The sequence below is a fragment of the Variovorax beijingensis genome (assembly GCF_003951285.1).
Lineage (GTDB): Bacteria > Pseudomonadota > Gammaproteobacteria > Burkholderiales > Burkholderiaceae_C > Variovorax > Variovorax beijingensis.
The window spans coordinates 171,715-395,639 of sequence record NZ_RXFQ01000002.1; the positions used below are offsets into that span (position 1 = coordinate 171,715).

Annotated in this window: 201 protein-coding genes and 1 tRNA gene (1 of these 202 running past the window's edge); 92 read left to right on the forward strand and 110 right to left on the reverse strand. The window is 67.9% G+C overall.

The features are described from left to right. The 4 genes from EJO66_RS03880 to EJO66_RS03895 all read left to right on the forward strand — a co-directional run. On the forward strand, positions 1-1,042 hold the 3' portion of the coding sequence (locus EJO66_RS03880) for an MFS transporter (protein ID WP_124956221.1). It extends 65 nt beyond the left edge of the window; only the last 1,042 of its 1,107 coding nucleotides appear in the window; the start codon falls outside the window, past its left edge; its stop codon occupies positions 1,040-1,042. Positions 1,043-1,113: 71 nt separating this feature from the next. Continuing rightward, entirely contained in the window at positions 1,114-2,241 is a 1,128-nt protein-coding gene (locus tag EJO66_RS03885; RefSeq protein WP_125964666.1) for an MFS transporter, read from the forward strand. 48 nt (positions 2,242-2,289) lie between these two features. Next, positions 2,290-3,408, forward strand: coding sequence for an ABC transporter A family member (locus EJO66_RS03890; RefSeq protein WP_124956225.1), 1,119 nt, complete (start codon positions 2,290-2,292; stop codon positions 3,406-3,408). Positions 3,409-3,490: 82 nt separating this feature from the next. Next, positions 3,491-4,615 (forward strand): DUF6708 domain-containing protein, encoded by a 1,125-nt coding sequence (locus tag EJO66_RS03895; protein WP_125964667.1) that lies wholly within the window; start codon positions 3,491-3,493, stop codon positions 4,613-4,615. Positions 4,616-4,690: 75 nt separating this feature from the next. Here EJO66_RS03895 and EJO66_RS03900 read toward each other — a convergent pair whose 3' ends face one another. From EJO66_RS03900 to EJO66_RS03915, 4 genes are all read right to left on the reverse strand, one after another. Further along, complete coding sequence (locus tag EJO66_RS03900; protein ID WP_125964668.1) at positions 4,691-5,665, reverse strand: ABC transporter substrate-binding protein; 975 nt, start codon at positions 5,663-5,665, stop codon at positions 4,691-4,693. 22 nt (positions 5,666-5,687) lie between these two features. Continuing rightward, positions 5,688-6,512, reverse strand: a complete 825-nt coding sequence (locus tag EJO66_RS03905) for a class II aldolase/adducin family protein (protein ID WP_125964669.1) — start codon at positions 6,510-6,512, stop codon at positions 5,688-5,690. A 149-nt stretch (positions 6,513-6,661) separates the two neighbouring features. Then, entirely contained in the window at positions 6,662-7,771 is a 1,110-nt protein-coding gene (locus tag EJO66_RS03910; protein WP_125964670.1) for an LLM class flavin-dependent oxidoreductase, read from the reverse strand. 36 nt (positions 7,772-7,807) lie between these two features. Further along, a complete protein-coding gene (locus tag EJO66_RS03915; protein WP_125964671.1) occupies positions 7,808-8,797 on the reverse strand; it encodes an ABC transporter substrate-binding protein in 990 nt (329 codons plus the stop codon). 109 nt (positions 8,798-8,906) lie between these two features. On the opposite strand from EJO66_RS03915, the gene EJO66_RS03920 reads away from it, so the two are divergent. Genes EJO66_RS03920 through EJO66_RS03935 form a run of 4 tightly spaced genes read left to right on the forward strand, consistent with a single transcriptional unit; the run spans position 8,907 to position 13,361 of the window. Then, the gene (locus EJO66_RS03920; protein ID WP_125964672.1) at positions 8,907-10,139 is read left to right on the forward strand and encodes an acyl-CoA dehydrogenase family protein; all 1,233 of its coding nucleotides are present in this window, start codon (positions 8,907-8,909) and stop codon (positions 10,137-10,139) included. Beyond that, positions 10,136-11,116 carry an ABC transporter substrate-binding protein gene (locus EJO66_RS03925; protein WP_125964673.1) on the forward strand — a complete coding sequence of 327 codons (981 nt, stop codon included), beginning with the start codon at positions 10,136-10,138 and terminating at the stop codon, positions 11,114-11,116. Before EJO66_RS03920 ends, EJO66_RS03925 begins: the two co-directional genes overlap by 4 nt. Continuing rightward, entirely contained in the window at positions 11,113-11,733 is a 621-nt protein-coding gene (locus tag EJO66_RS03930; RefSeq protein ID WP_125964674.1) for a cysteine dioxygenase family protein, read from the forward strand. The genes EJO66_RS03925 and EJO66_RS03930 overlap by 4 nt, the downstream gene beginning before the upstream one ends. Continuing rightward, positions 11,730-13,361 carry a rhodanese-related sulfurtransferase gene (locus EJO66_RS03935; protein ID WP_125964675.1) on the forward strand — a complete coding sequence of 544 codons (1,632 nt, stop codon included), beginning with the start codon at positions 11,730-11,732 and terminating at the stop codon, positions 13,359-13,361. The genes EJO66_RS03930 and EJO66_RS03935 overlap by 4 nt, the downstream gene beginning before the upstream one ends. A gap of 99 nt (positions 13,362-13,460) precedes the next feature. Here EJO66_RS03935 and EJO66_RS03940 read toward each other — a convergent pair whose 3' ends face one another. The 8 genes from EJO66_RS03940 to EJO66_RS03975 all read right to left on the reverse strand — a co-directional run bounded on the left by EJO66_RS03940 (position 13,461) and on the right by EJO66_RS03975 (position 23,753). After that, positions 13,461-14,921, reverse strand: a complete 1,461-nt coding sequence (locus EJO66_RS03940; protein WP_124956247.1) for a DEAD/DEAH box helicase — start codon at positions 14,919-14,921, stop codon at positions 13,461-13,463. A 131-nt stretch (positions 14,922-15,052) separates the two neighbouring features. Beyond that, on the reverse strand, positions 15,053-15,946 hold the full coding sequence (gene ypfJ / locus EJO66_RS03945) for a KPN_02809 family neutral zinc metallopeptidase (protein ID WP_124956249.1): 894 nt from the start codon (positions 15,944-15,946) through the stop codon (positions 15,053-15,055). Between the two features lie 97 nt (positions 15,947-16,043). Further along, positions 16,044-16,610, reverse strand: a complete 567-nt coding sequence (gene dcd / locus EJO66_RS03950; RefSeq protein WP_013542862.1) for a dCTP deaminase — start codon at positions 16,608-16,610, stop codon at positions 16,044-16,046. Between the two features lie 82 nt (positions 16,611-16,692). Continuing rightward, positions 16,693-17,979, reverse strand: a complete 1,287-nt coding sequence (gene guaD, locus EJO66_RS03955) for a guanine deaminase (RefSeq protein WP_124956251.1) — start codon at positions 17,977-17,979, stop codon at positions 16,693-16,695. A 96-nt stretch (positions 17,980-18,075) separates the two neighbouring features. Next, on the reverse strand, positions 18,076-19,176 hold the full coding sequence (locus EJO66_RS03960; RefSeq protein WP_125964676.1) for a BMP family ABC transporter substrate-binding protein: 1,101 nt from the start codon (positions 19,174-19,176) through the stop codon (positions 18,076-18,078). A gap of 108 nt (positions 19,177-19,284) precedes the next feature. Continuing rightward, positions 19,285-21,813 carry a penicillin acylase family protein gene (locus EJO66_RS03965; protein ID WP_125964677.1) on the reverse strand — a complete coding sequence of 843 codons (2,529 nt, stop codon included), beginning with the start codon at positions 21,811-21,813 and terminating at the stop codon, positions 19,285-19,287. A 96-nt stretch (positions 21,814-21,909) separates the two neighbouring features. Continuing rightward, positions 21,910-22,716: a helix-turn-helix domain-containing protein gene (locus EJO66_RS03970; protein ID WP_124956257.1), complete on the reverse strand. Its 807-nt coding sequence runs from the start codon at positions 22,714-22,716 to the stop codon at positions 21,910-21,912. Positions 22,717-22,805: 89 nt separating this feature from the next. Beyond that, positions 22,806-23,753 carry a LysR substrate-binding domain-containing protein gene (locus EJO66_RS03975; RefSeq protein ID WP_125964729.1) on the reverse strand — a complete coding sequence of 316 codons (948 nt, stop codon included), beginning with the start codon at positions 23,751-23,753 and terminating at the stop codon, positions 22,806-22,808. A gap of 97 nt (positions 23,754-23,850) precedes the next feature. Between EJO66_RS03975 and EJO66_RS03980 the strand changes: the two genes are divergently transcribed. Further along, positions 23,851-25,161, forward strand: coding sequence for an MFS transporter (locus tag EJO66_RS03980; protein WP_125964678.1), 1,311 nt, complete (start codon positions 23,851-23,853; stop codon positions 25,159-25,161). Here the strand turns inward: EJO66_RS03980 and EJO66_RS03985 are convergent. Beyond that, a complete protein-coding gene (locus EJO66_RS03985) occupies positions 25,122-26,183 on the reverse strand; it encodes an adenosine deaminase (protein ID WP_185738247.1) in 1,062 nt (353 codons plus the stop codon). The two genes, EJO66_RS03980 and EJO66_RS03985, sit on opposite strands and share 40 nt — an antisense overlap. A gap of 156 nt (positions 26,184-26,339) precedes the next feature. Between EJO66_RS03985 and EJO66_RS03990 the strand changes: the two genes are divergently transcribed. Further along, entirely contained in the window at positions 26,340-26,627 is a 288-nt protein-coding gene (locus tag EJO66_RS03990; RefSeq protein ID WP_223262154.1) for a c-type cytochrome, read from the forward strand. A gap of 21 nt (positions 26,628-26,648) precedes the next feature. Here EJO66_RS03990 and EJO66_RS03995 read toward each other — a convergent pair whose 3' ends face one another. Continuing rightward, positions 26,649-27,551: a LysR family transcriptional regulator gene (locus EJO66_RS03995; RefSeq protein ID WP_124956265.1), complete on the reverse strand. Its 903-nt coding sequence runs from the start codon at positions 27,549-27,551 to the stop codon at positions 26,649-26,651. Between the two features lie 139 nt (positions 27,552-27,690). Here EJO66_RS03995 and EJO66_RS04000 point away from each other — a divergent pair, with 139 nt between their 5' ends. Then, entirely contained in the window at positions 27,691-28,704 is a 1,014-nt protein-coding gene (locus tag EJO66_RS04000) for a zinc-dependent alcohol dehydrogenase family protein (protein ID WP_125964679.1), read from the forward strand. 24 nt (positions 28,705-28,728) lie between these two features. On the opposite strand, the gene EJO66_RS04005 is transcribed toward EJO66_RS04000, so the two are convergent. After that, positions 28,729-29,913, reverse strand: a complete 1,185-nt coding sequence (locus tag EJO66_RS04005; protein WP_125964680.1) for a glycoside hydrolase 100 family protein — start codon at positions 29,911-29,913, stop codon at positions 28,729-28,731. After that, positions 29,900-30,898 carry a GlxA family transcriptional regulator gene (locus EJO66_RS04010; RefSeq protein ID WP_124956271.1) on the reverse strand — a complete coding sequence of 333 codons (999 nt, stop codon included), beginning with the start codon at positions 30,896-30,898 and terminating at the stop codon, positions 29,900-29,902. Before EJO66_RS04010 ends, EJO66_RS04005 begins: the two co-directional genes overlap by 14 nt. A 44-nt stretch (positions 30,899-30,942) precedes the next feature. Here EJO66_RS04010 and EJO66_RS04015 point away from each other — a divergent pair, with 44 nt between their 5' ends. After that, the gene (locus EJO66_RS04015; protein ID WP_125964681.1) at positions 30,943-32,082 is read left to right on the forward strand and encodes a DJ-1/PfpI family protein; all 1,140 of its coding nucleotides are present in this window, start codon (positions 30,943-30,945) and stop codon (positions 32,080-32,082) included. 28 nt (positions 32,083-32,110) lie between these two features. On the opposite strand, the gene EJO66_RS04020 is transcribed toward EJO66_RS04015, so the two are convergent. Genes EJO66_RS04020 through EJO66_RS04040 form a run of 5 tightly spaced genes read right to left on the reverse strand, consistent with a single transcriptional unit; the run spans position 32,111 to position 37,093 of the window. Next, positions 32,111-33,073 carry a Bug family tripartite tricarboxylate transporter substrate binding protein gene (locus EJO66_RS04020; RefSeq protein ID WP_124956275.1) on the reverse strand — a complete coding sequence of 321 codons (963 nt, stop codon included), beginning with the start codon at positions 33,071-33,073 and terminating at the stop codon, positions 32,111-32,113. Between the two features lie 24 nt (positions 33,074-33,097). Further along, positions 33,098-33,970 (reverse strand): amidohydrolase family protein, encoded by an 873-nt coding sequence (locus EJO66_RS04025; RefSeq protein ID WP_125964682.1) that lies wholly within the window; start codon positions 33,968-33,970, stop codon positions 33,098-33,100. 9 nt (positions 33,971-33,979) lie between these two features. After that, the gene (locus EJO66_RS04030) at positions 33,980-35,173 is read right to left on the reverse strand and encodes a CaiB/BaiF CoA transferase family protein (protein WP_125964684.1); all 1,194 of its coding nucleotides are present in this window, start codon (positions 35,171-35,173) and stop codon (positions 33,980-33,982) included. A gap of 18 nt (positions 35,174-35,191) precedes the next feature. Next, a complete protein-coding gene (locus EJO66_RS04035) occupies positions 35,192-36,184 on the reverse strand; it encodes a tripartite tricarboxylate transporter substrate binding protein (RefSeq protein WP_125964685.1) in 993 nt (330 codons plus the stop codon). Between the two features lie 39 nt (positions 36,185-36,223). Continuing rightward, positions 36,224-37,093 (reverse strand): HpcH/HpaI aldolase/citrate lyase family protein, encoded by an 870-nt coding sequence (locus EJO66_RS04040; protein WP_124956283.1) that lies wholly within the window; start codon positions 37,091-37,093, stop codon positions 36,224-36,226. 77 nt (positions 37,094-37,170) lie between these two features. Here EJO66_RS04040 and EJO66_RS04045 point away from each other — a divergent pair, with 77 nt between their 5' ends. Continuing rightward, the gene (locus EJO66_RS04045) at positions 37,171-38,067 is read left to right on the forward strand and encodes a LysR family transcriptional regulator (protein ID WP_164547768.1); all 897 of its coding nucleotides are present in this window, start codon (positions 37,171-37,173) and stop codon (positions 38,065-38,067) included. 48 nt (positions 38,068-38,115) lie between these two features. Here EJO66_RS04045 and EJO66_RS04050 read toward each other — a convergent pair whose 3' ends face one another. The 12 genes from EJO66_RS04050 to EJO66_RS04105 all read right to left on the reverse strand — a co-directional run bounded on the left by EJO66_RS04050 (position 38,116) and on the right by EJO66_RS04105 (position 60,375). Further along, the gene (locus tag EJO66_RS04050) at positions 38,116-39,288 is read right to left on the reverse strand and encodes a BMP family ABC transporter substrate-binding protein (protein ID WP_124956286.1); all 1,173 of its coding nucleotides are present in this window, start codon (positions 39,286-39,288) and stop codon (positions 38,116-38,118) included. A gap of 49 nt (positions 39,289-39,337) precedes the next feature. Continuing rightward, positions 39,338-40,261: an ABC transporter permease gene (locus EJO66_RS04055; protein ID WP_125964687.1), complete on the reverse strand. Its 924-nt coding sequence runs from the start codon at positions 40,259-40,261 to the stop codon at positions 39,338-39,340. 123 nt (positions 40,262-40,384) lie between these two features. Next, positions 40,385-41,533, reverse strand: a complete 1,149-nt coding sequence (locus EJO66_RS04060) for an ABC transporter permease (protein ID WP_125964688.1) — start codon at positions 41,531-41,533, stop codon at positions 40,385-40,387. After that, the gene (locus tag EJO66_RS04065) at positions 41,526-43,058 is read right to left on the reverse strand and encodes an ABC transporter ATP-binding protein (protein WP_125964690.1); all 1,533 of its coding nucleotides are present in this window, start codon (positions 43,056-43,058) and stop codon (positions 41,526-41,528) included. The genes EJO66_RS04060 and EJO66_RS04065 overlap by 8 nt, the downstream gene beginning before the upstream one ends. Before the next feature lie 100 nt (positions 43,059-43,158). Next, positions 43,159-44,442: an NCS2 family permease gene (locus EJO66_RS04070; protein ID WP_185738252.1), complete on the reverse strand. Its 1,284-nt coding sequence runs from the start codon at positions 44,440-44,442 to the stop codon at positions 43,159-43,161. A gap of 177 nt (positions 44,443-44,619) precedes the next feature. Further along, complete coding sequence (locus tag EJO66_RS04075) at positions 44,620-45,603, reverse strand: LysR family transcriptional regulator (protein WP_125964691.1); 984 nt, start codon at positions 45,601-45,603, stop codon at positions 44,620-44,622. A gap of 126 nt (positions 45,604-45,729) precedes the next feature. Next, on the reverse strand, positions 45,730-48,180 hold the full coding sequence (xdhB, locus tag EJO66_RS04080; RefSeq protein ID WP_125964693.1) for a xanthine dehydrogenase molybdopterin binding subunit: 2,451 nt from the start codon (positions 48,178-48,180) through the stop codon (positions 45,730-45,732). Between the two features lie 2 nt (positions 48,181-48,182). Then, a complete protein-coding gene (gene xdhA / locus EJO66_RS04085) occupies positions 48,183-49,805 on the reverse strand; it encodes a xanthine dehydrogenase small subunit (protein WP_125964694.1) in 1,623 nt (540 codons plus the stop codon). 193 nt (positions 49,806-49,998) lie between these two features. Beyond that, positions 49,999-50,208, reverse strand: coding sequence for an MbtH family protein (locus tag EJO66_RS04090; protein WP_124956301.1), 210 nt, complete (start codon positions 50,206-50,208; stop codon positions 49,999-50,001). 18 nt (positions 50,209-50,226) lie between these two features. Continuing rightward, positions 50,227-51,546: a glycosyltransferase gene (locus EJO66_RS04095; RefSeq protein ID WP_124956303.1), complete on the reverse strand. Its 1,320-nt coding sequence runs from the start codon at positions 51,544-51,546 to the stop codon at positions 50,227-50,229. A gap of 18 nt (positions 51,547-51,564) precedes the next feature. Further along, positions 51,565-59,061 (reverse strand): non-ribosomal peptide synthetase, encoded by a 7,497-nt coding sequence (locus tag EJO66_RS04100; protein WP_125964696.1) that lies wholly within the window; start codon positions 59,059-59,061, stop codon positions 51,565-51,567. Between the two features lie 399 nt (positions 59,062-59,460). Continuing rightward, the gene (locus EJO66_RS04105) at positions 59,461-60,375 is read right to left on the reverse strand and encodes a LysR family transcriptional regulator (protein WP_125964697.1); all 915 of its coding nucleotides are present in this window, start codon (positions 60,373-60,375) and stop codon (positions 59,461-59,463) included. Positions 60,376-60,498: 123 nt separating this feature from the next. Between EJO66_RS04105 and EJO66_RS04110 the strand changes: the two genes are divergently transcribed. From EJO66_RS04110 to mgtA, 9 genes are all read left to right on the forward strand, one after another. Further along, a complete protein-coding gene (locus tag EJO66_RS04110; protein ID WP_206168831.1) occupies positions 60,499-61,698 on the forward strand; it encodes a PQQ-dependent sugar dehydrogenase in 1,200 nt (399 codons plus the stop codon). Further along, complete coding sequence (locus tag EJO66_RS04115; protein ID WP_124956309.1) at positions 61,695-62,348, forward strand: c-type cytochrome; 654 nt, start codon at positions 61,695-61,697, stop codon at positions 62,346-62,348. Before EJO66_RS04110 ends, EJO66_RS04115 begins: the two co-directional genes overlap by 4 nt. 106 nt (positions 62,349-62,454) lie before the next feature. Then, entirely contained in the window at positions 62,455-64,614 is a 2,160-nt protein-coding gene (locus EJO66_RS04120) for a thiamine pyrophosphate-dependent enzyme (protein ID WP_125964698.1), read from the forward strand. Positions 64,615-64,622: 8 nt separating this feature from the next. Continuing rightward, positions 64,623-66,239 carry an indolepyruvate oxidoreductase subunit beta family protein gene (locus EJO66_RS04125; protein ID WP_125964700.1) on the forward strand — a complete coding sequence of 539 codons (1,617 nt, stop codon included), beginning with the start codon at positions 64,623-64,625 and terminating at the stop codon, positions 66,237-66,239. Between the two features lie 34 nt (positions 66,240-66,273). Beyond that, on the forward strand, positions 66,274-67,263 hold the full coding sequence (locus tag EJO66_RS04130) for a Bug family tripartite tricarboxylate transporter substrate binding protein (RefSeq protein ID WP_124956315.1): 990 nt from the start codon (positions 66,274-66,276) through the stop codon (positions 67,261-67,263). Between the two features lie 43 nt (positions 67,264-67,306). Beyond that, a complete protein-coding gene (locus tag EJO66_RS04135) occupies positions 67,307-67,729 on the forward strand; it encodes an acyl-CoA thioesterase (RefSeq protein ID WP_124956317.1) in 423 nt (140 codons plus the stop codon). A gap of 37 nt (positions 67,730-67,766) precedes the next feature. Next, complete coding sequence (locus EJO66_RS04140; RefSeq protein WP_124956319.1) at positions 67,767-67,970, forward strand: hypothetical protein; 204 nt, start codon at positions 67,767-67,769, stop codon at positions 67,968-67,970. Positions 67,971-68,338: 368 nt separating this feature from the next. Beyond that, positions 68,339-68,566, forward strand: coding sequence for a hypothetical protein (locus EJO66_RS04145; RefSeq protein WP_124956321.1), 228 nt, complete (start codon positions 68,339-68,341; stop codon positions 68,564-68,566). 222 nt (positions 68,567-68,788) lie between these two features. Continuing rightward, a complete protein-coding gene (gene mgtA, locus EJO66_RS04150; RefSeq protein WP_125964701.1) occupies positions 68,789-71,458 on the forward strand; it encodes a magnesium-translocating P-type ATPase in 2,670 nt (889 codons plus the stop codon). A gap of 186 nt (positions 71,459-71,644) precedes the next feature. Here the strand turns inward: mgtA and EJO66_RS04155 are convergent, their stop codons facing one another. The 4 genes from EJO66_RS04155 to xdhC form a co-directional block, all read right to left on the reverse strand. Beyond that, positions 71,645-73,087, reverse strand: a complete 1,443-nt coding sequence (locus EJO66_RS04155; protein ID WP_124956325.1) for an NAD-dependent succinate-semialdehyde dehydrogenase — start codon at positions 73,085-73,087, stop codon at positions 71,645-71,647. Positions 73,088-73,264: 177 nt separating this feature from the next. After that, the gene (locus EJO66_RS04160) at positions 73,265-74,605 is read right to left on the reverse strand and encodes a glycerate kinase type-2 family protein (RefSeq protein ID WP_124956327.1); all 1,341 of its coding nucleotides are present in this window, start codon (positions 74,603-74,605) and stop codon (positions 73,265-73,267) included. Between the two features lie 71 nt (positions 74,606-74,676). Beyond that, a complete protein-coding gene (locus tag EJO66_RS04165) occupies positions 74,677-75,882 on the reverse strand; it encodes a urate hydroxylase PuuD (protein WP_124956329.1) in 1,206 nt (401 codons plus the stop codon). A gap of 219 nt (positions 75,883-76,101) precedes the next feature. Then, positions 76,102-76,908, reverse strand: a complete 807-nt coding sequence (xdhC, locus tag EJO66_RS04170) for a xanthine dehydrogenase accessory protein XdhC (RefSeq protein WP_125964702.1) — start codon at positions 76,906-76,908, stop codon at positions 76,102-76,104. Positions 76,909-76,961: 53 nt separating this feature from the next. Between xdhC and EJO66_RS04175 the strand changes: the two genes are divergently transcribed. Further along, positions 76,962-77,462: a hypothetical protein gene (locus tag EJO66_RS04175; RefSeq protein WP_206168832.1), complete on the forward strand. Its 501-nt coding sequence runs from the start codon at positions 76,962-76,964 to the stop codon at positions 77,460-77,462. A 4-nt stretch (positions 77,463-77,466) separates the two neighbouring features. Here the strand turns inward: EJO66_RS04175 and uraH are convergent, their stop codons facing one another. Then, on the reverse strand, positions 77,467-77,817 hold the full coding sequence (gene uraH / locus EJO66_RS04180; protein WP_124956334.1) for a hydroxyisourate hydrolase: 351 nt from the start codon (positions 77,815-77,817) through the stop codon (positions 77,467-77,469). A 90-nt stretch (positions 77,818-77,907) separates the two neighbouring features. Between uraH and EJO66_RS04185 the strand changes: the two genes are divergently transcribed. The 5 genes from EJO66_RS04185 (at position 77,908) to EJO66_RS04205 (ending at position 83,586) form a co-directional block, all read left to right on the forward strand. After that, a complete protein-coding gene (locus EJO66_RS04185) occupies positions 77,908-78,573 on the forward strand; it encodes a GntR family transcriptional regulator (protein ID WP_230537845.1) in 666 nt (221 codons plus the stop codon). Positions 78,574-78,581: 8 nt separating this feature from the next. Beyond that, positions 78,582-79,553, forward strand: a complete 972-nt coding sequence (gene puuE / locus EJO66_RS04190) for an allantoinase PuuE (protein ID WP_125964704.1) — start codon at positions 78,582-78,584, stop codon at positions 79,551-79,553. Then, entirely contained in the window at positions 79,550-81,328 is a 1,779-nt protein-coding gene (gene uraD / locus EJO66_RS04195; protein WP_125964705.1) for a 2-oxo-4-hydroxy-4-carboxy-5-ureidoimidazoline decarboxylase, read from the forward strand. The genes puuE and uraD overlap by 4 nt, the downstream gene beginning before the upstream one ends. A gap of 11 nt (positions 81,329-81,339) precedes the next feature. After that, positions 81,340-82,575 (forward strand): M20 family metallopeptidase, encoded by a 1,236-nt coding sequence (locus tag EJO66_RS04200; protein ID WP_124956342.1) that lies wholly within the window; start codon positions 81,340-81,342, stop codon positions 82,573-82,575. Between the two features lie 99 nt (positions 82,576-82,674). Continuing rightward, on the forward strand, positions 82,675-83,586 hold the full coding sequence (locus tag EJO66_RS04205; RefSeq protein ID WP_125964706.1) for an alpha/beta fold hydrolase: 912 nt from the start codon (positions 82,675-82,677) through the stop codon (positions 83,584-83,586). Here the strand turns inward: EJO66_RS04205 and EJO66_RS04210 are convergent. After that, the gene (locus EJO66_RS04210; RefSeq protein ID WP_125964707.1) at positions 83,549-84,865 is read right to left on the reverse strand and encodes an aminotransferase class V-fold PLP-dependent enzyme; all 1,317 of its coding nucleotides are present in this window, start codon (positions 84,863-84,865) and stop codon (positions 83,549-83,551) included. The two genes, EJO66_RS04205 and EJO66_RS04210, sit on opposite strands and share 38 nt — an antisense overlap. Before the next feature lie 2 nt (positions 84,866-84,867). Then, complete coding sequence (locus tag EJO66_RS04215; protein WP_125964708.1) at positions 84,868-85,761, reverse strand: amino acid ABC transporter substrate-binding protein; 894 nt, start codon at positions 85,759-85,761, stop codon at positions 84,868-84,870. A 142-nt stretch (positions 85,762-85,903) separates the two neighbouring features. Here EJO66_RS04215 and EJO66_RS04220 point away from each other — a divergent pair, with 142 nt between their 5' ends. The 5 genes from EJO66_RS04220 to EJO66_RS04240 all read left to right on the forward strand — a co-directional run bounded on the left by EJO66_RS04220 (position 85,904) and on the right by EJO66_RS04240 (position 90,631). After that, positions 85,904-86,824: a LysR family transcriptional regulator gene (locus tag EJO66_RS04220; RefSeq protein ID WP_124956787.1), complete on the forward strand. Its 921-nt coding sequence runs from the start codon at positions 85,904-85,906 to the stop codon at positions 86,822-86,824. Further along, a complete protein-coding gene (locus EJO66_RS04225; protein ID WP_124956350.1) occupies positions 86,821-87,300 on the forward strand; it encodes an SET domain-containing protein in 480 nt (159 codons plus the stop codon). The genes EJO66_RS04220 and EJO66_RS04225 overlap by 4 nt, the downstream gene beginning before the upstream one ends. 227 nt (positions 87,301-87,527) lie before the next feature. Next, complete coding sequence (locus tag EJO66_RS04230) at positions 87,528-89,021, forward strand: NCS1 family nucleobase:cation symporter-1 (protein WP_124956352.1); 1,494 nt, start codon at positions 87,528-87,530, stop codon at positions 89,019-89,021. Between the two features lie 25 nt (positions 89,022-89,046). Then, positions 89,047-89,784, forward strand: a complete 738-nt coding sequence (locus tag EJO66_RS04235) for an aspartate/glutamate racemase family protein (RefSeq protein ID WP_124956354.1) — start codon at positions 89,047-89,049, stop codon at positions 89,782-89,784. Positions 89,785-89,833: 49 nt separating this feature from the next. Next, positions 89,834-90,631 carry a GntR family transcriptional regulator gene (locus EJO66_RS04240; protein WP_125964709.1) on the forward strand — a complete coding sequence of 266 codons (798 nt, stop codon included), beginning with the start codon at positions 89,834-89,836 and terminating at the stop codon, positions 90,629-90,631. Positions 90,632-90,639: 8 nt separating this feature from the next. On the opposite strand, the gene EJO66_RS04245 is transcribed toward EJO66_RS04240, so the two are convergent. Continuing rightward, positions 90,640-91,344 carry a TetR/AcrR family transcriptional regulator gene (locus EJO66_RS04245; RefSeq protein ID WP_124956358.1) on the reverse strand — a complete coding sequence of 235 codons (705 nt, stop codon included), beginning with the start codon at positions 91,342-91,344 and terminating at the stop codon, positions 90,640-90,642. Positions 91,345-91,495: 151 nt separating this feature from the next. Here EJO66_RS04245 and EJO66_RS04250 point away from each other — a divergent pair, with 151 nt between their 5' ends. The 3 genes from EJO66_RS04250 (at position 91,496) to EJO66_RS04260 (ending at position 95,441) form a co-directional block, all read left to right on the forward strand. Beyond that, positions 91,496-92,554: an SDR family oxidoreductase gene (locus EJO66_RS04250; protein ID WP_124956360.1), complete on the forward strand. Its 1,059-nt coding sequence runs from the start codon at positions 91,496-91,498 to the stop codon at positions 92,552-92,554. 17 nt (positions 92,555-92,571) lie between these two features. After that, a complete protein-coding gene (locus EJO66_RS04255; protein ID WP_124956362.1) occupies positions 92,572-93,828 on the forward strand; it encodes an alpha/beta hydrolase family protein in 1,257 nt (418 codons plus the stop codon). Positions 93,829-93,953: 125 nt separating this feature from the next. Continuing rightward, positions 93,954-95,441 carry a nucleobase:cation symporter-2 family protein gene (locus tag EJO66_RS04260; protein WP_124956364.1) on the forward strand — a complete coding sequence of 496 codons (1,488 nt, stop codon included), beginning with the start codon at positions 93,954-93,956 and terminating at the stop codon, positions 95,439-95,441. Between the two features lie 7 nt (positions 95,442-95,448). On the opposite strand, the gene EJO66_RS04265 is transcribed toward EJO66_RS04260, so the two are convergent. Then, positions 95,449-96,306 (reverse strand): aldo/keto reductase, encoded by an 858-nt coding sequence (locus EJO66_RS04265; RefSeq protein ID WP_124956366.1) that lies wholly within the window; start codon positions 96,304-96,306, stop codon positions 95,449-95,451. Positions 96,307-96,391: 85 nt separating this feature from the next. Here EJO66_RS04265 and EJO66_RS04270 point away from each other — a divergent pair, with 85 nt between their 5' ends. From EJO66_RS04270 to EJO66_RS04280, 3 genes are all read left to right on the forward strand, one after another. Further along, positions 96,392-98,572, forward strand: coding sequence for a sensor histidine kinase (locus tag EJO66_RS04270; protein ID WP_124956368.1), 2,181 nt, complete (start codon positions 96,392-96,394; stop codon positions 98,570-98,572). Next, entirely contained in the window at positions 98,569-99,183 is a 615-nt protein-coding gene (locus EJO66_RS04275; RefSeq protein WP_124956370.1) for a response regulator transcription factor, read from the forward strand. Before EJO66_RS04270 ends, EJO66_RS04275 begins: the two co-directional genes overlap by 4 nt. Positions 99,184-99,330: 147 nt before the next feature. Further along, entirely contained in the window at positions 99,331-100,683 is a 1,353-nt protein-coding gene (locus tag EJO66_RS04280; protein WP_124956372.1) for an MFS family transporter, read from the forward strand. Between the two features lie 21 nt (positions 100,684-100,704). Here the strand turns inward: EJO66_RS04280 and EJO66_RS04285 are convergent, their stop codons facing one another. Continuing rightward, the gene (locus tag EJO66_RS04285) at positions 100,705-101,661 is read right to left on the reverse strand and encodes a porin family protein (protein WP_124956374.1); all 957 of its coding nucleotides are present in this window, start codon (positions 101,659-101,661) and stop codon (positions 100,705-100,707) included. Beyond that, complete coding sequence (locus EJO66_RS04290) at positions 101,658-102,995, reverse strand: glycosyltransferase family 2 protein (RefSeq protein ID WP_124956376.1); 1,338 nt, start codon at positions 102,993-102,995, stop codon at positions 101,658-101,660. The genes EJO66_RS04285 and EJO66_RS04290 overlap by 4 nt, the downstream gene beginning before the upstream one ends. A 230-nt stretch (positions 102,996-103,225) precedes the next feature. On the opposite strand from EJO66_RS04290, the gene EJO66_RS04295 reads away from it, so the two are divergent. From EJO66_RS04295 to EJO66_RS04315, 5 genes are all read left to right on the forward strand, one after another. Beyond that, positions 103,226-104,560, forward strand: coding sequence for a C4-dicarboxylate transporter DctA (locus tag EJO66_RS04295; protein WP_124956378.1), 1,335 nt, complete (start codon positions 103,226-103,228; stop codon positions 104,558-104,560). 9 nt (positions 104,561-104,569) lie between these two features. Next, positions 104,570-105,274 (forward strand): GntR family transcriptional regulator, encoded by a 705-nt coding sequence (locus tag EJO66_RS04300; RefSeq protein WP_124956380.1) that lies wholly within the window; start codon positions 104,570-104,572, stop codon positions 105,272-105,274. Positions 105,275-105,361: 87 nt separating this feature from the next. After that, on the forward strand, positions 105,362-106,444 hold the full coding sequence (locus tag EJO66_RS04305) for an AI-2E family transporter (RefSeq protein WP_125964710.1): 1,083 nt from the start codon (positions 105,362-105,364) through the stop codon (positions 106,442-106,444). Between the two features lie 163 nt (positions 106,445-106,607). Next, the gene (locus EJO66_RS04310; protein WP_124956384.1) at positions 106,608-107,042 is read left to right on the forward strand and encodes a DUF2141 domain-containing protein; all 435 of its coding nucleotides are present in this window, start codon (positions 106,608-106,610) and stop codon (positions 107,040-107,042) included. A 7-nt stretch (positions 107,043-107,049) separates the two neighbouring features. Beyond that, positions 107,050-108,549 (forward strand): carotenoid oxygenase family protein, encoded by a 1,500-nt coding sequence (locus tag EJO66_RS04315; RefSeq protein WP_124956386.1) that lies wholly within the window; start codon positions 107,050-107,052, stop codon positions 108,547-108,549. Positions 108,550-108,567: 18 nt separating this feature from the next. Here EJO66_RS04315 and EJO66_RS04320 read toward each other — a convergent pair whose 3' ends face one another. Next, on the reverse strand, positions 108,568-109,470 hold the full coding sequence (locus EJO66_RS04320) for a LysR family transcriptional regulator (protein ID WP_062365844.1): 903 nt from the start codon (positions 109,468-109,470) through the stop codon (positions 108,568-108,570). Between the two features lie 112 nt (positions 109,471-109,582). Between EJO66_RS04320 and gcl the strand changes: the two genes are divergently transcribed. From gcl to EJO66_RS04335, 3 genes are read left to right on the forward strand one after another with little or no spacing between them, the layout of a single operon-like run. Next, positions 109,583-111,376 carry a glyoxylate carboligase gene (gcl, locus tag EJO66_RS04325; RefSeq protein ID WP_124956388.1) on the forward strand — a complete coding sequence of 598 codons (1,794 nt, stop codon included), beginning with the start codon at positions 109,583-109,585 and terminating at the stop codon, positions 111,374-111,376. A gap of 16 nt (positions 111,377-111,392) precedes the next feature. Then, entirely contained in the window at positions 111,393-112,172 is a 780-nt protein-coding gene (gene hyi / locus EJO66_RS04330; protein WP_124956390.1) for a hydroxypyruvate isomerase, read from the forward strand. A gap of 29 nt (positions 112,173-112,201) precedes the next feature. Further along, the gene (locus tag EJO66_RS04335) at positions 112,202-113,110 is read left to right on the forward strand and encodes a 2-hydroxy-3-oxopropionate reductase (protein WP_021008622.1); all 909 of its coding nucleotides are present in this window, start codon (positions 112,202-112,204) and stop codon (positions 113,108-113,110) included. Between the two features lie 3 nt (positions 113,111-113,113). On the opposite strand, the gene EJO66_RS04340 is transcribed toward EJO66_RS04335, so the two are convergent. Beyond that, the gene (locus EJO66_RS04340) at positions 113,114-114,448 is read right to left on the reverse strand and encodes an NAD(P)/FAD-dependent oxidoreductase (RefSeq protein WP_124956392.1); all 1,335 of its coding nucleotides are present in this window, start codon (positions 114,446-114,448) and stop codon (positions 113,114-113,116) included. Positions 114,449-114,666: 218 nt separating this feature from the next. Here EJO66_RS04340 and EJO66_RS04345 point away from each other — a divergent pair, with 218 nt between their 5' ends. The 8 genes from EJO66_RS04345 to EJO66_RS04380 all read left to right on the forward strand — a co-directional run bounded on the left by EJO66_RS04345 (position 114,667) and on the right by EJO66_RS04380 (position 123,413). Beyond that, entirely contained in the window at positions 114,667-116,970 is a 2,304-nt protein-coding gene (locus tag EJO66_RS04345; RefSeq protein WP_124956394.1) for an NADP-dependent malic enzyme, read from the forward strand. A gap of 226 nt (positions 116,971-117,196) precedes the next feature. After that, positions 117,197-117,811 carry a TRAP transporter small permease gene (locus EJO66_RS04350; protein ID WP_164547769.1) on the forward strand — a complete coding sequence of 205 codons (615 nt, stop codon included), beginning with the start codon at positions 117,197-117,199 and terminating at the stop codon, positions 117,809-117,811. Position 117,812: 1 nt separating this feature from the next. Then, positions 117,813-119,078: a TRAP transporter large permease gene (locus EJO66_RS04355; RefSeq protein WP_124956398.1), complete on the forward strand. Its 1,266-nt coding sequence runs from the start codon at positions 117,813-117,815 to the stop codon at positions 119,076-119,078. Positions 119,079-119,124: 46 nt separating this feature from the next. Next, positions 119,125-120,123 (forward strand): TRAP transporter substrate-binding protein, encoded by a 999-nt coding sequence (locus EJO66_RS04360; protein WP_124956400.1) that lies wholly within the window; start codon positions 119,125-119,127, stop codon positions 120,121-120,123. A 124-nt stretch (positions 120,124-120,247) separates the two neighbouring features. Beyond that, on the forward strand, positions 120,248-121,282 hold the full coding sequence (locus EJO66_RS04365; protein WP_124956402.1) for an ABC transporter substrate-binding protein: 1,035 nt from the start codon (positions 120,248-120,250) through the stop codon (positions 121,280-121,282). After that, positions 121,282-122,142, forward strand: coding sequence for an ABC transporter ATP-binding protein (locus EJO66_RS04370; protein ID WP_124956404.1), 861 nt, complete (start codon positions 121,282-121,284; stop codon positions 122,140-122,142). Before EJO66_RS04365 ends, EJO66_RS04370 begins: the two co-directional genes overlap by 1 nt. A gap of 10 nt (positions 122,143-122,152) precedes the next feature. After that, positions 122,153-122,923 (forward strand): ABC transporter permease, encoded by a 771-nt coding sequence (locus EJO66_RS04375; RefSeq protein ID WP_124956406.1) that lies wholly within the window; start codon positions 122,153-122,155, stop codon positions 122,921-122,923. 13 nt (positions 122,924-122,936) lie between these two features. Then, positions 122,937-123,413 carry a nucleoside deaminase gene (locus EJO66_RS04380; protein ID WP_124956408.1) on the forward strand — a complete coding sequence of 159 codons (477 nt, stop codon included), beginning with the start codon at positions 122,937-122,939 and terminating at the stop codon, positions 123,411-123,413. 6 nt (positions 123,414-123,419) lie between these two features. Here the strand turns inward: EJO66_RS04380 and EJO66_RS04385 are convergent, their stop codons facing one another. The 3 genes from EJO66_RS04385 to EJO66_RS04395 all read right to left on the reverse strand — a co-directional run bounded on the left by EJO66_RS04385 (position 123,420) and on the right by EJO66_RS04395 (position 125,528). Continuing rightward, the gene (locus EJO66_RS04385) at positions 123,420-123,644 is read right to left on the reverse strand and encodes an oxidoreductase-like domain-containing protein (RefSeq protein ID WP_124956410.1); all 225 of its coding nucleotides are present in this window, start codon (positions 123,642-123,644) and stop codon (positions 123,420-123,422) included. A gap of 43 nt (positions 123,645-123,687) precedes the next feature. After that, positions 123,688-124,584, reverse strand: coding sequence for a lipid A hydroxylase LpxO (gene lpxO / locus EJO66_RS04390; RefSeq protein WP_124956411.1), 897 nt, complete (start codon positions 124,582-124,584; stop codon positions 123,688-123,690). 71 nt (positions 124,585-124,655) lie between these two features. After that, entirely contained in the window at positions 124,656-125,528 is an 873-nt protein-coding gene (locus EJO66_RS04395) for an NAD(P)-dependent oxidoreductase (protein ID WP_124956413.1), read from the reverse strand. 127 nt (positions 125,529-125,655) lie between these two features. Between EJO66_RS04395 and EJO66_RS04400 the strand changes: the two genes are divergently transcribed. Further along, positions 125,656-125,988 carry a winged helix-turn-helix transcriptional regulator gene (locus EJO66_RS04400; RefSeq protein ID WP_124956415.1) on the forward strand — a complete coding sequence of 111 codons (333 nt, stop codon included), beginning with the start codon at positions 125,656-125,658 and terminating at the stop codon, positions 125,986-125,988. A gap of 18 nt (positions 125,989-126,006) precedes the next feature. On the opposite strand, the gene EJO66_RS04405 is transcribed toward EJO66_RS04400, so the two are convergent. Then, entirely contained in the window at positions 126,007-126,405 is a 399-nt protein-coding gene (locus tag EJO66_RS04405) for an OsmC family protein (protein WP_124956417.1), read from the reverse strand. Between the two features lie 55 nt (positions 126,406-126,460). Continuing rightward, on the reverse strand, positions 126,461-126,928 hold the full coding sequence (locus EJO66_RS04410; protein WP_015866742.1) for a winged helix-turn-helix transcriptional regulator: 468 nt from the start codon (positions 126,926-126,928) through the stop codon (positions 126,461-126,463). A gap of 66 nt (positions 126,929-126,994) precedes the next feature. On the opposite strand from EJO66_RS04410, the gene EJO66_RS04415 reads away from it, so the two are divergent. Beyond that, complete coding sequence (locus EJO66_RS04415) at positions 126,995-128,359, forward strand: D-amino acid dehydrogenase (RefSeq protein WP_338067560.1); 1,365 nt, start codon at positions 126,995-126,997, stop codon at positions 128,357-128,359. 12 nt (positions 128,360-128,371) lie between these two features. Here the strand turns inward: EJO66_RS04415 and EJO66_RS04420 are convergent, their stop codons facing one another. Continuing rightward, positions 128,372-129,454: an aromatic ring-hydroxylating dioxygenase subunit alpha gene (locus EJO66_RS04420; RefSeq protein ID WP_125964711.1), complete on the reverse strand. Its 1,083-nt coding sequence runs from the start codon at positions 129,452-129,454 to the stop codon at positions 128,372-128,374. A 296-nt stretch (positions 129,455-129,750) separates the two neighbouring features. Between EJO66_RS04420 and EJO66_RS04425 the strand changes: the two genes are divergently transcribed. The 3 genes from EJO66_RS04425 to EJO66_RS04435 are packed head-to-tail and all read left to right on the forward strand — an operon-like array spanning position 129,751 to position 132,176. Then, entirely contained in the window at positions 129,751-130,779 is a 1,029-nt protein-coding gene (locus EJO66_RS04425; RefSeq protein WP_124956423.1) for an ABC transporter substrate-binding protein, read from the forward strand. Continuing rightward, positions 130,776-131,306 carry a nucleoside deaminase gene (locus EJO66_RS04430; protein WP_124956425.1) on the forward strand — a complete coding sequence of 177 codons (531 nt, stop codon included), beginning with the start codon at positions 130,776-130,778 and terminating at the stop codon, positions 131,304-131,306. Before EJO66_RS04425 ends, EJO66_RS04430 begins: the two co-directional genes overlap by 4 nt. Positions 131,307-131,345: 39 nt before the next feature. Next, positions 131,346-132,176 carry an urease accessory protein UreD gene (locus EJO66_RS04435; protein ID WP_124956427.1) on the forward strand — a complete coding sequence of 277 codons (831 nt, stop codon included), beginning with the start codon at positions 131,346-131,348 and terminating at the stop codon, positions 132,174-132,176. 4 nt (positions 132,177-132,180) lie between these two features. Here EJO66_RS04435 and EJO66_RS04440 read toward each other — a convergent pair whose 3' ends face one another. After that, positions 132,181-133,053, reverse strand: a complete 873-nt coding sequence (locus EJO66_RS04440) for a LysR substrate-binding domain-containing protein (RefSeq protein WP_124956429.1) — start codon at positions 133,051-133,053, stop codon at positions 132,181-132,183. 108 nt (positions 133,054-133,161) lie between these two features. On the opposite strand from EJO66_RS04440, the gene EJO66_RS04445 reads away from it, so the two are divergent. From EJO66_RS04445 to metC, 4 genes are all read left to right on the forward strand, one after another. Next, a complete protein-coding gene (locus EJO66_RS04445) occupies positions 133,162-133,752 on the forward strand; it encodes a mercaptosuccinate dioxygenase (RefSeq protein ID WP_124956431.1) in 591 nt (196 codons plus the stop codon). A gap of 87 nt (positions 133,753-133,839) precedes the next feature. Continuing rightward, positions 133,840-135,426, forward strand: coding sequence for a rhodanese-like domain-containing protein (locus EJO66_RS04450; RefSeq protein ID WP_124956433.1), 1,587 nt, complete (start codon positions 133,840-133,842; stop codon positions 135,424-135,426). Between the two features lie 63 nt (positions 135,427-135,489). Then, a complete protein-coding gene (locus tag EJO66_RS04455) occupies positions 135,490-136,500 on the forward strand; it encodes a Bug family tripartite tricarboxylate transporter substrate binding protein (protein WP_125964712.1) in 1,011 nt (336 codons plus the stop codon). A gap of 35 nt (positions 136,501-136,535) precedes the next feature. Next, positions 136,536-137,738, forward strand: a complete 1,203-nt coding sequence (gene metC / locus EJO66_RS04460) for a cystathionine beta-lyase (RefSeq protein ID WP_124956437.1) — start codon at positions 136,536-136,538, stop codon at positions 137,736-137,738. 16 nt (positions 137,739-137,754) lie between these two features. On the opposite strand, the gene EJO66_RS04465 is transcribed toward metC, so the two are convergent. The 9 genes from EJO66_RS04465 to EJO66_RS04505 all read right to left on the reverse strand — a co-directional run bounded on the left by EJO66_RS04465 (position 137,755) and on the right by EJO66_RS04505 (position 145,877). Next, the gene (locus EJO66_RS04465; RefSeq protein ID WP_124956439.1) at positions 137,755-138,591 is read right to left on the reverse strand and encodes an alpha/beta hydrolase; all 837 of its coding nucleotides are present in this window, start codon (positions 138,589-138,591) and stop codon (positions 137,755-137,757) included. 14 nt (positions 138,592-138,605) lie between these two features. Then, a complete protein-coding gene (locus tag EJO66_RS04470; protein ID WP_124956441.1) occupies positions 138,606-138,938 on the reverse strand; it encodes a DUF1161 domain-containing protein in 333 nt (110 codons plus the stop codon). 124 nt (positions 138,939-139,062) lie between these two features. After that, the gene (locus tag EJO66_RS04475) at positions 139,063-139,482 is read right to left on the reverse strand and encodes an SEL1-like repeat protein (RefSeq protein WP_124956442.1); all 420 of its coding nucleotides are present in this window, start codon (positions 139,480-139,482) and stop codon (positions 139,063-139,065) included. Between the two features lie 119 nt (positions 139,483-139,601). Beyond that, a complete protein-coding gene (locus EJO66_RS04480) occupies positions 139,602-141,755 on the reverse strand; it encodes a TonB-dependent receptor (protein ID WP_124956444.1) in 2,154 nt (717 codons plus the stop codon). 230 nt (positions 141,756-141,985) lie between these two features. Continuing rightward, positions 141,986-142,192, reverse strand: coding sequence for a YbdD/YjiX family protein (locus tag EJO66_RS04485; protein WP_015866757.1), 207 nt, complete (start codon positions 142,190-142,192; stop codon positions 141,986-141,988). Positions 142,193-142,205: 13 nt separating this feature from the next. Next, positions 142,206-144,272: a carbon starvation CstA family protein gene (locus EJO66_RS04490; protein WP_124956446.1), complete on the reverse strand. Its 2,067-nt coding sequence runs from the start codon at positions 144,270-144,272 to the stop codon at positions 142,206-142,208. 108 nt (positions 144,273-144,380) lie between these two features. Further along, positions 144,381-144,785: a hypothetical protein gene (locus EJO66_RS04495; RefSeq protein ID WP_124956448.1), complete on the reverse strand. Its 405-nt coding sequence runs from the start codon at positions 144,783-144,785 to the stop codon at positions 144,381-144,383. A gap of 135 nt (positions 144,786-144,920) precedes the next feature. Further along, the gene (locus EJO66_RS04500; protein ID WP_124956450.1) at positions 144,921-145,442 is read right to left on the reverse strand and encodes a C40 family peptidase; all 522 of its coding nucleotides are present in this window, start codon (positions 145,440-145,442) and stop codon (positions 144,921-144,923) included. Between the two features lie 9 nt (positions 145,443-145,451). Continuing rightward, complete coding sequence (locus EJO66_RS04505; RefSeq protein ID WP_124956452.1) at positions 145,452-145,877, reverse strand: DUF1801 domain-containing protein; 426 nt, start codon at positions 145,875-145,877, stop codon at positions 145,452-145,454. A 104-nt stretch (positions 145,878-145,981) separates the two neighbouring features. On the opposite strand from EJO66_RS04505, the gene EJO66_RS04510 reads away from it, so the two are divergent. From EJO66_RS04510 to EJO66_RS04520, 3 genes are read left to right on the forward strand one after another with little or no spacing between them, the layout of a single operon-like run. Then, positions 145,982-146,542 (forward strand): hypothetical protein, encoded by a 561-nt coding sequence (locus EJO66_RS04510; RefSeq protein ID WP_124956454.1) that lies wholly within the window; start codon positions 145,982-145,984, stop codon positions 146,540-146,542. Further along, complete coding sequence (locus EJO66_RS04515; RefSeq protein WP_124956456.1) at positions 146,539-147,732, forward strand: PrsW family intramembrane metalloprotease; 1,194 nt, start codon at positions 146,539-146,541, stop codon at positions 147,730-147,732. Before EJO66_RS04510 ends, EJO66_RS04515 begins: the two co-directional genes overlap by 4 nt. 44 nt (positions 147,733-147,776) lie before the next feature. Then, positions 147,777-148,553 carry an extensin-like domain-containing protein gene (locus tag EJO66_RS04520; protein WP_124956458.1) on the forward strand — a complete coding sequence of 259 codons (777 nt, stop codon included), beginning with the start codon at positions 147,777-147,779 and terminating at the stop codon, positions 148,551-148,553. A gap of 24 nt (positions 148,554-148,577) precedes the next feature. On the opposite strand, the gene EJO66_RS04525 is transcribed toward EJO66_RS04520, so the two are convergent. Then, positions 148,578-148,973: a hypothetical protein gene (locus EJO66_RS04525; protein ID WP_125964713.1), complete on the reverse strand. Its 396-nt coding sequence runs from the start codon at positions 148,971-148,973 to the stop codon at positions 148,578-148,580. A 465-nt stretch (positions 148,974-149,438) separates the two neighbouring features. On the opposite strand from EJO66_RS04525, the gene EJO66_RS04530 reads away from it, so the two are divergent. Next, positions 149,439-151,010 carry a serine hydrolase domain-containing protein gene (locus tag EJO66_RS04530; protein ID WP_124956462.1) on the forward strand — a complete coding sequence of 524 codons (1,572 nt, stop codon included), beginning with the start codon at positions 149,439-149,441 and terminating at the stop codon, positions 151,008-151,010. A gap of 2 nt (positions 151,011-151,012) precedes the next feature. On the opposite strand, the gene EJO66_RS04535 is transcribed toward EJO66_RS04530, so the two are convergent. From EJO66_RS04535 to EJO66_RS04545, 3 genes are all read right to left on the reverse strand, one after another. Further along, positions 151,013-151,636 carry a DUF938 domain-containing protein gene (locus EJO66_RS04535; RefSeq protein WP_124956464.1) on the reverse strand — a complete coding sequence of 208 codons (624 nt, stop codon included), beginning with the start codon at positions 151,634-151,636 and terminating at the stop codon, positions 151,013-151,015. Positions 151,637-151,703: 67 nt separating this feature from the next. Further along, positions 151,704-152,348, reverse strand: a complete 645-nt coding sequence (locus tag EJO66_RS04540) for a response regulator transcription factor (protein ID WP_124956466.1) — start codon at positions 152,346-152,348, stop codon at positions 151,704-151,706. Continuing rightward, positions 152,345-153,715, reverse strand: coding sequence for a cache domain-containing protein (locus tag EJO66_RS04545; protein ID WP_124956468.1), 1,371 nt, complete (start codon positions 153,713-153,715; stop codon positions 152,345-152,347). The genes EJO66_RS04540 and EJO66_RS04545 overlap by 4 nt, the downstream gene beginning before the upstream one ends. 119 nt (positions 153,716-153,834) lie before the next feature. Here EJO66_RS04545 and EJO66_RS04550 point away from each other — a divergent pair, with 119 nt between their 5' ends. Beyond that, positions 153,835-154,068 carry a hypothetical protein gene (locus tag EJO66_RS04550; protein ID WP_223262157.1) on the forward strand — a complete coding sequence of 78 codons (234 nt, stop codon included), beginning with the start codon at positions 153,835-153,837 and terminating at the stop codon, positions 154,066-154,068. A 30-nt stretch (positions 154,069-154,098) separates the two neighbouring features. Here the strand turns inward: EJO66_RS04550 and EJO66_RS04555 are convergent, their stop codons facing one another. The 11 genes from EJO66_RS04555 to ppk2 form a co-directional block, all read right to left on the reverse strand. Continuing rightward, entirely contained in the window at positions 154,099-155,037 is a 939-nt protein-coding gene (locus tag EJO66_RS04555) for a VTT domain-containing protein (RefSeq protein WP_124956469.1), read from the reverse strand. A gap of 39 nt (positions 155,038-155,076) precedes the next feature. After that, positions 155,077-156,087, reverse strand: a complete 1,011-nt coding sequence (locus tag EJO66_RS04560; RefSeq protein WP_124956471.1) for an aldo/keto reductase — start codon at positions 156,085-156,087, stop codon at positions 155,077-155,079. A gap of 117 nt (positions 156,088-156,204) precedes the next feature. Continuing rightward, the gene (locus EJO66_RS04565; protein WP_124956473.1) at positions 156,205-157,479 is read right to left on the reverse strand and encodes an MFS transporter; all 1,275 of its coding nucleotides are present in this window, start codon (positions 157,477-157,479) and stop codon (positions 156,205-156,207) included. A gap of 132 nt (positions 157,480-157,611) precedes the next feature. Continuing rightward, positions 157,612-158,304, reverse strand: a complete 693-nt coding sequence (urtE, locus tag EJO66_RS04570; protein WP_021008684.1) for an urea ABC transporter ATP-binding subunit UrtE — start codon at positions 158,302-158,304, stop codon at positions 157,612-157,614. Positions 158,305-158,475: 171 nt separating this feature from the next. Next, complete coding sequence (gene urtD, locus EJO66_RS04575; RefSeq protein ID WP_124956475.1) at positions 158,476-159,354, reverse strand: urea ABC transporter ATP-binding protein UrtD; 879 nt, start codon at positions 159,352-159,354, stop codon at positions 158,476-158,478. Between the two features lie 115 nt (positions 159,355-159,469). After that, positions 159,470-160,693: an urea ABC transporter permease subunit UrtC gene (gene urtC, locus EJO66_RS04580; protein WP_124956477.1), complete on the reverse strand. Its 1,224-nt coding sequence runs from the start codon at positions 160,691-160,693 to the stop codon at positions 159,470-159,472. A 121-nt stretch (positions 160,694-160,814) separates the two neighbouring features. Continuing rightward, positions 160,815-162,362, reverse strand: a complete 1,548-nt coding sequence (urtB, locus tag EJO66_RS04585; protein WP_124956479.1) for an urea ABC transporter permease subunit UrtB — start codon at positions 162,360-162,362, stop codon at positions 160,815-160,817. 92 nt (positions 162,363-162,454) lie between these two features. Further along, complete coding sequence (urtA, locus tag EJO66_RS04590) at positions 162,455-163,723, reverse strand: urea ABC transporter substrate-binding protein (RefSeq protein WP_015866788.1); 1,269 nt, start codon at positions 163,721-163,723, stop codon at positions 162,455-162,457. Between the two features lie 156 nt (positions 163,724-163,879). Continuing rightward, complete coding sequence (locus tag EJO66_RS04595; RefSeq protein WP_125964714.1) at positions 163,880-165,340, reverse strand: MFS transporter; 1,461 nt, start codon at positions 165,338-165,340, stop codon at positions 163,880-163,882. Positions 165,341-165,485: 145 nt separating this feature from the next. Next, complete coding sequence (locus EJO66_RS04600; protein ID WP_124956483.1) at positions 165,486-166,553, reverse strand: extracellular catalytic domain type 1 short-chain-length polyhydroxyalkanoate depolymerase; 1,068 nt, start codon at positions 166,551-166,553, stop codon at positions 165,486-165,488. A 52-nt stretch (positions 166,554-166,605) separates the two neighbouring features. Then, a complete protein-coding gene (gene ppk2 / locus EJO66_RS04605; RefSeq protein WP_399281249.1) occupies positions 166,606-167,523 on the reverse strand; it encodes a polyphosphate kinase 2 in 918 nt (305 codons plus the stop codon). 151 nt (positions 167,524-167,674) lie between these two features. Between ppk2 and EJO66_RS04610 the strand changes: the two genes are divergently transcribed. The 7 genes from EJO66_RS04610 to EJO66_RS04640 all read left to right on the forward strand — a co-directional run bounded on the left by EJO66_RS04610 (position 167,675) and on the right by EJO66_RS04640 (position 174,105). Continuing rightward, a complete protein-coding gene (locus EJO66_RS04610; protein ID WP_124956487.1) occupies positions 167,675-168,787 on the forward strand; it encodes a transporter in 1,113 nt (370 codons plus the stop codon). Between the two features lie 97 nt (positions 168,788-168,884). Then, positions 168,885-169,742: a 3',5'-nucleoside bisphosphate phosphatase gene (locus EJO66_RS04615; RefSeq protein ID WP_124956489.1), complete on the forward strand. Its 858-nt coding sequence runs from the start codon at positions 168,885-168,887 to the stop codon at positions 169,740-169,742. Next, on the forward strand, positions 169,739-170,716 hold the full coding sequence (locus tag EJO66_RS04620) for a DMT family transporter (protein WP_124956491.1): 978 nt from the start codon (positions 169,739-169,741) through the stop codon (positions 170,714-170,716). The genes EJO66_RS04615 and EJO66_RS04620 overlap by 4 nt, the downstream gene beginning before the upstream one ends. Before the next feature lie 15 nt (positions 170,717-170,731). After that, on the forward strand, positions 170,732-171,367 hold the full coding sequence (locus EJO66_RS04625) for an L-threonylcarbamoyladenylate synthase (protein WP_124956493.1): 636 nt from the start codon (positions 170,732-170,734) through the stop codon (positions 171,365-171,367). A gap of 43 nt (positions 171,368-171,410) precedes the next feature. Next, complete coding sequence (locus tag EJO66_RS04630) at positions 171,411-172,082, forward strand: site-2 protease family protein (RefSeq protein ID WP_124956495.1); 672 nt, start codon at positions 171,411-171,413, stop codon at positions 172,080-172,082. Positions 172,083-172,098: 16 nt separating this feature from the next. Continuing rightward, entirely contained in the window at positions 172,099-173,430 is a 1,332-nt protein-coding gene (locus tag EJO66_RS04635) for a tryptophan--tRNA ligase (protein WP_124956497.1), read from the forward strand. A 72-nt stretch (positions 173,431-173,502) separates the two neighbouring features. Continuing rightward, the gene (locus EJO66_RS04640) at positions 173,503-174,105 is read left to right on the forward strand and encodes a response regulator transcription factor (RefSeq protein WP_021008700.1); all 603 of its coding nucleotides are present in this window, start codon (positions 173,503-173,505) and stop codon (positions 174,103-174,105) included. A 140-nt stretch (positions 174,106-174,245) separates the two neighbouring features. On the opposite strand, the gene shkS is transcribed toward EJO66_RS04640, so the two are convergent. The 3 genes from shkS to serS form a co-directional block, all read right to left on the reverse strand. Further along, positions 174,246-175,661 (reverse strand): surface-behavior sensor histidine kinase ShkS, encoded by a 1,416-nt coding sequence (gene shkS, locus EJO66_RS04645; protein ID WP_124956499.1) that lies wholly within the window; start codon positions 175,659-175,661, stop codon positions 174,246-174,248. Positions 175,662-175,892: 231 nt separating this feature from the next. Next, positions 175,893-175,982 (reverse strand) — tRNA-Ser (locus tag EJO66_RS04650). 59 nt (positions 175,983-176,041) lie between these two features. After that, complete coding sequence (gene serS / locus EJO66_RS04655) at positions 176,042-177,373, reverse strand: serine--tRNA ligase (protein WP_124956501.1); 1,332 nt, start codon at positions 177,371-177,373, stop codon at positions 176,042-176,044. Positions 177,374-177,434: 61 nt separating this feature from the next. On the opposite strand from serS, the gene EJO66_RS04660 reads away from it, so the two are divergent. Beyond that, positions 177,435-177,836, forward strand: a complete 402-nt coding sequence (locus tag EJO66_RS04660; RefSeq protein ID WP_124956503.1) for a VOC family protein — start codon at positions 177,435-177,437, stop codon at positions 177,834-177,836. A 28-nt stretch (positions 177,837-177,864) separates the two neighbouring features. On the opposite strand, the gene EJO66_RS04665 is transcribed toward EJO66_RS04660, so the two are convergent. From EJO66_RS04665 to EJO66_RS04675, 3 genes are read right to left on the reverse strand one after another with little or no spacing between them, the layout of a single operon-like run. Continuing rightward, positions 177,865-178,827, reverse strand: coding sequence for a threonine/serine dehydratase (locus EJO66_RS04665; protein WP_124956505.1), 963 nt, complete (start codon positions 178,825-178,827; stop codon positions 177,865-177,867). Next, positions 178,824-179,792, reverse strand: coding sequence for a 4-hydroxy-3-methylbut-2-enyl diphosphate reductase (gene ispH, locus EJO66_RS04670; protein ID WP_021008705.1), 969 nt, complete (start codon positions 179,790-179,792; stop codon positions 178,824-178,826). Before ispH ends, EJO66_RS04665 begins: the two co-directional genes overlap by 4 nt. Positions 179,793-179,826: 34 nt before the next feature. Continuing rightward, entirely contained in the window at positions 179,827-180,270 is a 444-nt protein-coding gene (locus EJO66_RS04675) for an FKBP-type peptidyl-prolyl cis-trans isomerase (RefSeq protein ID WP_015866808.1), read from the reverse strand. Positions 180,271-180,379: 109 nt separating this feature from the next. On the opposite strand from EJO66_RS04675, the gene radC reads away from it, so the two are divergent. Further along, positions 180,380-181,057: a RadC family protein gene (radC, locus tag EJO66_RS04680; protein WP_124956507.1), complete on the forward strand. Its 678-nt coding sequence runs from the start codon at positions 180,380-180,382 to the stop codon at positions 181,055-181,057. Next, complete coding sequence (locus tag EJO66_RS04685) at positions 181,057-181,713, forward strand: Smr/MutS family protein (protein WP_124956509.1); 657 nt, start codon at positions 181,057-181,059, stop codon at positions 181,711-181,713. Before radC ends, EJO66_RS04685 begins: the two co-directional genes overlap by 1 nt. A 13-nt stretch (positions 181,714-181,726) precedes the next feature. On the opposite strand, the gene EJO66_RS04690 is transcribed toward EJO66_RS04685, so the two are convergent. Genes EJO66_RS04690 through fabV form a run of 3 tightly spaced genes read right to left on the reverse strand, consistent with a single transcriptional unit; the run spans position 181,727 to position 184,629 of the window. Beyond that, positions 181,727-182,950, reverse strand: a complete 1,224-nt coding sequence (locus tag EJO66_RS04690; protein WP_124956511.1) for an NAD(P)/FAD-dependent oxidoreductase — start codon at positions 182,948-182,950, stop codon at positions 181,727-181,729. 33 nt (positions 182,951-182,983) lie between these two features. Next, entirely contained in the window at positions 182,984-183,406 is a 423-nt protein-coding gene (locus tag EJO66_RS04695) for a group II truncated hemoglobin (RefSeq protein ID WP_124956513.1), read from the reverse strand. Positions 183,407-183,432: 26 nt separating this feature from the next. Continuing rightward, on the reverse strand, positions 183,433-184,629 hold the full coding sequence (gene fabV / locus EJO66_RS04700) for an enoyl-ACP reductase FabV (protein WP_124956515.1): 1,197 nt from the start codon (positions 184,627-184,629) through the stop codon (positions 183,433-183,435). A 186-nt stretch (positions 184,630-184,815) separates the two neighbouring features. On the opposite strand from fabV, the gene EJO66_RS04705 reads away from it, so the two are divergent. The 5 genes from EJO66_RS04705 (at position 184,816) to EJO66_RS04725 (ending at position 188,926) form a co-directional block, all read left to right on the forward strand. Then, positions 184,816-185,643: an ABC transporter substrate-binding protein gene (locus EJO66_RS04705; RefSeq protein ID WP_124956517.1), complete on the forward strand. Its 828-nt coding sequence runs from the start codon at positions 184,816-184,818 to the stop codon at positions 185,641-185,643. Positions 185,644-185,733: 90 nt separating this feature from the next. Next, entirely contained in the window at positions 185,734-186,429 is a 696-nt protein-coding gene (locus EJO66_RS04710; RefSeq protein ID WP_124956519.1) for an amino acid ABC transporter permease, read from the forward strand. 13 nt (positions 186,430-186,442) lie between these two features. Beyond that, positions 186,443-187,165, forward strand: coding sequence for an amino acid ABC transporter permease (locus EJO66_RS04715; RefSeq protein ID WP_125964715.1), 723 nt, complete (start codon positions 186,443-186,445; stop codon positions 187,163-187,165). Beyond that, positions 187,162-187,905, forward strand: coding sequence for an amino acid ABC transporter ATP-binding protein (locus EJO66_RS04720; RefSeq protein WP_124956523.1), 744 nt, complete (start codon positions 187,162-187,164; stop codon positions 187,903-187,905). The genes EJO66_RS04715 and EJO66_RS04720 overlap by 4 nt, the downstream gene beginning before the upstream one ends. Before the next feature lie 40 nt (positions 187,906-187,945). Next, positions 187,946-188,926 (forward strand): isopenicillin N synthase family dioxygenase, encoded by a 981-nt coding sequence (locus tag EJO66_RS04725; protein WP_240648509.1) that lies wholly within the window; start codon positions 187,946-187,948, stop codon positions 188,924-188,926. Between the two features lie 7 nt (positions 188,927-188,933). Here EJO66_RS04725 and EJO66_RS04730 read toward each other — a convergent pair whose 3' ends face one another. Together EJO66_RS04730 and EJO66_RS04735 are read right to left on the reverse strand one after the other, a co-directional pair. Then, entirely contained in the window at positions 188,934-189,623 is a 690-nt protein-coding gene (locus EJO66_RS04730) for an HAD family hydrolase (protein ID WP_124956527.1), read from the reverse strand. 83 nt (positions 189,624-189,706) lie between these two features. Further along, positions 189,707-191,047: an MFS transporter gene (locus EJO66_RS04735; RefSeq protein WP_124956529.1), complete on the reverse strand. Its 1,341-nt coding sequence runs from the start codon at positions 191,045-191,047 to the stop codon at positions 189,707-189,709. 175 nt (positions 191,048-191,222) lie between these two features. Between EJO66_RS04735 and cyoA the strand changes: the two genes are divergently transcribed. Genes cyoA through trhA form a run of 8 tightly spaced genes read left to right on the forward strand, consistent with a single transcriptional unit; the run spans position 191,223 to position 198,796 of the window. Then, positions 191,223-192,251 (forward strand): ubiquinol oxidase subunit II, encoded by a 1,029-nt coding sequence (gene cyoA, locus EJO66_RS04740; RefSeq protein WP_124956531.1) that lies wholly within the window; start codon positions 191,223-191,225, stop codon positions 192,249-192,251. Positions 192,252-192,253: 2 nt separating this feature from the next. Then, positions 192,254-194,260, forward strand: a complete 2,007-nt coding sequence (gene cyoB / locus EJO66_RS04745) for a cytochrome o ubiquinol oxidase subunit I (RefSeq protein ID WP_125964716.1) — start codon at positions 192,254-192,256, stop codon at positions 194,258-194,260. After that, on the forward strand, positions 194,253-194,918 hold the full coding sequence (gene cyoC / locus EJO66_RS04750) for a cytochrome o ubiquinol oxidase subunit III (protein WP_124956535.1): 666 nt from the start codon (positions 194,253-194,255) through the stop codon (positions 194,916-194,918). The genes cyoB and cyoC overlap by 8 nt, the downstream gene beginning before the upstream one ends. Beyond that, entirely contained in the window at positions 194,915-195,328 is a 414-nt protein-coding gene (gene cyoD, locus EJO66_RS04755) for a cytochrome o ubiquinol oxidase subunit IV (protein WP_124956537.1), read from the forward strand. Before cyoC ends, cyoD begins: the two co-directional genes overlap by 4 nt. Continuing rightward, positions 195,325-196,182, forward strand: coding sequence for an SURF1 family protein (locus tag EJO66_RS04760; protein ID WP_124956539.1), 858 nt, complete (start codon positions 195,325-195,327; stop codon positions 196,180-196,182). The genes cyoD and EJO66_RS04760 overlap by 4 nt, the downstream gene beginning before the upstream one ends. Further along, entirely contained in the window at positions 196,166-197,575 is a 1,410-nt protein-coding gene (locus tag EJO66_RS04765) for an ATP-binding protein (protein ID WP_124956541.1), read from the forward strand. The genes EJO66_RS04760 and EJO66_RS04765 overlap by 17 nt, the downstream gene beginning before the upstream one ends. After that, a complete protein-coding gene (locus EJO66_RS04770) occupies positions 197,572-198,120 on the forward strand; it encodes a response regulator transcription factor (RefSeq protein ID WP_124956543.1) in 549 nt (182 codons plus the stop codon). Before EJO66_RS04765 ends, EJO66_RS04770 begins: the two co-directional genes overlap by 4 nt. Positions 198,121-198,133: 13 nt before the next feature. After that, positions 198,134-198,796 (forward strand): PAQR family membrane homeostasis protein TrhA, encoded by a 663-nt coding sequence (trhA, locus tag EJO66_RS04775; RefSeq protein WP_124956545.1) that lies wholly within the window; start codon positions 198,134-198,136, stop codon positions 198,794-198,796. A 330-nt stretch (positions 198,797-199,126) separates the two neighbouring features. On the opposite strand, the gene EJO66_RS04785 is transcribed toward trhA, so the two are convergent. The 22 genes from EJO66_RS04785 to apbC all read right to left on the reverse strand — a co-directional run bounded on the left by EJO66_RS04785 (position 199,127) and on the right by apbC (position 223,905). After that, a complete protein-coding gene (locus EJO66_RS04785; protein ID WP_124956547.1) occupies positions 199,127-199,351 on the reverse strand; it encodes a SlyX family protein in 225 nt (74 codons plus the stop codon). A gap of 46 nt (positions 199,352-199,397) precedes the next feature. Continuing rightward, positions 199,398-200,882 (reverse strand): AAA family ATPase, encoded by a 1,485-nt coding sequence (locus EJO66_RS04790; RefSeq protein ID WP_125964717.1) that lies wholly within the window; start codon positions 200,880-200,882, stop codon positions 199,398-199,400. Positions 200,883-200,972: 90 nt separating this feature from the next. Beyond that, positions 200,973-203,489, reverse strand: a complete 2,517-nt coding sequence (locus EJO66_RS04795; protein ID WP_124956551.1) for an ABC transporter permease — start codon at positions 203,487-203,489, stop codon at positions 200,973-200,975. 70 nt (positions 203,490-203,559) lie between these two features. Then, positions 203,560-204,432 (reverse strand): formate dehydrogenase accessory sulfurtransferase FdhD, encoded by an 873-nt coding sequence (locus EJO66_RS04800; protein ID WP_124956553.1) that lies wholly within the window; start codon positions 204,430-204,432, stop codon positions 203,560-203,562. Then, the gene (locus EJO66_RS04805; RefSeq protein WP_124956555.1) at positions 204,429-204,842 is read right to left on the reverse strand and encodes a hypothetical protein; all 414 of its coding nucleotides are present in this window, start codon (positions 204,840-204,842) and stop codon (positions 204,429-204,431) included. The genes EJO66_RS04800 and EJO66_RS04805 overlap by 4 nt, the downstream gene beginning before the upstream one ends. Continuing rightward, positions 204,839-206,062: a formate dehydrogenase subunit gamma gene (locus tag EJO66_RS04810; protein WP_124956557.1), complete on the reverse strand. Its 1,224-nt coding sequence runs from the start codon at positions 206,060-206,062 to the stop codon at positions 204,839-204,841. Before EJO66_RS04810 ends, EJO66_RS04805 begins: the two co-directional genes overlap by 4 nt. Positions 206,063-206,073: 11 nt before the next feature. After that, the gene (locus tag EJO66_RS04815) at positions 206,074-206,328 is read right to left on the reverse strand and encodes a hypothetical protein (protein ID WP_124956559.1); all 255 of its coding nucleotides are present in this window, start codon (positions 206,326-206,328) and stop codon (positions 206,074-206,076) included. Then, complete coding sequence (gene fdh3B / locus EJO66_RS04820; protein WP_015866837.1) at positions 206,325-206,948, reverse strand: formate dehydrogenase FDH3 subunit beta; 624 nt, start codon at positions 206,946-206,948, stop codon at positions 206,325-206,327. The genes EJO66_RS04815 and fdh3B overlap by 4 nt, the downstream gene beginning before the upstream one ends. 9 nt (positions 206,949-206,957) lie before the next feature. Next, positions 206,958-209,948, reverse strand: coding sequence for a formate dehydrogenase subunit alpha (locus tag EJO66_RS04825; RefSeq protein ID WP_124956561.1), 2,991 nt, complete (start codon positions 209,946-209,948; stop codon positions 206,958-206,960). Positions 209,949-209,963: 15 nt separating this feature from the next. Further along, positions 209,964-210,194: a formate dehydrogenase gene (locus EJO66_RS04830; RefSeq protein WP_124956563.1), complete on the reverse strand. Its 231-nt coding sequence runs from the start codon at positions 210,192-210,194 to the stop codon at positions 209,964-209,966. Between the two features lie 110 nt (positions 210,195-210,304). Then, entirely contained in the window at positions 210,305-210,922 is a 618-nt protein-coding gene (locus tag EJO66_RS04835; protein WP_124956565.1) for a TorD/DmsD family molecular chaperone, read from the reverse strand. Then, complete coding sequence (locus EJO66_RS04840; protein WP_223262159.1) at positions 210,919-213,057, reverse strand: 4Fe-4S dicluster domain-containing protein; 2,139 nt, start codon at positions 213,055-213,057, stop codon at positions 210,919-210,921. Before EJO66_RS04840 ends, EJO66_RS04835 begins: the two co-directional genes overlap by 4 nt. Then, positions 212,981-213,634, reverse strand: coding sequence for a DUF3306 domain-containing protein (locus EJO66_RS04845; RefSeq protein ID WP_124956567.1), 654 nt, complete (start codon positions 213,632-213,634; stop codon positions 212,981-212,983). Before EJO66_RS04845 ends, EJO66_RS04840 begins: the two co-directional genes overlap by 77 nt. Next, positions 213,627-214,196, reverse strand: a complete 570-nt coding sequence (locus EJO66_RS04850; RefSeq protein WP_124956792.1) for a DUF3305 domain-containing protein — start codon at positions 214,194-214,196, stop codon at positions 213,627-213,629. Before EJO66_RS04850 ends, EJO66_RS04845 begins: the two co-directional genes overlap by 8 nt. Positions 214,197-214,215: 19 nt before the next feature. Then, on the reverse strand, positions 214,216-215,001 hold the full coding sequence (locus EJO66_RS04855; RefSeq protein ID WP_124956569.1) for an ABC transporter ATP-binding protein: 786 nt from the start codon (positions 214,999-215,001) through the stop codon (positions 214,216-214,218). Further along, on the reverse strand, positions 214,998-215,747 hold the full coding sequence (modA, locus tag EJO66_RS04860; protein ID WP_124956571.1) for a molybdate ABC transporter substrate-binding protein: 750 nt from the start codon (positions 215,745-215,747) through the stop codon (positions 214,998-215,000). Before modA ends, EJO66_RS04855 begins: the two co-directional genes overlap by 4 nt. A gap of 28 nt (positions 215,748-215,775) precedes the next feature. Then, positions 215,776-216,459: a molybdate ABC transporter permease subunit gene (gene modB / locus EJO66_RS04865; RefSeq protein WP_124956573.1), complete on the reverse strand. Its 684-nt coding sequence runs from the start codon at positions 216,457-216,459 to the stop codon at positions 215,776-215,778. A 110-nt stretch (positions 216,460-216,569) separates the two neighbouring features. Then, positions 216,570-216,917, reverse strand: a complete 348-nt coding sequence (locus EJO66_RS04870) for a winged helix-turn-helix domain-containing protein (protein ID WP_124956575.1) — start codon at positions 216,915-216,917, stop codon at positions 216,570-216,572. Between the two features lie 81 nt (positions 216,918-216,998). Next, complete coding sequence (gene fdhF / locus EJO66_RS04875) at positions 216,999-219,872, reverse strand: formate dehydrogenase subunit alpha (RefSeq protein ID WP_124956577.1); 2,874 nt, start codon at positions 219,870-219,872, stop codon at positions 216,999-217,001. Next, positions 219,869-221,614 carry an NAD(P)H-dependent oxidoreductase subunit E gene (locus EJO66_RS04880; RefSeq protein WP_164547771.1) on the reverse strand — a complete coding sequence of 582 codons (1,746 nt, stop codon included), beginning with the start codon at positions 221,612-221,614 and terminating at the stop codon, positions 219,869-219,871. Before EJO66_RS04880 ends, fdhF begins: the two co-directional genes overlap by 4 nt. A 239-nt stretch (positions 221,615-221,853) precedes the next feature. Continuing rightward, entirely contained in the window at positions 221,854-222,798 is a 945-nt protein-coding gene (locus EJO66_RS04885; RefSeq protein WP_124956581.1) for a LysR substrate-binding domain-containing protein, read from the reverse strand. Positions 222,799-222,813: 15 nt separating this feature from the next. After that, positions 222,814-223,905, reverse strand: a complete 1,092-nt coding sequence (gene apbC / locus EJO66_RS04890; RefSeq protein WP_124956583.1) for an iron-sulfur cluster carrier protein ApbC — start codon at positions 223,903-223,905, stop codon at positions 222,814-222,816. Positions 223,906-223,925: the final 20 nt, after the last annotated feature.

The following is a 223,925-nucleotide window of genomic DNA, read 5'->3' on the forward strand; positions in this document are numbered from 1 at the left end:
TTACTACGCGGACATCAACCAGCACACGCGGTTGTACGGAATCCATGAAGGGGAGACGCCTCGCCGAGATGGTGAGCCCAAACCTACGAGAACGGAAAAGCTTGAGCAGCAGAAACTCGCACAGCCTCGGCTCTATGGCATGCGCACGTTATTCGACTTCAACGAGCACTTCATTGAGCTAAGCAATGCGGAAGAGGAAAAGCGTTCGCTCAGTTCATTGCTTTTTTTCCTTTTTGCCTTCGTCCTTGCCCTACCTTTTTACGTAGCTGTCAGTGCAATCCTCGGAACAGACCCTGCTTGGTTCGCTGGCGCGATGTTTGGAATGTTCCTCTTGGTGTTCTGCCTGTTGTACTTCTTGGCATGGCCCTACCTGTTCGCACCAGCCTTCTTCACCAGCCTGCGCGCACGCTACCGCTTCAACCGGACGACACGCAAGGTCTACGCACTGCGCCCAAAGAAATACGGCGGCAATGTGGTGCTCGACTGGGATCGCGTGCAGGCGCACGTCCGGTGGGCCCCCCCAAAATCCTGGACGGCCGAGCAGCTGGCTACGAGCGAGGTGGCGCGCGAAGAGCGCCTGCGCTCGGCGGGCCTGGACAGCAACCTGCTGTTGTACTGGCCCCCGCTGGATACCAACGATCCCGAGCGCAAAGGAGAGGACGTACTCTGGGTTGGTCCCAGCGGCAGCGGCGAGGCTTTGTGGCAATACATCCGAACCTTCATGGAGGAAGGCATGGATGCCGTACCCAGACCTTCCGAGCACGAGTGGCTGCGCAAAGGCTTCAGCGGCCCTGGCGAGCATCTGGAAGAAACCGTCATGCACGGTTCGCACTTGCGCGACGACATCATCGGCAAAGGCACCTCGGGCGCGACCTTCACCAACTACGCGACGAACTTCCTGTGGGCGCCGCTGCACAGTCTGGCCGAGCGGCTTTGCTACTGGCCCACGTTCCCCGAAGAATGGAACAGCGACTGCGGGCAGAAGCGTCGCGAGAGCGGCATCGGCCCCGAAGAGCCCATGCGATGGACCTGCAAACCTTGATGCCTAGAGCCACGCCAATCCACGGAAGGTTGCTTGGTGAACGCAATGGCGAACTCAAAGCGAGTTGAACCGTGTTCCTCTCAGAAAACAGTTATCGCAACGAACGTCGCAGCGAGGATGCTTCAAAGGCATTGGCGTACTACGCGGACATCAACCAGCACACGCGGCTGTATGGCATTCATGAGGGCGTGAAACCACACGGCGAAAACGAGCCAAAACCGACCCGCAAGGAGAAACTGCAGCAGCAGGAATACGCACGACCCTCGCTCCGCGGAATGGGCACGTTGTTTGACTTTAACGAGCACTTCATCGAGTTGAGCAACGCGGGGGAAGAGAAGCGCTCGCTTGGGTTCATGCTGCTTGTGTTGTTTGGACTCGTTACCTTGTTGCCAGTCTATTTTGTTGGCCTCATGCTTACTGCTCGCAGGCCATATCCGCAGGATTGGTACATCGCGATGGGCATCTTGTTACTGATGGGGGCTCTGGTTCTTCTCCTGATCTATTTCATGATTTGGCCCTACATGCTCGCCTCGACCTTTCTGACCAGCCTGCGCGCCCGTTACCGCTTCAATCGAACCACCCGCAAGGTCTACGCACTGCGTCCAAAGAAGTACGGCGGCAATGTGGTGCTCGACTGGGATCGCGTGCAGGCGCACGTCCGGTGGGCCCCGCCAAAATCCTGGACGGCCGAGCAGCTGGCTACGAGCGAGGTGGCGCGCGAAGAGCGCCAGCGCTCGGCGGGCCTGGACAGCAACCTGCTGTTGTACTGGCCCCCGCTGGATACCAACGATCCCGAGCGCAAAGGAGAAGACGTACTTTGGGTTGGGCCCACCGGCAGCGGTGAATCGTTGTGGCAGTACGTCCGGACCTTCATGGAAGATGGAATGGACGCTGTGCCGAAGCCCTCCGAGCACGAGTGGCTGCGCAAAGGCTTCAGCGGCCCGAGCGAGCACCTGGAGGAAACCGTTATGCACGGCTCGCACATGCGTGACGACATCGTCGGCAAGGGAACCTCGGGGGCGACCTATGGGAACTACGCAGCGAATTTCCTCTGGGCGCCGCTGCACAGCCTGGCCGAGCGGCTGTGCTGCTGGCCCACGTTCCCAGAAGAATGGAACAGCGACTGTGGCCAGAAGCGTCGCGAAAGCGGCATCGGCCCCGAAGAGCCATTGCGCTGGCCGTGCAGGGCGTCGAGGTAGCACGGCATAGCGTGCAGGGCCGAACTGCAGCCTGATTGAGGACCCTTCATGTTCGTTCGCGAAAACAGCTACCGGTTGGCCTGGCGCCGCTCCCCCGAAAAAGGCCGCGTCCACATCAACCTGGAAGGGCAAAAACACTGGCCTACCCAGCGATCCGGCGCGCGCGGCGTCGAGATACCAAGTCGGGCTGCCTACGCCCAGAACGATGCGTACCTGGAACTGTGCAACCCGGGGTGGGATTTGCAGTGGCGTACCGGAATGGGGAATCTCTATGTCGTCCTTCCGGCTCTCGTGCTGATATGGATGTGGTACGGATTGGCCGTTCATCCATTGCTGTTCAAGCAGATCATTTTTTTCTTCGTGATCAGCGATCGTGTTTCGTCGACGGATCTGTGGCTAGGCTGGCTCCTGCTATTTCCCCTTGCGTTAGCCAGTGCCTTCATGATCTTCGCGTGGTTCCACTACATGGGCATGCGCACCTGCTTCTTCACCCATGCCAGGGGGCGCATCCGCTTCAACCGGCTCACCCGCAAGGTGTATGTGCTGCGACCCGGCTATTGCGGCGGCAACGTAGTGCTGGACTGGGAACGCTTGGTGGCGCTGCTCGAACCCGAAGGCACCACCGCAGGCGCCAAGCAGACCATCAAGGCGCTGGCGCCTTACCACCCGCCGTTCGATCCGACCGATCCGAGCGCCAAAGGCGAAGACTGCATCTTCGTCGGCCCGGGACTGTCGGGTCCGCAGGAGGCGGCGTTTCTGTGGGAGTACATCCGCCAATACATGGAAGTCGGCCCCACCATCGATCACGTGCCCGCCGATGCTTCTTCCACCTACAAGGGCATCGCCCGCTACCTGCATCCGGACTACACGACCTATTGCGGCAAGCCCGACGCGCGCCAGTACGGGTTGGAGCAGAAGCCGGGCTTCATGGAGACGAGCTTTCACATGATCAGCCAAGTCACCTGCTCATGGCCGGCATTCCCAAAGGAATGGCAAAGCGATTCAGGGATGGGCGAACCGGAAGACAGGCCTGTGCAGACGGGCGCTGTGATGACGGCTCTCGTCTACCGGTCACAGGGCAAGCTGAGCAAGGCCGACGAGATCGAGTTCCTGCAGCATTGGGGAATGGCCGAGGCCGCGCAAGAAGCGATGTCACGCAAGGAGTGAATGCGGGTGCAAAGAGCCGTGCACGAGCGATTAGACGCAGAGTTTCGGCAGGCTGAGCTGCAGCCTGCATAAAGGAACGGATGTGTTCATACGAGAAGAGGGTTATGCGCGACTGCATCGCTTGGGAATAAGCAAAAGTCGAGCACACATCAATCTGGAAGGCCAGAAGCACTGGCCGCCTGACCGTTCCGGGGCGCGCGGCATCGAAATTCCCAGTCGAACTGCCTACGCCCAGAACGATGCGTACCTGGAACTGTGCAATCCCGGGTGGGATTTGCAGTGGCGTGCCGGAATCGGCAATCTCTACATCATCTTGCCAGCTATTCTGGTTATCTGGTGTTGGTACGGATTCGCAGTTCACCCTGTGTTGTTTGGAAAGATTATTTTTTTCTTTCCTGTAGTCGACTATCGGCCAAGGGACTGGCCTTTCCTGTTGATGGGCTGGCTACTGCTTTTTCCGTTGGCGATAGGTAGCGCATTCTTGATCTATATGTGGCTCTATCGAATGGGAATGCGCACATGCTTTTTTTCCTATGCAAGAGGCCGTATCCGGTTCAATCGACTGACTCGTAAGGTGTACGTGTTGCGCCCTGATTACTGCGGCGGCAATGTTGTATTGGACTGGGAGCGACTCGTCGCCCTTTTCGATCCGCAAAGCACCAGTCGATGGGACAAACAAAGCATCGCCATGCTCGCGCTTTACCACGCGCCCTTCGATTCTTCGGATCAAACAGCCAAAGGCGAAGACTGCATCTTCGTGGGCCCAGGCTTGTCGGGTCCGCAGGAGGCAGCGTCTCTGTGGGAGTACATCCGCCAGTACATGGAGGTCGGACCTACGGTCGATCATCTTCCCGCCGATGCCTCTTCCACCTACAAGGGCATTGCCCGCTACCTGCATCCTGACTACACCACCTATTGCGGAAAGCCGAGCCGACGCCAGTACCAGGTGGAGCAGAAGCCGGGCTTCATGGAAACAAGCTTCCACATGATGAGTCAAGTTACCTGCTCATGGCCCGCATTCCCGAAGGAATGGCAAAGCGATTCAGGTGTTGGAGAGCCCGAGGAAAAACCAGTGCAGGCCGGTGCCGTGATGACAGCGCTCGTTTACCGGGCACAGGGCAAGCTGAGCAAGGCTGACGAGATCGAGTTCCTGCAGCACTGGGGAACGACCGAGGCCCAGCAAGAAGCGATGACCCGCAAGCAGTGAATGCGACTGCAAATTGCCGCGCACGCACTGCTCCGGACGCATCTGCGCGAATGATGAACCGGGCTGCGCCTTCGCTCAGCCCGCCACACCAAACCCCGTGTCGAACGTCCCCTTCACATCCAGCGGCTGCCTGATGAGCCCCACCTGCCGATAGAAATCCGCCGTGCCCTGCTGGTCGGCGATGACCTGCGCATCGATGGGTATCCACCTCTGCTGGCGGCGCTCGAACTGCAGCTTGGCCGCTTCGGGCGGAATGCCGATGATGCGGGCCAGCGCGGCCGAGTAGGCATCGACGTTGCGGTACGACCAGAGCTGGGCCTTCACCACGCGTTGCAGAAAGTCCTGCAGCACCGGGCGCTTGGCGGCAATGGCGGCGTCGGTGGCCGCGAGGTAGCTGAGCCCCGGCAGCAGCCCGCGACCGCTCACGAGCACGCGCGCATGGCGGCTGACCTCGGCCAGCGCGGTGTAGGGCTCCCAGGTGGCCCAGGCATCGACCGAGCCCTGCGTGAGCGCGAGCTTGGCGTCGGCCGGCGCGAGGAAGCGGATGTTCACCTCCTCGGGCTTGAGGCCGGCCGCGGTGATGGCCTTGAGCGTCACGTAGTGGCCGATGGAGCCTCGGTTGGTCGCGATGCTCTTGCCCTTGAGATCGGCCGCGGTCTTGAGCGGCGAATCGGGCCGCACGAGCACTGCAGTGCCGTACGAATCCGAACGGTTCGCGCCGATGGCCTTGACGCGCGTGCCGGCCGCAAGCGCGAAGATGAGCGGCGCATCGCCGATGGGGCCGGAGTCGACCGCCGCGGCATTCAGCGCTTCGGCGAGCGGCGCGGCCGCGGGGAACTCGGACCACTGGATGTCGTAGCCCAGGCCTTCGAGTCCGCCGGCCGCTTCGAGCAGCGCGCGCAGTCCGCCCTTCTGGTCGCCGGCCTTGAGAACGGGGCGGGCCTGTGCTCTTGCTTTCACAGAAATGGCCCCAAAGGCAATCACGGCGGCAGCGCCGCCTGCGCGCAGGACACCCCGGCGCGATACGGGGCGTGAGAAGGATGCGGTCATCGAGAACTCCAGTTGTTTTTCTTCAGAGCAGCAGTTCGGGTTCCGCTTCGACCAGGCCTTGATAAAGGCTGTCGAAGGAATGGATGGCCCCCTCCGGGCCGCCGATCTGGCTGTGCGTGTGGCGCGCTGTGTCTTCGTCGATGGGCTGCGGCTTGCCGGCGGCCTCGGCGAGCAGTTGCGTGTGGCAGGCGTTGTCGAGCGCGATGTACCACCACGCGGCGGCCTCGACCGTGGGCCCCGCGGTCAGGATGCCGTGGTTCTTGAGGATCGCGCCCTTCTTGTCGCCCAGCGCCCGCGCGATGCGCTCGCCCTCGCTGGCGTCGACCACCATGCCGGTGAAGTCGTCGAACAGTGCCACATCGTCGTGGAACACGCAGCTGTCCTGCGTGATCGTCTCGAGCTTGCGGCCCAGCGTGGACCAGGCCTTGCCGTAGGTCGAGTGCGTGTGGGCGGCGGCAACGACTTTCGGGTTGTGCTCGTGGATCGCGGCGTGGATCGCGAAGGCGGCCTTGTTGAGCGGCCGGTCGCCGATCACCGTCTCGCCCTTCGAATTGACGAGCAGCAGGTCGGAAACCTTGATGCGCGAGAAGTGGATGCCCAGCGGGTTGACCCAGAAGTGATCGCCGAGCTCCGGGTCGCGCGCGGTGATGTGGCCCGCGAGGCCTTGGGCGAAGCCGAAGCGGGCGAACAGGCGGAACGCGCCTGCAAGGCGCTCCTGCCGATGGCGGCGCTCGGCCTGCACGCTGGTGCGCGGCGGGATCGGGTCGAACCAGTACTTCTGCTGCGGGTTGGGGTTGAGCTTCAGCGGCTGAGTCGCGTGGCGGTCGATGGAAAGCACGGCATTCATCGGGGATCTCTTTGGGGTATTGGGTGCTGCTCCTTCCCCTTCCGGGGGAAGGCTGGGATGGGGGCATGACGGCTTCAGAAGCCATGGCAGTGGTCGAGGCCGCTTGCCCCCACCCCGGCCCTCCCCCGGAGGGGAGGGAGAAAGTCAGGTCACGCTGCTTTACGGATGGATGCCGCGCGCTGCGCCACCAGTTCGCGCGTGCGCGGAATCAGCTCGCGGCCATAGTCGGTCGCGTCTTCCAGCGGATCGAAGCCGCGGATCAGGAAGGTGGTCACGCCCAGGTCGTAGTAGTCGAGCAGCGCATCGGCCACCTGCTCGGGCGTGCCGACCAGCGCGGTGCTGTTGGAGCGGCCTCCGATCTCCTGCGCCACCGCCGTCCACAGGCGCTTGTCGAGCCGCGTGCCCTTCTCGGCCGCTGCCAGCAGGCGCTTCGCGCCTTCGCTCTGCTGCGGGCCGCCGCGGTTGTAGCCCTGCACCACGCGCAGGCGCTTCGTCTCGGCCAGGATGTTCTCGGCGCGCGCCCATGCGGCCTCTTCCGTCTGCGCCAGGATCGGGCGGAACGACACCGAGAAGCGCACGCTGCGCCCGTGCTTCGCGGCCTCGGCGCGCACGCGCGCCGTGAGCTCTCGCGCCTGGTCGAGCGATTCGCCCCACAGCGCATACACGTCGGCGTATTTGCCGGCCACCGGAATGGCCGCCTCCGAGGCACCGCCGAAGTACACCGGCACATGCGGCCTGCCATTGCGCGCCTGCACCGGCTTCACTTCGGAAAACGCGTTCTGGAAGCGGTAGTGCGCGCCTTCGTGGTCGAAGGGCTTCTCGCTGGTCCACACCTTGTGCAGCACCTCCAGGTATTCGTCGGTGCGGGCATAGCGCTGGTCGTGGCCGAGCCAGTCGCCGTCGCGCCGCTGCTCCTCGTCGGAGCCGCCCGAGATGTAGTGCACGGCGAGCCGGCCGCCGCTGAACTGGTCGAGCGAGGCGAACTGCCGCGCGGCCAGCGTGGGAGCGACGAAGCCGGGGCGATGCGCAAGCATGAAGTGGATGCGCTCGGTGACCGAGGCGGCGTAGGCCACGGTCAGCGTGGCGTCGGGGCTGGTGGAATGGTGCGGCACCAGCACGCGGTCGAAGCCGGCGTTCTCGTGCGCCTGGGCGAAGGCGCGCACGTAGTCGCGGTCGATGGCCGGGCCCTTGGCCGCGTGGATCTCCGAGACCTTCTGGCCCTGGATCATGCCGATGAATTCAATGTCGTTCTGGCTCATGGTGTCCTCGTGTTTTCAGGGTGATGTGTGTGTTGTTCAGACGACGGGCGGGCGCAGCAGGCTCTCGAAGCGGCGGTCCCACAGGGGCTTCACGTCGGCGGGTCCGTCGAGCACGCCGATCTTCAGGAAGGTGTCGGCCACCTCCTGGTGGCTGCGCACCACCGCATCGGTGACCGGGCCCAGGCTGTAGTCGCCGCTGCGGCCGTTGAAGAGCTCGACCAGGTCGCCGACCGGCACGCGCGTCTCGGCCGACTGCGCCCGCGCATAGGCCAGGAAGTTGCCGTTGATCCATGCGAAGGCGCGCTGCAGGCGCTGCAGCAGGTCGCCCAGCGCTGCACTGCGCAGTTCGTCGTCGAGCGCACGCGGATTGGCGTAGATCGGGAAGTTGCCCGAGAGGTAGCCCACGCCGGTCTTGATGGTGCGCGCGCCGTACTGCGTGCGCGCCAGCTGGCCGTTGTAGCCGTAGATGGCCCAGGCATCGAGATCGCCGCGCGCGAAGGCCGAAAGGCCGTCCGACGGCGTGAGGCTCACCGCCTGGATGTCGCTGAACGACAGGCCCGCCTCGGCCAGCTGCCGGGCCAGGTAGTAGTGCGAAGTGGTGGCGCGCACGTAGCCCACGCGCTTGCCCTTGAAGTCGGCGATGCGGCGGATCGGCGAATCCTTGCGCGCCAGCGTGGCCTGGTTGTTCAGGTCTTCGTGCGTCACCGCCACCAGCCGCACGCTGGATTTCTGGCGCGCCGCGAACACCGGCGGGATCTCGCTGCCCGAGCCCAGGTCGAGCGCATCGCCGTTGATGGCCTCGATGTGCAGCACGCCGTTGTTGAATTCGCGCCAGTCGATTTTGTAGGGCGTGTTGGCCTGGCCGGAGGCCTGCAGCAGCGGCCGCCAGAGGCCCTTGTAGGTGCCCACGCGCAGCGTGACGCCGGAGAGGTCGCGCGCCGGTGCCGCGCCGGCCGCGGCCAGGGCGCTCCAGCCCGCGGCGGCCTGGAGCAGGCGTCGCCTGTCGATCGGAAAGTCGGATGTCATGCACCGGACCGTACCGAGGCAGGCGGCAAAAGCGAACGCAGAAAAACGAGTTTGCATATGCGGGATGCGTCGTTTCCGGCGCGGCGCGGTCCCGGTACTGTGCGCAGCCATGAGTGCACTCCCCTTGCGCCGCCCGCCGGCCCCGAACGAAGACCCCAGGCCTGCCACCGTCGATGCCGCGCTGCTCGCGCATCTGTCGGCGCAGTTCGCCGCCACCGCGGCCGACCACGACCGCAGCGGCGCCTTTCCGCATCCGAACTTCGCGGCCTTGCAGTCGCACGGCCTCGTCGGCCTGGTGGCGCCTGCGGCGCACGGCGGCGGCGGCGCCACGCTGGCCACGGCGCGGCGCGTGATCGCGGCCGTGGCGCGCGGCGAGCCGGCCACCGCGCTGATCCTGACGATGACCTACCTGCAGCACCACGCCCTCGCGCGCAGCGACAGCCGCTGGCCGCCGCATCTGCGCGAGCGCGTGCTGCGCAGTGCGGTGGAACGCGGTGCGCTCATCAATGCGCTGCGCGTCGAGCCCGCGCTCGGTTCGCCCGCGCGCGGCGGGCTGCCCGCGACGGTCGCGCGCCGCGAAGGCAGCGGCTGGAGGATCGACGGCCACAAGCTCTACACGACGGGCATCGAGGGCCTGTCGTGGCTCGCCGTATGGGCCCGCACCGACGAGACCGCGCCGCGCACCGGCGTGTTCCTGGTGCCGCGCAATGCGCCCGGCGTGCGAGTGATCGCGAGCTGGGACCACCTGGGCCTGCGCGCCTCGGGCAGCCACGAAGTGGTGTTCGAGAACGTGGCGATCGAGCTGGATCACGCGGTCGACCTTCGTGCACCGGCCGACTGGGCACCCGACGCCGGCAGCCAGACCGACATCGACGCCCACGCCGCGCAGCAGGCCTGGATGACGGTGCTGCTCGGCAGCCTCTACGACGCGGTGGCGCAGGCTGCGCGCGGCTGGCTGGTCGGCTTCCTGAACCATCGTGCGCCCGGCAGCCTGGGCGCGCCGCTCGCGAGCCTTGCGCGCGTGCAGGAGCACGTGGGAGAGATCGAGGCGCTGCTGCGCACCAACCGCGTGCTGCTCGACGATGCCACCCGTGCCGTCGACGAAGGCCGCGCGCAGCCAGCCGCCGACAGCGGCCTGCTCAAGTACACCGTGACGGGCAACGCCATCCGCGCGGTCGAACTCGCGCTGCAGCTGAGCGGCAACCACGGCCTCGCGCGGCAGAACCCGCTGGAGCGGCACTACCGCGACGTGCTGTGCAGCCGCATCCACACGCCGCAGAACGACGCGATCCTGATTGCGGCGGGCAAGCGCGCATTGCTTTCCGAGGGAGCCGCCGCATGACCGATCTGCTGTTCTCGAAAGTCTCGCGCCGCCATTGGCTCAGGCAAGGCGCGGCGCTTTCGCTCGCAGCCGCCGCGCCGCTGCGCGCATGGGCCCAACCGCAGGCCACGCTGGTGCTCGGCGACCAGGCCGGCGGCCTGCGCGCGCTGTTCGAAGCCTCCAAGGCCCTCGAAGGCGTGCCCTTCGCCTACCGCTGGGCCAACTTCCAGGGCGCGGCGCCGCTGTTCGAGGCGCAGCGCAGCGCGGCCGTCGACACCGCGGTGGCCGGCGACCTGCCGGTGCTGGCCGCGGCGGTCGGCCGGACGCCGCTGAAGATCGTCGCCACGCGCGTCGGCAAAGCCGATGCGCTGGGCATCGTGGTGCAGCCCGATTCGCCGTTGCGCAAGGTGGCCGACCTGCGCGGCAAGACCGTGATCGTCTCGTCCGCGCGCGGCAGCATCTCGCAATACCAGCTCTACGGCGCGCTCGAAGAGGCCGGCGTGCGGCGCGACGAGGTCACGGTGAAGTTCGTGCTGCCGACCGATGCGGCCGCGGCATTCGCGTCGAGGCAGATCGACGCCTGGGCCGTCTTCGATCCCTACTACACGATCGCGCTGCAGCAGGGCGGGCGCATCCTGCGCGACGGGCGCGGCATCAACACGGCGCTGGGCTTCATCACCGCCAGCGAACCTTCGCTGGCCGACCCCGCCAAGCGCGCCGCCATCGTGCAGTTTCTGGACCGGCTCGCGCGCGCGGGCGAATGGGCGCTGGCCAACCCCGAGGCCTATGCGCAGGCCTACAGCCAGCTCACGCGCCTGCCGATCGAATCGGCCCGCATCATCACGGCGCGCGCCTCGGTCACGGGCCGGCCGGTGTCCGAGGCCGACATTGCCGCGCTGCAGACGGTGGCCGACCGCTCGGCACGCGACGGCATCCTGCCTGTGCGCGTGGATGTGCGCGCCATCACCGATGCGCAGCTGTGGAAGCGTCTCGCGTGAGCCGCGCGCTTGACGCCATCGCGCCGCTGCGCGAATTCGTCGTCGCGTTCGGCCGCCTGCTCGACAGCGGCCCCGGCGAGCCGCGCATTCTTTCCGAAGGCGGCGCGCTGCTTCACACGCTGGTTGCGCGCGACGACTGGCTGCCCGATGCCTTTGCCCAACCCGACCCGGCGCGCTACCAGCAGTTCCTGCTGCATGCCGACAGCACCGAGCGCTTCTCGGTCGTGAGCTTTGTCTGGGGACCGGGGCAGGCGACGCCGGTGCACGACCACACGGTGTGGGGCCTGATCGGCATGCTGCGCGGCGCCGAATACAGCCAGCCCTATGCCGTCGGCAGCGATGGCCTGGCACGGCCGCAAGGCGAAGCGGTGCGGCTGGACGCCGGCGGCGTGGAGGCCGTATCGCCCACCGTGGGCGACCTGCATCGCGTGCGCAACGCGCACGCAGACCGCGTGTCGATCAGCATCCACGTGTACGGCGCCAACATCGGCGCCGTGCAGCGGCATACTTACCCGGCGGAGGGCGGACGCAAGCCCTTCGTCTCGGGCTACTCCAACACGCTGCTTCCCAACCTGGGGGACCGCTCCGCCGAACTCAGATCGACGACATCCGCATGACGACCACCGCCGCCCTCTTCCCCCTTCTGCCCGTTGCCGCCGTGCGCGCGCGCCTGCTCGCACGCGAGGAAACCGCACTGCTCGACGTGCGCGAAGAAGATCCCTTCGCGCAGGAACATCCGCTGTGGGCCGCCAACCTGCCGCTCTCGCGCATCGAGATCGAAGCCTGGCGGCGCATTCCGCGGCGGGACACCTTCATCGTGCTGTACGGCGCGCACGGCGGCATCGACCTGGCGCCGCTCGCCGCGCGCACGCTGGCCGCGCTGGGCTACACGAACCTGCACCTGCTCGAAGGCGGCCTCGAAGGCTGGCGCGCGGCCGGCGGCGAGCTGTTCCGCGACGTGAACGTGCCGAGCAAGGCCTTCGGCGAGCTGGTCGAGCACGAGCGGCACACGCCCTCGCTCTCCGCGCCCGAGGTGAAGGCGTTGGTCGAGGGCCAGGCCAATGTGGTGGTGCTCGACGCGCGCCGCTTCGACGAATACCGCACCATGAGCATTCCCTCGGCCACCAGCGTGCCCGGAGCGGAACTGGTGCTGCGCGTGCGCGAGCTGGCACCCGATCCGTCGACGCAGGTGATCGTCAATTGCGCGGGCCGCACGCGCAGCATCATCGGCACGCAGTCACTGGTGAATGCGGGCATTCCGAACCCGGTGGCGGCGCTGCGCAACGGCACCATCGGCTGGAAGCTCGCGGGGCAGGTGCTCGACCATGGCGCGGACCGCAAGGCGCCGGCCGCGGTGTCGGAGGCGCATCGCGCACAGGCTCAGGCCGACGCGCGGCGCGTGGCGGACAAGGCCGGCGTGCGCCGCATCGCGCTCGATGCGCTGCACACGCTGGAAGCCCCTGGGCGCACCGTGTACCGCTTCGACGTGCGCACGCCCGAGGAATACGAGGCCGGCCACCTGCCCGGCTTTGCGAGCGCGCCCGGCGGCCAGCTGGTGCAGGAAACCGATCACCAGGTGCCGGTGCGCGGCGCACGCATCGTGCTGGCCGACGACGACGGTGTGCGGGCGTCGATGAGCGCGTCCTGGCTCGCGCAGATGGGGTGGGAGGTCTACGTGCCCGACACGGTGCCGCCCGCTTCGGCCTTCACCGAGACTGCGGTGCCGCCGACCGCCCATCCGCCCGCCGCGGCCGCCGTGGCAGAGATCTCGCCCACGGAGCTGGCGGCCCTGCTGAAGCAGCAGATCGGTACGGCGGTGATCGACGTGACCACCAGCGCCAACTATGTGAAGCGCCACATCCCGGGTGCCTGGTACGCCATCCGCGCGCAGCTCGCGGGTGCGGTCGATGCGGTCATTCCCGCATCGCGACGCTATGTGCTGACCTGCGGCAGCAGCCTGCTCGCACGCTACGCCGCGGCCGACCTGCGCCTGCTGCTCGATGCGCGCGGCCAGCGCGATGTGGAAGTGCTGGTGCTGGCCGGCGGCAACTCGGCATGGTTCGCTGAAGGCCTCGAAGCCGAATCGGGCGAGACGCGGCTCGCGACACCGCGCACCGACCGCTACCGCAGGCCCTACGAAGGCACCGATGCGCCGGCGGAGGCCATGCAGGCCTACCTGGACTGGGAGTTCGGACTGGTGGCGCAACTGGCGCGCGACGGCACGCATCACTTCCGCGTGATCTGAACGCCGAACGCCCGGGGCCACGCCCAAAAAGCAAAAGGCCGGGGATCACCCGGCCTTGCCTGAAACCTGGGCCTCGCCAAGGCGGGACCCGTGCGCCGGTCAGCTCGGCTCAGCGCTCTTGAAGAGTGCCGCGACCTTGCGCTTGGTCTTGATGTTGCTCGAGATGCCGCGTGAAGGCGCCGCCTTGGCAGCGGCTTCCCATGCCGGCGTGGCGTCGGCCTGGCCCGGTTCGTAGGGCTTGTCGAAGAACGGATCGCGCGGTGCGGAAGGTGCGCGGTGCGGGCGTCCGCCGCCGCGCCGGGCTTCGGTCTCGCGGCGCTCGCGCGGCTGGTCGAGCACGTCGCGCGCGTCGCCGGCTTCGCCTTCTTCGCGCCAGTGGCGGCGTCCGTCGTTGATGCGGCCGCGCGGGCGGTCTTCCTCGAACTCGACGGGTTCGAGTTCGATCTTCTTCTTGATCAGCTTCTCGATGTCGGCCACCAGGCGCGCATCGTTGCCGCCGCTCGCAAAGCTCACGGCCAGGCCCGAGGCGCCGGCGCGGCCGGTGCGGCCGATGCGGTGCACGTAGTCTTCGGCGTTGAACGGAATGTCGAAGTTGAAGACCGCGGGCACGTCCTTGATGTCGAGGCCGCGGGCCGCGACGTCGGTGCACACCAGGAGGTCGACCTCACCGGCCTTGAACGAGGCGAGCGCCTTCAGCCGTTCGTCCTGGCTCTTGTCGCCGTGCAGCGCGGTGGTGCGAAGGCCGTCGCGCTCGAGCGAACGCGCCAGGCGCGCACAGCCGAGCTTGCTGTTGACGAACACGAAGGCCTGCGTGATGCCGCGCTGCTTCACGATCTGCTTGAGCGCGCGGCGCTTGTCGTCGTCGGTCACGCTGTAGAAGTGCTGTTCGACCGTGGAGGCCGTTTCGTTCGGCCGTGCCACCTCGATGGTGACCGGGTTCTGCAGGTAGCTGCTCGCAAGCCGCTTGATCTCGGGCGAGAAGGTGGCCGAGAACAGCAGCGTGGTGCGCTGCTTGGGCAGGTAGCTCAGGATGCGCTGCAGGTCGGGCAGGAAGCCGATGTCCAGCATGCGGTCGGCCTCGTCGAGCACCACGTATTCCACCTGGTTGAGCACCGCGTTCTTGGCCTCGATGTGATCGAGCAGCCGGCCCGGCGTGGCCACCAGCACTTCGACGCCCTTCTTGAGCTCGAGCGTCTGAGGCTTCATGTCGATGCCGCCGAACACCACCGTGCTGCGCAGGTTGGTGTACTTGGCGTACAGCTTGACCTGTTGGGCCACCTGGTCGGCCAGTTCGCGCGTGGGCAGCAGCACCAGCGCACGCACCGGATGCCGCGCGGGCGAGGTGGAGGCGTTCTCGTGCTTGAGCATGCGCTGCAGCAGCGGCAACGAAAACGCCGCGGTCTTGCCGGTGCCGGTCTGCGCGGCCCCCATCACGTCCTGCCCCGAAAGCACGACCGGAATGGCCTGTTCCTGGATGGGAGTCATGGTCTCGTAGCCCATTTCGGCTACGGCGCGCGCCAGCGGTTCCGCCAGCGATAGATTGGAGAAGGAGCTTGTCATTAAGCCTTCTATTGTCGCACTGCCGCAAAAAATGGCAGTGACAGCGGCGCGACAAACTCCGCGCTGGCTGCATTGCTACTTATTTCATAGCAAACTATTCAATAACCACGGGCATTTTTCACCATCAATGCTCAAAGATTGCGTGCATTGAAGGTGTCGCAGGACTTGACATCGCCGCTTTGATAGCCCGCGCCGAACCAGCGCTGGCGCTGCGCGCTCGATCCGTGGGTGAAGCTGTCGGGCACCACGGCGCGGCCTGCGGAGCGCTGCAGCGCGTCGTCGCCGATCTTCTGCGCGGCATTCATCGCGGCCTCGATGTCGCCCGGGTCGAGCCACTTCTTCGACTCCTGCGAATGGTGCGCCCAGATGCCGGCAAAGCAGTCGGCCTGCAGCTCGACGCGAACGCTCAACGCGTTGTTCTGCGACTGGCTCAGGCGCCCGCGCATGCCGTCGACCTTGGCGGTCACGCCGAGTTCGTCCTGCACGTGGTGGCCGACCTCGTGCGCGATGACGTAGGCCTGCGCGAATTCGCCGGGCGCGCCGAGCTGGTTCTTGAGCGTGTCGTAGAAGGCGAGGTCGATGTAGACCTTCTTGTCGCCGGGGCAGTAGAACGGCCCCATGGCCGCCTGGCCGGTACCGCATGCCGTGGGCGTGGCACCGCGGAACAGCACCAGGCGCGGCGGCTGGTAGCTGCCGCCGTTCTGCCGGAAGATGTTCGTCCAGACGACCTCGGTGTTGCGCAGCACGGTCGATACGAAGGCCGCCTCGCGGTCGCCCGAGGGCGGCTTGGGTGCGGGGCCTTGCTGTTGCTGCTGCACCTGGACCTGTTCGCCACCGCCGCCGCTCAGGAGGCTGAGCACGGTCAGCGGATTGATGCCGAAGATCCAGCCCGCGATCAGCGCGACGGCAATGGTGCCGATGCCGATGCTGCGCCCGCCGATGAAACCGCCGCCGCCACGGCCACCACCACCTTCACCGCGGCGGTCTTCGACGTTCTCGGATTGTTCGTTGCCTTCCCATCTCATCGCAGTCTCCTTGCCGGCCTTGCGGGTTTGCCGGATCGCCTCTGGATGGTACTTGGCCCGGCCGCCGGCCGCGTAACCGGCGGTCAGAATGCGCGGATCAGGTCTTGGGGAGCGTGACGCCGCGCTGTCCCTGGTACTTGCCGCCGCGGTCCTTGTAGCTGGTTTCGCAGACTTCGTCGCTCTCGAAGAACAGCACCTGCGCGCAGCCCTCGCCCGCATAGATCTTGGCGGGCAGCGGCGTGGTGTTGCTGAACTCGAGCGTCACGTAGCCTTCCCATTCGGGCTCGAAGGGCGTCACGTTGACGATGATGCCGCAGCGCGCATAGGTGCTCTTGCCCAGGCAGATGGTGAGCACGTTGCGCGGGATGCGGAAGTATTCGACCGTGCGCGCCAGCGCGAAGCTGTTGGGCGGGATGATGCAGTAGTCGCCGTGCATGTCGACGAAGCTCTTCTCGTCGAAGTTCTTCGGGTCGACCACGGTGCTGTGGATGTTGGTGAAAACCTTGAATTCAGGGGCGCACCGGATGTCGTAGCCGTAGCTCGAGGTGCCATAGCTGATGATCTTGTGGCCGGAGGCCTCGCGCACCTGTCCGGGCTCGAAGGGCTCGATCATGCCGGTCTGCTCGGCCATGCGCCGGATCCATTTGTCGCTCTTGATGCTCATATGCGGTCGCTGATGCTGCTGCTGCGGGGAGGAATGGCGCGAATTGTGGCATGGGCCACCGCCCTCCCCGCCGTCCCGGGTGCTACAGCGCCTGCGAGATCACCGTGCGCTCGACCAGCCGGTCGTCGCCCAGCACGATCATCGCGAACAGCAGCTCCTCGAGGCTGTTCGCGCGCGCGGCCTTGCGCGCCAGCAGGGGCGTGGCCTGCGGGTTGAGCACCAGGAAGTCGGCCTCGCAGCCGGGCTGCAGGTTGCCGACCACGCCACCCAGCCCCAGCGCGCGCGCCGCGCCGCCGGTGTGGCGCCACCAGAGCTCGGAAGGCGCGATGCTCAGGCCGGCCTTGGTCTGGCCCTCGCGTCCCACGTAGTAGGCCGCCATCATGGTGTGGAAGGGGCTGAAGCTGGTGCCGCCGCCCACGTCGCTGGCCAGGCCGTAGGGGTAGCCCACGCGGTCGGCCGCGCCGAAGTCGAAGAAGCCGCTGCCCAGGAACAGGTTGCTGGTCGGGCTCACGGCCGCGGCCGTCTTCGTGTCGCGCAGCAGCGCGCGGTCGGTGTCGTCCAGGTAGATGCAGTGCGCATACACGGCGCGCTCGCGCATCAGCCCGAAGCCGGCGTACACGTCGAGGTAGGAGCGCGCCTCGGGATAGAGCTCGCGCACCCACGCCACCTCGTCGCGGTTCTCGGCCACGTGCGACTGGATCCATGTATCGGCGTACTTCGCGGCCAGTTCGCCCGCGCCGCGCATCTGGGCGTCGGTGCTCGCGGGCGCGAAGCGCGGGGTGATGGCGTAGCCCAGGCGGCCGGTGTTGTGCCACTTGCGGATCAGCGCCTCGGAGTCGATGAGGCTCTGCTCGGTTTCATCGCGCACGCCGTCGGGCGAATGCCGGTCCTGCAGCACCTTGCCGCTGATCATGCGCAGGCCGCGGCGCTCGGCGCCCTCGAAGAAGGCATCGACCGAGGCCACGTGCGAAGTCGCGAAGGCCAGCGCGGTGGTGACGCCGTTGCGCAGCAGCTCGCCGAAGAACACGTCGGCCACTTCGTTCGAATGCGCGGGGTCGGCAAACCTGGCTTCGGCCGGGAAGGTGTAGTTCTCGAGCCAGGGCAAGAGCCCCGGCGAGGGCGAGCCGATGATGTCGGTCTGCGGAAAGTGGATGTGCATGTCCACGAACCCCGGCGCGAGGATGCGGCCCGGCAGGTGAGTCAGATCGGCATCGGGGTGGCGCGGCGACACGGCGGCATGGCTGCCGGCGTCGAGCACGCGCTGGCGGCCGGCGCTGTCGGGTGCGACGACCAGCAGGCCGTCTTCATCGAAAACGGGCAGGCCGGCGTCGTCGAATCGCAGGAGGGAGGCGCGGTAGGCTTTTTTCATCGTGGTTGCCGAGGGTAATCCAGGCCCGGGCCGCCGCAATTTCCATGTGCGTATGAGTGCTATATGCCCAGGCCACTCGGCAAGCGCCCGGCCGGGTCAACGCCCCACGCGTCCCTGCACGCCTTCCACGAGCCAGTTCATCTTCAGGATCTGCTCGTCGTTCAGCTGCGCACCCTTGGCAATCACGGTGCGGCCTTCGTTGTCGCGCACGTCGGCCGCCACCGCGCGGAACGGCTGCAGCCGGCCTTCCGCGATGTCCTTCTGCCGCGCCAGCACTTCCTGCTGCACGGCCTTGGGCACCTTGCCGCCGAAGTCGCCGACGCGGATCATTCCTTCCTTCACGCCGCCCCACACATTGCCGCTCTTCCAGCGGCCGTCGAGCACCGCCTGCGCACGCTCGGTGTAGTAGCCGCCCCACTGGTGCGTGACGGCGACGATCTGCGCGTCGGGCGCGATCTTGCGCATGTCGGAGTGGTAGGCCACGGCCATCTTGCCGCGCTCCTGCGCCGCGGCCATGACGGCCGTGGAGCCGGTGTGGAAGGCGATGACGTCGGCGTTCTGGTTGAACAGCGCCATGGCCGCGTCGCGCTCCTTCGGCGGATCGAACCATTCGTTGAGCCACACCACGGCCACCTTGGCATCCGGGTTCACCGAGCGCATGCCGAGCGCGAAGGCGTTGATGCCCTGCAGCACCTCCGGAATCGGAAAGCCCGCCACGTAGCCGGCCAGGTTCGTCTTCGTCATGCGGCCGGCCGCGATGCCCGCGAGGTAGCGGCCTTCGTAGTAGCGGGCGTTGGCGGTGGCGACATTGGGCGCGGTCTTGTAGCCGGTGATGGATTCGAACTTCACGCCGGGGAAGTCCTTCGCGACCTTCATCGTCGGCTCCATGTAGCCGAAGCTGGGCGTGAAGATCAGCCGGTTTCCCTGTTGCGCGAGGTCGCGGATCACGCGCTCGGCGTCGGCGCCCTCGGGCACGTTCTCGACGAAGGTGGTCTTGACCTTGCCGCCGAGCGCCGCATCGACGGCCTTGCGGCCCTCTTCGTGCTGGCGCACCCAGCCGGCATCGGTGACCGGCGTGACGTAGACGAAGCCGATCTTCAGCGGCTCCTTGGAAGCCTGCGGCTGCGAAAAGGCGGGAGACAGAAAACAGGCGGCTGCCCACGCCAGAACGGCGCGGCCCGCGAGGTTTTTGTACATGGTGTTCCTCTACATGGCCCCGGAAATGACAAACCCCGCAACAGGCCGGGGCGCCTGATGCGGGGTCGGGATTTTAGTGCGGTGCTGCCTGCGCGCCGCGCGCGGGGCCTATTCGCTCACCACCGCACTGCGGTAGGCCGCGTCGGCCTTGATCTCGGCTTCGGAGAACGGCACCCTCCGCCACTGCCCCGCGCTGTAGGCGCGCGTGTAGTCGGCGTTGTGCGCCGAGGCCGGGTCGTCCGACTGCGAGAACGCGAGGAAGGTGTGCGCCTCCACGCCGCCCTCGGGGAACCGCACGACCTGCATGTAGCTGTTGCCGTTCGGATTGCCGTCCATCGTGTAGCCGCCCTTGTCGAGCCGGTTCTCCGAGCAGGCGATGGTGAAGTAGCCCGGCCCGCCGCAGCCGCCGTAGAGCGGGATCTTCTGGCCGCCGCGCGTGGCGAACAGGTAGTCGCCGCGCTTCGCATCGAGCGCGAAGCCGCTGGCTTCCACGCGTGCGATGGCCGCGCCGAAGGCCTGCTGCAACGCGGCTTGCGCACCGGGCTTCAGGTCGCGCGGCGTGTGGATCGGGTCGCTCGCGCTGAAGGGCACGTTGTAGAGCGTGGCCGATGGCTGCAGCGATGCGCGGTTCCAGAACTCGTCCCAGATGTGCGCGCCGCGCGCCCCGCTCGTGCCGGTGTTGTCCCAGGCCTGGAGCGCCGCGCAGGCGGGGCCGGTGTCCACGTCGCGCCCGATGGCGCCGCCGCCTTGCGGATCGGTCGCCACGTTGATCGTCGGCGCCGCGCACACCATGGCCAAAGCCTGGTCCTTGAACAGCTCGGCCGTCAGCACGCGGCTGTTGATCACCATCTGCTTGACGGTGTCGGCCGTGGCACCCTTGCCGCCGTACGCATCGGCGCCATCGATCCGCCCCTGTGCCAGCAGGTTGCCCAGGCGCGTGCGGAAGCTCACGGCCTGCGTGCCTGCGGGACCCAGGATGTCCGGGTAGCCGGTCATCGGCGCCTTCGGGTTCGCGAGCCAATAGCTGTCGTTCGAATTTTCGACGTAGTCCTCGCGCAGCAGGCTCGGCATCCGGGAGGCGCCGAGCGCGCCCTTCTGGGCCGAATCGGCATCGGTCTGCCAGTCGCACGCGCTCCTGGAGCCGTCGAAGACCGGCACGCGCGGCAGCGAGGCGCCGATCGCCGCGCCCAGCGGCGTCGTGCAGCTCGCCACCTGGGTGGGCGACACATTGGGGATCGCACCGATGTCGGCATACCAGGCCTTGGGCGCCCCGCGGCCCACGGCCACGGTGTTGACCCACGGAATGGCCGACTCCTCGCGCTGGATGGCGATGAACTCGTCGAGCGACTTCGCCTGGTTCCAGCGCAGCCAGTTGCGGAAGGTGCGGTAGTTCTCGCCGTTGATGTCGCGCATCGCGAAGGCCGTGGTCTGGCTCCAGGCCAGCGCGGCGTTCAGCGGCGCCAGGTTGACCATCGGCCCGTACTCCGACTTGTAGAGCGTGCGCGTCACCGGCGCCACGCTGCCGTCGGCCTGCTTCACGTCGACCGTGATGTCCAGCGCCTGCATCTTCACGGCGCTGCCGTCGCGCATGTAGCGGGTCGGGTCGCCCGCCGCGAGCTTGAGTTCGAAGAAGCCGAAGCGGCGCGCGGTCGACACCGTGTGGCTCCAGGCGATGTTGTCGTTGAAGCCGATCAGGATCACCGGAATGCCCAGGAACGAGGTGCCGCTGATGTTGAGCTGGCCCGGGATCGTGAGCTGCGCCTGGTAGAAGCGGTCGGGCCCGCGCCAGTACCAGTGCGGGTTGCCGAAGAGCAGCGGGCTCGCGTCGCCGGTGGCCGCGGTGCCGAAGCCGATCATGTTGCTGCCGACACCTTCGTGCCCGCCCACCTGCAGCTCGGGCACGCGCATGCCGGCTGCCGCGAGTTGCAGCGTAGCCTTGTGGAGCCTGCCGCGTGCGGCGGTCTTGGTGGACGCCGCCGGTGCCGGAGCGATCGCGTTGGCGATGTTCGGCAGGAAGTTGCTGTAGCCGCCCGCGAGATTGGCCGCGTACATGCGGCGGTAGATGTCTTCGGCCGCGATGGGCTTCACCCAGGCTTCGTTGCGGCAGGCCTCGTGCGCCGCGCCGCTGGCCTTCAGGTCGCGCACATAGCGGTTGTAGCCCGCGGCAAAGCCCTCGACCAGCTGCCGGAGGTTGTCGGGCTGCGCGGCAATCATCTTCTCGAGCACGTCGGCCGAGATCACGTGCCTGTGGAAGAAGTCGGAGTCGATGTTCTTCGGCCGCCCGATGGTGCTGCCGGCCACGAGCTGCGCGTCGCCGCCGAGGTACTGCGACCGCTCGCCGCGGTAGGTGAGGAACGAGTCGGCCATGGTGCAGAGGTTGTCCTCGGCCTGCGCATGACCGTAGCCGTAGCCCGCGCCGGACCAGGTGTCGGCCTTGATGTGCGGCACGCCCATCGCGGTACGGCGGATCTCGGCCTTGTAGGTGCCTTCGGCCGGCGGGTTGCCGGGCGGATTGCCGGCCACGGGCGGGAACGAGAACCCGTTGCCTCCGCCGCCGCCGCAGGCGGTGAGCGCGGCCGCGGTGGCCAACGCGAGCAGGGACAGCGGCACGGCGCCGCGCGAGGATGTCTGTCTCATGGATGTCTCCGGTTGATGCTCTCTTGATGGAGCACCTTGCAGCCTACGCATGGAGACAGGCCGCGGCTTGAACGCAGCCGCTGTCATGCGGGCGGCTCAGTGGGCGGTCGCGTGGCCCCAGGCGTGCGACGCCTGCGCATCCGCCGTCACATGCACCCGGCTCGCGAGAAACGACGGCGGCAGCCCGAAGTAGCGCTGGAAGGTGCGGCTCATGTGCGCCGCATCGGTGAAGCCGCTGACCAGCGCCACGTCGGTGAGCGGCCGGTGGCCGGTGAACTGCTGCACCGTGCGCCGCACCTTGGTCCACAACGCATAGCGCTTGACCGACACGCCCACCTGCTCGGCGAAGAGATGCGTCAGCCGGTCGGGCGAGAGGCAGGCCACGGCCGAGAGCTTCTTCAGCGGGATCTGGCCGGCATGTTCGCGGATGGCCTGCAGCACGCGCTCGATGCGCCGGTCGATCGGCGGCACGAGTTCCGGGCATCCGGTGATCGCCTCGACCATCTTCGCGCTGAGCGACTGCAGCCTGCCGTCGCCGAGCAGCCCGCTCTGCGCGGGTTCGAAGTCGTCGCGCAGCTTGCCGAAGCAGCGCGCATCGATCGGCTCGATGCCGTGGCCGCCCATGCACCGCGCGAGCATGCGGTAGGCGCTCGATGCCGGATCGAGGTTGAGCGACAGCAGCCCGCAGCCGTCGACGTCGAGCCGGCGCGACACGTGCGGGGCCACCAGCGCGGCGGTGCAATGCACGCGCGTGCCATCGAGTGCCTCGAGCATGAACGGATGGCCGCTGACCGACGCCAGCAGCGTCGCCGACGAGCGCGCCGTGAGCCCCGACTGGATCGCCGGTGTGATGTAGAGAAACCTGTCGTCCCAGAGGTGCAGGAAGTTTTGCTGCGTGGTCATGCCGTGTCTCTTTTTTTTGTCTTGTCTCCGGCGACGGATTCTCACGCATCGGCACGGCGCAAGGGCTACGGGATTGTGCCCGGTGCGGCTCAATGAAGCTGCGCGGACTCCGCCTGCACATGCTCGCGCACGGCCTCCAGCAGCAGCGTGGCGAGGCGCGCCACCGGTGCCTCGGCCGCGGCCTGTGCGCGATAGAGCATGAGCGACATCTGCGGCAGCGCCGGCAGGCCGATGGCCGTGCGGTCGATGGCACGCACATGCGCGGGCAGGCCGAAGGGCGTACGCACCGACAGGCCCAGGCCCGCCGACGTGGCGGCCCACAGCGCGGCCAGGCTGGCGCTGGTGAACGCATGGCGCCATGGCGTGCCGGCGCGGTCGAGCGCGGCAACGACGATCTCGCGCAGCGGGCATGGCGCATCGAGCAGCACCAGCGGCAGCGGCTCCTTCGACTTGCGCGCGCTGGCGCCGCGGCGCTCGCGCTCCTCCCACCAGGCCGCGTCGAGCGCATCGGGCGACCTCGGGCCGATCCAATGCAGCGGCAGGCGCGCCACGCGCTCGCCGTGCGGCGTTATCTGCCCGCCGGTGTCCCACGCCAGCGCCAGGTCGAGTTGCCGCAGTTCGAGCCGTTCGCGCAATTCGGCGCTGCGCGCCACGCAGGCCTCGATGCGCACTTTGGGATGCGCGCGCGCAAAGCGGCCGAGCACTGCGGGCAGCAGCGTTTCGCCGAAGTCTTCCTGCAGGCCGAGCCGCACCCAGCCCTGCAGGTCCGCACCGCGCATGGCGGCGCTCGCTTCCTCGTTCAATTCGAGCATGCGGTGGGCGTAGGCCAGCAGCGTTTCGCCCGCGTCGGTGAGCTCCAGCCCGCGGCCGGCCTTGCGGAACAGCGCGGTGCCGGCTTGGGCCTCCAGCTTTTTCAGTTGCGCGCTCACGGCCGATGTGGAGCGGCCCAGCCGGTCGGCCGCGCGCGCATAGCTGCCCAGTGCGATGCCGGTGGAAAAACTGCGCAGCACGTCGAGATCGAACATCACCTGGGACATGGATTCACCTTTCATCAATCGTCCTGTTTTTTGGGACGAATCACTCATTATTTTCTGATTTTCAGAATCTTTGCAACGGCGGACACTGCGCCGCAACATGATCCATTCGACCTCCTCCCCTTCCTATTCCCCGCGCCACCGCTGGAAGGTGCTGGCCGCGGGCGTGGCCGCCAATGCGGCGTTCTCCGTGGCCTTCAGCGGCATCCCGATGACCGCGGTGCTGATGCGCACCGGCTACCAGCTCGACAACGCCACGCTCGGCCTGGTGCTCGGCCTCATGGGCCTGGGCATCGCAGTCAGCGAGCTGCCCTGGGGCCTGCTGACCGACCGCTGGGGCGACCGGCCGGTGCTGCTCACGGGCCTTGGCAGCACGGCCATCGCACTCGTGGCGATGGCGCTCTGGGCCGCGCCCGGCGCGCAGCACATCCCCGGCCTCGGTTGGCTCGGTGCCGGGCTGCTGCTGGTGGGCCTGCTGGGCGGCAGCGTCAACGGCGCGAGCGGCCGCGCGGTGATGACGTGGTTCGATGCCGGCGAGCGCGGGCTCGCGATGAGCATCCGCCAGACCGCGGTGCCGCTGGGCGGCGGCGTCGGCGCGCTGGTGCTGCCGTTTGTCGCATTGCATTTCGGCTTTGCCGCGCTCTACGGCCTGCTGGCGCTGCTGTGCGCGCTGAGCGCGGCGATGAGCTGGGCCTGGGTGCACGAGCCGCCTGTTGCGCCGGACACGCCGCGCACCACGGCCGACGTCGCCGAGGCGGCGATCGCATCGAAGAGCGGCCCGCTGCGCGATGCCCGCGTCTGGCGCATCGTGCTGGGCATCGGCATCCTGTGCGCGCCGCAGTTCGCGGTGCTGTCCTTCGGCACGGTGTTCCTGCACGATTTCGGCCATGCGGGCCTCGCAGCCATCACGGCCACCATGGTCTTCGTGCAGGTCGGCGCAATGGTGATGCGCGTGTGGAGCGGCCGCTGGACCGACCGCCGCCGCAACCGCCCCGCCTACCTGCGCGCCTGCAGTGCGCTCAGCGTGCTGCTGTTCGCAGGGCTCGCGATGCTGGTGATGGCGGCGGGCACGCATGCCGCCGATTCGGCGGCGCTGCGCATGGCACTGGTGGCGCTGCTGGCGGCCAGCGGGGTCTGCGTGTCGGCCTGGCACGGCGTCGCCTACACGGAATTGGCCACGCTGGCCGGCGCCGCACGCGCGGGCACCGCGCTCGGCATGGCGAACACCAGCGTGTTCCTGGTGTGCTTCATCACGCCCTTCTCCATCCCGCACCTGCTCGCGCTGCAGGGCTGGCCGCTGGTGTGGCTTGCGGCCAGCGCCTTCGCGCTGGTGGCGATGCCGCTGCTGGTGCCGCGGGCCGCCGCGGCCGATCAGAAGCTCGCGAAGACGGCGTTGAGCCGATCGACGTAGGCGCGCTTGGCGGCGGCGTCGATGAAGCTGCCTTCGAAGCTGTTGGCCGCGAGCTGCCAGGCCTGCTGCACGCCGAGTCCGGTGGCAGCGAAGGTCTGGGTGAAGTTCTGGTTCATGTAGCCGCCGAAGTAGGCCGGATCGTCCGAGTTGACGGTGGCCACCAGCCCCGCGTCGAGCAGCGCGCCGAGGTTGTGCTGTGCCAGGTCGGGGAACACGCAGAGCTTGAGGTTGGACAGCGGGCACACGGTGAGCGCAATGCGGTCCTGCGCGAGCCGCTTCATCAGGGCCGGATCCTTCGCGCTCTGCACGCCGTGGTCGACGCGCTCGACCTTGAGCACGTCGAGCGCGCTCCACACGTAGGCCGGCGGTCCCTCCTCGCCCGCATGCGCGACAAGGTGGAAGCCCAGCTCGCGGCAGCGCGCGAACACGCGCGCGAACTTCTCGGGCGGATGGCCGACCTCGCTCGAATCGAGGCCCACGCCAATGAACAGGTCACGAAACGGCAGCGCCTGTTCCAGCGTTTCGAAGGCCTCTTCCTCGCTCAGGTGGCGCAGGAAGCACAGGATGAGCGCCGCGCTCACGCCAAGCTTCGCCTCTGCATCGGCGCACGCGCGGTGCAGGCCGTGGACGACCGTCTCCATCGGCACGCCGCGCGCGGTGTGCGTCTGCGGGTCGAAGAACATTTCGGTGCGCACGACGTTGTCGGCCGCGGCGCGCTCCAGGTAGGCCCAGGCCATGTCGTAGAAGTCCTGCTCCTTCAGCAGCACGCTGGCACCGGCGTAGTAGATGTCGAGGAAGCTCTGCAGGTTGGTGAAGGCGTAGGCACGGCGCAGCTCTTCGACGCTGGCGTAGGGAATGGCCACGCCGTTGCGCTGCGCGAGCGCAAAGATCAGCTCGGGTTCGAGCGAGCCCTCGATATGCATGTGCAGCTCGGCCTTGGGCATGGCGCGCAGCAGTTCGGGCAGGCGCTCGGCGGCGATCTGGCCGAAGCTCTGGTCGAAGACGGGGCGGTAGTCGGTCATGGTGGGAAAATCGGCGTTGTGATTTCCGCACAGCATAAGCGCAGCCGCCGGCCGGAAGATGCGCCAGAACGTATAGGGCCCATGCCTCTCATTTCAAAACGGCCATCGCGCAACACACGGAAACTTCCACCGCTCCCGCTGCTGGTTTCGTTGCTGATGTCCGCTCCAGCGTGCGCCGGCACTGTCGACGGGGCACAGGCACTGGCCCGCGAACGCGGCTGCCTCGCCTGCCACGGCATGCTCCGAAAGCAGGTCGGCCCCGGCTTCGCGCAAATCGCCGAGCGCTACCGGAACGACGCAGCGGCACCCTCCCGGCTGGCCGGCAAGATCCAGGGCGGCAGCGTGGGCACCTGGGGACGCGTCATCATGCCCCGCCAATCGCGCGTGACCGATGAAGAGGCGAAGGCCCTGGCCGGGTGGGTTCTTTCGCAGCCGCAGCCATGAAGCGCGGCCGCAGCCGGCGCGTCAGTCGTTGAAGGCCCGCAGCATCGCCTTGCGCAGCCAAGTCTCGGCCGCATCCTTGTCGGTCACGGCGCGCCAGGCCAGCTTGATCTGGTAGCTCGGACTCTCGAACGGCAGCGCCTCGCAGCGAAGCCCGCCCTGCGCCGACAGCGCCTGGGCGACGTGTTCCGGCACCGTGGCGAGCAGCTCGGTGCCCGCGAGCACGGCCGGCAGGCTGCCGAACTGCGGCACCGAGAAGGCCACCTCGCGCTGCCGGCCGAGCTCGTTCAATGTTTCATCGACGGTGCCGCACAGGTCGCCCGCGTAGGTCACGAGCACATGCCGCCGCCGGCAATAGTCGTCGAGCGTCAGTCTTGCGGCTGCGGTGTCGGCGCGCAGCAGTGCAAAGCGTGCCGTGCGGACCTTGCGTATCCTGGCGCCCGCCGGCAGGTCCTTCAGGAAGGTCATGACCGCGCTGACCCGCCCCTCGTCGAGATGGCGCGCGGCGTTGCGGTAGCAGACCGTCAGGGTCACCAGCCGGGCCCGGGGTGCTTCCACGCTGAGCGCGCGAAGCAGCCGCGGCAGCATCGCGATCTGCAGGTCGTCGGTCAGCCCGATGCGAAACACCGGCGCGGCGCGCGCAGGCTCGAAGTCCGCCTGCGCCCGGAACGTGGCCTCGATCTGCTCTAGCGCCGGCCCCAGTCCCTGCATCAGCGCAAGCGCCCGTTCGGTCGGCTCCATCACCCGCCCCTGGCGCACCAGGAGCGGATCGCCCGTGAGCTCGCGCAGCCGTGCCAGCGCGTGGCTCACTGCGGGCTGTCCCAGGTGCAGGCGCTGCGCAGCCCGGCTGACGTGCCGCTCCCGCATGAGGGCCGCCAGCACGGTGAGCAGGTTGAGGTCAATCCGGCTGAGTTCGATCGGTTTCATCCAGGCGCCTTGAAGTCATCGATTCCATGCATAGCGAATATCGTATGAATCGATTTCCTTGATGGCCCTGCGGCTTCTAGATTGATGCCTTCGGCCGCTTCATTCCGGGGCTGCCCGCTTTTTCCAAGGAGATTCTTGTATGGGCAGGATGGTTCGCTTTCACCGCTTCGGCGGCGCCGATGTTCTGGAGGTCGAGGAGGTTGCGACGCCTGGGCCTGGCGCCGGCGAAGTGCGCATCGCGGTGCAGGCGATCGGCCTGAACCGGGCCGACGCACTGTGGCGCCAGAACCTGTACATCGAGGACGCGACGCTGCCAGCCGGCCTGGGTAACGAGGCCGCCGGCCTCATCGAAGCGGTGGGCGCGGGTGTCCATGGCCTGAGCGTGGGCGACCGCGTCGCGGTGCTGCCCGGCGCCAACCAGGGCCTGTATCCCACCTATGGCGAGCGCATTCTTTTTCCGGCCTCGCATGTGGTGCGCCATCCCGGCAACCTCTCGGCCGAGCAGGCCGCCGCAGCCTACATGGCCTGCCTGACGGGCTATTTCCCGCTGTTCGAGATGGCCCGCCTGCAGCGCGGCCAGACGGTACTGGTGACGGGCGCGTCATCCAGCACGGGCATTGCGGCGCTGCAGATGGCGCGCATGGCGGGCCTCCTTGCCATCGCCACCACGCGCACGGCAGCCAAGCGCCAGGCGCTGCTGGATGCGGGCGCGGCCCATGTGGTGGTGACGCAAGGCGAAGACGTGGTGGAGCGCGTCCTGGCGCTGACGGGTGGCCGCGGGGCCGACCTGGTGTACGACGGCGTGGGCGGTCCGCAGCTGGAGCGGCTCGGCGGCGCCGTCGCACAGCGCGGCTGGTACGTGCTGTACGGGCTCTCCGGCGGCGCGGAATTCAGCTACCCCGTGCTTGCGCAGTTCCGCAAGAGCTGGCGCTTCCACGTCTACACGGTCCTGGAATTCACCGGCTCGGCCACCATGGGCTTGCCGCGCGATGAAGCTGCGCTGGACCGCGCACTGGCCTTCGTCAATGAAGGCCTGGCCAGCGGCGCCCTGCAGATGCACATCGACCGCCGCTTTGCGCTCGACGAGGTGGTGCAAGCCCATGAGTACCTCGAACGCGCCGGTCACATCGGCAAGATCGTGCTCACGGTCTGATCGATCGGGCCGGAACGCAAGCCGTCACCAGGCCGCTTCGCTGCTCTCCAGCGCACGCCGGGCGAGCAGAAAGGCTGCCGCGTTCCAGCTCTGGCCCGCCATGCCCATCGGCGCCAGCGTGCGGCCGTGGAACCACTCGGTAAATCGCCAGCCGCCGAGCTGGTTCACATGCGCGAGGCGCGCAAGCTCGGGCCAGGCCATGTCATGCAGCCCGAGGCGGGCCAGCGCCATCACCCAGAAGCCGCCCACGAAAGGCCAGATGCCGCCGTTGTGGTACTGGTGCACCACGTTCTGCTGGTGGCGCGCCATGTACGGCCGCCAGAGGGCATGCTCGCGCGTCAGCGGATGCAGCACCACGCGCACCGGGTACGGCTCGCAGGCGCGCGCCGCGGCAATGGTGCGGACGATACGGTTCGCCATCTCCGAATCGGCCAGCCCGCCCTGGATGGCCAGCACGTTGCCGAACACGTCGCCCTCGTCACCGACGAAGGACAGGTTGACGAAGCTCAGGTACAGGCCCGGATCGGCCCGCCCGCGGCGCGCGTAGTGCCGCAGCAGCCGGGCGCGGTGGTATTCGGGCAGGTCCTGCTGGAACGGATTGAACAGGTGGTTGAAGTGGTGCTGCGTCGCCTCGGCATGGTCCAGCGCGAAGCGGCGCTTCACCTCGTACCAGAGCGCGTTGGTGTACAGCACATAGCCCGAGCGCGGCATGATGTCGGCCCAGTCGCTGGCCTCGTTCTGCTGCAGCAGCCGGAAGTGCTGGTGCTCCTGCGCCAGCAGCCAGCCGATCGCGCGCTGCACCTCGCCGCGCCAGTGCGTGGCGCCGACCTGGCCGTGGCGGCGCACATGGTCCACCGCGATCAGCCACCACAGCGTGGCGTCGATGCAGCCCAGGTACCAGAAGTCGGCATCCTGGCCGTCGGGGTCGACATACTTGGGAATCTGGCCGTTGGCCGCCTGCTGCGCGGCCAGCGCATCGAGGCTGGCGACGGCGCCCTGCTCCAGCGCGGGCACGCCGCTGCCGCACATGGCCATCACGCAGATGGCCGCGTCGCGCCCGAAGATACGCGTGTAGCGCCGCGCAACGGCGGCCTCGGTGCGGGTGGCGGCCAGGATGCCGTGCGGCGTCAGGTTGCGTTCGAGCAGTTGCAGCGAGGCTTGGGAACAGTCGTCGATCAGTGCAAGGGAAGTGGCGTCAGGTGTCGTCATGGGTTCGATAGGCTTGCGGCGTCAGGCCGTGCTGCCGCGCGAAGGCGCGCTGCAGCGCGTCCACCGAGCGGAAGCCGCTGCGGCTCGCGATGCGGTCCTGCGGCCACCGCGTCTGGCGCAGCAGCTGCGCGGCGGCGGCCACGCGGACCTGTTCGACAAAGCGCGCCGGCGTGCAGCCGGTCTCGGCCGCAAAGGCGCGCGCGAAGTTTCTCGGGCTCATCTGCACGCGCTCGGCCAGGGCCTCGACCGACAGGTCGTCCTGCGGATGCGTGCCGATCCACGCCACCAGTTCGCGCAGGCGGTGGCTGGCCGAGGCCTGCGCCTGGAGCGCCTGCGTCAGCTGCGGCTGCGCTCCGCCGCGCAGCATCGGCAGCGCCAGCGTGCGGGCGATTTCCATCGACACTGCATGGCCGAGGTCGTCCTCGACCAGCGCGAGCGCGAGCTCGATGCCGGTGGTGACGCCGGCCGAGGTCCACACCGGACCATCGCGCACATAGATGCGATCGCGCTGCACCCGCACCTGCGGCCGCAGCGCCTGCAGCTGGTCGCACACGCGCCAGTGCGTGGTGGCCTCGCGGCCGTCGAGCAGGCCGGCCGCGGCCAGCGCGAAGGCGCCGCTGCACACGCTCGCCATGCGGCGCGTATGCGGTGCCACCTGTTCGAGCCAGGCGCCGATGCGCTGTTCGAGGATGGCAGCGCGCACCGCCGGCTCGTCGCCGCCGGCGACGATCAGCGTGTCGATCGACGCGGGCAGCTGCTGCAGGCTGCAAGTGCCCGAAAAGCTCAGGCCGCCGTTCGTCGACACGGTGCCGCCGGCCGGCGATGCGATGTGCAGGCGGTAGCGGCCGGGATGCATCTGCCCGGCCTTGCTGAACACGCTGGCGGGACCGGCGACGTCGATCACCTCGACGCCGTCGAACACCACCAGCACCACGTCGCTGGCAGAAACCGCGGTTTCTTCGTCCTTGCGGGTCAGGGTGGGCATTCGTAGTCTCGGGGCATCGTCATCAAGTCGACAGGGGAACGGCCATGTGGAGATCGATAGGAGCGCTGATCGGTGCAAGTATTGCAGCCTTTGCGCTGGCGGGCTGCACGGGGGGCGCGCCGCCGCTGCCGCCCGCGCAGGCCGACGCGGCGCGCAGCGAGCGCGAGAAGCAGGCCTTCGTCGAGGCGCTGAAGCCGCCTCGCGCCGGCCGGCCCGTGGTGGCGGTGCTCGCGCTGAACGAAGGCACCGAGATGACCGACCTGCTGCTGCCGCATGCGGTGCTCCGGCGTGCCGATGTGGCCGAAGTGCGGATCGTGGCGCCGCGCGCCGGACGGGTGCGCCTGTATCCCGCGCTCGAGGTCGATGGGGCGCAGGACTTCGCCGCATTCGACCGGCTTCATCCCGCGGGCGCCGACTACGTGATCGTGCCGGCGATGATCGCCGACGACAACCCGCAGGTGGCGGCCTGGCTCAAGCAGCAGGCGGCGCGCGGTGCGCGGGTGGTGGGCGTCTGCTCGGGCGCACGCGTGGTCGGCCGCGCCGGCCTGCTCGACGGCCGGCGCTTCGCGGGCCACTGGTACGACCGCGGCACGCTGCTCGCGCGCCACCCCGGCGCCAGCTACGTGCCGCACCAGCGCTACGTGGTGGACCGCGGCGTCGCCACCACCACCGGCATCACCGCCTCGGTGCCGGCGATGCTGGCGCTGGTGGAGGCGATCGGCGGGCCGGAGAAAGCCAGGGCTCTTGCAACGGAACTCGGCGTGGCCTCGTGGACGCCGGTGCACGACAGTTCGCCGTTCTATCTGGACACCGGCCGCAGAGTGGATTTCCTGCTCAACAAGGCCGCGTTCTGGCGCGGCGAGCGCTGGCGCGTGGACGTGCAGGACGGCGCCGACGACATCGCCCTCGCGCTGGCCGTCGATGCGTGGACGCGCACCGGGCACATCGGCGTCGATGCCGCATCGGCCTCGGGCCCGGTCCGGCTGCGCAGCGGGCTGGTGCTGCTGGCGCAGCCGCCCCGCGAAGGGACGGAGCGCCTGCGGCTCTCTTCGTCGCTGAGGCCGGTGCCGCAGCTGGACCGCACGCTGTGCGAGATCGGCGAACGCCATGGCGCGGCGCGGCGCGACTGGGTCATGCTGGAGATGGAATACCCCGGGCCGGTTGCAGCCGCCTGCGCAGGCTGAGCGGCCGGCTGCATGAAGAAGGCCGGATTCAATCGACCCGGATGTTGCGCGCCTTCACCAGCGCGCCCACGCGCCCCGTCTCGTTCTGCACGAACTTCGCAAAGGCCTCCGGCGTGGTGCCGGCGGGTTCCAGGCCAAGCTGCAGCAGCTTCTGCTTGACTTGCGGCTCGTTGACGGCAGCCTGCACCACCTTGCCGAGCCGCTGCACGATGTCGGGCGGCGTGCCCTTGGGAAGGAACACGCCGTTCCACTCGACCACGTTGTAGCCCGGCAGGCCCGACTCGGCGAGCGTCGGCGTGTCGGGCAGGCCGGGCACGCGCTTGGCGGAACTCACGGCCAGCGCGCGCAGCTTGCCCGACTGCACGTAGCCGAGCGTCGACGCCACGTTGCCGAAGTAGGCCGACACCTGCTCGCCCATCACGTCAGTCAGTGCGGGCGCGCCGCCCTTGTAGGGCACGTGCATCAGGCTGACCTTGGCCTGCTCGTTCAGCGCCTCGCCGGCCAGGTGCGAGCCGGTGCCGCCGCCCGCCGAGGCAAAGCTCAGCTTGCCGGGGTTCTTGCGCGCGAAGTCCAGGAACTGCGCCACCGTGCTGTACGGCGCCGTGGCGGGCACGACGAGGATCTGCGGCGCGGTGGCCACCAGCGACACCGGGATGAAGTCTTTCGCGGCATCGAAAGGCAGCTTGCGCAGCGACGGGTTCACCGAGAACGCCGAGGCGTCGTAGAGCACGGTGTAGCCGTCGGCGGGCGCCTTGGCCACGTTGTCCTCGCCAATCACGCCGCCCGCGCCCGGCCGGTTGTCGATGATGATCTGCTGGCCGAGCGCGATGCTCATCTGCTGCGCGACGACGCGCGCGGTGTTGTCGGCGCCGCCGCCCGCGGCGTACGGCACCACCATGCGGATCGGCTTCTCGGGCCATGCGGCCCAGCCCAGCAGCGGAATGCAGGCGGCCAGTGCGGCCATCGATTTCAGGATGCGTTTCTTCGTCATTCGGTCGTCTCGGTCTTTGTCGTTTCAGGAAAAGTCGTAGAGCAGCGCGGGGTTGTCGACGAGCACGCGGCGGCGCTGCGCCTCGTCCGGAACCCATCCGCCCAGCAGGTCGAACAGCATCGCGTCGTCGGGCTTGCCGGCCGCGGACTCGGTCGGGTGCGGCCAGTCGCTGCCCCACACCACGCGCTCCGGCGCCTGGCGGACCCAGGCCTGAGCGATGGGGGTCGTGTCTTCATAGCCGCCAGCGGCGCCCGTCTTCGAATCGAGGTAGGCACCCGAGAGCTTGATCCAGGTGCGGCCGCTGTCGCGCAGCCGGCTGACGACATCGAATGCGGGATGCGATAGCGCGCCGGGCAGCGGCAGCCGCGCGAGATGGTCGAACACGATCGTGCACGGCAGCCGCGCCAGCAAGGCCGCATGCCCGGCGATCTGGTCGGCGTTCCAGTGCAGCTGCACATGCCAGCCCAGCGCATGCACGCGCTGCGCGAGCGGCTCGACCATTTCGAAGCCGGTCGCCGCATTGGCGGCCGTATAGAGCGTGAAGCGGATGCCGCGGATGCCGCCCGCATGCAGGCGCTCGAGTTCGGCATCGCTCACGTCGGGCCGGACCACGGCCACACCCCGGGCGCGTGCCGTGCCCAATGTGCGAATGGCATCGAGCGTCACGCTGTTGTCGGTGCCATGGACGCGCGGCTGCACGACGACCGTGCGCTCGGTGCCGATGCGTTGCTGCAGCAGGCGGTAGTCGGCGGCCGTGGCGTTGTCGACCATCGCATCGGGCGAGCCGTGGAGCGCGAAGCGGCGGTCGTAGACATGCATGTGCGCATCGCAGGCGCCCGCGGGCGCGGCGCAGGCGGGCTTGCGCGTGCCGCTGCTGTGGGGATAGGCGACGTCCATGCGCCTTGCTCAGCCGGCCGCGTCCGCAGGCTTGCGCGCCGCCAGCACCGCCCCCGTGTGCTGCCCCAGCGTGGGCGCCGCAAAGGGCTCGGGGCCCGGCGTGCGGCCGAACTGCACCGGCCGGGTGAAGCCGCGGTAGGCGCCGAGCGTGGGATGCGCGAAGGTCGCGACCATGTCCTCAGCCAGCACCTGCTCGTTGTCGAACATGTCCTCGACCGTGCGGGCCGCCGCGCAGGGCACTTCCTCGCCGAACAGTTCCTCCCATTCGAGCGCGCTGCGCGCGGCCAGCGCTTCGCGCAGGCGCGGCACGATCTCGGAAAAATGCTGCGCGCGCTTGCGCACCGAGTCGTAGCGCTCGTCGGCCGCGAGTTCGGGCAGGCCCACCTTGTCGCACAGCGCGCGCCAGAAGTGCGGCGTGTTGGCCGAGATGTAGAGATGGCCCTCGCGCGTCGGGTGGATGCCCGTGATGCCGCCCGAGCGCATGTCGCGCCCCACGTCCTTGGGCTCGCCCTCGGCCCACACCATGCGGGCCGACTGCATCGTGAGCGCGGAGCGCAGCAGCGACACGCCGACGAACTGGCCCTGGCCGCTTTTCTCGCGCTCGTACAGCGCCGAGGCCACGCCGGCGGCCACCAGCGCGGCCGCATAGTAGTCGACCACCGAGCCGTAGATGATCTCGGGCGGCTCGCCGCGCTTGCCCTGCAGCGCGCACATGCCGGTCATGGTCTGCAGCACCTGGTCGTAGCCCGCCTTCTCGCGCAGCGGCCCGGTCTCGCCATAGCCCGTGAGGCTGCAATAGATCAGGCGCGGGTTGACGGCCTTCAGCTGCTCGTAGGCGATGCCCAGCCGCGGCGGCACGCTGGGCCGGAAGTTGTGCACCAGCACGTCGGCCGTGCGCACCAGCGTCATCAGCGCGGCAAGGCCCTCGGCCGTCTTCAGGTCGAGCACCACGCCGAGCTTGCTGCGGTTCACGCCGATGAAGGCGCGGCTCTCGGCCTCGAGCGTCGACGGGTACTTGCGCAGGTTGTCGCCCGTGGGCGGCTCGATCTTGATGACTTCGGCACCCTGGTCGGCCAGCAGCGAGCAGCCGTACGGGCCCGCGATGTAGGCGCTGAGGTCGAGCACGCGCAGGCCGCTCAGCGGGCCGGCGGGGCCGCTGCGGGCCGGCAGGCGTGCGTCGTGGTGAGAGGCGTCGAAGCTCATGGATCGGTTCTTTCTTCCTCAGTCGGCAGTGATGTTCTGTTGCTTCGCAAGCTTCTTCCAGCGCTCCACGTCCTCGGCAATGACGGTGGCGAACTGCGCCGGCGCGAGCGGCGTGGCAATGGCCCCTTCGCGCAGGAAGTTGGCCGCGATCTCGGGCTTGGCCAGGATCTTGTTGACCGTGGCGTTGAGCTTGGCGACCACGTCGGGCGGCGTGCCGGCCGGTGCCAGCAGGCCCCACCAGAGTTCGAACTCGTAGCCCGGCACGGCGGTGGACATCGGGATGAGTTCGGGCGCGATCGGGCTCGGCTTCAGGCTCGTGATGCCCACGGCGCGCAGCTTGCCCGCGCGCACCATCGGCAGCAGCGAGGGGCCGCTGGAGATCAGGAGCTGCGTCTGGTTGCCGACCAGGTCGGTCACGGCCGGGCCCATGCCCTTGTACGGAATGTGCGTGATCTGCATGTCGCCGACCTTGGCCTTGAGCAGCTCGGTGCCGAACTGGTTGACGCTGCCCGAGCCCGACGACGCGTAGTTGTACTGCCCCGGCCTGGCCTTGATGGCGGCGATCAGCTCAGCCGGGGTCTTGGCAGGAAACTCGTTGTTCACCGCGACGATGAAGGGACCCTTGGCGAACATGGCCACGGGTGCCAGCCCGTTGATCGGATCGAACGGCAGCCTGGACTGCACGGCCGCGTTGGTCGTCATGCTCGAGGACACGGCCACCAGCGTGTAGCCGTCGGGCGCGGCCTTGGCGACCTGGCCGGTGCCGGTGTTGCCGCTCGCGCCCGGGCGGTTGTCGATGATCACCGGCTGCTTGAGTTCCTCGCCCAGTTCCTTGGCCACCTGGCGCGCGAAGGTGTCGTTCGAGCCGCCCGCCGGGTAGGGCACCACGATGGTGATGGCCTTGCTCGGGTAGGTCGCGGTCTGCGCGAATGCGCCACCGCTCAACAGCAGGCCGCCGGCGAAGGCGGCCACGGCGAGCGCGCGCGGGCGAAGGGGCGAGGGAATGTGCATCTGTCTTGTCTCCTGGTCTTGTTTGAAAAAGCGAAAGGCTCAGCCCGGCAGCAGGCCGAGGCTGCGCGCGCTCGCAACGATGGCGCGCGCGCGGATCACGAAGGGAATGTCGATCATCTTTCCGTCCACCACGTAGGCGCCCACGCCGCCGGCGTCGGCGCCGCGGGCGGCCTCGACCACCTTGCATGCGTGCGCGATCTCCTCGTCGGTGGGACGGAACACCTCGTTGGCGATCGCGATCTGGCTCGGGTGGATGCAGGTCTTGCCGAGGAAGCCGAGGTTGCGCGCCAGCATGGCTTCGGCGCGGAATCCCTCGGCGTCGCGGATGTCCGCGAATGCGCCGTCGTAGGCATGGACACCCGCCTCGCCCGCGGCGATGCGCACCGCGAACATCGCCTGCTGGATCGCGGCCGGCTCGCGCCGCGCAATGCCCAGCGGTTCGAACAGGTCGCCCAGGCCCAGCTGCAGGCCCGCCACGCGCGGATGCGCCAGCGCGAGCTCGGCCGCGGTGCGCAAGGCCGCGGGTGCCTCGATGTTCAGCAGCAGGCCGATCGGCGCGCCCACGCCATTGGCCTGCTCGGCGCGCTCGATCGCCTCGACCGCGCTGCGCACGTGGGCCGGGCTTTCGGGCTTGGGGATGTTGATCAGGTGCACGCCAGGCTGGGCCACGGCCGCGATGTCGTGCGCGAAATGCGGCGTGTCCATCGCGTTGACGCGAACGATCACGGTCTTGCCCGACGCGGCCATGCCGCCGCCTTGCAGCAGCTGCCGCACGGCGTCGCGCGCCTCGCCCTTGCGCGGTTCGGACACCGCGTCTTCCAGGTCGAGACAGACGCTGTCCGCCGCGCTGCCCAGGGCCTTGGCGAACAGCTCGGGGCGCGTGCCGGGAACGAAGAGTTTGCTTCTCATGCGCCGCAGTGTGTGCGGTTCATGAGGTCGGAAAAACACATGCCTCCTATGATCAGATGATAGAAAATCTATCTTCTATGGAAACAGCCTATCTGCAAAGCTTTCTTCTGGTGGTGGAGTCAGGCTCCATGTCGGAGGCCGCGCGCCGCCTCGACCTGACGCCCGCGGCCGTGGCGCAGCAGATCCGCACGCTGGAGCGCGAACTCGGCGCGCCGCTGCTGGCGCGTGCCGGCCGCACGGTGCAGCCCACCGAGGCCGGACACCAGCTGGTGCAGCGGGCCCGCAACCTGCTGCGCGAGGTGAGCGACATCAAGGCACTGCTCGGCAGCGACGCGGCCGGCGGCGAGCTCCTGGTCGGCACCATCAACACGGCCATCCACAGCCTGCTGCCGGACATCCTCGCGCACTTCGTGAAGGCGCATCCCGGCGTCAAGGTGTTCCTGCAGTCGGGCACCACGGCCACGCTCTACAAGGCGGTGCAGCAGGGCGAGCTCGACGCGGCCGTGTGCCTCTACCCGCCCTATGTGCTTGCCAAGACCTTCGACTGGTCGCTGCTGCGCGAAGAGCCGCTGGTGCTGCTGGCGCCCAGCCGCCTCGCGCGGCGCGATCCGCACGAGCTGCTGCGCACCTCGCCGCTGATCCGCTACGACCGCAACCTGGGCGGCGGCAAGCAGGCCGACCGCTACCTGCGCGCCGCGGGCATCGTGCCGCAGGAACGCTTCGAACTCAGTTCGCTGCTGGCGATTGCCATGATGGTCGACCGCGGCCTGGGCGTCTCGCTGGTGCCCGACATCGCCTCGCCGCTGCTCGACGGCCAGCGCGTGGTGAAGATCGCGCTGCCGCTGCCGTCGGAACCGCGGCGCTTCGGCGTCCTGTGGCAGCGCGCATCGCCGCGCCTGCGCCTGATCCAGGGCTTTGTCGACAGCGCGCGGAGGGTGACCGAAGGGAAGCCGCGCGGCACGAACCACAAATGAAAAGGGCCGCCCGCAGGCGACCCTTCATGCAAAGCGCGCAGCGCCGCTTTACTTCTTGTCCCCGCCCGGCACCTTGCCTTCCACGCCCTTGACGTAGAAGTTCACGCCCGAAAGAAACTTGTCGTCGGCCACCGCATCCTTGGCGACCACTTCCTTGCCGTCCTGGCCCAGGATCGGGCCCTTCCAGATCGCGAAGCTGCCGTCCTTCAGGCCCTTCTTCACTTCCTCGACCTTGGCCTTGGTTTCGGCCGGCACATCCTCGGCGATCGAGACGATGTCGATGGCGCCTTCCTTCACGCCCCACCAGCTCTGGCCCGTGGCCCACTTGCCGTCGAGCGCGTCCTGCGTGGCCTTGATGTAGTACGGCGCCCAGTTGATGGTGGCCGAGGCCAGGTGGGCCTTGGGACCGTAGGCGGTCATGTCGGAGTCCCAGCCGAAGGCGCGCTTGCCCTTTTCCTGCGCGGTCTTGAGCACGGCCGGCGAGTCGGTGTTCTGGAACAGCACGTCGGCGCCGCCATTGATGAGGGCGGTGGCGGCTTCGGTTTCCTTCGGCGGGCTGAACCATTCGTTCACCCAGACCACCTTGGTGGTGATCTTCGGGTTGACCGACTGCGCGCCCAGCGTGAAGCTGTTGATGTTGCGCAGCACCTCGGGAATCGGCACCGAGCCAACCACGCCGAGCGTGTTGCTCTTGGTCATGGCGCCGGCAATGATGCCGGCCATGTAGGCGCCTTCGTAGGTGCGGCTGTCGTAGGTGCGCATGTTCTCGGCGGTCTTGTAGCCGGTGGCATGCTCGAACTTCACGTCCTTGCTGTCGGTGGCCACCTTGAGCATCGGCTCCATGTAGCCGAAGGTGGTACCGAAGATCAGCTTGTTGCCCTGCCCGACCATGTCGCGGAACACGCGCTCGGCGTCGGCGCCCTCGGGCACGCTCTCGACGAAGGTGGTCTTGATCTTGTCGCCGAATTCCTTCTCGAGCGCCTTGCGGCCGTTGTCGTGCGCAAAGGTCCAGCCGCCGTCGCCCACCGGGCCGATGTATGCGAATGCGATGTTGAGCGGCGCAGCCGGTGCCGGCGCGGCGGCAGCGGGTGCCGGCGCCGGTGCCGGGGTTGCAGCCGGTGCAGCCGCTTCCTCTTTCTTGCCGCAGCCGATCAGGGCCGCCGAAGCGACCGCCGTGAGGGCGGCCAGCTTGAGCAGGGAGCGCTTGTTCAGATCATTCATTGTCGGAAATCCTCAAAAAGGACAGGTTGGCGGAAATCGAGAAGCGAGATTATGAGCCGGGGTAGAACGGTTTTCCGATGGATGCCGGCATGTTGATGCGAATGAATGCCGGGTTGCGCGAGATCAGCGCCAGTACCACGATGGGCGCGATGTACTGCAGCATGCTGAGGAACTGCGGCGGCACGTCGACGCCGCTGCTCTGCAGGTGGAAGCCCAGCATCGAGACGCCGCCGAACAGGTAGGCGCCCAGCAGCACGCGGATCGGCCGCCAGGTGGCGAAGGTGGTGAGCGCCAGCGCGATCCAGCCGCGGCCCGCGACCATGCCTTCGACCCACAGCGGCGTGTAGACGGTGGAGAGGTACGCCCCTGCAAGCCCGCACAGCGCGCCGCCCGCGATCACCGCCATGAAGCGGATGCGCCGCACCGGATAGCCCAGCGCATGCGCCGACTCGGGCGACTCGCCCACCGACCGCAGCACGAGCCCGGCGCGGGTGCGGTAGAGAAACCAGATGAGGCCGAAGGTCAGGACGACCGCGAAATACACCATGGGGTGGTGGCGGAAAAGCGCGGGTCCGACGAGCGGGATGTCGCTAAGCACCGGCACCGCGTACGACACGCTCTCGGGCAGCTTGGCCTGCACGAAGTTGATGCCCACGAAGGCGGAAAAGCCGACGCCGAACAGGCTGAGCGCGAGCCCGGTGGCGTACTGGTTGGTGTTGAGCCAGATCACCAGCACGCCGAAGAAGGCGGCAAGCAAGGCGCCGGCCGCCATGCCGGCCAGGAAGCCGAGCCAGGGGTTGTGGGTGGTGACGACGGTCGCAAAGCCGGCGATGGCGGCGCAGAGCATCACGCCCTCGGCGCCGAGGTTGACAATGCCGGCCTTCTCGTTGATCAGGAGGCCCAGTGCCGCGATCGCGAGCACGGTGCCGGCGCTCAGCGTGGAACCCAGCAGGAGTGCGTAGCTGTCAAACATGTTGCTCGCCCCCAAGCTGCGCGGCACTACGTGTCCGCTTCGCCAACCCCCTACCGGGGGCAACACCAGCGGCCCGGCAAAGCCGGTTCCGCGGTGTTCCTGGAAGTGAATTCATCGTGTGCTTCATGTGGACTCCGTGGAACGCACGATCGGCGCGGTCAAAGGCGTGCTGGCTTGCAGCGAACTCGTCGTCATCGTGGAGGCCACCGCCTTCGCAGCGGCCTTGCGGCGGATGCGGTAGGCGATCAAGGTGTCGCAGGCCAGCAGCGTGAAGAGCAGGAGGCCCTGGAATACGCCGGTCAGCGACTTGGGCAGGCCCAGGCGAGACTGCGCAAGCTCGCCGCCGATGTAGAACATGCTCATGAGGATCGCCGAGAACACCATGCCCACCGGATGCAGCCGGCCGACGAAGGCCACGATGATGGCCGCGAAGCCGTAGCCCGCCGGCACGTAGGGTGTGAGCTGGCCGAGCGGGCCGGCGACTTCGAGCGCACCGGCCAGGCCCGCCGCGCCGCCCGAGGCCAGCAGCGCGATCCAGATCGCGCGCCGCGCCGAAAAGCCCGCATAGCGCGCGGCAGCCGGCGCGAGCCCGCCGACCTGCTGCGCAAAGCCTGCCCGCGTGCGGAACAGGAACACCCAGAGCGCGCCCACGCCCAGCAGCGCGATGATCAGCCCGATGCTCACGCGCGAGCCCTTGAAGAGCCGCGGGATCTGCGTCACCGCCTCGAAGGTCTTCGATTGCGGAAAGTTGTAGCCCTGCGGATCCTTCCACGGGCCGAACACCATGTAGCCCAGCAGCAGCGTGGCCACGTACACGAGCATCAGGCTCACGAGGATTTCGTTGGCGTTGAACCGGTCGCGCAGGAAGGCCACGATGCCCGCCCACACCATGCCGCCGACGGTGCCCGCGACCAGGATGGCCACGACGATCCACGAGCCCGTGGTCTTGTCGGCCATCAGCGCGACGCCGCCCGCGGCGATGGCGCCGAACACGAACTGGCCCTCGGCGCCGATGTTCCAGACGTTGGAGCGGAAGCACACCGCCAGCCCGAGCGCGATGATGAGCAGCGGCGTCGCCTTGATCGTGAGCTCGCCGATCGCGTAGCCGCTCTTGATCGGCTCGTAGAAGAACACCAGCAGGCCCTTGACCGGGTCCTTGCCGAGCGCGGCGAACAGCGCCACGCCGATCAGCACGGTGATCAGCAGCGCGAGGATCGGCGAGGCAAAGGTCCAGAAGCGCGACAGCTCCGGGCGCGGTTCGAGCTTAAGCATGGATCGCCTCCTTGATGTTGTTGTTCTTCTTCTCCCAGAGGCCGCTCATCCATTCGCCGATCTGCGGCAGCGTGGCGGCCGCGCGGTCGATGGAAGGCGACAGCCGGCCCTTGGCGATCACGTGCAGCCGGTCGCTGATGTCGAACAGCTCGTCGAGCTCCTCGCTGACCACCAGCACCGCGCAGCCGGCATCGCGCAGCGCAAGGATCTCGCCGCGGATCAGCGCGGCCGCGCCCACGTCCACGCCCCAGGTCGGCTGCGAGACGATGAAGAGCTTGGGGTTGGCGTCGATCTCGCGGCCGACGATGTATTTCTGCAGGTTGCCGCCCGAGAGCGAGCGCGCCGCGGCATTCGGGCCGCCGGCCTTGACGTTGAAGCGCTCGATGATGACCCGCGCGTGCTTTTCGAGCGCCCCGGTGCGGATCCAGCCGCCCTTGCCCACCGCATTGCCGCGCGTGAGCAGCAGGTTGTGCGCAAGCCCGAGCGTGGGCACCGCGCCGCGGCCCAGCCGCTCCTCGGGCACGAAGTGCAGGCCCATCGCGCGCCGCGCGCGCGGCCGCAGCCGGCCGGCCGGCTTGCCGAACACCTGCACCATGGCGGGCTCGGCGCGCACGTCCTCGCCCGAGAGCGCGTAGAGCAGCTCCTTCTGCCCGTTGCCGGACACGCCCGCAATGCCGACCACTTCGCCCGCCCGGACCTCGAACGAGATGCCGTCGAGATCGACACCGAACTGGTCTTCCCGCGCCAGCGTGAGCGCGTTCACGCGCAGCGCCACCGCGCCCGCATGCACCGGCCGGTGCTGCAGGGGCGGCGGCTCGCTGCCGATCATCAGCCGCGAGAGCGACTCGTTGCTTTCGTTCTGCGGATTGCACACGCCCGTCACCTTGCCGCCACGCAGCACCGTGCAAGCCGTGCACAGCTCGCGGATCTCGTGCAGCTTGTGGCTGATGTAGAGGATGCTGCAGCCCTCCGACGCCAGCTTGTTGAGCACGCCGAAGAGCTTGACCACCGCCTGCGGCGTGAGCACCGAGGTCGGTTCGTCGAGGATCAGCAGCTTGGGGTTGGTGAGCAGCGCGCGGATGATTTCCACGCGCTGCATCTCGCCCACCGACAACGTGTGCACCGGCCGCGAGGGATCGATGTCCAGGCCGTATTCGCTGGCCTTGGCCGTGATGCTGCGCGCCACCTCGGCCAGTTGCAGCGACTTGTCCAGGCCCAGCCACACGTTCTCGGCCACGGTGAGCGTGTCGAACAGGCTGAAGTGCTGGAACACCATGCTGATGCCCAGCGCCCTCGCCTGCTGCGGGTTGCGCAGGCTGACGGGCTGGCCGTCGAAGGTGACGGTGCCTTCGTCGGGCTTGACCGAGCCGTAGATGATCTTCATCAGGGTCGATTTGCCGGCGCCGTTCTCGCCGAGCACGGCATGGATCTCGCCGGGCGCCACGGCCAGAGAGATGTCGCTGTTCGCCACCACCGCGGGGTAGCGCTTGGTGATGTTCGCGAGCTGGAGTCTGGGGGTTGTCATGCCGGGTTTCGTGGGTTTTGTCTCGTTCAACAGCAACAAGCGGGGACAGCTATAAGTTTAATAGCGTCCCTGCATCCATCGGCGCCCGACGGCGCTTCGCTCAGTGTCCGCCGATATAGGCGAACTTGAACAGGAAAATCGCCGCGATCACCCACACCATCGCATGCACTTCCCGTGCCCGGCCGGTGAACAGCTTGAGCACCGCGTAGGTGATGAAGCCGAAGGCCAGGCCATTGGCGATCGAGTAGGTGAAGGGCATGGCCAGCGCGGTCACGGCCGCGGGGATCACCTCGGTGGTGTCTTCCCAGTCGAGCTCGACGAGGTCGCGCAGCATCAGGCAGCCCACGAACAGCAGCGCCGGTGCCGTGGCATAGGCCGGCACCGAGCCCGCGAGCGGCGAGATCATCAGGCAGGCGAGGAACAGCCCCGCCACCACCACGGCCGTGAGGCCGGTGCGCCCGCCCGCCTGCACGCCGGCCGCGCTTTCCACGTAGGCCGTGGTGCTCGAGGTGCCGAGCAGCGAGCCCGCGAAGATCGCGCCGCTGTCGGCCAGCAGTGCCTTGTTCATGCGCTCCATCTTGCCGGGCACCAGCAGGCCCGCGCGCTTGGCCACGCCCATCAGCGTGCCGGTGGCGTCGAACATCTCGACCAGGAAGAACACCAGCACCACGTTCAGGATGCCGCCCTTGAGCGCGCCCATGATGTCGAGCTGCATGAAGGTGGGCGCAATGGATGGCGGCGCGTCGAACACGCCATGGAACTTGTTGCCGCCGAAGAAGAACGACAGCACCGTCACCAGCAGGATGCCGATCAGGATCGCGCCGCGCACCTTGAGCCGGTCGAGCGCCACGATCACCAGGAAGCCCAGCGTGGCCAGCACCACCGGTGCCGAATGCAGGTCGCCCAGCGTGACGAAGGTGGCTGGCGAGGCCGCGACCACGCCCGCGCTCTTGAGCGCGATGAGCGCGAGGAACATGCCAATGCCCACGGTGATCGCCGTTCGCAGCGACTGCGGTATGCCCCGGATGAACAGCTCCCGCAACCCGGTGACCGTGACGACCAGGAACAGGCAGCCCGAGATGAACACCGCGCCCAGCGCCACCTGCCACGTGTAGCCCATTCCCAGCACCACCACGTAGGCGAAGTAGGCGTTCAGGCCCATGCCCGGCGCCATGGCGATCGGGTAGTTGGCATACAGGCCCATGATCAGCGTGCCCAGCGCCGCGATCAGGCAGGTGGCCACGAAGACCGCGCCCTTGGGCATGCCCGCGTCGCCGAGGATCGACGGGTTCACGAAGATGATGTAGGCCATCGTCAGGAAGGTGGTAAGCCCTGCGATGACCTCGGTGCGCACCGTGGTGTTGTGCTCGGTCAGCTTGAACATGCGTTCAAGCCAGTTCGCGCCCTGCGGCGCGCTGCGCGCGGCTGTCCCCGAGGCGTGGGGATCGGTGACCTTGGGCACCTCTTCAAACCTGTTCATGTCGCTTGTCTCCAGCTGTTGTATGTGGCGGTTCGTTCAATCGCTGCCCCGGCCGCGACGCCGGCGCGGCCGAAGGATTCGTCAAGGCGGGTCGGGGGCCTCGGCCGCGACGGCGCGCGAGGCCGGCGCAGTGAAGGCGGGCCGCAGCGACGCCGCCACGTCCTTGATGCATTCGCGCAGCCAGCGCGCGGAACTCGACGAATGGGTGCGCTCGTGCCAGAGCTGGTAATACATGAGGCGCGGCAGCGCCACCGGGCAGTCGAGGATCTTCACCGGCAGCCGCGCGGCAAAGCGCTCGCAGTACTGGCGGCCGGTGGTGAGCACCAAAAGGCTCGAGGCCACCATGTCCGGGATCAGGCTGAAGTGCGCGCAGCGCGCCGTGATGTTGCGTTGCCGGCCCAGCTCGTCGAGCATCTGGTCGATGATGCCGCGCCCGCCCGGGTGCATGGGCGTGGGCGCGATGTGCTCGGCCGCGAGCCAGGTCTCCAGGTCCCAGCCGCGGCGCACCGCCGGATGGTCCTGGTTGACCAGCGACACCACCTCGTCGCCAAAGAGCCGCGCCATGTGCAGGTCTTCCGGCGGCTTGAGCCAGTTGCCGATCACCAGGTCGACCTGGCCGAGCGCGAGGTGGCCGTGGTAGTCGGAATCGGGCGTGAGCGCATGGATCTCGATCTGGCACAGCGGCGCCTCCCGCTTCACGTGCGCCACGAGCATCGGCAGGAACAGCGGGTCCATGTAGTCGCTTGCTGCGATGCGGAAGGTGGTGGCCGCCGACTGCGGCTCGAAACCGCGCGCATCGGAGAACAGCATCTCGGCCGCGCGCAGGATGCTTGCGGCCGGCTCGATCATCCGCAGGCCCGCGTCGGTCGGCACCATGCCCGAGCCCGAGCGCACCAGCAGCGGATCGCCCGAGAGTTCGCGCAGCCGCTTCAGCGCGGCCGAGACGGCCGGCTGGTACATGCCCAGGCGAATGGCGGCGCGCGAGACGCTGCGGTCGGTCAGCACGGTGTGAAGCACCCGGATGAGATGAAGATCGATCTTGTCGAACAGCGCTTGATCACGCATGGCGTTCCCCCCGGGCAGCGGGCTGCATCCACGGCCCGGCAAAGCCGGTTCCGCGGCGTTTCGCGAAGAGGACGAGGGCGTAGGACATTGGGAGGACTTTGGACATGCGCCAAAGTCTACGAGTGGCTAGGCGGACTGGACGGCGGTGATGGCACGAAGGATCGACTCGCTCGTGGCCGGTGCCTTCAGCGGCGGATCGACCCTGTGGCCGCCGGCCGCCGACACCGCGTCGCGGATCGCGAAGAACACCGAGAACGGCAGCAAGAGCGGCGGCTCGCCCACCGCCTTGCTGCGGTGGATCGAGTCCTCGAAGTTCTGGCCTTCGAACAGGCGCACGTTGAAGACGGGCGGGCAGTCGTTGGCGGTCGGGATCTTGTAGGTGCTGGGCGCGTGCGTGGTGAGCTTGCCGCTTTGCGGATGCCACACCAGCTCCTCGGTGGTGAGCCAGCCCATGCCCTGGATGAAGGCGCCTTCGACCTGGCCGATGTCCACGGCCGGGTTCAGCGACTTGCCCGCGTCGTGCAGGATGTCGGCGCGCAGGAGCTTCCATTCGCCGGTGAGCGTGTCGACGATCACCTCGCTCACCGCCGCGCCATAGGCGTAGTAGTAGAACGGGCGGCCCTGCATCTTGTCCTTGTCCCAGCTGAGGCCCGGCGTGGCATAGAAGCCGTCGGACCAGAGCTGCTTGCGGTCGAGGTACGCCTCGCCCACCACGGTGCTGAAGGCCAGCGAGCGGCCGTTGACCTCGACCTTGTCGTTGGCAAAGCGCACTTCGCTCGCCTTCCCGCCGTGGCGCTCGGCCGCGCTCTCGGCCAGGCGCTCGCGGATCTGGCGCGCGGCGTCCTGCGCGGCCTTGCCGTTGAGGTCGGCGCCGGTCGATGCGGCCGTGGCCGAGGTGTTGGCCACCTTGGTGGTGTCGGTCGCGGTGACGCGCACGCGCTCGAAGCTCACGCCCAGCTCGTGCGCCACCACCTGCGCCACCTTGGTGTTGAGGCCCTGCCCCATCTCGGTTCCGCCGTGGTTCACGAGGATCGAGCCGTCGGTGTACACATGCACCAGCGCGCCGGCCTGGTTGAAATGCTTGACGTTGAACGAGATGCCGAACTTGAGCGGCGCGAGCGCCAGGCCGCGCTTGAGCACCACGCTCTTTGCATTGAATGCTGCGATCTCTTCGCGCCGCGCGCGGTAGCCGCTGCTGGCTTCGAGGTCGGCCACCAGTTCGTGAACGATGTTGTCGGTCACGGTCTGGCGGTAGGGCGTGACGTTGTTCTGCGTCGTGCCGTAGAAGTTGACGCGGCGCACATCGAGCGGATCGCGGCCCAGCGCGCGCGCCACCGAGTCCATGATGTTCTCGACGGCAATGGCGCCCTGCGGCCCGCCGAAGCCTCGGAACGCCGTGTTGCTCTGCGTGTTGGTCTTGCCCGAGTAGCCGTGCATGGCCACGTTGGGCAGCCAGTAGGCGTTGTCGAAGTGGCACAGCGCGCGCGTCATCACCGGGCCCGACAAGTCGGCCGAATGGCCGGCGCGCGAGACCATGGTGATTTCCGCGCCGAGGATGCGGCCCTCGTCGTCGTAGCCCACGTCGTACTCGTACCAGAAGCAGTGGCGGCGGCCGGTGATCATGAAGTCGTCGTCGCGGTCGAGCCTGAGCTTGACCGGGCGCCGCAGCTGCCGCGCCGCGATGGCCGCCACGCAGGCGAACAGCGCCGATTGCGACTCCTTGCCGCCGAAGCCACCGCCCATGCGCCGGCATTCCACATGCACTTCGTTCGACTGCAGGTGCAGCGCATGCGCCACCAGGTGCTGCATCTCGCTCGGGTGCTGCGTCGAGCAATGGATGTGCAGCGCGCCGCCTTCCTTCGGAATGGCGTAGCTGATCTGGCCTTCGAGATAGAACTGCTCCTGCCCGCCCACGTCGAGCGTGGACTTGTGGCGGTGCGGCGCCTTGGCGATGGCGGCGCGCACGGCCGATTCGTCGCCTTCGTTGGCCGCGCCGCCGCTGCGCACGATGTGCATCGGCGGCACCACGTACTGGCCGCGCGCATGCGCGTCCTGCGGCGTGAGCACGGGCGGCTGCGCCTCGATGGTCATCGCCTCCTTGGCTCTGGAAGCGGCGCGGCGCGCGGCTTCGCGCGTCTCGGCGATCACCGCGAACACCGGCTGGCCGAGGTAGCGGATCTCGCCGCCGTCCTTCACCGGCAGCAGGATCGGATCGTCATGGACGATCGAGCCGCAGTCGTTGGTGCCGGGAATATCGTCGGCGGTCAGCACCGACACCACGCCGGGCATCGCGCGGATCGCATCGAGCGACAGCGCCGTGACCCGGCCGTTGGCGGCGGGCGACAGGCCCAGCGCGCAATGCAGCGTGCCGGCGATTTCGGGAATGTCGTCGATGTAGGTCGCTTCGCCGGCCACGTGCAGGTGCGCCGACTCGTGCGGCCGGCTGATGCCGACACGTGCGCCGAGGTCGTGCGCGATCGCTTCGGCCACGGGGTCGATGCGCGCGGCGGTGTTCTTCAGGTAGTCGGCAAAGGCCTCGGCGGGCTGCAGCAGGCGGGCGTCGATGGGTTTGTTCATGGTCAGGCTCCTTCGGCCGCGGCTTTGGCCACGGCATGAGGCATCACGCTCCAGACACTGGTCTCTTCGAGCGACAGCGCGTCTTCGGCGCGCGTTTCGAGCCAGAGGCGTTGGATCAGGTTCTGCGCCACCTGCAGCCGGTAGTCGGCCGAGGCGCGCATGTCCGACAGCGGCTTGAAGTCCTGTGCGAGCGCGAGCTTCGCGGCGGCGACGCTGGCCTGGGTCCACGGCTTGCCGACGAGTGCCGCCTCGGCATTTGCGGCGCGCTTCACGATGGCGGCCATGCCGCCGAAGGCCAGGCGCACGGCCTTCACTGTGTCGCTGCCCTCCTCGAGTTCGATCGCGAAGCCTGCGCACAGGGCCGAGATGTCGCAGTCGAAGCGCTTGCTGATCTTGTAGGCGCGCACCTGGCGGCGCATCGCTGCCAGCGGAACCGCCAGCCCCTGCACGAACTCGCCGGGCTGCAGCTCGTTCTTCATGTAGTCGATGTAGAAATCGGGCAGCGGCATGCGGCGCACCACGTCGCCGCGGCGCAGCTCGATCTCGGCGTCGAGCGACATCAGCACCGGCGGCGAATCGCCGATGGGCGAGCCGTTGGCCACGTTGCCGCCCATGGTGCCGGCATGGCGGATCGGCGGCGAGGCGAAGCGCAGCCACACGTCCGCGAGGCTCGGCACGCGCTGCACCAGGGCTTCGAAGGCGGCTTCGAGCGAGGCGCCGGCACCGATGTAGAGCTCGCCGCCTCGGTCGTTCTGCCGGGTCTCGATGGTCTTCATCTCGGCCACGTCGCCCACGTAGATGATGTCGCCGAGGTCGCGGAATTGCTTGTTGACCCAGAGGCCGACGTCGGTGGAACCGGCCAGCAGCTGGGCGCGCGGCTTCTGCTCGCGCAATGCGGCGAGCTGCGCGATGCTCCTGGGGGCATGGAAGTGGTCGATGCGGGCGCCGAGCGGCGCGGCGTAGTCCAGGCCATCGTTCTGCAGGGCAGTGAGCGCCGCCACCACGGGTTTCGTGTCGAGCCGCACGGCCGGCAGGTCGAACATGCGCTGCCCGGCATCGAGGATCGGCCGGTAGCCGGTGCAGCGGCACAGGTTGCCCGAGAGTTCGTCGGCCAGCTGCTGGCGCGTGGGCTGCGTGCCCTCGGCCTGGTGGTGCTCGTAGGCGGACCACAGCGACATCACGAAGCCCGGCGTGCAGAAGCCGCACTGCGAGCCATGGCAGTCGACCATCGCCTGCTGCACGGGATGCAGCGTGTGGACGGCGTGCTTCCTGCCGCTGTCCTGCGGCTGGACCGCCGTGCACTGCGCCTTCAGGTCTTCGACGGTGAACAGCGCCTTGCCGTGCAGCGTGGGCAGGAACTGGATGCAGGCGTTGACCGTCTGCAGTTGCAGCCCGCCGACCGTGCCCGGCGCGTTAGCGTCGCCGGCCAGCTCGCCGATCACGACGGTGCAGGCGCCGCAGTCGCCCTCGTTGCAGCCCTCCTTGGTGCCGGTGCAGTGCGCGTCCTCGCGCAGCCAGTCGAGCACCGAACGGGTCGGATGGACGCCGCTGACGTCGACGATCCTGCCGCGGTGGAAGAAGCGGACGGGTTGCGTGTTGTTGTTGCTGCTGCTGTCTGTGCTCATGCTTTTTGGCCTCGTGGGCGGCTCGGTTTCCCGGCCAAGCCTGGACGTTAGCCGCTTGTGCCAGTGCCCACATACCGCAGGAGCCATATTGCGTATGTGGACGCGGGTATGCGGCCTAAGGGGAAACCCTGGAGAGCGAGAGCAATTCCCGGGCCACGGGCGTGAGCGCGCCCATGGCGAGAGCCCGGTGCCGTCAGCCGCCGCCGGCCGCCGCCAGCGAGCGCGGCCGCATGTCGACCCAGTTCGCTTCGATGAAGGCATCGCAGGCGGCCCGGTCGGTCGCTGCCAGCGCCACCTGCCAGCCGGCGGGCACGGCGATGAAGGCGGGCCACAGCGAATGCTGGCCCTCGTGGTTCACCAGCACCAGGAAGCTGGCGTTCTTGTCGTCGAACGGATTGCTCATGTCGATTTCCTTGGGGGTTCAGGCCATTTCCGCGGATGCGGGGGTGGTGCGGCGCAGCGCCGCCAGCGCCTCGGCGATGCCGGCGAGCGCCTGATGGCGCGCGAAGTCCTCGCGCAATGCGGCCGCGCGCTGCCGGTAGGTGGACTCGCCCAGCACCTTGCGCACGGCATCGCCAATCTGGCGCGCACCCGGCTGGCCGCTGCCCAGGTTGATGCCCGCGCCCGACCAGGCCACGCGCGCGGCGATCTCGGGCTTCTCTTCGCTGGTGCCGGCCACCACCAGCGGCACGCCGAGGCTCAGCGCATGGTTGACCGAGCCGTAGCCGCCGTTGGTGACCATGGCATGCACCTTGGGCAGCAGCCGGTCGTAGGGCAGGAACGGCAGCACGCGGGCATTGGCGGGCAGGTTCGCAGCCAGCGCCGTCGGCACCGGGCCGCCGGTGGTGGCAATGACGAGCAGCTTGCCATCACCCGCCAGCGCCTGCAGCGCCGGGCCGATCAGCTGCGCCGGGTTCTGGTTGGCCAGCGTGCCCTGCGTCACCAGCACGACCGGGCGGCCGTCGTCCAGTTCGGGCCACCAGTCGGGCGGCGTGAAGCCGCGGCTCGCGGGCGCAAGCAGCGGGCCGACGAAGCGCACCGATGCAGGCAGGTCGCTGCGCGGATATTCGAAGGAAGGCGCGGTGAGCTGCAGGTACAGGTCCGGCAGCCTGACCATCGCATCGACGAAGAACTCCGGCAGCGCGGGCGAGCCCGTGCGCGCCAGCAGGCCGTCGAAGTGGCGCTGCACCTCGCCGAACATCGCCTGCTTGAGGTTGGCGTTCATCGCCAGGTTGCGCGCGCGCCCTTCCGGCGTGCTCGACGGTGGCAGCGCGGTGCCGAAGAAGGCGGTGTCGCAGCTGGACAGCGGCAGCGCCGAGATGCCGATGGCGACGACGGCCGGACGCTCTTCGCGCGGACCCAGCAGCAGCGGAAAGGTGCCGCAGAACATCGTGTCGACCAGGATGGCATCGGCCTCGAACTCCTCGAGGATCGAGCGCAGCCCCGCGTGCTGCGCGGCCATGGCATCGGCAAAGAAATGCTTGAGGCCGAAGCACAGCTGCGCATGCGCGGACGACAGGCGCTGGCGCTCGGGAAAGCGCTTGTCGAGGTCGCGGTAGTCGTAGTCGATCGCGGATGCGAACGGCGTGAAGCTTGCGCCGGTGGCTTCGGCCTGCGCCCTGAACTGGCTCGCGGTGTGCACCCGCACCTCGTGCCCGAGGCCCACGAGGTGCTGTGCGATCGCGAGCATCGGCAACACGTGCCCCGGCAAGGCGGTGGCCGCGATGAGATAGCTTGCCATTTGCGTTCTTGCTCCTTCCTATGAAGTGGTGGTTTCCGCGGCGCGGCGCGCCTTGGTGTCGATGCCCAGGTCGACGAAGTAGCGCTGCAGCAGCTCGCGGTCCACCGGACGGATCGGTGCGCCGATGGCTTCGAGCTGCGCATGCGTGGCCGCGCCGCTCACCTGCGGCGGCGTGGCCGTGGCGTCGTAGCGGTCGAGAATCGCCAGCACCGCGGCCAGGTCGCGGTCCTGCACGGTGGCCAGTCTCTGGTGCGCGCGCTGCAGCCAGGGCTCGAGCCCCACCGGCTCCAGCCGCATGCCCATGCGTTCGAAGACCTGCGGAATGTCGCGCACGCGCAGCGCCTCCTGGCTCGTCAGGTGGAACACCTGGCCCCACGAGGCTTCGTGCCCCGCGAGGCCGAGGATGGCGCGCGCCACGTCGTCCACCGGCGTCAGGTTGAGCGGCAGGTCCATGTCGGGAATCGCTTCCAGGTCGGCATAGAGGTGCGCCACGCGCCAGATCAGGTCCTCGGCGTTGCAGATCGCATGCGCGTGGTCGCCGGTGACGGCCCCCAGCCGGTAGATCGCCACCGGCATGCCGCGCGCCTGCGCCTCGCGGGCCAGCGCATCGCCGACCCACTTGCTCTGGCTGTAGCCGTCGACGAGCCCGCTCCACGAAGCCAGCGCCGATTGCTCCGTGACCGTGCCCTCCCTGGCGTTGTTCGGGTCGATCACGGCCAGCGTGGAGACATAGTGCATGCTCTTCGCACGGCCCTCGGCCGTCCATTCGAGCAGCGTGACCACGCTGTCGACGTTCGCGGGCTTGAGGCTCGCATAGGGATGCAGAAAGTCGACCTGCGCGGCGCAGTGGTAGATGGCGTCGCAGCCATCTACCACCAGCTGCACGGCGCTGTCGTCCAGGCCCAGGCGCGGCCTGCCGAGGTCGCCGGTCACGACCTGGATGCGCGCCTCGTCCCACACCGCACCCAGCCGGCGCTGGGCCAGCGTGCGCTTCAGGCGAAGCTCGCCAGCCTGCGCGTCCTCGGCGCGCACGTGGCACACCACGCAGGCCGTGGTGTCGCGCAGCAATGCGGCCAGCAGGTGGCTGCCGACGAAGCCGCTCGCGCCGGTGAGGAACACGCGCTTCGGTTTCAGCGCCGGTGCAGCGGTGCCGTGCGGGCGGATATGCGCGGGCAGCTCGAGTTCGCGCGACAGGTCCAGCGCCTCGGCCCCACCGCCCGCGTTGTCGTCGATCCACGCGGCCAGCTCGGCAATCGAGGGGCGGTTGTAGACCTCGGCATGCGGAAAATCCGCGCGCACCTGCTGGCGGATGCGCATGCCGAGCTGGATGGCCATCAGCGAATGCCCGCCGATCTCGAAGAAGTTGTCGTGGATGCCGATGCGCTCCAGCTGCAGCGTCTCGGCCCACAGGCCCGCGAGCAGCTTCTCGGTGGCCGTGCGCGGTTCCACGTACTGCGCGCCGGCCTGCGGCTCTCCGGGTGCGGGCAGCGCCTTGCGGTCGAGCTTGCCGCTTGGCGTCAGCGGCAGCGACGGCAGGTGCACGAAGGCCGAGGGCACCATGTAGTCGGGCAGCGCCTTCGCCATGTGCGCGCGCAGCTCGACCGGCTGCGGATCGGATGCGGCGGCAAAGTAGGCCACCAGGCGCCTGTCGCCGGGGATGTCCTCGCGCACGACCACGGCGGCCTGCGTCACCTGCGGATGCTTCAGCAGCACCGACTCGATCTCGCCGGGCTCGATGCGGAAGCCCCGGATCTTCACCTGCTGGTCGGCGCGGCCCAGGAAGTCGAGGCTGCCGTCGCTGCGCCAGCGCGCGAGGTCGCCGCTGCGGTACATGCGGCTGCCGGGCTCGCCGAAGGGGTTGGCGATGAAGCGCTCGGCGCTCAGCACGGGGCGCTTCAGGTAGCCGCGCGCCACGCCGCTGCCTGCGATGTACAGCTCGCCCGCAACACCGGGCGGCACCGGCCGCAGGCTGTCGTCGAGCACGTACATGCGCGTGTTCCAGACCGGCCGGCCGATGGAGGGCGGCTCCGTCGCATCCATCGGCGCGCTCATGCTCGCGCAGATGGTGATCTCGGTCGGGCCGTAGGCGTTGACCATGCGGCGGCCCTGCGACCAGCGCGCGGCCAGCGCGGCGGGGCACGCGTCGCCGCCCACCACCAGCGTTTGCAGGTTCGGAAATTCGCCGGGCGGCAAGGTGGCCAGCGCGGCGGGCGGAATCAGCGCATGGCTGACAGCCTGCCTTTCGAGCAGATCGGCCAGGTCCGTGCTCAGGAGCTGCTGCGCCGCGGGCACCACCAGCGCGGCGCCGGCGTGGAAGGCCATCAGTTGGTCCATCACCGAAGCATCGAAGCCGCTGGAGGAGAACTGCAGCACGCGCGAATCCGGCGTGATCGCGAGCCGCTCCATCATCGCGGCGCCCAGGCTGCTCAGCCCCGCATGCGGCACCACCACGCCCTTGGGCACGCCGGTGGAACCCGAGGTGTAGATGACGTAGGCGGCCTGCTGCGGATCGGCGGCCTGCGCCGGCAGGCCGTCCGGCTGGATCGCCAGCGCGGCCATCGTCTCGCCGCCGTCGAGCGCCATGCAGTGCGGCACGCCGGCCAGCTGCGGCAGGAGCGCGGCATGGGTCAGCACGGCGGCGGGGGCGGCTTCCTCGAACACGAAGGCACTGCGCCCGGCCATGTGGCCCGGATCGATCGGCAGGTAGGCCGCGCCGGCCTTGACGATGGCCAGGTGCGCCACCACGAGGTCGAGCGAACGCGGCAGCACCGTCGCCACGATGGCGCCGGCGCCGATGCCCCGGCCCCGCAGCAGGTGCGCGAGCCGGTTGGCGCGCAGGTCGAGTTCGGCATAGCTCACGGTCGCATCGTCGAGCACCACCGCCGCCGCATGCGGGCGCTCGGCCGCGTGGGCCTGCACCATGGCGGCCAGCGTGAGCGGCGCCAGCTCGCGCGTGGGGCCGCTCCAGTCCTCCAGCAGGCGGCGGTTTTCCTCGGCGCTCAGGATGGCCAGGCTGCCGATGGGTTCGTCGGGCGCATCGCAGGCCTCTTCGAGCAGGCGCGCGAGCCGCATGGCGATGGCCTCGACCGTGCCGCGGTCGAACAGGTCGGTGCTGTACTGGATGCCGCCGGCAATGCCGCCGGGCAGGCCGTCGGCGCCGCGCTGCTCGTCGAGGATGAAGGACAGGTCGAACTTCGCGGTGTCCACGGCCACCGGCTGCGGCGTGATCGACAGGCCCGGCAGGCTGAAGGACAGCCGGCTGCTGCCCTGCTGGAAGCCCAGCATGACCTGGAACAGCGGCAGGTTGGCGCCCGAGCGCCCCGGCCGCAGCAGCTCCACGATGCGGTCGTACGGGAGCTCCTGGTTGGCGTAGGCCGCCAGGTTGGTGCTGCGCACCCGGGCGATCAGCTCGCGCAGGCTCGGCTGCCCCGAAAGGTCGGTGCGCAGCACCAGCGCATTGACGAAGCAGCCGATCAGTTCGTCCAGCGCGTGGTCGCTGCGCCCGGCCACCGGCGTGCCGATGGCGATGTCGTCGCCGGCACCCAGGCGGTGCAGCAGCCCCGCGAGCGCCGCCTGCAGCACCATGAAGACGCTGGCCTGGCCGTCGCGCGCCAGCTGCAGCATGCGCTCGTGCACGCGCGGCCCGATCTGCATCGGCACCACGTCGCCGCGGTAGCTGGGCACCGCCGGATGCGGTCGGTCGACGGGCAGGCTCAGCCGCTCGGGCAGGTCGCGCAAGGTCTCGCGCCAGAACTCGCGCTGGCGGCCGGCCATGCTGTCGGGGTCGTCTTCGCTGCCGAGCAGTTCGTGCTGCCACAGCGCGTAGTCGGCATATTGCAGCGGCAGCGGCGCCCAGCCCGGCGCCTTGCCTTCGCAGCGTGCGGCATAGGCCACGCTCAGGTCGCGCGCCAGCGGCAGCAGCGACGCGCCATCGCCCACGATGTGGTGCGTCAGGAGCAGCAGCACGTGCTCGTCGGCAGCCAGCCTGAACAGGTGCGTGCGCAGCGGCGGCGTGGTGCCGAGCGCGAAGCCGCGGTGCGCCGCGGCATGCAGCTGCGCGGCGATGTCTTCCTCGCTGCTGTCGGCTTCGATCACCGCCGGCCGCGCCTCGGCACCAGCCAGGATGTGCTGGTAGGGCAGCCCGTCCTCGTTCGGGTAGATCGTGCGCAGGCTCTCGTGGCGCTGCACCAGGTCGCCCAGCGCCTCGTGCAGCGCCGCGCGGTCCAGCACGCCGGAAAGCCGCAGCGCGAGCGGCATGTTGTAGGCGGGGTTGCCTTCCTCGAGCTGGTTCATCAGCCACAGGCGGCGCTGCGCGAACGACAGCGGAATGCGCGCCGGGCGCGGCATCGGCACGAGGCTCGGGCGCGCCACCGTCTCCTGGTCGAGCAGCTGCGCGAGGCCGGCGATGGTGGAGACCTGGAACAGCGTGTCCAGCGGCAGGTCGATCATGAACTGCTGCCGGATCATCGAGATCAGCTGCACGATCATCAGCGAGTGCCCGCCGAGCTCGAAGAAGTTGTCGTGGATGCCCACGCGCGGCAGGTGCAATGTCTCGGCCCAGAGGCCGGCCAGGATCTTTTCGGTCGGCGTGCGCGGCGCCGCATACGGCGTGGCGGCCTGCAGCTCGGGCGCCGGCAGTGCCTTGCGGTCGAGCTTGCCGCTCGGGCCGAGCGGCAGCGCCGGCAGGCCCACGAAGGCCGAGGGCACCATGTACTCGGGCAAGGCCTGCGCCAGGTGCGTGCGCAGTTCGGCGGCTTGAAGTTCGGCCGCATCGGCGGCCACCACGTAGGCGACCAGGCGCTTCTCGCCCGGCACGTCCTCGCGTGCAAGCACCGCGGCCTGCGCCACCTGCGGATGCTTCAGCAGCACCGATTCGATCTCGCCCGGCTCGATGCGCAGGCCGCGGATCTTCACCTGCTGGTCGGCGCGGCCCAGGAAGTCGAGGCTGCCGTCGCTGCGCCAGCGCGCGAGGTCGCCGGTCCGGTACATGCGGCTGCCGGGCTCGCCATACGGGTTGGCAATGAAGCGCTCGGCACTCAGCAGCGGCCGCTTCAGGTAGCCGCGCGCCAGGCCGATGCCCGCGATGTAGAGCTCGCCGGCCACGCCCGGCGGCACGGGCTGCAGGCCGCTGTCCAGCACGTGCATCTGCGTGTTCCAGATCGGGCGGCCGATGGGAACGCTCGCCGATGCGGCCGCCGCCTGCGGCTCGCGCGGGCATTCCCACGAAGTGACGTCGACGGCGGCCTCGGTCGGCCCGTAGAGGTTGTGCAACTCGCAGGACAGGCGCTGCTGGAACTGCGACTGCAGCGCGGGCGACAGCGCTTCGCCGCTGCAGATCACGCGCCGCAGCGTGCTGCAGGCGGACGCGGCGGGCTCCAGCAGGAAGACCTCGAGCATCGAGGGCACGAAGTGGATCGTGGTGATGCCTTCGCTGGCGATCAGACCGGCCAGATAGGCCGCGTCCTTGTGGCCGCCCGGCCTTGCGAGCACCAGCGTCGCGCCATCGATCAGCGGCCAGAAGAATTCCCAGACCGACACGTCGAAGCTCGAAGGCGTCTTCTGCAGCACGCGGTCGTCGGCACGCAGGCCGTAGCGGTGCTGCATCCAGCGCAGGCGGTTGACGATGGCGCGGTGCGACACCACCGCACCCTTCGGCGTTCCGGTGGAGCCCGAGGTGTAGATCACATAGGCCGGATGGTCGGGGTCGATTGCCACGGCGGGATCGGTGTCCGGACAACTCCCCAGTTCGGCAATCGTTTGCGGCAGGTCGAGCAGCAATTGCCCTGCGCCGATCGGCAGCGTCTCCGCAAGCGCCGTGGTGGTGACGAGGCACACCGGCTGCGCGTCGCCGAGCATGAAGGCGATGCGGTCCTGCGGAAAGTCAGGGTCGACCGGCAGGTAGGCGGCGCCCGTCTTCAGCGTGGCGAGCAGGGCCACCATCAGTTCCATCGAGCGCGAAATGGCGAGGGCCACGGTGCGCTCCGGCGCTGCGCCGCGTGCGCGCAGCAGGTGCGCGAGGCGGTTGGCGCGGCGGTTCAGTTCATCGTTGCACATCGCCTCGCCCTCGAAGCGCAGTGCGATGCCTTGCGGGTTGGCTGCAAGCTGGGCCTCGATCAGCGCGGTGAGATGGCTGGCAGGCACCGGGTGCGCCGTGTCGTTCCACTCCACCAGCAGTTGCCTGCGCTCGTCGGCCCGGAGCAGATCGACATGGCCGATGGCCTGGCCCGGCTCGCGGATCACCGCGGCCATGAACGCGAGCAGCCGGCGCTGGTGATCGGCCAGCCCTTCTGCGCTGTGCACCGCGGGGTTGGCGTCGAAGTCGATCTGCAGGTCCTGCCCGTTGCCGCGTTCGTACAGGAAGATGCCCAGGTCCTCGGCCGTGCCGTTCGACAGGTTGCGCGGCTTCGCGGCATGGCCCGCAAAACGGAAGTCGTAGTCGAAGGGCTCGACGTTGACCACCGTGGTGAACAGCTGCCGGTTGGCGACCAGCATGTTGAGGTCGCTGCGCAGGTGCTCGTAGCGGTAGCTCTGGTGCCGCAGGATCTGCCGCATCTGCCGGCCGACCTCGCGGATCAGTTCCGGGATCGGCAGGTCCGCGCGCATCGCCAGGCGCAGCGGCAGCGCGTTGGCCACCATGGCCGGTACGCGCCGCATGCGGTCGTTGTGGCGCGCCGTCACGGGGATGCCGATCACCATGTCCTCGATGCCGGTGGCGCGGTACAGGTAGGCCGCGGTGGTGGCGATGAGGATCTGCGGCAGCGTGGTCCCGAGCTCTTGCGCAATGGCCTGCAAGGCCTGCGCGCTGGCGGCCGGCAGGTGCACGGTCTTGCGCAGCAGGCCGCCGATGTTGACCGAGCGCCGCGAGGCCAGGCTCAGCGGATCCGGCGCATCGCCGAAGCGCTCGACCCAGTACTGGCGGTCGCGCGGAAAGCGGCCCGACGCGCGGTAGGCGTTGTCTTCCTCGGCCAGCTGAGAGATCGGCGCCAGGCGCGATTCGTCGGGCACGGCCGTGCTGCCTTCGGCCATGGCGCTGTAGACGTCCGCGAAGCGGCGCGCAATGAGCCCGCCGCCAAAGCCGTCGAGCACGATGTGGTGGCTGCGGTGGTACCAGATGTGGCGCACGGGCGAGAGGCGGATCAGCGCGGACAGCCACAGCGGCCCCGCCGCCAGGTCGATGTTGCGCGTGAAGTCGGCGCGCATCCAGCGCTCGGCCTCGGCCTGCGGATCGCTTGCACCGCTCAGGTCGAGATAGGGGATCTCGCCGGTGAAGGTGGGCGCCACGACCTGGCGCGGCCCTTCGCCCGTGTCGACAAAACTCAGCCGCGTGGCTTCGGCTTCATCGGCCACGTGGCGCATGGCGGCAAGGAAGATGGCGGGGTCGATGGGGCCATCGATCTCGATGGCTTCGGCAAGATTGAAATTGGTGTCGGGCGACGCGAACTTTGCGCCGAGCCACATCGCCATCTGACCCGAGGTAAGGGGCGCGGTGCGGCTCGGCTGATCGGCGGTAGTCATGCATTTCTCCAGGGTCTTGAATGAATTCGGCAACGATGCATGTGCGCGTGAATGGACGCGTGATGCACCCGCCGTTCAAGGAGAAATGCCGGCGGCCCCGCGGCGACAAACCGTTCACATGGCCAAGTCACTCTACAAGTGGTTGCAACAATTTCGATGACGGTTTTTGGGGGCGGAAAGCCCTCGCGCGAAGCACTGAGCGCGAAAGAATTCATCGGGAAGAGCGCATTCGATTCGGGATCCCGAAATGCGAAGGCTTTCATCGTATTTCGACGGGAAAACCCACGGGTTTCCATGTTGCGCCGCAGCAACTTGGGCTATTTTCCGTAGGGGAATCCATTCGCGCGGGACCGCGTACTTTGGTTGTGTCCTGCGAGCTTTCTTCTTCTCTTTCTGCTTCTACGTGCGCTCCGAAAACAGCGCCGTGATCACCTGCCGCAGCCACTGGTTGGCGGGGTCGGCCTCGAAGCGCTTGCTCCAGTGCAGCGAGACCGCGAAGTCGCGCAGCGGAAAGGCAGGCTCCACGATGGCGTAGCCGCCCTCCTCGGCAAACCCGCGCGCGATGTTGCGCGGCATCACCACGGCCAGGTCGGTGGCGCGCACGATGGCCGGCAGCACCATGAAGTGCTCGGTGGTGAGCCGCACGCGCTCCTCCAGGTTGAGCAGCTGCAGGATGCGCAGCGTCTCCGCATGCGTGCGCACCGCCACGTACTCGAGCGTCTGCAGCGCCTCGATCAGCGCCTGGCTGCTGCGCCGCCCGCGCGCGAACGGATGGCCCTTGCGCAGCAGCACGATGTAGCGGTCCTTCAGCAGGTGCTTGCGCTGCGTGTCGCGCACCTTGGGCAGGAAGCCGAAGGCAAAGTCGATGCGGCCGCTGTCGAGCGCGGGCGCGATTTCCGTCGGTTGCAACGGCAGGGTCTCGATGTGAACGTTGGGCGCCAGCTCGCCGAGCCGCGCCATGAGCGGGGGCAGGAAACGGCCCTCGCCGATGTCGCTCATGTGGATGCGGAAGGTCTTGCGCGAGGCCTGCGGCTCGAAGCGCCCGGGCTCCTGCAGCGCCTCTTCCAGCGTGTTGAGCGCAGCCTGCACCGCGGTGGCCAGCCGCTCGGCGCGCGGCGTCGGCGCCACGCCGCCCGGCGCGCGCGTGAAGAGCGCGTCCTTCAGCAGCAGGCGCAGGCGGCCGAGGCCGTGGCTGGCCGCCGGCTGGGTGAGCCCCAGCGCCTCGGCCGCGCGGCTCACGCTGCGGGCGCGGTAGACCGCGTCGAAAAGACGCAGCAGGTTGAGGTCCATCGTCTGTATATGCATGGCATGCATATTACTTAGCTCGATTATTTTATTGAAGACCCGGCGCCAGGCTCGCACACTGGCCGCCGTCGCCGATCGCGCTGCGTTCGGTGAACACAAGAAGAGCACCCCACAACGAGAAGGAGACAAGACATGGCCAGACTCCGTCCGCATGCGGCAACAGCCGCCCTGCTTTGCGTTGCCGCCACCGCCGCCTGGGCACAGCAGCCACCGGCCGAGGAGCCGGGCTGGGCCAAGGGGCGCCCCAAGACCGAGGCCGCCACGCGCATGGCGCCGGTGCCCTCCTTCCCGATCCCGACCGCGCCCGACCAGCTGCCCACCGCCAAGTTCAAGCTGCCGCCAGGCTTCAAGGCGGAGACCTGGGCCTCGGGCGTGCTCGATGCGCGCTCGCTGCGCCAGGGCGACAAGGGCACGGTCTTCGTGAGCACGCTGTTCGTGGGCAACAAGGTCTATGCCATTGCCGAGAAAGGCGACCGCAAGCCGAAGACCATCGTCGACAAGACCGAGTTCGCCACCGGCATCGAATATCACAAGGGCGCGCTCTATCTCGCCACCCACAAGCAGATCGTTCGCTACGACGGCATCGAGGACAAGCTCGACAACCCCGGCACGCCCGCGGTGCTCAACGACAAGCTGCCCGGCGGGCAGGACCACAGCTGGCGCTACCTGCGCGTGCACGGCGGCAAGCTCTACTACGCCGTGGGTGCGCCCTGCAACATCTGCGACCCCGACGAGGCGCACGCGCGCATCTTCCGCATGAACCTGGACGGCAGCGGCATCGAGACCGTGGCGCGCGGCGTGCGCAACACGGTGGGCTTCGACTTCGACCCCAAGACCGGCAACCTCTGGTTCACCGACAACGGCCGCGACTGGCTCAGCGAAGACCTGCCCAACGACGAGCTGAACGTGGTGACCAGGCCCGACCAGCATTTCGGCTACCCGTATTGCCACCAGGGCAACATCGCCGACCCCGAGTTCGGCTGGGGCAAGAACTGCGGCGAGTTCGCGAAGCCCGCCGCGCTGCTCGGCCCGCACGCCGCCTCGCTGGGCCTGGCCTTCTACAACGGCAAGATGTTCCCCAGCAAGTACCGCGGTGCAATGTTCATCGCCCGCCACGGCCCGTGGAACCGCACCGTCAAGTACGCCGACATCGCCGTGGCATGGCCCGACGGCAAGGGCGGCGCGAAGGTCGAGCCCTTCATGACGGGCTTCGTCGAGAACAACAACTACCTGGGCCGGCCGGTGGACTTCCTGGTGCTGAAGGACGGCTCCATGCTCGTGAGCGACGACCACGCCGGCGCGATCTACCGCATCAGCTACGGCGGCCGATGAGCAAGGGCTTCCTCTTCATCGCGCAGGCCATTGCGGGCATCGCCATGACGCTCCTCGCTTCAGCGGCGCCGCCCGCCCGCGCACAGGGCACGCAGCCGGCGCAGGGCAGCTATGCGCAGCGCTATGCGGCCGTGTGCGCCTCGTGCCATGGCGCGAACGGGCGCAGCGACATGGCGGGAACGCCGGTGCTCGCGGGCCAGCATTCGTTCTATGCGATCACCCAGCTGTTCCTGTTCCGCGAAGGCCGGCGCGACAACCCCGCGATGTCGGCGGTGGCAAAGACCATGAAGGACGAGGACCTGCGCGGCTTCTCGGAATTCATCGCCACGCTGCCGCCGCTGCCCGCCGCGCCGCCGGCCGCACCGCCCGATGCGGCGCGCATGGCACGCGGCCAGGCCCTGGCGCAAACGCATCGCTGCGTGATCTGCCACGGCGCCGACCTGAGCGGCGGCCAGCAGGTCCCGCGCATCGCGCAGCAGCGCGAGGACTACCTGCAGCTGACCCTGCACGGCTTCCGCACGGGCAAGCGCCCGGGCTACACGCAGGCCATGACCGAAGCGCTGAGCGGCATCCCGCCGGAGGACCTGGACACCCTTGCCTACTACGTGGCGCGCTTTCCCGGCGCAGCCGCCAGGCCGACGGCCAAGTAAGCAAACCGCCGCCACGGCACGGCGTCGGCGAAGCGCGGCGCGGGCGGAGCGCTTGCCGCTGCGCACCGTCGCCATCTCAACCCACCCATCAACGGAGTCGAATCTCTTGGAAGTTTCATTCAGCAAGGAAGTGGAGATGCTGCGCCTGGGCGCCGGCGACACGTTCCACGGCGAGGGCATCCTCGCAATCACCAAGGGCCTGCTGCAGTCGGGCGTGGCCTACGTGGGCGGCTACCAGGGCGCGCCGGTGTCGCACCTGCTCGACGTGATGGTGCAGGGCAAGGCCTACATGGACGAACTCGGCGTGCATGTGGAGGCCTGCTCCAACGAAGCCTCGGCCGCGGCCATGCTCGGCGCCTCCATCCATTACCCGCTGCGCGGCGCCGTCACCTGGAAGTCGATAGTCGGCACCAACGTGGCGGCCGATGCGCTTTCCAACCTGTCGTCGCCCGGCGTGACCGGCGGCGTGCTGGTGGTGGTGGGCGAGGACTACGGCGAAGGCGCCAGCGTGATCCAGGAGCGCACGCACGCCTATGCGCTCAAGTCGAGCATGTGCCTGCTCGATCCGCGGCCCGACCTGGGCGTGATGGTGCGCATGGTGGAAGAAGGCTTTCGCCTGTCCGAGACCTCGAACATGCCCTGCCTGATGGAGCTGCGCATCCGCACCTGCCACGTGCGCGGCAGCTTCGAGTGCAGGGACAACATCGCGCCCGCCGTGTCGACCCGCGCGCTGATGAGCGAGCCCGCGGGCTTCGACTACATGCGGCTCGCGCATCCGCCCGTCACCTTCCGCCACGAGAAGCTCAAGGGCGACGAGCGCATTCCGGCCGCGCGGCGCTACATCGTGGAGCACGGGCTCAACGAGCTGATTCCGGGCGGCCGGCATGCCGATCTCGGCATCGTGGTGCAGGGCGGGCTCTACAACGCGCTCATCCGCAGCCTGCAGCAGCAGGGCCTGGCCGACGCCTTCGGCGAGACGGACATCCCGATCCTGGTGCTCAACGTGACCTACCCGCTGGTGCCCGAGCAGGTGGCCGACTTCTGCGTTGGCAAGCGCGCCGTGCTGGTGGTGGAAGAAGGCCAGCCCGAATACATCGAGCAGGACATCGCCACCCTGCTGCGCCGGCGCGACATCCAGACGCCGCTGCACGGCAAGGACATGCTGCCCGCAGCCGGCGAATACGGCGTCGAGGTGCTCGCAGGCGGCCTTGGCACGTTCGCCGCGAAGTACATCGAAAGCAGCGAGGCTTCGTCTTCCGCAAAGGCCTGGCTGGCCGGCAACCGCGAACGCCGCGAGGCGGTGGCGCGCCAGCTCGAAACGCTGCTGCCCAACCGGCCGCCGAGCTTCTGCATCGGCTGCCCAGAGCGCCCGGTGTTCTCGGCCCTCAAGCTCGCGCAGCAGGAGACCGGGCCGGTGCACATCGCGGCCGACATCGGCTGCCATGCCTTCGGCACCTTCGAGCCCTTCTCGATGGGGCATTCGATCCTCGGCTACGGCATGAGCCTGGCAAGCCGCGCGGGCGTGGCGCCCATGATGAACCGCCGCACGCTGTCGATCATGGGCGACGGCGGCTTCTGGCACAACGGGCTGCTCACGGGCGTGCAGAGCGCGCTCTTCAACGGCGACGACGCGGTGCTCCTGATCTTCAAGAACGGCTACACCTCGGCCACCGGCACGCAGGACATCATCTCCACGCCCGACGACGAGATGAAGGAACGCGCCGTCGACAAGCAGCAGAGCCTGGTCGACAAGAACCAGACCATCGAGGCCACGCTCACGGGCCTGGGCGTGAAGTGGATGCGCACCGTGACCACCTACGACGTGGAACGCATGCGCAAGACCCTGACCGAAGCGCTCACCAGCGACTTCAACGGCCTGAAGGTGGTGATTGCCGAGGGCGAATGCCAGCTCGAGCGGCAGCGCCGCATCAAGCCCTGGATCGCCGGCCTGCTCAAGAAGGGCGAGCGCGTGGTGCGCGTGAAGTACGGCGTCGACGAAGACGTGTGCAACGGCGACCACGCCTGCATCCGCCTGTCGGGCTGCCCCACGCTCACGCTCAAGGACAACCCCGACCCGCTCAAGGTCGACCCCGTCGCCACCGTGATCGACGGCTGCGTGGGCTGCGGCCTGTGCGGCGAGAACGCGCATGCGGCCACGCTGTGCCCGAGCTTCTACCGCGCCGAGGTGGTGCAGAACCCGAAGTGGCACGAACGCCTGCTGCACGCGCTGCGCGGCGCCATGGTGCGCGTGCTGCAACCCGCATGAGAGACGACATGGAACAGAACCGCCCCATCTCCCTGCTCGTCTGCGCCCTTGGCGGCGAAGGCGGCGGCGTGCTCACCGAATGGCTGGTCGAGATCGCCCGCCACGCCGGCTACGCCGCGCAGAGCACGTCGATCCCTGGCGTGGCGCAGCGCACCGGCGCCACCACCTACTACATCGAGGTGTTCCCGGTGCCGCTCGCGCAGCTGGCCGGCCGGCGCCCGGTGTTCAGCCTGAGCCCGGTGCCGGGCGCGCTCGACGCCATCGTGTCGTCGGAGCTGCTCGAGACCGCGCGCCAGATCGGCAACGGCATGAGCGCGCCGCTGCGCACGCTGGTCATCAGCTCGTCGGCGCGCATCTTCACCACCGCCGAGCGCATGCAGCCCGGCGACGGCCGCGCCGACGCGCAGCAGCTGCTCGACGTGGTCAAGGCCTTCAGCCGCGAACACCATGTGTTCGACATGAATGCCGTGGCACGCGAGACCGGCACGGTGGTCAGCGCGGTGATGCTCGGCGCCATCGCGGGCAGCGGCCTGTTTCCGTTTCCGCGCGAGGCCTGTGAGCAGGTGGTGCGCGGCGGCGACGCCCACGCATCCGAGAAGCTCGGCAAGACGGCCGCCGCCAGCCTGCGCGGCTTTGCGGCGGGCTTCGAGGCCGTGGGCACGCCGCGCGCTCAGGCTGCTTTCGTGAGCAGCGTGCTGGCCGCCGACACCCGCGACGCGCCGCCACCGCCGCGCGCCTTGCCGGACGAACTGGCGCGGCGCTTTCCGCCCGCCGTGCACGACATGCTCGCGCTCGGCCATGCGCGCGTGCTCGACTACCAGGACGCCGCCTACGCCGCGCTCTACGCCGGGCGGCTGGGCCGGGTGCTCGATGCCGAGCGCGCCGCCGACCCGGCCGGCGCGCAGGGCTTCGCCATCACCCGCGAGACGGCGCGCTGGCTCGCGCTGTGGATGGCTTTCGACGACATCGTGCGCGTGGCCGCATTGAAAGGCCGTGCGAGCCGTGCGCAGCGCGTGCGGCAGGAAGTGCGCGCGGCCGACGAAGACATCGTGAAGGTCTATGACCACTTCAAGCCCGGCGCGGCCGAGTTCGCCGCGCTGCTGCCGCCGGGCCTGGCACGCCGCGTCACCGCGTGGGACCGCGGCCGGCAGGCGCGCGGCCGGGAGCCATGGGCGCTGCCGCTCAAGGTGGGCAGCCACTCGGTGCTCGGCATGGCCTCGCTGCGCCTCTTGTCATCGCTGAAGTGGCTGCGCCGCCGCGGCCAGCGCTTCGCCGAGGAACAGGCACTGATCGAACGCTGGCTCGCGGCGGTCGAGGCCGGAACGCGCGAGGCCTGGGCGCTGGGCCGCGAGCTCGCGCTGTGCGGCCGGCTCATCAAGGGCTACGGCAGCACCAACGAGCGCGGCAAGCACAACCTGCTGCACATGATCGGCGAACTCGCGGGCCGGGCAACGCTGCCGGCGCCGGCGCGTGCCAAGGCAATCGCCGCGGCGCGCGAAGCAGCCCTGGCCGACGAGGGCGGCAAGGCGCTCGACGCCGCGCTGGTGCGCCATGGCGCCGCGCCGCGGCCGGTGCAGGCGCAGGCCATCCGCTGGATGAAACGGCCGCCGTCCACCACCGCCTGATTCCGATTCCATAACAACCCAGGAGACACCACCCATGCCCCACCACGCCCTTCCTTGGCGGCGACGCCTGCTGTTCACCGCCGCCTGCGCGCTGCTGGCCTTCGCGCACGCACAGGCGCATGCCGACACATGGCCCGCCAAGCCGATCAAGGTGGTCGTCAACTTTCCGCCCGGCGGCGCCGCCGACCAGATCGCGCGCGCCGTCTCGCAGCCGCTGCAGGAGGCGCTCAAGCAACCGGTGGTGATCGAGAACCGCGCGGGTGCCAACGGCAACGTCGGCGGCGAGGCGGTGGCGCGCGCACCGGCCGACGGCTACACGCTGCTCATGAGTTCGGGCGGCATGGTGTCGGTCAACCCGCACCTGTATTCGCGCATGAGCTTCGATCCCGCGAAGGACCTGGTGCCGGTGGCCGCGGCCGCGCGCGTGCTGGTGTTCCTGGTGGCCAGGCCGGCGCTGCCGCCCACCAATGTGCGCGAGTTCATCGCGTACCTCAAGGCCAACCCGGGCAAGCTGTCGTATGGCTCGCCGGGCAACGGCAGTTCGCCGCACCTGGCCGGCGAGATGTTCAAGAGCCAGGCCGGCGTCTTCGCGCTGCACGTGCCCTACCGCGGCGCGGCGCCCGCGCTGCAGGACCTGCTGGCGGGCCAGATCGACTATGCGTTCGACCCGGGCATCGGCCTGCAGCAGGTGCGCGCCGGCAAGCTCAGGCTGCTGGCGGTGGGCAGCCCGCAGCGCTCGCCGCAGTTCCCCGACGTGCCCACGCTCGACGAGGCCGGACTGCGCGGCTTCGACGCCGACACCGTGTTCGGCTTCTACGCGCCCGCAGGCACGCCGCCTGAAGTGGTGGCGCTGCTCAATGCGCAGATCAACCGCGCGCTCGCACTGCCGGCTGTGAAGGAACGCATCGCCTCGCTCGGCGGCGAAGCGCTGCCGGGCTCGCCGGCCGAATTCCAGCGGCGCGCGGCGGCCGATTCGCAGCGCTTCGGCGCGCTGATCCGCGACCGCAAGATCGTTGCGGATTGAGCGCGCGCATCGCCCCGTGGCCGCCGACGGCGAGAATGAACCGATGAGCAGCAACAGCAAAGAGATCACCTACACCGCGCGCGTCGAGTTCGGCGACTGCGATCCGGCCGGCATTGTCTGGTTTCCCAACTTCTTCCGCTGGATCGATGCGGCCTCGCGCCACTTCTTCGCGGAATGCGGCGTGCCGCGCTGGGAAGAAACGGCGCAGACGCTGGGCGTGATCGGCACGCCGCTGGTCGACACGCACACGCGCTTCGTCAAGGCCGCGAGCTACGGCGACACGCTGCAGATCGCGGTGCGCATCACCGAGTGGCGCGACAAGAGCTTCGTGCAGACCTACCGCGTGACACGCGGCGACGAACTGATCCTCGAATGCGAGGAGGTGCGCATCTTCGCGGCGAAGCGCGAAGGCGGCGGCATCCGCGCGGTGCCGATTCCGCCCGCGATCCGCGCGCTCTGCGACTAGGGCCTGTTCACACCAGGCCGCGTCTTAGAATGGCCCGATGAACTGGCGCACTCTTCTTCCGCTCGCTTTGCTCGCCACCGGCTGCTCCGTACCTCCCAACCAGGTGGTGCCCTTCCGCGAGGGCGTGCTGCGCGCGCCCACGTACACGCAGGCCACCGACCATTGCAGCGCCAAGGGCCAGACGCCGCGCTGGGTCGGCAAGGCGCCCGCGGAATCCGGCGTCCTGTTCCAGTGCTACTGAGCTTCGCGGCGGCCCCCTTGCGGCCGCGCTGCAGCGCGGCGCGATAGCCCTGCGCAGTGCCGAGCCAATGGGTTGACGGCACTCATGACGCGGTGCAACAATCCCATATCTTTACTTCGGAGCCTCGTGCGTGGACAGTGCCAGTTGGATCAGTGACAAGACGCGTGCTTTGGCAGGCGTGACACACCCGGCTCCGTAGCGCAGGCTTCTTGCGCGCCGCGGCCTGTGTGCCCGCAGCGTGCGACCCCCTTGCCTCCTTCGGCAAGCGGCTCTCCCCCTTCCAGATCCCGTTGTTTTCGTCGCTGACTTTTTCAGTCAGCTTGCGTGGTCTCATGCCACGAGGCCCTTCCTTGCGAAGGAGCCTTGTCATGCGTCAGTTTCATTCCTGCCAGCAACGGCAACAACAGCAGCAGCCATCGTCGCCGCAGGCGCAGCCGCGCGTTCGCGGCGCCTCGGCGCATGCGCCAGGCCATGCGGCCGCCGCACCGGCGGCCATCGACGAGACGCTGGACCAGGCCGCCGCGCTCTGGACCACGCGGCGCATCCGCAGCTTCCTCCTGCTGCTCGACCGGAACGCCGGTCCGAAGCAGCGCTGAGCCAGCCACCGCGCAGAACCGCAACCGCATCATCTTCATCGCAGGAGGCCACCATGGACCCAGCCCCTCGCTTGCGCCGCAGCGCGCCCCGCTCTTTTCTTGATTCGATGCCATTTGCTTTCATCACGACCCGGCGCGCCGCGCCGCGGAGGACTCCCGCCCGCTGATTGACCGAGTCGGCCGGTTCCCTCCTTCGCGGCCCGCGCCCGAAGGAGAAGAACCATGATCCGCCGCGAACACCCGCCGCGCGCCGCACGGCCGCGCATCGCCCCCGCCGGCACCTCCCCAGACATCTCGAAGGCACTGCAGGCCGCATCGCGCACCGATGCCGGCCAGATGCTCCTCGGACTCCACAGCTCGCCGCAAGGCCTGGACGAAGGCCAGGCGCAGGCGCTGCGCAAGCAGTTCGGCAGCAACGAGGTTCGCCACGATCAGCCGCCGCCATGGTGGACGCACCTGTGGCAGTGCTACCGCAACCCTTTCAACCTGCTGCTGACGGTGCTGGCGCTGGTCTCCTACGTCACCGAGGACATGAAGGCCGCGCTCGTGATCGGCAGCATGGTGGTGCTGTCGACCGTGCTGCGCTTCCTGCAGGAGTCGCGCTCCAGCAAGGCGGCCGAGCGGCTCAAGGCCATGGTGAGCAACACGGCCACCGTACTGCGGCCCGTGCCCGGCGCTGCGAACGCGCTGCGCATCGAAGTGCCGATGCGCGAGCTGGTGCCGGGCGACGTGATCGCGCTCTCGGCCGGCGACATGATCCCGGCCGACTGCCGGCTGCTCGCCGCCAAGGACCTGTTCATCAGCCAGTCGGCGCTGACGGGCGAGGCGATGCCCGTGGAGAAATTCACCACCGACCACGGCGGCCCCGAAGCCGGCGTGCTCGAGCGCGAGAACCTGCTCTTCATGGGCACCAGCGTGGTCAGCGGCACCGCCACCGCGCTCATCGTGCACACGGGCAACCGCACCTTCTTCGGTGCGCTGGCACAGCGCGTGACCGCCGCCGACCAGGACACCAGCGCGTTCCAGGCCGGCATCAACCGCATGAGCTGGGTGCTGATCCGCTTCATGCTGGTGATGGCGCCGCTGGTACTGGTGATCAACGGCGTGGCCAAGGGCGACTGGTGGGAGGCGGCGCTGTTCGCGCTGTCGATCGCGGTGGGTCTCACGCCCGAGATGCTGCCGATGATCGTGACTGCCACGCTGGCCAAGGGCGCGGTCGTGATGTCGCGGCAGAAGGTGATCGTGAAGCGCCTCGAAGCCATCCACAACTTCGGCGCCATGGACGTGCTGTGCACCGACAAGACCGGCACGCTGACGCAGGACCGCATCGTGCTGGAGCGCCACACCAACGCCTGGGGCGAAGCCTCGGACCATGTGCTGCAGATGGCCTACCTGAACAGCTTCCACCAGACGGGCCTGAAGAACCTGCTCGACAAGGCCGTGCTGAGCCATGCCGAGACGCAGCTGGAAACGCGGCTGCAGACGGCCTGGCGCAAGATCGACGAAGTGCCCTTCGACTTCGCGCGCCGCCGCATGTCGGTGGTGGTCGAGAACGGCGGCAGCGAGCACCTGCTGGTCTGCAAGGGCGCGCTGGAAGAGATCCTCTCGGTCTGCAGTTCGGTCGAACGCGGCGACGAGGTGCTGCCGCTCGACGCCGGCCTGCTCGCGCGCATCCACGGCATCGCGTCGGAGCTCAACACCCAGGGACTGCGCGTGGTGGCCGTGGCCAGTCGGGTGCTGGCCGCCGGGGCGCAGCGGCAGGCCCAGGTGGCCTACGGCGTGGCCGACGAAACGGCGCTCACGCTGCTGGGCTATGTCGCCTTTCTCGATCCGCCGAAGGAATCGACCGCGCCCGCGCTGCGCGCACTGGCCGCGCACGGCGTGGCGGTCAAGGTGCTGACGGGCGACAACGAACTGGTGGCGCGCAAGGTCTGCGCCGACGTGGGCATCGAGGCCGGCTGCGTGGTGCCGGGCCGCGAGATCGAGGAACTGGACGACGCCGGCCTGCGCGCGCTGGTCGAGCGGCACCAGGTGTTCGCCAAGCTCACGCCCGCGCACAAGGAGCGCATCGTGCGTGCGCTGCATGCGAACGGGCATGTGGTGGGCTTCATGGGCGACGGCATCAACGATGCGCCTGCGCTGCGTGCGGCCGACATCGGCATTTCGGTGGACGGCGCGGTGGACGTGGCCAAGGAATCGGCCGACATCATCCTGCTCGAGAAGAGCCTCATGGTGCTGGAGCAGGGTGTGGTGGAAGGGCGCCGCACCTTTGCCAACATGCTGAAGTACATCAAGCTCACGGCGAGCTCGAATTTCGGCAACGTGTTCTCGGTGCTGGTGGCGAGCGCGTTCCTGCCCTTCCTGCCGATGCTGCCGCTGCATCTGCTGGTGCAGAACCTGCTGTACGACGTGTCGCAGATCGCGATTCCGTTCGACAACGTGGACGCCGAGTTCCTGCGCAAACCGCAGAGCTGGAACCCGGCCGACCTGGGCCGCTTCATGCTGTTCTTCGGACCGCTGAGCTCGGTGTTCGACATCCTGACGTATGCCGTGATGTGGTTCGCGTTCTCGGCCAACACGGTGGCGCACCAGGCGCTGTTCCAGTCGGGCTGGTTCGTGGAGGGGCTGCTGTCGCAGACGCTGGTCGTGCACCTGATCCGCACGCGCAAGATCCCTTTCCTGCAAAGCCGCGCGGCCTGGCCGCTGCTGGCGATGGGCGCAGCCATTGCCGCGGCGGGCATCTGGCTGCCGATGGGGCGGCTCGCGCACTACTTCAGGCTGCAGGCGCTTCCGCTGGCCTACTTTCCCTGGCTGGCCGCGATGCTGGCGGGGTATGCAACGCTCACGCAGGCGGTCAAGGGGTGGTATGCGCGGCGGTTTGGGTGGCAGTGATGTTTTGTTTTGGGCGCTTTGTTCTTGGCGCTCTTGTTCGGGGCGCGTGCCCAGGCCACCGGGTACTCCCCTCCGCGAACGTCCCCCGTCGGCGGGAGCGCACCCCGAAACAAGCGCATAAAAAAACGGCACCGCCGCGAAGCGATGCCGTTTTTTGCAAAGAGCCGGAGCAGTTCGAACGGCCGCTCAGACGCTCATGATCGAAACAGCCTTGGTGTTCAGGTAGGCCTCGAGCGCCTCCGGGCCGCCTTCCGAGCCGTAGCCCGAATCCTTCACGCCGCCGAAGGGCATTTCGGGCGATGGCGCGGCGGGCTGGTTGATCCACAGCATGCCGAGCTCGAGCTTCTGGCTCAGCAGGTGCGCGTTCTTGATCGACTTGGTGAAGGCGTAGCCGGCCAGGCCGAACGGCAGGCGGTTGGCTTCGGCGATGGCTTCTTCCAGCGTGTCGAAGCCGCGGATCGCCGCGATCGGGCCGAAGGGCTCGTTGTTGAACACGTCGGCATCGAGCGGCACATCGGTCAGCACGGTGGGCGCGAAGAAGTTGCCGGTGTCGCCGACGCGTTCCCCGCCGGCCGCCACGGTGGCGCCCTTCTTGCGCGCATCTTCCAGCACGTGGGCCATGGCCGTGAGGCGGCGCGCATTGGCGAGCGGGCCAAGGGTCGTGCCTTCGGCCAGGCCGTCGCCGAGCTTCAGGCCTTCGGTGTACTTGACCAGCGTGCGGGCGAATTCCTCGCGCAGGCTGTTGTGCACCAGGAAGCGGGTCGGCGAAATGCAGACCTGGCCCGCGTTGCGGAACTTGGCGGCGCCCGCAGCCTTCACGGCCAGTGCCACGTCGGCGTCCTCGGCCACGATGACCGGTGCGTGGCCGCCCAGCTCCATGGTAACGCGCTTCATGTGCGAGCCGGCCAGCGCGGCCAGCTGCTTGCCGACCGGCGTGGAACCGGTGAAGGTGACCTTGCGGATGATCGGATGCGAGATCAGGTAGTTCGAGATTTCGGCCGGGTTGCCGAACACCAGGCCCACGGTGCCGGGCGGAATGCCGGCATCGACGAAGGCCTGCAGCAGCGCGGCGGGCGAGGCCGGGGTTTCTTCCGGCGCCTTCACCAGGAACGAGCAGCCGGTGGCCAGCGCGGCGCCGAGCTTGCGCACGATCTGGTTGATGGGGAAGTTCCACGGCGTGAACGCCGCGACCGGGCCGAGCGGCTCCTTGATCACCAGCTGCTGCGCGGCCAGGTTGCGCGAGGGCACGATGCGGCCGTAGACACGGCGGCCTTCGTCGGCGAACCATTCGATGATGTCGGCGGCGGCCAGCGTCTCGCCCTTGGCTTCGGCCAGCGGCTTGCCCTGCTCCTGCGTGAGCAGCCTGGCAATTTCAGGGGCGCGTTCGCGGATCAGGCCGGCGGCGCGGCGCATGACGGCGGCGCGCTCGTTGGCGGGCGTGTTGCGCCAGGTTTCGAAGCCGCGCTGGGCGGCGGCCAGGGCGCGGTCGAGGTCGGCGATGCTGGCATGCGCCACCTTGCCGATGGCCTTGCCGGTGGCCGGGTTCACGACGTCCAGCGTCTTGCCGCCGGTGGCGTCGACCCATTCGTTGTCGATCAGCAGGCGGGTGTCGGTGTAGGTGGCGGTCATGGCGAACTTTTCCTTCGAGGACTGGATGATGAAAAGGGGAAATCTGGGTGCGCGGCGCGGCACCCGGAAGGTGCGCTTGCGACAGCGGCGGCAAATTGCCGCCGGGTGCATAGATTAACCCGAGTTCGCAAAGCCCGCCGGAGCCGGGAAGCCGGCCCCTTCTTACCGCCGCAGCCGCTACAGGATCAGCAGCGCCCGGAAGTCGTTCACGTTGGTGTTGGTGGGGCCGGTCACGAACAGGTCGCCGATGGCGTCGAAGTAACCGTAGGCGTCGTTGCGGTCGAGGTGGTCCGACAGCTTCCTGCCGGCCGCGGCGGCGCGCGCCAGCGTGTCGGGCGCGACGAAGGCGCCGGCGTTGTCTTCCACGCCGTCGATGCCGTCGGTGTCGGCGGCCAGCGCCCAGACCTGCGGCTGGCCCATGAGCGCGCCGGCCAGGCCCATGCACAGCTCGCCGGCCCGCCCTCCCCGGCCCTTGGCCTGGCCCGGCTGGCGCGGGCGGATGGTGACGGTGGTCTCGCCGCCCGAAAGAATCACGCAGGGCCGCGCAAACGGCTGGCTGCGGTGCGCCACGGCGCGTGCCAGCGCGGCATGCACCTTGCCGACCTCGCGCGATTCGCCTTCGATCTCGTCGCTGAGGATGTGCGCTTCGATGCCTGCCGCGCGCGCCGCCTTGGCCGCGGCTTCGAGCGACTGCTGGGGCGTGGCGATCAGGTGGACTTCATGGCCCGCGAAGACCGCGTCGTCGGGCTTCGGGGTTTCGAGCTCGCCGCTCTCGAGCTGCGCGCGCACCGGCGCCGGCACCTCGATGCCGTAGCGGTCGAGGATGGCCAGCGCGTCGGCGCAGGTGGTGGCATCGGGCACCGTGGGGCCGCTCGCGATGACGGCCGCGTCGTCGCCCGGCACGTCGCTGATGGTGAGCGTGACCACGCGTGCCGGCGCGCAGGCCGCCGCAAGACGGCCGCCCTTGATGCGCGACAGGTGCTTGCGCACGCAGTTCATTTCGCCGATGTGGGCGCCGCTGTCGAGCAGTTGCTTGTTGATGCGCTGCTTGTCGGCCAGCGTGAGGCCCTCGGCCGGCAGCACCAGCAGCGACGAACCGCCGCCCGAGATCAGGCACAGCACGAGGTCGTCGGCCGTGAGGCCCTGGGTGAGCGCGAGGATGCGTTCCGCCGCCTGCTGCCCGGCCGCATCGGGCACCGGATGCGCGGCCTCGACGAGCTCGATCCGCTGCGGCACGCCCTCGGGGCGCGGCGGAATGTGGTCGTAGCGCGTGACGACCAGGCCCGAGAGCGGCGCGTCGGCCGGCCACAGGGCCTCGAGCGCCTGCACCATCGAGCCGCCCGCCTTGCCGGCGCCCAGCACCAGCGTGCGGCCCTTGGGCGGCTTGGGCAGATGCGCGCCCAGCGTGGACAGCGGCAGCGCGCGGTCCACTGCCACGCGGTAGAGGTGTTCGAGGAAGGCGCGCGGTGCTTCGCGCGGATCGGGTGCGGGGCCGAAGGAAGGGTTCGAGGCGGTCATGGCTTGCTTTGTCTCCATCCGGCAATTGTGCGGCGAACGGCGGGCCGCTCTCTTGACCGCGGCCTATCTTCTCAGTTCGTCTTGGCGCCGGCCTGGAACCAGCGGCCGATCAATGCGCGCTCTTCATCCGTCATGCCGGTCGCGTTGTTCATCGGCATGATCTTCGTCACCACCACCTGCTGGTAGATGGCCTGCGCATGCGCCGCCACCTGGTCCGGTGTGTCGACGCGCACGTTCTTCATCTGCACGGCCTCGCCGTGGCACATGAAGCAGCGCTGCTCGAGCACCTTCTGCACGTCCTTGAACGCCACCGCAGGCGCCGCTGCGGCCGCCGCGGGTGCCGCAGCCGGTTCGGGCTTCATCCAGACGATGGTGAGCCCCAGCACCACGATGCCGATCAGCGCATAGGGCAGCGGGTTGCCCGCGTTGCCGAGCTTGAAGCGGTGCCGCACCACGAAGAACTGCCGGATGGCCGCGCCGCCGAGCATGATCAGCAGCAGCACGATCCAGTTGTACTTGTGCGTGTAGGTGAAGCTGTAGTGGTTGCTCAGCATCGCAAACAGCACCGGCAGCGTGAAGTAGGTGTTGTGCACGCTGCGCTGCTTGCCGCGCTGGCCGTGCACCGGATCGACCGGCCGGCCTTCGCGCAGGGCCTGCACGTTCTTGCGCTGGCCCGGAATGATCCAGAAGAACACGTTGCCGCTCATCGTGGTGGCCATCATCGCGCCCACCAGCAAAAAGGCCGCGCGGCCCGCGAACCACTGGCAGGCCAGCCAGGTCGCGAACACGATGAAGAGCGCAATCAGCACGCCCACGATGGTGTCGCCGTTCTTGCGGCGGCCGAAGATCTGGCAGATGCCGTCGTAGACCATCCAGAACACCACGAAGAAGGCCAGTGCCACGCCGATGGCGGCGCCGGGCTGCCAGTCCATCTTCGACTTGTCGATCAGGTAGGTGCTCGCGTTCCACAGGTACGACATGGTGAACAGCGCAAAGCCCGTGAGCCACGTGCTGTAGCTCTCCCAGTACGACCAGTGCAGGTGGTCCGGCAGCCTCTTGGGCGCCAGCGCGTACTTCTGCATGTTGTAGAAGCCGCCGCCGTGCACGGCCCACTGCTCGCCGCCCACGCCCTTGTCGAGCGACTCGGGGTCTTGCGGCTTCTCGAGGCTGTTGTCCAGCATCACGAAGTAGAAGGAGGCGCCGATCCAGGCGATCGCGGTGATGACGTGGACCCAGCGCAGCAGCAGGTTGGCCCAGTCGAGGTAATAGCTTTCCATGTGGTGCTCTCTCAACCCTGGCGGCGCATCGTGTCGCCGCGAAGGGGTTTCAGCCTGCTCACCACTGCGGGCGCTGTAAGCAGAGAAAGTGCCGCGAACGCAGGCTCCATGAAAAAATGGGCCTCGCTCCGCTGCGGCTTGTTGTGGACCGAAAGTGTATACAGTTTTGACAAGTGGCGGGATGCTTTTTTGAAGGCGTCGCCGTCGGGAAAACCCTGTTCAGCCCAGCGATTGCAACAACTGTGCCGCCACCGCCACCGCGATCACCTCGGGCTCCTTGCCGGTGATGCCGGGCACGCCGATCGGGCAGGTGATGCGCGCGAGTTCGTCGGGCGTGAAGCCCCGTGCCTCGAGCCGGTGGCTGAAGGTGGCCCACTTGGTCTTGCTGCCGATCAGGCCGATGTAGGGCAGGTCGCCGTGCGAGCGCAGGCGCTTGAGGCAGGCGATGACGATGTCGAGGTCTTCGGCATGGCTGAAGCTCATGATCAGCACGCGGCTGCCCGGCGCGAGCGCGGCCACGGCGTCCTGCACGGGCTCGGAATGCTCGGTCTCGATCTGCGCCGGCAGCGCATCGGGAAACACGCCGTCGCGGCTGTCGATCCAGCGCACCAAAAAGGGCAGGCCCGCCAGCAGCCGCGCGAGCGCGGCGCCCACGTGGCCGCCGCCGAACAGGGCCACGGGCTGGAGCTGCCCGACCAGCTCGCGCTGCAGCACCGGCGCGTCGGCCGCCGTGATGCGGCGGTACGACAGAAACACCACGCCGCCGCAGCACTGACCCAGGCTCGGGCCGAGCGGATAGCGTTCGATGCCGTCGATGGCGCGCCGCCCCGCGAGCAGCTCGCGCGCTTCCTGCGTGGCCTGGAATTCGAGCTGGCCGCCGCCGATGGTGCCCGTGAGCCCTTCGGCCCACACCGCCATCCAGGTGCCCGCCTCGCGCGGCGCCGAGCCCTGCGTGGATTCGACGCGCACCAGCACCGCGTCTTCGCGGGCCAGGCGCGCCAGCAGCTGATCGACCAAGCCGTTCATTCTCGATACCTTCGGTTGCGGGGGTGCGGATGACTCACGGTATAAACCCGGCGATGAACCGTCAGCTTACGCCGCGCCGCCTCGCCCTCCTGGCCTCTTCCCTCTGCGCCCTCTGGATCGCCGGATGCGGCACCACCGGTTCGGTGCCCGGCCAGCTCAGCAAGGCCACCGCCGACCGCAGCGCCAGCGGCCCCGCGCCGCGCGCGTCGAACGCGGCCACCGCGCGCGACTACCGCCGCGACGCCGCGCGCCACATCTACGAGATCAACCGCTCGCGCATCTATGGCGGCCAGCTGCCGCCGCTGCTCTATGCCGTGGGCACGCTCCAGGTGAATCTCGATGCCGGCGGCAAGGTGGTGTCGATGCACTGGATGCGCGCACCCAAGCATGCGCCCGAGGTCATCGCCGAGATCGAACGCGCCGTGCTGCAGGCTGCACCCTTCCCCGCCGCCGCCCGCCTCGGCCCGGTCACCTGGACCGACACCTGGCTGTGGGACAAGAGCGGACGCTTCCAGCTCGACACCCTCACCGAGGGGCAGTCCCAGGGGAATTGACACCTCAGGACCCGCGGTACGTGGAGTAGCTCCACGGGCTCACCAGCAGCGGCACGTGGTAGTGCTGGTCGGTGTGCGCCACGCCGAAGTCCAGCGACACCTTGTTCAGGAAGTTGGGCTCGGGCAGCTTCACGCCGCGCGCCCTGAAGTAGCCCGCCACGTCGAACACCAGCCGGTAGGTGCCGACCTCGAGCGAGTGGTTGTCGTAGAGCGGCGCGTCGCTGCGGCCGTCCGAATTCAGCGTGAAGCGCTTCACCAGCGTGGCGGCGTCGCCTTGGGTGGTGTACAGCGCCACCTCCATGCCGGCCGCGGGGCCGCCGTGCATCGTGTCCAGTACGTGAGTGCTCAAGCCCATGGGGCGCTCCTTCGAAGATCGATCTGCTGCGGGAAATTCCGGTGGACAAAAGTGTATACAGTTACCGGCTTTGGGTCTATCATGAAAAACATGGAGTCCTCCACCACCCGTTCGATCGTCGACGCGCTCACCAAGGCGATCGTCGACCACCGGCTGCAGCCCGGCACCAAGCTGGCCGAGCAGAAGCTGGCCGACCACTTCGGCGTGTCGCGCACGCTGGTGCGCCAGGCGCTGTTCCAGCTGTCGCAGAACAAGCTCATTCGCCTGGAGCCCGCGCGCGGCGCCTTCGTGGCGGCCCCGGCCGTCGACGAGGCCAGGCAGGTTTTCGCGGTGCGCCGCATGCTCGAGGCCGAGATGACGCGCGAGTTCGTACGCACCGTCACGCCGGCCAAGATCAAGGCGCTCAAGGAGCACGTGGCGCTCGAAAAGTCGGCCGTGTCGGGCGAGGACATATCCGGGCGCACCGAGCTGCTCGGCGACTTCCACGTGCGCATGGCCGAACTCATGGGCAACCAGGTGCTGGCGCAGATCCTCGGCGAGCTGATCTCGCGCTGCGCCCTCATCACGCTCATGTACCAGAGCACCAGCGCGGCCGAGCACTCCAATGACGAGCACGCCGACATCGTGAAGGCGCTGGCCGCGCGCGACGAGGAGCGCGCCGTGCGCCTCATGACCGAACACCTGGAGCACGTCGAGGCCAACCTCACGTTCGACCGCAAGGTGCCCACCAACGACATCTCTCTCGCGCTGTCCTGATCCACGCCATGACCGTCTACGACACCACCCTGCCCTACCCGCGCGACCTCGTCGGCTACGGCCGCAATCCGCCCCACGCCCAATGGCCGGGCGGCGCGCGCATCGCGGTGCAGTTCGTCCTCAACTATGAAGAGGGCGGCGAGAACGCCACGCTGCACGGCGACGCGGGCTCCGAACAGTTCCTTTCCGAGATGTTCAATCCGGCGAGCTTTCCGGACCGGCACATCAGCATGGAAGGCATCTACGAATACGGCTCGCGCGCCGGCGTCTGGCGCATCCTGCGCGAGTTCGAGAAGCGCGGCCTGCCGCTCACCGTGTTCGGCGTGGGCATGGCGCTGGCACGCTACCCCGAGCTGGCCGCGGCCTTCAAGGAGCTGGGCCACGAGATCGCCTGCCACGGCTGGCGCTGGATCCACTACCAGAACCTCGACGAAGCCACCGAGCGCGAGCACATGCGCCTGGGCATGGAGGCGATTGAAAAGCTCACGGGCGAGCGCGCCCTGGGCTGGTACACCGGCCGCGACAGCCCGCGCACGCGCCGCCTCGTGGCCGACTACGGCGGCTTCGAGTACGACAGCGACTACTACGGCGACGACCTGCCGCTCTGGATGAAGGTGCAGAAGACCGACGGCACCGTGGTGCCGCAGCTCATCGTGCCCTACACGCTCGACTGCAACGACATGCGCTTTGCGCTGCCGCAGGGCTACTCGCATGCCGACCCGTTCTTCCAGTACATGAAGGACAGCTTCGACGCGCTCTATGCCGAAGGCGACCCTCAGGGCGACAACTGCCCCAAGATGATGAGCATCGGCATGCACTGCCGCCTGCTCGGGCGGCCCGGCCGCATCACCGCGCTGCAGCGCTTTCTCGATCACATCGGCCAGCACGAGGGCGTGTGGGTCTGCCGGCGCGTGGACATCGCGCGCCACTGGAAGCAGGCGCATCCCTTCGAAACGGCCGCCACCGGAGACCCGTCATGAGCCTGACCCTCGACCAACTGAACGCAGCAACGCCGGGCGATGCCCTGGCGCTGCTCGACGGCACCTACGAACATTCGCCGTGGATCGCCGAGCGTGCGCTCGCGGCACGCCCGTTCCGCTCGCTCGCACACCTGAAGCATGCGCTCGTGCAGGCGGTGGCCGCTGCCTCGGCCGACGAAAAGCTGGGCCTGATCCGCGCCCACCCGGAGCTCGCGGGCAAGGCCATGGTCAGCAAGACGCTCACGGCCGAGTCGACCCATGAGCAGGGCAAGGCCGGCCTCACCGACTGCACGCCGGAAGAGTTCGCGAAGATCCAGCAGCTCAACGCCGACTACAACGCGAAGTTCGGCTTCCCGTTCATCCTGGCGGTGCGCGGGCCGCGCGGCACCGGGCTTTCGAAGCGCGAGATCATCGACACCTTCGAGCGCCGGCTGCACCATCACCCGGACTTCGAGCTTGGCGAGGCGCTGCGCAACATCCACCGCATCGCCGAGATCCGGCTCGACGACAAGTTCGGCGCCGACGTCTCGCTTGGCAACGACGTCTGGGACTGGCAGGAAGCGCTCTCGGTGCACACCGACCCGGGCTACGCCGAGAAGGGCCAGCTCACCGTCACCTACCTGACCGATGCGCACCGCGCCTGCGCCGCACAGATCTCGGGCCTGATGCGCGACTGCGGCTTCGACTCGGTGCACATCGATGCGGTCGGCAACGTGGTCGGCCGCTACGAAGGCACCACGTCCGATGCGAAGGCGCTGCTCACCGGCTCGCACTACGACACCGTGCGCAACGGCGGCAAGTACGACGGCCGCCTGGGCATCTTCGTGCCGATCGCCTGCGTGCGCGAACTCAAGCGCCAGGGCCGACGCCTGCCGTTCGCGTTCGAGGTGGTGGGCTTTGCCGAAGAGGAAGGGCAGCGCTACAAGGCCACCTTCCTGGGATCGGGCGCGCTCATCGGCCATTTCGATCCGCGCTGGCTCGACCAGAAGGACGCCGACGGCATCACGATGCGCGAGGCCATGCGGCATGCCGGCCTCGATGAAGCCGAGATTCCCAAGATCCAGCGCGACCCGGCCCGCTACCTCGGCTTCGTCGAGGTGCACATCGAGCAGGGCCCGGTGCTGACCGAGCTCGACATCCCCCTTGGGATCGTCACCTCCATCAACGGCGGTGTACGCTACGTGGGCGAGATGATCGGCATGGCCAGCCACGCCGGCACCACGCCGATGGGCCGGCGCCGCGATGCCGCCGCCGCAGTGGCCGAACTGATTCTCTTCGCCGAGCAGCGCGCGGCAAAGGACGGCGACTCCGTCGCCACCGTGGGCATGCTCGAAGTGCCCAGCGGCTCGATCAACGTGGTGCCCGGACGCTGCAAGTTCAGCCTGGACATCCGCGCGCCCAACGATCCGCAGCGCGACGCCGTGGTGCGCGACGTGCTGGCCGCGCTGCAGGAAATTGCCGACCGGCGCGGCGTGCGCTTCGTCATCGAGGAAGCCATGCGCGCCGCCGCCGCGCCGAGCGCGCCCGCATGGCAGCAGCGCTGGGAAAAGGCCGTCGAATCGCTCGGCGTGCCGCTCTTTCGCATGCCCAGCGGCGCCGGCCACGACGCGATGAAGCTGCACGAGGTCATGCCACAGGCCATGCTCTTCGTGCGCGGCATCAACTCGGGCATCAGCCACAACCCGCTCGAATCGAGCACCAACGACGACATCCAGCTCGCGGTGCAGGCCTTCCAGCTGCTGCTGGACAACCTCGCCGCCGAACAAGCCCACTGAAAAGAAAAACCATGACCGACTACGCCAAGCTCGACGCCTGGATCGACGCCCACTTCGACGAGGAAGTGCAGTTCCTGCAGCAACTGGTGCAGGTGCCCACCGACACGCCGCCCGGCAACAACGCGCCGCACGCCGAGCGCACCGCCGAGCTGCTGAAGGACTTCGGCCTGGACGCCGAAAAGCACGCCGTGCCGGAACAGGAAGTGAAGGACTACGGCCTCGAGTCGATCACCAACCTGATCGTGCGCCGCAAGTACGGCAAGGACGTCGACGGTGGCCGCACCGTGGCCCTGAACGCCCACGGCGACGTGGTGCCCCCGGGCGAAGGCTGGACGCACGACCCCTACGGCGGCGAGATTGCCGACGGCAGCCTCTACGGCCGCGCGGCCGCCGTGAGCAAGAGCGACTTCGCGAGCTTCACCTTCGCGCTGCGCGCGCTCGAAGCCGTGGCCAGGCCCGCCAAGGGCAGCGTCGAGCTGCACTTCACCTACGACGAGGAATTCGGTGGCATCCTCGGTCCGGGCTGGCTGCTCAAGCAGGGCCTGACCAAGCCCGACCTGATGATCGCAGCCGGCTTCAGCTACGAAGTGGTCACCGCGCACAACGGCTGCCTGCAGATGGAAGTGACGGTGCACGGCAAGATGGCGCATGCGGCCATCCCCACCACCGGCGTCGATGCGCTGCAGGGCGCGGTGAAGATCCTCAATGCGCTCTATGCGCAGAACACGCTCTACCAGCAGGTGACGTCGAGTGTCGAGGGCATCACGCACCCTTACCTCAACGTCGGCCGCATCGAAGGCGGCACCAACACCAACGTGGTGCCCGGCAAGGTACTGTTCAAGCTCGACCGCCGCATGATCCCCGAGGAGAACCCGGTCGAGGTCGAAGCCACGATCCGCAAGGTGATCGCGGATGCCGCGGCCGAGAGCGCCGGCATCACGGTGGAGATCAAGCGCCTGCTGCTCGCCAATTCGATGAAGCCGCTGGCCGGCAACAAGCCGCTGGTCGATGCGATCCAGAAGCACGGCCAGGAAGTGTTCGGCGAGCCGATCAAGGCCATGGGCACGCCGCTGTACACCGACGTGCGCCTCTACGGCGAAGCCGGCATTCCGGGCGTGATCTACGGCGCCGGCCCGCGCACCGTGCTCGAATCGCACGCCAAGCGCAGCGACGAGCGCGTGGTGCTCGAAGACCTGCGCCGCGCCACCAAGGTGATCGCGCGCACGCTGAGCGACCTGCTGGCCTGATCCGAAGCGGCAAGCGGCGCCCGCGTTGCGGGCGTCCGACGCCGCACATCAGTCGCCGCCTACAACCGCCCGTGCGCGCCGGCGCGCAGCATGGGCCGCATGACCGAACGCAGTTCCACGCCCACCTTCACGGCCGATGCCCATGCGGCCGCGCATCGCTTCGCCGACGTCGACGGGATGCAGATCTTCTACCGCGAAGCCGGCCCGCGCGACGCGCCGGTGCTGCTGCTGCCGCACGGCTATCCATGCTCGTCGTTCCAGTACCGCCGGCTCATGCCCATGCTGGCGGACCGGTGGCGCCTGGTGGCGCCGGACTACCCGGGCTTCGGCCTCAGCGATACGCCGCCGGCCGAGACCTTCGGCTTCGACTTCGATGCCTATGCAGGTTTTCTGGAGGCCTTCTGCCGCAAGCTGGGCCTTGATCGCTATGCGCTCTACCTGCACGACTACGGTTCGCAGATCGGCCTGCGCCTGGCCATCCGCCATCCGGAGCGCGTGGCCGCGCTGATCATCCAGAACGGCGACATCTACGAAGACACGCTCGGCCCCAAGTACCGCGCCATCCAGGCCTTCTGGCGCGATCCGTCGGCCAGCAACCGCGCGGTGCTCGAGAAGGCGGTGAACGAAGAGGGATTCCGCGCCGAGTTCGTCGGCGAGGTCCCCGAGGCCCAGGCCGCGCAGATTCCGCCTGACCTGTGGAAGCTCCACTGGCCATTGATGAACACGCCGCAGCGCAAGGAACTCGCGCGCCAGCTGATGGAGGGCCTGAAGCAGAACCTCGAATGGTTTCCGCGCTACCAGGCCTACCTGCGGGAGCACCAGCCGCCCGCGCTCATTGTCTGGGGGCCGAACGACGGCTACATGCCCGAGGCCTCCGCGCGCGCCTACCTGCGCGACCTTCCAAAGGCCGAGCTGGTGCTGACCGACGGCGGCCACTGGCTGCTCGAGACGCACCTCGCGCAGGTGGTGCCGGTCATACGGCGCTTCCTGTCCGCGGTCCACTCGCGCTGAGGGCAATCTCCCGCGTCACGCGCAGGAACTTCTCCATGTCGGCCGCCGAGTGGCAGTGCAGCGGCGAAACCCGCACGGTACCTTCGAGGCCGAAGGAGTCGAGCATGCGCTTGGAGTAGATGCTGCTCGCCACGCGCTCGTAGACCGTCACGCCGCGCAAGCCGTACTCGACCACCGCCTGCGTGCAGTCGAGGTGCGCGAAGCCGATGCCGATGATCAGGTCGCGCTTCGTCAGGTCCGGATGATCGAGGAAGACCTTTACGCCCTCGATGCTGCGCAGGCCGGGGGCCTCGCCGCTTCCGTCCAGCAGCACCGACAGCAGGGCCCGCTCGTGCAGCTCGATGTGCGTGATGCCGGCTTCGAACAAGGCGCGGCGCCCGGTGGCCTCGGTGAAATGGCCGCCGAGCCAGCACACGTAGTCGACGATTTCGGTGAGCACGGCAAACTGCCACGGCGCCGAGCTGCCCAGGTCCCAGAAGTCGGGCTTCTTGCCCGCGAGCTTGTGGTGCGGCAGCTGCGCCGCGCGTTCCGACACCCACGACAGGCCCGAGCCGCGGCAGCCGAAGAACTTGTAGGGCGCCATGTTGATGCCGTCCACCGGCGTCTTCTGCAGGTCGATCAGGCCATGCGGCGCATGCTGCACGGCATCCACCACGATGTAGAGATCGGGCTTGATCTCCCGCGCGCGCCGCACGATCTGCTCCAGGTCGAGCTTGGCGCCCGAGATGTTCGAGGCATGGATCACGTTGAGCAGGCAGGTGTCCTTGTCCACCAGCCGCACGATCTCGTCGGCATCGACGCCGCCGGTCTCGCGGTTGCTCCCGGCCACCCGCAGCTCGCGGCCGGACTTGCCGGCATAGAGGCTCATGGCGTCGAACGACGAGGGATGCTCGAGCACGGTGGTGACCATGTTGGTGCCCGGCACGTTCTCGGCCACTGCGCGCACCATGTCGAACATCGCGCCCGACGCCGTCAGCGACGCGTAGACGCTGCCGCCCCGCGCGTTGAGGATGGTGCGCACGTCGTCCGTGCCTCGGGCCTGGGTCTGCTGCAACTCCACGGCGGTGGCGTGGATGCGCTCGGCGTTGTCGGGAATGGCATCGACCTGCGCGAAGCGCTCGGCCGCCGCCTTGAGCCGGAACGAGCCGCCCGCGTTGTCGAAGTAGAGGCGCTCGCGCCCGTGGTGGTCGTGGTCGACGTTGAGAAAGCGCTGCTTCACCTCGCGCATCAGCGCATCGGAGAACGCCAGCCCATTGGCGTGTCGTGTGTTTGCCGGCATTCTCAGACGCCCTTGTTGTTCGGGTTCCTGTAGGCCTCGCGCACCGCGTCGGACATCGGGAAGTTGAGGTTCACGCTGCGCGGCGGAATGGGCGACATGAACCACTTCGCATAGAGCTTGTCGATGGCGCCCGACTTCATCATTTCGGTCACCGTCTGGTCGACGATCGCCTTGAACTCGGGGTCGTCCTTGCGCATCATGATGCCGTAGGGTTCCTGGCGCAGCACGTCCTTCAGCAGCTTGTAATCGGAGGCGTTGGGCTGGTTGGCGATGAGGCCGGCCAGCTGCACGTCGTCCAGCACGTAGGCCACGGCGCGGTCGCTCGCGAGCAGCAGGAAGGCATCGGCCGTGTCCTTGCCAGCGATTTCCTGCACCTCGATGTTCTCGGTCTTGCGGAAGCCACGCAGCAGCTGCATCGAGGTGCTGCCGGCCACCGTGGCCACGGTCTTGCCCTGCAGGTCGGCGATCGAGTTGATGCCCGAGTTCTTCTTCACCGCGGCCGTGATGTTGGTGACGAAATGGCTCGGCGCGAAGTCGACCTGCTGCTGGCGCTGCACGGTGTTGGTGGTGGTCGCGCAGTCGAGGTCGACCGTGCCGTTCTGCACCAGCGGAATGCGGTTGGTCGAATTGAGCAGCGTGTAGCGCACCTCGATCTTCTGCATGCCGAGCCTGGCCTTGATGGCGTCCACCACCTTCAGGCAGATCTCGTTGGTGAAGCCGATGGGCGCGCTCTCGCCGCCGGTCTTGTAGGAGAACGGGATCTGCGTGTCGCGGCTGCCGATCTGCACCGTGCCCGTTTCCTTGATCTTGCGCAGCGTGGGGCTCTCCTGCGCGGCCGCGGCGCCGCAGAGCAGCGCAATGCTGGCGCCGAAAGCGAGGGACAGTTTGAAGTTCATGGAATGCTCCTTTGAAGATGAGGCCGGAAATACGCGGGACTGCACGAGGCGAATCTTCGGCGCGCCATCAAATTTCCAAAAGCGATTTTTTGTGATTGAATAAGATGAATAAAAGGATTCAATTCGAGGGGCGTGCACCGTGATGACCTTCAAGCAGCTCGAGGCTCTGTACTGGATCGCCAAGCTCGGCGGCTTCGCGCAGGCGGCCAACCAGCTGCATACCTCGCAGTCGGCCGTGTCCAAGCGGGTGCATGAGCTCGAGTTGCTGTTCGACACCGAGCTGTTCGACCGCAGCCAGCGCACCGCACGGCTCACCGAAAAGGGCGAGGAGATGTTCGTGCTCGCGTCCCGGCTGCTCGAGCAGCGCGACGCGGCCGTCGAGCAGTTCAGCAAGCCCGGCGTGGTGGAGCGGCGGCTGCGCATCGGCGTGACCGAGCTCACGGCGATGACGTGGCTGCCCCGGCTGGTCGGCGTGATCCAGCGGCACTACCCCAAGGTCATCCTCGAGCCCGACGTGGACGACAGCCTGCAGCTGCGCGACAAGCTGCTGGCCGACGAGCTCGACCTGGTGATCGTGCCCGACACCTTTGCCGATTCGCGCATGCAGAGCAAGGCCATCGGCAAGGTGCAAAGCGCCTGGATGTGCAAGCCCGGCGTGGTTGCCGCCACCGGCACCGTGCGGCTGCACGAACTCGCGCGCCACCGCATGCTGGTGCAGGGCAAGAACTCGGGCACGGGGCGCGCCTACGACGCCTGGATGAAGGACCAGGGCGTGCAGCCCGCCGACACCATCGTGGTGAGCAACCTCGTGGCGCTGACCGGGCTCACGGTGTCGGGCCTGGGCGTGAGCTACCTTCCGCGCCGGTGCCTGGACCCGCTGGTTTCGGCCGGCATGCTCGCGGTGATCGACGTGGTGCCGGCGCTGCCGGTGGTGCGCTACGTGGCCATGCACAAGGGCGAGCACCGCAGCGCGCTGACCTCGTCGATCGTGATGCTGGCGCAGGAATGCTGCGATTTCACGCGCATGTTCCAGGCGCAGCAGGACGAAGAGCCTGCAGAATGAGCGGCATGAAACCCCGCAAGCAAACCTCCTCCACGCCTTACATCCGGGTCGGTCCCAGCGGCGTGCACGGACTCGGCGCCTTCGCGACGCGCGACCTGCCCGCCCAGGCCTTCCTCGGCCTTTACGAAGGCCGGCGCTACACGCAGCAGGAGATCGCCGCCAGGACGTGGAACGACCAGCTCACCTACCTGTTCACGCTCTCCAACCAGGAAACGATCGACGGCGCCAAGGGCGGCAACGGCACGCGCCACCTGAACCACGCCTGCGACCCCAACTGCGAAGCCGTCGAGGAATACAACGAGGCGGGCGAGCTGATGCTGAAGTTCCAGACCCTGGTTCCGGTGGATGCCGGCGACGAGCTGTTCATCGACTACTCGCTGACCGCGGACGACGGCTCGACCGCCGAGAAATACCCCTGCCATTGCGGCTCGCCCAGCTGCCGCGGAACGATGCTGTCCCCGGCCGAGGCCGACTGACCGCCCACTGACGCTGCTCGCCCTCGAAAGGCGCCATGGCCACGGGCCAGGGCGCCTTTTTTCGTTGGCGCGGCCAGTCGCCATCTCAGGGAATCTACGGATATATGATTTGCCGGATGGGCTTGATTGCACACTGTTTTTGTATACAAATAACGCACCCGATCACCGGTGCGGAAATTTGCGCTGGAAACGGTCCCTCCATCCACCCATTCGCACGAGGAAAGACCATGAGCACAGTCGTCAGCCATGCCCCCGCGGGGGCTGCCGAAGCCGGCATTGCGTCGCACGCGGAATCGAACGCCCTCATCAAGCCCGGCTATGACCCGCGCCTGACCAACGAGGACCTCGCCCCGCTGAAGAAACAGACCTGGGGCCAATACAACATCTTTGCGTTCTGGATGTCCGACGTGCACAGCGTGGGCGGCTACATCACAGCCGGCAGCCTGTTTGCGCTGGGCCTGTCGAGCTGGCAGGTGCTGGTGTCGCTGCTGGTGGGCATCGTGATCGTGCAGTTCTTCTGCAACCTGGTGGCCAAGCCGAGCCAGGTCACGGGCGTGCCCTACCCCGTGGTGTGCCGCGCGCCCTTCGGCGTGCTGGGCGCCAACATCCCGGCCATCATCCGCGGGCTGATCGCGGTGGCCTGGTACGGCGTGCAGACCTATCTGGCCTCGGCCGCCTTCATGGTGCTCGCGCTGCACATGTTCCCGAACCTCGCGCCGTATGCCGACGTAGCCCGGCACGGCTTCGCGGGCCTGTCGATGCTGGGCTGGCTGGCCTTCATGATCATGTGGGTGCTGCAGGCCTTCGTGTTCTGGCACGGCATGGAAGCGATCCGCAAGTTCATCGACTGGGCCGGCCCGGCCGTGTACGTGGTGATGGCCATCCTGTGCGGCTGGCTGGTGTGGAAGGCCGGCTGGAGCAACATCGACCTGAACCTCGGCGGCATCAAGTTCCAGGGCTGGGACGCGCTGCCGGTGATGCTCTCGGCCATTGCGCTGGTGGTGAGCTACTTCAGCGGCCCGATGCTCAACTTCGGCGACTTCTCGCGCTACGGCAAGAGCTTCGACGCGGTGAAGAAGGGCAACTTCTGGGGCCTGCCGATCAACTTCGTGTTCTTCTCGCTGCTGACGGTGATCACCACCGCGGCCACGCTGCCGGTGTTCGGCGAACTCATCACCGATCCGGTGCACACCGTGGGCAAGATCGACAGCACCACCGCCGTGGTGCTGGGCGCGCTGACCTTCATGATCGCCACCATCGGCATCAACATCGTGGCCAACTTCGTCTCGCCGGCCTTCGACTTCTCCAACGTGGCGCCGCAGCACATCAGCTGGCGCACGGGCGGCATGATCGCGGCGGTGGGCTCGGTGTTCCTCACGCCGTGGAACCTCTACAACAGCCCCGAGGTCATCCACTACACGCTCGACGTGCTGGGCTCGTTCATCGGCCCGCTGTTCGGCATCCTGATTGCCGACTACTACATCGTGCGCCGGCAGCGCATCGACGTGGACGCGCTCTACACCATGAGCCCCAAGGGCGAATACTGGTACAGCGGCGGCTACAACCCGAAGGCGATCCAGGCGCTGATCCCCTCCGCCCTGGTGCCGATCCTCTGCGTGATGGTGCCGGCGCTGCGTGGTGGCGCGAACTATGCATGGTTCATCGGCATGGCACTGGGCTTCGTCATCTACGCCCTGCTGAACCGCAACAACAAGACTTGAAACACTGAAAGAGAAGGGCCGCGCCGTGCGCATCAAGATCATCAATCCCAACACCACCTGGAGCATGACCGAGAAGATCGGCGCCTGCGCCCGCGCGGTGGCGAGCGCCGGCACGCAGATCGTCGCGGTCAGCCCGGCCATGGGGCCGGTTTCCATCGAAAGCCACTACGACGAGGCGCTGGCCGTGCCCGGCCTCCTGCAGGAAATTGCGGCTGGCGAGCGCGAGGGCATCGACGGCTACGTGATCGCCTGCTTCGGCGATCCGGGCCTGAAAGCCGCGCGCGAACTGGCGCGCGGCCCGGTGGTGGGCATCGCCGAAGCCGCGATGCACCTGGCCAGCATGGTGGGCAGCCGCTTCAGCGTGGTGACCACGCTCGGCCGCACGATGGGCCAGGCCTGGCACCTGGCCGAGATCTACGGCATGGAGCGCTTCTGCGCCAAGGTGCGCGCCTGCGAATTGCCGGTGCTCGAGCTCGAGGAGCCCGGCTCCCGGGCGCGCGAGCGCATCGTCGACGAATGCCGGCGCGCGCTCGAGGAAGACGGCTCCGACTGCATCGTGCTGGGCTGCGCCGGCATGACCGACCTGTGCGAGCACATCGGCGGCCTGCTCGGCGTGCCGGTGATCGACGGCGTGGCTGCGGCCACCAGGCTGGTCGAGTCGCTGGTCGCGCTGAAGCTCTCGACCAGCAAGCACGGCGAGTTGGCCCATCCGCTGCCCAAGGCCATGAAGGGCGCGCTCGAGGGCTTCACCTTGCGCGGCTGACAGTGCCCGGCGCGCGCGCTGCAGCCCTGCGCTGAGCCACAATCTGCGCATGCCCCGCGCCAGCACCAAATCCGCCGCCTCCTCCGCCGCCTCCTCCGCCGCCTCCTCCGCCACTGCCACCGCCGCTGCCGCTGCCGCTGCCACCGAGAACGGTGCAGCCGCCACCGACAAGGGCAGCTCCATCGAAAGCATCGCGCAGGACATCGCCACCGCCATCGTCGAGAAGCGCCTTCCGCCCGGCACCTGGCTGCGCGAAGAGGCACTGGGCCGCGTCTATTCTGTGAGCCGCACCAAGATCCGCGCGGCCTTGCTGATGCTCTCGAAGGACAAGCTCATCGAGATGATTCCCGACAAGGGCGCGTTCGTGTGCCAGCCCACGGTGCAGGAGGCGCGCGAAGTGTTCGCGGTGCGCCGCATCCTCGAAAGCGAGGTGGTGCGCCTGTTCATTGCCAATGCACGGCCACGCGACTACCAGGTGCTGGAGCAGCACATCAAGTTCGAGCGCACCGCGCTGCGCCAGACCACCACCACGGGCACAGTGCGCGAGAAGGTGCTGGGCGACTTCCACGTGGCGCTGGCCGAGGCCACCGGCAACAGGACGCTGGCCGAGCTGGTGCGCGAACTGGTCGCGCGCAGCTCGCTGATCGCGATGCTCTACCACTCGTCGAACGACCCGCATTGCTCGTCGGACGAGCACTCGGACTTCCTTCGCATCTGCCGCAAGGGCGACGTGGAAGGTGCCGTGCTCTGCATGGTCGGCCACCTGGAGCGCATCGAGGCCAGCCTGGAACTCGGCACCGAGAAGCCGGACCGCCAGCTCGACCTGGTGAAGGCGCTGCTCGCCTAGGGGGCAATTCAGCGCCTGGCTTTCGGAGCGCGCTTCCTTGGCGCACGCGCAGGAGAGCCAGCCGATGCGGCAGCGGTTGTTCCCGGATCTTCCGCACCTGCGGCACCTGCAATCAGTCCGCGCAGGAACACCATGATCAGCCGTCCCGAGGGATCCGGGCGCGTGCTGATCCTCTGCAGTGCCAGCCCATGCGACAGGGCCATGAAGGCAGCGGCCAGCTCGTCCGGTGCGGCAGGAGGCGTGCGCCCGAGCTTGTCGAACAACTGGCCGATCACGCCGCCGAGCTCGGACCGGTGTTTGTTCCACACCTTCTGATACTCCGCAGCGAAGCTTCGGCTGCGGTTGGCATGCAGCTGAAGTTCGATGGAAAGCATGCACCAGTCGGCATCGTGATTGAGCGTGGAAGCCCAGGCTTCCAGTTCGGCAAGCATCTGGCCGGGCTCTTGCTGCTCGTTGCCCATCACCTTGAAAAGCTGCGCCGCTTCCGCCTCCATGTGCCGCCGCAGCAGCTCCAGGAGGACGTCTTCCTTGCTCGAGAAGTTCGAATAGAAGGCGCCTTGGGAGTAGCCCGCCTTGTCCGCGATGTCGCGGATCGACGCGCCCCCATAGCCGTTCGCCACAAACAGCTGCTGCGCGGTTTCGACCAGGCGCTCGCGCGTCTGCGCCCGGCTTTCCTCGCGGGTCAGGCGCTTTCTTGCTGTCGTCGGGCTCATGTCTCAAAAGATATCACATGAACTTTGGATATCGGCTGGCGAAACACCTGCGTCCGGGGCAACGCCGGAAGCCGAGATTCAGAAATCACTTGATATTTGAAAATGCCGCAGCTACATTCAAAACTCGTTTGATTTTTGAAATTCGATTGATATGGAAAAAACCAAGGCCTTGAGGTCCGCGTTCGTCACCGGCGCGACCGGCCTTCTCGGCAACAACCTGGTGCGCGAACTGGTCGCGCGAGGCGTCTCGGTCAAGGCCCTTGTCCGCTCGAAGGCCAAGGGCCAGCAACAGTTTGCGGGCGTGAAGGGCGTCGAACTGGTGCTGGGCGACATGGCCGATGTGCCCGCCTTCGCCGGCGCGCTGCAAGGGTGCGGCGTGGTGTTCCACACCGCCGCGTTCTTCCGGGACAACTTCAAGGGCGGCAGCCACTGGCAAGAGCTCAAGCGCATCAATGTGGACGGCACGCGGCAGCTCATCGAGCAGGCCTACGGTGCCGGCATCCGGCGCTTCGTCCAGACCTCGTCCATCGCGGTGCTCAACGGCGAGCCGGGCGTGCCCATGGACGAGACCTGCCTGCGCGACCTGGCCGACGCCGGCGACGACTACTACCGCAGCAAGATCATGGCCGACCAGGTCGTGTCGGCCTTTCTGGACACGCACCCGGACATGCATGCGAGCTTTGTCCTGCCCGGATGGATGTGGGGGCCGGCCGATATCGGCCCCACCTCGTCAGGACAATTCGTCAACGACGTGGTGCTCGGAAAACTGCCCGGACTGGTACCCGGCAGCTTTTCCGTCGTCGACGCCCGCGATGTGGCACGGGCGCAGATTTCGGCCGCGGAGCACGGGCAACGCGGCGAACGCTACCTGGCAGCCGGCCGCCACATGACGATGCAGGAACTGGTGCCCCTGTTGGGGAAGATCGCGGGCATCAAGACGCCGACGCGCCGTTTGCCCTTTCCGCTCCTGTATCTGCTGGCGGCGGTGCAGGAACTCTACGCGCGGACCACCGGCAAGCCCATCCTGCTCAGCCTGGCCACCGTGCGGCTGATGCGCAAGGAGGCGGGGCGCAGCCATTTCAACCACACGAAGAGCGAACAGAAGCTTCAGCTGAAGTTTCGCCCGATCGAGCAGACCGTTGCCGACACGCTCGCCTGGTATCGCGGCAATGGCTGGCTGCCCGGTGTGCCGACCCGAACCGAAACCTGAACAAGGGAAAAAAGACCGTGACCAACAGATCGAACCTGAAACTCTCGACGGCCTTCGCAGCCGTTCTTTGCATCGCGGCAGCGCCGCAGAACTCCGCGGCCCAGGGCGTCCCTGCCGCCAGGACCGCAGGCAGCATGGCCGAGTTCTGCAGCAAGGGGCAGGCGGAGTACCCGGGAGGCATCGCCCGCATGCATCCCTCGTTCAAATTCAACATCTGCTGGTGGCTCGAGGATGCCGGCATCGAAGCACGCAGCTTCGACGAAATCGCGGCGGCGCTGCCGGAACACGCAGGGCCGTCGCAGGCAGCCTGGCAAGCAACTTTCGACAAGCCTGCCCAGATGCATCTGGAACGGGCCCGCGCACTCGAAGAGCGGGGCAACGGCACCGCCGCATCGGCCGAATACAAGAAGGCCGCTTTCTACTTTCGGATGAACCGGCTTCCCAAGCGTGTTCCCGCGGCGGACCTGCAGGCCACCGAACGAGCCCATGTGCTCCTCGGAAAGCCGCTGCAACGGGTCGCATTCAAGACCGGTGCGAAGGAATTCATCGGCTACTTCCGGGCACCGCCGGCACGGCCGGGCGGCAACGAGAAGCTGCCGGTGCTGGTCATCCTTGGCGGCCTCGACAACATGAAGACCGAGATGATCCGGCACAGCGACTACTTCATGGGCCGCGGCTTCGCCACCATCATTGTGGAGAACCCGGACACCGGGGAAAACCAGCTCGGGTTTCGCCCGGCGTCCCATGCGATGCTCGACGCCGTGGCGGACTACATCAAGACCCGCGGCGACCTGGACGCGAGCCGGGCGGCCGTGTACGGCTGGAGCATGGGAGGCTACCTGGGAACGCTTGGGGGCCTGCGCAACGACTTCTACAAGGCGATCGTCAATGTGGGCGGCCCCAGCGATTCGAGCTTTGGGCAGGCGCATTGCAAGGTGGCTCCTGCATGGATCGTCGCGCCCTACACCCTGTTTGCGAACATGAATCCGCAGACCACGCCTCGCGAAGCGATGTGCGAGTACTACGAAGCATTCCAGCTCTCGCGCCAGCTGAAGAAGCCGACCGCGGCGCAGCTGCGCAAACCCATTCTCATGGTGAACGGCGCGCGCGAAGACCTCGTCTCCAGGGACGAGCCCGCATCGCTTGCGGCGCTGGGCTTCAACGTGACGCAACTGGTGTTCGGGGAGGACGGCCACACGGCGGAGTCGAACATGGGTGAGCACTTCGAGTTCACCGCGAACTGGCTCATGCGGCGGCTGAAGATGGAAAACTGATCCGGGTTTACCTGCATCCGGATTGCGGCATAAATTGTATACAGTTTGGCGTACACGACGAGTGGACGCCACGGGCACCCGTGCCGTCCACGCACCTTTCCCCTTGCCGCTGCAGGAGAAACGCAATGACGGCCGACACCCTTTCCACAGTCCATCCGGTGGACCAGCGACTGCCTTCGGGCAAGCTCGCGGCCCTGGGCCTTCAGCATGTGCTGGTGATGTACGCGGGGGCCGTTGCGGTCCCGCTGATCGTCGGCCGCGCGCTCAAGCTCTCGCCCGACGAGGTTGCGCTCCTGATCTCGGCCGACCTGTTCTGCTGCGGCATCGCCACGCTGATCCAGGCGCTGGGCGCCACGCAGTGGTTCGGCATCAGGCTGCCGGTGATGATGGGCGTGACCTTCGCATCGGTCGCGCCCATGGTGGCCATTGCCAATGCCAACCCGGGCCAGAACGGCGCGCAGCTGCTGTTCGGCGCCATCATCGGCGCGGGCGTGGTGTCGATATTGATTGCGCCGCTGGTGAGCCGCATGCTGCGCTTCTTTCCGCCGGTGGTCACGGGCACCATCATCGCGGTGATCGGCATCAGCCTGATGCGCGTGGGCATCAACTGGATCTTCGGCAACCCGGTGGGGCCGACGGCGCCTGCGCTGGTGGACCCGGTGTATGCCAAGTGGCTCGCGGAGGTGACCTCGCCGGGCAGCTCGATTCCGGCGGTGCCCAAGGGCTTTGCCATCATGCCGACCGTGCCCAACCCCAAGTACGCGGACCTGTCGGGCTTCGGCGTGGCCGCGCTGGTGCTGGTGTCGATCCTGCTGATCGTCAAGTACGCCAAGGGCTTCGTCGCCAACATCTCGGTGCTGCTGGGCATCGTGATCGGCGCGGTGGTGGCATCGGCAACCGGCCTCATGACCTACGAGAAGGTCGGCAAGGCGGCCTGGGTGGACGTGGTGCTGCCCTTCCACTTCGGCATGCCGCAGTTCGACCCGGTCCTGATCCTCACGATGACGCTCATCATGATCGTGGTGATGATCGAGTCGACCGGCATGTTCCTCGCGCTCGGCGAAATGACCGACCGGAAGATCACGCAGAAGGACCTGGCCAAGGGCCTGCGCACCGACGGCCTGGGCACGCTGATCGGCGGCATCTTCAACACCTTTCCGTACACCAGCTTCTCGCAGAACGTGGGACTGGTGGCCGTCACGGGCATCAAGAGCCGCTATGTCTGCGTGGCCGGCGGCGTGATCCTGGTCGTGCTGGGCCTGCTGCCCAAGATGGCGGCACTGGTCGAATCGCTGCCCACGGTGGTGCTCGGCGGCGCGGGCCTGGTGATGTTCGGCATGGTGGCGGCCACCGGCATCCGCATCCTCTCGGGCGTGGACTTCAAGACCAACCGCCACAACGCGATGATCGTGGCGGTGTCGATCGGGATCGGAATGATTCCGCTCATTGCGCCCAACTTCAAGCAATGGATGCCGCATGCCATTCACTCGCTGATCGAGTCGGGCATCCTGCTGGCGTCGATCAGCGCGGTGCTGCTGAACCTGTTCCTCAATGGCGCGAAGCACGACGAAGAGGCCGTGATCGCGGCGGCCAGGCAGGCCGAAGCCCACTAGAGACTGCTCAGATCATCGCGAGCGGCGCCTTGCGGCGCGGCGGCGGATGGAGGCGGTCGAGTTCGGCGAGGGTCGCCGCATCGAGCTTGAGGTCGGCGGCTGCGAGGTTCTCTTGCAGGTGCGCGCTGCGCACGGCCTTCGGGATCGCGGCAACGCCGGGCCGCGCGATCACCGCGGCCAATGCGAGTTGCGCGGCGCTCATGCCGAGCCGTGCGGCCAGCTCCCGCAGTGCGCCGTCCGAAGCCAGCGCGCCCTGGTCGATCGGGCTGTAGGCCATCAGCGGCATGCCGTTCTCGCGCAGCCAGGGCAGCAGGCTGAACTCCGGGCCGCGTTCGGCGAGCGACAGGTACACCTGGTTGGCGGCGCAGCCGGGACCCGACCCGACGAGCCGCGCCAGCTCTTCCATGTCGTCGGTGTCGAAATTGCTCACGCCCCAGCGCGCGATGCGCCCCTTGGCCACCAGCGCCTGCATCGCGTCGACCGTTTCGCGCAGCGGATGGCTGCCGCGCCAGTGCAAGAGGTACAGGTCGATCGTGTCGAGCCCGAGCCGCTTCAGGCTGCGCTCGCAGGCCTCGGGCGTGCCGCGCCGGCTCGCGTTGTGCGGGTAGACCTTGCTGACGATGAAGAGCTCCTGGCGCCGCACGTCACCCGCGCGCAGGGCCTCTGCCATGGCCTGTCCGAGCACGGTTTCGGCGCCGCCCTCGCCGTACATCTCGGCGGTGTCGATCAGCCGGTAGCCCATCGCGATGGCTTCGCGCACCGCGGCAACATCGGCCGCACGGCGGCCCGCGATTTCGCCCATGCGCCAGGTGCCGAGGCCGATCACCGGCATCTCGCCGCCGGCCGGGAGTGAAAGGGTTCGCATGGCCGCGATGGTACGGCGGCCCCGGCGGCCGATCCGGGTATCGGGGCAAAATCCCCGGTCGCCGCCCCGGTCGGCCCCGCCTCCCATGCCGCCCCTGCCTCCCCTCCCGCCCGAAACACCAACGGCCCGTTCGCGCCGCGGCCGCTGGCGCGCGCTGCTCGCCTGGGCGGCCGCCGCGGCCGTGGCGCTGCTGCTGATCGGCGCGGCGGGCCAGTGGGCCGCGGCCCGCGAGGCGAGCTTCCAGGCGGACTCGATCCGCCGCGCGATGGAGGTCCACGCGCTGGGCCTGCGCGATGCCGCCGGCAAGTACGGCTACCTGCCGCGCACCGCGGGCATGCACCCCGACGTCTTCGACGTGCTGGCCCATCCGCGCGACCCGGCGGCGCAGCAGCGTGCCAACCGCTACATCGAGGAAGTGAACCGCCACGCGGGCTCCGATGCCCTCTACCTGATCGACCTGCAGGGCGTCACGCTGGCGGCGAGCAACTGGGACACGCCGCAGAGCTTCGTCGGCGAGTCCTATGCCAACCGGCCCTACTTCATCGATGCGCGCGCGGGCCGCAACGGCCTTTTCTACGGCGTGGGCCAGACCACCGGCGAGCCCGGGCTCTTCATGTCCGCCCCGGTGCGCGCCGAGGCCGGCGCCGTGCTGGGCGTGCTGACGGTCAAGATCAGCCTGCGCCAGCTCCAGGAGGCCTGGACCTTCGCGCGCGAACCGATCCTGCTGACCGACGCGCGCGGCATCGTGTTCCTGAGCTCGGTGCCGGCCTGGATGTACCAGGCCACGCGGCCCCTCGCCGCCGCCGACCTGGACCGCATGAAGCGCGAGCAGCAATACGGCGCCCGCACCGGCTTCTCGCCGCTGCCATGGACGGTGGAGCGCGAGGAAGGACAGCCGGGCTACCTCGTGCGCACCGACATCGGCGGCAAGGCGCGCCGCTTCCTCGCGCTGGACGAGCCGCTGCCCGACCTGGGCTGGACGCTGACCGTGATGGCCGACCACGCCGAGGTCACCCGCGCGCGCGAGCGCACCTGGATGCTGGGCCTGCTGTGCGCGGGCGTGCTGCTGCTGGGCGGGCTCTACTGGCAGCTGCGCGAGCGCCGCTTCGCCGAACAGCGCGATGCGCGGCGCGACCTGGAGCTGCGGGTGCGCGAGCGCACGCACGCCCTGGACGAGGCCCACGCCTTCCGCAAGGCGATGGAGGACTCGCTGCTGGTGGGCATGCGCGCACGCGACCTCGAAGGCCGCATCATCTATGTCAACCCCGCCTTCTGCGAGATGACCGGCTACGGCGCCGACGAACTGCTCGGCCGGCTGCCGCCCTACCCCTACTGGCATCCCGACGACGTGGCGCAGCACTGGCTGCACTACCAGGCCATGATGAGCGGGCAGCCCGCGCGCTCGGGCTTCGAGTCGCGCCTGCGGCACCGCGACGGGCACGAGGTGATCACCATGGTCTACACCGCGCCGCTGATCGACGCCGATGGCCGCCACAGCGGCTGGATGAGCTCGGTGGTGGACATCACCGAGCAGAAGCGCGCCGAGCTGCGCCAGCGCCAGAACGACGAGCAGCTGCAGCATGCGCAGCGCCTTGCCAGCCTGGGCGAGATGGCCTCCACCCTGGCCCACGAGCTGAACCAGCCGCTGATGGCGCTGAGCAATTTCGCGAGCGCCGCCAAGGCCTTTGCGGAACAGGGCAACCAGGCGCTGCTGGCCAGCAGCCTCGACGAGACCGTGGCGCAGGCCCGGCGCAGCGCCGAGATCGTGCGGCGCATCCGCGGCTTCGTGCGCCAGCGCACCGCCGGCACGGAGGATTGCGCGGTGGCGGCACTGGTCACCAATGCGCTGGCGCTGCTGCAGGGCGAGATGCGGCTGCGCCAGGCGCGCGCGGAGGTCCGCATCGCGCCTTCGCTGCCCCCGGTGCGCGGCGACCGCGTGCTGCTGGAGCAGGTGCTGCTGAACCTGCTGTCCAACAGCCTGCATGCCATGCTCGCCACGCCGCCAGAAGAGCGCGTGGTGGAGGTCGAGGCCGATCTGCTCGAAGGCCGCGTGCACATCCGCGTGGCGGACCGGGGTTCCGGCATCGACGCCGCGCAGGCCGAGCAGGTGTTCGCACCCTTCTTCACCACCAAGGCCGGCGGGCTGGGGTTGGGGCTGAATATCTGCCGCACCATCGTCGAAGCCCACCGCGGCCGGTTGTCCTTTGCCAACCGGGCCGGTGGTGGCACAGTTTTCACCCTCGAACTGGAAATCTCATCCCCGTGACCGCCCTTGCCAACCACCTGTGCATCGTCGACGACGACGAGGCCGTGCGCCGCTCGCTGGGCCTTTTGCTGCTGTCGCGCGGCCATGCGGTGCAGGCCTTTGCCTCGGGCGAGGCCTTCCTGGCCGGCGCGGACCTGCAGCGCCCGGGCTGCGTCGTGCTGGACCTGCGCATGGAAGGCATGAGCGGGCTGCAGGTGTTCGATGCGCTGCGCGCGCAGGACAGCCCGCTGGTGGTGATCTTCCTGTCCGGCCACGGCGACATTCCGATGGCGGTCGAGGCGGTGCAGAACGGCGCCTTCGGCTGGCTCGAGAAGCCCTGCAACGACGAGCGCCTGCTCGAGAGCATCGCCAAGGCGCTGCAGAAGGCCGAGGAGATCGCCGTGCGCCGGCAGGCGCGGCAGGCCGCCGAGGCCCTGTGGTCCAAGCTGACGCCGCGCGAGATGCAGGTGGCCCGGCTGGTAGCCCAGGGCCTGCCCAACAAGCGCATTGCGCTGGAACTCGCGCCGCTGGAGCAGCGCACGGTGGAAACGCACCGCGCCCATGTGTTCGCCAAGCTCGGCCTGTCGAACAGCCATGAGCTCGACCGCTTCCTGCGCGAGCACGGTTTGTAACTTTTTCTAGGTATTTACCCTTGCGTACACGTACGTAGCGCCGCGGCGGGCGCCTACGGACGACAGCGCGGCCCCGGCCGGACAGACTTGCCGGCACGGCTTTCCGCGGCTCCGCGGGGGGCCTCAGCCAGAGACAAGGACCCCCGAATGACCGCCATTGCCAGCGCCACCGCCGGTGCCTCCAGCCCGGACGCGACCAGCGCCCACGCGCCCACCACCACGCCCTACACCTTCGAGGAAAAGCGCAAGCGCATCTTCGCCATCTTTGCCGCCTCGTCCGGCAACCTGGTGGAGTGGTTCGACTTCTACGTCTACGCCTTCTGCGCGATCTACTTCGCGCCCTCGTTCTTTCCCAAGTCGGACCCCACGGTCCAGCTGCTGAACACGGCGGGCGTGTTCGCTGCCGGCTTCCTGATGCGCCCGATCGGCGGCTGGCTGTTCGGCCGGCTGGCCGACCGCAAGGGCCGCAAGACCTCGATGGTGACCTCGGTCGTCATGATGTGCGTGGGCTCGCTGGTCATTGCCTGCCTTCCCACCTATGCGCAGATCGGCGCCTGGGCGCCCGCGCTGCTGCTGGCCGCGCGCCTGCTGCAGGGCCTGTCGGTCGGCGGCGAGTACGGCACCACCGCCACCTACATGAGCGAAGTGGCCATGCGCGGCCAGCGCGGCTTCTTCTCGTCGTTCCAGTATGTGACCCTGATTGGCGGCCAGCTGCTGGCCGTGGTGGTCGTGGTGGTGCTGCAGCAGGTGCTCGACGAGGCCGAGCTCAGGGCCTGGGGCTGGCGCATTCCCTTCGTGCTGGGCGCCGTGGCGGCCATCGTGGCGCTGATGCTGCGCCGCACGCTGACCGAGACCGCCAGCACCCAGACCCGCGCCGCCAAGGGCGCCGGCAGCGTCGCCGAGCTGTTCAGGCACCACAAGCGCGCCTTCTTCGTGGTGCTGGGCTACACGGCCGGCGGCTCGCTGATCTTCTACACCTTCACCACCTACATGCAGAAGTACCTGGTGAACTCGGCCGGCATGTCGATCAAGACCGCCAGCAACGTGATGACTGCCTGCCTGTTCATCTACATGTGCATGCAGCCGCTGTTCGGTGCACTGTCGGACCGCATCGGCCGGCGCAGCAACATGCTGCTGTTCGGCGCGCTCGGCGCGCTCATGACGGTGCCCGTGCTGAGCAACCTGCAGAGCGTGGGCAGCCCGCTGATGGCCGGCGTGCTGATCACGCTGGCGCTCGCGGTGGTGAGCTTCTACACCTCGATCAGCGGCATCGTGAAGGCCGAGATGTTCCCGCCCGAAGTGCGCGCGCTGGGCGTGGGCCTGTCGTATGCCGTGGGCAACGCCATCTTCGGCGGCAGCGCCGAATACGTGGCGCTGGGCCTGAAGTCGATCGGCCACGAGTCCTACTTCTACTGGTACGTGACCGCGATGATGGGCGTGGCCTTCATGGTGAGCCTGCTGCTGCCGAAGCAGGCGACCTACCTGCACCACGACAAGTAGCCGGGCAAGAGGCGCCCGGCCTCAGAAAAGTATCACCCACTCCCCGCGCAGGTAGCGGTACTGGTAGCTGGGCCCCGAGAAGGTGGTGCTGCGGCTGTAGCCGGCGCCAAAGCGGAAGACCTGCGATCCCCTCACGGGGCTTTGCAGGTTCACGTCCAGCAGCCGCGTCGGCTGCCGGAACTCGTGGTTGATCGTCTCGGTGCCGAGCCCCGCCGTGACCGCGAGGGTCCAGCCCGAAAAGCGCTGCCGCCAGCCGATCGCCAGCATTGCCTCGCTGTAGTTCTTCGGATTGAAGTAGGCCCTGTCCACGTCCTCGTGGCTGCTGCGGTAGGTTCGATAGCGCGCCTGCAGGGTCAGACCCAGGTCGAGCGACGGCTGGTAGATCAGCCGCAGGCGGCCGTGGTCGCGCCGGTTGCCGTCCGAGAAATACTGCTGCGCCGCGAGCCCGACCAGGGTCACATGGCTTCCAAGCCCCTGGTCCACGGCCACCCCGACAAACGAAAAATCGATGCCGCGGTCCAGCGACTTCGGGGTCTCGACCCAGTCGCGCGTCACGAGGAACTCCACCGCCGTGCTCTTCGTGGGCGACAGGCGGTAGCTGCCGTCGAGGGTGAGCAGCGTGTGCCCGCCCTGCTCGAACGCGCCGACCTCGATCGCGCCTCCGTCGGTGGTCTTCGTTTCGACCGAGCGGGCGAGGAACGAAATCTTCTTGCCTGTCCTTTGCCAGTTGCCCTGCTTGTATTGATAGTCGCCGAGCCGGAACCCCAGGTAGCGGTCGGCATTTTCAAAGGCGGGAAAGAACTCCACCGACACCCGCCGCGACTGAAAATCATCGCTGTCGCTGGTGAGGAAGAATTCCGGGCCAAAGGCCATGCCGGCCAACTTCTCGTTTGCTTTTTCTTCCTCCGCCCTGCAGGGAGCGGTCAGCACCAGGCACCCCAGGGCAACGGCGGCAAGATACCTCGGCAGCCCCGTCATTTGGTTCCCCAGGCCTTGGGCTTCCTGAACAGTTCATCGAGGTAGCCGAGTACGCTGGCGGGCTGCAGGATCAGGCTGTACAGCAGCACGTAGACGAAGAAACCCTGGACATTCTTTCGCACCACCAGGCCTGTCTTGCTGAACATCCGGCGTTCGATCCGGAACATGAGCAGGCTCAATGCGAATGTGGCCGGTATCAATGCAAGGGTCATGATTCCCACGATCCAGTAATGGCCGAAGAACGCGAGAATTATTCCGGGTATGAACCCGATGGTGCATGCCAGATCCAGCCACGGAAACAGCAGGTTCCAATAGATGAAGAATGTCGACAGGCGCGGCTTGACCAGGATCCCCGGGTGCTTGATGAAGGCTTCTGCCATGCCGCGCGCCCATCGCTGGCGCTGCTTGACCAATTGCTTGACGGTGGTGGGCACATTGGTGAACAGGCACGCGTCCTCGCAGTGGCCCACCCGATAGCCGGCTTTCAGCAGGGCCCAGGTGAGCACGATGTCCTCGCCCACGCATTCGGGCCATCCGCCAACCTCGATCAGTGCGGCCCGGTCGTAGATCGAAAACGCACCTTGGGCAACCAGGGTGCCCTGGAACAGCGACTGCACGCGCTTGATGGCGGCAATGCCATGGAAGTAGTCCCATTCCTGGCAGCGGGTGATCCAGTTCAGCCGCGAGTTGCGGACCAGGATCTTTCCCGCGACAGCCCGCGTATGGGGCGGGTCGGCGCGATAGCGCTCGACGATGCTGGCCAGCGCGCCACGGTAAAGGAAGGAGTCGGCATCGACGGTGATGACTAGGTCGTGCGCCACCTCCTTGAACCCGATGTTCAGCGCGCGCGCCTTGCCGCCATTTTTTTCCAGGTCCACGAAGGTCAGCCACGGGTACCGTTCCCGGGCACGCTGGACGACCAGCGACGTGCCGTCCGCGGACCCGTCGTTGATCACGATCACCTGCAGTTCGCCCGGGTAATTCTGCCGATCGATGCTGACCAGCGTCTCTTCGATGGACGCTTCCTCGTTGTAGGCGGCAATCAGGATCGAGATCGGGGGATAGACCGCCAACGCGGGATGCGGCGGCCTCCTGTCCAGCAGCAGGCTGATGGCCAGGAATGCATTCATGAAGCCCGGAACAATGGCAATGCCATACACCAGGAAAATGGCCAGGGCCATCCCGACCCGATCCGTCAGATCGGCCAGCCAGGGGTCCGCCGCCCATATCGAGAACCACATCCAGGCGCAGGCGCCAATCAACGCAATAACAAACTTGCCCGACACGGGCAGGTAAATCATTGGCTGCAGCGCCTTCTGGCCTTCTTCGTTCATGTCGCTCTCGAGTGTTCCAGCGAATGTAACTCTCGATAATCGACGTGAACAGTCTGGTTACATTCTCGATGACTGTTAACAACACTGGGAGGCGCCCCGCCCCGGCCCCTTCACCCGTGGTGCCCGGGAATACCCTCTGGTTGCCCCGAAGCCTTCTTGCCTACATTGCTTGTATGCAAGAAAAGCGATCCTTGCATGCAAACACCGCCAAGACATACAAGGAGACCTCCATGCCTCGCTTCGCCAAATCGCTCTTCGGCCAGGTCGTCATCGCCCTGGTGCTCGGCGTGCTCGCCGGCCTCTTCATGCCGGAGTTCGCCGTCAAGCTCAAGCCGCTCGGCGACGGCTTCATCAAGCTGATCAAGATGATCATCCCGGTGCTGGTGTTCTGCGTGGTGGTGCACGGCATCGCGGGCGCGGGCGACCTCAGGCGCGTGGGGCGGGTCGGCGTGAAGGCGCTGATCTACTTCGAGGTGCTCACCACCCTTGCGCTGGCCATGGGCCTGGTGCTGGCCTTCGTGTTCCAGCCCGGCGTGGGCATGAACGTGGACCCGGGCAAGCTCGACGCCAACGCCATGAGCGCCTATGCCTCGAACGCCGACAAGCTCACGAGCGGCGGCACGGTCGAGTTCCTGATGAAGCTGATCCCCACCACGGTGGTCGCCGCCTTTGCCACCGGCGACGTGCTGCAGGTGCTGCTGTTCGCGGTGCTGTTCGGCTGCGCGCTGTCGCTGCTGGGCGAGCGCGGCAAGCCGGTGGGCGCGGTGGTGGACGCGCTCTCGCTGGTGCTGTTCAAGATCATGGGCATCATCATCAAGCTGGCGCCGCTCGGCGTGCTGGGCGCCATTGCCTTCACGGTGGGCAAGTACGGCATCGGCTCGCTCAAGCAGCTGGGCATGCTGGTGGCCCTGTTCTACGGCGCGGTGCTGGTCTTCGTGTTCGTGGTGCTCGGGCTGGTCATGCGCATGTCGGGCTTCAGCCTCTGGAAGCTGCTGCGCTACCTGCGCGAGGAGCTCGCCATCGTGTTCGCCACCACCTCGTCGGACAGCGTGCTGCCGCAGATCATGGCCAAGCTGCGCCGCATGGGCATCCGCGATTCGACGGTGGGGCTGGTGATTCCCACGGGCTATTCGTTCAACCTGGACGCCTTCTCGATCTACATCACGCTCGCGGCGGTGTTCATCGCGCAGGCCACCAACACGCCGATCTCGATGGCGGACCTGCTGACCATCCTGGCGATCGCGCTGGTCACCTCCAAGGGCGCGCACGGCGTGCCGGGCTCGGCCATCGTGGTACTGGCCGCCACGCTGCACGCGATTCCCGCCATTCCGGCCATCGGCCTGGTGCTGGTGCTCTCGGTCGACTGGTTCATGGGCATTGCGCGCGCGCTGGGCAACCTGATCGGCAACTGCGTGGCCACGGTGGCCATCGCGGCCTGGGAAGGCGACATCGACCGCGAGCGCGCCCATGCCGTGCTCGACGGCACCCACTCGCCCGACGACGAGCCGCTGGCCGAGCCCGACGTGCCGGCAGCACCCTTGGGCGCGGGCGCCGTCGGCCGCTGAAAACGACCGATGACCACCGACGTCAATCCCACCTCCATCGCCGAGCGCGTGGTCGAGGCCATCCTGGCGCAAAAACTCGCGCCGGGCGAGCGGCTGGGCGAGCAGGCGCTGGCAGAGAACTTCGCGGTGAGCCGGACCATGGTGCGCGAGGCGCTCATGCAGCTGCAGGCGCGCGGCTTCGTCGAGGTGCAGTCGCGCCGCGGCTGGTACGTGGTGGAGCCCTCGGCCGAGGAAGCGCGCGACGCTTTCTCGGCGCGGCGCATCGTCGAGGCGGGCATCCTGGCCGAAAGCGAAGGCCGGCCGCTGCAGAAGGCCATCCGCAAGCTGCGCGACCACATTGCCGACGAGCAGCGCGCCATCGAGGGCGCCGACGCCGCCACGCGCGCCTTCCTGCTGGCCGATTTCCACGTCTGCCTGGCCGAACAGATGGGCCACCAGCTGCTGGTCGACGTGCTGCGCGACCTCACGGCCCGCACCACGCTGGCCGCCACGCTCTACCAGTCGAGGCACGAGGCCGGGCAGTCCTGCGCGGAGCACGGCGCCATCGTGGCCGCGCTGGAGGCCGGCGACACGGCCAGGGCGCGCCAGCTGATGATCGAGCACATCGGCAACGTGGAGCGCTCGCTCGAGGTCGAAACCACGGCCGGGCCCGACGCGCCCGCCCGGCTGCGCGCCACGCTGGCGCCGGTGGCGCTGCCGCGCGCCAGGCGCTGACGCCCCGGCGCCCCGGAGCGCTTCCGCACGAAGGGGTGCCCACCGACATGGCGGTGCATTCAGGCTCGGCTACAGTCCGAATCACCTATGAATTCACCCCAACTCCAGCGCGGCGTGTTCCTCGCCCTGCTCGCCGCCGTCACGGTCGCCTTCGTCTGGGTGCTGATGCCGTTCTTCGGCGCGGTCCTGTGGGGCGTGGCCCTGGCCATCCTGTTCACGCCGCTCTACAAGCGGCTGCTGAAGAAAATGCCCGGCTGGCACAACGCCGCGGCGCTGTCGACGCTGGCCATCTGCCTGTTCATCGTGATTCTTCCGCTGGCCATGGTCGGGGTGTCGCTGGTGCAGGAAATCGTGCAGGTCACGCAGAGCATCCGTTCGGGGCAGATCAATTTCGCGGCCTATTTCCAGCAGATCCTCCACGCCGTGCCGCAATGGCTGCTGAACCTGTTCGACCGGTTCAACCTTGGCGACATGGAAGCCTGGCAGGCCCGCATTTCCGCGGGCGCGGCCCAGGGCAGCCAGCTCATCGCCAGCCAGGCACTGACCATCGGCCAGAACACCTTCGACTTCGTCATCAGCTTCTTCGTGATGCTGTACCTGCTGTATTTCCTGGTGCGCGACGGTTCGGCGCTCTCGAGGTCGATGCGCGAGGCCGTGCCGCTCGCCAGGCCGCACACGCACTACCTGCTCAACAAGTTCACCACCGTGATCCGCGCCACCGTCAAGGGCAACGTGGCGGTGGCCATCGCGCAGGGCACCATCGGCGGCCTGGCCTTCTGGTTCCTCGGGGTGCAGGGGGCGCTGCTGTGGGCCGTGCTGATGGCCTTTCTCTCGCTGCTGCCCGCGGTGGGCGCAGCGCTCATCTGGGGGCCGGTGGCCATCTATTTCCTTGCCACCGGCCATTTCTGGCAGGGCGGCATCCTGATCTTCGTGGGCGTGTTCGTGATCGGGCTGGTCGACAACATCCTGCGCCCTGTGCTGGTGGGCAAGGACACGCAGATGCCCGACTACATCGTGCTCATGTCGACCATCGGCGGCATGGCGATCTTCGGCATCAACGGCTTCGTGATCGGTCCGGTGATCGCGGCGCTGTTCATGGCGGCGTGGAGCCTGTTCGTGGAATCGGGCCAGTTGGAGACCAGCCCCGGCGAAGACAAGAAGGACAACTGAAGCCCGGCTCGCGGCCGCGGGCCCGAGGCCGCGGAAGCAGGTGCGCCCTGCGCCGGCTGGGCGCATCTCGCGCGGGCGTTTCCGCGTTTCGTCGCATCGCGCTGGGCGGCGCGCGGCGCTTGCGGGATCGTCGAGACCTCCAACTTCCGACGAGGTCTCTTCCATGAATTTTCTACCGCCCCCAGCGAGCCTGCGCGCCCTGTGCGCCGCCGCGCTGCTCTCTCCGCTGGCCGCGCTCGCGGCCGACCTGAGCGTGAACGTGGCCGACGGCCCGGCGACCGAAGCCACGCTCTACGTGGCGCTCTACGACAGCGCCGCGGCCTTTGCCGGCAGCAAGTCGCTGGCCGCGCAAACCCTGCCCCTGCGCGCCGGCACAGCCCGGCTGCAGTTCAGCGGACTGCCACCCGGGCGCTATGCGCTGCGCGTGTTCGCCGACGAAAACGGCAACGGCAAGCTCGACACCAACCCCGTGGGCCTGCCCATCGAGCGCTACGGCTTCTCGAACGACGCCAAGGGCAACCGCGGCGCACCCGACTTCGAGGCCGCAGCGCTGAACCTCGAGTCTGCCAACGTCCAGACCGTCGTCCACCTGCGCTGAGGCCCACATGGAACGACGCGAACTCCTGCGCCGGCTGGCCGCGGCCGGCGCCCTGCCGCTGCTGCCCGCCCTGGCCCGCGCTGCCGGCGGCGCCGACGACTGGCAAGCCGAATTCGAAGCCGCCCGCACGCCCTGGAAATCGGGCTTTGCCACGCCGCCCGGCGACCTCCCGCCCACCCGCGCCAAGGTGCGCGGCCGCTTCCCCGACGCGGTCGCCGGCACGCTGTACCGCAACGGCCCTGCGGGGCACGACCTGGGCGGCGAGCGTTATCGCCACTGGTTCGACGGCGATGGCATGGTGCATCGCTTCGTGATCGACGGGGCCGACGTGCGGCACCAGGGCCGCTATGTCGCCACGCCCAAGCGCATGGCCGAAGTGCGGGCCGGTCGCCGCCTGGCCGAGGCCTTCGGCACCATGCCGCCGGGCGCCGAACCGCCGACCTCGCCGGACAGCATCAATGTGGCCAACACCAGCGTGCTGCCGATGCAGGGCGAGGTACTGGCGCTGTGGGAAGGCGGCTCGGCCACGCGCCTCGACGCGCGCACGATGGAGACGCTGGGCGTGAAGACCTGGCGCCCCGACTTCGCGGGCATGCCGTTCTCGGCCCATCCGAGGACGGGCCCCGACGGCACAGTCTGGAACTTCGGCGTCAGCGCGGCTCAGAGCATGCTCGCGCTCTATGAGATCGCGCGGGACGGCACGCTGCGCCGCGCTACCGCGGTGCCGGTGGCCGACCTGCCGATGGTTCACGATTTCGCCGTGACCGAGCGGCACCTGGTGTTCCTGATGCCGCCGCTGGTCTACGACAGCAAGCGCAAGGAAGCCGGCGCGAGCTTTCTCGATGCGCACGTCTGGCGACCCGAGCTGCAGATGCGCGTGCTGGTGGTCGACAAGAAGAACTGGGAGCAGCGCCAGCTGCTGACGCTGCCGGCCGGCTTCCTGTTCCATGTGGGCAACGCCTGGGAGGAAGACACGCCGGGCGGCACGCTGATCCACATCGACTACGTGCGTTCGGAAAACGCCGGTTCCGTCTTCACCACCAACCGCGAGGTCATGCGTGCGCGCTGGGTGAAACGCGCCGATCCGCACCTGGCCGTGGCCACGCTGAACCTTCGCACGGGACGCGCAACGCAGAACGCGCTGGCGCTCGACGCCGAGTTTCCGCGCATCGATCCGCGCCGCGTGGGGCTGCGGCATCGCCACGTGGTCCATGCAACGCAGACGATGGCCGACCGGCCCGGCTTCACGGCGGTAGCGCGCACCAATGTCGAGACCGGCCGCAGCCAGCGCTACGCCTTCGGCAGGCAGGCCATGGTCGAAGAGCACATCTTCATTCCGGACGGCACGGGACCTGGATGGATCCTGGGCACCGTGCTCGACTTCGGGCAACAGAGGACGCTGCTCTCGTGCTTTGCGGCCGACCGGCTGGCTGCAGGGCCGGTGGCGCAGGCCACGCTGCCCTACACACTGCCCTTGGGCCTGCACGGCGCCTTCGTGCCGGCCTGAAGCAGGCGGCGGGCGCGCTCAGCCGCCCCACCAGCCCTCGGCAAAGCGCCCCTGCAGGAAGGCCACGAAGCCCGACACCTTGCCCGGCACCAGCTTGGGCGAGGGAAAGACGGCGTGGATCTCCTGCTCGGGCAGCTTATGGTCGCCCAGCACTTCGAGCACCTTGCCCGAGGCCAGCGATTCGCTCGCCACGTAGCGCGGCATGAGCGCAATGCCCAGGCCGTCGCGCGCCGCGGCCAGCACCGCGGAAAGGTTGTTGGACCGGAAGCGCCCCGAGACCGGCACCGTCACCGGATCGCCCTTGGGCGTGTGCATGCGCCAGAACTCGTCGCCCACCACGCTGCTGTAGATGAGCGCCACGTGCGCGCTCAGGTCCTGCGCGCGTTTGGGCGTGCCGTGCTTCTTCAGGTAGCCCGGCGCCGCGACCATGGCCCACGGGTTGGTGCCGAGGTAGCGCGCGCCCAGAGACGAATCGGCCAGCTTGCCCATGCGGATGGCCACGTCGATGCCCTGTGCGATGAGGTCGACATAGCGGTCCTCGAAGCTCAGGTCGAGCTGCACCTGCGGATGCCGGCGCATGTATTCGAGCGCCAGCGGCACCACCACGCGGCGGCCGAAGGCCACCGAGGTGCCGATGCGCAGCAGCCCCTGCGCCTGGTTCTGGCGCAGCTGCACGATGCTCTCGGCCTCCTCGGCCTCGCGCACGATGTTCTTGCACTTCTCGTAGTAGAGCGCGCCCGGCTCCGTGAGGCTCACGCCGCGCGTGTTGCGGTTGAGCAGCCGCACCTTCAGCCGCGCCTCGGTGGCCGCGACCTGCTTGGTCACGGTGGGCTGGGTTGTGTGGAACTCGAGCGCCGCCTTCGAGAAGCTGCCGGTCTCGACCACGCGCACGAACATTTCCATTGCCAACAATCTGTCCATGGCCGGCATCGTAATCACTTATTCCAGGTTGGAATAGGTTTTATGGCCCGCAGCCGTCTTCTTCGAATGGCCCGCGCTTCCTACAGTGGACGCCACTCAAGGAGACAGTCCCATGGCAAAAATGAAAGCGGTCCAGGCCGCCGTGCTGGTGATGGAAAAAGAAGGCGTGACGCAGGCCTTCGGCGTGCCCGGCGCGGCCATCAATCCGATGTATTCCGCGCTGCGCCAGCGCGGCACCATCTCGCACATCCTCGCGCGCCACGTCGAGGGCGCCTCGCACATGGCCGAGGGCTACACGCGTGCCGTGGCCGGCAACATCGGCGTGTGCATCGGCACCTCGGGCCCCGCGGGCACCGACATGATCACGGGCCTGTACTCGGCCTGGGCCGATTCGATCCCTATCCTCTGCATCACCGGCCAGGCGCCGCGCGCACGGCTCTACAAGGAAGACTTCCAGGCGGTCGACATCGAGTCGATCTCCAAGCCGGTCACCAAGTGGTCGGTCACGGTACGCGAGCCCGGCCAGGTGCCGCAGGTGTTCCAGCAGGCCTTCCACCTGATGCGCTCGGGCCGCCCGGGCCCGGTGCTGGTCGACCTGCCCTTCGACGTGCAGATGGCCGAGATCGAGTTCGACATCGACAGCTACGAGCCGCTCACCCCCTACAAGCCCGCCGCCACGCGCGCCCAGATCGAAAAGGCCATCGGCATGCTCCAGGCAGCCGAGCGCCCGCTGATCGTGGCCGGCGGCGGCGTCATCAACGCCGATGCGGCCGACCTGCTGGTGCGCTTTGCCGAGACCACCGGCGTGCCGGTGATCCCCACGCTCATGGGCTGGGGCGCGATTCCCGACGACCATCCGCTGATGGCCGGCATGTGCGGCCTGCAGACCAGCCACCGCTACGGCAACGCGACGATGCTCGCGAGCGATTTCGTGCTTGGCATCGGCAACCGCTGGGCCAACCGCCACACCGGCTCGGTCGACGTCTACACCAAGGGCCGCAGCTTCGTGCACGTGGACATCGAGCCCACGCAGATCGGCCGCGTGTTCACGCCCGACTTCGGCATCGTGTCCGACGCCAAGGCCGCGCTCGCGCTCTTCGTCGAAGTGGCCGAGGAGATGAAGGCCGCCGGCAAGCTGCGCGACCGCCGCGCGTGGGCCAGATCGTGCATCGAGCGCAAGAAGACCATGCTGCGCAAGACCAACTTCGACGAAGTGCCGATGAAGCCGCAGCGCGTGTACCAGTGCATGAACAACAACTTCAGCAACGACACCTGCTACGTGAGCACCATCGGGCTCTCGCAGATCGCGGCCGCGCAGTTCCTGCACGTGTACAACCCGCGCCACTGGATCAACTGCGGCCAGGCCGGCCCGCTGGGCTGGACCATCCCGGCCGCGCTGGGCGTGCGCGCCGCGGACCCGACGCGCAAGATCGTCGCGCTCTCGGGCGACTACGACTTCCAGTTCATGATCGAGGAGCTCGCGGTGGGTGCGCAGTTCAAGCTGCCGTACATCCACATCGTGGTCAACAACTCCTACCTCGGCCTGATCCGCCAGGCGCAGCGCGGCTTCGAGATGGACTACTGCGTGCAGCTCGCGTTCGACAACATCAACGCGGGGCCCGATGCGGGCATCGAAAGCAGCTACGGCGTGGACCACCTGAAAGTGGTCGAAGGCCTGGGCTGCAAGGCGATCCGCGTGAACAGGCAGGAAGAGATCGCGCCGGCCATCCAGCGCGCCGAGGCGCTGATGGCCGAATTCAGCGTGCCGGTCGTCATCGAAGTGATGCTGGAGCGCGTGACCAACATCGCGATGGGCACCGAGATCGACAACATCACCGAGTTCGAACCCCTGGCCGAGCATCCGGCCGATGCGCCGACCGCCGTCGCGGCCGAGATGCTGGACTGAAGAGGAACCATACGCCATGCCCAAGTTCGCAGCCAACCTCACGATGCTCTTCACCGAGCTGCCGTTCATGCAGCGCTTCGAGGCCGCCGCCAAGGCCGGCTTCGAGGCGGTGGAATACCTGTTCCCCTACCCCTTCGAAAAGAAGGAACTCGCCGCAGCTCTCCGCGCCAACGGCCTGCAGCAGGTGCTGCACAACCTGCCGGCCGGCGACTGGGACAAGGGAGAGCGCGGCATTGCCTGCCATCCGGACCGCACCGGCGAATTCCGCGAAGGCATTGCCATGGCCATCGACTACGCCACGGCGCTGGGCTGCCCGCAGCTCAACTGCCTGGTCGGCAAGGTGCCGGCGGGCGTGAGCACCGAGGCCGCGCACCAGACGGTGGTCGAGAACCTGCGCCTTGCCGCCGCCGAGCTCGAAGCGGCGGGCCTTCGCCTCCTGATCGAGCCGATCAATACCTTCGACATCCCGGGCTTCTTTCTCACGCACACCGACCAGGCCCTGGCGCTGATCGACGAGGTGGGCTCTTCCAACCTGCGCGTGCAGTACGACATCTACCACGCGCAGCGCATGGAAGGCGAGCTCGGCAACACGCTGTCGAAGCACCTCGCGCGCATCGGCCACATCCAGCTGGCCGACAACCCCGGGCGCGGCGAACCGGGCACGGGCGAGATCAACTACCCCTGGCTTTTCAGGCACATCGATTCGATCGGCTACGACGGCTGGATCGGCTGCGAATACAAGCCGCGCAGCGACACCGTGAACGGCCTCGGCTGGCGCGAAGCGCTCACGCAATAAAAGACAACTTCAGATCGGAAACCAAAGACATGTCGCAATCGCAAAGAATCGGATTCATCGGCCTCGGCATCATGGGCGCGCCCATGGCGGGCCACCTGCTCGACGCGGGGCACCAGCTCTTCGTGAACACCCAGGGCAACACGCCCGAGCCCTTCATCTCGAAGGCCACCATCTGCGCCTCGGCGGCCGAGGTGGCGCGCCAGGCCGACGTGATCTTCATCATGGTGCCCGACACGCCCGACGTGGAAAAGGTGCTGTTCGGCGAGCCGGGCACGCAGGGCGTGGCCGAAGGCCTGAAGGACTCGCGCGGCAAGATCGTGGTCGATTGCAGCTCCATCGATCCGATTGCCACCAAGGGCTTCGCCAAGCGCATCATCGCTCTGGGCTGCGGCTACATCGACGCGCCGGTCTCGGGCGGCGAAGTGGGCGCCAAGGCCGCCAGCCTCACCATCATGTGCGGCGGCGACGAAGGCACCTTCGGCCAGGTGCGGCCGCTGCTCGAGAAAATGGGCAAGAACGTCACGCTGGTGGGCAACGTGGGCGACGGCCAGGTCTGCAAGGTGGCCAACCAGATCATCGTGGCGCTGAACATCGCGGCCGTGGGCGAGGCGCTGCTGTTCGCGTCCAAGGCCGGCGCCGATCCGGCCAAGGTGCGCCAGGCGCTGATGGGCGGCTTCGCGAGCTCGCGCATCCTCGAGGTGCACGGCGAACGCATGATCAAGCGCACCTTCGCGCCGGGCTTCCGCATCTCGCTGCACCAGAAGGACCTGAACCTGGCGCTGCAGAGCGCACGGGCGCTGGGCGTGGCGCTGCCGCAGACGGCGGGCGCGGCACAGCTCATGAATGCCTGCGCCGCATTGGGCCATGGCCAGCAGGACCACTCGGCGCTGGTGCGCGCGCTCGAGGCGCTGGCGCAGCACACCGTCACCCCTGATTGAGGCTCAGGTCTTCGCAGTCTCCAGAGACTCTTTCAGATTGCGCCGGCGCCATGCCCAGGTCTTGATGGCCTGCGGCAGGATGCCGATGCACGAGGCGTAGTAGGTCACCTTGAAGCCCCAGAAGCGCGGGCCGATGGGCGTGTTGCGGAACAGGTCGCCCGCCAGGATGGACAGCAGCGCCTCCTGCATGCGCCAGATGTTGCGCGGGTTCATGAACAGCCGGCGGATGGCCGGCGACGTGATGCGGTAGATGAACCACGAGAACATCTTCGGGCCGTGCTTCATCACCTTGTCGAAGCGGCGGAAGGCCTTCTCGGCTTCCTTCATCTCGCCCCTGAGCCAGAGGTCGGCCGCGGCGGCGCTCTCGAAGGCGCTGTTCATTGCCAGGTAGACGCCCGACGAGAACATCGGGTCGACGAAGGCATAGGCGTCGCCGACCATCATGAAGCGGTCGCCGCGGCAGAACTTGGAGTCGTAGGCGTAGTTGCCGGTGGTGGTGGCGCCTTCCATCAGCGTGGCGTTCTTCAGGCGCGCGGCCAGCTTGGGCGCGAGCGCGATGGTCTCCATCAGGAACTCCTCGAGCGTGCCCTTGCGCCGCTTGAAGTACGCGGGCGACGCCACGGCGCCGACGCTCACGGTGCCGTCCTTCAGCGGGATGTACCAGAACCAGCCGTGGTCGAACCAGAAGAGCGAAATGTTGCCTTCGTAGCGGCCGGGCCGGCGCTCCGCATTCTCGAAGTGGCCGAACAGGGCCGCGCTGGCGTGCTTGCGGTTGCGCTGCTTGGCGTCGAACTGGTTCGACAGCACCGTGTCGCGGCCGCTCGCATCGATCACGAAGCGCGGGCGCCAGCTGGTTTCGCTGCCGTCTTCGGCCTTGATCTTCACCAGCGCGCGGTTGTCCGCGCCCTTGCCGGCGTCCATGTCCACGCCCATGACGCGCTGGCCCTCGAAGGTGCGCGCGCCGCGCCGGGCGGCATGGCGGAACAGCAGTTCGTCGAATTCCGAGCGGCGCACGTGCACCGCATACGGAAAGCTCTTGTCCATGGCCTCGCCGAAGAAGAAGTGGCTGGTGTGGTCATGCCAGGGCGAGACGAACTCGGCGCCATGCTTGGCAATGCCGATGGCTTCGACCTCGGTGCGCACGCCCAGGCGGTCGAACAGCGGCATGTTCATCGGCAGCAGCGACTCGCCGATGTGAAAGCGCGGATGGTGCGCCTTCTCGAACAGCACCACGTCGTGGCCCTTGTCCGCCAGCAGTGCGGCCACGGTGGAGCCCGCCGGGCCCCCGCCGATGACCACGACGTCGGGCTCTGTACTCGTGAAAGGTCCGGGCGTCATGCGCTCCCCTCCTGGTCGTTCTTCGTTGTGGATGGTGACGGCCGCAGGGCCGATGCACGGGGTGTTGGCCAAGCGTTAAATCCTGGTAACAGCCGGGAGTTTAGCGAGTCGGCATGCAGGAAATTCGCCCCCGCCGCGCCAAAACCCGTGCCCACCCGCAGAGGATGCGGCAGTTTTTGCGGTAGCCTCATTGCCCGTCAGAAACAAGGAGACTTTTCATGGCTGCCCCTCTGTCACCCGCCGAAGAAGCACTTCGCGAAGCAGCGCGCGAATACCACCGCTCGCCCGTCAAGGGCAAGATTTCCATCAGCCCGACCAAGCCGCTCCTGAACCAGCGCGACCTGTCGCTGGCCTATTCGCCCGGCGTGGCCTACCCCTGCCTGGACATCGCGGCCGATCCGTCGATGGCGGCCGAGTTCACCGCGCGCGGCAATCTCGTGGGCGTGGTCACCAACGGCACCGCCGTGCTGGGCCTGGGCAACATCGGCCCGCTGGCCGCCAAGCCGGTGATGGAAGGCAAGGGCTGCCTGTTCAAGAAATTCGCCGGCATCGACGTGTTCGACATCGAACTGGCCGAGAACGACCCCGACAAGCTGGTCGAGATCATTGCGGCGCTCGAGCCCACGCTGGGCGGCATCAACCTGGAGGACATCAAGGCGCCCGAGTGCTTCTACATCGAGAAGAAGCTGCGCGAGCGCATGAACATCCCGGTGTTCCATGACGACCAGCACGGCACGGCCATCATCTCGGCCGCGGCGCTCATCAATGGCCTCGAGCTGGTCGGCAAGAAGATCGAGGAAGTCAAGATCGCCGTCTCCGGCGCCGGCGCAGCCGCCATTGCCTGCCTCGACGTGATGGTGGGCCTGGGCGCCAAGCCCGCCAACATCTACGCCTGCGACTCCAAGGGCCTGATCTACATGGGCCGCGCGGGCGGCTTCGACGACTCCAAGGCGCGCTACGCCCAGAAAGACACCGGCGCCCGCACCCTGGCCGACGTGGTGAAGGACGCCGATGTGTTCCTGGGCTGTTCCGCGCCCGGCGTGATGAGCGCCGACATGGTCAAGACCATGGCCGGCCAGCCGATCATCCTGGCGCTGGCCAACCCCGAGCCCGAGATCCGCCCCGAGCTCGCCAAGGCGGTGCGGCCAGACTGCATCATCGCCACCGGCCGCTCGGACTACCCGAACCAGGTCAACAACGTGCTGTGCTTCCCGTACATCTTCCGCGGCGCGCTCGACTGCGGCGCCAGCAAGATCACGGAAGAAATGAAGCTGGCCTGCGTGCGCGAGATCGCCGAGCTCACCAAGGCCGACATCAGCGAGGAAGTGGCCACGGCCTACGCCGGGCAGGAGCTGTCCTTCGGGCCCGACTACATCATTCCGAAGCCCTTCGACTCGCGGCTCATCCTGCGCATTGCACCGGCCGTGGCCAAGGCGGCCGCCGCCTCGGGCGTGGCCACGCGCCCGATCGAGGACCTGGAGGCCTACCGCCAGCACCTGACACGCTTCGTCTACCAGACCGGCATGTTCATGCGCCCGGTGTTCGGCGCTGCCAAGATCGCCGCATCCAAGCGCGTGGCCTATGCCGAGGGCGAGGACGAACGCGTGCTGCGCGCCGCGCAGTGGGCCATCGACGAAGGCCTGGCCCAGCCCATCCTGGTGGGGCGCCCGGCCGTGATCGAGGCGCGCATCCAGAAGGCCGGCCTGCACATCCGCGCCGGAACCGACTTCGAGATCGTCAACCCCGAGGACGATCCGCGCTTTCGCATCTACTGGGAGAGCTTTCACAAGATCATGGGCCGCCGCGGCGTCACGCCCGAGGCTGCCAAGACCATGGTGCGCCGCTCCAACACCACCATCGCCGCGCTGATGATGCACCTGGGCGATGCCGACGCGATGATCTGCGGCCTGGTCGGGCGCTTCGACGTGCACCTGGAGCACATCCGCAACCTGATCGGCCTGAAGCGCGGCGCGCCGGGCTTCGCCACGCTCAACGCGCTCACGCTCGAGAAGCGCACGGTGTTCATCACCGACACCAACGTGAACGAAGACCCGAGCGCCGAACTGCTGGCGAGCATCGCCATGATGGCCGCCGAAGAGGTGCGCCGCTTCGGCCTGCCGCCGAAGGTGGCCTTTCTCTCGCACTCGAACTACGGAACCTCGAGCCGCGGCTCCGCGCGCAAGATGCGGCTCGCGCGCGACCTGTTCGCGCAGATGGCGCCCGACATCGAGTGCGACGGCGAGATGCACGGCGACGCGGCGCTGTCGGAAGAGGTGCGCCGCACCGCCCTGCCCGAAAGCACGCTCACCGGCGAGGCCAACCTGCTGGTGTGCCCCAACCTGGACTCGGCGCACATCCTCTACAACGTGCTGAAGATGACGGGCGCCAACGGCATCACGGTCGGCCCGATCCTGCTCGGCGCCGCAGGCTCGGCGCATGTGCTCACGCCCTCGTCGACGGTGCGGCGCGTGGTCAACATGACGGCGCTGGCGGTGGCGAACGCGACGACCGCGCTCAAGTAGGCCGCTTCCGCTTCCCCTGACTGAACCGACGCCCCGCTGCAGTACGCAGCGGGGCGTTTTTCATTGCGGCGCGGCCGGTGCACGCACCGTTTTCGCCCGCCCATCATTTTTTCGGCTGGCATGCAATCTGCTAATACCCTGATCGGATATTTTAAATATCTTATTAATATATTTAGAGAAACCGCAGCCCTTCCGGCCCTTCATCAACCTTCCCTTCTCTTCTCACATGGCAGAACACGCCTTGGAACGCGGGAGCTTCTCCCGCCGGGTGCTCGATGCGTCCGACTTCGTGCTGCGCTGCGAACGCCGGCTGCTCTCGGGCCTGATGGGCCTGCTCATTGCGCTGGTGCTGCTGAACGTGGTCACGCGCTATGGCGGCGTGCCGCTCTACTGGGTCGACGAAGCTTCCGTCTACTGCGTGGTGTGGCTCACCTTCATCGGCGCGTCGGCCATGACGCGGCTGCGGCTGGACTTTGCGGTGACGCTGCTCACCGACAAGCTCGGCGAGAAGGCCGTGCGCATCGCCAAGGCCAGCGCCTCGTGCGGCGTGCTGCTGCTGGGCCTTGCGCTGCTGGCGATGTGCTGGCTCTACATGGACCCGGCGGGCATCGTGCGCTGGGGCTTCGATGCCAAGGAATACGCCGCCGAATCCTTCAACTTTCTCTACACCGAGCGCACGCAGACGCTGAACTGGCCGACCTGGGCCGTCCAGCTGATCCTGCCGGTCTTCTCGCTCACGCTCAGCCTGCATGCGCTGTCCAACCTCATCGAGGACCTCGGCCTGCAGCCCAGGCGCACGCACGCCGAGTTCCACGTGACCAACGCAGACGCGGTGAACTGACATGCTGACCTCCGCATTCTTTCTACTGATCATGCTGGTCGGCGTGCCGATCGGCGCCTGCCTGTGCCTGGCGGGCATCGTCTACATCCTCAACTCCGGCGACACGGTGCTGTTCCAGTCGTTCCCGGTGCAGATGTTCGGCGGCGTCGACAGCTACAGCCTCATCGCGATTCCGCTGTTCATTTTGATCGGCGAGATCATGAACGGCGGCGGCATCACCAAGCGGCTGGTCGACCTCGCGCTGGCCTTCATCGGTTCGGTGAAGGGCGGCCTCGCCTACGTGAACATCCTGGCCAACATGCTGGTGTCGTCGATCATCGGCTCGGCCACCGCGCAGGTCGCCATCATGAGCCAGATCATGGTGCCCGAGATGGAGAAGCAGGGCTACGACAAGACCTTCGCGGCCGGCATCACGGTGTACGGCGGCATGCTGGGGCCGATCATTCCGCCCTCGGTGATGTTCGTGGTGTACAGCGTGCTCGCGCAGGTGGCGGTGGGCGACATGCTCATTGCAGGCATCATTCCCGGTGTGGTCCTCACGGTGCTGTTCTTCATCGTGATTGCCTGCATGGGACTGGTCTACAACTACCCGCGCACCGAGAAGCGCACCATCCGGCAGCGCCTGCACACGGTGCTCACGGCCTGCCCGACGCTGCTGATTCCCATCGTGATCGTCGGCTCCATTCTGGGCGGCTTCGCCAACCCGACCGAGGCGGCCGCCGTGGGCGCGGTGGCCGCGGTGCTGGTGGGCCGCTACGTCACGAAGGAATTCCGCTTCGCGATGATTCCGCAGATCCTGCTGAAGTCGGCGATCTACTCGGCGGTGGTGCTGTTCCTGGTGGCCGCGGCGGCCGTGTTCTCGTGGCTCCTGATCTACGGCAAGGTGCCGCAGGCCACGGCCGCCTGGATCCAGACCGTGGCCAAGGACCCGATCGCGTTCCTGCTGCTCGTGAACCTGATCCTGCTGGTGATCGGCACCGTGATCGACGGCATTCCGGGGCTGATCATGACGGTGCCGATCCTGCTGCCCATTGCCACCGAGATCTACGGCATCGACCCGCGCCACTTCGGCGTGGTGGTGGTGATCAACCTCGTGCTCGGGCTGATGACGCCGCCCGTGGGCCTGAGCTTCTTCGTGGCCTCCGCCGTGACCGGCGCCAAGCCCGGAAAGATGTTCATCGTCACCCTTCCGTTCTTCCTGATCTGCTGCGCGGCGCTGGTGCTGCTGTCGCTGTTCCCGAGCCTGTCGCTGGCCCTGCTCAAGTAGATCAGGCAGGCGCCCCCTTTTCCCTTCACTCAACCCGGAGCTCCGCATGTCCCTCTCTCGCCGCAAATTCGTCCAGGCCGCAGCCGGCACCGCCGCTGCGTCGTCCGCTCTCTTCGGTACCGTGTCGCGCGCGGCGGCCGCCAAGGAATTCCGCCTCGGCCTCATCACGCCGGCCGGCCACTCGTGGAACCGTGCCGCTCTGGCCTTCGGCGAAGCGCTCAAGAAAGCCACCGACGGCCGCCTGAGCGCGACGGTGTTCCATTCGGGCCAGCTGGGCAACGAGTCGGCCATGATGCAGCAGCTGCAGTCCGGCGCGCTGGACATGGGCTGGATCCAGGCGGCCGAGCTCGGTTCGCGCGTATCCAGCGTGGCGGCCATCAACGCGCCCTACCTCGTGCGCTCGACCACCAACGTGGCCTCGCTGGTGCGCACGCCCGCCGCGCTGAAGCTGCTCGACGTGCTGCCGCGCGAAACCGGCACCATCGGCCTGGGCTGGGGCATCACCGGCATGCGCGTGGTGTTCGCGACCAAGCCCATCTCCACGCCGACCGACCTCAAGGGCATGAAGCTGCGCATCAACCCGACGCCGGTGTACCGCGACTTCTACCAGCTGCTGGGCGCCGCGCCCACGCCGATTCCGACGCCGGCCGTTTTCGACGCCATGTCCAACGGCCAGGTCGACGGGCTCGAAGCGGACATCGAGTTCTCGTGGAACCAGCGCTTCGACCGCGTCGCAAAAACGATGCTGCCGATGAATGCGCTCTTCATGCCCTTCGCGCCGCTGGTGTCGGGCCGCATCTGGCAGACGCTCGACGGCAAGGACAAGGCGCTCATCACCGACCTGGTCAAGCAGTCGCTCGACGCGCAGATCAGGGACATCGTGACCACCGAGCTCGGCCTGATCGACAAGTTCAAGGCCAGCGGCATCACCATCAAGAGCGACGCGGGCTACAACCCCGCGCCGATCATCGCGGAGTTCGACAAGGTCTGGCTGCCCAAGGCGCCGCAGATCGCAGAGCTGCGCAAGATCGGCGCGGCTCTCTGAACCAGGGCGGTGCATCGCCGCCCCATCGCGCACCACAACAGTTCCGCGGAAGGGTTCGCACCAATCGCGTGCGGGCACCGTTTTTGCTTGAATGCGGAAGCATTCACCTAACAACGGATCCCGCATGAACAAGCGCCAACTGCTCCAGTCCTTCCTCGCCGCCTCGGCCCTCAGCTTCGGCCTCTCCTCGGCCATGGCCCAGCCCACGACGCCGATCAAGTTCCAGCTCGACTGGCGCTTCGAAGGACCGGCCGCGCTGTTCCTGCACCCCGCCGCCAAGGGCTACTTCAAGGCCGCGGGCCTGGACGTGACCATCGACGCGGGCAACGGCTCGGGCGGCACGGTCACGCGCGTGGCTTCGGGCGCCTACGAGATGGGCTTTGCCGACCTTGCGGCGCTGATGGAATTCCACGCCAACAACCCCGACAGCCCCAACAAGCCGGTCGCGGTGATGATGGTCTACAACAACACGCCGGCCTCGGTCATGGCGCTCAAGAAGAGCGGCATCGCCAAGCCGGCCGACCTGGCCGGCAAGAAGCTCGGTGCGCCGGTGTTCGACGCGGGCCGCCGCGCCTTCCCGATCTTCGCCAAGGCCAACAACATCGGCGCCGTGAACTGGACCGCCATGGACCCGACGCTGCGCGAAACCATGCTGATCCGCGGCGACATCGACGCGATCACCGGCTTCACCTTCACCTCGCTGCTGAACCTGGAGGCGCGCGGCGCCAAGGCCGCCGACATCGTCGTGCTGCCCTACCCCGACTACGGTGTGAAGCTCTACGGCAACGTGATCATCGCCTCGCCCAAGCTCATCAAGGAGAACCCGGAAGCGGTGAAGAAATTCCTCTCGGCCTTTGCCAGGGGCGCGAAGGAAGTCATCGCCAATCCGGCGGTGGCCATCGAATCGGTCAAGGCGCGCGACGGCATCATCGACAGCAAGCTCGAAACCCGCCGCCTGCAGCTGGCCATCGACACCGTGATCAACAGCCCCGACGCGCGCAGCGAAGGCTTCGGCGTGGTCAACGCGGGTCGCATGTCGCTGATGGCCTCGCAGGTGTCGGACGCCTTCAACACCAAGACCCGCGTGAGCCCCGACGCCGTGTGGACCGCCGCGCTGCTGCCGCCCGCGGCCGAACTCAACGGCGTGCTGCGCAAGTGATGGCGGACGCATCGAACGCGGCCGCTGCTTCCTTCGTCGACTTCCAGGACGTCTGGCTCGCCTACAACGAGGAGCTGCTGCGCGCCAACCATTTCGCGGTCGAAGCCATCGACCTGAAGGTGAAGCGCGGGGAGTTCATTGCCATCGTCGGCCCTTCGGGCTGCGGCAAGTCGACCTTCATGAAGCTCACCACGGGGCTCAAGATGCCGTCGATGGGCAAGATCCGCATCGACGGCCAGCCCGTGACCGGGCCGCTCAAGATATCGGGCATGGCGTTCCAGGCGCCGTCGCTGCTGCCGTGGCGCACCACGGTCGACAACGTGCTGCTGCCGCTGGAGATCGTCGAGCCCTACCGCTCGAACTTCAAGGCCAAACGCAAGGAATACGTCGAGCGCGCGCGCAAGCTGCTGCAGAAGGTGGGCCTTGCAGGCTACGAAGACAAGTTTCCATGGCAGCTCTCCGGCGGCATGCAGCAGCGCGCGAGCATCTGCCGCGCGCTCATCCACGAACCCAAGATGCTGCTGCTCGACGAGCCCTTCGGCGCGCTCGACGCCTTCACGCGCGAGGAGCTCTGGTGCATCCTGCGCGACCTCTGGACCGAGCAGCAGTTCAACGTCATTTTGGTGACGCATGACCTGCGCGAGTCGGTGTTCCTGGCCGACACGGTGTACGTGATGAGCAAGAGCCCGGGCCGCTTCGTGGTCAGGCGCGAGATCGAGCTGCCGCGTCCGCGCGAGCTGGAGCTCACCTACACCAAGGAATTCACCGACATCGTGCTGGAGCTGCGCGGACACATCGGCGCCATCCGCAACACGGGCATCAGCGCGGCGCAAACGGCCGCTGCTGCGGTGTCCCACTGAAGGCGGGGCCATGAAGAACACCAAGCAAATCGAACGCTGGTCGCCCTGGCTGCTGCTCGTGGCCGTCATCCTGCTGTGGCAGGTGATCTGCGCGGGCTTCGGCGTGTCGGACTTCATCTTCCCGAGCCCGCTGCGCATCTGGAACCAGTTCTGGGAGTTCAAGGAAATCATCGCCGGCCATGCATGGCGCACCTTCTGGGTCACGATGGCGGGCTTCGGCCTGGCGATCGTGGTGGGCGTGCTGCTGGGCTTCGTGATCGGCAGTTCGCGCATCGCGTATGCGGCGATCTATCCGCTGATGACGGCCTTCAACGCGCTGCCCAAGGCGGCCTTCGTGCCCATCCTCGTGGTGTGGTTCGGCATCGGCGTCGGGCCGGCGATCCTCACGGCCTTCCTGATCAGCTTCTTCCCGATCATGGTCAACATCGCCACCGGCCTTGCCACGCTGGAGCCCGAGCTCGAAGACGTGCTGCGCGTGCTTGGCGCCAAGCGCTGGGACGTGCTCATGAAGATCGGCCTGCCGCGCTCCATGCCCTACTTCTTCGGCTCGCTCAAGGTGGCGATCACGCTGGCCTTCGTCGGCACCACGGTCAGCGAGATGACCGCGGCCAACGAAGGCATCGGCTACCTGCTCATTTCGGCCGGTTCGGCCATGCAGATGGGCCTGGCCTTCGCGGGCCTGATGGTGGTGGGCGCGATGGCCATGCTGATGTACGAGCTCTTCAGCGTGATCGAGAAGCACACCACCGGCTGGGCGCACCGCGGCTCCCAGAACCAATGACGATGCGCGGCGCATGACACGCGACCAGATCATCCGCGCGCTGCGCCGAGCCGACGAGGTGGCCCGCCGCGCCATGGCGATGGGCCGCCATCCTTTCGGCACGGTGCTGGTTGCACCCGACGGCGAGACCATCCTCGCCGAGCAAGGCAACATCGATACGGTGAATCACGCCGAAGCCACGCTGGCGCGGCATGCCGCGCAGAACTGGCCGGCCGATTACCTGTGGCAATGCACGCTGGTCACGACCTTCGAGCCCTGCGCGATGTGCGCGGGCACCAGCTACTGGGCCCACATCGGCCGCGTGGTCTACGGCGCGGAAGAAAGCGCCCTGCTCGCGCTCACGGGCGACCATCCCGAGAACCCGACGCTGAGCTTGCCCTGCCGCGAAGTGTTCGCGCGCGGGCAGAAGAAGATCGAGGTGATCGGGCCCGTAGCGGAGGTGGCGGAAGAGATGATCGCCACGCACCGCGGGTTCTGGGAAGCGCGTTAGGTAGCGCTAAGCCAGCAGCAGCGCGGCCTCGTCGCGCCAGTAGGCCACGGCCGCCAGCCAGCCTTCCCATACGCAGCCGTTGCAGCCGCGCCCGCAGCAGGTGGTGGGCTCGGGTGGCGGCATGCGCAAGGCGAGTTGCCGTGCGGCGGCTTCGAGCTGAACGGCCTCGATCAGCGCCTGGGCGCTGGCAAGGTCGACCGGAACGGGCAGGTCTTTGTCTGCGATGGACATGGGCTGGCGGCGGTGGCCGGGCACCGCACGGCAGGCGTGCGCCTTACCAGAAGATCCAGAGCGCCAGGCCGCCGAAGATGGCCCACTTCACAAGGTAGTACACCCGCTTGTCCCAGGCCTTGAGCCGCTTGCCGATCACGCGGATCTGGTAGATGTACTTGAACGCGCGGTTGATGCCGCCCGTCTTGTCGCCGGCCTCGTTGGGCGAGGCGGCCGCCGCCAGCAGGTTCTTTGCAAACCAGCGGTTGATCGCGCTCGCCCAGCGGTACTTCAGCGGACGCTCGATGTCGCAGAACAGGATCACGCGGTCGTGGTCTGTCGTGTTCTCGGCGTAGTGGATGTAGGTTTCGTCGAACACCACGGCCTCGCCGTCGCGCCAGTGGTAGCGCTGGCCGTCCACGTCGATGTAGCAGCCCTCCACGCCCGGCGTCCACAGGCCCAGGTGGTAGCGCAGCGAGCCGGCGAAGGGGTCGCGGTGGCGCACCAGCCGGCTGCCCGGCGGCAGCTCGGCGAACATGGCCGCCTTGATGGTGCCGATGCCCTTGAGCAGTTCGGTGGTGCGAGGGCACAGCACGGCGGCCGAGGGATGCGCCTCGTCATACCACTTGAGGTAGAAGCGCTTCCAGCCGCTCTTGAAGAAGGAGTTGAAGCCCACGTCGTTGAACTGGCTCGAGGCCTTGATGCTGCCGCCGTTGCGCATGGCCAGCGCCTCTTCGCGGATGACCTGCCAGTTCTCCTCGAGCACGCGCATCTCGGGAAACTGCGCGGGCGACAGGTACGGCGTGCTCGGCACCTTCGAGAAGATGTACATGAAGGCGTTCAGCGGCGCCAGGAAGGTCGAGTGGTCGGACAGCTGCCTGAAGAAACGATGCCGGACCTGGCCGCGGAAATGAACGTAGAGCGCGCTGAGCGCGAAGATGGCAAGAATGACCCACTTCATTATCGAAAGTGTCCTGTAAAGCGGGCCAATAGTGTAATTCTTCGCCCTTGATCCGGCTGGCGGCGGCCTTTTCAGGACCGCAGCAGCTTGATCAGCGCGGCCACTTCCTCGCCGCCCAGACCCGCCGCGTCGGCGCGCTTGAAAAGACCCGCCGCGAACGCCGGGAATTCGGTGCTGATGCCCGCCTGCTGCGCCGTCTGCAGGATGCGCTGGGTTGCCTCGATCGAAATGCGCATCGGGCTTTGCGAAATGGCGAAGTCGCCCGACTGGATGACGCCGCCTTCGTGCTGAAGAAAGCCTGCAAAGGTGGGCATGATGCCGGCCACGATGCGGCCGTATTCCGCCACGTCGAAGCCCTCGTGCTCGGCCACGCGCGCGCCATGCAGGAAGCCCAGCAGGGTTCCGTAGATGGTGGAGAGCGTGGCCAGGTCCATGGCGGCGGCTGCGCTCGCCTTGCCGCCGAGGTAGACGATGCCGCCGCCGAGCACCCCCAGGAGCGGCTCGGCCGCGCGAAAGACAACCTCGGCACCCGACACCAGGATCGGCGTGTCGGGCTGGCCCATCTGGTCGGGCGCGGCCTGGATAGCGCCTTCGAGGTAGCTGGCGCCCTGGCGGTGCGCCCAGGCCTCGGCGTCGCGCGCGTCCTGTGGGCTGCCGGTGGTCAGTTGCACCAGCAGGCGGCCGTCCAGCGCGGCAGCCACGCCCTCCATCGCAAGAATGGCATCGGCCGCGCGGTAGTCGTAGACGCACATCACGGCCACCGGGCTTGCGCGCACCGCTTCGGCGGCGCTGCCTGCAGCCAGGGCGCCGCGGGCCGCCAATGCGTCGGCCTTGCCGGCCGTGCGGTTCCAGACCGTGACCGTGTATCCCTTGTCGAGAAAGAGGCGCGCAAGGGTCTGGCCCATCGATCCCAGTCCCAGCACGGTGATTTGCTTGTTGCCCATGGCAGTCCATTCGCGAGTTGTGAAGAGGCCTGCATCGTAGGAATTGCACTCTCCAACGGTCAAGTACCTACAATAAAGTGAGGTACTTACCAAAACGTATGTAATGGAACCAGAGAAGGATCGGCGGATGAAAGCGAAAAAGCCCTACTCCTGCGGCATCGGCCCCGCGTTCGAAGTCATCGGCGGCAAATGGAAGGCGGTGATCCTGTGGGAGCTTCACGTGCAGGCGCGCCGCTTCGGCGAACTGCGGCGGCTCTTGCCCGACATCAGCGAGAAGATGCTGATCCAGCAGCTGCGCGAGCTGGAGGCGGACGGCCTCGTGCACCGCGAGGTGTTCCACGAAGTGCCGCCGCGGGTGGAATATTCCGAGACGAAGCTCGGTGCATCGCTCAATGCGGCGCTCGGGCCGCTGGCCGATTGGGGCGACCGCTATGCGAGGCGCGCGAACGCCGCGCGCTGAACGAGAGAGGCGGCCTCTTCAGGCCCAGCCGGTCTCGATCTCGGTCTTCACCTCGGTCATGAGCCGGTGCACCGGGCACTTGCCGGCCACGCGCAGCAGTTCGTCGCGCTGCGCCTCGGTCAGTTCGCCGGTCACGCGCAGGCTCGACTTGAGACGGTAGACGCCCTTGCGCTCCTCGCTGTCGTCGCGGTCGACGATCACTTCGATGTCCTCCACCGGCATGCCCTTGCGGCGCGCGTAGATCAGCACGGTGAGCGCCTTGCAGGCGGCCAGCGATGCGTCGTACAGGTCGTGCGGCTGCGGACCCGCATCGCTGCCGCCGCCGGCCGGCGAGGCATCGATGGGAATCTCGTGGTTGCGGATCTTGAGGATGTGACGCGTGCCCGTGATGCCGTCGCGCCGGACCGTGATGCTCATGCCGATGTCCTTTGTGGGGTGTGGATGCCGGGCGCGATGGTAGCCCGCAACCGCTTCAGCGGTCGACCGCGAGCATCAGCGTTTCCTTGATCTCCTCCATCACCACGTAGCTGTGCGATTCGGCCGCCACGGGCAGCTTCTTGAGGATGTCGCCCAAGAGGTGCCGGTACTCGCTCATGCCGCTCAGCCGCGCCTTCACGAGGTAGTCGAAGCTGCCCGAGACCAGGTGGCACTCGAGCACCTCGGGCATGTGCAGCAGTTCCTTGCGCACCTTGTCGAACACCTCGCCCGACTTGGCCGAGAGCTTGATCTCCACGAACACCAGCAGCGTCTTGCCCAGCGCCTCGGGCGACACATGCGCGTGGTAGCCGCTGATGACGCCCTCGCGCTCCATGCGCTTCACGCGCTCGGCGCAGGGCGAGGCCGACAGGCCGATGCGCTCGGCGAGTTCGGTCATGGAAATGCGGCCCTGGCGCTGCAGCAGGTCGAGGATCTTGCGGTCGATACGGTCGAGTTCGGGCATTTCACTCCGGGGCTGGCAATTGGCTTGCCGTCTGTAGTGAATTTCACTGCAAAACGTCAAAAAACAATGAAATCCACTGGATTATGCGCTTTAGATTCCATGCATTCACCTTCATTCACTCAAATACCCATGAAAGTCATCGTTCTCGGCGGCGGCGTGATCGGCACCACCACGGCCTACTACCTTGCGCGCTCGGGCGCCGACGTGACGCTGCTCGACCGGCAGGCCGGCCCCGCCGAGGAAACCAGCTTCGGCAACGCCGGGCAGGTGTCGCCGGGCTATTCGACGCCATGGGCCGCTCCCGGCATTCCGCTGAAGGCCATCAAGTGGATGTTCCAGAAGCACGCGCCGCTGTCGATCCGCCCCGACGGCACGCTGTTCCAGCTGCGCTGGATGGCAGCCATGCTGCGCAACTGCTCGCCCGAACGCTACGCGGTGAACAAGGAACGCATGATGCGCGTGGCCGAATACAGCCGCGGCTGCCTGCAGCAACTGCGCGCGGAGACCGGCCTCAACTACGAGCACCGCACCGGGGGCACGCTGCAGCTGTTCCGCACCCAGGCGCAGCTCGACGCGGTGCAGCGCGACATCGCGGTGCTCGAGGAATGCGGCGTTCCCTACGAATTGCTCGACCGCGATGCGCTCGCACGCGTGGAGCCCGCGCTGGCCGGAGCGCGCGACCGGCTCACGGGCGGCCTGCGCCTGCCGAACGACGAGACCGGCGACTGCCACCTGTTCACCCGCGGCCTGGCCGACATCGCGCGCAGCCTGGGCGTGGACTTCCGCTTCGGCCAGACCATCGACGGCCTGGAAACCGATGGCGGCCGCATCACCGGTGTGCGCACCAGCGCCGGCAAGATCCTCACCGCCGACCGCTACGTGATGGCGTTCGGCAGCTACTCGCGCGCTGCCATCGCATCGCTGGGGCTGGACATTCCGGTGTACCCCGTCAAGGGCTACTCGCTCACGGTGCCGCTGATCGACGAGGCGCTGGCGCCGCAATCGACCGTGCTCGACGAGACCTACAAGGTCGCCGTCACGCGCTTCGACGACCGCATCCGCGTGGGCGGCATGGCCGAGCTCGGCGGCTTCGACCTGCGCCTGAACCCGCACCGCCGCGCCACGCTCGAGAAGGTGGTGAGCGACCTGTTCCCGGGCGGCGACCTGCCGCGCGCCACCTTCTGGACCGGCCTGCGCCCGATGACGCCCGACAGCACGCCCATCGTCGGCGCCACGCGCTATGCGAACCTGTTCCTCAACACCGGCCACGGCACGCTCGGCTGGACCATGGCCTGCGGCTCGGGCAAGCTGATCTCCGACCTCGTGACCGGCCAGCGTCCGGAGATCCGCACCGATGGGCTGGCGATGGACCGCTACGAACAGGGCTCATCGCGCGCAGAGCGCCCGAATCCGGCAACGGCCCACGCCTGATGCAGCGGCCGCTCAGGCGGCCTTTGCAATCGGAATCGCCCCGCCGGCCATGCCGCGGTAGACCTCCGCTTCGCCATGCTTCGCAAGCAACTGCATCAGGTGCTTGCGGATCAACATCCCCGGCCGGTCGGACTCCATCGAATACTCGACGCCGCGCCGGCGCGTGTCGACCAGTGCGTCGGGGTCGGTCGATTCGAGGATGTCCTTGTCCTCGCGCGTGACCGCCTCGTCGAAGTCGATCAGCATCTGCGCCGTGCAGTCGGCCTCGGTGTCGTTGCGAAACAGCCATTGGCACAGCTGCATGCGGCCGTCGTCGATGGGCGTGAAGCAGTTGATGATGATGTGGCGCACGCCGCTCGGGTATTCGATGTCGAGCCGGCGCGAGAACGGCAGGAAGTAGGCGTTGCGCATGTGGCGCGTGGTGATCGCATCGGTCACGCCGCTGATGGCGTGGAACTTCACCGGATTGGCCGCCTCGATCACTGTCTCCGCGTAGAAGCCGCCCTCGTTCTCCACCAGTTCGTACTTGCTCGGCTTCGGGCTCGCGGCCACGCCGAAGGTGGCGCGGTGCACGAAGCTGAAGTGCGAGTTGTCGAACGAGTTCTCGAGGGCGCGCATCGGGCTGGTCTGCCACTCTTCATAGAACTGGAAGATCGTGCGGTAGCCCGGCTCGTCGAATTCCGGAATCGCCGGAATGTCGGCGATGGGCTCCTCCAGCGCCACCCAGGCGTAGCCGTAGCGCGCAGTGCAGCGGTAGGCGGTGGTGCGGTACTCCGGCGAGATCTTGCGCTCGGCCTCGTACTGCGGAATGCGGATCACCTGCCCGCTGCGGTCGTAGGTCCAGCCGTGGTAGCCGCACTGGATGGCGCCGTGTCCGCAGGCCTGGCCTTCGGCATCGACGCACCAGCCTTTCGACAACTTCGCCGTGCGATGGCAGCAGCGGTCGCGCAGCGCGGCAGGCTGGCCGCCGGCGTCGATGAAGAGAACGATGTCTTCGCCCAGCAGCCTGAAAGGCTTCGGGCCGTTGGCCAGTTCGGTGAGCGGCATGACGGCATGCCAGAACTTGCGGAAGACGGATTGTTGGGTGACGAGCATGCGTGGACTCCTTCTGTTGTTGCGCGTGGGTACGAACGAACCTGAAAGAGCAATTTCCTGCCGCAAGGGCTGAACGCTTCTACTCTGCGCCACCTGCCATGCAAATTGCGCGCCCGCATTGTGGCCGGGGCGAGCCACGCATTCAAGCCCTGGCATGGCTCGTGCAACGATTCCCGCAAGAGTAGAAGCGTTCAGCAGCGCACGCACCACCTTTGTGCGCCCGCCCGGAAATTGCTCTTGAAGTGCCTTCCGCCTCGCGCGGAGGGATTCAAGACCCGAGGATTCCGAGGCCCCACATGCAACGTCGATTCTTTCTTGCGGCCAGCGCCGCCACCCTTGCCGCTCCCACCGTCTTTGCCCAGGGCGGCGGCAAGCCGACCCCGCTCAAGTTCACGCTCGACTTCCGCATCAACGGCCAGACCGCGCCTTTCTTCCTTGCGCACAGCAAGGGCTACTACCGGGACGAAGGCCTGGACGTGGCCATCGACACCGGCGCCGGCTCGGTCGCCTCGATCACGCGCATCGCGAGCGGCGTCTACCAGATGGGCCTGGGCGACATCAGCTCGCTGGTCGAGTTCAACGCGCAGAACCCCGGCACCCCGATGGTGCAGGCGGTGTACCAGTACTACAACCGCGCACCCTTCGTGATCATCGGCCGCAAGGACCGCGGCGTCACGGCCGACTTCAGGAGCCTCGCGGGCAAGAAGGTGGCCGCGGCGGCGGTCGAATCGACCCGCCGCGCATGGCCGATGGTGGCGCGCAAGCAGGGCATGCGCAGCGACGCCTTCCAGTGGCAGACCACCGACTTCAGCGCGCGCGACAACGTGATGGTGCGCGGCGACGTCGATGCCGCCACCTACTTTCATGACTCGGCCATTTCGCTCTTCGCGCGCATGAAGCCGGAAGAACTGTCGGTGCTCAGGTATGCCGACGCGGGCGTCAACCTCTATGGCAACGCCATCCTCGCGAGCAGCAACCTGATCGCGCAGAACCCCAGGGTGGTTGCGGCCTTCCTGCGCGCCACCAACCGCGCCATCACCGAGACCTTTGCCAATCCGGCGCCCAGCATTGCGGCCATGCGCCAGCGCGAACCCATCCTCGACGAAAAAATGGAGCTTGAACGCTGGGGTGTCACGGCGCAATATGTGGGTGCCGCCGACACGCGCGGCCACGGCCTCGGCGACATCCACAAGCTCACGCTCGAGCAGCAGGTCGACGAGGTCGCCGACGTATTCGGCCTCAAGGTCAAGCCCTCGTCCGACGCCATCTTCAACACGTCGATGCTGCCATCGCGCAACGAACGCATGATTCCCACCAAGGCATGAACTCCAGCAACAGCAACCTCCATTCCACGCTCCCCGAAGAAGCCACGCTCGACGAGCGCGACGGACGCTACCTGCGCAAGGCCATCGTCTGGTCGCATGCGGCGCGCCGCCGCGGCAACCGGCCCTTCGGATCGGTCATCGTCTCGGCGGCCGGCGAAGTGCTGGCCGAAGCAGCCAACAGCAACACCGAGACCGGCGACTGCACGGCCCATGCGGAGATGAACGCGCTGCGCGCGCTCGCGGGGCGCGGCCTCACGCGCGACGAACTCGCCGGCGCCACCATCTATGCATCGGGCGAACCCTGCGTGATGTGCGCGGGCGCGATCTTCTGGTCGAACATCGGCCGCGTGGTGTTCGGCATCGACGCCGAGCGGCTGCGCGTGTTCCGCGGCGAGCGGCAGGACCAGCGCGATGCCGAGCTGTCGTGCCGCGACGTGTTCCGCGCCTCGCCGCATCCGATTGAATGCATCGGGCCTGCGCTGCTCGACGAAGCCAGCGCTGCGCACGACGGCGCCTGGGCTAGCTAGCCGCCGCGCGCGGCGGTGCGGGGCGAATAGACTCGTTGGATGTCCTGGCACGCCCATCTTCATCTCGACTACCGACAGGAAGCCGCCCGCAGCGTCGCGCGCTTTCGCCATGACGGGCCGCTGCGCATTCTCCAGAGCCTCTATCCCGAGGGCGATGCGATCTGCCACAACGTGCTGGTGCATCCGCCAGGCGGGCTGGTGGGCGGCGACACGCTGGACATCGACATCGAGGCGGCCGATGGGAGCCATGGCCTGATCACCACGCCGGGCGCGTCGCGCTTCTACCGCTGCGAAGGCGAGCTCGCGCTGCAGCGCACGCGCATCCGGCTTGCCAAGGGCGCGCGGCTCGAGTGGCTGCCGCTGGAGGCCATCTGCTACAGCGGCTGCCGGGCCGAGAACCGGCTCACCATCGAGGCCGAGCCCGGCGCCGAGATGATCGGCTGGGACGTGACCGCCCTCGGGTTGCCGAATGCCAACCAGCCGTTCGAGCGCGGCACCTATCTGCAGCACATCGAAGTGCCCGGCGTGTGGCTGGAGCGCGGGCGCATCGACGCGGCGGACCAGCGGCTGCTGCAAAGCCCGCTGGGCTTCGGCGGGCATCGCTGCATCGCGTCGCTGTTCTTCGTGTCGGGCACGCCGGCCGCGCGGGCGCGCCGCGAAGCGCTGCTTGCGCTCGCGCGCACAGCCATCGATGCGCACGGGCGGCAGGAGAGCGCCGGTGCGACCAGTCCGCATGCGGAGATCGTCGTGCTGCGCGTGCTGGCGCCGGTGGTCGAGCCCGCGATGCAGCTGCTGCGGCAGGTGTGGCAGGCCTGGCGCGCCGAGCTGTGGCAGTTGCCGGCGAGTTCGCCGCGCATCTGGGCCACCTAGCGTTTCAAGCCGGCACGTCGGTGCGCGGCAGCCGCAGGTGCGTCTTCAAGGTCTCGAACACCTGCCGCGTGACCGGGTTCACCACGTGGCTGCGCACGTACAGGTAGTAGGCCAGGTCGGGCAGGCGCGGCATGCCGTCGCCGGCGCCCAGCACGCGCAGGCCCGCATCGAGCTGCTCCACGCCGCGCGCCGTCACGCCCAGGCCCGCGCGCAGCGCGGCCTTGATGCCGATCAGGCTCGATGAGGTGTAGCGCGGTGTCCAGGCCACGCCCGCGGCGTCGAGCGCCTCGTGGCCGATGCGGCGGAAGATGCTCGGGCCGTCGGCCATGATCAGCGGCACCGGCTTGGACGGGTCGTGCACGTAGCTGGCCGCGCAGAGCCACACGGTCGGCGAATTGCGCAGCACCACGCCATCGAACTGCGGATCGGCGCGGTTGGAGATGATCATGTCGACCTCGCCGCTCTTGAGCGAGGTCATGAGGTAGGGGCTGCGGCCGATGTGGATGTCCAGCTGCAGCAGCGGCGAGGTGCGCGCCACTTCGGTGAGCAGCAGCGGCAGCATGGTCTCGGCCACGTCGTGCGGCGCGCCGATGCGCAGGTTGCCTTCGAGCTCGCCCTGCCGGAGGCTGCGCAGCGCCTCGTCGTTGAGCGCGAGCAGGTGGTGCGCATAGGTCAGGAGCCGCTCGCCATGTTCGGTGAGCCGCTTCTGCCGGCCCTGCTTAGCGAACAGCGCGTGGCCCACCTGCTCTTCGAGCCGCTGCATCTGCTGCGTGATGGCCGACTGCGTGCGCCCCAGATGCACCGCCGCCGCCGCAAAGCTGTGGTGGCTGACGATGGCCGCGAAGGAGCGCAGCAATTCAAGATCGAGCGTGGGCATACATTAATTTTATTGATGTATTTCTTGCGCCGGCTGGATTGTCGGGTCACGCCCGCGTCACTACAGTGAATGCACACCAAGACAAGCATCCCCACTGGAGAACCCTGCATGAGCACCCTGTCCGACCCACGCCGCGAGGCGGTCGCCGCATCCATCGACCGGATGAAGAAAGCCATTGGCGGCGCTGAACCGACCCGCGAAAAGCTCGATGCGGTGCTCGACGCGCTGCAAGGGCTGGCCGCGCGCACCGACTACTGGGGCGCCGCCGACTTTCCGGCACCCGAGGCCGGCGAGCACCAAGCCCGCTACCTGATTGCCGAGGACCCGGACCAGAGCTTTGCGCTCTACCTCAACGTGATGCGGCCGGGCAAGAAGATCGTGCCGCACAACCACACCACCTGGGCCTGCATTGCCGCGGTGGAAGGCACCGAGCACAACCGCGTGTACGAGCGGCGCGACGACGGCTCGGTGCCGGGCGTCGGCAAGCTCGAGGAAACCGCGCTGGTCGTGGTCGCGCCCGGCAAGGGCATCGCGCTGATGCCCGAGGACATCCACTCGGTCGAGATCCAGGGCGACCAGGTCATTCGGCATCTGCACATGTACGGCCGTGCGCTCGAGACGCTGAACCAGCGCACCGCGTATGACCTGGAAGCAGGCACGTACCAGACGATGGGCATCGGCGTGCAGACGCGCCGCTAGGCCCCTCTTTCAACCTCGTCTTCTTTCATGCGGGCCGCGCCGAGCGCGGCCTCGCAGGACCGCGTTCGTCCCAACGGCTTGCTTCCCATGACCTCTTTCATCGACCCGAAGACCCTCAAATCCTGGCTGCACGATGGCGGCGAGATCGCGCTGCTCGACGTGCGCGAACACGGCCAGTACGGCGAGGCGCATCTGTTCTACGGCATCCCGCTGCCCTTCAGCCGGCTCGAACTCGATGCGCCGCGCCTCGTGCCGCGCCGCGGCGTGCGCGTGGTCGCGTATGACGACGGCGATTCCGACGTGGCCGAACGCGCCGCCCAGCGGCTTGCCGTGCTGGGCTACACCGCCGTGCACGTTCTGCAGGGCGGCACCCGCGCCTGGAAGGCCGCGGGCCATGCGCTCTTCGCGGGCGTCAACCTGCCTTCGAAGACCTTCGGCGAGCTGGCCGAAGAGGTCTATCACACGCCGCGCGTGAGCGCCGACCAATTGGCCGAGATGCTGGCGCGCAAGGAGAAGGTGGTGGTGCTCGACGGCCGGCCGGTGAGCGAGTTCCACAAGATGAACATCCCCACGGCCACCTGCTGCCCCAACGGCGAGCTGGCCTACCGCGTGCGCCGGCTGGTGCCCGACACCACCACGCCCATCGTCATCAATTGCGCGGGCCGCACGCGCAGCATCATCGGCGCGCAGACGCTCATCAACCTGGGCCTGCCCAACCCGGTCTATGCGCTGGAGAACGGCACGCAGGGCTGGTACCTGAACGACCACGCGCTGGAACACGGCGGCACGCGGCGCTATGCGGCGGACAGCGGCAACACCGATCTGCGGCCGGCCGCCAAGGCACTGGCCGAGCGCTTCGACGTGCCCACGGTCACGGCGCAGACCGCGCAGCAATGGGCCGGCGATGCCAGCCGCAGCCTGTTTCTCTGCGACGTGCGCACGCCCGAGGAATTCGCTGCCGGCACACTGCCCGGCGCGCAGCACACGCCCGGCGGGCAGTTGATGCAGGCCGGCGACCAGTACGTCGGCGTGCGCGGCGCGCGGCTCGTGCTGTTCGACGACGATGGCGTGCGCGCGCCCACCATTGCGCACTGGCTGCGCCAGATGGGCCACGATGCGAGCGTGCTCGAAGGCGGGCTCGCGAGCGGGCTGTCGCTCGCGCCCCCCGCTGCGCCGGCCGCACCTGCGCTGGCGACGATCGATGCACAGGCGCTGTCCGCCCGCCTTGCGCAGGGCGACGTGGCGCTGGTCGACCTGCGCCCGAGCATGCAGTTCCGCGCCGGCCATGTTCCCGGGGCGCGCTGGTCGATACGCCCGCGCCTGGCCCAGGACGTGAAGAACGAAACGCGCCAGCTCGTGCTGGTGGCCGACGACGCTGCGCTCGCGGCCTGGGCCGCGGCGTCCGAGCTGGCCGGCCTCTCGACCAAGCCGCTGCAACTCGAAGGCGGCATGGCCGCATGGCGCGGCGCCGGCCTGCCGGTGCAGGCCACGCCCGCCCTGCCCGCCGATGCGGACTGCATCGACTACCTGTTCTTCGTGCACGACCGCCACGACGGCAACAAGGAAGCGGCGCGCCGCTACCTCGCCTGGGAGACCGGCCTGGTCGCGCAGCTCGACGCGCAGGAGCGCTCGGCCTTCAGGCTGCCGGCCGCTTCCGCCGCGCCGCACGCCTAGCTCCCCCGGTTTCACTTTCTCCGTTCGTTCGTCGTTGTCAGTTCCTATTCCAGGAGTCCCGTCATGTCGTCTGTCTTTCGCATTCCGAGCCTTGCCCGTCTTTCTGTCGCTGCCGCATGGCTCGCGGCCATGGCCCTGCAGCCTGCCTCGGCCCAGCCGCTGCCCGCGCGCAACGGCTTTCCTTCGCAAGCGGTGAAGTTCGTCTCGCCCTTTCCCCCGGGCGGCGGCAACGACGCCACGGCCCGGCTGGTGACCACGCGGCTGCCGGAAATCATGGGCCAGGCCGCAGTGGTGGACAACCGCGGCGGCGCGGGCGGCAACATCGGCGCCAAGTCGGTGGCCGAGGCCAAGCCCGACGGCTACACGGTGCTGACCTCGCAGGTGTCGATCATGGCGGTGAACCCATCGCTCTACTCGGCGCCCGGCTTCGATCCGATCAAGAATTTCGTGCCGATCACGCAGATCAACGCGGCGCCGCTCGCGCTGGTGGTGGAAGCCAATTCGCCCTACAAGACCTTCGGCGACCTGGCCACGCGCGCCAAGGCCAGCCCCGGCAAGGTCACCTATGCCACGCCGGGCAACGGCACGCTCTCGCACCTGGTCGGCGTGGTGCTGCAAAAGGACAGCGGCGTGGACATGACGCACGTGCCCTACAAGGGCGCCGGCCCCGCGCTCACCGACCTGCTCGGCGGGCAGGTCGACCTGCTCGTGACCTCGACCTCCTCGGTCGCGGGCATGGTGCAGAACGGCAAGCTGCGCGTGCTGGCCGTCACCAGCCCGCGCCGCATCGGCGTGTTCGCCAAGGCGCCCACGCTCGAGGAGCTGGGCTACGCCAATGCCCGCTTCGAGGACTGGTACGGCTTCTTCGCGCCGGCCGGCACGCCGCCCGAGCGCGTGGCCTACCTGAACGAAGCCATCGTGCGCACGCTGCGCCTGCCCGAAGTGACCAAGCTCGTGAACGACGGCGGCAGCGAGGTGGTGGCCAACACGCCTGAAGCCTTCGCCGCGCAGCTGCGCCAGGACATCGACCGCTGGTCGCGCATCGTCAAGCTTTCGGGCGCGAAGGCGGATTGACGCACCATAGGGGCCCGCGCCCGCTGGAACACGCCATGTCCGATTCGCCCAAAGACCCCGCAGGCCAGGCCCTCGACACCCGGCTCGCCCACGCCGGCAAGGCCCCGGCCTACTTCGGCGGCTCGCCGGTCAACACGCCGCTGGTGCGCGCGAGCACCGTGCTGTTCGACAGCGTGGCCGCCATGCGCGAGACGCGCGCGCGGCGCGGCGAAGAGCGCGCCTTCAGCTACGGCGCACGCGGCACGCCCACCAGCTTCGCGCTCGAGGACGCGGTGAGCGAACTCGAAGGCGCCCACCGCACGCGCCTCTTTCCCACCGGCCTTGCCGCCATCGGCATGGTGCTGCTGTCGTACCTGAAGCCCGGCGACCATGTGCTGATGTCGGACAGCGTGTACGAGCCGGCGCGCAAGCTCGTGCATTCCTTCCTCGATCCCTATGGCATCCGCTGCAGCTTCTTTGCCGCGGACGGCAGCGGCATCGAGGAACTGTTCGAGCCCAACACGAAGCTCGTGTATGCCGAGTGCCCGGGTTCGCTGGTCTACGAGATGTGCGACCTGCCCCGGCTGGCCGAGCTCGCCCATGCGCGCGGCGCGCTCGTTGCCGCGGACAACACCTGGGGCTCGGGCGTTCAATACCGGCCGCTCGCGCTGGGCGCCGACATCTCGCTGATGGCCGCCACCAAGTACCTCTCGGGCCACTCCGACGTGATGATGGGCACCGTCGCCACCACGCGCGAAGCCTGGCAGCCGCTCAACGAGCGCTGCGACGCCTTCGGCATGACCGTGAGCCCCGACGATGCCTGGCTGGTGCTGCGCGGCATGCGTACGCTGTCCGCGCGGCTGCAGGTGCACGAGCGGCATGCCATGGAAGTGGCACACTGGCTTCAGGCGCGGCCCGAAGTGGCGGCCGTGTTCTGCCCCGCGCTCCCGCAGCACCCTGGCCACGAACTTTGGAAGCGCGACTGCCGCGGCACCAACGGGCTCGTCTCGTTCGAGCTGCAGCCGGGCATCGAGAATGCCGCGGTCGAGCGCTTCGTCGATGCACTGTCGCTGTTCGGCCGGGGCTCGTCGTGGGGCGGCTATGAAAGCCTGGTGGCCTGGGCCGACATGCGCGCGGCCCGCAGCGTGACCGACTGGAGCGCGCGCGGCGCGGTCATCCGGCTGCACGTGGGGCTCGAGGCGCCTTCGGACCTGCTGCGGGATCTTGAATGCGGCTTTGCCGCCCTGGGTGCCGGCTGAAGGCAGCTCCAGCGGCTCAGGCTGCCACCGGCTCGGGAAGAATGGCCGTCAGCGCGAAGTCGACCAGATGGAGCCAGGTCGCTTCGATGCCCATGATGCTGTGGTGGTCCGAGGCAGGCACGGTCTGCACGCTGATGGGCGTCGGCCAGGCCGCGATCAGCTTCTGCGAGCGCTCGGGCAGCACCACGTCGTCGCGCTCGGCCAGCAGCACCTGGGTCTTGGCGGCCACCTCCTTGCAGTGCGTGAGCGAGTCGAAGCGGTGCCGCAGCAAGAGCGCCAGCGGAACCAGGGGAAAGCGCTTCTTCGCCACCTCGAGCATCGAGTCGTAGGGCGTGACCAGCTGCAGGCTCGAGAAATCCTGCTGCGCCACCAGCTGGATGGCCACGCCCGTACCCAGGCTGCGGCCGACCACGTGCAGGCGCGCCTGCGGAAAGGCCTTGCGCAGGTGATTGGCAAACTGGATCGCATCCGCCACGGAGGCGATCTCGGAGGGGTGCCCCTCGGAATCGGCCACGCCGCGGTAGTTGACGGCCGCAAATCCGAAGCCCTCCGGCAGCCAGTGCAGCGCCTGCGCGGTGGCGCGGACGTCCTCGCCGCGGCCGGCAAAATAGATGAACAGGTCCTGCAGCGCGTCTTCGCCCTGCGGGTGATAGACATAGCCGCGCACCATGCCGCCCGGCACGGTGTGGGAGTAGGTGGAAAAGTCGTCGGACAGATGGACGACCGGAAGCTTCCGGGCGTTGAAGAGGATGTGCCCCTGCCGCGTGGCCAGCAGGGTCCAGTACGCCGCAATGCCGCCAATGGCGGCGGCAGAGGCCGAGAGTGCAATGCGAAAGGCTTTTGAAGATGACAAGGCTTGGCTCCTGCCTATTTCTTGCAGTTGCCGCCGACGGACACCGTGCCGTCCTTGCACTCCGTCAATATCTCTTCGTCAGCCGGGCCCGCGCCCGGGCGCGCCGGCGCCGCACCAGTTGCGGGTGCGCCTTCGCGCTGGTAGACGATCTTCTTGCTGCCGAGATCGCAGCTGCCCACCACCTGGCCGGCCGCCTCTGCATTGGCATCGACGGTGGTGACGGTGAAGCGCGTCACGCCGGCTGCGGCAATCTTCGCTTCGATCTGGGTGCGCAGGGCTTCGCAGTTTTCGGCGCCGTGGGCGGTGCCCGCCAGGGCAAGCGCCATGGGAATCAACCAGGGTTTCATGATGAGTCGGCCTCGCAGCGGAGGGTTTGGCAAACGAAGAGTCTAGCCCTTCATTTTCCAGGGACGCATCCCCGCGCGCCATGCGGTAACCAGGCGTCACTGCACGCTCAGCGCACTCGCTGGCTCAGCCGCAGGCGTTCCTGCCGGCCGGAGACTGGCGCAACCTGTTGAGAAAGGCGAGCTGGACCCTGGCCGTGTCGCTGCCCTGCGAGGCGGCGCGCAGCATCCACTGGCGGGCCTCGCAGCGGTCGGCCTTGATGGCGGAGCCGTACAGCGTCGGCCCCGCCAGCAGCACCATGCCCAGCATCTCCTGCGCCTCGGCGTTGTCCTCCGCCGCCGCTTGCCGAAGCTGTTCGAGCATCGATCGGTAGTCGCGGGCGGCCTGCGCTTCCAGTGCCAGCTGGAAGCGCTGCTCGGCATGCAGCACGACGCCCGCATCGAGCGGCTCGGCCACGGAGAGCGCCGCCGCAAGGCAGAGGGCGGCCGACAGGCCGATGCGCCAGCGCAGCGACCCGCTTGCGATTTGATTCAATTCGGATGCCATCGATGTTCTCCACCACTCAGTTGCGTGGAGGCCATCGTGGCAGCAAGCGCCGGCCGCAAGAAGCTGGAATTCACGCAGCCAGGCTCAGCCGGCGCCTGAGTCCTTGCGAGCCATCCTCTTCAGAACTTCGCGGTGAGTGCCACCTGCAGCTCGCGTCCCGGCCCCGGCATGATCAGGTTGTCGACGCTGCCGTGCGCGGAGACGAAGTACTTCCTGCCCGTGATGTTCTTCAGGTTGACCGAGAGTTCATAGCGCTCGGTCTTGTAGCTCGCGGCCAGGTCGGCCGTGACGTACGAAGGCAGCGTCACCAGGTTGCTGAGCGAGGCATAGCGCGCGGCCACGTAGTTCACGCCGCCGCCCGCGCTCAGGCCATGGCCCAGGTCCTTCATGAGCCACACGAAGGCCGAGTGCCGCGGCGTGAGCGGCGCCACCTTGCCCTGCACCGGCATCGCGGCGCCGATGGGCAACTGCAGCGAGCTCACGGTGGCCAGCGACTTGACCATGCGGCCGTCCAGGTAGGCGTAGCCCGCGCTGACGTCCCAGCGCCCCGGCAGCTTGCCGGCCAGCGCCAGCTCCATGCCGTTGGTGCGCTGCGTGCCCACGTTGATCTGCCGCGCCGGGTTGGACGGGTCGGTGTTCTTGATGCCCGAGCGCTCCAGGTTGAAGAGCGCGGCGGTGAAGTTGAGCGCGCCGTCCAGGAAGTCGAGCTTGGCGCCGATCTCCTTGTTGACGGTGATCTCGGGATCGTTGGCCGCGTTGTTGGCCGACAGCGCGAAGGTCTCGGCCGAAGGCTGGAACGAGCGGCTGTACGACACGTAGTAGGACTGCGAGTCGCTCGGCTGCCAGACCAGGCCCGCGCGCGGGCTGAACTTGCGGTCGGTGCGCGAGAAGGGGGCCAGCGTGCGCTCGAAGGAAGTCTCCTGGCGGAAGTCGTCGTAGCGTCCGCCGACGAGCGCCTTCCACTGCGGCGCCAGCGTGATCTGGTCCTGCGCATAGAGCGCGGCCGTCTTGAAGGTGGTGTTGCTCGGAATCGCGCCGTTGGCCAGGTAGCTTGCGAGCGGGATCGGCGGCGGCGCGGAGACCGGGTGCAGGATGCTCACGCGCTCGAAGCCGGTGGCCGAGGACACCGTGTACGCGCGCTTGTCCTGCTTGCCGAGCTCGGCACCGATCAGCCATTCCTGCTTGAAGCCGCCGAGTTCGTTGCGCCATGTCAGGTCGGTCTGGTTGAACCAGCCGCTCTCGTCGCGGTCGACGAAGCCGCGGGTGCGGCCCACGGTCATGCGCACCGGGTCGGTGGTGCCGCTGGGCAGGGTGTTGAAGCGGTCGAGCTCGTAGCTGTAGTAGCGCGTGGTGTTGCGCAGGCTCAGCGTGTCGCTGAAGCGGTGGTTGAGCGTGGCGGTGAAGGACTGCACGCGCGTGGTGGTGGTGTCGTCGCGCTTCGCGAAGGCCGAGCCGTAGTAGGTGCCGATCGGCACGTTCACCGGGCGGCCGTTGAGCGCCGGAATGCCGAAGTCGGTCAGCCGCTGGTCGTAGGCGTTGGTGTACTGCAGCAGCAGGTCGGTCTGCGGGCTGAACTTCATGGCCAGCGAGGGCGCGATGCTGTAGCGGTCGATGAACTGCTGGTCGCGGTAGCTGCCCGACTTTTCGCGCGCCACGTTGAGGCGGAAAGCCATGTTCTCGCCGATGGGCCGGTTGAGGTCGGCCGTGAGCCGCTTGAAGTCGTGGGTGCCCAGGCCCAGCGACACCTCGCCGAAGGGGCGCTCGAAGATCGGCTTTTTCGTCACGCGGTTGACCAGCCCGCCCGACGAGCCGCGGCCGTACAGCACGGCGGCCGGGCCCTTGAGCACCTCGATGCGCTCGGTGTCCGACAGGTCGCGGAAGTACAGCGCGTCGTCGCGCACGCCGTCCACGAACCAGTCGGCGATGGCCGTGAAGCCGCGGATCACCACCTGGTCGCGCTGGCCGTCGCCCGCATTGAAGGAAACGCCGGGCGCATTGCGCAGCGCGTCCTGCATGGAGGTTGCGCCCTGGTCGCGCAGCAGCTGCGCGGGCAGTACGTTGACGGCCTGGGGAATGTCGCGCAGCGGCGCGCTGCCCTTGGTGGCCGTGCTGCCGACCGACGGGGCATAGCCGGGTTCCTGCTCGGAGGTGACGGTGATCTCCTGCAGCGTGCTGGCGGAGGTCTGGGCCTGGGCCGCGCAATGCAGCACGGCAAGGGTGGCAATAAAGAGCGGCGTGCAGCGAAGGCGCACGGCGGGCGGGCGAGCGGACATGGAGAATTTCCCTCAGGGCGATTTTTTTGAATCGCGAAGCGCCATGCAGCTTCTTCCATCGATCGGATGGAGAAACCGCATGCGCCCTGCCTGGAGAAAATCTGGGTTGGGTCCTTTGCCCGGCTCATACCGGCGCATGGCCGGCGTTTCCTGCAACAAAAGTTCGCTTCGCGCGAACGGCGGGATTGTAAACACGGCCGCACTGTTTGCGCGCGGCGCCGCCGCGCTCTTCAGCAGCAGCGCCCCTTGCCTCCGCCGTAGCGCGCCTCGAGCCGCTCGCGGAAGAAGGCCTCGTAGCTCATCGGCGGCTGCTCGGGGTGCGTGGCCGCCATGTGGGTCAGGTAGGCGTCGTAGTCGGGCAGCCCGACCATGAGCCGCAGCGACTGCTTGAGCGAGCGGGCGAAGTAGCGCCCGGCCTCCGGCAATGCGAGAGCCATGGCACCCTCCTGCTCAGCGCGCCGCCGAGGTGGCGAGCGGTTCGAACGGCGTCTCCTGCGCGGTCGGCCGGTGGGCCGCGCGTGCCGCGAGGCAGGCCTTGATGCTGTAGACCAGCACGCTCAGCACCACGAACATGAAGAGCGCGCACAGCGCCGCGTCGAGCCGGTCGTTGAAGACGATGCGCGACATGGCCTCGGGCGTTTTCGCCGGCGCCACCAGCACGCCGTTGGCCAGGCCTTCGGTGTAGCGGGCCGCATGCGAGAGGAAGCCGATCTTCGGATCGGGCGAGAAGATTTTCTGCCAGCCGGCCGTGAGCGTGCAGGCCAGAAGCCATGCGGCCGGCGCAATGGCCACCCATGCGTAGCGCTCGCGCTTCATGCGGAACAGCACCACCACGCCCAGCAGCAGCGCCACCGCGGCCAGCATCTGGTTGGAGATGCCGAACAGCGGCCACAGCGTGTTGATGCCGCCCAGCGGATCGACCACGCCCTGGTAGAGGAAATAGCCCCAGGCCGCCACGCACAGCGCCGTGGCAAACAGGTTGGCCGGCAGCGAATCGGTGCGCTTGAGCGCGGGCACGAAGCTGCCCAGCAGGTCCTGCAGCATGAAGCGGCCGGCGCGGGTGCCGGCGTCCACGGCCGTGAGGATGAAGAGCGCCTCGAACAGGATCGCGAAGTGGTACCAGAAGGCCATCATGGCCTGCCCGCCGATCACCTGGTGGAGGATGTGGGCCATGCCCACGGCCAGCGTCGGCGCACCGCCCGCGCGGCCGAGGATGGTGCTTTCGCCCACGTCCTTCGCGGTCTGCACGAGCATCTCGGGCGTGACCACGAAGCCCCAGCTCGAGATGGTCTGCGCCGCCTGCTGCGCAGTGCTGCCCACCAGCGCGGCCGGGCTGTTCATTGCAAAGTAGATGCCGGGCTCGATGCACGAAGCCGCCACCAGCGCCATCACCGCCACGAAGGATTCGGCCAGCATGCCGCCATAGCCGATGAAGCGCGCATGGCGCTCGTTGTCGAGCATCTTGGGCGTGGTGCCCGAGGAGATCAGCGCATGGAAGCCCGACACCGCGCCGCAGGCGATGGTGATGAACAGGAACGGGAACATGCTGCCCGACCACACCGGCCCGCCGCCCTGCGCAAACTGCGTGAGCGCGGGCATCTGCAGCGTGGGCATGACGAACACGATGCCCAGCGCCAGCGCGATGATGGTGCCGATCTTCAGGAAGGTCGACAGGTAGTCGCGCGGCGCCAGCAGCAGCCACACCGGCAGGCTCGCGGCCACGAAGCCGTAGCCCACGAGCATCCAGGTGAGCGCCTTGCCGTCGAAGGTGAAGAGCGGCGCCCACGCGGGGTTCTGGCTCACGGCCTGGCCGCCGAAGATGGCGAGCATCAGCAGCACGAAGCCGATCAGCGACACCTCGCCGATGCGCCCCGGACGGATGTAGCGCAGGTACACGCCCATGAAGAGCGCCACCGGAATGGTGGCCGCCACGGTGAAGGTGCCCCAGGGCGATTCGGCCAGCGCCTTCACCACGATCAGCGCCAGCACCGCGAGGATGATGATCATGATCATGAAGGTGCCGAACAGCGCGATCATGCCGGGCACCGTGCCCATCTCCTGCTTGACGAGGTCGCCGAGCGAGCGGCCGTCGCGCCGGGTGGAAATGAACAGGATGATGAAGTCCTGCACCGCGCCCGCGAACACCACACCCGCCAGCACCCACAGCAGCCCTGGCAGGTAGCCCATCTGCGCGGCGAGCACCGGGCCCACCAGCGGACCGGCGCCCGCAATGGCCGCGAAGTGGTGGCCGAACAGCACGTTCTTGTCGGTCGGCACGTAGTCCAGGCCGTCGTTGTGGCGGTGCGCCGGCGTCTTGCGGTTGCCGTCCAGCCCCAGCACCTTCTCGGCGATGAACAGGCTGTAGTAGCGGTAGGCGATCAGGTAGGTGCAGACCGCGGCGGTCACCACCCACAGGGCGTTGACGCTTTCACCGCGCGTGAGGGCCACGGTGCCCAGCGCGAATGCGCCGGCCACGGCCACGACGAGCCACACCAGGTGGCGGCGGATGCTGTGCATGGGAATGTCTCCTGGGAATGAACCCGGGAGTGTTGCCGCAGGGGCGCGCGGGCGCATCCGTCGGACCGCGCGGCCCGCGTGCGTGGCTTTGCGTAATGGAAAACCCTGCTAGCGAACCGTCGACATCACCGTCGCGCGGCAGCGGGGCTGGTCGCGCGGCGCCAGCAGGTTGCAGTTGTCCAGCGCGCGCTGCTGCATGTCGCTGAGCCGGGGCTGCTCGCCGGGCGGCGGGCCGTCCCACCGGCGGTAGGCCGGCGGCGGAGGCGGCTGTTCGGCCCAGCGCTCGCGGCGCTCGTATTCGCGCCGCTGCTCGCGTTCGTAGGCGCGCTGCTCGCGGCGGTCATAGCGCTCCTCGCGGTCGCGCTGGATGCGCCACATGCAGGTGTTGAAGTCGACGCCGGAGCGGCCGCTGGCGCAGTAGCGGCGGTCGTTCTCGTAGGGGTCGCCGCGCTGCGCGAACGCCGGGAGGACGGTGGCAAGGCCCAGGACGGCCAGGGCGAAGATTTTTTTCATGGGAGACCTCTCCGAGCTTCGGTGATACCGGCACAGCATGCCATACCGGCCAGACCCCCCAAGGCAGGCATCCCCCTAGAACCAACGGCAACACCCATGCGTTGAGTGAGATTGGGGCAGCGTTTCTCTTCGAGGCTAGAGCCGGCGCGCCTGCATCGGCTGGCGCGACCAGTAGATGCCGTCCAGCCGGTCGAGCCGCACCTCGCCGCCCGTCGAGGGCGCATGCACGAACTGCCCAGCCCCCACGTAGATGCCCGCATGCGACGGCGTGGACGCGCCGAAGAGCACCAGGTCGCCCGAACGCAGCTCGGACGTGGGCACCGGGCGGCCGAAGCCGGCCATCCGCGCCACGGTGCGCGGCGTGGCCTGGCCCGCGCTGTTCCTGTACACGTAGCCGATGAGCCCGCTGCAATCGAAGCCTCCCTCCGGCGTGTTGCCGCCGTAGCGGTACGGCGTGCCGACCAGGCCCAGCGCATGGATCGCGACGCCGCTCGATTGCTCGGCCGTGAGCACGGGAGGCGGCCCGTAGCCGGCCCCGGGCTGCGGCGCCCGCGGGCCTGCGCAGCCCAGCACCAGCAGGCAGGCGCCTATGGGCAGCAGCCGAAGAAGCAGCAGCGGCATGCGGGGACGTGGCGTGGGTGCGGATGCGTCGGGCATTTGGTTCCTTCAGGACTTGGCCGTCTTTTTCTTCGCAGGCTTCGGCTTGCCGGCACTGTTGAGCGCGACCGCCTCGCGCACGAGCGCCCCGAAGGCGGCCTCGTCGACTTCGTCGCCTTCGAAGATGTCGATCGCGCGGCGCATGTTGCCGTCCAGGCTCGCATTGAAGAGGCTGGCGGGATCCGGCAGCGAGGCGCCCTTGGCGAAGGTGAGCTTCACCTTGTCCTTGTAGGACTCGCCCGTGCAGATGATGCCGCCATACGACCAGACCGGCGTGCCCATCCACTTCCATTCCTCGACCACGTCCGGTTCCGCCTGCCTGATGAGCTTGCGCATGCGGCCCAGCGTTTCGCCGCGCCAGCCGCCGAGCTCGGCGATCCGTTGCGAGATGAGCTCCGATGCCGGCTGGCCGGTGCTCGCGTGCGACTTTTTCATGTCTGAGGGTGCTTCATTTGCAATGACCGTGGAGGATAGCCATGCATCGAAGCAATGCAAAGCGCAGAGGGCCAGCGCCAGCCATCGTATGGCACGATCGCCGCATGCCCGAGCCATCCCGCCGCATACCGTACCGCACCTGGCCAGGCGCGCTCGCGGTGCTGCTTGCCATTGCCGCCTACGTGGGCGGCCTGAGCTTCTGGGACAGCCGCACGCCCGGCGCCCGGCCGCTGCCCGCGGGCGAAACGGTGTCCGTCGGCCATGCCAGGTTCGTTCCCGCCAGCGGATGGGAGATGGACGTGTCGCGCTCCAGGGCTGGCCAGTCGCTGATGCTGTTCAAGGGCGGCCACAAGTTCCTGGTGACCACGCGTGCATGGGCCGGCGGGCCCGACGGTCCGCTGATGCGGCAGCAAAGGCTCATGGAGCGCGGCCAGCGCCTGAACATCGATGGCGACGTGTCCGACTTCGTCACTTCATGGGGCCTGCAGGGCAAGACCTTTGCGTACTACGGATCGAAGCTGGCCGGCCGCTTCTGGCAGGTGGTCGACCTGCAGCGCCGCTCGCTCGTGCAGATCGATTGCTACGGCGCCAGCGACGGCCTGAACGAGGCGATGGCCGACGCGCGGCGCATGCTGGAATCCATGGACCTGGAGGCACCGCAGTGAGCCCGCCCGCTTTCGAAGGCCAGCAGGACCGCGGCGACTGGCCGATCGGCACCGATTCGTTCTTCCAGCCGCAGCGCGCGGCCTTCTGGCTGCTGGCGGCGCTGATCGTCAACGGCCTGCTCTACACCATCAACATGTTCTCGATGGGTTTCCGTGTCGTCCCCGTCACGGCCCTGCTGGGCATCCTGGTGTGGGGCATCTACACGCTGCTTTTTCTTTTGGTCTTTCGCATGCTCGACCTGCTCGAGCAGCACCCGCCGGAAGCCTTCGTGCTGGCCTTTGCGTGGGGCGGGTTCGGCGCCGTCTACTTTGCCGCGCCGGCGAACATCGCCATCCAGAGCCTGTGCGCCAAGCTGGTGTCGCCGGATTTCGTGGCGCTCTGGGGGCCGGCCATTGCGGGCCCGATCACCGAGGAGTTCCTGAAGATCGCCGGCGTCATCCTGCTGGTGCTGGTGGCACGCAACCAGTTCCAGACCTACCTGTCGGTGCTGATCGTCGGTGCCATGGCAGGACTGGGTTTCCAGGTGGTCGAGAACCTCAGCTACACCGTCAACGCCTCCATGCATTTTCCGCTCGAGAACCAGGTGTCTCCGGTGCTCATCAACCTGCTGACGCGCGGGCTGCTGAGCGGGCTGTGGAGCCATGCGGCCTACACGACGATCGCGTCCTTCGGCGTGGCCTGGTTCCTGCTGCATCCCGAGCGTTCGCTGGCGGCGAGGATCGCCTGCGCCGTTCTGTGCTTCGCGCTCGCATGGGCGATGCATTTCATCTGGAACTCCCCATGGCTCGAAGACCTCTTCGACGGCGGCTACGGTGACATGGCCGTGATGCTCGCCGTCAAGGGCATTCCCGCGTTGGTTGCGGCCGGGCTCTTCTGGCGCGTTGCCGCGCGCGAAAACGGCGCCTACCTGCATGCGCTGGCCGCCTACTTCGTGCCGGAGCGCGAGCTGATCCGCGACGACGAGTGGATCCGCCTGGGTGCGCCCCTGCAGCGCTACAAGATTCGAAGGCAGATGGGCTGGACCTTCGGGCTGCGGGCCAGGCGCCTGAAGACGCAGCTGCAGCGCGAACAATTGCGGCTGATCCGCAAGGCCATGACCTACGGACGCGGCGCCCAGACGCTGCGGCATGAAGTGGCGATCAGGCGCGTGCGGGCCGAACTCGATCCGCTCATCGCCGCGCAGCCCTGAGGAAGGCTTCAGGCACGGCGCCTTGTCTGGCATTCATCGAGATCATGGCCCTGGATCCTTCCGAGCCCCCGGCAAAGCCCGCGCCTTCGCGCCGCAAGCGCTGGCTCGGCATGGCCGCGGTATGCGCCGCGCTCGCCGCGGCTGCATGGGCCGTCGCAACAGGCACCATCGAGATCCCCGAGCGCTTCAATCCGTGGGCACCGCTCGACGTGGCGGCGCCGCCCGACTGGCTGACCGGCTTCAAGCTCGAGCGGGCCCGCCGCGAGCCGGCGCGCTGCCTTGCGGCGCTGGCGCAGACCGGCATGCAGTACGAGCTGCTGCCCGACCGCGTCACCGGCCCCGGCTGCGGCTTCAGGAACGCCGTGAGGCTGCGCTCCGCCGGCGTGCGCCTGGGCACGGCGCCTTCATTGAGCTGCCCGATGGCACTGTCCTTCTTCATGTGGGAGCGGCACGCGCTGCAGCCGGCCGCCAGGCAGCGCTTCGGCCAGCCGGTGGTGGCCATCGAGCATCTCGGCAGCTATGCCTGCCGCAACGTGAACCGCGGCGACGATGCCATGCCGGGCCCTTCGCGCAGCCGGCATGCCACGGCCGATGCGCTGGACGTCGCCGGCCTCACGCTGGCCGACGGCCGCCGCATCACGGTGCTGCAAGCCTGGCCCCGCAGCAGTGCCGCGAGCACGGACGATCCGGCGGCGCTGCTGCTGCGCGATGCGCACCGCGGCGCCTGCCGATTCTTCAACGGTGCGCTGGGACCCGACTACAACGCCGCGCACAGGGACCACTTCCACCTGGAGACCGGCGGGTACGACATGTGCCGCTAGCATCTTGAAGCTGAAGCGTTGGCACTACGCAGAGGTTTCGCTCTTCTTGCGTACCACCAACGCCGCGAGACCCGCACTGACGATGGCCCAGGCTCCGATTCCAACAGCCATCGCGTTCTCGGGCCTCATCGGCAATTGGATCGGAACGATGCCGAAGGCAATGCTCGCGGCTGCAATGGCAGCAAGCATGCCAAGCGCCCGACGTGGACTCGTCGCGGCGACGGCGCCGACCCAAGCACCCAGCGCGGCAGAGGCCGCCCCCCCCATGACGACATACACGCGCAGCATCCGAGCGGCTTCATCCTCGCCGTGATGCCCAATCCCCGTACCTGGAAACGCGAGTGAAAAGAGGATGGGCATGCCCAGAAACAGAACGACGCCGAGCAAAGCCCCGCACAGGGCGAAGATCGGAGGCTTCATCGGCTTATCGGCCAGAAGACAACCCGACGCGACGCGTGCAGATCGGAGTAGAGGTATCCGTTGCCGCTCCACGGTGATCGAAAGGTATCAATGCCGAGACCGGCTTTGCCATTTCGGGAAGTGGCATCTGTTTTTCCTTCCTGTGCTTATCTAGCTTGGTCCAGCGAACTGACCATGGACCACTGTGAGTCCGCCGCATCTTATCGACCCAAGATCGTGCTGCCAGCCACCCGAAAGGCTACGTTCACACGAGCCTTCTCCTGCGATCATGAAACATTGCCGCGTCCTGCAGGCAAGCACGATGCGGGGACTCTCCAATCATCGAATCCAATGATGAGAACCTTGGCGCTACATCGCGCACCGCACTCGAAAACGCTAGCCGCCCTTACGGGATTCACCCACAATCCCGCCGGTGTCGAAAGTTGCGCACCGCCATCGACTCTCGCGAAAACCCAAGGACCGCCAATGAAGTGCTCGATCCGCCGCTCCCTCGCCACCACCGCCGCGGCCCTGGGCCTGGCGGTCGCACTGGTCTCATGCGGTGGAGGTGGCGGCGGCGGCGGGGGTGGAGGTGGCGGAGGAATCGGCATCGGCGCCCCATCGACACCCACCACGGCACAGCTGCCGGAGCGCGAGGCGCTGATTGCCCGCGCACGGGCCCTCGAACTCAACACGCCCTACGTGCCGCCGCCCGGCAACGCCCTGGAGCACCACACCTCCGGCTATGCCAAGACGATGTGCTCCGCCGTGTTCATCACCGGCATCGACCCCGAGGTCGCCGCCGAAAGCCTGGGCTACTTCGTGGGGCCGTACGAGCAGCGCAAGAACGTCGGCAAGCCCGTGGTCGACCGCGTGAAAAAGGAGGTTCGCATCTCGATTCCCAACGGCCCGACGCTGGTGGCGCGCCACTTCGGTTCGCAGGGCTGCGTCACGCTGCCGGCCGGGCGGGACGACGTGTTCTTCACGCCCGTCGAAGTCAGCAGCGCGCTGCCCGACCCCGCGACCCAGCCATGGCCGATGGGCGACGTGCTGCCGGGCGACCCGCCGCCGGCCGAGGTCGACATGTCCAAGGTGACCCGGGCCGTCGATGCCGCGTTCGATGTGCCCGAGGCCTACACGTCGGCCTTCGTGGTCACGCACAAGGGCCGCATCGTCGCCGAGCGCTACATGAGCGGCATCGGCCCGACGACGCCGCTCGAATCGTGGTCGATGGGCAAGAGCGTGGTGGCCACGATGATGGGGGTGCTCATCAAGCAGGGCGTGTACAGGCTCGACCAGCCGGCGCCGATTCCCGAGTGGCAAGGCGCCGGCGATGCGCGCCAGCAGATCAAGATCTCGGACATCCTGCAGATGTCGAGCGGCCTGCGCATCAAGGCGCCGGATGATCCGGACTTCGATCCCAACGGCGCCTACCCCGATCACGTCTACTACTACACGGGCCGCATCAACGCCTTCAACTATGCCGCCACCCGGCCGCAGCAATGGCCGCCCGGCGCGGTGGGCCGCTACCGCAACACCGATCCCGTGCTGGCCAACTACCTGATTCGCCTCGCGGTGGAAAAGAGCGGTGAGGAATATCTTTCGTTTCCGCAGCGCGCGCTCTTCGACAAGATCGGCATCCGCTCCATGGTGATCGAGACCGACCCCTACGGCAACTTTCTCACGCAGGGCTACGACTTCATGTCGGGGCGAGACTGGGCGCGCCTTGGCAATCTCTACCTGCAGGACGGCGTGTGGAACGGCGAGCGCATTCTTCCCGAGGGCTTCGTCAACTTCGTGAGCAGCGTGGCGCCCGCATGGGCCGCGGACAAGCGCCCGATCTACGGCGGCTTCTTCTGGATCAACGGAATGAGCTCGCTCGCGGCGCCGACGTCGGCGTACTACATGCTCGGCGCAGGAGGCCAGCACGTGGTGGTGATTCCGTCGCACGATCTCGTCGTGGTGCGGATCGGCCATTCGAGGGGATCGCGCTTCGCGGGCTCGACGCTGAACCAGGCGCTGGGGCTGCTGACCGCTGCGGTGCCCCGCGTGCGCTGAGCCTAGAAGCCGAAGACCAGCAGCAGGTTGTTCGCGGGCATCGCATGCCGCTCGCGCAGCGCAAGCCCTGCGCGGTGCGCCTCGGCCAGCACGTCCTCCAGGCGCCGTATGCCCCAGGCTGGATTGCGGGCTTGCAGGTCTTCGTCGAACGCCAGGTTGCTCGGCGCCGGCGTGCCCTCTTCTTCGAAATAGGGCCCGTAGGTGATCAGCAATCCATCGGCAAGCAGATGCCGCGCGGCCCCTTGCATCAACGCGGCACATGCGGCCCAGGGCGCAATGTGCAGCATGTTGGCGCAGTAGATCGCATCGAACTTTTCTTCTCCTCGGGCGAACGCGGCGCCTTGCGACGGCCATCGAGGCGCCATCACGTCGAGCAGCAGCGGCGCACGGAAATTGGGCAGCGCGGCCTGCGCGACGCGGCTTGCAATCGCGGGGAGCATGCGCGCGTCTGCGTCGGTGGGCTGCCAGGTCCACCCAGGCATTGCTGCGGCGAACCATGCGGCGTGCTGGCCCGTGCCGGATGCGATCTCGAGCGCGCTGCCGCGCTCGCCGAGGACGCGGGCCAGCGCCTCGAGGATGGGCTGCTTGTTGCGGTCGGCGGCGGGGCTGTGGGGAAGATCGGACATGGGAATCGGGCCTGGATGAATGTGGTTGATCGGGACAGGAGCTTTGATCGAGGCAAGGCAGCGCGGCTCAGCCCTGCCCGAACTCCCGCGCATGCTCGACCGCATACTTGATGAGTTCCGCCTGCCCCTCGATGCCCAGCCGCCGCTTGATGCTCTGCCGGTGCGCCTCCACGGTGCGCACGCTCAGCCCCAGGTCGCGCGCGATCTGCTTGCTCGATTCGCCGCGGCCCAGCGCGCTGAGGATCTCGCTCTCGCGCGGCGTGAGCAGCGGCCTGGGCGCCTGGTTGCGGAACAGCTTCTTCGACACGGCCGGGCTCAGGAAGGTGCCGCCGGCCGACACCGCCTCGATGGCGGCGACGATCTCGGCCGCGGGTGCGTCCTTCAGCACATAGCCGCGCGCGCCCGCCTGCAGGGCCTTCTGCACGTATTCGGGGTTGTCGTACATGCTGAGCATCACCACGTGCGGCGCGGGCTGATGGCGCTGCAGCACCAGCGCGGCCAGGTCGATGCCGTTCATGTCCTTCATGCCGACATCCATCAGCAGCAGGTCGGGCTGGAGCGTTTCAATGAGCGCCAGCGCCTCGGCCGCACTACCCGCCTCGCCGACGATCTCCAGCCCCGGCATGGCGCCGAGCCGTGCGCGCAGGCCATCGCGCACCAGCGGATGGTCGTCGACCAGGAAGAGGCGGATGGGGGCGGCGTCTTTCTTCATGCCGGTTCAGGCCTCGCGCTGCGCGCCGGCACTTCGGCCACGATGGTTGTTCCGCCTTCGCCCGACTGCACGTCCAGGCGCCCGCCGATCGATTCCATGCGCTCGCGCATGTTGCGCAAGCCGATGCCGCGCCGCGCATCGAGTTGCATCGCTTCCACGTCGAAGCCGATGCCGTCGTCGCCGATCGCAAGCCGCACGCCTTCTTCGTCGGAAAAGCCCAGCGCAATGTGCACGCGGTGCGCCTGCGCGTGCTTGCGCACATTGGTGAGCGCCTCCTGCGTGACGCGGAAGAGCGCGGTCTTGGCCTCCTGCGAGAGCTCGAAGGCCTCGCCCTCGATCATGATCGACGCATCGATGGCGCCCTCTTCGGCGAATTCGTCGCCCAGGCGCTCGAGCGCGGCGGGCAGGCCGAGCGTGTCGAGCAGGGCCGGCCGCAGGCGGTGCGAAATGCGGCGCACCTCGATCAGCGAATCGTTGAGCCGTTGCAGCGCCTTGCTCAGTGCGGGCGGCGCGGGCTGGCGTTCACGGTCGAGCGCATCCACCGCCGATTCGATCAGCAGCTTGGCCGACACCAGCGTCTGGCTGGTGCCGTCATGGAGCTCGCGCGCGAGGTGGCCGCGCTCTTCTTCCTGCGACTGCACCACGCGCCGCGCCAGCAGCCGCAGCTTGGCCTCGGCCGTGCGGTGCTCGCTGAGATTGAGCAGCAGCCCGGTGGCACTCACCACGCCCAGGCACAGCGCCGCGATGCCGGCAATCCAGAGCAGCGTGGTGGTGACGTTGGCGCTCATCTGGCGGTCGAGCGCCTGCATGGTCGCCTCGATGTCGTCCAGGTACAGGCCGGTGCCGACCATCCAGTTCCAGCGCGGCAGCGCCGTGACGTAGCCGAGCTTGGGCGCCATCTGCTCGCTGGAGGGCTTGCGCCATTCGTATTCGACATAGCCGCCGCCCGCACGCGCGCCCGCGATCAGGTCCTGGATGGTGAAGCGCCCGCGCGAGTCGTGCATGTCCCAGAGGTTCTGGCCCACGAGGTCGGGCTGGCGCGAATGCATGAGCGAGCGGCCCTGCATGTCGTAGACGAAGAAGTAGCCGTCGTCGCCGTAGTCGAGCGCGGCCAGGCGGCGCAGGGCCTCGCTGCGGGTGTCCTCGTCGTCCTGGCCCGCGTCGTACAGCGGCCGCACGGTGCTCACGGCAAGGTCGACGTAGCTGCGCAGTTCGCTGCGCCGCTGGGCCATGTAGCTTTTCTCGATCAGCGCGCGCTCGCGCTGCGCCAGGTCATGCTCCTGGTGGCGCACCGCCAGGGCCACCAGCACCAGCGCAACCAGCAGCGGTGCAACGGCCAGTGCGACGATCTTGGTGCGGAGGTTCATCGGGGGGCAAGACTACCACCGGGCAAGGGCATGCACCTTGAGATCGTGAGGACACAGGGACGTACACCGGAGACGAATGGAATTCGCGCTTCAGCATCTGCCAGCCCACCCGCCACAGCGTGCTGGAGAAAGACCTTGCGAGGGACCATGGCCGCATCGCCTTTCGCCTCGCGGCCCGCAGCCGGCAGTGCCGCTACGAGGTGATCGAGGCGGAGCAGGTCAGCACCTACGGCTGGAGCGTGCAGGGCTACCCGTCGCTCGGAGCCTACCGGAAGCGCGCCCTGCCCGGCTGGCGCCATTCGCCTCGCGATGAGCGAGGGGTCCTGTCCTGCCCGATGGTCCGGCTGGACTGAGCCGCCTTTCCTCGTCGTCGCCGAACGGGCTCAGTGCAGGCTCGTCGGCCGGCCCGAGGCCACCCAGGCATCGAGCCCGCCCGTCAGCGGCAGCGCGCGCCGCGCACCGCGCGCCAGCAGCACGCGCGCGGCCAGGGCGGCCGACACCTCGTTGGGGCAGTTGCAGTAAAGGACCACATCGCGCCCACCGACAAGCGGCAGTTCCGGATGCCGCTGCTGCAGCGCCTTGAGCGTATAGGGCAGCGCCCCGGGAATGCGGCGTGGATCGACCTGCACGCCGGCCTCCCCGCGCACGTCGATGACCAGCGGCGGCGCCTCGCTCGCGAGCAGCTCGTGCAGCTCGTCCACGCTGATGCGCGGCATGCCGGTGAGCCGCATGAACATGCGCCGGCGCCAGTAGCGCACCGCCAGCGTCGCGGCCAGCACCACCACCAGCGCCAGGGTCGCGATGCCGCCGGCCTGGGCCAGCATGGCGAGCACCTCCTGGATCTGGTCGCGAAAAATCCAGCCCAGCCCGAGAAAGACGCCGGTCCAGACCAGCGCGGCGCCAATGTCGAAGCCGATGAAGCGCCACACCGACATGCCCAGCGCGCCGGCCATCGGCGGCGCGACCACCGACACGCCCGGTACGAACTTGGCGGCCACCAGCGAGAGGCCGCCCCATCGGCCGATGAGCGATTCGCCGCGCCGCACGCATGAATCGGGCGACAGCGAGACGCGGCACAGAAGCCGCATGAAGCGGTAGCCGAAGCGGCGTCCGGCATAGAACCATGCGCCGTCGCCGAGCACATTGGCCAGCACCGCGGCCAGCACCACGCCCGCCACCGATACATTGCCGGCCGCCAGCAGCGCACCCGACACCACCAGCACCGCGGCCGCGGGCACCGGCAATCCGAGGCGCGCGGCAAAGCTCGCCGCGAAGACGATCGCGATCGCGTTCTGCACCAGCAGCGACATCAGCTGTGCCATGGCAGCAGCGCGAGCTTCTCCGGGTTCACTCCTGGGTGCCTACCGGGGCGCGTCGCCCTTGCGGTATTCGGCCGTAAGCTCGTCGAGCTTCTGCTTGAGCGCAGGGTCCAGCTTGTAGCTGGCCGCGGCCAGCGTGGCGTCGAGCTGCTCGGGGCGGCTGGCGCCGAGCAACGGCGCGGTGATGAGCGGGTTGGCCATGACCCAGGCCACTGCCAGCGTGGCCAGCGGCACGCCGGCTTCGTCGGCCAGCTCGTGCAGCTGGGTCACGGTGTTGAAGCTGCGCTCGTTCCAGTAGCGGTCCTGGTACATGCCGCCGGCCGTACCGAGCGTGAAGCGGGTATTTTGCTCGGGCGTGGCGCCGGGCTTGTACTTGCCGGTGAGCAGGCCGCCGGCCAGCGGGTTGTAGGGAATCACGCCCAGGCCCTCTTCGCCCGCGAGCGGCAGCAGCTCGCGTTCGATCTCGCGGAACAGCAGGCTGTAGCGCGGCTGCACCGACACATAGCGCGTGAGCCTGTGCAGTTCGGCCTTGCCGAGCGCGCGGGCGAGCCGGTAGGCCAGGAAGTTGGACACGCCGATGTAGCGCGCGCGGCCCGACTTGACGATGACGTCGAGCGCCTCCAGGCTCTCTTCGAGCGGCGTCTCGCGGTCATCGCTGTGCAGCTGGTACAGGTCGACATGGTCTGTCTGCAGCCGCTTGAGCGAGGCATCGATGGCGTCGAGCAGGTGCTTGCGCGATGCGCCCTGGTCCCAGCTGTTGGGGCCGACCTTGCCGACCGCCTTGGTGGCCACCACGAAGCGGCGGCGGCCCGCGGCGCCCTGCTTCTGCAGCCAGCGGCCGATGATTTCCTCAGTGCGGCCCGTGGTTTCGACGGTGCCGCCGAGCGGGTACACGTCGGCGGTGTCGAGAAAGTTGATGCCGCCCTCGGCGGCCTTGTCGAGAATCTGGTGCGACACGGCCTCGTCGGTCTGCAGGCCGAAGGTCATGGTGCCGAGCGCAAGGCGCGAGACGGTGAGGCCGGTGCGGCCGAGTCGGGTGGTCGGAATGCTCATGGGAGTGTCGCTCCGGGCGATGGAAGGGCGACGGCCATCATAGTCACGACGGCGCGAGGCTGCAGCGCTCGGGTGCTTTCAAGATGCGCGCCGCGCGCATCGAGAGCGCCATGTGCGCTAGCCGGCGGAGCCCTCGCAGGCCACCTTGTCGGCCGGCCGCGCATGAGCCCGTTCGCTCGCCCGTGCGCTCATCAGCGCCCAGGCGAACACGCCCACGCCTGCCAGCGCGAGCAGCGCACCGACCCACCCGGTCGAGGTCCAGCCCAGCCCGGCCGCAATGGCCACGCCGCCGAGCCAGGCGCCCAGCGCATTGGCCATGTTGAAGGCCGAGTGGTTGAGCGCGGCGGCGAGCGTCTGCGCGTCGCCGGCCACGTCCATCAGGCGGATCTGCAGCGCCGGGCCGATGGCCACGGTGGTGCCGATGAGAAACACGTTGATCGCCGCGGCGACCACGTGGTGCGCCGCGAACGAGAACATCGCGAGCACCAGCGCCGCATAGACGAGCAGGCCGCCGATGGTGCGCATCAGCGACTTGTCGGCCAGGCGCGAGCCGACGAGGTTGCCGGTGACCATGCCCAGGCCGAACAGCGCGAGCACGAAGGGCACGCCGCCCAGCGGCAGGCCGGCCACCTCGATGAGCGTGGGCTTGATGTAGCTGAACACGGCGAACATGCCGCCGAAGCCGATGGCGCCGATGCCGAGCGTGAACCACACCTGCTTGCGCTTGAGCGCGCCGAGCTCGCGCCAGGGGCTGGCACCCGCGGGCGGGGCGAGGTCGGGGATGTCGCGGCGCAGCAGCGCCACCGCCACCAGCGCGATGAGGCCGACGAACACGAAGGCGGCGCGCCAGCCGAACAGCTGGCCGAGCCATGCCGCGATCGGCACACCCACCAGCGTGGCGCCGGTGAGCCCCAGCATCACGAGGCCCACGGCCCGCGCGCGGCGCCCGGGCGGCGCGAGCGTAGCGGCCACCAGTGCGGCCACGCCGAAGTAGGTGCCGTGCGGCAGTCCGGTCGCAAAGCGCAGCAGGTTGAGCGACATGTAGCCCGGCGCCATCGCGCTCGCGAAGTTGCCGGCGGCAAACACGGCCATGAGCGCGATCAGTAGCGCGCGGCGGCGCCAGCCAGCCGCCAGCACCGCGAGCACCGGGGCGCCGATGACCACGCCGAGCGCATAGGCGCTGATGACGTGGCCGGCCTGCGGAATGCTGACGTCGATGTCTTTGGCCACTTCGGGCAGGAGACCCATGATCACGAACTCGCCGGTGCCGATGGCGAAGCCGCCGACGCCGAGCGCGAGCACGGCGCGCAGGAAGTTGACGGGCCGTGCGGCGGGGGAAACAACGGAAATGTCGGTGTCCGCGCTGTCCAGCGCGGGTGGGGAGGCGTTCAAGGCCAGGCTCCTGGGAGGGTGCCCGGCGGCGGCGGGCAGAGGCCTGATTTTAGGGTAAACCCTGAATTTCTGCCGATACGGTGATGCTGCAGGGCCGATACCGGCATGCCGGCCGGCCTCTTCGGCCCCTCGTCAGATCGCGACGAGCTGGCGCACGCCCTGCGCTTCCATGTCCTTGCCGAGCCCGCGCGCAATGACCTCGCCGCGCTCCATCACGAGGTAGTCGTCGGCGAGCTCCTGCGCAAAGTCGTAGTACTGCTCGCACAGCACGATGGCCATGTCGCCGCGGTCGGCCAGCATGCGGATGACGCGGCCGATGTCCTTGATGATGCTGGGCTGGATGCCTTCGGTGGGCTCGTCGAGGATCAACAGCTTGGGCTTGGGCGCCAGCGCACGCGCAATGGCAAGCTGCTGCTGCTGGCCGCCCGAGAGGTCGCCGCCGCGGCGGTTGATCATCTGCTTGAGAACCGGGAACAGGTCGAACAGCTCCGACGGGATGGGGGTGCTGCCGCTCTTGTAGGCCAGGCCCATGCGCAGGTTTTCCTCGACCGTGAGCCTGGCGAAGATCTCGCGGCCCTGCGGGACGAAGCCGATGCCGGCCCGCGCCCTTTCATAAGGAGTCGCCTTGTGGATGGGCTTGCCTTCGAGCTCGATGCTGCCGCTCTTGATGGGGACCAGGCCCATCAGCGACTTGAGCAGCGTGGTCTTGCCCACGCCATTGCGGCCCAGCAGCACCGTGACCTTGCCGAGCGTGGCCTCGAAGCTCACGTCTCGTAGGATGTGGGAGCCGCCGTAGTACTGGTGGATATTTTTTACTGTCAGCATTTTGTTGGCGCCTTCCTTTGTTCTTGTTGAGGGCACCCGGCATGCGGCGCGGTGGTCGTCGTGCCAAGGCCGTCGGCCCTCACCCCTGCCCTCTCCCGGAGGGAGAGGGAGGAAGACAGGGGGCGCACCACCGCTCTGACCACAGCCCCCGTCGCCGAGCCCCGAACAAGATCAGCGCCCAAGATAAACCTCGATCACCCGTTCATCCGCCTGCACTTCGTCCAGCGTGCCCTGCGCCAGCACCGACCCATCGCACAGCACGGTGACGATCTCCGAAATGGTGCGGATGAAGCTCATGTCGTGCTCCACCACCATCAGCGAATGCTTGCCCTTGAGCGTGAGAAACAGCTCGGCGGTGCGCGCCGTTTCCTCGTCGGTCATGCCGGCCACGGGCTCGTCGAGCAGCAGCAGCTTCGGATCCTGCATCAGCAGCATGCCGATCTCCAGCCACTGCTTCTGGCCGTGGCTCAGGTTGCCGGCCAGGCGCGACACGCTGTCGGCCAGGTGAATGGTCTGCAGCACCTCGGCGAGCCGATCGCTCTGCGCCGAGTCGAGTCTGAACAGCATCGAGGCGCGAACGCCCTTGTTGGTCTTGAGCGCGAGTTCGAGGTTCTCGAACACCGTGAGATGCTCGAACACCGTCGGCTTCTGGAACTTGCGGCCGATGCCCAGCTGCGCGATGTCGGCCTCGCGATGGCGCAGCAGGTCGATGGTGCTGCCGAAGAACACCGTGCCCTCGTCGGGCCGCGTCTTGCCGGTGATGATGTCCATCATCGTCGTCTTGCCCGCGCCGTTCGGCCCGATGATGCAGCGCAGCTCGCCCGGCGCAATGTCGAGCGACAGCTTGTTGATGGCCTTGAAGCCGTCGAAGCTCACGCTCACGTCTTCGAGGTAGAGGATGCGGCCATGCGTCACGTCCACTTCGCCCGGCGTTGCAATGCGGCCGAAGTCCGCGGAACGGCCGCCCGATTCGGTGCTGCCGCCCGCGTAGTGCATGCCCTTGGCGCGGGCGGCGCGCTCGGCGCCGGCTTCCATCAGGTCGGGCGTCATTCAGAAACCTCCGCGCTTCGCGCTGCGGTATTCGCCTTGGGAGCGGCCCGGCGGCTCATTTCAGAAACCTCCGCGCTTCGCGCTGCGGTATTCGCCTTGGGAGCGGCCCGGCGGCTCATGCGCGCGCTCCCTTCACTTCGGCCACCAGCGGCGCGTGCAGCGCCTCCGGCTCCACGCCTTGCGCGGCGGCCATGGCGCGCTGTGCTTCCTTGCGGCCGGCGCTCACGCCGGCCGGCGCCTTCTCCCTCGACAGCCACTTGCGCACCAGGCCCACGATGCCGTTCGGCAGGAACAGCGTGACAGCAATGAACAAGGCACCCAGGAAGTACAGCCAGTACTCGGGGTAGGCCACCGTGAGCCAGCTCTTCGCGCCGTTGACGATGAAGGCGCCGATGATCGGCCCGATCAGCGTGGCGCGCCCGCCCACCGCGGCCCAGATCGCGATCTCGATGGAGTTGGCCGCGCTCATCTCGCCGGGATTGATGATGCCCACCTGCGGCACGTACAGCGCACCGGCCACGCCGCACATCACGGCCGAGATGACCCAGATCGTGAGCTTGTAGGGCAGCGGGTTGTAGCCCGAGAACATCACGCGCGTTTCCGCGTCGCGGATGGCCTGCAGCACGCGGCCGAACTTGCTTGCGATCAGCCACTTCGCGAACAGGAAGAAGCCCAGCAGCGTCAAGCCCGTGAGCGCGAAGAGCGTCATGCGCATTTCCTGCGTGGCGATCGGAATGCCAAGGATGCGCTTGAAGTCGGTGAAGCCGTTGTTGCCGCCGAAGCCCGTCTCGTTGCGGAAGAACAGCAGCATCGCGGCGAAGGTCATGGCCTGCGTGATGATCGAAAAATACACGCCCTTGATGCGCGAGCGGAAGGCGAAGAAGCCGAACACGAAGGCAATCAGGCCCGGCACCGCGACGATCAGGATCAGCGTGGCAATGAAGCTGTCGCTGAAGGTCCAGTGCCAGGGCAGCGTCTTCCAGTCGAGGAACACCATGAAGTCCGGCAGGTCGCTCTTGTAGTTGCCGTCGCGGCCGATCTGGCGCATCAGGTACATGCCCATCATGTAGCCGCCGAGCGCAAAGAACAGGCCGTGGCCCAGCGAGAGGATGCCGGTGTAGCCCCAGATCAGGTCCATGGCCAGCGCGCAGATCGCGTAGCACATGATCTTGCCGACCAGCGCCACCGCGTAGTCGCTCATGTGCAGCGGGCTGCCGGCCGGCACCACCATGTTGAGCACCGGTGCCACCGCGCACACCACGATCAGCGCGACGAAGAAGGCTGTCCAGCCCTTGCCGCCCAACAGCGGCCCTTTCTTTGGAAGAGTCACAGCGGTCATAGCGATGTTGCCTGAAGGCTCTGTGCCAGAAACACCGCGGAACCGGCTTCGCCGGGCCGCTGGTGTTGCCCCCTTGAGGGGGTTGGCGAAGCGACACGAAGTGCGCGAAGACTGGGGGTGGTCATGCTTCCGCGCTCCGGCCCTTCATCGCGAAGATGCCTTGCGGGCGCTTCTGGATGAAGATGATGATGAAAACGAGCACCGCGATCTTCGCGAGCACCGCGCCCGCCCAGCCTTCGATGAACTTGTTGAGAATGCCCAGGCCCATGGCCGCATACACCGTGCCCGCGAGCTGGCCGACGCCGCCCATCACGACCACCATGAAGCTGTCGACGATGTAGCTCTGGCCCAGGTCGGGCCCGACGTTGCCGATCTGGCTCAGCGCACAGCCCGCAAGGCCCGCGATGCCGGAGCCAAGCGCGAAGGCGTAGGTGTCGATGCGCGCGGTGTTCACGCCCATACAGGAGGCGATCGGCCGGTTCTGCGTGACGCCGCGCACGAACAGGCCCAGGCGCGTGCGGCCGATGAGCCAGCCCATCGCAAGCAGCACCAGCACCGCGAAGACGATGATGCAGATGCGGTTCCACGGCAGCGTGACGTTGCTCAGCATGGTGAAGCCGCCGCTCATCCAGCCGGGGTTCTCCACGCCCACGTTCTGCGCGCCGAACAGCGAGCGCACGAGCTGCTGCAGCATCAGGCTGATGCCCCAGGTGGCCAGCAGCGTCTCGAGCGGCCGGCCGTAGAGGAAGCGGATCACGCCGCGCTCGAGCACCGCGCCCACCAGCGCCGAACTCAGGAAGGCCACAGGAATGGCCGCCACCAGGTACCAGCCGAAGGCCGCCTCGGGCATGTAGCGCTGGAAGATGCCCTGCATCACGTAGGTGGCGTAGGCGCCGATCATCATCAGCTCGCCATGCGCCATGTTGATGACGCCCATCAGGCCGTAGGTGATGGCCAGGCCCAGCGCGGCCAGCAGCAGCACCGAGCCCAGGCTGATGCCGCTGAACACCGCGTTGATGCGGTCGCCCCACACCAGCGAGCCATCGATGCTGGCAATGGAGGCGACGATGGCGGCCTTGACGTCGGCCTCGGTCTCGTCGGCAAGGCGCTGGTTGAGCAGCAGCTTGGTGTCGGGGCTCGTGTTGGCGCCGAGCTCCTTGGCCGCGGCAAGCCGCCTGGCCTTGTCGGCGCTGCCGAGCATGCTGGCGGCGCGCACCAGCTGGAGCTGCGCCTTGATGCCGGGGTTGGTCTCGGCGGCCAGCGCCTTCTCGACCATCGGAACGCGCGACTCGTCGGGCTCCTTGAAGAGCGCCTGCGCGGCTTCGGCGCGCACCGCGTCGTCCTTGCTCGTGAGCTTGAGCGCGGCCTGCGCCGCATCGAGCGCGCCGCGCATGAGGTTGTTGTTGACGACGTCCTCGGCCGTGTCGGGTACCTTCAGCTCGGCGCCGGTCACGGGGTCGTAGCCCTTGTCGTCCTTCATCACGAAGACCTTGTCTTCGGTGTACTTGACCGCGTCCTCGGTCATGGCCTGGATGAACGCGGCAGTCTTGTCGTCGGCCGTGAGCACGGCCTTGTTGAGCGCAGTGATACGCGCCTCGGATTCGCCCGAGGCAATGGCGCGGGCTTCGTCGGCGGTCAGCGCGTGGACGGCCGATGCCATGAACAGCATGGCGGCGAGTGCACAGTGAAGGGGTCGTCGAAGCATCATGAGAATGGAAGTTGGTATGGCTCCCTCCCCTTCCGGGGGAGGGAGAAACACGCTTACAGCGACTTGCCGGCGGGCTGATCCGGCTTCTTGTCGTTGCCTTCGATGTACGGGCTCCACGGCTTGGCCTTGACCGGACCCGGCGTCTTCCACACCACGCTGAACTGGCCGTCGGCCTTGATCTCGCCGATGAACACGCTCTTGTGCAGGTGATGGTTCTTCTCGTCCATCTTCGAGACGATGCCCGAGGGAGCCGTGAAGGTCTGGCCGGCCATGGCCGCGATCACCTTGTCGGTGTCGGTGCTCTTGGCCTTCTCCACGGCCTGCTTCCACATGTGGATGCCGATCCAGGTGGCTTCCATCGGGTCGTTGGTGAGCGGCTTGTCCTTGTGGCCGGCGATGTTCTTGGCCTTGGCGTAGTCGCTCCACTGCTTGATGAACGCCGTGTTGGTCGGGTTCTTGATCGACATGAAGTAGTTCCATGCAGCGAGGTGGCCCACCAGCGGCTTGGTGTCCACGCCGCGCAGTTCTTCCTCGCCCACCGAGAAGGCCACCACCGGCACGTCCTTGGCCTTGAGGCCGGCGTTGCCGAGTTCCTTGTAGAAGGGCACGTTGGAGTCGCCGTTGATGGTCGAGACCACCGCGGTCTTGCCGCCCGAGGAGAACTTCTTGATGTCGGCGACGATGGTCTGGTAGTCGCTGTGGCCGAAGGGGGTGTACTTCTCGTCGATGTCGGTGTCCTTCACGCCCTTGCTCTTGAGGTAGGCGCGCAGGATCTTGTTGGTGGTGCGGGGGTAGACGTAGTCGGTGCCCAGCAGCACCCAGCGCTTGGCGCCGCCGCCTTCCTTGCTCATCAGGTAGTCGACCGCCGGAATGGCCTGCTGGTTGGGCGCGGCGCCGGTGTAGAACACGTTCTTGCTGAGCTCTTCGCCTTCGTACTGCACAGGGTAGAACAGGAGGCCGTTCATTTCCTCGACCACCGGCAGCACCGACTTGCGCGACACCGAGGTCCAGCAGCCGAAGATCACCGAGACCTTGTCCTGGCCGAGCAGCTGCTTGGTCTTTTCAGCGAACAGCGGCCAGTTGGAAGCCGGATCGACCACCACGGGCTCGAGCTGCTTGCCCAGCACGCCGCCCTTCTTGTTGATGTCGTCGATGGCCATCAGCACGGTGTCTTTCAACACGGTTTCCGAGATGGCCATCGTGCCCGACAGCGAGTGCAGCACGCCGACCTTGATGGTGTCGGCGGCAAAGGCCGGCGCAGCGGAAATGCTGGCCAGGGCGACGGCGGCGGTGAGCGCCTTGAGTGTGAAACGACGTTGCATGTGGACTCCTGCTCCGGGGTGGTTGAAACCTGGTCGCCGGCACGGGCCGGACGATGGAGAGGAGTCTGCGGATTCGCCCGCCCGCGAGAAATACGCCGGGTGGCGTACACGGAGGTACTCAAGGCGGCGATGGCCGCGACGATCTCCGCGGCGCTTTCATTCCTTGGCGGACGGCAGCCGGCTGCCGCGCCGGTGCAGCACCGCCACCAGCAGCGCCGACGCCATCAGGTAGGCCAGCGCCACGCCAAAGGCGGCGCCATGATTGCCGGGCGCGCCGCCCAGCCGCCCGTAGAAGAGGACGCCGATCAGCGCCACCCCCAGCGCATTGCCCGCCTGCTGCACCATCGACAGCACACCCGAGGCCACGCCCGCATGCTGCGCAGGCAAGCCGGCCAGCACGGTCGACACCAGCGGTGCCATCACCATGCCGAGGCCGGCGCCCTGCACGGCCAGCAGCGGCACCATCCATGCCACCACGTGCGCATGGCCCGGCGCCACATTGACAAGCTGCAGCGCATGGCCCGCCGCCAGCACGAGCGCGCCGAGCGCAATGGGCGGCTTGCCGCCGAAGCGGCGTGCGAGCCGAGCCCCGGCCATCGAGGTTGCGAAGAAGCCGATCGCCAGCGCGGTGAAGACCAGGCCCGAGCCGAGCGGATCCAGCGCAAGGCCTTGCTGCAGATAGAGCGCAAGCACGAAATAGAACGAGGCATTGCCGACGTAGAAGGCCAGCGTGGTGAGCAGCCCCGTGACGAAGCGGCTGTTCGCGAACAGCGCCGGCGCCACCAGCGGCGCACCGCCGCGCGCCGCGAGCCTTCGCTGCTGGCGCCCGAACACGGCCCACAGCGGCACCGCGGCCGCAAGGCACAGCCAGCTCCACAGCGGCCAGCCCTGCTCGCGGCCCTCGACCAGCGGCAGCACCACGGCCACGGAGCTGGCCGCCACCAGCAGCATGCCGGCCAGGTCGAGCCGGCTCCCGGCGGTGCTGTTGCCGTTCGCCAGCGGCGGAATCACGCGCGGCGCAAGCACCAGTGCCAGCAGGCCGATCGGCAGGTTGATCAGAAAGCAGCTGCGCCAGCCGAGACCGGCCAGGTCGGCGTGGATCAACAGCCCGCCCACCAGTTGCCCAAGCGTCGCGCTCAGGCCCAGCGTGAGCCCGTAGGCCGCGAAGGCGCGCGCACGGCTTTCGCCCGTGTAGGCCAGCCCGATCATCGCCAGCACCTGCGGTTGCAGCAGCGCACCGGCCAGGCCCTGCAGCACGCGGGCCGCCACCAGCAGTTCGGCATTGGGCGCCAGGCCGCATGCGGCGGACGCCAGCGTGAACAGCAGCAGGCCCAGCATGAACATGCGGCGGCGGCCGAGCAGGTCGCCGAGCCGCCCGCCGGTGATCAGCCCCGCGGCCGTGGCCAGGCCGTAGCCGGCCACCACCATCTGCAAGGTGCCCGCGGAGGCGTGCAGTTCGCGCTGCATCGAGGGCAGCGCCACGTTCACGATGAAGAAGTCCAGCACCACCAGGAAGGTGCCGCTGAGCATGACCCAGAGGCCGAGGGTGCCGGCGCCGCGGCTCGCGGCGGAGGAAAGCGATGCCGCCGGGGCGGCGACGTTCGATGGCTGCGACATGATGGCATCGAGTGTTGGGCTGGCGCGGCGCCGGGGCAATGACCTCTGAGGTCATCGCCGGCCCCCAAGGCAGCGGGCGTCGGCAGTTCCAAGCGCCGGATGGGCATGGCACCGGGCGCATGGCGCGCCGCGCAGGCGTTGCCGCCTAGGCGCTCGCCGGAAGGGCCGCCTTGGTCCTGGCCGCGAGCTTGAATTGCGCCGCCGCAAAGCCCCACACCATGCGCGAGGCATCAGGCCCGGCCGGGTCGCTGAAGAGCAGCTGGGCAGCGCCGCCGCTCCAGGCATGCCCGAGTCCCGCGATCTCGCACAGCACGACCAGCGTGCGGCCCTTGCGCCGGAATTCGGTCACTCGCATGGCATGCCGCTTGCCCCGCTGCAGCGTGCGCGCGAGCCCCGGCTTGGCGCCGACGGCCGTGGCCCACACGGCTGCGCTGTTGACGGCATTGCTCGGCGCCACCACGGCATCGGCCTCGCCATGGATCACCAGCATCGGCGGCAGGGTCGCGAACACGGCGGCCGCGCCCATGGCCTTGCCGACCGCGGTGGTCGGCATCGGCGGCGTGTGCTGCCCGCGCATCGCGCCCAGGGCCGTGGCCGAGGATTTCGCGGCGCCCGGCGCCACGCCCGAATGCATGGCCACGGCGCGAAAGCGCGCCGGATAGCGCGTGGCCAGCAGCGCGGCCATGCTGGCCCCGGCCGACAGGCCCGCCAGCGCGATGCGTTCACGGTCCACCGGATAGAGCATCGAGGCCTGGTCGATGGCCGCCATCAAGGTGGCGGCCTCGGCGTCGGCCTTGCCCGAACGCCGCTCATACCAGTTCCAGCAGCCTTGGGGATGGGCCAGCCTGTCCTGCTCCAGGTAGAGCACCAGGAAGCGCTGGCGCACCGCAAGCGCGTTCATGCGTGTGCTGGCCGCAAAGTCGCGCCCGCTCTGGCCGCAGCCGTGCAGCATGACCATGAGTGGCAGTTTCTCGCCAGGCTGCAGTTGCAGGTCGGCCGGGCGGAACAGGTGGTAGCCGCGCGCACCGCCAGGCCCCAGCGCCATGCCGCCGAGCCAGTCGCCCTTGCCCGGCGGCGGCTTGAGCCGTTTGGCGGTTGCGCGCTGCACCTGGCCCGTCACGCGCTTGCTGTTGCCGAGCGTGATCTTCGTGAGGGCCTTCAGGTTGCGCTCATACGCGCGGGCGAACAGGGAAGCAGTGGAACGACGGGCCATGGGCGCAGTGTGAGGGCAAAGCGCCAGCCGTCCAAACAAGCGGCGCGAGGCCTCAGTAGATCTCCGGCACGATCATGCTGGCCGGCACGGGCTGGCGCAGGTAGTCCGCATGGCGCTCGCGCGCGGGCAGTTCCACCGGCGGATGCGGTACCTCCTGGTAGGGCAGCTGGCCCAGCAGGTGGCTGATGCAGTTCAGCCGCGCCTTCTTCTTGTCGACCGCCTGCACCACCCACCACGGCGCTTCCGCAATGTGGGTGCGCTCCAGCATGATTTCCTTCGCCTTGGTGTATTCCTCCCAGCGGCGTCGGCTTTCGAGGTCCATGGGACTCAGCTTCCATTGCTTGAGCGGGTCGTGGATGCGCCCGAGAAAGCGCATGTGCTGCTCGTCGTCGGTTATGGAGAACCAGTACTTGATGAGCTTGATGCCCGAGCGCACCAGCATCTTCTCGAACTCCGGCACGGTGCGGAAGAACTCCTCGTACTCGTCGTCGGTGCAAAAGCCCATCACGCGCTCCACGCCGGCGCGGTTGTACCAGCTGCGGTCGAACAGCACCATCTCGCCGGCGGCCGGCAGGTGCGCGGCATAGCGCTGGAAGTACCACTGCGTGCGTTCGCGGTCGTTGGGCGCGGGCAACGCGGCCACGCGGGCCACGCGCGGGTTCAGGCGCTGCGTGATGCGCTTGATGACGCCGCCCTTGCCTGCCGCGTCGCGGCCTTCGAAAAGAATGACCACCTTCTGCCTGCTGTGCTGCACCCAGTCCTGCAGCTTCACGAGCTCGCCCTGCAGCCGGAACAGTTCCTTGAAGTAGGCCTGGCGCGCGGCCTTGTCGCTCGTGCGCGACGCGGAGTCGAGGCCGTCGATGTTCCGGTCCTCGATCTCCAGTTCGAGCTCCTCGTCGTAGCTGTCGATCAAGTCGCGGGCGATGCGTTGCATCAGGTCTTCGTGGTCTGGAAGTGCGCTCGTCAGCATCATGGGGAAAAAGGAGATGTGGGGTGGAACGGGCATGCTGCCCGCCGCACATGACGGTTGCGTGACGGTCCGCAGGCTGCCGACACGAAGTTGTCACATATGGCGAACACCATCCGGTGCACACCCTCCGTCTTTCCTGATCCAACGCACCTTGCCGGCACTCCATGACCTGGCCGCCAATTCATATGGCGGCGACGAAGCCGGACTGATCTGCGGCTATCTCTTCGACGCCACGGCGCCGGAGCCCGTGCGGGCGATCGACTCGGCGCAGGCTGCGGCCTGGCTGGACATCAGCTCGGTAGAAGATGGCCCGAGCGCAGCGCCGGGCCGCCCCAAGCAAGCGAGCACCCCCTCGGGGGGCAGCGAGGACACGAAGTGCCGAGCGTGGGGGTCTGCATTCGTTTGGTTGCACTTCAACCTGAGCCACGCCCAGGCCGAGCGCTGGCTGCTGCGCCATGCGCGCCTGTCCGACACCTTCTACGAAACGCTGCACGAGGGCCTGCCCTCCACGCGCATCGAGCGCGCCGACGATTCGCTGATCGCCGTCATCAACGACGTGCACTTCGAGTTCAGCTTCGAGCCCTCGGACATCTCCACCCTCTGGATCAGCGTGGGACCGCGGCTGGTGGTCACGGCGCGCACCAAGCCGCTGCGCTCGGTCGACGCGCTGCGAACGGCGGTCAAGGCCGGCGACGCGCCGCGCTCGAGCACCGAGCTGCTCGAGCACCTGCTGCGCGCGCAGGCCGACGTGCTGGTGAAGATCGTGCGCGGCGTCACTTCGCGCATCGACCGCATCGAGGACGAACTGCTGGCCGGCCGGCTCGACCACAAGCGCGCCCGGCTCGGCGTGCTGCGCCGGCTGCTGGTGCGGCTGCAACGCCTTTTGGCCCCCGAGCCCGCCGCCCTCTTCCGCCTGCTGCAGGGGCCGCCGGCCTGGATGGCAGAGCCCGATGCGCAGGAGCTGCGCGGTTCGACCGAGGAGTTTTCGATGGTGCTGCGCGACATGCAGGCGCTGCAGGAGCGCATCAAGCTGCTGCAGGAGGAAATTGCCGCCAACGTGAACGAGGACAACAACCGCAGCCTGTTCGTGCTGACGGTGGTGACCGTGCTTGCGCTGCCGATCAACATCCTGGCGGGCCTGTTCGGCATGAACGTGGGCGGCATTCCGCTGGCCGAGCACAGGCACGGGTTCTGGATCGTGGTGGCGATCGTCGCGAGCTTCACCGCGGTGGCCGCATGGGCGGCTTTTCGCAAGAAGCGCTGAGCCGCGTCGGCCGCCGCAGTAATGCTATTTATTTAATAGCAATCACAATAGCATCCATGCGCCCGCATCGATGTTCCAGACCCAATAGAATGCAAATGTGTCCTCCATTCTCAATGCCGATCTGCACTGCCATTCCGTGGTCTCCGACGGCACATTGACGCCCGAAGAACTGGCCGCGCGCGCCGCCGCCAACGGGGTCGAACTCTGGGCGCTCACCGACCACGACGAGGTCGGCGGCCAGCACCGCGCGGCCGCCGCGGCGCGCGCCAACGGCATCCGCTATCTCACGGGCACCGAAATCTCGGTGACCTTCGCCAACGAAACCGTGCACATCGTCGGGCTGGGCTTCGACCCCGATGATGCCGCGATGACGCAGGGCCTCTACGACACGCGCGGCGGCCGCGGCAAGCGCGCGCAGGAAATGTCCGAGGGGCTGGCCAGGGTGGGCATCCACGGCGCCTACGACGGCGCGCTCAAGTTCGTCGGCAACCCCGAGCTCATCTCGCGCACCCACTTCGCGCGCTTCCTGGTCGAGCAGGGGCACTGCCGCGACACCTCCGAGGTGTTCCGCAAGTACCTGACCGAAGGCAAGCCCGGCTACGTGCCGCACCGCTGGGCCTCGCTGAAGGACGCGGTGCAATGGATCACGGCCGCCAAGGGCATGGCCGTCATCGCGCATCCGGGGCGCTACAAGTTCACCGCCAACGAGGAATACGCGCTGTTCCTCGAATTCAAGGCGCATGGCGGGCAGGCGATCGAGGTCGTCACCGGCAGCCATACGACAGCCGAATACGTCGAGTACGCCGACAAGGCGCTCGAATTCGATTTCGCCGCCTCGCGCGGCAGCGATTTCCACAGCCCCGACGAAAGCCATTGCGATCTCGGCAAGCTGCCACCGTTGCCCGGTGCGCTCACGCCGGTGTGGGAACTGCTCAGCCACCGCATCCAGCAGTGAGCCAGAGCCCCGGGCCCGGCAGCGACGGCGCGGCAACGGCGGCACTGGCGAATGCCCGCGCCGCGGCGCGCCAGACGCGCGACCTCGAATCCGAACGCATCCTCGCGGGCATCGGCATGGTGCTGGTGGCGGTGGCCTGCTTTGCCACGCTCGACACCGCCACCAAGACATCCACCGCCGCGGTGCCCATTCTGATGGGCGTGTGGTTCCGCTATGCCTTCCAGGCCGTGGCCACCACCGCGGTGCTGCTGCCGCGGCACGGCACGGCCCTGCTGCGCACGCAGCATCCGCGCTATCAGCTGCTGCGCGGCGCACTGCTGCTGGTGTCGAGCACGCTGGCCTTCCTGAGCCTGCGCTACATGCCGCTGGCCGAGTTCACGTCCATCGTGCTCATTGCACCCCTCGTCATCACCCTGCTTGCGGCCACCACGCTCAAGGAGCAGGTCTCCGCGCTGCGCTGGGTGCTGGTGGCCGGCGGCTTCGCCGGCACGCTGGTCATCCTGCGCCCGGGCGGCGATGCATTCAGCTGGGCCGTGCTGCTGCCGATCGGGCTGGTGCTGACCAACGCCTGGTTCCAGGTGCTCACGAGCAAGCTGGCGCAGACCGAGAATCCGCTCACGATGCATTTCTATACCGGCTGGGTGGGCACGCTGATCGCCTCGCTGGCGCTGCCCTTCGTGTGGACGGCCCTGCCCTCGTGGCACTGGTGGGCCTTGCTGTGCCTCATGGGATTCATGGGCACGGTGGGACACTTCATCCTCATCCTGGCCTACCAGCGCGCGCCCGCATCCACGCTCACGCCGTACCTCTATGCACAGATCGCCTTTGCCATGCTCGGCGGCTGGCTGGTCTTTTTCCACGTGCCCGACCGCTTCTCGCTCGTCGGCATGTCGATGATCGCCGTGTGCGGCGCGGCCGGCGCCTGGCTCACGGTGCGCGAGCGCCGCGTGCCGATCGAGCCGGCCGAATCCTGATCAGGAGTCTTTTTCATGGCCCAGTATTTCGAAGTCCACCCCGAGAACCCGCAGCAGCGGCTGCTGAAGCAGGCTGCCGCGCTGCTGCAGCGCGGAGAGATCGTGGCCGTGCCCACCGATTCGAGCTACGCGCTGGCCTGCCACCTCGACGACAAGGATGCGGTCGACCAGCTGCGCCGCATCCGCCAGGTCGACGAGAAGCACCACCTCACGCTCATCTGCCGCGACCTGAGCGAGCTGGCCAACTACGCGCGCGTCGACAACAAGCAGTACCGGCTGCTGAAGGCCGCCACGCCCGGGCCTTACACCTTCCTGCTCGAGGCCACCAAGGAAGTGCCGCGGCGCGTGAGCCATCCGCAGCGCAAGACCATCGGCCTGCGCGTGCCCGACCACAGGGTGCTGCTCGAACTGCTGATGCTGCACGGCGCACCGCTCCTGGCCACCACCTTGATCGCGCCCGGCGAGACCGAGGCGCTGAACGACGCGCAGACCATCCGCGAGCGTTTCGAAAAGCAGATCGGCGCCGTCATCGACGCCGGCGCCTGCCCTTCGCAACCCACCACCGTGGTGGACCTCACGCCCATGGGCACGGGCGACGATCCGGTGGTGGTGCGGCAGGGCCGCGGCGCGCTGGCGGTGCTTGGCCTCTGACAAGCGGCACCGCAGCGTTCACTCCGTCTGACACAATCGCCCAGTGGATATTTCCAACCTGATACAGACCGTACTTATTTACGCTTTGCCCGTGGTCTTCGCGATCACGGTGCACGAGGCGGCGCACGGCTATGTGGCGCGCCACCTCGGCGACAACACCGCCGAGGTGATGGGCCGCGTCACGCTCAACCCGATGAAGCACATCGACCCCATCGGGACCATCCTGATGCCGCTGATGCTGTACTTCGCAACCTCCGGGGCCTTCCTGTTCGGCTATGCCAAGCCGGTGCCGGTGAACTTCGGGCGGCTGCGCCATCCGAAGCGCGACATGATCTGGGTCGCTCTGGCAGGGCCAGCGTCCAACTTCGTGCAGGCCATCCTCTGGGCGCTGGTGTTCGTGGGGCTTGTTGCGGCCGGCATCGATGAAACCTTTTTCATCAAGATGGCACAGGGCGGCGTGCTGGTCAATCTCGTGATGTGGGCCTTCAACCTCTTTCCGCTGCCTCCGCTCGACGGCGGCCGCGTGCTCGCAGGCCTGCTTCCCAACGGGCCGGCGCAGAATTTCCTGGCGCGCATCGAGCCCTTCGGTTTCTTCATCGTGATGGGCCTGGTGCTCGCGGGCATCGTCAGCACCTTCTGGCTGCGTCCGCTGATGGACGTCGGCTATGCGGCCATCAACCTGTTCATCTCCCCTTTCACGGCATTGCTGCGTTAAGTTGTCCTCTCCTGCCATGGCTTCGTCTTCTTCTGCTCCCCTGCGCGTCCTGACCGGCATCACGCCGTCGGGTACGCCGCACCTCGGCAACTATGTCGGCTCGATCCGCCATTCGGTGCGGCAGAGCGTCGCGCCGGGCGTCGAGAGCTTCTTCTTCCTGGCCGACTACCACGCGCTGATCAAGGTGCAGGAGCCGGCACTGATCCAGCGCTCCACGCTCGAGATCGCCGCCAGCTGGCTGGCCTGCGGACTCGACCCCGAACGCGTCACCTTCTACCGCCAGTCGGACATCGTCGAGATCACCGAGCTGACCTGGTTCCTCACCTGCGTGACCGGCAAGGGCGTGCTCAACCGCGCCCACGCCTACAAGGCGCAGCTCGACAAGAACATCGCCAAGGGCGAAGACCCCGACGCCGACGTGACGGCGGGCCTGTTCATGTACCCGGTGCTGATGGGCGCCGACATCCTGATGTTCAACGCGCACAAGGTGCCCGTGGGGCGCGACCAGGTGCAGCACATCGAGATGGCGCGCGACATGGCGCAGCGCTTCAATCACCAGTACGGCGAGCACTTCACGCTGCCCGAAGCCGAGATCGACGACGCCGTCGCCACCCTGCCCGGCCTCGACGGCCGCAAGATGAGCAAGAGCTACGGCAACACGATCGCCATGTTCGCGCCCCGCGCGCAGCTGCAAAAGCAGATTGCCAGCATCGTGACCGACTCGCGTGCGCCCGGCGAGCCCAAGGACACCGAAGGCTCCGCGCTGTTCCAGATCTACCAGGCCTTTGCCACCGCCGAAGAAACCGAGGCGCTGCGCAAGGCGTACGCCGACGGCATCGGCTGGGGCGACGCCAAGCAGATGCTGTTCGAGCGCATCGACCTCGAAGTGGCGCCGCTGCGCGAGCGCTACGAGGCACTGATGAACGACCCCGCACAGATCGAGCGCATCCTGCTCATCGGCGCCGAAAAGGCGCGCAAGCTCTCGCGCCCCTTCATGGCCGAGCTGCGCCACGCGGTGGGGCTGCGCAACCTTGCGGCAGGCCGCGACGAGGGCGGTGCCCGCAAGGCAGCCAAGGTTGCCAAGCCAAGCTTCAAGCAGTACCGGGAGCGCGACGGCCTGTTCTATTTCAAGCTGCTCGATGCCCACGGCACTGCCCTGCTGCAGAGCCGCGGATTCGCCTCGCCGCAGGAAGCCGGCCGCGCCATCGCCGCCCTGCAGCAGCAGCGCGGCGCGGCACTGGCCACGCTCGCCGAGCAGCTCGAGCCGGTAGGCCCGGAAGAATTGCGCGCCGCGAAAGAGGCGCTGGAAGCACTGGCGGAGACAACGACCTCTACCAACGGAAGTTGATCCGGCAATATCCATCGGCCTGCCCGCCGAGGACTGACGAGAGAAGACCGTGCGATCACTAAGGAAGAAAACATGAGCATTTATGTCATCGACGACCACCCCCTGATGCGCGACGCGATCGTGATGGTGCTGCGGCGTCTGCGGCCGGCCGAAAACATCGTCGAGCTCGAGCGTCTCGACAAGCTCGCGAGTTCGGTCCAGCAGCGCGGCGAGCCAACGCTCTTCTGCCTTGACCTGAAGCTGCCCGACACCAATGGCGTCTCGGGCGTGGTCGCTGTCAAGCAGGTCTATCCCAACGTGCCGATCGCCGTCTATTCGGCGGCACCGGCCGGGGACATGGAGGACGCCTGCATCGAGGCCGGCGCCGACACCTACATCGAGAAGTCGGCCAGCTCGGCCGAACTGGCCGCTGCGCTGCGCGGCCTGCTGATGGCGGGCTCGGAAGAGGCGGACGAGCCGGCGCTGGCCAGCAACAGCAAGCTGTCGAAGCGCCAGACGCAGCTGATCGCCATGCTCGACAAGGGCATGAGCAACCGCGACATCGCCACCGACCTCGAGATCAGCGAGCACACCGTGAAGGTGCACCTGTGGCGCCTGTTCCGCCGCCTGGGCGTGAAGAGCCGCACGCAGGCGCTGCACTACGCTCGGACCAACGGGTTGCTTTCCGGAAACTGAGCCCCCCCGAAACGGCTCACTTCGTGTCGTTTCGCCAACCCCCTCGCCGGGGCAACACCAGCGGCCCGGCAAAGCCGGTTCCGCGGTGTTCCTGGAAGGTTTGAACCGCGCCTTGTGCGCGGTTTTTTATTGGCCGGAGCTCAACCGCCGGAGGCGCTGACGCGGGCTTGGGCCACGGCTTCGTCGGCGTCGTGCAGGGCGACGCGGAACACGCTGCCGCTGCCCAGGCGGGAGCGCACGCTGACGGGGTGGCCCAGCACGTGCGAGAGGCGCGCGACGATGGCCAGGCCCAGGCCGAAGCCGTCGGAGGTGCCGGCATGGTCGGCCACCTTGTAGAACTCCAGGAACACGTCGCGCAGGTGCTCGGGCGCAATGCCGATGCCGGTGTCCCACACCTCCACGCGCAGGCCGTCGCGCGTTTGCCGCGAGGCCAGCAGCACGCCGCCGTCGGTGGTGTACTTGATCGCGTTGGCCAGCAGGTTGCCGAGCATGCGGCGCACCCGGATCGGATCGGTCAGGAAGCTGCCTTCGGTCACGTGCACGCGAAAATCGAGCCCCCGGCTTTCGGCCACGGGGCGGTATTGCAGCTCGAGGTCGTGCAGCAGCTCGGCCACGTCCACGCGCTCGATGTGCAGGCGCACCTGGCCTGAATCGATGCGCGCCAGGTCGAACATCGAATCGAACAGCGCATTCACCGCATGCGTGGCGCGAACGATCTTGGGCGCGAGTTCCAGCACCAGTTCGGGCTCGTTGCGCAGCCAGTCGGCGTAGAGCGACAGGGCCAGCACCGGCTGGCGCATATCGTGCGCGGCGCTCGCGAGAAAGCGGTTCTTCATGGCCACGGCCGCCACCGCGGCCTGCCGCTGCTGCGTGAGCGACTTGATCAGGATGTGGTTGTGGAACAGCAGCTCCAGGCTGTTGCGCGCCGTCTCGTGGATGTGGCGCCCCGCGCGCAGCAGCAGGAACCAGTGCAGGATCGGCAGGATGGGCATCAGGAAGCCGTACTGGAAATGCGGCTCCACGAGGTTGATGCTCACGAGCCGGATCAGAACCGCCCCCAGCATCGTGATGAACAGCGTGTTGACGTAGCGCTTGAGCAGCGGCGGATGCAGCGCCAGCCCGTTGAGCGGAAAGGTGCCGACGCCGGCCACGATGAGCCAGCTCATGAACTGGTTGACCTGCGGCGTGCGCTCGAAGAACAGCAGGATCGACAAGCCCCACACGATCGCGCTGGTGCTCCAGATGAAGCCATAGCGTTCGGTGAACTGCAGCTGCGCCGCCGCACTCCTGCCCGCGTAGCGCACCGCATAGACCCTGGCACCCCAGGCCCGGCAGGCCGTGGCAATAAGGCCCGCGGCGAGCCACGTGAGCAGCTCCCAGTGGGGCACGTAGCTCCAGTTCAGGCCGACCATCGCTGGCATGAGCGCCGCCGAGACGATATAAGACCCGCGCGCGGATCGCATCAGGCTGCGGATCAGCTCGCCGCGAACCCAGGATTCGGCTTCGTCGGCCGAAGCCGGGACCGGTGTCACGCTCGCGATCGACGGATTGGCCATGTGGCGCGGAGCCTCTTGTTCATTCGACTACAAGGAAAAATCCCGGCATGCGGGGGCATGGGGAGGTGGCGATCTTAACGGGCCGATACAGTTGCTTCGAAGCTTGGCTGGACGCCGCGAACAGCGGTCGCGAAAAACGCGAAAAGCATGAAAACGAAAGGCTCCGGTTTCGCCAGCGCGGATGGCCGGCCGTCGAACGGGCAAAAAAATAGCCCCTTGCGGGGCCATTCCTGGAGGAGAGGGAGGGATTCGAACCCTCGGTACTATCGCTAGTACGCCTGATTTCGAGTCAGGTACATTCGACCACTCTGCCACCTCTCCGGTGCTGTCGAGCCTGCGATTATAGCAGACCCAAACCGGGCTTTTGAAGCCCCGCCCGTTCAACCGCGCAACAGTTCCAGTCCGCCGAGGTAGGGCCGCAGCGCAGCGGGCACGTTGATCGAGCCGTCCTCGTTCTGGTGGTTTTCGAGCACCGCAACCAATGTGCGGCCGACCGCCAGGCCCGAGCCGTTGAGCGTATGGACGAGCTCGTTCTTGCCTTGTGCGTTCTTGAAGCGGGCCTGCAGGCGGCGCGCCTGGAAGGCTTCGCAGTTCGATACCGAACTGATCTCGCGGTAGGTGTTCTGCGCCGGCAGCCACACCTCGAGGTCGTAGGTCTTGGTGGCGCCAAAGCCCATGTCACCGGTGCACAGCAGCACCACCCGGTATGGCAGTTCGAGCGCCTGCAGCACGGCCTCGGCGTGGCCGGTCATCTGCTCGAGCGCGTCGTAGCTCTTTTCGGGATGGACGATCTGCACCATCTCGACCTTGTCGAACTGGTGCTGGCGGATCATGCCGCGCGTGTCGCGCCCCGCGCTGCCGGCTTCGGAGCGGAAGCACGGCGTGTGGGCCGTGAGCTTGATCGGCAATTGCGCCTCGGCCACCACCTCGTCGCGCACGAAGTTGGTGAGCGGCACTTCGCTGGTGGGGATGAGATAGAGCGCCGAATGGTCGGGCGCGGGCTCGCCGTCCTGCCCGCCCTTCTTGGCGGCGAACAGGTCGCCTTCGAACTTGGGCAGCTGGCCGGTGCCGCTGAGCGTGGCGGCGTTGACGATGTAGGGCACGTAGCACTCGGCATAGCCGTGCTTCTCGGTCTGGATGTCGAGCATGAACTGCGCGAGCGCGCGGTGCAGCCGGGCAATCGGCCCCTTCATGACGGTGAAGCGCGAACCCGCGAGCTTGGCGCCCATCTCGAAGTCGAGCCCCAGGGGCGCGCCCAGGTCGACGTGGTCCTTTGCCGCAAAGGGCAGTGGCGCAGCATTGGCGCCGGCACCGCCCTGCGGGCTCCAGCGACGCATCTCGACATTGCCGGTTTCATCCTCGCCGACCGGTACGCTGGCGTGCGGCAGGTTGGGCACGGCCAGCAGCAGCGCCTGCAGTTCGGGCTGGATCTCCTCGAGGCGGCTGGACTGCGATTCCTGCTCGGCCTTGAGCGCGTTGACCTCGGCCATCAGCGCATCGACCGACTCGCCCTTGGCCTTGAGCGGGCCGATCTGCTTGTTCAGCGTGTTGCGCCGGGCCTGGATTTCCTCGGTGCGGGTTTGCAGCGTCTTGCGCTCGGCCTCGAGCGCGGTGAACGCCGACACGTCGAGGTAGGGCTGGTTCTTCTTGCGTTTTTCGAGGCCGGCCACAGCGGAGGCCAAGTCTTTGCGGAGCAGAGTGATGTCAAGCATGGGGGGATTTTAGGTGGGCGTAGCATCGCGCTCCCGCAACCTCAACCAAAGGGAAAGAGCGATGCAAGCCTATCTGACATTCAACGGCAACGCGGCCGAGGCGCTGGCCTTCTACGCCAAGGCGCTGGGCGGCAAGGTCATCTTCAGCATGAGCTTCGGCGAAAGCCCCATGGGGGCCGAAACGCCCGCCGCGTACAAGGACAAGATCATGCACGCCACGCTGGAGGCCCGCGGCCACCAGCTGATGGCCTCCGACATGCCGCCTGGCATGCCCTTCGAGGGGCACAAGGGCTTTTCGCTGTCGGTGCAGGGCAACAGCGTGGACGAGGGAAAGAAGCTCTTCGACGCGCTGGCCGCGGGCGGCGAGGTCACGATGCCGTACGGGCCACAGTTCTGGGCCGCCGGTTTCGGCATGCTGAAGGACAAGTTCGGCGTGCCGTGGATGGTCAATTGCGAGAAATAAGCCCCCCGCGGCGGCCTCGCCGTCCGCTTCAGGCGACCGTTGCCGGGTCGACGTTGGCCCCGCAGACGATCAGGCAGACCTTCTCGCCTTCGCGCGGCACGTAGGCGCCGGTCTGCAGTGCCGCCAGCGGCAGCGCAGCGGCCGGCTCCACGGCGAGCTTCATTTCCTTCCACAGCCACTGCTGCGCGGCCCGGATGGATTCGTCGGACACGAGCAGCGCATCCTGCACGTAGTGCTGGGTGATGTCCCAGGAAATGGCGCCGATGCGGCGCGCGCCGAGCGAATCGGCTGCAACGCCGCCCACCTCGACATCGACCGGCTCGCCGGCCTGGCGGGCGCGGTACAGCGTGGGCGCCTTTTCGGGCTCGAGCGCCACCACGCGGGCGCGCTTTTCGAACCAGCCGGCGAGGCCGCCGATCAGTCCGCCGCCGCCCACGCTCACGAGCACGGAATCGGGCAGGCCGCCCTGCGCCTCGATCTCCTGGCCGAGCGTGCCCGCACCGGCCACGACTTCGGGCTGGTCGTAGGCATGGGTGAGCAAGGCGCCGGTTTCCTTCTGGCGCGCGAGGCAGGCCGCCAGGGCATCGGGATAGAGCTCGCCGACCACCACCACTTCGGCGCCGAGCGCCCTCAGGCGGGCGCGCTTGGCTTCGGGCGAGACGCCGGGCAGGAACACCTGGCAGCGCACGCCCAGCGCCTTGGCCGCCGCCGCGGTGGCAATGCCCGCGTTGCCGCCCGAGGCCACGATCACGCCGCTTTCGGGAATGTCGTTGGCCAGCAGGCGGTTAATCATGCCGCGCGCCTTGAAGCTGCCGCTCACCTGCATGTGCTCGAGCTTGAGCCACACCTCGACGCCCGGTGCCGCCAGGCCGAAGGCCGCGGATGGCAGCTTCCAGAGCGGGGTCTGGCGCAGGAAGCCGCCGGCGCGTTCGCGCAGCCTGCGGGAGGCGCTCTCCGTTTCAGAGCGCCAGTGAGTGTTTTCGTTGTTCAAGAGATGTGTCCAGGAGGGGGAATGTCGTCGAGCTTGAGGCCCTTGGGGAGCGGAAACTTGATGGTTTCCTCGATGCCGTCCATCTTGCGGACCGACACCGCACCGAGCGCCCTCACGCGCTCGATCACTTCGCGCACCAGCACCTCGGGGGCGGAGGCGCCGGCCGTGAGGCCGATGCGGCCCTTGCCCTCGAACCACTCGGGCTTGAGTTCGTCGGCCGAATCGACCATGTAGCTTTCGGTGCCCAGGCGCTGCGCCAGTTCGCGCAGCCGGTTGCTGTTGGAGCTGGTGGGACTGCCGACCACGATCACCAGGTCGACCTGCGGGCTCAGGATCTTGACCGCGTCCTGGCGGTTCTGCGTGGCATAGCAGATGTCCTGCTGCTTGGGCTCGCGCACCTTCGGAAAGCGCGCACGCACGGCCGCCGCGATCTCGGCCGCGTCGTCCACGCTGAGCGTGGTCTGCGTGACCACGGCGAGCTTCTCGGTCTGCGCGGGCGACACCTTCGCCACGTCTTCCACGTCTTCCACCAGGTGAATGCCGCTCGAGAGCTGGCCCATGGTGCCTTCGACCTCGGGGTGCCCCTTGTGTCCGATCATGATGAACTCGTAGCCCTCCTTGGCGAGCTTGGCGACCTCGACATGCACCTTGGTCACCAGCGGGCAGGTGGCATCGAAGACGTCGAAGCCGCGGTCGCGCGCCTCCTGCTGCACCGCCTTGCTCACGCCATGCGCGCTGAACACCAGCGTGGCGCCGGGCGGCACGTCGGCCAGGTCCTCGATGAAGATCGCGCCCTTGGCCTTGAGCTCGTTCACCACGTAGGTGTTGTGCACGATCTCGTGGCGCACGTAGATCGGCGCGCCGAACTTGGCAATGGCGCGCTCGACGATCTCGATGGCGCGGTCCACGCCGGCGCAGAAGCCGCGCGGCTCGGCAAGGATGACTTCCTCGATGTTCGGATTCATGCCAGGCGTCCTGCGGTTTTTGCAGCCGGGCCGCTCATAGAACGCCGATCAGCCGGACCTCGAAGGTCACGGGCTGCCCGGCCAGCGGATGGTTGAAGTCGAAGCGCACCGCGGTCTCGTTCGATTCGACGACCGCACCCGCGTAGCTGCCCGCGCCGTCGGGCGTGGGGAACTGCACCACGTCGCCGACCGCGTATTGCTCGTCGGGATCGCCCATCTGCGCGAGCAGCTTCCGGGCCACCCATTGCTGCATCTCGGGATTGCGCTCGCCGAAGGCCTCTCCCGCGGGCAGCTCGAAGGTCGCATGGGTGCCCTCTTCCAGACCCATGAGCCGCTGCTCCATGGCGGGCGAGAGCTCGCCGGTGCCCAGCGACAGGGTCGCGGGCTTGTCGGCGAAAGTGTTGATGATGTCGCCCGCCGGACCGGCCAGCCGGTAATGCAGGGTCAGGAACGAGCCGGAAGTCACAACGTGGGACATGGGTGCAGCGGAGGTAGGCAAAGACAAGGTGGGTGTCCCGATAAACTGGACTGCATTTTAAGGAGCCGGGGCTTCCGCCCGCTCTTTCAAGGTTTCACCCAGGTTTTCGATGGCATTCAAGGATCTCCCCGCCCACGCCCGCCCGCGCGAAAAGCTCATCGCGCGAGGCGCCGCCGCGCTGGCCGACGCCGAGCTGCTGGCGCTGCTGCTGCGCACGGGCGTGGCGGGAAAAAACGTGCTCCAGCTCGCGCAGGAACTGCTCGACCACTTCGGCGGCCTCTCGGGCCTGCTGCAGGCCGGCGCCGAGGACCTGAAGGTGATCAAGGGCATGGGTGGCGACGCCAAGCGCGCCGAGCTCATCGCCGTGCTCGAACTGGCGCGCCGCGCCATGGCCGAGCGCCTGAAGGAGCGCACGGTGTTCGACTCGCCCGGCACGGTCAAGCAGTACCTGCAGCTGCACATCGGATCGCGCCCCTACGAGGTGTTCGCGGTGCTGTTTCTCGATGCGCAGCACCGGCTGATCGTGCTCGAGGAGCTGTTTCGCGGAACGCTCACCCAGACCAGCGTCTACCCGCGCGAAGTGGTCACGCGTGCGCTGCACCACCAGGCCGCGGCCGTGGTGCTGTCGCACAACCATCCGAGCGGCAGCATCGAGCCCTCGCGGGCCGACGAGTCGCTCACCCAGACGCTCAGGGCCGCGCTTTCGCTGATCGACGTGCGCGTGCTCGACCATGTGATCGTCAGCGCCGGCCAGAGCTATTCGATGGCCGAGAAAGGGCTGCTCTGATGGCCTCCCGTACGCCGCCCATCAAGAACCTGGCCGATCTGAAGCAGGTGCAGCGCACGCTGGCCGAGACCCGCGAGCGCGAAGCGGCGGCAGCCGCCGCCAAGGCGGTGGCGGAACGCAAACGCGCCGCCGAAAAAGACCTGTTCACACGCGCCATCGGTGCGACCGAGCCGCTGCGCCGCAAGGCCGTGGTGCCGCTCGCGCCCGAGCCGCCGGCGCCCATTCCGGTGCAGCACCAGCTCGACGAACAGCGCGTACTGCGCGAGTCGCTGTCCGACGAGTTCGACGTGACCACCCTGCTCGACGTCGACGACGCCATGAGCTTTCGCCGCCCCGGCATCGGCACCGACGTGACCGCGCGGCTGCGCAAGGGCGACTGGAGCATCCAGGCCCAGGTCGACCTGCACGGCCTGCGCAGCGACGAGGCGCGCGAGGCGCTCGGCGGCTTCATCCGCAACGCCTACAAGCAGGGGCTGCGCTGCGTGCGCGTGGTGCACGGCAAGGGCCTGGGCTCGCCCGGCAAGCAGCCGGTGCTCAAGACCAAGACGCAGCGCTGGCTGATCCAGAAGAACGAGGTGATCGCCTTCGTGCAGGCCAAGCCGGCCGAGGGCGGGGCCGGTGCACTGGTCGTGCTGCTGGCGCCGGCTCGGCGCTGACTGCGGCAGGGCGCTAGGACAGGTGGTTCTTCAGCGGGATCGACACATCCGCCACCGCCGCCGCATCGGGGCTGCGCCCCGCTTCGAGCAGCTTGCGGCTCATCATGTGATCGACCGGCGCATTGACCGATTCGACGCACGCCAGCTGCCCGTCGACATAGTGGAACAGCGAGAACGCATCGGGCTTGGGGCCGGCGCGGCGCACGCTGGACAGGCCCGGCGTGCCTTCGGCCGGCATCAGGCCCGCCATCTGCAGGCGCATGCTGCCCTGGTCGGACCAGAACCATGGCACCGCGTCGTGCGGGCGCGGCGCGCCGGTCAGCGTGGCCACGGCCGTGCGCGCCTGGTCATTCGCGTTCTGCACCGATTCGAGCCGCAGCGCACGGCCCGCACGGCGATCGGGAAAGCGCGTGCAGTCGCCCACGGCGAGCACGTCGGCCGCGCTGGTCTGCATGTGGCCATCGACCACGATGCCGTCGGCGCACTCGATGCCCGCGGCCTGCGCCAGCGCGGTCTCGGGCACGGCGCCGATGCCGAGCAGCAGCAGGTCCACCGGCTGCTTCACGCCGTTGACCTGGATCGACAGCAGCCGCTCGCCCTCGACCTCGAATGCGCCGGTGCGCGCGCCGAGCACGATGTCGATGCCCGCCGCGCGATGCGTTGCGAGCACGTGCGCCGACAGCTCGGGCGACACGGCGCGGCCCAGCAGCCGCGGCGCGCTCTCGATCACCTGCACGCTCTTGCCGAGCGCCTTGGCGGTAGCCGCCACTTCGAGCCCGATGAAGCCGCCGCCCAGCACCGTGACCAGCTGCGCGGCAGCCAGCCGCGAACGCAGGCGATGCGCCTCATCGGCCGCGCGCAGGCTCGCGACGTTCTCGAGCCCCGGCTGCAGGTCGGGCATCTGGCGCGCGCGCGTGCCGGTGGCCAGCACCAGCCGCTCCCACGGCAGGATCGCGCCCGAGCGCAGGGTGACCGTGTGCGCCTCCCGGTCGATGGCCACGGCCGCATCGCCCAGATGCAGCGTGATGCCCGCTTCGCGGTACCAGTCGGCGGCCTTGTGCGGCTGCGTGGTTTCCTCGGCGCTCTTGAGAAAGGCCTTCGACAGCGGCGGCCGGTGGTACGGCTCGCAAGCCTCCTCGCAGACCAGGTGCACGCGCGCGCCCTGCCCGGCTTCAGCCAGCCCCGCGCAAAGCTGGGCCGCGGCGTGGCCGCCGCCGATGATGACGATGGAATTCATTGAAGAGAGTCTCTTTCGGAATCGTTGTTTGTTCTATGGCTCGCCACGGTTGCGCATCCAGTCCGCGGTCTGGAAGAAAGAGTCGCGCAACCGCATGCGCAATCCCTCGGGCACGCCGGTCTCGCCCATGGCCTGGTCCATGCAGGCCAGCCACTGGTCGCGCTCCTTGATGCCGATGCTGTGGCCGCCGATGCTTTGCGGCAGATGCCGCGCGCGCAGCATCGGGTGGCCGAAGCGGTCGGTGTAGTGCTGCGGGCCGCCGAGCCAGCCGCACAGGAACCAGAAAAGGCGCTGTCGCGCGTTGTCGAGGCTGGTGCCGTGCACCGCGCGCAGCTGCGCATAGGCCGGTTCGAGCTCCATCAGGTCGTAGAAACGATCGACCAGCGCTTGCACCCGGGGTTCGCCGCCGATCCATTCGAAGGGGGTATCAGCGGGAGGCTTTTCGTGAATCTGCATGGCGGGAGTATCCCTCTGTGCGCCTGTCAGGCCTGCACGAGGTTCGGAATTCCCACGTCGGGATTCACGTCGGCCTCGTAGTCCACGCCTTCGATGCCGAACCCGAAAAGGCGCAGGAACTCCGCCTTGTAGCCGGCGAGATCGGTGAGTTCGTGGACGTTCTGGCTCGTGACCTGCGGCCAGAGCGCCATCACGCGCGCCTGCACTTGCGGGGACAGTTCCTTGTAGTCCGCGCGCAGGCGGCCTTCCTCGTCGATGTGCGGCGCGCTGCCGCAGAGGCTGTCGGCAAAAAGCCCATGGACCTGCTCGATGCAGCCCTCGTGCGTGCCCTCGGCCTTCATCACCTTGAACAGCAGCGACAGGTACAGCGGCATCACCGGAATCGCCGAGCTCGCCTGCGTGACGACCGCTTTCAGCACCGAGACGCGCGCATCGCCGCCCTTGGCGGCCAGCCCGGCGCGGATGCCGAGCACCTTCTGGTCGAGGTCTTTCTTGGCGGCGCCGATGGAGCCGTTCCAGTAGATGTCGTGCGTGATTCGCTCGCCCAGGTAGGTGAACGCCGTGGTCCTGGCGCCATCGGCCAGCACGCCGGCGGCCTGCAGCGCGTCGATCCACATCCGCCAGTCTTCGCCGCCCATCACCGCCACGGTGTCGTCGATCTCCTTCTGCGTGGCGGGCTCGAGCACGGTTTCCTTGACGACTTCGCTGTCGGTGTCGAGGCCGCGCAGGCTCACGGCCTTGCCGACGGGCTTGAGCGTCGAATTGAAGACCTCGCCGGTCTTCGGATGGGTGCGCCGCGGCGCGGCCAGGCTGTAGACGACGAGGTCGACCTGGCCCAGGTCCTCGCGGATCGCATCGATGGCTTTCTGCTTCACATCGTCCGAGAAGCCGTCGCCGTTGATGCTCTTGGCGTAGCGGTCCTCTTGCGCGGCTGCGCGGTGGAAGGCGGCCGTGTTGTACCAGCCGGGCGAGCCGGGCTTGCTCTCGCTGCCGGGCCGCTCGAAGAAGACGCCCAGCGTGTCGGCGCCGCAGCCGAAGGCCGCCGTGATGCGCGCGGCCAGGCCGTAGCCGGTCGATGCGCCGATGACCAGCACCTTCTTCGGCCCGCCCGCGATCCTTCCCTTCGCCTTGACGTAGTCGATCTGCTGCCTGACGTTGGCCTCGCAGCCCGCAGGATGGGTCGTGACGCAGATGAAGCCACGCACGCGCGGTTTGATGATCATGAAGAGCTCGCTGAAGATGAATGCCGCGGGGGCTGGGACGCGGGTTTTTGCGCCGCGAATTTAACCCAGGCCGTGCCAGGGCCGATCCCGCAAGGCCATATGCATATGTCGATTGAGGATTTAATAATCGCGGGTTTTGTTGATAGGGTCCAGCCCTTCGTCTTTTCATCCGGAGTGAGAACAACCATGCGCCACACCCTGCTCGCCGCGGCCCTCGCCGCCTCCACCCTGCTGACGGGCATCGCCGCCCATGCCGATCAGCTCGCCGACATCAAGAAGAAGGGCGAACTCGTGGTCGGCGTGCTCGGCACCGACGAGCCCGCCACCTTCATCGACCCGAAGACGCGGCAGATCGTCGGCTACGAGGTCGACCTGGTGAACGCCATCGCCAGGAAGATCGGCGTGAAGCCGGTGCTCAAGCAGATTGCCGTGGCCGCGCGCATTCCCGAGCTGCAGCAGGGCCATGTGGACCTGGTGGCCGCCGGCCTCACGCACAACAAGGAGCGCGAGGCGCAGATCGACTTCTCGCTGACCACCTTCGTCACCGGCCAGAAGGCCATCGTGAAGAAGGACAGCGGCATCACCGATGTGCCGCAGCTTGCCGGCAAGAAGGTGCTGACCATCCGCGGCGGCACGCAGGAGCCGAACATCCGCAAGGCCGTGCCCACCGCCGAGGTCGTGACCTTCGACACCAGCCAGCAGGCCTTCCAGGCGCTGCAGCAGGGCAAGGGCGTGGGCTACGTGGACGACGAGGCCGCGCTGCTGCGCAGCTACGCCAAGCTCGGCCCGCAGAAGGCCAGGTACGTGGTGCTCAAGCAGAACCTGAGCACCGAGGCGCTGGCCATCGGCATCAAGAAGGGCGAGAGCGCACTCAAGGCCGTGGTGGACGACACGCTGCGCGAACTCGAGAAGTCGGGCGAAGCGCAGAAGATCTTCGTCAAGTGGTACGGGCCGAACACGGCCTCCGGTTTCCAGACGCGCGACTTCAAGCTCGAGAGCGACAAGATCGACTGACATGGTATTTCTCCTTCCCCTTCCGGGGGAAGGCCGGGATGGGGGCTCGCGGCCTCTGAACAGTCCACGGCGGTGATACTGTCGCCCCCCATGCTCCTGTTCGACTATTCGCTGCTGCTGACCGGCAAGTACCACGACATGCTGGTCGCGGGCCTATGGCTGTCGCTGCAGCTGCTCGCGGCCTCGCTCGTGCTGGCGCTGCCGATCGCGCTGGTGGTGGCGCTGTTGCGCCTTTCGCCGCTCGCGCCGCTGCGCTGGCTCGGCTTTGCGTACGTGGAGACCATCCGCAACATCCCGCTGCTCGCGCACATGCTCTTCTGGTACTTCGGCGCGCCCGAGCTGCTGCCCGAGGGCATCAAGCAATGGCTCTATGCGGGACACATCGAGGCCTACAGCGCCATCATCGCGCTGTCGCTCTACACGGCCGCCTTCATGGCGGAAGACATCCGCAGCGGCATCCGCGCGATTCCCACGGTGCAGTTCGAGGCCGGCCGCGCGCTTGGCTTCAGCTTCCTGGGCTCCATGCGCCGCGTGGTGCTGCCGCAGGCGCTGCGCGTGACGGTGCCACCGCTCATCTCGCAGACGCTGAGCCTGTGGAAGAACACCTCCATCGCCACCGTGATCGGCGTGGCCGAGCTGATGTACCAGGCCGGACAGGTCGAGAGCGCGACCTTCCGCAGCTTCGAGTCGTTCGCGTTCGCGAGTGCGGCGTACCTGACGGTGTCGCTGGCCATCACCGGGCTGGCGACCTGGTACCACCATCGGTTCCCGGTGCGGACCATCTAGAAATGTTGATGAGATGCTAGAGATCATCAATGACTACTGGGTCTACTTCCTGATCGGGCAGTACCCGAACGGGCCGCTCGGCGGACTGGTGCTCACGCTGCTGCTCGCCTCCTGCGGCCTGGTGCTCGCGCTGCCATTGGGCATCGTGCTCGGCCTGGCGCGCGTGAGCCCGTGGCGCTGGCTGCGCTGGCCGGTCACGGGCTTCGTCTTCGTGGTGCGCGGCCTTCCCTTGCTGATGGTGATCTTCTGGGCCTACTTCTTCCTGCCGAGCGTGACGGGCGTGAAGACCGACCAGTTCACCACCATGCTGATCGCGCTCGTGGTGTTCGATGCGGCCTACCTGGCCGAGATCGTGCGCGCCGGCATCCAGGGCCTGCCGCGCGGCCAGATGGAAACCGCCCGTGCGCTGGGCCTGGACTATGGCCGCGCGATGCGCCTGGTGGTACTGCCGCAGGCCCTGCGCAGCATGCTGCCCTCGCTGGTGAACCAGTTCGTCTCGACCATCAAGGAGACCTCGCTCGGCTACATCATCGGGCTGGCCGAGGTGTCGTTCATTGCGACGCAGATCAACACGCAGGTGTTCACCAAGCCCGCGCAGATCTACCTGATCCTGGGCCTGACCTATTTCATCCTGTGCTTCGGCCTCTCGCGCTTCGCCTACTGGCTCGAACGCCGGCTCGCGCGGCGCGGCATGTCCACCGCCAGCTCCGTCTCGGCTCCCAAGGTATCCGCATGATCGAACTCCAGAACGTCAACAAGTGGTACGGCAGCTACCACGCCCTGGTCGACATCGACGAGACCATCCGCAAGGGCGAAGTGGTGGTCGTGTGCGGGCCTTCGGGCTCGGGCAAGTCGACGCTGATCCGCACCTTCAACCGGCTGGAGCCGATCCAGTCGGGCCGCATCCTCATCGACGGCAAGGACATCCATGCGCCGGGCACCGACGTGAATGCGTTCCGCTCGCGCATCGGCTTCGTGTTCCAGCAGTTCAACCTGTTTCCGCATCTCACGGTGCTGCAGAACTGCACGATGGCGCCGATGCAGCTGCGCGGCCTCTCGCGCAAGGAGGCCGACGAGCGCGCGATGGCCCTGCTGCAGCGCGTGGGCCTGGCCCCCAAGGCCAACGCATGGCCGAGCGAGCTGTCGGGCGGCCAGCAGCAGCGCGTGGCGATCGCCCGCGCCCTGGCCATGCAGCCGCCGCTGATGCTGTTCGACGAACCCACCAGCGCGCTCGACCCCGAGATGGTGGGCGAGGTGCTGCTCGTGATGCGCGACCTCACGCGCGACGGCATGACCATGGTCTGCGTCACGCACGAGATGGGCTTTGCGCGCGAGGTGGCCGACCGCGTGCTCTTCATGGACGAGGGCAAGGTGCTCGAACGCGCCACGCCCGACGACTTCTTCAACCGGCCGCAGCATCCGCGCGCGCAGCAGTTTCTTTCGGACATCCGCTCGCCGTTCGCGCGCGGCGCATGAGATGCTCTCCACGCCCATGACCAACCCAGAGACGCTTCCCGTGATCGACGTCGCCCCGCTCGTGGCCGGCGCGCCCGAGCGCGCAGGCGTGGCCGCGCAGATCGGCGCCGCCTGCCGCGCGCACGGCTTCTTCTATGCCACGGGCCACGGCGTCGACGCGGCGCTGGTGCGGCGGCTCGAAGAGCTGAGCCACCGCTTCTTCGAACTGCCTGAAGAAACCAAGATGCAGTGGCGCATGGCTTTGGGCGGTCGCGCCTGGCGCGGCTACTTCCCGCTCGGCGGCGAGCTGACTTCGGGCCGGCCCGACTGGAAGGAAGGCCTCTACCTCGGCACCGAGCTGCCCGCATCGCACCCGCTGGTGCAGGCGAAGACGCCGGTGCACGGGCCCAACCTGTTTCCCGACGTGCCGGGTTTGCGCGAAACCATCCTCGCCTACATGGCGGCCGTCACGCAGCTGGGCCACCGGCTGATGGAGGGCATCGCGCTGAGCCTCGGCCTGCCGGCGTCGTATTTCGCCGAACGCTACACGGCCGACCCGCTGATCCTGTTCCGCCTCTTCAACTACCCCTCGCAACCCGTACCCGAGGGGCTCGACGTGCAATGGGGCGTGGGCGAGCACACCGACTACGGCCTGCTCACCCTCCTGCACCAGGACGACGTGGGCGGCCTTGCGGTGCACACGCCCGGCGGCTGGATCGATGCGCCGCCGATCCCGGACTCCTTCGTCTGCAACATCGGCGACATGCTCGACCGCATGACCGGCGGGCTCTACAAGTCGACGCCGCACCGCGTGAAGCGCAACACTTCGGGACGCGACCGGCTCTCGTTTCCTTTGTTCTTCGATCCGAACTTCGAGGCGCGCGTACAGCGCATCGAAGGCCTCGGGGGTGCCCAGGCGCGCGACGACAGCGCCGAGCGCTGGGACCGCGCCAACGTGCACGCCTTCAACGGCCGCTACGGCGACTACCTGCTCGCCAAGGTGTCGAAGGTGTTTCCGCAGCTGCGCGACGAAGTGCTCTGAGCCCCGATTACGCGAGCCGCTCCAGCGGCACGGGAAACCATCGCGGCACATGCGCGATGGCCTCGTGCAGCGAGTCGAGCACATGGAATGCCCGCTCGATGATCGCAGCGGGCGGGTGCTTGAGGTCCGGCACGACCACGACCCGAAGGCCCGCCGCCAGCGCGGCCTTGGCGCCGTTCTCGCTGTCCTCGAAGGCCACGCATTCCGCGGGGTCGACGCCCAGGCGCTCGGCCGCGAGCAGGTAGAGCGCCGGATCGGGCTTGGCGCGCGCCACCTCGTCGCCGCCTGCGAAGGCCTCGAAGTGATGGAGCACGTCGAGGCTGCCCAGGCAGGCCGCGATCTGGCCGCGCCCGGACGACGAGGCGACCGCGCAGCGTATGCTGCGTCCGCGCAAGGCAGCGAGCAGCTCGGCCGCGCCGGGCTTGATGGGAAAGAGCGGCCGGGCGTCGCCGTCGGCGCGTTCCAGCTGCAGCGCGGCGGTCACTTGCGCCGCCGCGTGCTGGTAGGCGGCCGCGCCGCCGAGCAGCGCCGCAAGGATCTGCTTCGACTCGGCCATGGCCAACCCCACGCATTGCAGGTACTGGGCATGCGAAAGCTCGATGTCGAGCGTGCGGGCCGCTTCGATCCAGGCTGCCATGATGGGCCGTTCCGAATCGATGAGCAGCCCGTCCATGTCGAAGATGGCGGCTGTGAACATGGGGTGATCCTAAGCCCGCGCGGCAGAAAGCAAAAAGGGGCCCGACGGCCCCTTTTTTGGGAGAGACGGCCGCGATCCGCCGCTCAGTCGCGCACCAGCGCCCGGTTGAGCCCCAGCGCCGCCAGCGTGCCGACGGCACCGGACAGCAGGTAGACGCTCACGTAGGCCAGCCCGAAATTCGCCGACAGCCCCAACGCCACCAGCGGCGCGAAGGCGGCACCGATGAGCCAGGCCAGGTCGGCCGTGAGCGCGGCGCCGGTGTAGCGGTACTTGGGCTCGAAGTTCGAGGTCACGGCGCCAGCCGCCTGGCCGTACGAGAGGCCCAGCAGCACGAAGCCCAGCAGGATGAAGATGTCCTGTCCGATGCGGCCGCCGTCGAGCAGCGTGGGTGCAAAGCCGCTGAACACCGCGATCATCGCGGCCAGCCCGCCCAGCGTGAAACGCCGTCCCACGCGGTCGGCAACCAGGCCCGAGGCCACGATGCCGCCGGCACAGAACACCGCGCCGATCATCTGCACCACCAGGAACTCGGTGATCGACTGGTCGGAGTACAGCGTGATCCACGACAGCGGGAACACCGTGATCAGGTGGAACAGCGCATAGCTGGCCAGCGCGGCGAACGCCCCGATCAGCAGGTTGGCGCCCTGCGAACGGGTCAGTTCGACCACGCTGGTGGGCTGCAGCTCGCGCTCTTCGAGCAGGCGCGAATATTCTTCGGTCGCCACCAGCCGCAGGCGCGCGAACAGCGCCACCACGTTGATCGCGAAGGCCACGTAGAAGGTGTAGCGCCAGCCCCAGTCGAGGAAGTCCTTGGGCGGCAGGTTGGCATAGAGGTAGGCGAACAGCGCGCTGGCCACGAAAAAGCCGAGCGGCGCGCCCAGCTGGCCCAGCATGGCGTACCAGCCGCGGCGGTTTTCCGGCGCATTGAGGGCCAGAAGCGACGGCAGGCCGTCCCACGAGCCGCCGAGCGCCAGGCCCTGGGCGAAGCGGAACACCGACAGCAGCACGATCGACGTGAACCCGAGGCTCGCATAGCCCGGTAAAAAGGCAATGCCGGCGGTAGAGGTTCCCAGCACGAACAGCGCAATGGTCAGCTTGGCTTCCCGCCCGAACCGTCGCTGGATGGCCATTGAAATGACAGTTCCGAACGGCCGCGCAATGAACGCGAACGAAAAAACCACGAAGGCGTAGAGGGTTCCCTCGAGGCGCGCCTCGAACGGAAAGAACACCGCCGGGAACACCAGCACCGAGGCAATGCCGTAGACGAAGAAATCGAAATATTCCGACGCCCGGCCGATGATCACGCCCACGGCGATCTCGCCTGGCGCGATGTGTGAATGTTCGTCGCCCTGCCGGGCGTCGTTTCCGGACGTGTTCGGCACAGGCTGTGCGCCTTGCGGACTGATGCTGGACGTCGTCGTCATTGCGTTTTTTAATTCGGGTGTCACCGGCAGTGACCAAGGTAGACCATTGAACAGGGTCCAAGCGTCTCACCGAACGAGGATTCCCGCCATAGGACAAAACGTCCAATAGGCGGCAGAAGCCTTTGGCCGTAGATTGTGGAGTCTTTGCGCAGCCCACGCACTTCTCTCTTTCGGCATGCCCACCCTCAAATCTCTTCGCCGATGGCCCCTGTTGCTTCCGCTTGCCTTGCTGGCAGGCTGCAACACGGTGCTCATGAACCCTTCCGGCGACATCGCCAACCAGCAGGGACGCCTCATCGTCGTCTCCACCGTGCTGATGCTGATCATCATCATTCCGGTGATCGCGCTGACCATCTTCTTTGCCTGGCGCTATCGCCAGTCGAACAAGGAGGCCGACTACAGCCCCGACTGGGACCACTCCACCCAGCTCGAGCTCGCGATCTGGGCCGCGCCCCTGCTGATCATCATCGCGCTGGGCGCCATCACCTGGATCAGCACTCACACGCTCGACCCGTACCGGCCGCTCAGCCGGCTCGACGCCGAGCGCCCGATCCCCGCCGAGGCCAGGCCGCTGGTGGTCGAAGTGGTGGCGCTCGACTGGAAATGGCTCTTCATCTACCCCGAGCAGGGCTTTGCCACAGTGAACGAAATGGCCGCGCCGGTCGACCGCCCGATCACTTTCAAGATCACGGCCTCCTCGGTGATGAACTCCTTCTTCATTCCCGCGCTGGCCGGCCAGATCTACGCCATGCCGGGCATGGAAACCAAGCTGCACGCGGTCATCAACAAGCCCGGTGAGTTCGAGGGCTTCTCGGCCAACTACAGCGGCGCCGGCTTCTCGGGCATGCGCTTCAAGTTCCACGGCCTGAGCAACGGCGACTTCGACCAGTGGGTACAGAAGGTCAAGGCCGGCAAGGACGGCGAACTCACGCGCGAGCAGTACAAGAAGCTCGAAGTGCCGAGCGAGCGCGAGCCGGTGCGGCACTACGCCACGGTGGCGCCCGACCTGTACGACGCCATCCTCAACCTCTGCGTCGACCGCAACAAGATGTGCATGAAGGAAATGATGGCCATCGACGCGGACGGCGGGCTGGGCAAGCCCGGCGCGTTCAACATTGCCACCAAGAAGGCCTGGCAGGCTGACACCCTCACCGATTCGCCCACGCGCAAGTACGTCACGGCGATGTGCACCACCGAAGAATGACGATGTTCGAGAACCTTGACCTGACGAAGCTCATCTTCGGCCGCCTCACATGGGAGGCGATTCCCTACCACGAGCCGATCCTGATCGGCACCTTCATTGCGGTCGTCCTCGGCGGCCTCGCACTGCTGGGCGCCATCACCTACTACAAGGTGTGGGGCGTGCTGTGGCGCGACTGGATCACCAGCATCGACCACAAGAAGATCGGCATCATGTACATCATCCTTGGCCTGGTGATGCTGCTGCGCGGCTTCTCCGACGCCATCATGATGCGGGCCCAGCAGGCCATCGCCTTCGGCGACAACGCCGGCTTCCTGCCGCCGCACCACTACGACCAGATCTTCACCGCCCACGGCGTGATCATGATCTTCTTCGTGGCCATGCCGCTGGTCACGGGCCTCATGAACTTCGTGGTGCCGCTGCAGATCGGCGCGCGCGACGTGGCCTTCCCGTTCCTGAACAACTTCAGCTTCTGGATGACCACCTTCGGCGCCGGGCTGGTGATGGCGTCGCTCTTCGTGGGTGAATTCGCCAAGACCGGCTGGCTCGCCTACCCGCCGCTGTCGGGCATTCTCTTCAGCCCCGACGTGGGGGTCGATTACTACATCTGGTCCTTGCAGATCGCGGGGGTCGGCACGCTGCTGTCGGGCGTCAACCTGCTGGCCACCATCGTGAAGATGCGCGCGCCCGGCATGACGATGATGAAGATGCCGGTCTTCACCTGGACGGCTCTCTGCACCAACGTCCTGATCGTGGCCGCCTTCCCGGTGCTCACGGCCGTGCTCGCGCTGCTGTCGCTGGACCGCTACATCGGCACCAACTTCTTCACGAACGACCTCGGCGGCAACGCCATGATGTACGTGAACCTGATCTGGATCTGGGGCCACCCCGAGGTCTACATCCTGATCCTGCCGGCCTTCGGCATCTTCTCGGAAGTGGTCTCCACCTTCAGCGGCAAGCGCCTCTTCGGCTACGCCTCGATGGTCTACGCCACGGTGGTGATCACGATCCTGTCGTACCTCGTGTGGCTGCACCACTTCTTCACCATGGGCTCGGGCGCCAGCGTGAATTCGTTCTTCGGCATCACGACGATGATCATCTCGATCCCGACGGGCGCGAAGATCTTCAACTGGCTCTTCACCATGTACCGCGGCCGCATCCGCTTCGAGCTGCCCATGATGTGGACCATCGGCTTCATGATCACCTTCGTGATCGGCGGCATGACTGGCGTGCTGCTCGCGGTGCCCCCGGCCGACTTCGTGCTGCACAACAGCCTGTTCCTGATCGCCCACTTCCACAACGTGATCATCGGCGGCGTGCTGTTCGGCATGCTGGCGGGCATCACCTACTGGTTCCCCAAGGCCTTCGGCTACAAGCTCGATCCGTTCTGGGGCAAGTGCTCGTTCTGGTTCTGGATCGTGGGCTTCTGGTTCGCCTTCATGCCGCTGTATGTGCTGGGCCTGATGGGTGTCACGCGCCGCATGAGCCACTTCCAGGACATGTCGCTGCAGATCTGGTTCCAGGTGGCCGCCTTCGGCGCCGTGCTGATCGCGCTGGGCATCGCCTCGTTCCTGATCCAGCTGGTGGTGAGCTACATCCGCCGCGAGTCGCTGCGCGACACCACGGGCGATCCGTGGAACGGCCGCACGCTCGAATGGTCGACCTCGTCGCCGCCGCCGGCCTACAACTTCGCGTTCACGCCGCGCATCCACGACAACGACGCCTGGACCGACATGAAGCGCCGCGGCTATGCCCGCCCGGTCGACGGCTTCACGCCCATCCACATGCCCAAGAACACCGCCGCCGGCTTCATCATCGCGGCCCTGGCCGGGGCCTGCGGCTTCGCGCTGATCTGGCAGATGTGGCTGGTGGCGGGCGTGGCGTTCTTCGCCATGCTGGCGGCCGTGATCATCCACACCTTCAACTACAAGCGCGACTACCACATCCCCGCGGAAGAGGTCGTTCGCACCGAGAACGAACGCACCCGCCTCCTGGCAGCAGCCCATGTCTGATACCACCGCCCTCCACTCCCCCGGGGCCGGCCACGCCCACAGCGACGCCACGGGCAAGCCGCCCGTGTTCGAGCTGTTCCACGTCGGCAACGACCACCACCCGGAAAACGGCACGCTGCTCGGCTTCTGGCTCTACCTGATGAGCGACTGCCTCATCTTCGCCTGCCTGTTCGCGGTGTACGGCGTGCTGGGCCGCAGCTACGCGGCCGGCCCCTCGGGCGCCGACCTGTTCGACCTGCCGCTGGTGGCGGTCAACACCTCGCTGCTGCTGCTGTCGTCGATCACCTATGGCTTCGCAGTGCTCGAGATGCAGAGAAAGCGCATGGGCGGCACGCTGGCCTGGCTGGCCATCACGGGCCTGCTGGGCGCGGGCTTCATCGGCCTGGAGCTCTATGAGTTCGCGCACCTGCTGCACGAAGGCGCGGGCCCGCAGCGCAGCGCGTTCCTGTCGTCGTTCTTCGCGCTGGTGGGCACCCACGGCCTGCACGTGACCTTCGGCATCGTGTGGCTCGTCGTGCTGATGTTCCAGCTGCCCAAGCACGGCTTCAGCGCCGCCAACCGCCGCCGCCTGATGTGCCTGTCGATGTTCTGGCACTTCCTGGACGTGGTGTGGATCGGCGTCTTCACCTTTGTTTACCTGATGGGATCGATGGCATGAGCACCGCCCACACCGAATCCGCAGCGCACGGCCATGGCGCACACGATGCGCACGACGACCATCACGACGATGGCCCCGTCAGCCACAGCACCTTCAAGGGCTACATGACCGGCTTCGTGCTGGCCGTGATCCTGACCGCGATTCCGTTCTGGCTCGTCATGGGCAACGTGCTCGGCAAGACCAGCACCACCTCGCTCGTGATCCTGGGCTTTGCCGCGGTGCAGATCGTGGTCCACATGATCTACTTCCTGCACATGGACGCCAAGTCCGAGAGCGGATGGAACATGCTGGCGCTGATCTTCACGATCGTGCTCGTCGTCATCACGCTGGCCGGATCGCTCTGGGTCATGTACCACATGAACGCCAACATGATGCCGATGTCGGTGCACGACATGAAGAACATGCCTTGACGCCCCCGCCGCCAGACCCCAGCACCCACGACGACACCTCGGCCGGCCGCCAGCGAGGCGCGGCGGTCCGGGTGGCTCTGGCGGTCTGTGCGGCCCTGGCCTTTGCCGGCTTCTTCGCGCTCGGCACCTGGCAGGTCGAGCGCCGGGCCTGGAAGCTCGATCTCATCGCCCGCGTCGAGCAGCGCGTGCATGCCCCGGCCTCCGAAGCGCCCGGGCGCGAACGCTGGCCGCTGGTGAACGCGGCCGCCGACGAATACCGCCACGTGCGCATCGCCGGCCGCTTCCTCCACGACAAGGAAACCCTGGTGCAGGCCAGCACCCGGCTCGGCGCCGGCTTCTGGGTGCTGACGCCGCTGCAGGCCGCCGACGGCAGCATCGTGCTGGTCAACCGCGGCTTCGTGCCACCCGAGGCGCGCGAGCGCGCCGCCCGTGCAGCCACGGAGCCGCAGGGCGAAAGCACCGTGGCCGGCCTCTTGCGCATCAGCGAGCCCAAGGGCGGCTTCCTGCGCCGGAATGAACCGGCCGCCGACCGCTGGTTCTCGCGCGACGTGCAGGCCATTGCCGCGGCGCGCGGCCTCCACGACGCGGCGCCATATTTCGTCGATGCCGAGGCCGCGCCCTCCCCGCCCGGCACGGCCCCCGCCTGGCCGGCCGCGGGCCTCACGGTCATTGCCTTTCCCAACAGCCACCTGGTCTATGCGATCACCTGGTACGGCCTTGCTCTGATGGTCCTTGGCGCAGCCTGGTTCGTCTGGCGCGAGGGGCACCGGCGCGCCGGCAGGACCGGCGGCGGCACAGGCGAAAATACCGCCGATGCCGACGCCACCTCCCGCTCCGATGCCCGCCGCGACTGAAGCCGTCGCGGTCGCGGGGGAACTGCATCCGCCGCGCGCGGGCGTGGCAAGCCTGGACAACGCCACCGGCCACAAGAACATGCAGCAGCTGATCCAGTTGCGCTGGTTCGCGGTGGTCGGGCAGGTCGCCACCATCCTGGTCGTGCACTACGGCTTCGGCATCCGGCTGCCGCTGGAGCACATGCTGCAGGTATTGACCTGCCTCGCGCTCTTCAACGGGGTGAGCCTGCTGCGCTCGCGCAGCCCCCGCCGCGTGACCAATGGCGAACTCTTTCTTGCGCTGCTGGTCGACGTGGCCACGCTCACCGCACAGCTCTACCTGAGCGGCGGCGCCACCAATCCCTTCGTCTTCCTGTACCTGCTGCAGGTCATCCTGGGCGCGGTGCTGCTGAAGGCCTGGTCGACCTGGACCATCGTGGTCGTCACCAGCCTCTGCTTTGCGGGGCTGGCGCTTTTCTCGCGCCCGCTCGCGCTGCCGCTCGACCACGATCGCGGGCTCTGGAGTCCCTACGTGCAGGGCATGCTGATCTGCTTTGCGCTCAACGCCGCGCTGCTGGTGGTGTTCATCACGCGCATCAGCCGCAACCTGCGTGCACGCGATGCGCGGCTGGCCGACCTGCGCCAGCGTGCATCGGAAGAGGAGCACATCGTGCGCATGGGCCTGCTGGCCTCGGGCGCCGCGCACGAGCTGGGCACGCCGCTTGCCACGCTGGCCGTGATCCTGGGCGACTGGCGCCGGCTGCCGCATTTCAGCTCCGACCCCGAATTGCTGACCGAAGTGGCCGAGATGGAACTGCAGATCCAGCGATGCAAGAGCATCGTGAGCGGCATCCTGCTGTCGGCCGGCGAGGCGCGCGGCGAATCCTCGGAAGAAACCACCGTGAGCACCTTCCTCGACGAACTGGTGGAGGAATGGCGCAGCACGCGTCCGGTCGAGGAGTTCGACTACGAGAACCGATTTGGCCGGGACCTGCCCATGGTCTCCGACTCGGCGCTCAAGCAGATGATCTGCAACGTGCTCGACAATGCCCTGGAAGCCTCGCCGCACTGGCTGCGCTTCGAGGTGGCGCATGATGCCGATGCGCTGACCCTCACGGTCACCGATGCGGGCCGGGGCTTCCTGCCGGCCATCCTGAAGGAGTTCGGCAAGCCCTACCAGTCGAGCAAGGGCCGCCCGGGCGGCGGGCTCGGGCTGTTCCTGGTGGTCAACGTGGCGCGCACCCTGGGCGGCCGCGTGGCGGTGCACAACCGGCCCGAGGGCGGCGCCATCGTGGCCATCACGCTGCCGCTCGCGGCCATCGTGCTGGAAGAAGAAGACGACGACGACGAACACGAAGCGGCCGAGGCCATCGGCACTGCCGACACCCTCACCGATCGAAACGCAAGGCCATGACGGAAACCGCCGAAGCTGAACGCCAGTTGCTGATCGTGGAAGACGACGCGGCCTTCGCGCGCACGCTCGGCAAGTCGTTCGAGCGCCGCGGCTACGTGGTCACGCAGGCCAGCAATGCCGAGGAGGTCGAAGCGCTGCTGCAGGCCCATTCGCCCGGCTATGCGGTGGTCGACCTGAAGCTCAACGGCGAGGCCTCGGGCCTGGCCTGCGTGCAGATGCTGCACCGGCACAACCCGAAGATGCTGATCGTGGTGCTGACCGGATTCGCCAGCATTGCCACGGCAGTCGAAGCCATCAAGCTCGGCGCCTGCCACTACCTGGCCAAGCCGTCGAACACCGACGACATCGAGGCCGCCTTCGGCCGCGCCACCGGCACCACGGAGGTGGAGCTGACCAACCGCTCGACCTCGATCAAGACGCTCGAATGGGAGCGCATCCACGAGACGCTGGCCGAAACCGGCTTCAACATTTCCGAGACCGCGCGGCGGCTTGGCATGCACCGGCGCACGCTGGCGCGCAAGCTCGGCAAGCAGCAGGTCAAGTAAAAGGTGAAATAGCATGGCTTCCAACAAACCGGCGTCTGCGGCCCGCGCCCAGACTGCGCTCGAAGAGGTCTTCAATGCGTTGAGCCACGGCCTCGGCCTGCTGCTGGCCGTGGCCTCGCTGCCGATCCTGGTCTACAGCGCCGCCCAGAAGGGCCAGGCCGCAGGCATCGTCGGCGCCTCGCTTTTCGCTGGCACGGCCATCGTGCTGTACCTGATCTCCACGCTCTACCACGCGCTGCCGCTGGGCCGGGCCAAGGCCTGGTTCAACCGGCTCGACCACGCGGCCATCTATCTCTTCATCGCGGGCAGCTACATGCCGTTCCTTTTTGGCGTGCTGCGCGGGCCGTGGGGCTGGACGCTGTTCGGCTGCATCTGCGCCGCGGCGGCGCTGGGGGTGGGCGCCAAGCTGTTCAACCGGCTGCGGCATCCGCTGTGGTCGACGGGGCTCTACGTGGCGATGGGCTGGATGGCGCTGATGGCAGCGGTGCCGCTGTACGAGCGCATGTCGCCGGCGGGCCTGGGATGGCTCGTGGCCGGCGGGCTGTTCTACACCGCGGGTGCGGTGGTTTTCCTGTTCGACAACAGGGTGCGCTTTGCGCACTCGGTATGGCACCTGTTCGTGCTGGCGGGCAGCACCTGCCACTTCTTTGCGGTGCTCTGGCACTCGCACGGCTGATCTTGTTCAGGGCACTGTTGTTCAGGGCGCTGTTGTTCAGGGCGCTGTTGTTCAGGGCGCTGTTGTTCAGGGCGCGTGCACAGGCCACCGGGTACTCCCCTCCGCGAATGTCCTCCGGCCTTCGGCCTCCTCCTTTATTTCGCTGCGGGGAGCACCCGATGCCCTGTGCACTGGGCACGCTCGTTGTGCACCGCTGCAAAGACTGCTCTGTCCTACGCTCCCGCCGATGAGGTGCCTTGCGCAGCGAAATCAAGGGGGAGGCCGCAGGCCAGAGGACATTCGCTTCGCCGCGTACCCCGTCGGCGGGAGCGCGCCCCCGAACAACAGCGCTCAGTAATGCGGCGGCAGCTCGTCGCGCAAGTTGCGCGCCGCCCCGTCCTGCCCCGCATTCTGGCTTTGCTGCCTGAGCTGGGTGACCTGCAGGATCAGGCTGTCGATCTGCTGCTGTTGCCGGTAGATCGTCATGTTGAGCTGCTCCAGCAGGTCCTCGGCATAGCTCGACTTGATCTCGAGTTCGGTCAGGCGCTCTGCGAGCTCGTTCGGTGAATGGTCCATGCCGCTATTGGACAGGAAGATCCACCGGTTTTTTGTGACGCCGTGTTCAGCGAGGAAGACTTGCCGCCGGTTCGCTGACCTCGCGCGACGGCACCCCGGCACGCGCAGTGCTCTCCTTTGGCTGCGGCTTCGCGGCCTCGCCCGCCATCCGGCTCAGCGCGAGCGCGGCCTGCAACGGATAGAGCGTGCGCGCGTCGCCCTCGGCCCTGTTGCTCACGGTGGTGCCGGCGGCTTCGCTCATGCTGGCCGTACGCACCGCGTCGGGCCGGTGCACGGGCACCATGAACGGCGAGTGCGTGGTGTAGATGATCTGGTTGCCAAAATCCTGCTCGAAGTGCGCGAGCAGGTCGGCCTGCGAGCGCGCATGCAGATGCAGGCCGGGCTCGTCCAGCAGCAGGACGGCATCGCCGGCGCCCTTGGTGTCCGCGAAGAAGGTGACGTAGAACGAGAAGAACCACTGGAAGCCGCGGCTGCGCTCGTCCAGGTTCACTTCCACGTCGTAGGCGCGGTTCGGGTCGGACACCAGCGTGTCCATGTACGGCCCGTCCAGGTTGAAGCGGACCTTGAGCTCGCGGTCCTTCCAGAGCCGGCGGATCTCGGCGGTGACGACCGAGCCGGCGCGGTTGGCGAGCTGGTTGCGCGTGGCCTGGTCGTTCTTCTCCAGCAGGTCCTGCAGCTGCTGCGGATCGAGCCCCGCGACCTTGCAGAGCTTCTCGAAGTTGCGCTGCCCGGGCGCGTCCTGCCCCCAGCCCTTGCGCGCGAGGTGCTCGGCAATGTTCTGGCGGCCGGGCAGCGCCGGGTACTCGTCCACGTAGATGAACCGGGGCAGCTTCTGCAGCACCCATTCCTTCGCCCTCGCGAGCGCCGGCGTGTCGTTGGCGATAGCGCGGGCCACGTCCTCGAGCTCGACCAGCATCTGCTCCTGCTTGTCGCTGAGTTCGGCATCCGTGGCAGCCATTGCCTTGCGCAGCGACTGCAGCGCCGCCACCGCACCCGCCGACCACCGGATGTAGTCGGGGCTCAGGATCATCGCGGCGTCGAAGGCGTCGGCCGCCTGCTCCAGCGTCGCGCGCGCGTCGTCGGCAAGCTTCTCGGCTGCGGCCTTGACGGCCGGCACGATCTTGCGCACCTTGCCCTTGATGTCGGACACGTCGAGCGACAGGTCGCCGAGTCCTTCGAGGCCGCTCCAGCGGGCCGTGCCGTAGCCCCGGCCCGCGGTGACGTGGCGCACATTGGCCGCGCGCGGAAGCATCTGCGCCAGCTCGGCCCGCTCGCTGTCTTCGAGGGCCCAGCGCGTCGCGACGACCGGCGTATCGCCCTGGCACTCCTCGAGGCGGCGGTGCCGCGGAAAGTCCTTGATCGGACTGAGTTCGGCCAGGCCTCCGGCCGGGTTCAGGCTGTGCAGTGCACGCAGCAGGTTCGATTTGCCGCTGTCATTTCGACCGAGGATCGCCGTGATCTGTGGGGTATCGATGGAGCCGCTGTCGTTGATCGAGCGAAAGTTGGTGATCTGGAATGACGCCAAGCGCATGGAGGGGTTTTCTTCTCGTCGAATGAATGATTGCAGGGCGGGGAATGTATTGCATTCCCCGCCCTCTTCACCCCCGCGGAAAGAAAAATCTTATTCCGCCGCGCGCCGCAGCGTATCGACCACCGGCCTGCGCAGCACGTCGCGCAAGCCCCACCAACCCGCCGCCAGCGCGAGCACCGCGCCCGCGAGCGCACCGGCGACCGGCACGATGGGCGACGCCGTCCAGGTGAAGTCGAACACGTAGCGCGCGAGGCCCCAGCCGATGGCCGAGGCCACGATGCTCGCCAGGAAGCCCGCCAGCAGGCCCACGCCCGCCAGTTCGGCGCGCTGCACCTGGCGCAGCAGGCTGGCCCGCGCGCCCACCGCGCGCATCACGGCGAACTCGCGCGCGCGCTCCTCGCGCGTGGCCGTGACCGCGGCGAACAGCACCACCAGCCCCGCCGCGAGCGTGAAGCCGAACAGGAACTCGACCGCACGGATCACCTGGTCGAGCACGCGCTGCACCTGGTTGATAGTGGCGCTCATGTCGACGTTGGTCACGTTGGGGTAGCTGCGCACCAGCGCGTTGTCGAAGCCGCGGGTTTCGGGCGCGCGGAAGGCCCCCATGTAGGTCACCGGCACGTCGGGCAGCGCGGCCACGGTGTACATCACGAAGAAGTTCGCATGCATCGAACCCCAGTCGACCTTGCGCAGCGAGGTGATGCGCGCATCGTTCTGCATGCCGCCGATGTCGAAGCGCAGCACGTCGCCGAGCTTGAGGCCGAGCGTCTCGGCCAGGCCTTCCTCCACGCTCACTTCGCCCGGCGCATCGGGCTTCCATGCGCCGGCCACGATGCTGTTGTGCGCCGGGGCCTCCACGCTGTTGCTGAGGTTGAACTCGCGGTCCACCAGGCGCTTGGCGCGGTCTTCCAGGTAGTCGTCGGGCGACACCGGCTTGTCGTTGACGGCCACGAGGCGGCCGCGGATCATCGGATACCAGTCGAACTTGCGCACGCCGGCATCGCGCAGCGACTTCTGGAACGCCGTGCTCTGGTCGGGCATGACGTTGATCACGAAGCGGTTCGGCGCATCGGGCGGCGTGGCCTTGCGCCAGCTCGCGACCAGGTCGGTGCGCAGCAGCACCAGCAGCACCAGCGCGAGCAGGCCCACGGCCAGCGCGCTGACCTGCACCACCGCATAGGCCGGCCGCGCCGAGATCTGGCGCGTGGCCAGCACCAGCCAGCGCGGCGCGGTGCTTTCATTGACGCTGCGGCGCAGCACCTTCACCGCGAGCCAGCTCAGCAGCGCGAACACGGCCACCGCGCCTGCGAAGCCGCCGACGGCGATCAGGCCCAGCTTCAGGTCGCTGCTGGCCGCGATCAGCAGGGCCGCGAAGCCGGCCACGCCAATGCCCAGCACCGCGAGTGACGCAGGCTTGAGCCCGCCGACGTCGCGGCGGATCACGCGCAGCGGCGGCACCCGGGCCAGTTGCAGCACCGGCGGCAGGCCGAAGGCGAACAGCAGCGTGAGCCCCATGCCCAGGCCGAAGGCCACGGGCCACACGGTGGCCGCAGGCAGCGCCGTTTCGACCAGCCCCGCGAGCAGCACCACGAACACGTAATGCACGCCGAAGCCGATCGCCACGCCCAGGCTGCTGGCCACGATGCCGACGACAGCAAATTCGAACGCATAGGCCAGTGCGATGGTGCGCTGGCTCTGGCCGAGCACGCGCAGCATGGCGCAGTCGTCCAGGTGGCTGGCCGCGAAGCCGCGCGCGGCCAGCGCCACCGCCACGGCCGACAGCAGCGCCGCGAGCAGCGCGACAAGGCTCAGGAATTTCTCGGCGCGGTCCAGCGTCTGGCGCATCTCGGGGCGTCCGCCTTCGAACGAATCGAGCCGCACGCCGCGCAGTTCGCCCTTCTTGATCGTGGCCTCGGCCCAGTCGGAAAAGCGCTTGACGGCCGCATCCTCGCCCGCCACCGCGTAGCGGTAGCCGACACGGCTCGCAGGCTGCACGAGACCGGTGCGCGGCACGTCCGCCTGGTTGAGCATCACGCGCGGCGAGAAACTCATGAACCCTGCCCCGCGGTCAGGCTCGAGCGTGATCACGCGGCCGATGCGCAAACTGCTGTCGCCAAGAAGAAGCGCATCCCCCACCTTGAGCGCGAGCGAATCCAGCAGCGAGGCGTCGACCCAGACCTCGCCCGCCGGCGGAATATCGCGTGTGATGCTGCCCGGCGCATCGGGGGCGCTTGCGGTCTGCAGGTTGCCGCGCAACGGGTAACCCGCAGTCACGGCCTTCAGGGCCACCAGCTTGCTCGCACCGCCCTGGGCATCGTCGGCCCGCGCCATGGTCGGAAAGCCATAGGTGCCGGTGCCCTCGAGTCCGAATGCGCGGGCCTGCGCGATGAAGGTCGCAGGCGTGGGGTTGTCGCTCACGACCACCGCGTCGCCGCCGAGCAGCTGCCGCGCATCGCGCTGCAGCCCCCCCTTCAGCCGGTCGGCAAAGAAGCCGACCGCCGTGAGGGCGGCCACCGCCAGCACAACGGCAACGATCAAGAGGCGCAGTTCGCCGGCGCGCAGATCGCGCCACAGGGTGCGCCAGCCAAGGCGGAAGGAGGCATTCATGGGCGAGACGATAGCCGACGCGCGTGCGCCGGCGCCTTTCAGGGGCTTGTCGCAAGTAGGGGAACAGGCCTTAGGCCGGATTGCGGCGCGCGAGTTCCGGCTGCAGCACCAGCCGGTCGACGCCCGCGTAGCAGACGAAGTGCCTGTTGGTCGCGCGACCGATGGCGCACAGGCCCACGCGGGTTGCCACCTCGTGGCCCATCTGCGTGATGCCGCTGCGCGAGACCACGATGGGCACGCCCATCTGCGCCGACTTGATCACCATCTCGCTCGTGAGCCGACCGGTGGTGTAGAAAACGCGGTCGCCGGCCAGCACGCCGGCCGGCTGCATGGCGCACCAGCCCGCGATGGTGTCGATGGCGTTGTGGCGGCCCACGTCTTCCACGAAGGAGTGCATCGTGGCCTCTGTGCCGCCGGGCTCGAGCGTGAACAGCGCGCAGCCATGCACCGAGCCGGCCGACTTGTAGGTGCTCTCCTGGAGCCGGATCGCATTGACCAGCGCATAGAGCTGTGCCTGCGTCATGCGCGTGGGCGGCAGCTGGAGCTTGTCGATGTCGGCCATCAGGTCGCCGAACACGCTGCCCTGGCCGCAGCCGGTGGTCACCACCTTCTTTGCGGTACGCTCCTCGATGCGGTCGATGCCGGCGTGCGTCTTGACGGCGGCGGCGCCGACCTCCCAGTCGACCGTGACCGACTCGACGTCGCTGGCCGATTCGATGAGGCGCTGGTTCAGCAGATAACCCAGCACCAGCAGTTCGGGCTGGGCGCCGAGCGTCATCAGCGTGACGAGTTCGCGACGGTCCACGTACACCGTGAGGTCGCGCTCGGCCGGGATGGAGACAGTGCCGCGCACACCATGCTCATCGACGACCTCGACCTCGCGCGTCAGTGCGGCGCGGGCCTGGGTGAGACGCGGAAGCGGCAACGGCAGCGGCGTCGTCACTGCGCCTTCGGCGTGGGATTGGCGGTGGCGGCAGGCTGCGTGGTGCTGGGCGGCGATGCGGCCGTGGTGGCCGGCGAATGCGCGCCCGCAGCCTCGATGGGCTTGGCGTCGGCCGGCGGCGTAAAGGCGAAGGGACCGGGGTCGGCGCAAGGCGGCGTGGCAGGCGCGGCCGGCACCGGCTTGCCGGCCGCGGTGGCACTGGCGCGGTACTTGGCCGCGACGCGGTCCTGCGCCTGGCAGAGCTTGTAGGCATCGACCTTGCCGCTCCAGGCGGTCTTGGCGGCAGCTTCGGCGGCCTTGGCCTTGGCCTCGGGGGTGGCGGGCGGCGGCGGCAGCTTGGCCCATGCCGCAGGCGCGGCCAGCGCGAGCACCAGCAGCGACGCGCAAGAGAGATTCAACGGCAGCTTCATGAGGGTGTTCCTTCGGCGGGTCTCACGGGCCGCGCGGCCGGTGCTGCGGCCGAGCCGGCCGGCAGCGTGCGCTGCGCAGGGATCTTGCCCGCGGCGATGTCGTCGTACCAGAGTTCGTGATGCTCCCTGGCCCAGGTCTCGTCGACGTAGCCGGTGCGCATGGCCTTGTAGGCGCCCGTCATGCCGAGCGTGCCGATGTAGATGTGGCCCATGATCATCGCGATCATCAGCAAGGTTGCGATGCCGTGGACCATGTGCGCCACCTGCATCTCGCCGCGCGTGTAGACGAAGCCCGGCAGCAGCTTGTCCAGGAAAAGCCCCGAGCCGATCACGAAGAAGCCGAGGAACAGCACGCCGCCCCAGAAGACCAACTTCTCGCCCGCATTGAAGCGGTGCGACGGCACTTCCTTGCCGCCGAACAGGCCGCCGAAGCGCGCGAGCCATTGGAGGTCGCTGGCGCGCGGCAGGTTGTCGCGAATGAAGGTGAAGACCATGAGCACGATCGTCACCACGAACAGCGGCCCGACGAAGTTATGGACGTTCTTGAGCGCGTAGGCAATCCAGCCGAAGAGCGAAGCGCCCATCCACGGCATCAGGAAGAACTTGCCGAAGGCCATCACGATGCCGGAGATCGCGAGCGTGACGAATGCAATGGCGTTCGACCAGTGCGTGGCCCGCTCGAACGGGGTGAAGCGCTCGATCTTGCGGCCGGTTTCCTGGCCGTGCAGGCGGATGGGACCACGCGTGAAATAGAAGATGGCCAGCGCCAGCAGCACGACGAACAGCAATGCCGCGCCGTAGGGAATGATCCAGTCGTTGCGCACCTGGCGCCAGGCTTCGCCGGCATTGGTGAAGCGCGAACCGGGGTACTGCACGAAAGGCTGGATCAGGTTGCCGGCCTCGGGCGCCTCGCTTTTCGGCAGGCTGCTGTAGCCGGTCACGCCCTGCCCCACCTGGCGCCACATCGGCGCGTTGTTGCCGGGTTGCACCTTCATGCGCTCGCCATTGGTCTGGTTCGCGTAGTTGGGGTCGGCGCTGGCTTCGGGCTTGACCTCGAAGATGTTCTGGCCGCGGATGCCGCCCGCGGCGGGCTCCGGTGCGGCGGTTGCGGCAGGTGCCGCGGGTGCGGAGGTCGTTCCAGGGTCGGCCGGCGGCTGCGCCTGCGCGAAGGCCGTACCCAGCGCGGCAAGAAGAACGAGAGCGGTCAGCGCTTGCTTCATGGGCTCTCCGTTCAGTTCTCTTTGTTGTATTCGTTCTGCCCGTTCTGCGTGCGGGTCTTGAGCTGCTGCTGCCAGGCGGTCTTGTCGCCGACCTGCCAGCCGGGCGCGGTGAACACCGTGCCGGCGTTCTCCTTGGTGCCCGTGCCGCTCCAGGGCACGGCGTCGTGCTTGACGCCCTGCGCGTTGGTCTGCGGCTTCTCGCCGCAGGCCGCGAGGCACATTGCGACCAGCGCAACGCCCGCGAAGACGAGGCCCGGCCGCTTCACTTGCGGACTCCACCGGCCGGCGGGGTGCCAGCCTGCTGCGAGCCGTAGGCGGTGCCCCAGCCCCAGACTTCGGCGCCCTTGCCGCGCTGGACCACGCGGGTGCGGAAGATGTCGGCCACCACGTCGCCATCGCCGGCCAGGAGGGCCTTGGTCGAGCACATCTCGGCGCAGGCCGGAAGCTTGCCTTCGGCGAGCCGGTTGCGGCCGTACTTCTCGAACTCGGCTTCGGAGCCGTTGGCCTCGGGGCCGCCGGCGCAGAAGGTGCACTTGTCCATCTTGCCGCGCACGCCGAAGGTACCTTGCGACGGAAACTGCGGCGCGCCGAACGGGCAGGCGTACGAGCAGTAGCCGCAGCCGATGCACACGTCCTTGTCATGCAGCACCACGCCTTCTTCGGTGCGGTAGAAGCACTGCACCGGGCACACGGCCATGCAGGGCGCGTCGGAGCAGTGCATGCAGGCCACCGAGATCGACTTCTCGCCCGGCACCCCGTCGTTGAGCGTGACCACGCGGCGGCGGTTCACGCCCCAGGGCACCTCGTTCTCGTTCTTGCAGGCAGTGACGCAGCCGTTGCATTCGATGCAGCGTTCCGCGTCGCAGACAAATTTCATTCGTGCCATGGTGCTTCCTTATGCCTTTTCCACATTGCAGACCGTGGTCTTGGTCTCTTGCATCATGGTCACGCTGTCGTACCCGTAGGTCGTTGCGGTGTTGATCGCCTCGCCGCGCACCACGGGGGCTGCGCCTGCGGGGTAGTAGCCGAGCATGTCGACGCCCTGCCAGTGGCCCGAGAAGTGGAACGGCATGAAGACCGTGTCGGGCCCCACGCGTTCGGTCACCAGGGCCTGCACATTGAGCTTGGCGCCCGTGGGGGTGTGCACCCAGGCGCGCTCGCCGTTGCGAATGCCCTTCTCGGCCGCGACCTTGGGGTTGATCTCGATGAACATCTCCTGCTGCAGTTCGGCGAGCCAGGGGTTCGAGCGGGTTTCCTCACCGCCGCCTTCATATTCGACCAGCCGGCCCGAGGTCATCACGTACGGGAACTTCTCGGCCACCTTGTCGGCGATGTTCTTCTGCTGCACGCTCTTGTAGAGCGTGGGCAGGCGCCAGAACGCCATCTTGTCGTCGTGCGTCGGGTACTTGGCCATGAGGTCGGGCCGGTTGCCGTACAGCGGCTCGCGGTGCTGCGGGATCGCGTCGGGGAAGTTCCAGACCACTGCGCGCGCCTTGGCATTGCCGAAAGGGTGGCAGCCGTGGTTCTTCATGAACACGCGGATCATGCCGCCCGAGCTGTCGGTCTTCCAGTTCTTGCCTTCGGCCTTGGGCTTCTCGGCCTCGGTGAGTTCGTCCCACCAGCCCAGCTTCTTGAGCAGCACGTGGTCGAGCTCGGGGTAGCCGGTGGTGATGTCGGCGCCCAGCGAATGCGAGCCATCCTCGGCCAGCAGGTTCTTGCCGTCGCGCTCCACGCCGAAGTTCGCGCGGAAGTTGCCGCCGCCGTCCATCACGTGCTTGGAGGTGTCGTAGAGGTTCGGCGAGCCGGGGTGCTTGAATTCGGGCGTGCCGAAGCAGGGCCACGGCAGGCCGAAGTAGTCGCCCGTCATGTCGTAGCCGTTGACCTTGTCCTTGGTCCCGCCCTTGGCCTTGAGCGTGCGCACGTCGAAGGCGCCCATGTTGCGCATGTGGGCCTGCAGCCGCTCGGGGCTCTGGCCCGTGTAGCCGATGGTCCAGACGCACTTGTTGATCTCGCGCAGGATGTCGTCGGGCACGGGCTCGTCCATGCCCTTGACCTTCTGCATCTTGTAGTTCTTGCTCAGCTCCTTGCCGAAGCCCAGGCGGTCGGCGAACTGCTGCATGATCATGTGGTCGCTGCGGCTTTCCCACAGCGGCTCGATGACCTTCTCGCGCCACTGCAGCGAACGGTTCGACGCCGTGACGGAGCCGCTGGTCTCGAACTGCGTGCATGCGGGCAGCAGGTAGACGGCGCGGTTCTTGTTGAGATCGTCCGGGTTGCCGGGCATGGCCGCCATGGCCGCGGTGGCCGAAGGATACGGGTCGACCACCACGAGCAGGTCGAGCTTGTCCATGGCACGCTTCATCTCGAGGCCGCGGGTCTGCGAGTTGGGTGCATGGCCCCAATAGAACACGCCGCGCAGGTTCGAGTCCTGGTCGATCAGCTCGTTCTTCTCGAGCACGCCGTCGATCCAGCGCGACACGGTGATGCCGGGCTTGCTCATCATCGCGGGCGAGGCGAAGCGGCCCTTGATCCATTCGAAGTCGACGCCCCAGGCGGCGGCGAAGTGCTTCCACGAGCCTTCGACGATGCCGTAGTAGCCGGGCAGCGAATCGGGGTTCGGGCCCACGTCGGTGGCGCCCTGCACGTTGTCGTGGCCGCGGAAGATGTTGGTGCCGCCGCCCGACTTGCCCACGTTGCCGAGCGCAAGCTGCAGGATGCACGAGGCCCGCACGATCGCGTTGCCGATGGTGTGCTGCGTCTGGCCCATGCACCACACGATGGTGCCGGGGCGGTTCTCGTTGAGCCAGGTCGCCACCTTGAGCACCTGCGCCTCCTTCACGCCACAGGCCTCCTCGACCTTGTCGGGCGTCCACTTGGCCAGCACTTCCTCGCGCACCTTGTCCATGCCGAAGACGCGGTCGTTGATGTACTGCTTGTCTTCCCAGCCGTTCTTGAAGATGTGGTGCAGGATGCCGAACAGGAAGGCGATGTCGGAGCCCGAACGGATGCGCACGTACTCGTCGGCCTTGGCCGCGGTGCGCGTGAAGCGCGGGTCGACCACGATCATCTTGCAGCCATGCTCCTTGGCATGGAGCATGTGCAGCATGCTGACCGGATGGGCTTCGGCGGCATTGGAGCCGATGTACATCGCCACCTTGGCGCCGCGCATGTCGTTGTACGAATTGGTCATGGCGCCGTAGCCCCATGTGTTCGCGACGCCCGCGACCGTGGTCGAGTGGCAGATGCGCGCCTGGTGGTCGCAGTTGTTGCTGCCCCAGAAGCTCACGAACTTGCGCAGCAGGTACGACTGCTCGTTGCTGTGCTTGGACGAACCGATCCAGTAGACCGAATCGGGCCCGCTGGCCTGGCGCAGGTCCTTCAGCTTGGCGGTGATCTCGTCGAGCGCGGTGTCCCAGCTGATGCGTTCGTACTTGCCGTTGACCAGCTTCATCGGATAGCGCAGCCGGTATTCGCCGTGGCCGTGCTCGCGCAGCGCGGCGCCCTTGGCGCAATGCGCGCCAAGGTTGATCGGCGAATCGAACACCGGCTCCTGGCGCACCCAGACGCCGTTCTCGACCACCGCATCGGAGGCGCAGCCGACCGAGCAGTGGGAGCACACGGTGCGCCTGATCTCGACCTTGCCGGCGCCTACCGCTGTGGGCCGCGCTTCGCCGGCCGCTTCGGCCTTGCGCATCAGCGTGAGCTGGCCCGCGGCCAGGCCCACGCCGACGCCGAGCCCGGAGCGCCGCAGGAAGGCACGCCGGTCCATGGTGGGCAGCGCACCCGAAAGGCCGCGCCGCAGGCTGTGGATGAACGGGGAGGACGACTCGCGCTCCCCTTGCCGCGAGACATTGTTCGCGGGGACTGTTTTCTTGGTCAGCAACATCTTGGACCTTCCGCTTCAGGCCGAAGCGGTCTTGTAATAGCGCTTGACGTGTTCGCTCAGCGAATAGCCGCCGCCTTTTTCAGGCGCGGGCTTCGCCGCGGGCGCAACGGCCTCGACGGCCGCGGGGGCCGGCGCGACCTTGGGGAGCACCGAAACCGCGGCAACCGCGGCACCGGCGCCGGCGGCACCTATAAAGAAACCTCGACGCGAGGCCGGCTTGGTGCCGGCCGCTTGGCTGTCCTGCATGTGATCTCCAGGAGTGGCTGGGGGGCAAACCAGATATGAACCGATTTGCATACATCTGGATACTAGTCGAGACCCTTATTCCCGACAATCGAACTCTTCCTTTGAAACGATCAACCGAGCATGTCGAAGCCCTGGACCTCGACCTCGGCGAAGGCCCGGGTGAAGCCGGCCAGCGACGCATAGAAATGCGCCTTCGGATGTTGGGCCACCGCATCGCACAGCGTCGGCAGCCACGACTGCAGGTGGGTGGCAAAAAAAGCCTGCTGCTGCGCGAGGTTGGCCACCGCCGCGTCGTCGCCCGCAATAAGGTAGCGCATTACCTCGAACAGGCAGGCAACATGGTCTTCGCTCTCGGACACGGCCTCGCCACGCGCGAGCCCCAGCCGGGCCAGGTCGGTGCGCAACTGCGCCAGCGGCTTGTCGTTGAGAAAGCCGCTCAGGTAGTGCGAACCGAACAGGTAGATCTCGGGCTTGCCCATGCCGCCGAAGAGCGCGTCGTACTCGGCATGCACCGCGGCCGCATCGGTGCCGCGCGCCGCGCCGACCAGCTGCCGCCAGGGCTCCTCGAGGAAGGCGCCGGCCGCGGGCGCCTCGGTCGGCGCCACGCCGAAGGCGCCAAGCAGGTCGGCGTCGGGCGCCGCATACCAGAGGCGCGCGAGCAGGCCGTAGACCTCGGCGCGCGCAATTTCCTCGTCGAGGGCAGAGGTCATCGGAGGGAACTGGCTCATAGCTGCGTGATCTTCATTTCGTTCTGTGCGCTGTACAGGTCGATCACCCGGCAGTCGCTGCACATCTTGAGCCGCTCGAGCGCCTCGCCCTGGAACATGGCGTGGCCCGCGAGCCTGCCGAGCATCGCCTCGATGGCCTTCTGCGTTCCGAACGGCTTGCTGCAGCGGATGCAGGCCCAGGGCTTGGCCTCGTTGAGCACCACGGGCTGCTTGCGCTCAGGCGCGGCCAGGAGGCGCGGCACCAGCGCAATCGCGTTCTCGGGGCAGGTGGCTGCGCACAGCCCGCACTGCACGCAGTTCTTCTCGATGAAGCGCAGCTGCGGCGCATTCTGGTTGTCCTGCAGCGCGCTGGCGGGGCAGGCGCTCACGCAGGCCAGGCACAGCGTGCAGCTGTCCTTGTTCACCGTGACCGCGCCGAAGGGCGAACCGGCGGGCAGCGCAATTTCAAGCGGTGCGGCGGCATCGTCAGGCGCCGCCGAAAGCGCGGGTGCCTGCGCCATCAGGTGGTCGAGCGTCATCTCGAGCGTGCCGCGCTTCTCGGCGCCCACGGCGAAGCGCGCCGCGGTGGCGGGCACGCGCTGGCGCGTGGCGCGCAGGCCGGCCAGGGCCGCATCGAGCGCGGCCGGCGTACCGGCCTCGACCAGGTGGAAATGCGTGCCGGTGTAGCCCAGGCCCGCGAGCAGCGCCTGCGCGACGGCCATCTGCTTCTTCAGCGCATCGAGGTACTGCGGCGCTTCCTCGCCGGTGGAGAGCACGGCCACCTGCGAGGCGCCGAAGGCGATGGCGCTGAGCCACAGGTCGATGCCGGTGCTCGCGACATGCATCAGCGCCACCGGCAGCACATGCGCGGGCACGCCGCCAAGGCCGTCGCGCTTGCCGCGTCCCAGCTGGGCCGCGCGGCCGAGCTGTTCGACCAGCGCCTGCCCGCCTTCTTCGTTGTGCAGCAGCACCGTGGCGTCGCGGCCGCCGGCGCCAAGATAGGTGGCCAGCAGCGTGCGCAGCTTGCGCCCCTGGTCGGGCGTGCGCGGGTAGGTGTAGCCCAGCGCGCCGGTCGGGCACACGGTGGTGCAGGCGCCGCAGCCCACGCACAGCTGCGGATTCACGACGATGCGCTGGCGCTCCTTGTCGCTGGAGATGGCATGCGCCGAGCAGACCTCGACACAGGCGTTGCAGCCCACCACTTCGTTGCGGCTGTGGGCGCAGAGCTTCTGCTTGTAGTCGAAGAACTTCGGCTTCTCGAACTCGCCCACCAGCTCGCGCAGGCGCAGCAGGGTCGACAGGCCTTCGGCATGCGCGAGCCCGTCCGCCAGGTGGAAATAACCTTGCGGCGGCGCATGCCAGTCGATCAGTGCGTTCGCGCCCAGGTCGAGCACCAGGTCGAACTCGGCATCGAGCGCCTCGGGCGCGCGGCCGAAATGGATGGCGCCGGCCACGCTGCAGGCTTTTTCGCAGTCGCGGTGCGAAGTGCACTTCGCCAGGTCGATCTGGTAGTCGAGCCCGATCGCCTGCTCGGGACAGGCGCCGAGGCACGCATTGCAGCGCGTGCACAGGTCGAGGTCGATGGGGTTGTCACGCGTCCACTGCAGCGAGAAAGCACCGAGCCAGCCGGTGAGCGATGCGATGCGCCCCGCCATCACGGGCCAGCGGCGTTCCTGCGCGCCGCCGGCGGCGCCCGGGCCGGTGGAAAAGATCGACACCTGCAGCGAATCGGCCACCAGCGCCGCGGCTTTCTCGGCCGCGTCGAGCGGGCCGACGATCAGGAGCCGGCCCTGGCTCGCGTAGCTCACGGTCGAGACCGGATCGGGCTCGGGCAGATGGGCCACGGCCAGCAGCGCGGCGATCTTGGGGCTGGCGCTCTTGGCGTCGCGGCTCCAGCCGCCGGTTTCACGGATGTTCACGAAGCGGATCGGCGAGGTCGCGCCTTCGGTCTGTTCGGCCAGCTCGGTGAACAGCCGGCGCTCCTGCGTGCAGGCGACCACCACCTCGTCGCCCGAGCGGATGGCGCGCTGGAAAGCCGGCGCCTCGCGGCGGCACAGGGTCGAATGAAGGGGCAGCGACTCAGCCAGCGCCGCGCCGAGCGTCTTCGGCTCGAGCGGCATCGTCTGGTTGCAGTCGCAGATCAGCGTTGTGGTCATCGGTCTTCTGGCTTGCGGGCTGCACGTTTGCAACCTGCTGGCTGGGGAGGAATTCCTCCGGAGGCTCGGACTGTGCCACGTCCGGCGGCGTGGCGGCTTGCGGGGTTTCCGCGGGTGCGCCGGGTTCCTGCTGCACCTCGGCTTCTTCCTCGTGCTCGAACAGCCTGAGGAACTTGGCGCTGGCCATCTGGCGCAGCACGCTGTCGGGGATCGGCGTCGATTGGGAGTAGTCGTCGACGTAAGTGTCCATGCCGTCCATCACATTGAACTGCGGGTCGGCAAAGAGCTTTCTGAAAGCAGTGTTTTTTACCTCGGGCGCGACGTTCCTGGCCATGAAGGGCCGGAAGTCGGACTCGGGCGTGAGCGCCTGTGCTTCGGCGAGCGTGGGCGGGGGTATTTCCCCTTGCGCTTCGGAGGAAGGGCCGGCTGCGGGGTCAGCAGCCGCGGGAAGAGGCGCTGCGGTATCGATGCGCGCTACGGCCACCTCTTCCACCTTTTGCACGGCGGGAGGGGGCGGCACCTCTTCGCGCGCCTCCTGCTTGCGCCGCGACCAGCGGCCGAAGAAATTCTCAGACATCGCCCGCTCCACGTCCGCGCTTCTTCTCGGTCGACACGCTGGCCGCATTGCCGAAGCGGTCGACCAGGGGGCGGAAACTCTCGGGCCGCTTGCGGCGCTTGGGCTCGATCACGTAATGCGCCTGCACGAAGCTGCGCATCCACTCGATCACCTCTTCGGGCGCGGGCACCTGCTCCACCGTTTCCTGCGCGTCGAGCCAGCGGCCGGCCTCGTTGTAGCTGAGGCTCACCACCACCGGCCGCGCGATCGGCTCGTCGGCGACGGTGGGCTCTTCTTCCATGCGCCAGAGCACGAACCAGCAGGGCGCGGGCGTGGTGGCGTTCAGGTGGTAGCCCTCCACGTCGTCGCGGAACAGCTCGGCCTTGAAGCCCGGGTGCAGCCAGCGCTGCGCGCTCCCGTTCGCCTCGAGCAGGCGCGGCTCGGTGCCGAAGCCGGGCTGGTCGGGGCCGACGCTTTCGAGGATCCAGCGCCAAGATTGCCAACGGCTGTCGACGCGCTCGCGGCGCATCACGACGGCAACATCGATGGAAGGATTCATGCGGCGATCGTAGCGCCGCCGCATGCCGCTTTCGCGCCGAGGGTCATCCCGCATCCTGCATCAGCAGGCCGCGCAGCTTGCGGTGCAGCGGCGAAGCCTCGGCGGCCGGCACGCCGCCCGCCTCGCGCAGCGCGAAATCGCGGCTCTGCGCGTTGTGCAGGTCGATCTCGCGCACCACCTGGCCGTGGTTGTAGACGAAGGCCACGTCGGCCAGCGCCAGCACGTCCTCGATGTCGTGCGTGATCATCAGCACCGGAATGCCCCACTGACGGCGCACTTGCGCGAGTTCGTGGCGCAGTTCGCTGCGCAGCATGGGGTTGAGCGCGGCAAAGGGCTCGTCGAGCAGCAGCACCTGCGGCTCGCACGCCAGCGCGCGCGCCAGCGCCACGCGCTGCTGCTGGCCGCCCGAGAGCTTCTGCGGCCGGCTGTCGGCCAGCGCCGCCAGGCCGAAGCCTTCGAGCAGCGCCTGCACCCTCTCGGCCTCGCGCGGCGGCAGCCGGCGCCGATGCCAGGCGGTCAGGCCGAACGCCACGTTCTCGCGCACCGACAGGTGCGGGAACAGCGCATAGTCCTGGAACAGGTAGCCGATGCGCCGCGCCGGCGCGGGCACGTCGATGCCGCGGGCCGAGTCGTAGAGCGTGCGGCCGTCCAGCCGCACATGGCCCGCGGACGGATGCAGCAGCCCCGCGATGGCCTGCAGCGTGAGCGTCTTGCCCGCGCCAGAGGGGCCGTACAGGGCGGCAAAAGGCACGTCGGTCGCGAAGCGCGCCGCCAGGTCGAAGCGGCGCGCGCCATCGGTGACGGTGAGCTTCAGGTCGACGTCGATCATGGCTTGCCGAAACCGTGGCGCGCGAGCACCTCGCGCGCGGCCTCGCTGGAAAGAAAGGCCACGAAGTCGCCGGCCAGCGTTTTCTGGCGGCTTTCGGCGACCACCGCGACCGGGTAGGTCACCGGCATGGCGGCCGTTGGCGCGAAGGCGACCCGGACCTTCTGGCTCATCACGGCCGCATCGGTGCGGTAGACGAAACCGGCCTCGACCTCGCCGCGGGCCACGTAGTCGAGCACCTGGCGCACGCTGTCGGCCTGCACGAACTTCGGCTCGAGCAGGCTCCAGAGCCCCGCGCCTTCCAGCACCTGCCGCGTGTAGCGGCCGACCGGCACGGTGGCGGTCTTGCCCACGGCAATTTTCCGGATGCCCGCGCCGGCCAGGTCCTGCAGCGATTGGACGCCGACCGCGCCCCTGGCCGGTTCGATCAGCACCAGGGCGTTGCTCGCGAAGTTGCGGCGCGTGGCCGCATCGATGAGCTTCTGCTCGGCGGCACGGCCCATCGTCTCCTGGTCGGCGCTCGCGAACACGTCGACCGGGGCGCCCTGTCCGATCTGCTGCAGCAGCACGCCCGAGGCCGCGAAATTGAAGCGCACCGTGGCGCCCGGCTTCGCGGCCTCGAACTTCGGCCCCAGTTCCTTGAACGCGTCCGTCAGGCTGGCGGCCGCGGACACGGTGATCTGCTGGGCCGCCGCACCGAGCGGCAGCGCCATCGCCAGGACAAGAAACAGGAGGTGGAACGCGCGCATGTGGGTCTGGAGGTTGGGATCGGGCCGGTCAGCGCAGCGAGAAGAAGCGGTTCGACAGCACCAGCACGGTGACCGACAGCAGCGAAGTCACCAGCACCAGCAGCAGCGCCAGGTCGTCGTGGCCGGCCTGCACCGCGTCGTAGATAGCCATCGACAGGGTCTGGGTCTGCTGCGGAATGGAGCCCGCCACCATCAGCGAGGCGCCGAATTCGCCCATGGCCCGCGCGAACGCGAGCAGCGTGCCGGCCAGGATGCCGGGCCAGGCCAGCGGCAGCGTCACGCGCAGGAACACCGAGAACGGCGACTGGCGCAGCGTGCTGGCGGCGGCTTCGAGCGAGCGGTCCACGCCCGCGAAGGCGGCGCTGGCCGACTTCAGCACCAGCGGCAGCGCCACCACGGCCGACGCCACCACGGCGCCATGCCAGCTGAAGATGATGCTGTAGTCGAGGTGCTCGCGCAGCCAGCTGCCGAGCGGGCTGTGGCGCCCCGCCGCCACCAGGATGGCGTAGCCGATGACCGTGGGCGGCAGCACCAGCGGCAGCATGAACACCGCCTCGAGCACCGTATGGCCCGGAAAGCGCTTGCGCGCGAACACCCAGCCCAGCGCCACGCCGGCCACGAGCGCCAGCAGGGTCGCGACCGCGGCCACCTTGAGCGACAGCACCAGCGGGAACCAGTCGGCCGAGGCGATGAGGGTGTTCGTCGTATTCATGAAGATACAACGCAATTGTTGCACGAACGGACGCTCTCCTCTAAGGAGCGTGCGTGGCGGGTGCGGGAGGATGGCGCCGATATCCCTTGGGATACAGCGCGGGGATCAGGTCAGGGTGCCAGCAGGCGCGTCAGCGCGCGCACGTCGGCCGCCGTGGCCAGGCGCGCGGCATGCTCGATGGCGCGGTAGTGCTTGACGATTTCCTCGCCCACGGGCGTGAGCGCGGTGCCGCCGCCGCGCGAGCCGCCGGCCGCGGTGTTCACGGCCGGGGAACTGAGGGCGTTGTTCATCTCATCGATCAGCATCCAGGCGCGCCGGTACGACATGCCCAGCTGGCGCGCCGCGGCCGAGATCGAGCCGGTTTCCGCCACCGCCTCCAGCACGGCGATCTTGCCGGGGCCGAAGGCGATGCTGTCGTCCCTGTAGATGCGCAGGCGGAACTGGACTCTGGTTTTCATGCCGGTGGTGATGCGAAGGAACGGTGCGGGAGGAGCTTGGCGCCAAGGTTAAACCATGGCCCCCGCCCTCGCCGCCCCGCCTCAGTCCCCCGCCGCGAGCACGCCGGAGCCGGTGCCGTAGCCGGCCGCCGCCATCGGCTGGCCGCCGCGCGCAATGCGCACCGCGCAGTACTTGAACTCCGGGATCTTGCCCATGGGATCGAGCGCGGCATTGGTCATGAGGTTGGCCGCCGCCTCGTAGTAGGCGAAGGGAACGAACACCGCGCCGCTGGGCGTACCGTCGTCGCGCCGCACGTGGATGGCGACCTCGCCGCGGCGCGACTGGATGGTGATCACGTCGCCGGCCTCGAGGCCGAGCTTCAGCAGGTCGGCCTGGTTCATCGACGCGGTGGCCATGGGCTCGAGCGCATCGAGCACGGAAGCGCGGCGCGTCATGCTGCCGGTGTGCCAGTGCTCGAGCTGGCGGCCGGTGATGAGCACGAAGGGGTATTCGGCATCGGGCCGCTCGTCGGCCGGAATGATGTCGGCCGGCACCAGCTTCACGCGCCCGTCGGCCGTGGGGAAGTCGTCGATGAACACCGTGGGCTGGCCCGGGTCTTCCTCGCTCAGGCAAGGGTAGGTCACGCTCGAATCGCGCTGCAGCCGCTCCCAGCTGATGCCGCTGATCACCGCATGCATGGCCTGGCGCATTTCCTCGTAGACCGCGGCCACGCCCGACTCCTCGCCCTCGTAGTTCCACGCGAGGCCCATGCCCCTGGCGATCTGCTGGATGATCCAGAGATCGGGCCGCGCGTCGCCCGGCGGGTTGAGCGCACGCTTGCCCAGCTGCACCATGCGGTCGGTGTTGCTCACCGTGCCGGTCTTTTCGGGCCAGGCGCTCGCGGGCAGCACCACGTCGGCGAGCCAGGCGGTCTCGGTCATGAAGATGTCCTGCACCACCAGGTGCTCCAGGCTCGCGAGCGCATGGCGCGCATGGTTCAGGTCCGGGTCGCTCATGGCCGGGTTCTCGCCCATGATGTACATGCCGCGCACCTTGTGCGGATCGCTGTCGGGCGCGAGCGCCTTGTGCATGATCTCGACCACCGTGTAGCCCGGCGTCGCGTCGAGCGGCGTGCCCCAGAAGTTCTCGAACCACGCATGCACCGCCGGGTTGTCGACGCGCTGGTAGTTGGGGAACATCATCGGGATCAGGCCGGCGTCGCTCGCGCCCTGCACGTTGTTCTGGCCGCGCAGCGGATGCAGGCCCGAGCCCGGCTTGCCGATCTGGCCGGTGACGGTGGCCAGCGCGATGAGGCAGCGCGCGTTGTCGGTGCCGTGCACGTGCTGGCTGATGCCCATGCCCCAGAGGATCATCGCGCCCTTGGCAGTGGCAAAAGCCCGCGCCACTTCGCGCAGCGTTTCGGCCGGCACGCCACAGATCGGCGCCATCGCCTCGGGGCTGTAGCCCTTGACGTTCTCGCGCAGCGCCTCGTAGTTGCTGGCGCGCGTGCGCACGAACTCCTGGTCGACCAGGCCTTCGTCGATCACGGCGTGGATCAGCGCGTTGAGCATGGCCACGTCGGTGTCGGCCTTGAACTGCAGCGTGCGCCAGGCATGGCGGCTGATGTCGGTGCGGCGCGGGTCGGCCAGCACGATCTTGGCGCCGCGCTGGGCGGCGTTCTTCATCCAGGTGGCGGCGACCGGGTGGTTGGCCGTGGGGTTGGAGCCGATGACGAAGATCAGCCCCGCATGCTCCACGTCGTTGACCTGGTTGCTCACCGCTCCCGAGCCCACGCCCTCGAGCAGCGCAGCCACGCTGGAGGCGTGGCACAGCCGCGTGCAGTGGTCGATGTTGTTGCTGCCGAAACCCGTGCGCACGAGCTTCTGGAACAGGTAGGCCTCTTCGTTGCTGCCCTTGGCCGAGCCGAAGCCCGCGAGCGACTTGGGCCCGTAGCTGTCGCGCAGGCCCGAGAGCTTGCCGGTGGTGAGCGCGAGCGCCTCTTCCCAGGTGGCTTCGCGGAAATATTCGCTCCAGTCGTCCGGCCGCGGCGCGTCGCTGAAATCCTTGGGCATGCCGGCCTTGCGGATCAGCGGCTTGGTCAGGCGCTGCGGATGGTGCGCGTAGTCGAAGCCGAAGCGGCCCTTCACGCACAGGCGGTTGTGGTTGGCCGGGCCGTCGCGGCCATCGACGCTGACGATCTTCTCGTCTTTCACGTTGTAGGTGACGAGGCAACCCACGCCGCAGAACGGGCACACCGAATCGACCTTGCGATCGACCTCTTGCGAACCGATGTGGCTCTTGGGCATCAGCGCGCCGGTCGGGCAGGCTTGCACGCATTCGCCGCAGGCCACGCAGGTGCTGTCGCCCATCGGGTCGTCCAGGTCGAACACGATCTTGCTGCCTGCGCCGCGCAGGGCGTAGCCGATGACGTCGTTGACCTGCTCTTCGCGGCAGGCGCGCACGCAGCGGTTGCACTGGATGCAGGCATCGAGGTTGACGGCCATGGCCGGGTGCGAGATGTCGGCCTTCGGCTGCTCGCGGCGCAGCGCCTTGAGTTCGGGCCGCACCGCGATGTCGAGCTTCCTGGCCCAGGCGCTGAGCTCGCCGTGCTGCTGGGTGGCGTCGTCGCCGATCCACTTGTAGCCGTTGTCGGGCATGTCGGACAGCAGCATCTCGACCACCATCTTCTGGCTCTTGAGCGCGCGCTCGCTGGTGGCCTTTACTTCCATGCCGGCCGTCACGTTGCGGCAGCAGCTGGGCGCGAGCGTGCGCTCGCCCTTCACCTCGACCACACAGGCGCGGCAGTTGCCGTCGGCGCGGTAGCCGTCCTTGAAGCACAGGTGGGGAATCTCGACGCCGTGGCGCTCGGCCGCCTTGTAGATGGTCTCGCCGTCGAAGGCCTGGATGGCTTGGCCGTCGAGCGTGAATTCGATGGTTTGCGGCATCAGCTCCGCGAGCTTGGTCGGGGCGTTCATGCCACCTCCTCCGGGAAATATTGCTGGATGCAGCGGATCGGGTTGGGGGCCGCCTGGCCGAGCCCGCAGATGGAGGCGTCGCCCATGACCTGCGCGAGGTCTTCGAGCGTGGCGTTGTCCCACACCGGCGCATGCATCAGCGCCGCGGCCTTGGCGGTGCCGACGCGGCAGGGCGTGCACTGGCCGCAGCTTTCGTGCTCGAAGAAGCGCATCACGTTGAGTGCGGCGTCGCGGGCGCGGTCGTGCTGGCTCAGCACCATCACGGCGGCCGATCCGATGAAGCAGCCGTAGGGCTGCAGCGTGTCGAAGTCGAGCGGAATGTCGTTCATGCGCGCCGGCAGGATGCCGCCCGACGCGCCGCCGGGCAGGTAGGCATAGAGCGAGTGGCCGTCGAGCATGCCGCCGCAGTATTCGTCGATGAGTTCCTGCACCGTGATGCCCGCGGGCGCGAGCTTGACGCCCGGGTGCTTCACGCGGCCGCTCACGCTGAAGCTGCGCAGGCCCTTGCGGCCGTGGCGGCCGAAGCCGCTGAACCAGGCCGCGCCTTTCTCGACGATGTCCCGCACCCAGTAGAGGGTTTCGAAGTTGTGCTCCAGCGTCGGGCGGCCAAACAGGCCCACCTGCGCGATGTACGGCGGGCGCATGCGCGGCTCGCCGCGCTTGCCCTCGATGCTTTCGATCATGGCCGACTCTTCGCCGCAGATGTAGGCGCCCGCGCCGCGCCGCAGCTCGATGCGCGGCAGCGCGCAGGGCGGGTCGGCCTGCAGCCGCGCCAGCTCGGTTTCGAGCAGCGCGCGGCAGTCGTGGTATTCGTCGCGCAGGTAGATGTAGCACTGCTCGATGCCGACGATCTGCGCCGCCACCACCAGGCCTTCGAGAAAGCGGTGCGGATCGCGCTCAAGATAGGTGCGGTCCTTGAAGGTACCGGGTTCGCCTTCGTCGATGTTCACCGCCATGAGCCGGGGCGCCGGCTGGTCGCGCACGATGCGCCACTTGCGCCCCGCCGGAAAGCCCGCGCCGCCCAGGCCGCGCAGGCCCGAGTCTTCCATGGTCTTGATGATGGCCTCGGCGTCTTCCTCGCCATTGACGAGCGCCGACGCGAGCGCATAGCCGCCGTGTGCACGGTAGGTGGCGTAGTCGGTGAAGGCCGGCATGCGCTCGATGGCGCCGGGCAGCGGCGAGATGCTTCTCTCGGCGAACGCGGCCGCGTCGAAATACGCGACCGTGGCTTCAGCAGGATCGGACTTCAGCGCCTGCAGCACCTTCGCCGTGGTCGCGAGCGGCACGGCCTGCCGGTCGACGGCCACCGCGGGCGCCTGCTCGCAGCGGCCGATGCAGGGCGCCGCAATCACGCGCACGTCGCCGCCCTCTACGCCGAGCAGTTCGGGCAGCCGCGCCAGCAGATCCTTGGCGCCGGCCAGTTCGCAGGCCAGGCCGTCGCACACGCGGACCGTGAGGCCCGGCGCGGCATCGTCGCCGCGCACCACCTCGAAGTGGTGATAGAAGGTCGCGACCTCGTAGACCTCGGCCATCGGGATGTTCATTTCCCGCGCCAGCGCCACCAGGTGGCGGTCGTGCAGGCAGCGGAAGGCGTCGTTGAGCTTGTGCAGGTGCTCGATGAGCAGGTCGCGCCGGTGGCCCTCGGCCGGACGCGCGCCGATCAGCGTGCGCACTTCGAGGAGCGCCGCTTCCTCGGGCTGGCGGCCCTTGAGCTTGCTCTTGCGGCGGATGCGCTCGCGCATCTCGTCGGCGGTGGCGAGCGGCACGATGGTGTGCGTGCTCGCTGCCTTTGTTGTTGTCTCGCGGGTCGTGGCTGGGTGGTTGTTCACTGCCTGGGCCTTTTTTCGATGTCTCGGGAATGCCCCCAGCAATGCATGAGGGCTGACCGAGTGTGTGGGGCGGCCCCGGGCGCGTCAAATTCGATCGGCACATCGATCGATTCAATAACTAAATGGCCGCCCGGGACGGCGCCGGGCCGAGGCTATTCGCCGAGCGCGCCGCTGTGCAGCCGCACCTGCTCGCGCCATGCCGGCGTCTGCAGGAACACCAGGGCGGCATCGAGCGCGCGCGAGGGGCGCACGCCGGTCTGGGTCATGAAGCCGAGCGGCGTCTTGACCTCGGGGGCGACCAGCGGCAAGGCCTCCAGCTCGCGGTAGCTGCGCACGGCCGCGACCATCGACCCCGGCAGCACGCTGCTCACGGTGCCCGCGAGCACGGCCAATGCAAGGGTAAGTACCGAGTTGGTTTCGATGGCCGGCTCCAGCGCAATGCCGGCGTCGCGCAGCGCCTGGTCGATGATGGAGCGGTTGTGCATGTCGGGCGTGAGCAGGCACAGCGGCCGCTGGCCGGCCTCGGCCCACGACATCGGCTGGCCGATGCGCAGCCGGTCGGCCGAGGGCTTGGGGGCGCGCCGCAGCAGGAAGTAGTGCTCCACGCTCTGCGGCCATGCAGTGAGCTTGATGCCCGGCAGGTGCATGCGCTCGGTGTAGCCGAGCGCGAGGTCGACCGAGAGACTTTCGAGCCCCGTTTCCAGGTCTTGCGAACTCATCGACAGCACCGCCGGCACGATGCCCGGGTGCAGCTCGTGCAGCATCGCGGCAAAGCGCGACAGCATCGGAATGGCGGTGGGCACGGCCGCCATGCGCAGCCGCCCGCGCGGATGGCCCTCTTCGCTGCGCAACTCCTGCTGCAGCACTTCGTTGTCGCGCAGCATGCGCTGGGCCGTGGCCAGCACCCGCTCGCCTTCGTGCGTGAGGCCCACGTAGACGCGTGCGCGCTTGACGATGACCACGCCGAACTCGCTTTCGAGCGAGCGCAGCGCATTCGACAGTGCCGGCTGCGTGATGTGGCAGGCCTGCGCCGCGCGTCCGAAATGCTTGTGCTCGCTGAGCGCAACCAGATAGCGCATCGACGCGAGAAGATTCACGGGGCGCGCCGCCGATCAGGTGTTCTTGCTGATGGAGATGGTCGGGAACTTCGCCGAGAAGTCCTTGGCCTTCTCGGCAATGCCCACGGCCACCTGGCGTGCGACGGCCTTGTAGATGCCGGCCACTTCGCCGTCGGGGTCGGCCACCACGGTCGGCTTGCCGCTGTCGGCCTGCAGGCGGATGTTGATGTCCAGCGGCAGTGCGCCCAGGTACTCCATCTGGTACTGCTCGGCCATCTTCTTGCCGCCCTCGGAGCCGAAGATGTGCTCGACATGGCCGCAGTTGGAGCAGATGTGCACCGCCATGTTTTCCACGATGCCCAGGATCGGCACGCCGACCTTCTCGAACATCTTGATGCCCTTCTTGGCATCGAGCAGCGCGATGTCCTGCGGCGTGGTGACGATCACCGCGCCGGTCATCGGCACCCGCTGCGAAAGCGTCAGCTGGATGTCGCCGGTGCCCGGCGGCATGTCGACGATCAGGTAGTCGAGGTCTTTCCAGTTGGTCTGGCGCAGCAGCTGCTCCAGCGCCTGGGTGGCCATGGGACCGCGCCAGATCATGGCCTCGTCCTGGTCGACCAGGAAGCCGATCGACATGACCTGCACGCCGTGGTTCTCGAGCGGCTCCATGGTCTTGCCGTCCTCGCTCTCGGGCCGGCCCTCGATGCCCAGCATCATCGGCTGGCTCGGGCCGTAGATGTCGGCATCCAGCAGCCCCACGGCCGCGCCTTCGGCGGCCAGCGCCAGCGCCAGGTTGGCCGCCGTGGTGCTCTTGCCCACGCCGCCCTTGCCGGACGCCACCGCGATGATGTTCTTCACGTTGGGCATCAGCTGCACGCCGCGCTGCACCGCATGGCTGATGACCTTGGTCGTGATGTTGACCGAGACGTTGCTCACGCCCGGCACCGTCTTGGCGGCTGCCACCAGCGCCTTGCGCAGGGCCGCGTGCTGGCTCTTGGCCGGGTAGCCGAGCTCGAGGTCGAACGACACGTCGCCATCCGATATCTGCAGGTTCTTGAGCGACCGGGTCGCCACGAAATTCTTGCCGGTGTTGGGGTCTGCGACGGCCTTGAGCGCGTCCATGAGCCCCTCTGGGGTGAGTGCCATTGATCTAACTCCTGAATGCC

What these genes read in the sequence shown, in the direction of transcription:
- EJO66_RS04715 (WP_125964715.1), top strand. Translation starts at nt 186,443, where the DNA reads ATGCTAGAGATCATCAATGACTACTGGGTCTACTTCCTGATCGGGCAG.
- EJO66_RS04045 (WP_164547768.1), top strand. Translation starts at nt 37,171, where the DNA reads ATGGAAACAGCCTATCTGCAAAGCTTTCTTCTGGTGGTGGAGTCAGGC.
- EJO66_RS04070 (WP_185738252.1), bottom strand. Translation starts at nt 44,442, where the DNA reads ATGTTCAAGCTGACCGAGCACAACACCACGGTGCGCACCGAGGTCATC.
- EJO66_RS04105 (WP_125964697.1), bottom strand. Translation starts at nt 60,375, where the DNA reads ATGCATGCCATGCATATACAGACGATGGACCTCAACCTGCTGCGTCTT.
- lpxO (WP_124956411.1), bottom strand. Translation starts at nt 124,584, where the DNA reads ATGAAGTGGGTCATTCTTGCCATCTTCGCGCTCAGCGCGCTCTACGTT.
- EJO66_RS04115 (WP_124956309.1), top strand. Translation starts at nt 61,695, where the DNA reads ATGAGCAAGGGCTTCCTCTTCATCGCGCAGGCCATTGCGGGCATCGCC.
- EJO66_RS04300 (WP_124956380.1), top strand. Translation starts at nt 104,570, where the DNA reads ATGACCACCGACGTCAATCCCACCTCCATCGCCGAGCGCGTGGTCGAG.
- fdhF (WP_124956577.1), bottom strand. Translation starts at nt 219,872, where the DNA reads ATGAACGCCCCGACCAAGCTCGCGGAGCTGATGCCGCAAACCATCGAA.
- EJO66_RS04270 (WP_124956368.1), top strand. Translation starts at nt 96,392, where the DNA reads ATGCCGCCCCTGCCTCCCCTCCCGCCCGAAACACCAACGGCCCGTTCG.
- urtD (WP_124956475.1), bottom strand. Translation starts at nt 159,354, where the DNA reads ATGACGCCCGACCTGATGGAAGCCGGCGCCGAGCGCGCCGCCCGCGCC.
- EJO66_RS03980 (WP_125964678.1), top strand. Translation starts at nt 23,851, where the DNA reads ATGATCCATTCGACCTCCTCCCCTTCCTATTCCCCGCGCCACCGCTGG.
- EJO66_RS04065 (WP_125964690.1), bottom strand. Translation starts at nt 43,058, where the DNA reads ATGACAACCCCCAGACTCCAGCTCGCGAACATCACCAAGCGCTACCCC.
- EJO66_RS04405 (WP_124956417.1), bottom strand. Translation starts at nt 126,405, where the DNA reads ATGAGCATCACGGTCCGGCGCGACGGCATCACGGGCACGCGTCACATC.
- EJO66_RS04360 (WP_124956400.1), top strand. Translation starts at nt 119,125, where the DNA reads ATGTCCCTCTCTCGCCGCAAATTCGTCCAGGCCGCAGCCGGCACCGCC.
- EJO66_RS04175 (WP_206168832.1), top strand. Translation starts at nt 76,962, where the DNA reads ATGAACCGTCAGCTTACGCCGCGCCGCCTCGCCCTCCTGGCCTCTTCC.
- EJO66_RS04010 (WP_124956271.1), bottom strand. Translation starts at nt 30,898, where the DNA reads ATGCCCACCCTGACCCGCAAGGACGAAGAAACCGCGGTTTCTGCCAGC.
- EJO66_RS04795 (WP_124956551.1), bottom strand. Translation starts at nt 203,489, where the DNA reads ATGAATGCCTCCTTCCGCCTTGGCTGGCGCACCCTGTGGCGCGATCTG.
- EJO66_RS04525 (WP_125964713.1), bottom strand. Translation starts at nt 148,973, where the DNA reads ATGAAGCCTCCGATCTTCGCCCTGTGCGGGGCTTTGCTCGGCGTCGTT.
- EJO66_RS04135 (WP_124956317.1), top strand. Translation starts at nt 67,307, where the DNA reads ATGAGCAGCAACAGCAAAGAGATCACCTACACCGCGCGCGTCGAGTTC.
- EJO66_RS03890 (WP_124956225.1), top strand. Translation starts at nt 2,290, where the DNA reads ATGTTCGTTCGCGAAAACAGCTACCGGTTGGCCTGGCGCCGCTCCCCC.
- EJO66_RS04685 (WP_124956509.1), top strand. Translation starts at nt 181,057, where the DNA reads ATGGCCTCCCGTACGCCGCCCATCAAGAACCTGGCCGATCTGAAGCAG.
- EJO66_RS04145 (WP_124956321.1), top strand. Translation starts at nt 68,339, where the DNA reads ATGCGTCAGTTTCATTCCTGCCAGCAACGGCAACAACAGCAGCAGCCA.
- EJO66_RS04445 (WP_124956431.1), top strand. Translation starts at nt 133,162, where the DNA reads ATGAGCACCCTGTCCGACCCACGCCGCGAGGCGGTCGCCGCATCCATC.
- EJO66_RS04810 (WP_124956557.1), bottom strand. Translation starts at nt 206,062, where the DNA reads ATGAAGCAAGCGCTGACCGCTCTCGTTCTTCTTGCCGCGCTGGGTACG.
- EJO66_RS04020 (WP_124956275.1), bottom strand. Translation starts at nt 33,073, where the DNA reads ATGACGAAGAAACGCATCCTGAAATCGATGGCCGCACTGGCCGCCTGC.
- EJO66_RS04125 (WP_125964700.1), top strand. Translation starts at nt 64,623, where the DNA reads ATGGAACAGAACCGCCCCATCTCCCTGCTCGTCTGCGCCCTTGGCGGC.
- shkS (WP_124956499.1), bottom strand. Translation starts at nt 175,661, where the DNA reads ATGGCCAATCCGTCGATCGCGAGCGTGACACCGGTCCCGGCTTCGGCC.
- EJO66_RS04735 (WP_124956529.1), bottom strand. Translation starts at nt 191,047, where the DNA reads ATGACGACGACGTCCAGCATCAGTCCGCAAGGCGCACAGCCTGTGCCG.
- EJO66_RS04265 (WP_124956366.1), bottom strand. Translation starts at nt 96,306, where the DNA reads ATGCGAACCCTTTCACTCCCGGCCGGCGGCGAGATGCCGGTGATCGGC.
- EJO66_RS04185 (WP_230537845.1), top strand. Translation starts at nt 77,908, where the DNA reads ATGGAGTCCTCCACCACCCGTTCGATCGTCGACGCGCTCACCAAGGCG.
- EJO66_RS04475 (WP_124956442.1), bottom strand. Translation starts at nt 139,482, where the DNA reads ATGGCATCCGAATTGAATCAAATCGCAAGCGGGTCGCTGCGCTGGCGC.
- EJO66_RS04220 (WP_124956787.1), top strand. Translation starts at nt 85,904, where the DNA reads ATGACCTTCAAGCAGCTCGAGGCTCTGTACTGGATCGCCAAGCTCGGC.
- EJO66_RS04675 (WP_015866808.1), bottom strand. Translation starts at nt 180,270, where the DNA reads ATGTCCCACGTTGTGACTTCCGGCTCGTTCCTGACCCTGCATTACCGG.
- metC (WP_124956437.1), top strand. Translation starts at nt 136,536, where the DNA reads ATGTCCGATTCGCCCAAAGACCCCGCAGGCCAGGCCCTCGACACCCGG.
- EJO66_RS04455 (WP_125964712.1), top strand. Translation starts at nt 135,490, where the DNA reads ATGTCGTCTGTCTTTCGCATTCCGAGCCTTGCCCGTCTTTCTGTCGCT.
- EJO66_RS04705 (WP_124956517.1), top strand. Translation starts at nt 184,816, where the DNA reads ATGCGCCACACCCTGCTCGCCGCGGCCCTCGCCGCCTCCACCCTGCTG.
- EJO66_RS04340 (WP_124956392.1), bottom strand. Translation starts at nt 114,448, where the DNA reads ATGACGCCCGGACCTTTCACGAGTACAGAGCCCGACGTCGTGGTCATC.
- trhA (WP_124956545.1), top strand. Translation starts at nt 198,134, where the DNA reads ATGGCTTCCAACAAACCGGCGTCTGCGGCCCGCGCCCAGACTGCGCTC.
- EJO66_RS04245 (WP_124956358.1), bottom strand. Translation starts at nt 91,344, where the DNA reads ATGAGCCCGACGACAGCAAGAAAGCGCCTGACCCGCGAGGAAAGCCGG.
- EJO66_RS04155 (WP_124956325.1), bottom strand. Translation starts at nt 73,087, where the DNA reads ATGACCGCCACCTACACCGACACCCGCCTGCTGATCGACAACGAATGG.
- EJO66_RS04355 (WP_124956398.1), top strand. Translation starts at nt 117,813, where the DNA reads ATGCTGACCTCCGCATTCTTTCTACTGATCATGCTGGTCGGCGTGCCG.
- EJO66_RS04395 (WP_124956413.1), bottom strand. Translation starts at nt 125,528, where the DNA reads ATGGGCAACAAGCAAATCACCGTGCTGGGACTGGGATCGATGGGCCAG.
- EJO66_RS04060 (WP_125964688.1), bottom strand. Translation starts at nt 41,533, where the DNA reads ATGCTTAAGCTCGAACCGCGCCCGGAGCTGTCGCGCTTCTGGACCTTT.
- EJO66_RS04165 (WP_124956329.1), bottom strand. Translation starts at nt 75,882, where the DNA reads ATGGAAAGCTATTACCTCGACTGGGCCAACCTGCTGCTGCGCTGGGTC.
- EJO66_RS04050 (WP_124956286.1), bottom strand. Translation starts at nt 39,288, where the DNA reads ATGAATGATCTGAACAAGCGCTCCCTGCTCAAGCTGGCCGCCCTCACG.
- EJO66_RS04560 (WP_124956471.1), bottom strand. Translation starts at nt 156,087, where the DNA reads ATGAGCATTCCGACCACCCGACTCGGCCGCACCGGCCTCACCGTCTCG.
- radC (WP_124956507.1), top strand. Translation starts at nt 180,380, where the DNA reads ATGGCATTCAAGGATCTCCCCGCCCACGCCCGCCCGCGCGAAAAGCTC.
- xdhC (WP_125964702.1), bottom strand. Translation starts at nt 76,908, where the DNA reads ATGAACGGCTTGGTCGATCAGCTGCTGGCGCGCCTGGCCCGCGAAGAC.
- EJO66_RS04540 (WP_124956466.1), bottom strand. Translation starts at nt 152,348, where the DNA reads ATGAAGAAAGACGCCGCCCCCATCCGCCTCTTCCTGGTCGACGACCAT.
- EJO66_RS04035 (WP_125964685.1), bottom strand. Translation starts at nt 36,184, where the DNA reads ATGCACATTCCCTCGCCCCTTCGCCCGCGCGCGCTCGCCGTGGCCGCC.
- EJO66_RS04400 (WP_124956415.1), top strand. Translation starts at nt 125,656, where the DNA reads ATGAAAGCGAAAAAGCCCTACTCCTGCGGCATCGGCCCCGCGTTCGAA.
- uraD (WP_125964705.1), top strand. Translation starts at nt 79,550, where the DNA reads ATGAGCCTGACCCTCGACCAACTGAACGCAGCAACGCCGGGCGATGCC.
- EJO66_RS04100 (WP_125964696.1), bottom strand. Translation starts at nt 59,061, where the DNA reads ATGACTACCGCCGATCAGCCGAGCCGCACCGCGCCCCTTACCTCGGGT.
- EJO66_RS03925 (WP_125964673.1), top strand. Translation starts at nt 10,136, where the DNA reads ATGACCGATCTGCTGTTCTCGAAAGTCTCGCGCCGCCATTGGCTCAGG.
- ispH (WP_021008705.1), bottom strand. Translation starts at nt 179,792, where the DNA reads ATGAATCCGAACATCGAGGAAGTCATCCTTGCCGAGCCGCGCGGCTTC.
- EJO66_RS04805 (WP_124956555.1), bottom strand. Translation starts at nt 204,842, where the DNA reads ATGAAGCTGCCGTTGAATCTCTCTTGCGCGTCGCTGCTGGTGCTCGCG.
- ypfJ (WP_124956249.1), bottom strand. Translation starts at nt 15,946, where the DNA reads ATGAGATGGGAAGGCAACGAACAATCCGAGAACGTCGAAGACCGCCGC.
- modB (WP_124956573.1), bottom strand. Translation starts at nt 216,459, where the DNA reads ATGAATACGACGAACACCCTCATCGCCTCGGCCGACTGGTTCCCGCTG.
- EJO66_RS03900 (WP_125964668.1), bottom strand. Translation starts at nt 5,665, where the DNA reads ATGACCGCATCCTTCTCACGCCCCGTATCGCGCCGGGGTGTCCTGCGC.
- puuE (WP_125964704.1), top strand. Translation starts at nt 78,582, where the DNA reads ATGACCGTCTACGACACCACCCTGCCCTACCCGCGCGACCTCGTCGGC.
- EJO66_RS04845 (WP_124956567.1), bottom strand. Translation starts at nt 213,634, where the DNA reads ATGTCTGAGAATTTCTTCGGCCGCTGGTCGCGGCGCAAGCAGGAGGCG.
- EJO66_RS03920 (WP_125964672.1), top strand. Translation starts at nt 8,907, where the DNA reads ATGAGTGCACTCCCCTTGCGCCGCCCGCCGGCCCCGAACGAAGACCCC.
- EJO66_RS04385 (WP_124956410.1), bottom strand. Translation starts at nt 123,644, where the DNA reads ATGTCCATCGCAGACAAAGACCTGCCCGTTCCGGTCGACCTTGCCAGC.
- EJO66_RS04485 (WP_015866757.1), bottom strand. Translation starts at nt 142,192, where the DNA reads ATGGCTCTCGCATTGCCGGAGGCCGGGCGCTACTTCGCCCGCTCGCTC.
- EJO66_RS04430 (WP_124956425.1), top strand. Translation starts at nt 130,776, where the DNA reads ATGAACTCCAGCAACAGCAACCTCCATTCCACGCTCCCCGAAGAAGCC.
- xdhB (WP_125964693.1), bottom strand. Translation starts at nt 48,180, where the DNA reads ATGAACAAACCCATCGACGCCCGCCTGCTGCAGCCCGCCGAGGCCTTT.
- EJO66_RS04850 (WP_124956792.1), bottom strand. Translation starts at nt 214,196, where the DNA reads ATGCGGCGGCGCTACGATCGCCGCATGAATCCTTCCATCGATGTTGCC.
- ppk2 (WP_399281249.1), bottom strand. Translation starts at nt 167,523, where the DNA reads ATGCTGACGAGCGCACTTCCAGACCACGAAGACCTGATGCAACGCATC.
- EJO66_RS04600 (WP_124956483.1), bottom strand. Translation starts at nt 166,553, where the DNA reads ATGGCCCGTCGTTCCACTGCTTCCCTGTTCGCCCGCGCGTATGAGCGC.
- EJO66_RS04855 (WP_124956569.1), bottom strand. Translation starts at nt 215,001, where the DNA reads ATGATCGACGTCGACCTGAAGCTCACCGTCACCGATGGCGCGCGCCGC.
- cyoB (WP_125964716.1), top strand. Translation starts at nt 192,254, where the DNA reads ATGTTCGAGAACCTTGACCTGACGAAGCTCATCTTCGGCCGCCTCACA.
- EJO66_RS04210 (WP_125964707.1), bottom strand. Translation starts at nt 84,865, where the DNA reads ATGCCGGCAAACACACGACACGCCAATGGGCTGGCGTTCTCCGATGCG.
- EJO66_RS04420 (WP_125964711.1), bottom strand. Translation starts at nt 129,454, where the DNA reads ATGCTCGTCACCCAACAATCCGTCTTCCGCAAGTTCTGGCATGCCGTC.
- EJO66_RS04240 (WP_125964709.1), top strand. Translation starts at nt 89,834, where the DNA reads ATGCCCCGCGCCAGCACCAAATCCGCCGCCTCCTCCGCCGCCTCCTCC.
- EJO66_RS04690 (WP_124956511.1), bottom strand. Translation starts at nt 182,950, where the DNA reads ATGAATTCCATCGTCATCATCGGCGGCGGCCACGCCGCGGCCCAGCTT.
- fabV (WP_124956515.1), bottom strand. Translation starts at nt 184,629, where the DNA reads ATGATCATCAAACCGCGCGTGCGTGGCTTCATCTGCGTCACGACCCAT.
- EJO66_RS04055 (WP_125964687.1), bottom strand. Translation starts at nt 40,261, where the DNA reads ATGTTTGACAGCTACGCACTCCTGCTGGGTTCCACGCTGAGCGCCGGC.
- EJO66_RS04730 (WP_124956527.1), bottom strand. Translation starts at nt 189,623, where the DNA reads ATGTTCACAGCCGCCATCTTCGACATGGACGGGCTGCTCATCGATTCG.
- EJO66_RS04310 (WP_124956384.1), top strand. Translation starts at nt 106,608, where the DNA reads ATGAATTTTCTACCGCCCCCAGCGAGCCTGCGCGCCCTGTGCGCCGCC.
- EJO66_RS04200 (WP_124956342.1), top strand. Translation starts at nt 81,340, where the DNA reads ATGACCGACTACGCCAAGCTCGACGCCTGGATCGACGCCCACTTCGAC.
- EJO66_RS04720 (WP_124956523.1), top strand. Translation starts at nt 187,162, where the DNA reads ATGATCGAACTCCAGAACGTCAACAAGTGGTACGGCAGCTACCACGCC.
- EJO66_RS04785 (WP_124956547.1), bottom strand. Translation starts at nt 199,351, where the DNA reads ATGGACCATTCACCGAACGAGCTCGCAGAGCGCCTGACCGAACTCGAG.
- EJO66_RS04695 (WP_124956513.1), bottom strand. Translation starts at nt 183,406, where the DNA reads ATGCAGATTCACGAAAAGCCTCCCGCTGATACCCCCTTCGAATGGATC.
- cyoA (WP_124956531.1), top strand. Translation starts at nt 191,223, where the DNA reads ATGCCCACCCTCAAATCTCTTCGCCGATGGCCCCTGTTGCTTCCGCTT.
- EJO66_RS04500 (WP_124956450.1), bottom strand. Translation starts at nt 145,442, where the DNA reads ATGCCCGACGCATCCGCACCCACGCCACGTCCCCGCATGCCGCTGCTG.
- fdh3B (WP_015866837.1), bottom strand. Translation starts at nt 206,948, where the DNA reads ATGGCACGAATGAAATTTGTCTGCGACGCGGAACGCTGCATCGAATGC.
- EJO66_RS03965 (WP_125964677.1), bottom strand. Translation starts at nt 21,813, where the DNA reads ATGAGACAGACATCCTCGCGCGGCGCCGTGCCGCTGTCCCTGCTCGCG.
- EJO66_RS04075 (WP_125964691.1), bottom strand. Translation starts at nt 45,603, where the DNA reads ATGCGTGATCAAGCGCTGTTCGACAAGATCGATCTTCATCTCATCCGG.
- EJO66_RS03975 (WP_125964729.1), bottom strand. Translation starts at nt 23,753, where the DNA reads ATGTCCCAGGTGATGTTCGATCTCGACGTGCTGCGCAGTTTTTCCACC.
- EJO66_RS04545 (WP_124956468.1), bottom strand. Translation starts at nt 153,715, where the DNA reads ATGAACCTCCGCACCAAGATCGTCGCACTGGCCGTTGCACCGCTGCTG.
- guaD (WP_124956251.1), bottom strand. Translation starts at nt 17,979, where the DNA reads ATGAAAAAAGCCTACCGCGCCTCCCTCCTGCGATTCGACGACGCCGGC.
- EJO66_RS04480 (WP_124956444.1), bottom strand. Translation starts at nt 141,755, where the DNA reads ATGTCCGCTCGCCCGCCCGCCGTGCGCCTTCGCTGCACGCCGCTCTTT.
- EJO66_RS04095 (WP_124956303.1), bottom strand. Translation starts at nt 51,546, where the DNA reads ATGGCAAGCTATCTCATCGCGGCCACCGCCTTGCCGGGGCACGTGTTG.
- EJO66_RS04880 (WP_164547771.1), bottom strand. Translation starts at nt 221,614, where the DNA reads ATGCGCGAGCGCATCCGCCGCAAGAGCAAGCTCAAGGGCCGCCAGCCC.
- EJO66_RS03985 (WP_185738247.1), bottom strand. Translation starts at nt 26,183, where the DNA reads ATGACCGACTACCGCCCCGTCTTCGACCAGAGCTTCGGCCAGATCGCC.
- EJO66_RS04440 (WP_124956429.1), bottom strand. Translation starts at nt 133,053, where the DNA reads ATGCCCACGCTCGATCTTGAATTGCTGCGCTCCTTCGCGGCCATCGTC.
- EJO66_RS04285 (WP_124956374.1), bottom strand. Translation starts at nt 101,661, where the DNA reads ATGACGGGGCTGCCGAGGTATCTTGCCGCCGTTGCCCTGGGGTGCCTG.
- EJO66_RS04505 (WP_124956452.1), bottom strand. Translation starts at nt 145,877, where the DNA reads ATGAAAAAGTCGCACGCGAGCACCGGCCAGCCGGCATCGGAGCTCATC.
- EJO66_RS04660 (WP_124956503.1), top strand. Translation starts at nt 177,435, where the DNA reads ATGCAAGCCTATCTGACATTCAACGGCAACGCGGCCGAGGCGCTGGCC.
- EJO66_RS03910 (WP_125964670.1), bottom strand. Translation starts at nt 7,771, where the DNA reads ATGAGCCAGAACGACATTGAATTCATCGGCATGATCCAGGGCCAGAAG.
- EJO66_RS04260 (WP_124956364.1), top strand. Translation starts at nt 93,954, where the DNA reads ATGACGGCCGACACCCTTTCCACAGTCCATCCGGTGGACCAGCGACTG.
- EJO66_RS04025 (WP_125964682.1), bottom strand. Translation starts at nt 33,970, where the DNA reads ATGGACGTCGCCTATCCCCACAGCAGCGGCACGCGCAAGCCCGCCTGC.
- EJO66_RS04380 (WP_124956408.1), top strand. Translation starts at nt 122,937, where the DNA reads ATGACACGCGACCAGATCATCCGCGCGCTGCGCCGAGCCGACGAGGTG.
- EJO66_RS04030 (WP_125964684.1), bottom strand. Translation starts at nt 35,173, where the DNA reads ATGAGCTTCGACGCCTCTCACCACGACGCACGCCTGCCGGCCCGCAGC.
- EJO66_RS04140 (WP_124956319.1), top strand. Translation starts at nt 67,767, where the DNA reads ATGAACTGGCGCACTCTTCTTCCGCTCGCTTTGCTCGCCACCGGCTGC.
- mgtA (WP_125964701.1), top strand. Translation starts at nt 68,789, where the DNA reads ATGATCCGCCGCGAACACCCGCCGCGCGCCGCACGGCCGCGCATCGCC.
- EJO66_RS04830 (WP_124956563.1), bottom strand. Translation starts at nt 210,194, where the DNA reads ATGCAGGACAGCCAAGCGGCCGGCACCAAGCCGGCCTCGCGTCGAGGT.
- EJO66_RS04295 (WP_124956378.1), top strand. Translation starts at nt 103,226, where the DNA reads ATGCCTCGCTTCGCCAAATCGCTCTTCGGCCAGGTCGTCATCGCCCTG.
- EJO66_RS04110 (WP_206168831.1), top strand. Translation starts at nt 60,499, where the DNA reads ATGGCCAGACTCCGTCCGCATGCGGCAACAGCCGCCCTGCTTTGCGTT.
- EJO66_RS04790 (WP_125964717.1), bottom strand. Translation starts at nt 200,882, where the DNA reads ATGCGCTTGGCGTCATTCCAGATCACCAACTTTCGCTCGATCAACGAC.
- EJO66_RS04825 (WP_124956561.1), bottom strand. Translation starts at nt 209,948, where the DNA reads ATGTTGCTGACCAAGAAAACAGTCCCCGCGAACAATGTCTCGCGGCAA.
- EJO66_RS04305 (WP_125964710.1), top strand. Translation starts at nt 105,362, where the DNA reads ATGAATTCACCCCAACTCCAGCGCGGCGTGTTCCTCGCCCTGCTCGCC.
- EJO66_RS04320 (WP_062365844.1), bottom strand. Translation starts at nt 109,470, where the DNA reads ATGGACAGATTGTTGGCAATGGAAATGTTCGTGCGCGTGGTCGAGACC.
- EJO66_RS04090 (WP_124956301.1), bottom strand. Translation starts at nt 50,208, where the DNA reads ATGAGCAATCCGTTCGACGACAAGAACGCCAGCTTCCTGGTGCTGGTG.
- EJO66_RS03935 (WP_125964675.1), top strand. Translation starts at nt 11,730, where the DNA reads ATGACGACCACCGCCGCCCTCTTCCCCCTTCTGCCCGTTGCCGCCGTG.
- EJO66_RS04410 (WP_015866742.1), bottom strand. Translation starts at nt 126,928, where the DNA reads ATGCCCGAACTCGACCGTATCGACCGCAAGATCCTCGACCTGCTGCAG.
- EJO66_RS04370 (WP_124956404.1), top strand. Translation starts at nt 121,282, where the DNA reads ATGGCGGACGCATCGAACGCGGCCGCTGCTTCCTTCGTCGACTTCCAG.
- EJO66_RS03940 (WP_124956247.1), bottom strand. Translation starts at nt 14,921, where the DNA reads ATGACAAGCTCCTTCTCCAATCTATCGCTGGCGGAACCGCTGGCGCGC.
- EJO66_RS04205 (WP_125964706.1), top strand. Translation starts at nt 82,675, where the DNA reads ATGACCGAACGCAGTTCCACGCCCACCTTCACGGCCGATGCCCATGCG.
- urtB (WP_124956479.1), bottom strand. Translation starts at nt 162,362, where the DNA reads ATGCTGTTCATGGCATCGGCCGTCCACGCGCTGACCGCCGACGAAGCC.
- EJO66_RS04435 (WP_124956427.1), top strand. Translation starts at nt 131,346, where the DNA reads ATGTCCTGGCACGCCCATCTTCATCTCGACTACCGACAGGAAGCCGCC.
- EJO66_RS04870 (WP_124956575.1), bottom strand. Translation starts at nt 216,917, where the DNA reads ATGAAAACCAGAGTCCAGTTCCGCCTGCGCATCTACAGGGACGACAGC.
- urtC (WP_124956477.1), bottom strand. Translation starts at nt 160,693, where the DNA reads ATGACCGCTGTGACTCTTCCAAAGAAAGGGCCGCTGTTGGGCGGCAAG.
- EJO66_RS04350 (WP_164547769.1), top strand. Translation starts at nt 117,197, where the DNA reads ATGGCAGAACACGCCTTGGAACGCGGGAGCTTCTCCCGCCGGGTGCTC.
- EJO66_RS04335 (WP_021008622.1), top strand. Translation starts at nt 112,202, where the DNA reads ATGTCGCAATCGCAAAGAATCGGATTCATCGGCCTCGGCATCATGGGC.
- EJO66_RS03970 (WP_124956257.1), bottom strand. Translation starts at nt 22,716, where the DNA reads ATGACCACGCAGCAAAACTTCCTGCACCTCTGGGACGACAGGTTTCTC.
- modA (WP_124956571.1), bottom strand. Translation starts at nt 215,747, where the DNA reads ATGCGCGCGTTCCACCTCCTGTTTCTTGTCCTGGCGATGGCGCTGCCG.
- cyoC (WP_124956535.1), top strand. Translation starts at nt 194,253, where the DNA reads ATGTCTGATACCACCGCCCTCCACTCCCCCGGGGCCGGCCACGCCCAC.
- EJO66_RS04535 (WP_124956464.1), bottom strand. Translation starts at nt 151,636, where the DNA reads ATGTCCGATCTTCCCCACAGCCCCGCCGCCGACCGCAACAAGCAGCCC.
- xdhA (WP_125964694.1), bottom strand. Translation starts at nt 49,805, where the DNA reads ATGAGCACAGACAGCAGCAGCAACAACAACACGCAACCCGTCCGCTTC.
- EJO66_RS04555 (WP_124956469.1), bottom strand. Translation starts at nt 155,037, where the DNA reads ATGGCACAGCTGATGTCGCTGCTGGTGCAGAACGCGATCGCGATCGTC.
- EJO66_RS04425 (WP_124956423.1), top strand. Translation starts at nt 129,751, where the DNA reads ATGCAACGTCGATTCTTTCTTGCGGCCAGCGCCGCCACCCTTGCCGCT.
- EJO66_RS04040 (WP_124956283.1), bottom strand. Translation starts at nt 37,093, where the DNA reads ATGAGAAGCAAACTCTTCGTTCCCGGCACGCGCCCCGAGCTGTTCGCC.
- EJO66_RS04365 (WP_124956402.1), top strand. Translation starts at nt 120,248, where the DNA reads ATGAACAAGCGCCAACTGCTCCAGTCCTTCCTCGCCGCCTCGGCCCTC.
- EJO66_RS04835 (WP_124956565.1), bottom strand. Translation starts at nt 210,922, where the DNA reads ATGAGCCAGTTCCCTCCGATGACCTCTGCCCTCGACGAGGAAATTGCG.
- EJO66_RS04595 (WP_125964714.1), bottom strand. Translation starts at nt 165,340, where the DNA reads ATGTCGCAGCCATCGAACGTCGCCGCCCCGGCGGCATCGCTTTCCTCC.
- EJO66_RS04000 (WP_125964679.1), top strand. Translation starts at nt 27,691, where the DNA reads ATGGGCAGGATGGTTCGCTTTCACCGCTTCGGCGGCGCCGATGTTCTG.
- EJO66_RS04510 (WP_124956454.1), top strand. Translation starts at nt 145,982, where the DNA reads ATGCCCGAGCCATCCCGCCGCATACCGTACCGCACCTGGCCAGGCGCG.
- EJO66_RS04225 (WP_124956350.1), top strand. Translation starts at nt 86,821, where the DNA reads ATGAGCGGCATGAAACCCCGCAAGCAAACCTCCTCCACGCCTTACATC.
- EJO66_RS04005 (WP_125964680.1), bottom strand. Translation starts at nt 29,913, where the DNA reads ATGACGACACCTGACGCCACTTCCCTTGCACTGATCGACGACTGTTCC.
- EJO66_RS04625 (WP_124956493.1), top strand. Translation starts at nt 170,732, where the DNA reads ATGGCCCAGTATTTCGAAGTCCACCCCGAGAACCCGCAGCAGCGGCTG.
- EJO66_RS04160 (WP_124956327.1), bottom strand. Translation starts at nt 74,605, where the DNA reads ATGACCGCCTCGAACCCTTCCTTCGGCCCCGCACCCGATCCGCGCGAA.
- cyoD (WP_124956537.1), top strand. Translation starts at nt 194,915, where the DNA reads ATGAGCACCGCCCACACCGAATCCGCAGCGCACGGCCATGGCGCACAC.
- EJO66_RS04710 (WP_124956519.1), top strand. Translation starts at nt 185,734, where the DNA reads ATGCTCCTGTTCGACTATTCGCTGCTGCTGACCGGCAAGTACCACGAC.
- EJO66_RS03915 (WP_125964671.1), bottom strand. Translation starts at nt 8,797, where the DNA reads ATGACATCCGACTTTCCGATCGACAGGCGACGCCTGCTCCAGGCCGCC.
- EJO66_RS04635 (WP_124956497.1), top strand. Translation starts at nt 172,099, where the DNA reads ATGGCTTCGTCTTCTTCTGCTCCCCTGCGCGTCCTGACCGGCATCACG.
- EJO66_RS04765 (WP_124956541.1), top strand. Translation starts at nt 196,166, where the DNA reads ATGCCCGCCGCGACTGAAGCCGTCGCGGTCGCGGGGGAACTGCATCCG.
- EJO66_RS04840 (WP_223262159.1), bottom strand. Translation starts at nt 213,057, where the DNA reads ATGACCACAACGCTGATCTGCGACTGCAACCAGACGATGCCGCTCGAG.
- EJO66_RS03960 (WP_125964676.1), bottom strand. Translation starts at nt 19,176, where the DNA reads ATGTACAAAAACCTCGCGGGCCGCGCCGTTCTGGCGTGGGCAGCCGCC.
- uraH (WP_124956334.1), bottom strand. Translation starts at nt 77,817, where the DNA reads ATGGGCTTGAGCACTCACGTACTGGACACGATGCACGGCGGCCCCGCG.
- EJO66_RS04280 (WP_124956372.1), top strand. Translation starts at nt 99,331, where the DNA reads ATGACCGCCATTGCCAGCGCCACCGCCGGTGCCTCCAGCCCGGACGCG.
- EJO66_RS04490 (WP_124956446.1), bottom strand. Translation starts at nt 144,272, where the DNA reads ATGCACAGCATCCGCCGCCACCTGGTGTGGCTCGTCGTGGCCGTGGCC.
- EJO66_RS04230 (WP_124956352.1), top strand. Translation starts at nt 87,528, where the DNA reads ATGAGCACAGTCGTCAGCCATGCCCCCGCGGGGGCTGCCGAAGCCGGC.
- EJO66_RS03905 (WP_125964669.1), bottom strand. Translation starts at nt 6,512, where the DNA reads ATGAATGCCGTGCTTTCCATCGACCGCCACGCGACTCAGCCGCTGAAG.
- urtA (WP_015866788.1), bottom strand. Translation starts at nt 163,723, where the DNA reads ATGCAACGTCGTTTCACACTCAAGGCGCTCACCGCCGCCGTCGCCCTG.
- EJO66_RS03995 (WP_124956265.1), bottom strand. Translation starts at nt 27,551, where the DNA reads ATGAAACCGATCGAACTCAGCCGGATTGACCTCAACCTGCTCACCGTG.
- apbC (WP_124956583.1), bottom strand. Translation starts at nt 223,905, where the DNA reads ATGGCACTCACCCCAGAGGGGCTCATGGACGCGCTCAAGGCCGTCGCA.
- hyi (WP_124956390.1), top strand. Translation starts at nt 111,393, where the DNA reads ATGCCCAAGTTCGCAGCCAACCTCACGATGCTCTTCACCGAGCTGCCG.
- EJO66_RS04315 (WP_124956386.1), top strand. Translation starts at nt 107,050, where the DNA reads ATGGAACGACGCGAACTCCTGCGCCGGCTGGCCGCGGCCGGCGCCCTG.
- EJO66_RS04015 (WP_125964681.1), top strand. Translation starts at nt 30,943, where the DNA reads ATGTGGAGATCGATAGGAGCGCTGATCGGTGCAAGTATTGCAGCCTTT.
- urtE (WP_021008684.1), bottom strand. Translation starts at nt 158,304, where the DNA reads ATGCTGACAGTAAAAAATATCCACCAGTACTACGGCGGCTCCCACATC.
- EJO66_RS04375 (WP_124956406.1), top strand. Translation starts at nt 122,153, where the DNA reads ATGAAGAACACCAAGCAAATCGAACGCTGGTCGCCCTGGCTGCTGCTC.
- EJO66_RS04495 (WP_124956448.1), bottom strand. Translation starts at nt 144,785, where the DNA reads ATGAAAAAAATCTTCGCCCTGGCCGTCCTGGGCCTTGCCACCGTCCTC.
- EJO66_RS04215 (WP_125964708.1), bottom strand. Translation starts at nt 85,761, where the DNA reads ATGAACTTCAAACTGTCCCTCGCTTTCGGCGCCAGCATTGCGCTGCTC.
- EJO66_RS04520 (WP_124956458.1), top strand. Translation starts at nt 147,777, where the DNA reads ATGGCCCTGGATCCTTCCGAGCCCCCGGCAAAGCCCGCGCCTTCGCGC.
- EJO66_RS04470 (WP_124956441.1), bottom strand. Translation starts at nt 138,938, where the DNA reads ATGAAACCCTGGTTGATTCCCATGGCGCTTGCCCTGGCGGGCACCGCC.
- EJO66_RS04640 (WP_021008700.1), top strand. Translation starts at nt 173,503, where the DNA reads ATGAGCATTTATGTCATCGACGACCACCCCCTGATGCGCGACGCGATC.
- EJO66_RS04250 (WP_124956360.1), top strand. Translation starts at nt 91,496, where the DNA reads ATGGAAAAAACCAAGGCCTTGAGGTCCGCGTTCGTCACCGGCGCGACC.
- EJO66_RS04415 (WP_338067560.1), top strand. Translation starts at nt 126,995, where the DNA reads ATGAAATCCACTGGATTATGCGCTTTAGATTCCATGCATTCACCTTCA.
- serS (WP_124956501.1), bottom strand. Translation starts at nt 177,373, where the DNA reads ATGCTTGACATCACTCTGCTCCGCAAAGACTTGGCCTCCGCTGTGGCC.
- EJO66_RS04450 (WP_124956433.1), top strand. Translation starts at nt 133,840, where the DNA reads ATGACCTCTTTCATCGACCCGAAGACCCTCAAATCCTGGCTGCACGAT.
- EJO66_RS04530 (WP_124956462.1), top strand. Translation starts at nt 149,439, where the DNA reads ATGAAGTGCTCGATCCGCCGCTCCCTCGCCACCACCGCCGCGGCCCTG.
- gcl (WP_124956388.1), top strand. Translation starts at nt 109,583, where the DNA reads ATGGCAAAAATGAAAGCGGTCCAGGCCGCCGTGCTGGTGATGGAAAAA.
- EJO66_RS04290 (WP_124956376.1), bottom strand. Translation starts at nt 102,995, where the DNA reads ATGAACGAAGAAGGCCAGAAGGCGCTGCAGCCAATGATTTACCTGCCC.
- EJO66_RS04345 (WP_124956394.1), top strand. Translation starts at nt 114,667, where the DNA reads ATGGCTGCCCCTCTGTCACCCGCCGAAGAAGCACTTCGCGAAGCAGCG.
- dcd (WP_013542862.1), bottom strand. Translation starts at nt 16,610, where the DNA reads ATGAGCATCAAGAGCGACAAATGGATCCGGCGCATGGCCGAGCAGACC.
- EJO66_RS04770 (WP_124956543.1), top strand. Translation starts at nt 197,572, where the DNA reads ATGACGGAAACCGCCGAAGCTGAACGCCAGTTGCTGATCGTGGAAGAC.
- EJO66_RS03990 (WP_223262154.1), top strand. Translation starts at nt 26,340, where the DNA reads ATGTCCGCTCCAGCGTGCGCCGGCACTGTCGACGGGGCACAGGCACTG.
- EJO66_RS04130 (WP_124956315.1), top strand. Translation starts at nt 66,274, where the DNA reads ATGCCCCACCACGCCCTTCCTTGGCGGCGACGCCTGCTGTTCACCGCC.